206 protein-coding genes, 2 tRNA genes, 1 other RNA gene and 1 pseudogene (2 of these 210 running past the window's edge) are annotated in these 230,686 nt (G+C 72.7%); 138 read left to right on the forward strand and 72 right to left on the reverse strand.

The features are described 5' to 3' along the window. A protein-coding gene (locus F1C15_RS14025) for a biotin carboxylase N-terminal domain-containing protein (RefSeq protein WP_185231898.1) crosses the window boundary here: on the reverse strand, nt 1–34 show its 5' end (the start). Its footprint begins 1,721 nt before the window's first position; the window shows 34 of its 1,755 coding nt (coding positions 1–34); the start codon lies at nt 32–34; its stop codon lies off the left edge, out of view. A 79-nt stretch (nt 35–113) separates the two neighbouring features. Then, complete coding sequence (locus F1C15_RS14030; protein WP_056053274.1) at nt 114–803, reverse strand: nucleoside triphosphate pyrophosphatase; 690 nt, start codon at nt 801–803, stop codon at nt 114–116. A 26-nt stretch (nt 804–829) separates the two neighbouring features. Between F1C15_RS14030 and F1C15_RS14035 the strand changes: the two genes are divergently transcribed. The 4 genes from F1C15_RS14035 to F1C15_RS14050 all read left to right on the forward strand — a co-directional run bounded on the left by F1C15_RS14035 (nt 830) and on the right by F1C15_RS14050 (nt 5,167). After that, the gene (locus F1C15_RS14035) at nt 830–2,071 is read left to right on the forward strand and encodes a class I SAM-dependent RNA methyltransferase (RefSeq protein WP_185231899.1); all 1,242 of its coding nucleotides are present in this window, start codon (nt 830–832) and stop codon (nt 2,069–2,071) included. An 81-nt stretch (nt 2,072–2,152) separates the two neighbouring features. Then, complete coding sequence (locus tag F1C15_RS14040; protein WP_056053280.1) at nt 2,153–2,857, forward strand: response regulator transcription factor; 705 nt, start codon at nt 2,153–2,155, stop codon at nt 2,855–2,857. Further along, a complete protein-coding gene (locus F1C15_RS14045; RefSeq protein WP_185231901.1) occupies nt 2,847–4,109 on the forward strand; it encodes a sensor histidine kinase in 1,263 nt (420 codons plus the stop codon). The genes F1C15_RS14040 and F1C15_RS14045 overlap by 11 nt, the downstream gene beginning before the upstream one ends. Continuing rightward, complete coding sequence (locus F1C15_RS14050; protein ID WP_185231903.1) at nt 4,106–5,167, forward strand: hypothetical protein; 1,062 nt, start codon at nt 4,106–4,108, stop codon at nt 5,165–5,167. The genes F1C15_RS14045 and F1C15_RS14050 overlap by 4 nt, the downstream gene beginning before the upstream one ends. Nucleotides 5,168–5,554: 387 nt before the next feature. Here F1C15_RS14050 and F1C15_RS14055 read toward each other — a convergent pair whose 3' ends face one another. Both F1C15_RS14055 and F1C15_RS14060 read right to left on the reverse strand, forming a co-directional pair. Further along, nucleotides 5,555–5,767, reverse strand: coding sequence for an acyl-CoA carboxylase subunit epsilon (locus F1C15_RS14055; protein ID WP_185231905.1), 213 nt, complete (start codon nt 5,765–5,767; stop codon nt 5,555–5,557). Continuing rightward, a complete protein-coding gene (locus F1C15_RS14060) occupies nt 5,764–7,392 on the reverse strand; it encodes an acyl-CoA carboxylase subunit beta (protein ID WP_056055730.1) in 1,629 nt (542 codons plus the stop codon). The genes F1C15_RS14055 and F1C15_RS14060 overlap by 4 nt, the downstream gene beginning before the upstream one ends. A 101-nt stretch (nt 7,393–7,493) precedes the next feature. Between F1C15_RS14060 and F1C15_RS14065 the strand changes: the two genes are divergently transcribed. The 7 genes from F1C15_RS14065 to F1C15_RS14095 all read left to right on the forward strand — a co-directional run bounded on the left by F1C15_RS14065 (nt 7,494) and on the right by F1C15_RS14095 (nt 15,066). Further along, nucleotides 7,494–8,270, forward strand: coding sequence for a biotin--[acetyl-CoA-carboxylase] ligase (locus F1C15_RS14065; protein ID WP_185231909.1), 777 nt, complete (start codon nt 7,494–7,496; stop codon nt 8,268–8,270). Next, entirely contained in the window at nt 8,263–8,826 is a 564-nt protein-coding gene (locus F1C15_RS14070; RefSeq protein ID WP_185231911.1) for a PH domain-containing protein, read from the forward strand. Before F1C15_RS14065 ends, F1C15_RS14070 begins: the two co-directional genes overlap by 8 nt. A gap of 60 nt (nt 8,827–8,886) precedes the next feature. Continuing rightward, on the forward strand, nt 8,887–10,191 hold the full coding sequence (locus F1C15_RS14075; RefSeq protein WP_185231913.1) for a UDP-glucose/GDP-mannose dehydrogenase family protein: 1,305 nt from the start codon (nt 8,887–8,889) through the stop codon (nt 10,189–10,191). 40 nt (nt 10,192–10,231) lie between these two features. Continuing rightward, complete coding sequence (locus F1C15_RS14080; RefSeq protein WP_185231915.1) at nt 10,232–11,944, forward strand: hypothetical protein; 1,713 nt, start codon at nt 10,232–10,234, stop codon at nt 11,942–11,944. A gap of 76 nt (nt 11,945–12,020) precedes the next feature. Beyond that, nucleotides 12,021–13,157 carry a 5-(carboxyamino)imidazole ribonucleotide synthase gene (locus tag F1C15_RS14085; protein WP_185231917.1) on the forward strand — a complete coding sequence of 379 codons (1,137 nt, stop codon included), beginning with the start codon at nt 12,021–12,023 and terminating at the stop codon, nt 13,155–13,157. A gap of 98 nt (nt 13,158–13,255) precedes the next feature. Then, entirely contained in the window at nt 13,256–13,723 is a 468-nt protein-coding gene (gene purE, locus F1C15_RS14090; protein ID WP_185234388.1) for a 5-(carboxyamino)imidazole ribonucleotide mutase, read from the forward strand. Then, nucleotides 13,720–15,066 (forward strand): LCP family protein, encoded by a 1,347-nt coding sequence (locus tag F1C15_RS14095; protein WP_185231919.1) that lies wholly within the window; start codon nt 13,720–13,722, stop codon nt 15,064–15,066. The genes purE and F1C15_RS14095 overlap by 4 nt, the downstream gene beginning before the upstream one ends. A gap of 60 nt (nt 15,067–15,126) precedes the next feature. Here F1C15_RS14095 and F1C15_RS14100 read toward each other — a convergent pair whose 3' ends face one another. From F1C15_RS14100 to rfbB, 3 genes are read right to left on the reverse strand one after another with little or no spacing between them, the layout of a single operon-like run. Then, on the reverse strand, nt 15,127–16,269 hold the full coding sequence (locus F1C15_RS14100) for a glycosyltransferase family 1 protein (protein WP_185231921.1): 1,143 nt from the start codon (nt 16,267–16,269) through the stop codon (nt 15,127–15,129). After that, a complete protein-coding gene (gene rfbD, locus F1C15_RS14105; protein ID WP_185231923.1) occupies nt 16,266–17,144 on the reverse strand; it encodes a dTDP-4-dehydrorhamnose reductase in 879 nt (292 codons plus the stop codon). Before rfbD ends, F1C15_RS14100 begins: the two co-directional genes overlap by 4 nt. Continuing rightward, a complete protein-coding gene (gene rfbB, locus F1C15_RS14110; RefSeq protein ID WP_185231925.1) occupies nt 17,144–18,127 on the reverse strand; it encodes a dTDP-glucose 4,6-dehydratase in 984 nt (327 codons plus the stop codon). Before rfbB ends, rfbD begins: the two co-directional genes overlap by 1 nt. Before the next feature lie 39 nt (nt 18,128–18,166). Here rfbB and F1C15_RS14115 point away from each other — a divergent pair, with 39 nt between their 5' ends. From F1C15_RS14115 to F1C15_RS14130, 4 genes are all read left to right on the forward strand, one after another. Next, complete coding sequence (locus F1C15_RS14115; RefSeq protein WP_185231927.1) at nt 18,167–18,775, forward strand: dTDP-4-dehydrorhamnose 3,5-epimerase family protein; 609 nt, start codon at nt 18,167–18,169, stop codon at nt 18,773–18,775. Between the two features lie 6 nt (nt 18,776–18,781). After that, complete coding sequence (rfbA, locus tag F1C15_RS14120) at nt 18,782–19,642, forward strand: glucose-1-phosphate thymidylyltransferase RfbA (protein ID WP_167258683.1); 861 nt, start codon at nt 18,782–18,784, stop codon at nt 19,640–19,642. Between the two features lie 69 nt (nt 19,643–19,711). Then, the gene (locus F1C15_RS14125; protein WP_185231929.1) at nt 19,712–20,611 is read left to right on the forward strand and encodes a D-alanyl-D-alanine carboxypeptidase family protein; all 900 of its coding nucleotides are present in this window, start codon (nt 19,712–19,714) and stop codon (nt 20,609–20,611) included. A gap of 37 nt (nt 20,612–20,648) precedes the next feature. Next, nucleotides 20,649–20,879: a hypothetical protein gene (locus F1C15_RS14130; RefSeq protein WP_185231931.1), complete on the forward strand. Its 231-nt coding sequence runs from the start codon at nt 20,649–20,651 to the stop codon at nt 20,877–20,879. Nucleotides 20,880–20,949: 70 nt separating this feature from the next. Here F1C15_RS14130 and F1C15_RS14135 read toward each other — a convergent pair whose 3' ends face one another. The 6 genes from F1C15_RS14135 to F1C15_RS14160 all read right to left on the reverse strand — a co-directional run bounded on the left by F1C15_RS14135 (nt 20,950) and on the right by F1C15_RS14160 (nt 27,692). Further along, complete coding sequence (locus F1C15_RS14135) at nt 20,950–21,813, reverse strand: glycosyltransferase family 2 protein (RefSeq protein WP_219731550.1); 864 nt, start codon at nt 21,811–21,813, stop codon at nt 20,950–20,952. Beyond that, entirely contained in the window at nt 21,810–22,949 is a 1,140-nt protein-coding gene (locus F1C15_RS14140; protein ID WP_185231933.1) for a glycosyltransferase family 1 protein, read from the reverse strand. The genes F1C15_RS14135 and F1C15_RS14140 overlap by 4 nt, the downstream gene beginning before the upstream one ends. A gap of 46 nt (nt 22,950–22,995) precedes the next feature. Further along, the gene (locus F1C15_RS14145; protein WP_185231935.1) at nt 22,996–23,937 is read right to left on the reverse strand and encodes a GDP-mannose 4,6-dehydratase; all 942 of its coding nucleotides are present in this window, start codon (nt 23,935–23,937) and stop codon (nt 22,996–22,998) included. Nucleotides 23,938–23,940: 3 nt separating this feature from the next. Then, entirely contained in the window at nt 23,941–24,885 is a 945-nt protein-coding gene (locus F1C15_RS14150) for a GDP-mannose 4,6-dehydratase (protein WP_255465609.1), read from the reverse strand. 120 nt (nt 24,886–25,005) lie between these two features. Then, entirely contained in the window at nt 25,006–27,129 is a 2,124-nt protein-coding gene (locus F1C15_RS14155; RefSeq protein WP_185231939.1) for a hypothetical protein, read from the reverse strand. Then, nucleotides 27,126–27,692, reverse strand: a complete 567-nt coding sequence (locus F1C15_RS14160) for a hypothetical protein (RefSeq protein WP_185231940.1) — start codon at nt 27,690–27,692, stop codon at nt 27,126–27,128. The genes F1C15_RS14155 and F1C15_RS14160 overlap by 4 nt, the downstream gene beginning before the upstream one ends. A 156-nt stretch (nt 27,693–27,848) precedes the next feature. Between F1C15_RS14160 and F1C15_RS14165 the strand changes: the two genes are divergently transcribed. Genes F1C15_RS14165 through F1C15_RS14175 form a run of 3 tightly spaced genes read left to right on the forward strand, consistent with a single transcriptional unit; the run spans nt 27,849 to nt 31,089 of the window. After that, nucleotides 27,849–28,097 (forward strand): hypothetical protein, encoded by a 249-nt coding sequence (locus F1C15_RS14165; protein ID WP_185231941.1) that lies wholly within the window; start codon nt 27,849–27,851, stop codon nt 28,095–28,097. After that, complete coding sequence (locus F1C15_RS14170) at nt 28,094–29,620, forward strand: glycosyltransferase (RefSeq protein ID WP_185231942.1); 1,527 nt, start codon at nt 28,094–28,096, stop codon at nt 29,618–29,620. Before F1C15_RS14165 ends, F1C15_RS14170 begins: the two co-directional genes overlap by 4 nt. After that, a complete protein-coding gene (locus F1C15_RS14175; RefSeq protein ID WP_185231943.1) occupies nt 29,617–31,089 on the forward strand; it encodes a glycosyltransferase in 1,473 nt (490 codons plus the stop codon). Before F1C15_RS14170 ends, F1C15_RS14175 begins: the two co-directional genes overlap by 4 nt. Nucleotides 31,090–31,161: 72 nt before the next feature. Here F1C15_RS14175 and F1C15_RS14180 read toward each other — a convergent pair whose 3' ends face one another. The 5 genes from F1C15_RS14180 to F1C15_RS14200 all read right to left on the reverse strand — a co-directional run bounded on the left by F1C15_RS14180 (nt 31,162) and on the right by F1C15_RS14200 (nt 37,638). Further along, nucleotides 31,162–32,331 carry a glycosyltransferase family 2 protein gene (locus tag F1C15_RS14180; RefSeq protein WP_185231944.1) on the reverse strand — a complete coding sequence of 390 codons (1,170 nt, stop codon included), beginning with the start codon at nt 32,329–32,331 and terminating at the stop codon, nt 31,162–31,164. After that, on the reverse strand, nt 32,328–33,290 hold the full coding sequence (locus F1C15_RS14185) for an NAD-dependent epimerase/dehydratase family protein (RefSeq protein ID WP_185231945.1): 963 nt from the start codon (nt 33,288–33,290) through the stop codon (nt 32,328–32,330). Before F1C15_RS14185 ends, F1C15_RS14180 begins: the two co-directional genes overlap by 4 nt. A gap of 16 nt (nt 33,291–33,306) precedes the next feature. After that, nucleotides 33,307–34,323, reverse strand: a complete 1,017-nt coding sequence (locus F1C15_RS14190) for a glycosyltransferase (RefSeq protein WP_255465309.1) — start codon at nt 34,321–34,323, stop codon at nt 33,307–33,309. Nucleotides 34,324–34,366: 43 nt separating this feature from the next. Next, on the reverse strand, nt 34,367–36,691 hold the full coding sequence (locus F1C15_RS14195) for a hypothetical protein (protein WP_185231947.1): 2,325 nt from the start codon (nt 36,689–36,691) through the stop codon (nt 34,367–34,369). Between the two features lie 92 nt (nt 36,692–36,783). After that, nucleotides 36,784–37,638 (reverse strand): glycosyltransferase family 2 protein, encoded by an 855-nt coding sequence (locus tag F1C15_RS14200; protein ID WP_185231949.1) that lies wholly within the window; start codon nt 37,636–37,638, stop codon nt 36,784–36,786. A gap of 175 nt (nt 37,639–37,813) precedes the next feature. On the opposite strand from F1C15_RS14200, the gene F1C15_RS14205 reads away from it, so the two are divergent. From F1C15_RS14205 to F1C15_RS14215, 3 genes are read left to right on the forward strand one after another with little or no spacing between them, the layout of a single operon-like run. Beyond that, nucleotides 37,814–38,767 (forward strand): ABC transporter permease, encoded by a 954-nt coding sequence (locus tag F1C15_RS14205; RefSeq protein ID WP_185231951.1) that lies wholly within the window; start codon nt 37,814–37,816, stop codon nt 38,765–38,767. A 2-nt stretch (nt 38,768–38,769) separates the two neighbouring features. After that, complete coding sequence (locus F1C15_RS14210) at nt 38,770–39,519, forward strand: ABC transporter ATP-binding protein (RefSeq protein WP_370543598.1); 750 nt, start codon at nt 38,770–38,772, stop codon at nt 39,517–39,519. Between the two features lie 7 nt (nt 39,520–39,526). Further along, complete coding sequence (locus F1C15_RS14215) at nt 39,527–40,930, forward strand: hypothetical protein (protein ID WP_185231952.1); 1,404 nt, start codon at nt 39,527–39,529, stop codon at nt 40,928–40,930. Between the two features lie 21 nt (nt 40,931–40,951). Here the strand turns inward: F1C15_RS14215 and F1C15_RS14220 are convergent, their stop codons facing one another. Then, a complete protein-coding gene (locus F1C15_RS14220; protein ID WP_185231954.1) occupies nt 40,952–42,256 on the reverse strand; it encodes an exopolysaccharide production protein in 1,305 nt (434 codons plus the stop codon). Nucleotides 42,257–42,403: 147 nt separating this feature from the next. Between F1C15_RS14220 and F1C15_RS14225 the strand changes: the two genes are divergently transcribed. Then, nucleotides 42,404–43,099, forward strand: coding sequence for a polyprenol monophosphomannose synthase (locus F1C15_RS14225; RefSeq protein WP_185234395.1), 696 nt, complete (start codon nt 42,404–42,406; stop codon nt 43,097–43,099). Here the strand turns inward: F1C15_RS14225 and F1C15_RS14230 are convergent. Continuing rightward, a complete protein-coding gene (locus F1C15_RS14230) occupies nt 43,089–44,438 on the reverse strand; it encodes an O-antigen ligase (RefSeq protein ID WP_185231956.1) in 1,350 nt (449 codons plus the stop codon). The two genes, F1C15_RS14225 and F1C15_RS14230, sit on opposite strands and share 11 nt — an antisense overlap. Before the next feature lie 48 nt (nt 44,439–44,486). Continuing rightward, nucleotides 44,487–45,683 carry an acyl-CoA dehydrogenase family protein gene (locus F1C15_RS14235; RefSeq protein WP_185231958.1) on the reverse strand — a complete coding sequence of 399 codons (1,197 nt, stop codon included), beginning with the start codon at nt 45,681–45,683 and terminating at the stop codon, nt 44,487–44,489. A 187-nt stretch (nt 45,684–45,870) separates the two neighbouring features. Between F1C15_RS14235 and manA the strand changes: the two genes are divergently transcribed. The 5 genes from manA to F1C15_RS14260 all read left to right on the forward strand — a co-directional run bounded on the left by manA (nt 45,871) and on the right by F1C15_RS14260 (nt 53,137). Beyond that, nucleotides 45,871–47,037: a mannose-6-phosphate isomerase, class I gene (gene manA, locus F1C15_RS14240; protein ID WP_185231960.1), complete on the forward strand. Its 1,167-nt coding sequence runs from the start codon at nt 45,871–45,873 to the stop codon at nt 47,035–47,037. A 64-nt stretch (nt 47,038–47,101) separates the two neighbouring features. Further along, nucleotides 47,102–48,061, forward strand: coding sequence for a UDP-glucose 4-epimerase GalE (gene galE / locus F1C15_RS14245; protein WP_185231962.1), 960 nt, complete (start codon nt 47,102–47,104; stop codon nt 48,059–48,061). Between the two features lie 349 nt (nt 48,062–48,410). Continuing rightward, on the forward strand, nt 48,411–48,725 hold the full coding sequence (locus tag F1C15_RS14250) for a WhiB family transcriptional regulator (protein ID WP_305038474.1): 315 nt from the start codon (nt 48,411–48,413) through the stop codon (nt 48,723–48,725). 142 nt (nt 48,726–48,867) lie between these two features. Further along, on the forward strand, nt 48,868–51,711 hold the full coding sequence (locus F1C15_RS14255) for a glycosyltransferase (protein WP_185231964.1): 2,844 nt from the start codon (nt 48,868–48,870) through the stop codon (nt 51,709–51,711). Further along, entirely contained in the window at nt 51,704–53,137 is a 1,434-nt protein-coding gene (locus F1C15_RS14260) for a DUF5719 family protein (RefSeq protein ID WP_185231966.1), read from the forward strand. The genes F1C15_RS14255 and F1C15_RS14260 overlap by 8 nt, the downstream gene beginning before the upstream one ends. Before the next feature lie 90 nt (nt 53,138–53,227). Here F1C15_RS14260 and F1C15_RS14265 read toward each other — a convergent pair whose 3' ends face one another. Continuing rightward, complete coding sequence (locus F1C15_RS14265) at nt 53,228–53,671, reverse strand: hypothetical protein (protein WP_185231968.1); 444 nt, start codon at nt 53,669–53,671, stop codon at nt 53,228–53,230. A gap of 49 nt (nt 53,672–53,720) precedes the next feature. On the opposite strand from F1C15_RS14265, the gene F1C15_RS14270 reads away from it, so the two are divergent. The 4 genes from F1C15_RS14270 to ahcY all read left to right on the forward strand — a co-directional run bounded on the left by F1C15_RS14270 (nt 53,721) and on the right by ahcY (nt 57,319). After that, nucleotides 53,721–53,933, forward strand: a complete 213-nt coding sequence (locus F1C15_RS14270; protein WP_167258736.1) for a DUF3499 family protein — start codon at nt 53,721–53,723, stop codon at nt 53,931–53,933. Beyond that, entirely contained in the window at nt 53,923–55,341 is a 1,419-nt protein-coding gene (locus F1C15_RS14275) for a phosphomannomutase/phosphoglucomutase (RefSeq protein ID WP_185231969.1), read from the forward strand. Before F1C15_RS14270 ends, F1C15_RS14275 begins: the two co-directional genes overlap by 11 nt. A gap of 164 nt (nt 55,342–55,505) precedes the next feature. Continuing rightward, nucleotides 55,506–55,781, forward strand: coding sequence for a metal-sensitive transcriptional regulator (locus F1C15_RS14280; protein ID WP_056055744.1), 276 nt, complete (start codon nt 55,506–55,508; stop codon nt 55,779–55,781). Between the two features lie 62 nt (nt 55,782–55,843). After that, entirely contained in the window at nt 55,844–57,319 is a 1,476-nt protein-coding gene (gene ahcY, locus F1C15_RS14285; protein ID WP_056053406.1) for an adenosylhomocysteinase, read from the forward strand. A 202-nt stretch (nt 57,320–57,521) separates the two neighbouring features. On the opposite strand, the gene F1C15_RS14290 is transcribed toward ahcY, so the two are convergent. Beyond that, a complete protein-coding gene (locus tag F1C15_RS14290) occupies nt 57,522–58,406 on the reverse strand; it encodes an RDD family protein (protein ID WP_185231971.1) in 885 nt (294 codons plus the stop codon). A gap of 18 nt (nt 58,407–58,424) precedes the next feature. Between F1C15_RS14290 and F1C15_RS14295 the strand changes: the two genes are divergently transcribed. Beyond that, nucleotides 58,425–59,420, forward strand: coding sequence for a stage II sporulation protein M (locus tag F1C15_RS14295; RefSeq protein WP_056053410.1), 996 nt, complete (start codon nt 58,425–58,427; stop codon nt 59,418–59,420). Nucleotides 59,421–59,504: 84 nt separating this feature from the next. Here F1C15_RS14295 and F1C15_RS14300 read toward each other — a convergent pair whose 3' ends face one another. The 5 genes from F1C15_RS14300 to F1C15_RS14320 all read right to left on the reverse strand — a co-directional run bounded on the left by F1C15_RS14300 (nt 59,505) and on the right by F1C15_RS14320 (nt 64,968). Continuing rightward, nucleotides 59,505–60,797: a DUF58 domain-containing protein gene (locus F1C15_RS14300; protein ID WP_056053413.1), complete on the reverse strand. Its 1,293-nt coding sequence runs from the start codon at nt 60,795–60,797 to the stop codon at nt 59,505–59,507. 2 nt (nt 60,798–60,799) lie between these two features. Beyond that, nucleotides 60,800–61,753, reverse strand: coding sequence for a MoxR family ATPase (locus tag F1C15_RS14305; protein ID WP_056053416.1), 954 nt, complete (start codon nt 61,751–61,753; stop codon nt 60,800–60,802). A 79-nt stretch (nt 61,754–61,832) separates the two neighbouring features. After that, on the reverse strand, nt 61,833–63,038 hold the full coding sequence (locus tag F1C15_RS14310; RefSeq protein WP_185231973.1) for a DUF4350 domain-containing protein: 1,206 nt from the start codon (nt 63,036–63,038) through the stop codon (nt 61,833–61,835). Next, entirely contained in the window at nt 63,035–63,685 is a 651-nt protein-coding gene (locus F1C15_RS14315; RefSeq protein WP_185231976.1) for a DUF4129 domain-containing protein, read from the reverse strand. The genes F1C15_RS14310 and F1C15_RS14315 overlap by 4 nt, the downstream gene beginning before the upstream one ends. Then, the gene (locus F1C15_RS14320; RefSeq protein ID WP_185231978.1) at nt 63,682–64,968 is read right to left on the reverse strand and encodes a hypothetical protein; all 1,287 of its coding nucleotides are present in this window, start codon (nt 64,966–64,968) and stop codon (nt 63,682–63,684) included. Before F1C15_RS14320 ends, F1C15_RS14315 begins: the two co-directional genes overlap by 4 nt. A gap of 149 nt (nt 64,969–65,117) precedes the next feature. On the opposite strand from F1C15_RS14320, the gene mtrA reads away from it, so the two are divergent. The 6 genes from mtrA (at nt 65,118) to secA (ending at nt 73,931) form a co-directional block, all read left to right on the forward strand. After that, nucleotides 65,118–65,798, forward strand: coding sequence for an MtrAB system response regulator MtrA (mtrA, locus tag F1C15_RS14325; RefSeq protein WP_056053426.1), 681 nt, complete (start codon nt 65,118–65,120; stop codon nt 65,796–65,798). 46 nt (nt 65,799–65,844) lie between these two features. Further along, nucleotides 65,845–67,545, forward strand: a complete 1,701-nt coding sequence (gene mtrB / locus F1C15_RS14330) for an MtrAB system histidine kinase MtrB (protein WP_185231980.1) — start codon at nt 65,845–65,847, stop codon at nt 67,543–67,545. After that, the gene (locus F1C15_RS14335) at nt 67,538–69,220 is read left to right on the forward strand and encodes an LpqB family beta-propeller domain-containing protein (protein WP_185231982.1); all 1,683 of its coding nucleotides are present in this window, start codon (nt 67,538–67,540) and stop codon (nt 69,218–69,220) included. Before mtrB ends, F1C15_RS14335 begins: the two co-directional genes overlap by 8 nt. Nucleotides 69,221–69,341: 121 nt before the next feature. Beyond that, entirely contained in the window at nt 69,342–70,025 is a 684-nt protein-coding gene (locus F1C15_RS14340; RefSeq protein WP_185231984.1) for a phosphoribosyltransferase family protein, read from the forward strand. 155 nt (nt 70,026–70,180) lie between these two features. After that, on the forward strand, nt 70,181–70,894 hold the full coding sequence (gene hpf / locus F1C15_RS14345) for a ribosome hibernation-promoting factor, HPF/YfiA family (RefSeq protein ID WP_167258764.1): 714 nt from the start codon (nt 70,181–70,183) through the stop codon (nt 70,892–70,894). 205 nt (nt 70,895–71,099) lie between these two features. Beyond that, nucleotides 71,100–73,931 (forward strand): preprotein translocase subunit SecA, encoded by a 2,832-nt coding sequence (gene secA, locus F1C15_RS14350; RefSeq protein WP_185231986.1) that lies wholly within the window; start codon nt 71,100–71,102, stop codon nt 73,929–73,931. Between the two features lie 137 nt (nt 73,932–74,068). Here secA and F1C15_RS14355 read toward each other — a convergent pair whose 3' ends face one another. Then, on the reverse strand, nt 74,069–74,620 hold the full coding sequence (locus F1C15_RS14355) for an Rv3235 family protein (RefSeq protein WP_185231988.1): 552 nt from the start codon (nt 74,618–74,620) through the stop codon (nt 74,069–74,071). Between the two features lie 174 nt (nt 74,621–74,794). Between F1C15_RS14355 and F1C15_RS14360 the strand changes: the two genes are divergently transcribed. Next, a complete protein-coding gene (locus F1C15_RS14360) occupies nt 74,795–76,288 on the forward strand; it encodes a sensor histidine kinase (RefSeq protein WP_185231990.1) in 1,494 nt (497 codons plus the stop codon). A gap of 73 nt (nt 76,289–76,361) precedes the next feature. Here the strand turns inward: F1C15_RS14360 and F1C15_RS14365 are convergent, their stop codons facing one another. Beyond that, entirely contained in the window at nt 76,362–76,610 is a 249-nt protein-coding gene (locus tag F1C15_RS14365) for a WhiB family transcriptional regulator (RefSeq protein ID WP_056053444.1), read from the reverse strand. Between the two features lie 169 nt (nt 76,611–76,779). Between F1C15_RS14365 and F1C15_RS14370 the strand changes: the two genes are divergently transcribed. Beyond that, nucleotides 76,780–77,238 (forward strand): hypothetical protein, encoded by a 459-nt coding sequence (locus F1C15_RS14370; protein ID WP_255465313.1) that lies wholly within the window; start codon nt 76,780–76,782, stop codon nt 77,236–77,238. An 81-nt stretch (nt 77,239–77,319) separates the two neighbouring features. On the opposite strand, the gene bcp is transcribed toward F1C15_RS14370, so the two are convergent. Next, nucleotides 77,320–77,790 carry a thioredoxin-dependent thiol peroxidase gene (gene bcp, locus F1C15_RS14375; RefSeq protein WP_167258772.1) on the reverse strand — a complete coding sequence of 157 codons (471 nt, stop codon included), beginning with the start codon at nt 77,788–77,790 and terminating at the stop codon, nt 77,320–77,322. A gap of 98 nt (nt 77,791–77,888) precedes the next feature. Here bcp and F1C15_RS14380 point away from each other — a divergent pair. Next, nucleotides 77,889–77,961: transfer RNA gene (locus tag F1C15_RS14380), tRNA-Lys, on the forward strand. A gap of 352 nt (nt 77,962–78,313) precedes the next feature. Here F1C15_RS14380 and F1C15_RS14385 read toward each other — a convergent pair. Beyond that, entirely contained in the window at nt 78,314–79,129 is an 816-nt protein-coding gene (locus tag F1C15_RS14385; RefSeq protein WP_185231992.1) for a hypothetical protein, read from the reverse strand. A 116-nt stretch (nt 79,130–79,245) separates the two neighbouring features. Beyond that, nucleotides 79,246–80,787 (reverse strand): amino acid permease, encoded by a 1,542-nt coding sequence (locus tag F1C15_RS14390; RefSeq protein ID WP_056053453.1) that lies wholly within the window; start codon nt 80,785–80,787, stop codon nt 79,246–79,248. 253 nt (nt 80,788–81,040) lie between these two features. On the opposite strand from F1C15_RS14390, the gene F1C15_RS14395 reads away from it, so the two are divergent. Next, nucleotides 81,041–81,280 (forward strand): hypothetical protein, encoded by a 240-nt coding sequence (locus tag F1C15_RS14395; RefSeq protein WP_185231994.1) that lies wholly within the window; start codon nt 81,041–81,043, stop codon nt 81,278–81,280. Nucleotides 81,281–81,286: 6 nt separating this feature from the next. Here F1C15_RS14395 and F1C15_RS14400 read toward each other — a convergent pair whose 3' ends face one another. Next, on the reverse strand, nt 81,287–82,120 hold the full coding sequence (locus F1C15_RS14400; RefSeq protein WP_235491150.1) for an alpha/beta hydrolase: 834 nt from the start codon (nt 82,118–82,120) through the stop codon (nt 81,287–81,289). Nucleotides 82,121–82,181: 61 nt separating this feature from the next. Here F1C15_RS14400 and F1C15_RS14405 point away from each other — a divergent pair, with 61 nt between their 5' ends. Then, nucleotides 82,182–83,456: a mechanosensitive ion channel family protein gene (locus F1C15_RS14405; RefSeq protein ID WP_185231996.1), complete on the forward strand. Its 1,275-nt coding sequence runs from the start codon at nt 82,182–82,184 to the stop codon at nt 83,454–83,456. A gap of 79 nt (nt 83,457–83,535) precedes the next feature. Here the strand turns inward: F1C15_RS14405 and F1C15_RS14410 are convergent, their stop codons facing one another. Continuing rightward, nucleotides 83,536–83,715 carry a hypothetical protein gene (locus F1C15_RS14410; RefSeq protein ID WP_167258785.1) on the reverse strand — a complete coding sequence of 60 codons (180 nt, stop codon included), beginning with the start codon at nt 83,713–83,715 and terminating at the stop codon, nt 83,536–83,538. Between the two features lie 114 nt (nt 83,716–83,829). Between F1C15_RS14410 and F1C15_RS14415 the strand changes: the two genes are divergently transcribed. Beyond that, on the forward strand, nt 83,830–84,984 hold the full coding sequence (locus F1C15_RS14415; RefSeq protein WP_185231998.1) for an SLC13 family permease: 1,155 nt from the start codon (nt 83,830–83,832) through the stop codon (nt 84,982–84,984). Between the two features lie 116 nt (nt 84,985–85,100). On the opposite strand, the pseudogene F1C15_RS16260 reads toward F1C15_RS14415, so the two are convergent. Further along, nucleotides 85,101–85,778, reverse strand: a pseudogene (locus F1C15_RS16260) (sugar phosphate isomerase/epimerase family protein); the annotation flags it as partial. A gap of 95 nt (nt 85,779–85,873) precedes the next feature. Continuing rightward, nucleotides 85,874–86,869, reverse strand: a complete 996-nt coding sequence (locus F1C15_RS14420) for a magnesium transporter CorA family protein (protein WP_185232000.1) — start codon at nt 86,867–86,869, stop codon at nt 85,874–85,876. Between the two features lie 17 nt (nt 86,870–86,886). On the opposite strand from F1C15_RS14420, the gene F1C15_RS14425 reads away from it, so the two are divergent. From F1C15_RS14425 to serA, 17 genes are all read left to right on the forward strand, one after another. Beyond that, the gene (locus tag F1C15_RS14425; protein ID WP_156369904.1) at nt 86,887–87,657 is read left to right on the forward strand and encodes a fructosamine kinase family protein; all 771 of its coding nucleotides are present in this window, start codon (nt 86,887–86,889) and stop codon (nt 87,655–87,657) included. A gap of 103 nt (nt 87,658–87,760) precedes the next feature. Then, nucleotides 87,761–89,266, forward strand: coding sequence for an alpha,alpha-trehalose-phosphate synthase (UDP-forming) (otsA, locus tag F1C15_RS14430; RefSeq protein WP_056053476.1), 1,506 nt, complete (start codon nt 87,761–87,763; stop codon nt 89,264–89,266). Further along, complete coding sequence (gene otsB / locus F1C15_RS14435) at nt 89,263–90,081, forward strand: trehalose-phosphatase (RefSeq protein WP_185232002.1); 819 nt, start codon at nt 89,263–89,265, stop codon at nt 90,079–90,081. The genes otsA and otsB overlap by 4 nt, the downstream gene beginning before the upstream one ends. Before the next feature lie 175 nt (nt 90,082–90,256). After that, nucleotides 90,257–93,223 (forward strand): Na+/H+ antiporter subunit A, encoded by a 2,967-nt coding sequence (locus F1C15_RS14440; RefSeq protein ID WP_185232004.1) that lies wholly within the window; start codon nt 90,257–90,259, stop codon nt 93,221–93,223. Beyond that, a complete protein-coding gene (locus F1C15_RS14445) occupies nt 93,220–93,855 on the forward strand; it encodes a Na(+)/H(+) antiporter subunit C (RefSeq protein WP_056053479.1) in 636 nt (211 codons plus the stop codon). The genes F1C15_RS14440 and F1C15_RS14445 overlap by 4 nt, the downstream gene beginning before the upstream one ends. Beyond that, nucleotides 93,852–95,450: a Na+/H+ antiporter subunit D gene (locus tag F1C15_RS14450; protein WP_056053483.1), complete on the forward strand. Its 1,599-nt coding sequence runs from the start codon at nt 93,852–93,854 to the stop codon at nt 95,448–95,450. Before F1C15_RS14445 ends, F1C15_RS14450 begins: the two co-directional genes overlap by 4 nt. After that, on the forward strand, nt 95,447–96,082 hold the full coding sequence (locus F1C15_RS14455) for a Na+/H+ antiporter subunit E (protein ID WP_185232006.1): 636 nt from the start codon (nt 95,447–95,449) through the stop codon (nt 96,080–96,082). The genes F1C15_RS14450 and F1C15_RS14455 overlap by 4 nt, the downstream gene beginning before the upstream one ends. Beyond that, nucleotides 96,079–96,342 carry a monovalent cation/H+ antiporter complex subunit F gene (locus tag F1C15_RS14460; protein ID WP_056053489.1) on the forward strand — a complete coding sequence of 88 codons (264 nt, stop codon included), beginning with the start codon at nt 96,079–96,081 and terminating at the stop codon, nt 96,340–96,342. The genes F1C15_RS14455 and F1C15_RS14460 overlap by 4 nt, the downstream gene beginning before the upstream one ends. Beyond that, a complete protein-coding gene (gene mnhG, locus F1C15_RS14465) occupies nt 96,339–96,890 on the forward strand; it encodes a monovalent cation/H(+) antiporter subunit G (protein WP_185232008.1) in 552 nt (183 codons plus the stop codon). Before F1C15_RS14460 ends, mnhG begins: the two co-directional genes overlap by 4 nt. 87 nt (nt 96,891–96,977) lie before the next feature. Then, on the forward strand, nt 96,978–98,690 hold the full coding sequence (ilvD, locus tag F1C15_RS14470) for a dihydroxy-acid dehydratase (protein ID WP_185232010.1): 1,713 nt from the start codon (nt 96,978–96,980) through the stop codon (nt 98,688–98,690). Nucleotides 98,691–98,784: 94 nt separating this feature from the next. Then, entirely contained in the window at nt 98,785–100,668 is a 1,884-nt protein-coding gene (locus F1C15_RS14475) for an acetolactate synthase large subunit (protein ID WP_185232012.1), read from the forward strand. Continuing rightward, complete coding sequence (gene ilvN, locus F1C15_RS14480; protein WP_185232014.1) at nt 100,665–101,171, forward strand: acetolactate synthase small subunit; 507 nt, start codon at nt 100,665–100,667, stop codon at nt 101,169–101,171. Before F1C15_RS14475 ends, ilvN begins: the two co-directional genes overlap by 4 nt. A gap of 83 nt (nt 101,172–101,254) precedes the next feature. Beyond that, the gene (gene ilvC, locus F1C15_RS14485; RefSeq protein WP_056053498.1) at nt 101,255–102,280 is read left to right on the forward strand and encodes a ketol-acid reductoisomerase; all 1,026 of its coding nucleotides are present in this window, start codon (nt 101,255–101,257) and stop codon (nt 102,278–102,280) included. A gap of 245 nt (nt 102,281–102,525) precedes the next feature. Then, nucleotides 102,526–103,659 (forward strand): mannitol-1-phosphate 5-dehydrogenase, encoded by a 1,134-nt coding sequence (locus F1C15_RS14490; protein WP_185232016.1) that lies wholly within the window; start codon nt 102,526–102,528, stop codon nt 103,657–103,659. Then, a complete protein-coding gene (locus F1C15_RS14495) occupies nt 103,656–104,162 on the forward strand; it encodes a hypothetical protein (protein ID WP_185232017.1) in 507 nt (168 codons plus the stop codon). Before F1C15_RS14490 ends, F1C15_RS14495 begins: the two co-directional genes overlap by 4 nt. Beyond that, nucleotides 104,159–104,551, forward strand: a complete 393-nt coding sequence (locus tag F1C15_RS14500; RefSeq protein ID WP_185232019.1) for a hypothetical protein — start codon at nt 104,159–104,161, stop codon at nt 104,549–104,551. The genes F1C15_RS14495 and F1C15_RS14500 overlap by 4 nt, the downstream gene beginning before the upstream one ends. 180 nt (nt 104,552–104,731) lie before the next feature. Next, nucleotides 104,732–106,321: a phosphoglycerate dehydrogenase gene (gene serA / locus F1C15_RS14505; RefSeq protein ID WP_056053508.1), complete on the forward strand. Its 1,590-nt coding sequence runs from the start codon at nt 104,732–104,734 to the stop codon at nt 106,319–106,321. A 98-nt stretch (nt 106,322–106,419) separates the two neighbouring features. Here the strand turns inward: serA and F1C15_RS14510 are convergent, their stop codons facing one another. Further along, a complete protein-coding gene (locus F1C15_RS14510) occupies nt 106,420–107,055 on the reverse strand; it encodes an MBL fold metallo-hydrolase (protein ID WP_185232021.1) in 636 nt (211 codons plus the stop codon). 93 nt (nt 107,056–107,148) lie between these two features. On the opposite strand from F1C15_RS14510, the gene F1C15_RS14515 reads away from it, so the two are divergent. Continuing rightward, nucleotides 107,149–107,221, forward strand: a tRNA-Glu gene (locus F1C15_RS14515). A gap of 180 nt (nt 107,222–107,401) precedes the next feature. Continuing rightward, complete coding sequence (locus F1C15_RS14520; protein ID WP_185232022.1) at nt 107,402–107,941, forward strand: hypothetical protein; 540 nt, start codon at nt 107,402–107,404, stop codon at nt 107,939–107,941. A gap of 22 nt (nt 107,942–107,963) precedes the next feature. Here F1C15_RS14520 and F1C15_RS14525 read toward each other — a convergent pair whose 3' ends face one another. The 3 genes from F1C15_RS14525 to F1C15_RS14535 form a co-directional block, all read right to left on the reverse strand. Next, nucleotides 107,964–108,650 carry an alpha-ketoglutarate-dependent dioxygenase AlkB gene (locus tag F1C15_RS14525; RefSeq protein WP_185232024.1) on the reverse strand — a complete coding sequence of 229 codons (687 nt, stop codon included), beginning with the start codon at nt 108,648–108,650 and terminating at the stop codon, nt 107,964–107,966. Between the two features lie 62 nt (nt 108,651–108,712). Beyond that, nucleotides 108,713–110,323 (reverse strand): hypothetical protein, encoded by a 1,611-nt coding sequence (locus F1C15_RS14530; RefSeq protein WP_185232026.1) that lies wholly within the window; start codon nt 110,321–110,323, stop codon nt 108,713–108,715. Next, nucleotides 110,320–111,789, reverse strand: coding sequence for a PQQ-binding-like beta-propeller repeat protein (locus F1C15_RS14535; protein ID WP_185232028.1), 1,470 nt, complete (start codon nt 111,787–111,789; stop codon nt 110,320–110,322). Before F1C15_RS14535 ends, F1C15_RS14530 begins: the two co-directional genes overlap by 4 nt. A gap of 212 nt (nt 111,790–112,001) precedes the next feature. Between F1C15_RS14535 and leuC the strand changes: the two genes are divergently transcribed. From leuC to F1C15_RS14565, 6 genes are all read left to right on the forward strand, one after another. Further along, complete coding sequence (leuC, locus tag F1C15_RS14540) at nt 112,002–113,495, forward strand: 3-isopropylmalate dehydratase large subunit (RefSeq protein WP_369814246.1); 1,494 nt, start codon at nt 112,002–112,004, stop codon at nt 113,493–113,495. After that, nucleotides 113,495–114,094 carry a 3-isopropylmalate dehydratase small subunit gene (gene leuD, locus F1C15_RS14545; protein WP_056053525.1) on the forward strand — a complete coding sequence of 200 codons (600 nt, stop codon included), beginning with the start codon at nt 113,495–113,497 and terminating at the stop codon, nt 114,092–114,094. Before leuC ends, leuD begins: the two co-directional genes overlap by 1 nt. Beyond that, complete coding sequence (gene murA / locus F1C15_RS14550) at nt 114,091–115,458, forward strand: UDP-N-acetylglucosamine 1-carboxyvinyltransferase (protein WP_185232030.1); 1,368 nt, start codon at nt 114,091–114,093, stop codon at nt 115,456–115,458. The genes leuD and murA overlap by 4 nt, the downstream gene beginning before the upstream one ends. Nucleotides 115,459–115,464: 6 nt before the next feature. Continuing rightward, nucleotides 115,465–116,283: a 1-acyl-sn-glycerol-3-phosphate acyltransferase gene (locus F1C15_RS14555; protein WP_255465316.1), complete on the forward strand. Its 819-nt coding sequence runs from the start codon at nt 115,465–115,467 to the stop codon at nt 116,281–116,283. A gap of 100 nt (nt 116,284–116,383) precedes the next feature. Beyond that, on the forward strand, nt 116,384–117,397 hold the full coding sequence (locus tag F1C15_RS14560) for an NAD(P)H-dependent glycerol-3-phosphate dehydrogenase (protein WP_056055762.1): 1,014 nt from the start codon (nt 116,384–116,386) through the stop codon (nt 117,395–117,397). 104 nt (nt 117,398–117,501) lie between these two features. Beyond that, a complete protein-coding gene (locus F1C15_RS14565; RefSeq protein ID WP_185232032.1) occupies nt 117,502–118,662 on the forward strand; it encodes a D-alanine--D-alanine ligase family protein in 1,161 nt (386 codons plus the stop codon). Nucleotides 118,663–118,696: 34 nt separating this feature from the next. On the opposite strand, the gene F1C15_RS14570 is transcribed toward F1C15_RS14565, so the two are convergent. Beyond that, on the reverse strand, nt 118,697–119,293 hold the full coding sequence (locus tag F1C15_RS14570; RefSeq protein ID WP_167258833.1) for a DUF3515 family protein: 597 nt from the start codon (nt 119,291–119,293) through the stop codon (nt 118,697–118,699). Nucleotides 119,294–119,317: 24 nt separating this feature from the next. Here F1C15_RS14570 and thiL point away from each other — a divergent pair, with 24 nt between their 5' ends. After that, complete coding sequence (gene thiL, locus F1C15_RS14575) at nt 119,318–120,412, forward strand: thiamine-phosphate kinase (RefSeq protein WP_082514289.1); 1,095 nt, start codon at nt 119,318–119,320, stop codon at nt 120,410–120,412. 55 nt (nt 120,413–120,467) lie between these two features. Here the strand turns inward: thiL and rsmD are convergent, their stop codons facing one another. Then, nucleotides 120,468–121,034, reverse strand: a complete 567-nt coding sequence (gene rsmD / locus F1C15_RS14580) for a 16S rRNA (guanine(966)-N(2))-methyltransferase RsmD (protein ID WP_056053533.1) — start codon at nt 121,032–121,034, stop codon at nt 120,468–120,470. Between the two features lie 130 nt (nt 121,035–121,164). Here rsmD and F1C15_RS14585 point away from each other — a divergent pair, with 130 nt between their 5' ends. The 11 genes from F1C15_RS14585 (at nt 121,165) to smc (ending at nt 136,901) form a co-directional block, all read left to right on the forward strand. Beyond that, nucleotides 121,165–122,871: an acyl-CoA dehydrogenase family protein gene (locus F1C15_RS14585; protein WP_185232035.1), complete on the forward strand. Its 1,707-nt coding sequence runs from the start codon at nt 121,165–121,167 to the stop codon at nt 122,869–122,871. Nucleotides 122,872–123,009: 138 nt separating this feature from the next. Then, nucleotides 123,010–125,157 (forward strand): ATP-dependent DNA helicase RecG, encoded by a 2,148-nt coding sequence (locus tag F1C15_RS14590; RefSeq protein WP_185234401.1) that lies wholly within the window; start codon nt 123,010–123,012, stop codon nt 125,155–125,157. 111 nt (nt 125,158–125,268) lie between these two features. Further along, nucleotides 125,269–125,751: a pantetheine-phosphate adenylyltransferase gene (gene coaD, locus F1C15_RS14595; RefSeq protein WP_056053542.1), complete on the forward strand. Its 483-nt coding sequence runs from the start codon at nt 125,269–125,271 to the stop codon at nt 125,749–125,751. Nucleotides 125,752–125,844: 93 nt separating this feature from the next. Then, nucleotides 125,845–126,876 (forward strand): MoxR family ATPase, encoded by a 1,032-nt coding sequence (locus F1C15_RS14600; RefSeq protein ID WP_056053545.1) that lies wholly within the window; start codon nt 125,845–125,847, stop codon nt 126,874–126,876. A 17-nt stretch (nt 126,877–126,893) separates the two neighbouring features. Continuing rightward, nucleotides 126,894–128,183, forward strand: coding sequence for a DUF58 domain-containing protein (locus F1C15_RS14605; protein WP_219731553.1), 1,290 nt, complete (start codon nt 126,894–126,896; stop codon nt 128,181–128,183). 52 nt (nt 128,184–128,235) lie between these two features. Then, nucleotides 128,236–130,449 carry a transglutaminaseTgpA domain-containing protein gene (locus tag F1C15_RS14610; protein ID WP_185232039.1) on the forward strand — a complete coding sequence of 738 codons (2,214 nt, stop codon included), beginning with the start codon at nt 128,236–128,238 and terminating at the stop codon, nt 130,447–130,449. 11 nt (nt 130,450–130,460) lie between these two features. Further along, the gene (locus F1C15_RS14615; RefSeq protein ID WP_307803297.1) at nt 130,461–131,048 is read left to right on the forward strand and encodes a DUF177 domain-containing protein; all 588 of its coding nucleotides are present in this window, start codon (nt 130,461–130,463) and stop codon (nt 131,046–131,048) included. Nucleotides 131,049–131,130: 82 nt separating this feature from the next. Then, nucleotides 131,131–131,334 carry a 50S ribosomal protein L32 gene (gene rpmF / locus F1C15_RS14620; RefSeq protein ID WP_043593937.1) on the forward strand — a complete coding sequence of 68 codons (204 nt, stop codon included), beginning with the start codon at nt 131,131–131,133 and terminating at the stop codon, nt 131,332–131,334. Between the two features lie 64 nt (nt 131,335–131,398). Beyond that, nucleotides 131,399–132,097, forward strand: a complete 699-nt coding sequence (gene rnc, locus F1C15_RS14625; protein WP_056053555.1) for a ribonuclease III — start codon at nt 131,399–131,401, stop codon at nt 132,095–132,097. Between the two features lie 3 nt (nt 132,098–132,100). Further along, entirely contained in the window at nt 132,101–133,087 is a 987-nt protein-coding gene (mutM, locus tag F1C15_RS14630) for a bifunctional DNA-formamidopyrimidine glycosylase/DNA-(apurinic or apyrimidinic site) lyase (protein ID WP_185232041.1), read from the forward strand. Nucleotides 133,088–133,205: 118 nt separating this feature from the next. After that, nucleotides 133,206–136,901, forward strand: coding sequence for a chromosome segregation protein SMC (gene smc, locus F1C15_RS14635; protein WP_185232043.1), 3,696 nt, complete (start codon nt 133,206–133,208; stop codon nt 136,899–136,901). 111 nt (nt 136,902–137,012) lie between these two features. Here the strand turns inward: smc and F1C15_RS14640 are convergent, their stop codons facing one another. Then, nucleotides 137,013–137,594, reverse strand: a complete 582-nt coding sequence (locus F1C15_RS14640; RefSeq protein WP_056053564.1) for a histidine phosphatase family protein — start codon at nt 137,592–137,594, stop codon at nt 137,013–137,015. A gap of 72 nt (nt 137,595–137,666) precedes the next feature. Then, entirely contained in the window at nt 137,667–138,677 is a 1,011-nt protein-coding gene (locus tag F1C15_RS14645; protein WP_056053566.1) for a TerC family protein, read from the reverse strand. 192 nt (nt 138,678–138,869) lie between these two features. Between F1C15_RS14645 and ftsY the strand changes: the two genes are divergently transcribed. Together ftsY and ffh are read left to right on the forward strand one after the other, a co-directional pair. Next, nucleotides 138,870–139,739 (forward strand): signal recognition particle-docking protein FtsY, encoded by an 870-nt coding sequence (gene ftsY / locus F1C15_RS14650; RefSeq protein WP_056053569.1) that lies wholly within the window; start codon nt 138,870–138,872, stop codon nt 139,737–139,739. 88 nt (nt 139,740–139,827) lie between these two features. Next, entirely contained in the window at nt 139,828–141,396 is a 1,569-nt protein-coding gene (ffh, locus tag F1C15_RS14655; RefSeq protein WP_056053572.1) for a signal recognition particle protein, read from the forward strand. Between the two features lie 75 nt (nt 141,397–141,471). Here the strand turns inward: ffh and F1C15_RS14660 are convergent, their stop codons facing one another. After that, the gene (locus F1C15_RS14660) at nt 141,472–144,405 is read right to left on the reverse strand and encodes a binary toxin-like calcium binding domain-containing protein (RefSeq protein WP_185232045.1); all 2,934 of its coding nucleotides are present in this window, start codon (nt 144,403–144,405) and stop codon (nt 141,472–141,474) included. A gap of 102 nt (nt 144,406–144,507) precedes the next feature. Beyond that, nucleotides 144,508–145,650, reverse strand: a complete 1,143-nt coding sequence (locus F1C15_RS14665) for a glutamate--cysteine ligase (RefSeq protein WP_056053578.1) — start codon at nt 145,648–145,650, stop codon at nt 144,508–144,510. Nucleotides 145,651–145,926: 276 nt separating this feature from the next. On the opposite strand from F1C15_RS14665, the gene rpsP reads away from it, so the two are divergent. Genes rpsP through trmD form a run of 4 tightly spaced genes read left to right on the forward strand, consistent with a single transcriptional unit; the run spans nt 145,927 to nt 147,944 of the window. Next, a complete protein-coding gene (rpsP, locus tag F1C15_RS14670; RefSeq protein ID WP_056053584.1) occupies nt 145,927–146,343 on the forward strand; it encodes a 30S ribosomal protein S16 in 417 nt (138 codons plus the stop codon). A gap of 3 nt (nt 146,344–146,346) precedes the next feature. Further along, entirely contained in the window at nt 146,347–146,583 is a 237-nt protein-coding gene (locus F1C15_RS14675; RefSeq protein WP_056053586.1) for an RNA-binding protein, read from the forward strand. 3 nt (nt 146,584–146,586) lie between these two features. Then, on the forward strand, nt 146,587–147,246 hold the full coding sequence (gene rimM, locus F1C15_RS14680; protein ID WP_082514291.1) for a ribosome maturation factor RimM: 660 nt from the start codon (nt 146,587–146,589) through the stop codon (nt 147,244–147,246). A 2-nt stretch (nt 147,247–147,248) separates the two neighbouring features. Then, the gene (gene trmD / locus F1C15_RS14685) at nt 147,249–147,944 is read left to right on the forward strand and encodes a tRNA (guanosine(37)-N1)-methyltransferase TrmD (RefSeq protein ID WP_185232047.1); all 696 of its coding nucleotides are present in this window, start codon (nt 147,249–147,251) and stop codon (nt 147,942–147,944) included. A 10-nt stretch (nt 147,945–147,954) separates the two neighbouring features. Here trmD and map read toward each other — a convergent pair whose 3' ends face one another. Further along, complete coding sequence (map, locus tag F1C15_RS14690) at nt 147,955–148,725, reverse strand: type I methionyl aminopeptidase (protein ID WP_056053590.1); 771 nt, start codon at nt 148,723–148,725, stop codon at nt 147,955–147,957. A gap of 38 nt (nt 148,726–148,763) precedes the next feature. Here map and F1C15_RS14695 point away from each other — a divergent pair, with 38 nt between their 5' ends. The 9 genes from F1C15_RS14695 (at nt 148,764) to F1C15_RS14735 (ending at nt 156,058) form a co-directional block, all read left to right on the forward strand. Next, nucleotides 148,764–149,333, forward strand: a complete 570-nt coding sequence (locus F1C15_RS14695; protein ID WP_185232049.1) for a hypothetical protein — start codon at nt 148,764–148,766, stop codon at nt 149,331–149,333. Between the two features lie 169 nt (nt 149,334–149,502). Next, nucleotides 149,503–149,850, forward strand: a complete 348-nt coding sequence (gene rplS / locus F1C15_RS14700; protein ID WP_185232051.1) for a 50S ribosomal protein L19 — start codon at nt 149,503–149,505, stop codon at nt 149,848–149,850. A gap of 65 nt (nt 149,851–149,915) precedes the next feature. Next, complete coding sequence (gene lepB, locus F1C15_RS14705; protein WP_185232053.1) at nt 149,916–150,674, forward strand: signal peptidase I; 759 nt, start codon at nt 149,916–149,918, stop codon at nt 150,672–150,674. Then, nucleotides 150,674–151,309, forward strand: coding sequence for a ribonuclease HII (locus F1C15_RS14710; protein ID WP_185232055.1), 636 nt, complete (start codon nt 150,674–150,676; stop codon nt 151,307–151,309). Before lepB ends, F1C15_RS14710 begins: the two co-directional genes overlap by 1 nt. Before the next feature lie 121 nt (nt 151,310–151,430). After that, the gene (locus F1C15_RS14715; RefSeq protein ID WP_185232057.1) at nt 151,431–151,754 is read left to right on the forward strand and encodes a DUF2469 family protein; all 324 of its coding nucleotides are present in this window, start codon (nt 151,431–151,433) and stop codon (nt 151,752–151,754) included. Between the two features lie 104 nt (nt 151,755–151,858). After that, complete coding sequence (locus tag F1C15_RS14720) at nt 151,859–152,221, forward strand: YraN family protein (RefSeq protein WP_185232059.1); 363 nt, start codon at nt 151,859–151,861, stop codon at nt 152,219–152,221. Beyond that, the gene (locus F1C15_RS14725) at nt 152,218–153,747 is read left to right on the forward strand and encodes a YifB family Mg chelatase-like AAA ATPase (RefSeq protein ID WP_185232061.1); all 1,530 of its coding nucleotides are present in this window, start codon (nt 152,218–152,220) and stop codon (nt 153,745–153,747) included. The genes F1C15_RS14720 and F1C15_RS14725 overlap by 4 nt, the downstream gene beginning before the upstream one ends. Continuing rightward, nucleotides 153,744–155,027: a DNA-processing protein DprA gene (gene dprA / locus F1C15_RS14730; RefSeq protein WP_255465323.1), complete on the forward strand. Its 1,284-nt coding sequence runs from the start codon at nt 153,744–153,746 to the stop codon at nt 155,025–155,027. Before F1C15_RS14725 ends, dprA begins: the two co-directional genes overlap by 4 nt. Nucleotides 155,028–155,083: 56 nt before the next feature. Beyond that, complete coding sequence (locus F1C15_RS14735) at nt 155,084–156,058, forward strand: tyrosine recombinase XerC (protein WP_370543600.1); 975 nt, start codon at nt 155,084–155,086, stop codon at nt 156,056–156,058. A 14-nt stretch (nt 156,059–156,072) separates the two neighbouring features. On the opposite strand, the gene F1C15_RS14740 is transcribed toward F1C15_RS14735, so the two are convergent. Continuing rightward, nucleotides 156,073–156,627 carry a M23 family metallopeptidase gene (locus F1C15_RS14740; RefSeq protein WP_255465324.1) on the reverse strand — a complete coding sequence of 185 codons (555 nt, stop codon included), beginning with the start codon at nt 156,625–156,627 and terminating at the stop codon, nt 156,073–156,075. 226 nt (nt 156,628–156,853) lie between these two features. Here F1C15_RS14740 and F1C15_RS14745 point away from each other — a divergent pair, with 226 nt between their 5' ends. The 10 genes from F1C15_RS14745 (at nt 156,854) to F1C15_RS14790 (ending at nt 165,678) form a co-directional block, all read left to right on the forward strand. Further along, nucleotides 156,854–158,269, forward strand: coding sequence for a sugar porter family MFS transporter (locus tag F1C15_RS14745; protein ID WP_255465326.1), 1,416 nt, complete (start codon nt 156,854–156,856; stop codon nt 158,267–158,269). 421 nt (nt 158,270–158,690) lie between these two features. Continuing rightward, nucleotides 158,691–159,626 carry a 30S ribosomal protein S2 gene (gene rpsB, locus F1C15_RS14750; RefSeq protein ID WP_056053623.1) on the forward strand — a complete coding sequence of 312 codons (936 nt, stop codon included), beginning with the start codon at nt 158,691–158,693 and terminating at the stop codon, nt 159,624–159,626. A gap of 38 nt (nt 159,627–159,664) precedes the next feature. Next, a complete protein-coding gene (gene tsf, locus F1C15_RS14755) occupies nt 159,665–160,492 on the forward strand; it encodes a translation elongation factor Ts (RefSeq protein WP_167258855.1) in 828 nt (275 codons plus the stop codon). 155 nt (nt 160,493–160,647) lie between these two features. Further along, nucleotides 160,648–161,367, forward strand: coding sequence for a UMP kinase (gene pyrH / locus F1C15_RS14760; protein ID WP_185232067.1), 720 nt, complete (start codon nt 160,648–160,650; stop codon nt 161,365–161,367). Nucleotides 161,368–161,439: 72 nt separating this feature from the next. Next, nucleotides 161,440–161,958 (forward strand): ribosome recycling factor, encoded by a 519-nt coding sequence (gene frr, locus F1C15_RS14765; protein ID WP_056055773.1) that lies wholly within the window; start codon nt 161,440–161,442, stop codon nt 161,956–161,958. Further along, on the forward strand, nt 161,959–162,957 hold the full coding sequence (locus F1C15_RS14770; protein ID WP_185232069.1) for a phosphatidate cytidylyltransferase: 999 nt from the start codon (nt 161,959–161,961) through the stop codon (nt 162,955–162,957). A gap of 57 nt (nt 162,958–163,014) precedes the next feature. Further along, complete coding sequence (locus F1C15_RS14775; protein ID WP_185234413.1) at nt 163,015–163,572, forward strand: DivIVA domain-containing protein; 558 nt, start codon at nt 163,015–163,017, stop codon at nt 163,570–163,572. A gap of 187 nt (nt 163,573–163,759) precedes the next feature. After that, complete coding sequence (locus tag F1C15_RS16265) at nt 163,760–164,521, forward strand: lytic transglycosylase domain-containing protein (protein ID WP_255465330.1); 762 nt, start codon at nt 163,760–163,762, stop codon at nt 164,519–164,521. A gap of 114 nt (nt 164,522–164,635) precedes the next feature. After that, nucleotides 164,636–164,941 (forward strand): hypothetical protein, encoded by a 306-nt coding sequence (locus tag F1C15_RS14785; RefSeq protein ID WP_056053630.1) that lies wholly within the window; start codon nt 164,636–164,638, stop codon nt 164,939–164,941. Then, complete coding sequence (locus tag F1C15_RS14790) at nt 164,938–165,678, forward strand: alpha/beta hydrolase (protein WP_255465331.1); 741 nt, start codon at nt 164,938–164,940, stop codon at nt 165,676–165,678. Before F1C15_RS14785 ends, F1C15_RS14790 begins: the two co-directional genes overlap by 4 nt. 18 nt (nt 165,679–165,696) lie before the next feature. On the opposite strand, the gene F1C15_RS14795 is transcribed toward F1C15_RS14790, so the two are convergent. Then, nucleotides 165,697–166,755: an AI-2E family transporter gene (locus tag F1C15_RS14795; protein ID WP_056055779.1), complete on the reverse strand. Its 1,059-nt coding sequence runs from the start codon at nt 166,753–166,755 to the stop codon at nt 165,697–165,699. Nucleotides 166,756–166,808: 53 nt separating this feature from the next. After that, complete coding sequence (locus tag F1C15_RS14800; protein ID WP_185232071.1) at nt 166,809–168,707, reverse strand: hypothetical protein; 1,899 nt, start codon at nt 168,705–168,707, stop codon at nt 166,809–166,811. A 301-nt stretch (nt 168,708–169,008) separates the two neighbouring features. Between F1C15_RS14800 and F1C15_RS14805 the strand changes: the two genes are divergently transcribed. Further along, a complete protein-coding gene (locus tag F1C15_RS14805) occupies nt 169,009–170,796 on the forward strand; it encodes a hypothetical protein (protein ID WP_185232073.1) in 1,788 nt (595 codons plus the stop codon). Beyond that, entirely contained in the window at nt 170,793–171,785 is a 993-nt protein-coding gene (locus F1C15_RS14810) for a tetratricopeptide repeat protein (RefSeq protein ID WP_185232075.1), read from the forward strand. Before F1C15_RS14805 ends, F1C15_RS14810 begins: the two co-directional genes overlap by 4 nt. Before the next feature lie 78 nt (nt 171,786–171,863). On the opposite strand, the gene glgB is transcribed toward F1C15_RS14810, so the two are convergent. The 5 genes from glgB to glgX all read right to left on the reverse strand — a co-directional run bounded on the left by glgB (nt 171,864) and on the right by glgX (nt 179,752). After that, entirely contained in the window at nt 171,864–174,389 is a 2,526-nt protein-coding gene (gene glgB / locus F1C15_RS14815) for a 1,4-alpha-glucan branching protein GlgB (protein ID WP_185232077.1), read from the reverse strand. Between the two features lie 11 nt (nt 174,390–174,400). Continuing rightward, nucleotides 174,401–176,398 carry an alpha-1,4-glucan--maltose-1-phosphate maltosyltransferase gene (locus F1C15_RS14820; protein ID WP_370543601.1) on the reverse strand — a complete coding sequence of 666 codons (1,998 nt, stop codon included), beginning with the start codon at nt 176,396–176,398 and terminating at the stop codon, nt 174,401–174,403. A 476-nt stretch (nt 176,399–176,874) separates the two neighbouring features. Beyond that, nucleotides 176,875–177,198: a DUF1294 domain-containing protein gene (locus F1C15_RS14825; RefSeq protein WP_255465333.1), complete on the reverse strand. Its 324-nt coding sequence runs from the start codon at nt 177,196–177,198 to the stop codon at nt 176,875–176,877. A 2-nt stretch (nt 177,199–177,200) separates the two neighbouring features. Then, on the reverse strand, nt 177,201–177,704 hold the full coding sequence (gene ybaK, locus F1C15_RS14830) for a Cys-tRNA(Pro) deacylase (protein ID WP_056053644.1): 504 nt from the start codon (nt 177,702–177,704) through the stop codon (nt 177,201–177,203). Then, on the reverse strand, nt 177,701–179,752 hold the full coding sequence (gene glgX / locus F1C15_RS14835; protein WP_185232079.1) for a glycogen debranching protein GlgX: 2,052 nt from the start codon (nt 179,750–179,752) through the stop codon (nt 177,701–177,703). The genes ybaK and glgX overlap by 4 nt, the downstream gene beginning before the upstream one ends. Nucleotides 179,753–179,855: 103 nt before the next feature. Between glgX and F1C15_RS14840 the strand changes: the two genes are divergently transcribed. The 8 genes from F1C15_RS14840 to ssrA all read left to right on the forward strand — a co-directional run bounded on the left by F1C15_RS14840 (nt 179,856) and on the right by ssrA (nt 186,941). Continuing rightward, nucleotides 179,856–181,022 (forward strand): cysteine desulfurase family protein, encoded by a 1,167-nt coding sequence (locus F1C15_RS14840; RefSeq protein WP_185232081.1) that lies wholly within the window; start codon nt 179,856–179,858, stop codon nt 181,020–181,022. Nucleotides 181,023–181,239: 217 nt separating this feature from the next. Beyond that, nucleotides 181,240–182,154, forward strand: a complete 915-nt coding sequence (locus tag F1C15_RS14845) for a hypothetical protein (RefSeq protein ID WP_185232083.1) — start codon at nt 181,240–181,242, stop codon at nt 182,152–182,154. A gap of 51 nt (nt 182,155–182,205) precedes the next feature. Next, on the forward strand, nt 182,206–182,814 hold the full coding sequence (locus F1C15_RS14850) for a hypothetical protein (RefSeq protein ID WP_185232085.1): 609 nt from the start codon (nt 182,206–182,208) through the stop codon (nt 182,812–182,814). Between the two features lie 83 nt (nt 182,815–182,897). Beyond that, nucleotides 182,898–184,004 (forward strand): peptide chain release factor 2, encoded by a 1,107-nt coding sequence (gene prfB, locus F1C15_RS14855; RefSeq protein WP_056053657.1) that lies wholly within the window; start codon nt 182,898–182,900, stop codon nt 184,002–184,004. A gap of 207 nt (nt 184,005–184,211) precedes the next feature. Beyond that, nucleotides 184,212–184,955, forward strand: coding sequence for a cell division ATP-binding protein FtsE (ftsE, locus tag F1C15_RS14860; protein ID WP_056055785.1), 744 nt, complete (start codon nt 184,212–184,214; stop codon nt 184,953–184,955). After that, on the forward strand, nt 184,952–185,866 hold the full coding sequence (ftsX, locus tag F1C15_RS14865; RefSeq protein ID WP_056053660.1) for a permease-like cell division protein FtsX: 915 nt from the start codon (nt 184,952–184,954) through the stop codon (nt 185,864–185,866). Before ftsE ends, ftsX begins: the two co-directional genes overlap by 4 nt. A gap of 124 nt (nt 185,867–185,990) precedes the next feature. Next, complete coding sequence (gene smpB / locus F1C15_RS14870; RefSeq protein WP_056053663.1) at nt 185,991–186,467, forward strand: SsrA-binding protein SmpB; 477 nt, start codon at nt 185,991–185,993, stop codon at nt 186,465–186,467. Between the two features lie 96 nt (nt 186,468–186,563). Then, nucleotides 186,564–186,941, forward strand: a transfer-messenger RNA (tmRNA) gene (gene ssrA, locus F1C15_RS14875). 341 nt (nt 186,942–187,282) lie between these two features. On the opposite strand, the gene F1C15_RS14880 is transcribed toward ssrA, so the two are convergent. Then, the gene (locus F1C15_RS14880; RefSeq protein WP_185232087.1) at nt 187,283–188,800 is read right to left on the reverse strand and encodes a hypothetical protein; all 1,518 of its coding nucleotides are present in this window, start codon (nt 188,798–188,800) and stop codon (nt 187,283–187,285) included. Nucleotides 188,801–189,051: 251 nt separating this feature from the next. Beyond that, the gene (locus F1C15_RS14885; RefSeq protein WP_185232089.1) at nt 189,052–189,492 is read right to left on the reverse strand and encodes a hypothetical protein; all 441 of its coding nucleotides are present in this window, start codon (nt 189,490–189,492) and stop codon (nt 189,052–189,054) included. Between the two features lie 304 nt (nt 189,493–189,796). Here F1C15_RS14885 and F1C15_RS14890 point away from each other — a divergent pair, with 304 nt between their 5' ends. After that, complete coding sequence (locus tag F1C15_RS14890; protein ID WP_185232091.1) at nt 189,797–190,912, forward strand: acyltransferase; 1,116 nt, start codon at nt 189,797–189,799, stop codon at nt 190,910–190,912. Here F1C15_RS14890 and F1C15_RS14895 read toward each other — a convergent pair. Next, a complete protein-coding gene (locus F1C15_RS14895; protein ID WP_185232093.1) occupies nt 190,823–191,575 on the reverse strand; it encodes a CPBP family intramembrane glutamic endopeptidase in 753 nt (250 codons plus the stop codon). The genes F1C15_RS14890 and F1C15_RS14895 overlap by 90 nt on opposite strands. 117 nt (nt 191,576–191,692) lie before the next feature. Between F1C15_RS14895 and F1C15_RS14900 the strand changes: the two genes are divergently transcribed. The 13 genes from F1C15_RS14900 (at nt 191,693) to F1C15_RS14960 (ending at nt 206,276) form a co-directional block, all read left to right on the forward strand. Further along, the gene (locus tag F1C15_RS14900) at nt 191,693–193,144 is read left to right on the forward strand and encodes a polysaccharide biosynthesis tyrosine autokinase (RefSeq protein ID WP_185232095.1); all 1,452 of its coding nucleotides are present in this window, start codon (nt 191,693–191,695) and stop codon (nt 193,142–193,144) included. After that, nucleotides 193,141–193,731 (forward strand): low molecular weight phosphatase family protein, encoded by a 591-nt coding sequence (locus F1C15_RS14905; protein WP_185232097.1) that lies wholly within the window; start codon nt 193,141–193,143, stop codon nt 193,729–193,731. The genes F1C15_RS14900 and F1C15_RS14905 overlap by 4 nt, the downstream gene beginning before the upstream one ends. Nucleotides 193,732–193,772: 41 nt before the next feature. Further along, nucleotides 193,773–194,654, forward strand: coding sequence for a hypothetical protein (locus tag F1C15_RS14910; protein ID WP_185232099.1), 882 nt, complete (start codon nt 193,773–193,775; stop codon nt 194,652–194,654). Next, nucleotides 194,651–196,120, forward strand: coding sequence for a sugar transferase (locus tag F1C15_RS14915; protein WP_255465336.1), 1,470 nt, complete (start codon nt 194,651–194,653; stop codon nt 196,118–196,120). Before F1C15_RS14910 ends, F1C15_RS14915 begins: the two co-directional genes overlap by 4 nt. Beyond that, on the forward strand, nt 196,120–197,238 hold the full coding sequence (locus F1C15_RS14920; protein WP_185232101.1) for a glycosyltransferase: 1,119 nt from the start codon (nt 196,120–196,122) through the stop codon (nt 197,236–197,238). The genes F1C15_RS14915 and F1C15_RS14920 overlap by 1 nt, the downstream gene beginning before the upstream one ends. Then, entirely contained in the window at nt 197,225–198,196 is a 972-nt protein-coding gene (locus F1C15_RS14925) for a glycosyltransferase family 1 protein (protein ID WP_185232103.1), read from the forward strand. The genes F1C15_RS14920 and F1C15_RS14925 overlap by 14 nt, the downstream gene beginning before the upstream one ends. 342 nt (nt 198,197–198,538) lie before the next feature. Further along, nucleotides 198,539–199,537: a hypothetical protein gene (locus F1C15_RS14930; RefSeq protein ID WP_185232105.1), complete on the forward strand. Its 999-nt coding sequence runs from the start codon at nt 198,539–198,541 to the stop codon at nt 199,535–199,537. A 59-nt stretch (nt 199,538–199,596) separates the two neighbouring features. Next, nucleotides 199,597–200,520 (forward strand): glycosyltransferase family 2 protein, encoded by a 924-nt coding sequence (locus F1C15_RS14935; protein WP_255465611.1) that lies wholly within the window; start codon nt 199,597–199,599, stop codon nt 200,518–200,520. A gap of 59 nt (nt 200,521–200,579) precedes the next feature. Further along, the gene (locus F1C15_RS14940) at nt 200,580–201,476 is read left to right on the forward strand and encodes a glycosyltransferase (protein WP_185232109.1); all 897 of its coding nucleotides are present in this window, start codon (nt 200,580–200,582) and stop codon (nt 201,474–201,476) included. Then, the gene (locus tag F1C15_RS14945; protein WP_185232111.1) at nt 201,463–202,737 is read left to right on the forward strand and encodes an oligosaccharide flippase family protein; all 1,275 of its coding nucleotides are present in this window, start codon (nt 201,463–201,465) and stop codon (nt 202,735–202,737) included. Before F1C15_RS14940 ends, F1C15_RS14945 begins: the two co-directional genes overlap by 14 nt. 118 nt (nt 202,738–202,855) lie before the next feature. Continuing rightward, complete coding sequence (locus tag F1C15_RS14950) at nt 202,856–204,658, forward strand: DUF4012 domain-containing protein (protein ID WP_185232113.1); 1,803 nt, start codon at nt 202,856–202,858, stop codon at nt 204,656–204,658. A 58-nt stretch (nt 204,659–204,716) separates the two neighbouring features. Further along, nucleotides 204,717–205,250, forward strand: a complete 534-nt coding sequence (locus tag F1C15_RS14955) for a hypothetical protein (RefSeq protein WP_185232115.1) — start codon at nt 204,717–204,719, stop codon at nt 205,248–205,250. Nucleotides 205,251–205,493: 243 nt separating this feature from the next. Beyond that, nucleotides 205,494–206,276, forward strand: coding sequence for a hypothetical protein (locus F1C15_RS14960; protein ID WP_185232118.1), 783 nt, complete (start codon nt 205,494–205,496; stop codon nt 206,274–206,276). Here the strand turns inward: F1C15_RS14960 and F1C15_RS14965 are convergent. Beyond that, nucleotides 206,233–207,141 (reverse strand): VanZ family protein, encoded by a 909-nt coding sequence (locus F1C15_RS14965; protein ID WP_185232120.1) that lies wholly within the window; start codon nt 207,139–207,141, stop codon nt 206,233–206,235. The genes F1C15_RS14960 and F1C15_RS14965 overlap by 44 nt on opposite strands. 100 nt (nt 207,142–207,241) lie before the next feature. On the opposite strand from F1C15_RS14965, the gene F1C15_RS14970 reads away from it, so the two are divergent. Next, nucleotides 207,242–208,762, forward strand: coding sequence for an MFS transporter (locus tag F1C15_RS14970; RefSeq protein ID WP_185232123.1), 1,521 nt, complete (start codon nt 207,242–207,244; stop codon nt 208,760–208,762). 81 nt (nt 208,763–208,843) lie between these two features. Here the strand turns inward: F1C15_RS14970 and F1C15_RS14975 are convergent, their stop codons facing one another. The 4 genes from F1C15_RS14975 to aroA form a co-directional block, all read right to left on the reverse strand. Further along, a complete protein-coding gene (locus F1C15_RS14975; protein ID WP_185232125.1) occupies nt 208,844–208,996 on the reverse strand; it encodes a hypothetical protein in 153 nt (50 codons plus the stop codon). Nucleotides 208,997–209,314: 318 nt separating this feature from the next. Beyond that, on the reverse strand, nt 209,315–210,139 hold the full coding sequence (locus tag F1C15_RS14980; protein ID WP_255465338.1) for an inositol monophosphatase family protein: 825 nt from the start codon (nt 210,137–210,139) through the stop codon (nt 209,315–209,317). Between the two features lie 239 nt (nt 210,140–210,378). Further along, nucleotides 210,379–211,506, reverse strand: a complete 1,128-nt coding sequence (gene rsgA / locus F1C15_RS14985) for a ribosome small subunit-dependent GTPase A (protein WP_185232129.1) — start codon at nt 211,504–211,506, stop codon at nt 210,379–210,381. Between the two features lie 7 nt (nt 211,507–211,513). Then, the gene (gene aroA, locus F1C15_RS14990; protein ID WP_185232131.1) at nt 211,514–212,929 is read right to left on the reverse strand and encodes a 3-phosphoshikimate 1-carboxyvinyltransferase; all 1,416 of its coding nucleotides are present in this window, start codon (nt 212,927–212,929) and stop codon (nt 211,514–211,516) included. Nucleotides 212,930–213,037: 108 nt separating this feature from the next. Between aroA and F1C15_RS14995 the strand changes: the two genes are divergently transcribed. The 3 genes from F1C15_RS14995 (at nt 213,038) to F1C15_RS15005 (ending at nt 214,562) form a co-directional block, all read left to right on the forward strand. Continuing rightward, nucleotides 213,038–213,790, forward strand: a complete 753-nt coding sequence (locus tag F1C15_RS14995; protein ID WP_185232133.1) for a sigma-70 family RNA polymerase sigma factor — start codon at nt 213,038–213,040, stop codon at nt 213,788–213,790. Beyond that, on the forward strand, nt 213,787–214,029 hold the full coding sequence (locus F1C15_RS15000; protein WP_056053738.1) for a zf-HC2 domain-containing protein: 243 nt from the start codon (nt 213,787–213,789) through the stop codon (nt 214,027–214,029). The genes F1C15_RS14995 and F1C15_RS15000 overlap by 4 nt, the downstream gene beginning before the upstream one ends. Before the next feature lie 92 nt (nt 214,030–214,121). After that, nucleotides 214,122–214,562, forward strand: a complete 441-nt coding sequence (locus F1C15_RS15005) for a GNAT family N-acetyltransferase (protein WP_167258892.1) — start codon at nt 214,122–214,124, stop codon at nt 214,560–214,562. Nucleotides 214,563–214,648: 86 nt separating this feature from the next. Here the strand turns inward: F1C15_RS15005 and F1C15_RS15010 are convergent, their stop codons facing one another. From F1C15_RS15010 to F1C15_RS15025, 4 genes are all read right to left on the reverse strand, one after another. Continuing rightward, nucleotides 214,649–216,037 (reverse strand): LamG-like jellyroll fold domain-containing protein, encoded by a 1,389-nt coding sequence (locus tag F1C15_RS15010; protein WP_185232135.1) that lies wholly within the window; start codon nt 216,035–216,037, stop codon nt 214,649–214,651. A 103-nt stretch (nt 216,038–216,140) separates the two neighbouring features. Beyond that, nucleotides 216,141–216,719 (reverse strand): hypothetical protein, encoded by a 579-nt coding sequence (locus F1C15_RS15015; protein WP_185232137.1) that lies wholly within the window; start codon nt 216,717–216,719, stop codon nt 216,141–216,143. A 97-nt stretch (nt 216,720–216,816) separates the two neighbouring features. Then, nucleotides 216,817–217,887, reverse strand: coding sequence for an acyltransferase (locus tag F1C15_RS15020; RefSeq protein WP_185232139.1), 1,071 nt, complete (start codon nt 217,885–217,887; stop codon nt 216,817–216,819). A 125-nt stretch (nt 217,888–218,012) separates the two neighbouring features. Continuing rightward, a complete protein-coding gene (locus tag F1C15_RS15025; protein ID WP_185232141.1) occupies nt 218,013–221,846 on the reverse strand; it encodes a multifunctional oxoglutarate decarboxylase/oxoglutarate dehydrogenase thiamine pyrophosphate-binding subunit/dihydrolipoyllysine-residue succinyltransferase subunit in 3,834 nt (1,277 codons plus the stop codon). Between the two features lie 174 nt (nt 221,847–222,020). Between F1C15_RS15025 and F1C15_RS15030 the strand changes: the two genes are divergently transcribed. The 3 genes from F1C15_RS15030 to F1C15_RS15040 all read left to right on the forward strand — a co-directional run bounded on the left by F1C15_RS15030 (nt 222,021) and on the right by F1C15_RS15040 (nt 226,154). Beyond that, complete coding sequence (locus tag F1C15_RS15030) at nt 222,021–223,460, forward strand: GuaB1 family IMP dehydrogenase-related protein (RefSeq protein ID WP_185232143.1); 1,440 nt, start codon at nt 222,021–222,023, stop codon at nt 223,458–223,460. Nucleotides 223,461–223,599: 139 nt separating this feature from the next. Next, complete coding sequence (locus F1C15_RS15035; RefSeq protein ID WP_185232145.1) at nt 223,600–225,120, forward strand: hemolysin family protein; 1,521 nt, start codon at nt 223,600–223,602, stop codon at nt 225,118–225,120. Next, a complete protein-coding gene (locus F1C15_RS15040; RefSeq protein WP_185232147.1) occupies nt 225,117–226,154 on the forward strand; it encodes a hemolysin family protein in 1,038 nt (345 codons plus the stop codon). The genes F1C15_RS15035 and F1C15_RS15040 overlap by 4 nt, the downstream gene beginning before the upstream one ends. Before the next feature lie 120 nt (nt 226,155–226,274). Here F1C15_RS15040 and F1C15_RS15045 read toward each other — a convergent pair whose 3' ends face one another. Next, nucleotides 226,275–227,348, reverse strand: a complete 1,074-nt coding sequence (locus tag F1C15_RS15045; RefSeq protein ID WP_185234423.1) for an NADH:flavin oxidoreductase/NADH oxidase — start codon at nt 227,346–227,348, stop codon at nt 226,275–226,277. A 201-nt stretch (nt 227,349–227,549) separates the two neighbouring features. Between F1C15_RS15045 and F1C15_RS15050 the strand changes: the two genes are divergently transcribed. Continuing rightward, nucleotides 227,550–228,392: an ADP/ATP-dependent (S)-NAD(P)H-hydrate dehydratase gene (locus F1C15_RS15050; RefSeq protein WP_185232149.1), complete on the forward strand. Its 843-nt coding sequence runs from the start codon at nt 227,550–227,552 to the stop codon at nt 228,390–228,392. A gap of 27 nt (nt 228,393–228,419) precedes the next feature. Here the strand turns inward: F1C15_RS15050 and F1C15_RS15055 are convergent, their stop codons facing one another. The 3 genes from F1C15_RS15055 to F1C15_RS15065 all read right to left on the reverse strand — a co-directional run. Then, a complete protein-coding gene (locus F1C15_RS15055; RefSeq protein ID WP_185232151.1) occupies nt 228,420–229,112 on the reverse strand; it encodes a YceI family protein in 693 nt (230 codons plus the stop codon). Between the two features lie 89 nt (nt 229,113–229,201). Next, entirely contained in the window at nt 229,202–229,984 is a 783-nt protein-coding gene (locus F1C15_RS15060) for an amino acid ABC transporter ATP-binding protein (protein ID WP_305038467.1), read from the reverse strand. Beyond that, on the reverse strand, nt 229,981–230,686 hold the 3' portion of the coding sequence (locus tag F1C15_RS15065) for an amino acid ABC transporter permease (protein WP_056053771.1). Its footprint extends 227 nt past the window's final position; the window shows 706 of its 933 coding nt (coding positions 228–933); its start codon lies off the right edge, out of view — the gene reads right to left on this strand; the stop codon is at nt 229,981–229,983. The genes F1C15_RS15060 and F1C15_RS15065 overlap by 4 nt, the downstream gene beginning before the upstream one ends.

Raw genomic sequence — 230,686 nt, forward strand, 5'->3', positions numbered from 1 at the left:
GGTTGGCGATGAGGACCTTGCTGATACGAGGCATAGTTCCTCACCCTATTGCGCGGTCGAGCCTTTTCTTTGGCTGACGTGCACAAGAACACGCGGGAGACGCGTGATGCTTCCTACGAGGACGCCCCGGTCGGAGACGTCCAGAGCTCCTGCCAGCCGACGCCGAAGCCTCGCACGAGCGAGCGGAGCACCGGCACGGAGAGCCCCACGACGGCGCTCGGGGTGCCCTCGATGTGGCTGATGAAGGCGGAGGCGCGGCCGTCGATGGTGAAGGCGCCGGCCACCTCGAGGGGCTCCCCGGTGGCCACGTAGGCGTCGAGCTCGGCCGGGTCGAGGTCGTCGGCGAAGGTGAGGTCGGCGGAGGCGACGGCTCCCGCGCCTCCGGACGGGTGCTGCTCCGTCGCTCGGGGCGCGCCTCCGCGGTGGTCGATCAACCAGTGGCCCGACCAGAGCGTGCCGTGCCCGACCTCGGCCATGCGGCGCCAGCGGTCGAGCGCGAGCCGCGGCAGGTGCGGCTTGCCGTGCACCTCGCCGTCGAACTCGAAGGCGCTGTCGCCGCCCAGGACGAGGCCGTCGAGCGGGCGGCCGTCGACGGTCACGTCGAGCACGGCCTCGGCCTTGGCCCTGGCCAGGAGCGACACGGTCTCGGAGGCCGTCAGGCGTCGCCCCGCCTCCTCCTCGGCCCGCGCGACCGCGGCGTCCTCGTCGACGCCGGGGCTGATCAGGACGGGCTCGACGCCCGCGGCCCGGAGGAGGGCGAGGCGGGCGGGGGAGGTGCTGGCCAGGTAGAGCGCGACGGTCATGCCCGCCAGCCTGTCAGACTCGACGCATGGGAGACATGCTGGGCCGCGAGCTCGAACTGGACGTGACGGGCATCGCACACGGGGGCATCTCGGTGGCCCGCCTCGACGGGCGCGTGGTGTTCGTCAGCGACACCCTGCCGGGCGAGAGGGTGGTCGCCCGCGTCACCGACGACAAGAAGAAGTCGTTCTGGCGCGCCGACACCGTGTCGGTGGTCGAGGCCAGCGAGCACCGGCGCCCGCACGTGTGGTCGGCCGCCGCCCTCGAGGTCGACCCGGTCGACCGGGCCGGCGGCGCCGAGTTCGGCCACGTCGACCTCGCCCACCAGCGCGAGCTCAAGTCGCAGGTGCTGCGCGACGCGCTCGTGCGCACCGGCGGCGTCCCCGAGGCCGACGCGACCGTCACGGTCGAGGCCCTGCCGGGCGACGACGAGCGCCGAGGGACGGGCTGGCGCACGCGGGTCCGCCTGCACCTCGACGCCGACGGCCGACCCGGCCAGTACGCGGCGCGCTCGCACCGCGTCGTGCCCGTCCGCGACCTGCCGCTCGCCACCGACGAGGTCGCCGCCGCGGCCCCGCTCGGCGAGGCCTTCGCCGGCGAGGAACACGTCGACGTCCTCGCGCCGAGCGTCGGGGGAGCGCGCCTCGTCATCGGGCGCCAGGCGCCCACCACCATCACCGAGACGGTCGGCGACCGCAGCTTCCGCCTCGACGACCGCGGCTTCTGGCAGGTGCACCGCGAGGCCGCGGCGACCCTGACGGCCGCCGTGCAGCAGATGGTCGACGTCGACCTCTTCGACCCGCGCGCCGACAACCTCGACCTCTACGGCGGCGTGGGCCTGCTGGCGGCTGCGCTCGGCGACGCCTTCGGCCCCTCCGTCCGCGTGACGAGCGTCGAGAGCGACGAGCGAGCCACCGAGCACGCCTCCGAGAACCTCGCCGAGTGGCTCGGCGCCTCGGCCGAGACGGGCCGCGTCGAGCGCTGGGTCCGCCAGCGCGCCGACCGCGCGACCGCCGCCGAGCGCGACCGCGCGCGGGCCGCGACCGTCGTGCTCGACCCGCCGCGCTCGGGCGCCGGCAAGGAGGTCGTGGCCGCCCTCGGCGAGCTGTCGCCGGCCCAGGTCGTCTACGTGGCCTGCGACCCGGTCGCCCTCGCCCGCGACGTCGCCCTGTTCCGCGACGCGGGCTACGACGCCGTCCGTCTCCGGGCCTTCGACCTCTTCCCGAACACGCACCACGTCGAGACCGTCGTGCAGCTGCGCCGACGCTGACGCGGCCGCCCCGGGCGGATACGATGGCGTCGTGCACGGCCGGGATCAGGGACCGGCCGCACGCCGACAGAAGGACCCACCGTGACTGACGCCACGACCGACGCTCCGGTCTCGCCCCCGCCCGCTCCGCCCGTGAGGGTCGCCATCGTCGACGACCACGAGTCCGTGCGCCTCGGCATCCAGGCCGCGTGCCAGAACGAGGGCTTCGACGTCGTGCTCACCGCCGCGGGGGTGCAGGAGCTCGTCGAGGCGCTCGCCGGCCGCGAGGTCGACGTGGTCGTGCTCGACCTCTCCCTCGGCGACGGCTCGACCGTCACCGAGAACGTCAAGCGCGTCCAGGCCACCGGCTCGGCCGTCCTGGTCCACAGCATCGCCGACCGGGTCGCCAGCGTGCGCGAGGCGCTCGCGGCGGGCGCGGCCGGCGTCATCCCCAAGTCGTCGGCGACGAAGACCGTGATGGCCGCCGTCGCCACGGTCGCCCGCGGCGACGTGCTGAACAACCTCGAGTGGGCGAGCGCGATCGACGCCGACCGCGACTTCGCGAAGGCCCAGCTCGGTCGGCGCGAGCGCGAGATCCTCCACCTCTACGCCTCGGGCCTCCCGCTCAAGCTCGCCGCCCAGCAGCTCGGCATCGGCTACTCGACGGCCCGCGAGTACCTCGACCGCATCCGCGTGAAGTACGTCGAGGTCGGCCGCCCGGCACCCACCAAGGTCGACCTGCTGCGTCGCGCCGTCGAGGACGGCATCCTGCCGGGCCTCGACGCGGACGGCGGCGATGGCCGCTGAGCGGGCGCTCACCGCTCCCGCCCCGCCCCGCGCCTCGCGCAACCCGATCAGCCAAGCCCTCTTCGACAAGGTCCTCGGCCGGGTCATCGCGCTCGCGGGCCTGATCTTCGGGCTGCAGGCCTTCCCGAGCATGCTCGCCCAGATCGGCAGCATGCAGGTCGCGTGGGCATGGATCATCGGGCTGGCCATGTTCGGCGGCTTCGTCGCCATCGGGGTGGCGAGCCTCCTCGTCCGCGGCGTCGAGACGGCCAGCGCCTTCGTCGCGGTCGCCTACCTCATCGCCCTCATCACCGGGCCGCTGGCCGTCCAGGACCCGAGCGTCGTGCAGCCCTCCGTGCCCTGGCTCTGGTACCTCTGCACGGTGGCCACCGCGGCGGCCGCCTTCGCCTTCTCGGCCTGGATCGCGACCGGCTACCTCTTCGTCGCCCCGCTGGTCTACGGGCTCATCCGGCTGACGCCCTCGGGGGGCGGGGCGACGGTCTCCCGCGCCGCCCTCGACTCCGTCTACGCCGTGCTGCTCGGCGGCGCCGTCCTCATCCTCGTCCTGATCCTGCGGCAAGCCAGCGCCAACGTCGACGCGGCCCAGGCGACCGCGGTGGCGCGGTACTCGAACGCGATCCGCGAGCACGCGACCGAGCTCGAGCGCGTCGAGGTCGACGCGATCGTCCACGACAGCGTCCTGACGACCTTCATCCAGGCGGCGCGGGCCTACAGCGCGGAGGAAAAGGTCCTCGCGACCTCGATGGCCCGGAACGCGGTGGCGCACCTCTCCAGCGCCGCCAGCCAGACGCCCTTCGACGAGTCGGCGACGACCCTCGGCTCCATGCGCGACCGGCTGGTCGTCGTCACGAGCGAGATGGGTGCCGACGTGGAGGTCAGCACGCGCGGCATCGACGGCCACGGCATCCCCTCGCCGGCGGCCGAGGCGCTCTACAGCGCGGCCGTCCAGGCCGTCGTCAACAGCTGCCAGCACGCCGGCGGCGACGACGTCCGACGGTGGGTGACGGTCGAGTGGACCGAGACCGGCGGAGCGCTCGTCGAGGTCGGCGACACCGGCCGGGGGTTCGACCCCGGGCACGTGCCGGAGGGGCGCCTCGGCGTCCGGGTCTCCATCGTCGAGCGGCTCGCCACCGCGGGCGGGCTCGCCTGCATCGACTCGCGCCCCGGCGAGGGCACCGTCGTGCGCCTCGCCTGGCCGAGCGGCGACGTCGTCGGCCCCGCCGACGCCGCCCGCGAGGAGGCCGCGTCGTGAGGGTCAGCGTCCCGCGCTGGCTGATCGTCCTGCTGGCCGCCGTCTTCTCCGGCTACCACCTCGTCCTCGCCGCCGTCAGCCTCGACCGCTTCGACGATCCGTGGCCCGTCGTGGCGTGCATGGTCGTCTACGTCGTCGTGACGGTCATGGTGCTCTGGCCCTCGGGCCGCGCGCGCATGCCCGTCTGGCTCGCCGCGTTCGCGCTGGCCGTCAGCGTCGTCATGCCGCTCCTCGTGACGTCGCAGCTCGACCCGTCGCAGAAGAACGGCTACGCGACCTGGTACGTCGCGGCGATCGGCACGCTGATGGTCATCGTCGCCACCCGTCGCCGCCAGGGGTTCGCCTGGCTCGGGGTCGGCTTCATGGCCGTCCACGGCGTGACCTGGGGCGGGCTCGGCGCCGTCGCCGACCTCGGGGTCGTCGGCAGCGTCTCGTGGGTCGCCTTCGCGCACGCGATGACGGCGACCCTGACCCGCGCCGGCCGGGAGACGCGCGAGTTCATCCTCGCCGAGCACGAGGCGGCCGACTGGCAGGCCGCCCAGGAGGCGCACGTCAACGAACGCCAGTACCGCCTTCTCCAGACCAGTCGCACCGCACGGCCGATGCTGCAGGAGATCGTGGCCCAGGGCGGCGACCTCACGCCCGAGCAGCGGCAGGAGTGCCTCCACCTTGAGGGCGCGATCCGCGACGAGATCCGCGGCCGCCGCCTCCTCGACGACGACGTCCGGCGAGAGGTCATGGCCGCCCGACGCCGGGGCGCCGTCGTCAGCCTGCTCGACGAGGGCGGCATCGACGACCTCGACGCCCGGGAGCTGCGACGCATCCACCAGGCCCTCGCCGAGGCGCTCCACGGTTCGTCCGCCGACCGCATCATCATCCGGACGGCCTCCGGCGGAGGCGACGACGCGGTGACGGTCGTGGGCCTCGGCTCGGCCGACCTGAGCTCCAGCGCCCTCGGTCGAGGAGTCGCGGCGGAGGCCGACGAGGACGACGACGGCGACGAGGTCCAGCTCTGGCTGCAGATCCCGCGCTCGGTGCCGGAGCGGGCGGCTCCGTAGCGGCCACGCCCCGGTCGTGCCCGGAGCAGGCTGGGGGCCGCCGGACGACGAAGGAGGGCCGGACGATGAGTCCGGCCCTCCTGGGGAACGTCACTGGGTCAGGGCGGTAACCCGAATACCGCCCTGACCCGCCCCCGGTCGAGGAACCCGCTTACCCTAGTCGGCCCTCGATCGGCGGTGCTACTCAGAGAGAGACACCTAGCACTGATGACTATGCCGGTCGACCCAGGGTGTCCACAGTCGTCATTTAGGGGGACACCGAGGGGACGATAGGTCGGTCTACCCCCGTTCGGGAGCACTGACCGCGCGGATCTCGCCCTGGCCGGCCCCGCGGGGGCCGACTCGACCGGGGGACAGGGCGGGGTACGTCGGCGGGGCCCCGCGGGGTCAGCGGACCGGGCTGCGCCAGGCGCCCGGGCCGTGAGGGAGCGGGCGTCGGACGACCCGGGCCCGCGACGACCACTCCGAGTGGCTCGCCGGCACGGCCTCGGTGTCGCGCCGGCTCTGGGTCTCGGCCTCGACGGCGGCGAGGACGGCCGTGACGGCAGCGAGCTCTTCCGGGGTCGGCGAGCCCGCCACGACGCGGAGGACGTCGTTCACAGCGGGATGTTCCCGTGCTTCTTGGGAGGCAGCTCGGCCCGCTTGGTCCGCAGTGCGCGGAGCGCCTTGATGACCGAGACCCGGGTGGCCGCCGGCTCGATGACGCCGTCGAGCTCGCCGCGCTCGGCGGCCAGGAACGGGCTGGCGACGTTGTAGGTGTACTCGCTCGCCAGCCGGGCCCGCACCGCGGCGACGTCCTCGCCGGCGGCCTCGGCGGCCTTGATCTCGCCCCGGTAGAGGATGTTGACGGCGCCCTGGCCGCCCATGACGGCGATCTCGGCGGTCGGCCAGGCGAGGTTGATGTCGGCCCCGAGCTGCTTGGAGCCCATGACGATGTAGGCCCCGCCGTAGGCCTTCCGCGTGATGACGGTGACCAGCGGCACGGTGGCCTCGGCGTACGCGTAGAGGAGCTTGGCCCCGCGCCGGATGACGCCCGTCCACTCCTGGTCGGTGCCCGGCAGGTAGCCGGGGACGTCGACGAGCGTGAGGATGGGGATGCCGAAGGCGTCGCAGAAGCGGACGAACCGGCTCGCCTTCTCGCCGGCCTCGATGTTGAGCGTGCCGGCCATGGCCGAGGGCTGGTTGGCGATGACGCCGACCGAGCGGCCCTCGACGCGGCCGAAGCCGATGACGATGTTGGGGGCGAAGAGGGGCTGGACCTCGAGGAACTCGCCGTCGTCGACGACGTGCTCGATCACCGTCGTGACGTCGTAGGGCTGGTTGGGGCTGTCCGGGATCAGCGTGTTCAGCGTGCGGTCGGCGTCCGTCGTCTCGAGCTCGACCGGCCGGTCGAAGACGTGCGGCTCCGAGAGGTTGTTGTCGGGCAGGTAGGAGAGCAGCGACCGGGCGTAGTCGAGGGCGTCGTCCTCGTCGCTCGCGAGGTAGTGCGACACCCCGCTGACCTTGTTGTGGGTCAGCGCTCCGCCGAGCTCCTCGAAGCCGACGTCCTCGCCCGTGACGGTCTTGATCACGTCGGGGCCGGTGACGAACATGTGGCTCGTCTTGTCGACCATGATGACGAAGTCCGTCAGCGCGGGCGAGTACACCGCGCCTCCCGCGGCCGGGCCCATGATGAGCGAGATCTGCGGGATGACGCCCGAGGCGGCGGTGTTGAGCCGGAAGATCTCGCCGTACTTGCCGAGGGCGACGACGCCCTCCTGGATGCGGGCCCCGCCGCTGTCGAGGATGCCGATGATCGGCACGCCCGTCTTCAGCGCGAGCTGCATCACCTTGATGATCTTCTCGCCCGCGACCTCGCCCAGCGAGCCGCCGAAGATCGTGAAGTCCTGCGAGTAGACCGCCACCTGGCGGCCGTGGATGGTGCCCGTGCCGGTGACGACGGCGTCGCCGTAGGGGCGCTTGGCCTCCATGCCGAAGGCGTGGGTGCGGTGGCGGACGAACTCGTCGAGCTCGACGAACGACCCGGGGTCGAGCAGCCCGTCGATGCGCTCGCGGGCGGTCATCTTGCCCTTGGCGTGCTGCTTGGCGACGGCGGCCTCGCCGCTCGCCGTCACGGCCTCGTGGTACCGGTTCTTCAGGTCGGCGAGCTTGCCCGCCGTCGTCCGCAGGTCGGGCTGGGGGGCCGCCGGGCCGTCGGCCTCGGGGCGGGTGGTGTCGGAAGTCACGCGCCTCACTCTACCCAGGGGGCGCTCCCCGGCCGTTGGAGCTCGTCGCACGTCGATCGGCTCCCGCGCTGTGGGACTCCTCACACGCCTAGGCTGACCGCGTGACGTTCCCGCTCGCCTCCGCCCGCTCGCCCCGCCTCGTCCACGTCGCCGAGACGGGCTCGACCAACGCCGACCTGCTGGTCGACGCCTCGGCCCCGCACGGCGCCGTCCTCGCCACGCTCTCGCAGACGGCCGGCCGCGGCCGGCTCGACCGGCGGTGGGTCGCCCGGCCGGGCCGCACCGTGGCCGTCAGCGTCCTCCTCGAACGCGGCTCCCTGCCGGTCGACGCGCTGGGCTGGGTGCCCCTGCTGGCGGGCCTCGCGATGCGCGCCGCCGTCGCGTCGCTCGTGGGCCCCGACCGCGTCGGGCTCAAGTGGCCGAACGACGTGCAGGTCGGCGGGGCCAAGGTGTGCGGAGTCCTCGCCGAGCTGCGCCCCGGCGCGTCGGCCGTGGTGGTCGGCGCGGGCGTCAACCTCACGACGCCCCGCGACGAGCTGCCCACCGACTCCTCCACGTCGCTCCGGCTCGAGGGGGCCGAGGGCTCCGCGGAGTCGCTGGCCGACCTGGTCGTGGCCGGCTGGCTCGACGAGGTGCTCACCGGGTTCGACGCGCTCGCCGTCGCCGGGGGCGACGCCGTCTCCTCCGGCCTGCACGCCCGCGTGGCCGCCGAGTGCAGCTCGCTCGGCCGCGAGGTGCGGGTGGAGCTGCCCTCGGGGGAGCTGCTCGCGGGCCTCGCCGTCGCCGTCGACGAGGGCGGCCGTCTCGTCGTCCGCACGCCGTCGGGCGCCGAGCGGTCGGTGGCCTCGGGCGACGTCACCCACGTCCGCCATGGGTGACGCGGTGGGCACGGCCGACCAGCAGCCGCCCGAGGTCGTGGTCGCCCGGCTGCGCCCCCACGCTCGGGTCCTGTTCTGGCCCTCGGTGGCCCTCATCGCGATCTGCGCCGTCGCCGGGTGGCTGGGCGGCCTCGTCGAGGCCGGGTGGCAGACGTGGGCCGTGCTCGGATCGGCGGCGCTCCTCGCCCTGCTGCTCTGGGCGGTCCCGCTGCTCGTCTGGCTGGGTCGCCACACCGTGATCACCACGCGGCGCCTCATCGTCCGACGAGGCTTCTTCGTGCGCACCCGACAGGAGCTGCTGCACAGCCGGGGCTACGACCTGACCGTGCGTCGGAACGCCGCGCAGAGCCTGTTCCGCAGCGGCGACGTGCTCGTCGGCACGGGCCTCGACCGGCCGGTCGTGCTCTGGGACGTGCCGTCGGCGGACCTGGTCCAGGCCACGCTGCACGACCTCATGGAGGCGGCGTCCGAGCCGCTCGCGGGGCGGCGTCCGGTCGAGCGGCCGGAGCCGTGGGGGGACGACCCCGGCTGGCGCACCGACCGACCAGGGCTCTGACGGCCGTCGCCCCGGCTCGCTCGACTGGCGCCCGGCCCTCGACTGGAATAAGGTATGTCGATGCGAATCTCTGTAGTCGGTTGCGGTTATCTCGGTGCGGTCCACGCGGCCTGCATGGCTGAGCTCGGGCACGACGTCGTGGGCATCGACGTCGACGAGCACAAGGTCGCCGAGCTGTCGGCCGGCCGGCCGCCCTTCTTCGAACCGGGGCTCCCCGAGGTCCTCGCCCGAGGCGTCGCGAGCGGGCGCCTGAGGTTCACGAGCGACATGGCCGAGGCGGCCGGGGCCCGGGTCCACTTCGTCGCCGTCGGCACGCCGCAGACCGCGGGCAGCCACGCCGCCGACCTCCGCTACGTCGACGCGGCCGTCACCGGTCTCCTGCCCCACCTCGGCGACGGCGACCTGGTGGTGGGCAAGTCGACCGTGCCCGTCGGCACCGCGGCCCGTCTCGCAGACCTGGTCCGCGACTCCTCGCCGGCCGACCTGGCGTGGAACCCCGAGTTCCTCCGCGAGGGCTTCGCCGTCGCCGACACGCTCTCGCCCGACCGCTTCGTCTACGGCGTCCGTCCCGGCCCGGAGGGCGACCGCGCCACCGGGCTGCTCGACGAGGTGTACGCCACTCCTCTCACCAGCGGCATGCCCCGCATCGTCACCGACTACGCGACGGCCGAGCTGGTGAAGGTGTCGGCCAACGCCTTCCTGGCCACCAAGATCTCGTTCATCAACGCCATGGCCGAGATCGCCGAGGCGACGGGGGCCGACGTCACCCAGCTGGCCGATGCGATCGGGCACGACGCTCGCATCGGCCGTCGCTTCCTCAACGCCGGCCTCGGCTTCGGCGGCGGGTGCCTCCCGAAGGACATCCGGGCGTTCCAGGCCCGGGCCGACGAGCTCGGGCTCGACTCGCTGGCGTTCCTCGCCGACGTCGACGCAGTGAACCTGCGCCGCCGTCAGCGCGTGGTCGACCTCGCGGGCGAGCTCGTCGGCACGGTCGAGGGCGCCCAGGTGGCGGTGCTCGGCGTCGCCTTCAAGCCCGATAGCGACGACGTGCGCGACTCGCCGGCCCTCGACGTGGCCCGGTCGCTGCACGAGCAGGGTGCCCTCGTCACCGTGTTCGACCCCGAGGCGACCGAGACGGCCCGTCGGGTCGCTCCCGAGCTGCGGTACGCGGCCGACGTCGACGAGGCCCTCACCGGGGCGGACGTCGTCCTGGTGCTCACCGAGTGGGCCCAGTTCCGGGCCCTCGACCCGGCGTCCGTCGCGGGGCTCGTGCGGGGGCGCCGCATCGTCGACGGCCGCAACGTCCTCGACGCGTCGACCTGGCGTGCGGCCGGCTTCGAGTTCCGGGGCCTCGGGCGCCCGTAGGCGTCGAGGTCGTCCTCGAGCCGTCGAGTAGCATTCTCCGGTGCCGTCCCGTCGTCCTGCCGCCGTCCGTCCGCCTCGTGCAGCCGGCGGGGTCGACGAGCCCCCGCGCGGTCGCCGTCGGGTGGTCCGCTGGCTGGGGGCCGAGCTCGTCGCCCTCGTCGTCGTGGTCGTCCTGGCCTCGATCGGCACGGGACACGCGATCGGCGGCGTCAAGCGTCGGCTGCTGCTCGACGACGGCGACTCGGTCGTGCTCCCCCTCTTCGTCGAGTCCCTCCGACGCGGCGAAGCGTTCGAGTGGACGATGTCGCCGGTGCTGTTCGTCTTCCCCGAGCTGCCGCTCTACCTCGTCTCCGACCTCGTGACGACGGGCGTCGCCGCGGCGCTCCTGACCAACGCCGTCGTCAACGTCGTGGTGCTGTACCTGCTGTTCCGGGCGGTCACCCGATCGTTGCTGCCCGCGGCGGGGCAGGCCGCGGCGGCCGCGGCGGCGGTGGCGGGAACGGCCCTCTTCGTGGGGTGCACGCTGCTCGAGTTCCGCTACGTCGGCAACACCGCCGAGATCGCGACCCTCTTCTACTCGAACACGTACTACTCGGGCACCGTGATGAGCTGTCTCGCGACGCTGGCCCTCGGGGCGCGGCTGCTGCGGGGCGACGCCACACGCCGCTCCGTCGTCGCCTCCGCGTCGGGGCTGGCCCTGGTGGCGGCCCTCTCGGTGCTCTCGAACCCGCTCTACCTCCTCTGGGCGGTGGCTCCGGCCGGCGTCGCCCTCGCGGTCACCTGGGCCGTCCGGCGGACGGGCTGGCGCACCGTCGTCGTGCTCGCGGTCGCGAGCCTCGGCGGCTCGGCGGTCGGCTACGTCGGGCGCATCCCCCTCGCGCCGTACATCGCCGCGACCTCCGACCAGTACTTCCGGTCCGACCTGGTCGACCTGTCGGCCAGCTTCTACCGGGGGATCCTGCGCGAGCTGGTCACCTCCCACAAGGGCCAGCTCGAGGCCGCGGTCTTCCTCGGCCTCGTCGTGGTCTCCGTCGTCGGCCTCGTCGTCGCCCTCGTGCGGCGGGCGAGCGGCCCCGTGACCTTCGCGTTCGCAGCGTCGGTGGCGACGTCGGTGGTCGTGCCCGTCGTGGTCGTGCAGGTCGGCAGCCTGGCCGCCCGGTACCTCCTGCCGGTGTTCTTCGTGCCGCTCGCGGTCGGCGTGGTCTCGCTGGTGGTGGTGCTCGAGCGGGCAGCGGCGCGCGCCCCCGCCGGCGCGGCCCGCCGCAGGGTGCCGCTGCTCGTCGCCGCGGTCGCGGTGGTCGCCGCCGTCGTGGCCTTCGGCACGGCCCCGATCGCCCGGGTGGTCACCGAGGCGCGCGGGCCCGGCTACCCGGCGGCCTCCTGCCTCACGGACTGGGCGGACGGCCGCGACGCCGTCGGCGTCGGGCAGTTCTGGCAGGTGCGGCCGCTCCAGGTCTACGGCGGCGACGACGTCCGCCTGCTGCAGGCGCACGGCGATCTCTCGGTGTTCCCGTGGCTGTCGAACCTGGCCCCGTACCAGGGCGCGGACCCGAGCTACCTGGTCGTCAGCGGGCTCGACCTCGAGGACTGGTCGGCGACCCTCGACGAGCTCGGGGCGCCGACCGACACCGTGGCCTGCGGCGACTACACGATCTACGACTACGAGGGCGCCCCGGGGGAGGCTCTCCTCGACTCGACGGTCGACCGCTCGGCCGAGTCGGAGGGCGAGGAGCGCGGTTTCACCGGCTGGTGACGTTCCGACAGAATGGACGGCGACCCGCCTCGGCAGCTCCGCCCAGAGGTGCCCGGTCGATCGAGGAGGACTCCGGATGACACACACGATCGGCGTGATCGGCGGCGGCCAGCTGGCCAGGATGATGGTCCCGCCGGCGGTGCACCTCGGCATCGAGATCCGGGTGCTGGCCGAGGCCGCCGACAGCTCGGCGCGTCTGGCCGCGACGGCGGTCGGCGACCACCGCGACAGGGCGGCCGTGCTCGCCTTCGCCCGCGACGTCGACGTCGTCACCTTCGACCACGAGCACGTGCCCCAGGGCGTCCTGCGCGCGCTCGTCGAGGCGGGCGTGGCCGTGCACCCCTCCCCGGAGGCGCTGGCCGTCGCCCAGGACAAGATCGTGATGCGCGAGCGTCTGTCCGGCCTCGGGCTGCCCGTGCCCGACTGGGCCGCCGTCCACGACTCCGTCGAGCTCGCCTCCTTCCTCGAGGCGCACGGCGGTCAGGCCGTGGTCAAGACGCCACGCGGCGGCTACGACGGCAAGGGGGTGCGCGTCGTCCGGGCAGCGGACGAGGCCGACGACTGGTTCGCCGTGGTCGACGAGCACGGTGCCGGTGCCGCGCTCCTCGTCGAGGAGCTCGTCGACTTCCGGCGCGAGCTGTCCCAGCTGGTCGCCCGCCGGCCGAGCGGCCAGGTCGTGGCCTGGCCGCTCGTCGAGACCGTGCAGCGCGACGGCGTGTGCGCCGAGGTGACCGCCCCCGCGCCGGGAGCCCCGTCGGAGCTCGTGGCGCAGGCGGAGGAGATCGCGCGCACGGTCGCCGAGCGGCTCGGCGTGACCGGCGTGCTGGCCGTCGAGCTGTTCGAGACCGCCGACGGCCGCCTGCTGATCAACGAGCTCGCCATGCGCCCGCACAACACCGGCCACTGGAGCATCGACGGCGCCGTCACCAGCCAGTTCGAGCAGCACCTCAGGGCGGTGCTCGACCTGCCCCTCGGCGACCCGGCCCCGCACCGCCCCTGGAGCGTGATGGTCAACGTCCTCGGGGGGCCGTCGACCGGGACGATGGGCGACCGGCTCCCGGCCCTGATGGCCGACCAGCCCGGCTCGAAGGTGCACGACTACGGCAAGGAGCCCCGACCCGGTCGCAAGGTGGGACACGTCACGACGACGGGCGACGACCTCGACGACGTGACGGCCCGGGCGCGCGCCGCTGTCCGTTTCTTCGAGGACTGACGGCTATCCTCTCCTTCGTGCCCGACCCGACCGCCCCCGCCCCGACCGCCACGACGAGGCCGAACGACCCCGCCGTGGGTCCGCTCGTGTCGATCGTGATGGGATCCGACAGCGACTGGCCCACCCTGCGCAGCGCCTCCGACATCCTCGTGGAGTTCGGCATCGCCCACGAGGTGGAGGTCGTCTCGGCCCACCGCACCCCCGACAAGATGGTCGCCTTCGGCAAGGCCGCCGCCGGGCGAGGGGTCCGGGTCGTCATCGCCGGGGCCGGAGGGGCCGCGCACCTGCCGGGGATGATCGCCTCGCTCACGACGCTGCCCGTCATCGGCGTCCCGGTGGCCCTCGCGCGTCTCGACGGGCTCGACTCGTTGCTCTCGATCGTGCAGATGCCCGCGGGGATCCCGGTGGCCACCGTCTCCATCGGCGGTGCAGCCAACGCCGGCCTCCTCGCAGCGCGCATCCTCGGCACGACCGACCCGGCCGTGTCGGCCCGCCTGGCCGACTACGCGACCAGCCTGGGGGAGCTGGTCGAGGAGAAGAACGCCGCCCTGCACCGGTCGCTGTGAGCGCCACGCTGCCCGTCCGGCACCCCGACCTCGGGTCGCCCTCGTTCATGACGAGGCGGGCCTGGACGCTGGTGGTGCTCAACGTGCTCGTCCCGGGGTCCGCCCAGGTGCTCGCGGGCAGCCGGCGCCTCGGTCGCTGGGGGCTCGCCTCCACCCTCCTGTCCTGGGCCGTGGCCCTCGTCACGGCCGTCCTGGCGCTGGTCTGGCGCACGCCGCTCTTCGAGGTCGCCACCAACGTCGTCGCCCTGACCGTCGTCCAGGTCTTCCTGGTGTACTACGCCGCGCTCTGGCTGGTGCTGACGCTCGACACGCTCCGTCTGCTGCGCATCGTCCGCACCGTGCCGACGGCTCGCGGGTTCCTCGCGGGCGTCATGGTGCTGCTGATGGCCGGCACGGTCGGTCCCGCGGCCTACGGGGCGTACCTCACCGGAGTCCAGCATGGCCTGCTCGACTCGCTCTTCACCTCGCGACAGGCCGCCGCCGACCCGATCGACGGGCGCTACAACATCCTCCTGCTCGGCGGCGACGCCGGTGCCGACCGCACCGGCCTCCGACCGGACAGCATCTCGGTCGCGAGCATCGACGCCGAGACCGGGGCGACGACGATCGTCGGCATCCCGCGCAACCTCTACAACGCCCCCTTCTCCGAGGGGTCGCCGCTCTGGGGCGACTTCCCCGACGGCTACTCCTGCGGTGACGACTGCCTGGTGAGCTACCTCTACACCTACGGCGAAGAGCACCCCGACCTCTACCCCGACGCCGAGTCGCGGGGCAGCAACCCCGGGATCGAGGCCATGCGCGACGCGGTGGAGGGCGTCACCGGCCTGACCCTCCAGTACTACGTCCTGATCGACATGCAGGGCTTCGTGCAGTTGATCGACGCACTCGGCGGCATCACGATCGACAACACCGAGGGGCGGCTGCCCATCAACGGCGGCGTCGACGCCGCCGGGCAGCCGACGAACGTCGACGGCTGGATCGAGCCCGGCGAGCAGGTCATGGACGGCTACCACGCCCTCTGGTACGCCCGGGCACGTCACGGCTCCGACGACTACCACCGCATGGCGCGCCAGCGCGAGGTGCAACAGGCCCTGCTCTCGCAGTTCCAGCCGGCCACGGTGCTGTCGAAGTTCCAGTCCGTGGCCGCCGCCGGGGCCCAGACCGTCGACACCGACATCCCCCAGGGGGCGCTGGGGGCCTTCGTGGAGCTCGCGCTGGAGGCCAAGGAGCAGCCGATCAGCGACCTGGAGATCGTGCCCCCGACGTACTCGAACGTCTACCCCGACTACGACGTGATCCACGCGGCCGTCGCTGCGGCGACCACCTCGACCCCCGCGGGCTAGGCCGGACGGTCGCCGCGGGGCGGCTGGCGCCGAGGCTGCGCAGCCGTGCCGCGACGCCGGCTAGAGGTCCGCGTGCAGCTGCCAAACCTTGTCGGCCGAGTCGCGCCAGCTGAAGGCCCTGGCCCGATCGAGCCCGGCGATGCCGAGTCGGGAGGCGAGCTCCAGGTCGGTCACGACCTGGAACATGGCCTGTGCGAGTCGGGCCGGGTACCCCTCGGCGTCGGCCCGAGGGACGACCACGGCGGCCTCGTCGGCCACCTCGACGAGAGCCGGGGCGTCGGAGACCACCGTGGGCGTGGCGAGGCTGAGCGCCTCGACGACCGGCAGGCCGAAGCCCTCGGCCAGGCTCGGGAAGACGAACACGGAGGCCCGCTGCAGCAGGACCGCCAACTGGGCGTCCGACACGAAGCCCATCGTACGGACGCGGTCAGGCGCGAGCCCGACTTCGGCGGCGATGTCCGCCACCCGCACGTCGCCCCAGCCGTCGGGACCGACGACGAGGAGCGGGAGGTCGGGGGCGTCGGGGTGCGCGAGCGCCTCAATCAGGGGACGGAGGCCCTTGCGCGGCTCCAGCGTGCCCACGCTCAGCACGTAGCGCTCCGGCAGCGAGAGGGCGTCGGCGAGGTCGTCCGCGTCGGCGGGCACACGGAGGTCGTCGCTGACGGCACCGCCCACGACCCGGATCCGGTCGCCGAACGGGAAGAGCTCGGCGAGGTCGGCGGCCACCGCGTGCGTCGGCACGACGACGGCGTCCGCGTAGCGGAACGCGCGCTTCGTCATGGCCTTGTGCCAGCGGACGCCCCGCGGGGTGAGGGTCTCCGGGTGCGTCCACGGCACGATGTCGTGCAGCGTGACCACGGTCTGGTCGCCGGGGGAGAGGTCGCGGTCGTGCCGACCGAGCGGGGCGAGCAGGCTGGTCGCGTGGACCATGCCGCGGCCCGGCAGCCCGAGGACGCCGGCCTGCCACGCCAGCGACAGCTCGCGCCGACCGAGCGGCGACTTCGTGAGTCGCGTGAGGCCGGGGACGAGGTCCGTCAGCCGGTCGTAGTCGTCCTGCGGGTGGGCCGCGACGACGCCCTCGACCTCGCAGCCGCGGGGGGCGGTGGCCACCAGGGCCCGGGTGAGCTCGCTCGTGTACCGGCCGATGCCCCCGGGCACCGGGGCGAGGATCTGGTCGACGACGACCCGCAGCGTCGTCGTCACGAGGCCCCCGCGTCGCCCAGGACGCCCGAGGCGCTCGCCTCGGCGAGGGCCTGACGCCAGTCGCGCATCGGCTCGAGGCCGGCCCTGCGCCACGCGTCGTGGCCGAGCACGCTAAAGGCCGGGCGGGGGGCGGGCCGCACGAACGTCGAGCTGTCGGTCGGCAGCACGCGCTCGGGGTCGAGCCCGGCGAGGCGGAGGGTCTCCTGGGCGAAGTCGAACCAGCTCGCCCGACCGGAGGCGGTGCCGTGGTAGACGCCCGCCGGGGCGTCGGCGTCGACCAGGGCGACGATCTGCCGGGCCAGGTCGAGCGTCCAGGTCGGCTGCCCGACCTGGTCGGCCACGACGGAGAAGGTGTCGCGGGAGGCCGCGAGGCCGAGCATGGTCCGGGGGAAGTTCGTGCCGTGGCGACCGTAGAGCCAGGCCGTCCGCACCACGTAGGTGCCCGCGGGGTTCGCCGACAGGGCGGCCCGCTCGCCCGCGGCCTTCGTGCGGCCGTAGGCGTTGAGCGGTGCGTAGGGAGCGTCCTCGGCGTACGGCGTGGTCGCGTCGCCGGCGAAGACGTAGTCGGTCGACACCGTGACCAGCTTCGCGCCGGAGGCGGCGGTCGCCTCGCCGAGGAGGCCGACGGCCGTCCCGTTCACCGCCAGCGCCGCCTCCTCGTCGGTCTCCGCCGCGTCGACGGCCGTCCAGGCCGCGGCGTTGACCACGACGTCGTGGCCCTCCACGGCGGCGAACACGGCGTCGCGGTCGGTGACGTCGAGCTCGGAGCGCCCGAGGAGGGTGACGTCGCGGCCGAAGAGGGCCTCGACCAGGTCGGAGCCCAGCATGCCGCGGGCGCCGGTGACGAGGTACTTGGCGTGCTGGGGCGTCGTCATCAGAGGGCCGCGCGCTCCTTCAGGGGCTCCCACCACTGGCGGTTGTCGCGGTACCACTGCACGACGTCGGCGAGGCCCTGGGCGAACGGCACCTGCGGCTCGTAGCCGAGCTCCGCGCGGATCTTGGAGATGTCGACCGAGTAGCGCAGGTCGTGGCCGAGGCGGTCCTGGACGCGGTCGACGTACGACCAGTCCTTGCCGGTGGCCTCGAGCAGCATCTCGGTGAGCTCCTTGTTCGTGAGCTCCGTCCCGCCGCCGATGTTGTAGATCTCGCCCGGGCGGCCGTCCACCAGGACCATCGCGATGCCGCGGGTGTGGTCGTCGACGTGCAGCCAGTCACGGATGTTGTTCCCCTCGCCGTAGAGGGGCACGTGACGGTCGTCGATGAGGTTCGTGACGAAGAGCGGGATGACCTTCTCGGGGAAGTGGTACGGGCCGTAGTTGTTGCTGCAGCGCGTGATCGAGACGTTCAGGCCGTGGGTCCGGTGGTAGCTGCGCGCGAGCAGGTCGCTGCCGGCCTTCGACGCCGAGTACGGCGAGTTGGGCTCGAGGGGGCGGTCCTCCGCCCACGAGCCCTCGGCGATGGAGCCGTAGACCTCGTCGGTCGAGACGTGGACGAAGCGCGCGAGGTCGTTGCGGAGCGCCGCGTCGAGCAGCTGCTGCGTGCCGAGGACGTTGGTCTCGACGAAGATCGAGGCGTCGCGGACGGACCGGTCGACGTGCGACTCGGCCGCGAAGTGGACGACGGCGTCGACCTCGGGGAAGAGCGTGTCGAGGAGCGCGCCGTCGCGGATGTCGCCCTGCACGAACCGGTAGCGCGGGGAGCCGGCCACGCTGGCGAGGTTCTCGAGGTTGCCCGAGTAGGTGAGGGCGTCGAGCACGACGACCTCGGCGCCCTCGAGGCCCGGGTACGCGTCCTCCAGGGTGCGACGCACGAAATTCGATCCGATGAAGCCGGCGCCGCCGGTGACGAGGATTTTCACGGTCCCAGCCTACAAGGCGTCCGTTGCTAGACTCCCGACGTGCAGATCCGTGAGTTGACCGTGCCCGGCGCCTGGGAGTTCGTCCCGACACAGCACGGCGACGACCGTGGCGTGTTCTTCGAGCAGTACCGCTTCGACCGCGTGCAGGAGACCGTGGGCCATCCCCTCGCGCTGAAGCAGGTCAACACCTCGGTGTCGGCGCGCGGCGTCGCCCGCGGCGTGCACTACGCGCTCGTGCCGCCGAGCCAGGCGAAGTACGTCTCGGCCCCCAAGGGCGCCTTCATCGACTTCGTCATCGACATCCGGGTCGGGTCGCCGACTTTCGGCCAGTGGGACTCGGTGCTCATCGACGACGTCGACCGCCGTGCCGTCTACCTCTCCGAGGGGCTCGGGCACGCCATCGTCGCCCTCACCGAGGGCGCGACGGTCAACTACCTCGTCACCGAGACCTTCAACCCCGAACGCGAGAAGGGCCTCAGCGTCCTCGACCCCGACATCGGGCTCACGTTCCCCACCGACATCGGCGAGATCTTTCTCTCGCCGAAGGACACCTCGGCCCCGACCCTGGCCGAGGCCGAGTCCCAGGGGCTCCTGCCGACGTGGCAGGAGTGCCAGGACCTCTACCAGCAGCTCCGAGCTGCGAACTAGGCAGGCATGCGCGGAATCATCTTGGCCGGCGGGTCCGGCACACGTCTCTACCCCATCACCAAGGGCATCTCGAAGCAGCTGATGCCGATCTACGACAAGCCGATGGTCTACTACCCCTTGTCCACGCTGCTCTCCGCGGGCATCCGCGAGATCCTCATCATCACGACCCCGGACGACGCGCCCCAGTTCCGGAGGCTGCTCGGCGACGGCTCCGACCTCGGCATCGAGCTGACGTACGCCGTCCAGCCGTCACCGGACGGCCTGGCGCAGGCCTTCGTGATCGGCGAGGAGTTCATCGGCGACGAGAAGGTCGCGCTCGTGCTCGGCGACAACATCTTCCACGGGGTCGGCCTCGGCTCGAACCTCCGGGCGAACACCGACCCGGACGGCGGGGTCATCTTCGCGTACCACGTGGCCAACCCGCGGGCCTACGGCGTCGTGGACTTCGACGACACCTTCACCGCGCGCTCCATCGAGGAGAAGCCCGAGCACCCCAAGAGCAACTACGCGGTGCCCGGCCTCTACTTCTACGACAACTCCGTCGTCGAGGTCGCGAAGTCGATCGAGCCCAGCGCTCGCGGCGAGCTCGAGATCACCACCGTCAACGAGGCCTTCCTCACGGCCGGCAAGCTGCAGGTGCAGGTGCTCGACCGGGGCACGGCGTGGCTCGACACCGGCACCCACGAGTCGATGATGCAGGCCTCCGAGTACGTGCGCGTCATCGAGCAGCGTCAGGGCTTCAAGATCGGCTGCGTCGAGGAGATCGCGTGGCGTCGGGGCTGGATCGACGACGACCAGCTGCGCGCCCTGGCGGCACCGCTGGTCAAGAGCGGCTACGGCGAGTACCTGCTCGGCCTCCTGGGCTAGTCCTCCTTCTTGCCGACTCCCGCACGGGGGGTGGTGGCAGCCACGACCCCGTGGGAGGTTGGGACGATCATGGATCGCTCTGCTGACGACGTCGCCGCCCCGCTCGACCCGGGCCGGGGCCTCGATCGTCGTCGCCTCCTCTCGTACGCCGCCGTCACCGCGGTGACGGCCTCGTCGGCGGTCGCGCTTGACGCGCACCGCGCCTCCGCCGTCTCCTCGCTCGGCGAGACCGGCGCCTCCGTCCAGAGCGTGGCCCAGGCCCTCGCCGCGGCCCAGACCACGGCGTGGGGCGGCCACACGAACGGCCGGATCCCGGCCGGGGCGCTCACTCCCGTCGTCGCGAGCGTGGCCGGGTCCGGCTACCTGCGGACGGACGCCGCCCGCCAGTACCTGGCGCTGAGCCTCGCCTTCTCGAACGCCGTGGGCACGCCCCTCGCGATCACGGAGGGGTACCGCAGCTACGACCGCCAGGTCGAGTACTGGAACCTGTACCAGGCGGGCAAGGGCAACCTCGCCGCCTACCCGGGCACCTCCAACCACGGCTGGGGCATCTCGTGCGACTTCGGCGCCGGCGTCGCGACGTCCGGCTCCGCCGCCAAGCGGTGGATGGACGCGAACGCGCCGGCCTACGGCTGGAGCCCGACGGGCAACACCTTCAGCCGCCCGGAGCCCTGGCACTTCGACTACGTGGGCAACTACGTGGGCGACATCCCACTGGCGGTCGAGAGCGATCCCGACGTCGTCATCATCCGCGCCTCGCAGGGCCTCGACGAGCAGCAGGCCGGGTACACGGCGCTCGTCGGCCTGCACAGCCTCCGCCACCTGTCGTCCCTCGACATGATCAACAGCATGCGCGTCATCGGCACGCCCTACTTCGAGCTCGACCGCTCGCGCTTCTACGACGTCATCAACTCGATGGGCATCCCGCGCTCGTCGCTCACCCAGGACGCCGACTACTTCCGTCGCTGACCCGACGCCCCACCCCGCTACAGGAACGGATCACCTCATGCTCATCATCCGGTGCACGGACAACCTCGCCGAGGTCGGCGGCGGCTACATCTGCATGGTCGGAGTGCGGTCGCTGCGTCACATGACGACCATGGACATGGTCAACGCCATGCAGTCGATCGGCGTGCAGTACAAGAACCTCAACGCCGCGGCCTTCTACAACGTGCTCAGCTCGCTGTCGATCCCGCGCACCGCGCTCACGACCGGGGCCGACTACTCGGGTCGCTGACCGGCGCCTCGAGGGCAGCCGCCGCCGGGCAGTCCCGGGACGGGCGCCTCGCGACGGCGCCCCCGCCGGGTCAGCCGCGGAGCCGGTCGAGCACGATGGTCGCCCTCGACCGGAGCCGCAGCCCGACGCCGAGCACCGCCACCACCGGTCGCCAGAGCGCCCCGGGGTGCGTCTTGGCGACGTAGAGGTGCGCCGAGCGGTGGTGAGCCGCCACCATGGCGTCCGCGGACCGCGCCGTGCTCTCGCCGCCGACGTGCGTCACGACGGCCTCGGGCACGAACAGGTTGGACCACCCCGCCTCGGCCAGTCGCCGCCCCAGGTCGACGTCCTCGAAGTACATGAAGAAGTCGGGGTCGAAGCCGCCGATCTGGTCGAAGGCCTCCCGGCGGAGCAGCAGGAACGCTCCGGAGAGCCAGCCCACCTCGGCGGGCGAGGCCGACGCCGAGACGTCGCGCTGCTGGTAGCGCCGCGTCCAGGGGTTCGAGGGCCACACGCCCGAGAGCAGGGCGTGGCCGATGCCCGTGCGGATGGAGGGCAGCGCCCGGGCTGACGGGTACACGGACCCGTCCGGGTCGAGCACGCGCGGGCCCAGCGCGCCGGCGCGCGGGGCCCGGTGCGCGGCCTCGAGGAGGCGCGCGAGGGTGTCCGGGGTCGCCAGCGTGTCCGGGTTGCAGACCAGCAGCCACTCGTCGGCGGACCGGGCCTGCTCGGCTCCGAGGTTGACGGCGCGGCCGTACCCGACGTTGCCCGGCGCCCTGACGAGCGTGACCTCCGGGTGCGCCTCGGCCACCGCCTCCGGTGCGCCGTCGGTCGAGCCGTTGTCGACGACGACGACGCGGCCGGGCGGGAATCCGTTCGGCGCCAGGGAGCCGACGAACGCCTCGAGGGTGGGGCCGGGGGAGTACGTCACGGTGATGCAGAGCACGTCGGTCACGAGGCGGCCCCCGTCGCGGCGAGGTAGGCGGCGACGTGCTCGTCGCCGGTGCGCTGCCAGGTGAAGGTCAGGGCGCGGCGGCGGCCCAGGACGCCGAGCTGCTCGCGACGGGGGGCGTCGTCGAGGAGGGCCTCGAGGACGGCCTCGAGCGCGCCCGCGTCGGGCTCGCTGTAGACGGCCACGTCGCCGCCCACCTCCGGCGCGGCGAGGCGGTCCGTCGTCACGACGGGGACGCCGCTCGCCAGCGCTTCGAGGATCGGCAGGCCGAAGCCCTCGCCCACGCTCGGGTAGGCGACCAGCGCGGAGGAGGCGACGAACGCCGGCAGCAGCTCCTCGTCCACGTAGCCGAGCCAGCGCCAGGGGTCGGAGGGGGAGGCGCCCTCCAGGCGGGCCACGGCGGCGTCGTCCCAGCCACGGCCGCCGGCGAGCACCAGGCGGGGCCGGAGGTCGGGGCGCCTGGCGGCGAGGGCCGACACCGCGTCGAGCAGCGGGCCGACGTTCTTCCGGGGTTCGATGGTCCCTACGAAGGCGACGTAGGCGTCGTCGCCGAGACCGAGAGCGGCCCGCGCGGCGGCCTCCGTGCGGCGCGCCTCGGGGGAGTACCTGACGGTGTCGACGCCGTGCAGGGAGACGACCAGCGGTGCCTTTGGCCGACCCGTCCACCGCACGACCTCGTCCGCCGTCGCGCGGCTGGGGGTGATGCAGCGGTCGGCCCGACGGGCGGCGATCCGGATCCACCGGCGGAAGAAGGGTCCCTTCAGCCGGCCGTGGAGGTCGGGGTGGGAGAAGAACGTCGCGTCGTGCAGGGTGACCACGCGCGCGCGCCGCGTGAGGAGGGGCATCGTGTAGTGCGGGGAGTGGACGACGTCGGCCCCGACCCGGCGCGCCAGCCGGGGCAGGCCCAGCTGCTCCCAGAGCAGCCGGAGCGGCACGGACGTGGTCCGCTCGGGGACGGGGTGCAGTACCGCCGCGGGGGAGCCCTCGCGGAGCCACGTGACGTCACGACGCTGGCACGCGACGTGCAGGTCGACCTCGGCGTGGCGCGAGAGCACCGGCACGAGCTCGCGCAGGTAGCGCCCGACCCCGCCGGAGTCGGCGGGCACGGACGTGGCGTCGAGCAGGACCGTGACGCTCACGATGCTCCGAGGGGTGCGTCGGCGGGGCGTGACGCAGGTGCTCGGGTCACCGATCGGCGTCGACCATGGCGTCGACGATCTCGGTGAAGGTCTTCGTCGTCGTCCAGCCGAGCTCGGTCCGGATCTTGGACGCGTCGCCGCGCAGCTCGGAGGCGTCGGCGGGGCGCACGAACTCGGCGTCGCTGCGCACCAGGCCCGTGGTGTCGTGGATGCCGACGCGGGCGAAGGCCGCGGCGACGAAGTCGTGGATGCTGTGGGCCGTGCCGGTGGCGACGACGTAGTCGTCCGCGACGTCGGAGGTGGCGACCCGGGCGAGGGCGTCGGCGTAGTCGGGCGCCCAGCCCCAGTCGCGGCGGACGTCGAGGTCGCCGAGCACGAGCTCGTCCTGCTCCCCCCGCGCGATGCGGGCCGCGGCCGCGGTGATCTTGCGGGTCACGAACTGCTCGGGGCGACGGGGCGACTCGTGGTTGTACAGGACGACGCTGGAGGCCCGGAGGCCGGAGGCCCGGTAGGCCCCGACCAGGTGGTGGGCGTAGGCCTTGGCTGCCCCGTACGGGTTGATCGGGGCGATCGGCGTGCGCTCGTCCTGCGGCGAGACCGTGGGCTGCCCGAAGATCTCGGCGCTGGACGCCTGCACGAAGGCCGTCTCGTGGCGGGCGCTCGAGGCCTCGGCCACGGCGGCGATCAGCGCGGCGACGGCCGTGCCGTTGAGGAGCGACGTCTCGAGCGGTGACCGCCAGGACGCCGCGACGCTGCTCACCGCGGCGAGGTTCACGACGACGTCGGGCGACAGGTCGAGGACGAGCGACCGCATGGCGGCGTGGTCGGTCAGGTCGCCGACGTGCAGGGCCGCCGCGGCGGGCAGCACGCCGCCCTCCGCGCCCCCGTCACGGACGACGCCGTGGACCTCGTGGCCCGCGGCCACGAGGTTCTCGGCGAGGTAGCTGCCGGTCTGGCCGGCGATCCCGGTGACGAGGACGCGGAGCATGCCTTACTTGCCCCGCGCGGACTTCTCGCGGGCCATGTCGGCGTCGACCATCATGGTGACGAGCTCCTCGAAGCTGACCGCGGGCTTCCAGCCGAGGGTCTCCCGGGCCTTGGCGGAGTCGCCGATGAGCAGGTCGACCTCGGCGGGGCGGAAGAACTGCGGGTCCTGGAAGACGTGCTTCTCCCAGTCGGAGATGCCAACGTGGTTGAAGGCGATGTCGAGGTACTGGCGCACCGAGTAGGTCTCGCCGGTCGAGATGACGTAGTCGTCGGCCTCGTCCTGCTGCAGCATGCGCCACATCGCCTCGACGTAGTCGCCGGCGAAGCCCCAGTCGCGCTTGGCGTCGAGGTTGCCGAGGCTGAGCTGGTCCTGCAGGCCGAGCGCGATGCGGGCGACGGCGACGCTGATCTTGCGGGTGACGAACTCCGGCCCGCGGAGGGGCGACTCGTGGTTGAACAGGACGCCCGACGAGGCGTGCATGCCGTACGACTCGCGGTAGTTGATGGTCATGTAGTGACCGAAGACCTTCGCGACGCCGTAGGGCGAGCGCGGCCAGAGGAGGGTGGTCTCCTTCTGGGGGACCTCCTGCACGCGGCCGAACATCTCTGAGCTGGAGGCCTGGTAGAAGCGCACTTTGCCGATGTCGTCGCCGGCGTAGAGACGGATCGCCTCGAGGATGTTGAGCACGCCGAGACCGGTGACCTGGCTGGTCAGCTGCGCGTTCTCCCACGAGTAGGCGACGAACGAGATCGCACCGAGGTTGTAGACCTCGTCGGGCTGCGAGCTGTTGAGCGCGCGGAGCAGGCTGGACTGGTCGAGGAGGTCGCCGGTCAGGATCTTGACCTCGGGGGCCCACTCGGTGATCAGGGGGATCTTGGGGTTGTTCTGTCCGCGGACGAGTCCGTAGACCTCGTATCCCTTCGAGAGAAGGAGGCGGCTGAGGTACATGCCGTCCTGTCCCGTGACTCCGGTGATGAGGGCGCGCTTGGTCAATTCAGGTTCCTAACGGTTGATTCGGCCGACACGACATCATATCCGTGGGGCCGGTGGGGGTCGGAGGCGCGCCGCTCAGCGGAGCTGTGCGCCGTCGAGGTGGAGCGTGGCCCCGGGGGTGTCCTCGTAGATCTCGAGGCGGAGCGAGGTGTGGCCGTCCCGGGCGACGGTCAACGGCACGGACACGGAGGTCCACTCGGAGGTGGACGTGAACGGCACCACCGCCACCTCTGACGTACCGCCGAGGGCCCAGAGGGCGAGGCGGCCGGAGAACGGCTGGCCCGACCCCGAGCGGACGAGCACCTGGGCGGTGTAGTCGTCGCCGACCGTCGGGGTGAGCGAGGCCGCGCTCCACAGGGAGGTCCCGGCGACGCTGGTGTTGGTCGCGGCGAAGGCGTCGCCGTGCCCCGGGGTCCCCTGCGCGCGGCCGTACACGGCGAAGTTCACGGCGTCGGCGCTGCGCGTCCAGCCCGAGGCGCTCGGGCCCTCGAAGGAGCCGTTCGGCAGGACGTTCCGCGTCAGGCTCGCGTCGTCGAGCCAGACCGTGTCGCCGGTGGTGTCCATGTAGAGCTCGCTCTTCAGGCTCCTGACGTTCGTGTCGCCGACGTCGACCGTCACCGACACCTGCGTCCACTGGCCACTCACCGTGTAGGGGACGACGGCGACACGGTCGCTCGAGCCGAAGCTCCACAGGGCGAGGCGTCCCGAGAACGGGGCGCCGCTCGCGGACCGGAGCCACATCGAGAGCGTCCAGCGGTCGCCCGACACGTGCGTGACGTCGGTGTACTGGGCGAAGCTCCGCCCCGCGACCGGGGTGTTCGACGCGGCGAACCACGAGCCGTCCTTCGCGAGGGAGGGCTGGTCGTAGATCTGCTGGTTCACGAAGCCGTAGCCCGGCACCCAGTTGGCGAAGCTGCCCTCGAACGACGGGTGCGAGAGGCGGTTGTGCTTGACCGGCGCCGCACCGAACGTCATCGACGTGCCGTCCATCCAGAGGGTCGTGTCGGTGGACGTCATGTAGACGTCGAGGCGGATGGTCGAGTGGTCGCTGTCCTCCACGGGGAGCCGCACCGTCACCGGCGTCCACTCCGGTCCGACGGCGAACGACTGCTCGGCGTGCTCGCTCGCTCCGCCGAGGCCCCAGACCACGACCTTGCCGGTGAACGGCGTCGCGCCCTCGGACCGGAGCTGGACCGTGACCGTCGCCTGCTCGCCGACCCGGGTCGGCCGGGCGACGTCCTGCGTGACCGCGCGACCGGCCGCGCTCGTGTTCGCGGCGAGGAACCAGTTGCCGTCCTTCGCGCGGGGGTCCGAGACCGCCAGGCGGTTGATCGGGCCGTTGCTCCAGTTCCAGCCCGCGACCGACCCGCCCTCGAACGACGCCGACTGGAGCCAGTTGGAGGGGTTGCCGAACCAGTCGGTGAAGTACAGGTAGAAGTTGCGGTTGCCGTAGGCGCTGCAGGAGTCGCCCGTGCCGTACCCGGCACCGAGCGCCGCGGCGTTCGGCGTGTAGGGCGTGTAGAGGTAGAGGTTGGCCGTCGCCTGGTTCTCGATGTAGACGCTCTTCGTGCCGCAGGCCGCGTTGGGGTGGTAGTAGATGTTGTTCGTGCGGCGGGGCTGGTAGCTCCACGACGAGCTCGTCTTCGTGTAGCGCTGGAACTGGTGGGCCGCGTTCCAGACCTGGTTGAAGAAGCCGTAGTAGGCGGTGTCGCACGGGGCCGTGTCCGGGCAGCCGTAGCCCATGGCGATCTTGTAAGCGGTGGCCGTCGGGCTGGTGGACTGCACCAGGCCCTGCTCCTTCTGCAGCATGACGAGCAGCACCTGGGGGTTGATGCCGCAGACGCTGCCGACCCGCTGGATGATCGACGCGGCGCTCTCGTTCGCACGACCGTCGATGGCTGAGCAGTAGGCGTCGCCCGCGCGCGAGGTCGTCGACTGCACGTAGTCCTTCAGGCAGGGCTGGCCGTTCGTGCCGCGGCAGGTGACGACCTGCGCGTTGAGGAACGCCTGGATGCTGTCGACGTTCATGGACGCCGAGTTGAAGAAGGTGTCGTCGGAGATGATGTTGCCGGGGTTGAACTGCCGGGCGTCCCCGGCCGCGGCGGCCGGTCCGGCGGTGACGGAGGAGACCCCGACGAGCAGGGCGGCTGCGGTGGCGACCACGGTCACGAGGGCGAGGAGGCGGGAGGGACGTGTCATGGGATGGTGACCTCGTAGTCGTCGACGGAGCCGGTCGAGGTCGCGGAGGCGTACGTGACGCTCACCGACCAGGTCCCGGGCGTGAAGGTGCTGCTCTGGAGGGCCATCGACCCACAATCGGTGCTGCTCGCGGACGCGACGGCGGCGAACGAGCCGTCGACCGTCAGGCCGCCGTTCCGTGCCGTGACGCTGCAGGTGCCCCCGGCCTCGACGACGCCGGGCACGGTGGCGCCGACGGTGAGGGTGCCGCTCCCGGCGTCCCACTGGTCGAACGTGACGAGCGGCACGACGGCGGCGAGCGACGGAGCCGGGTCGGGCGCCGGGTCGGGAGCCGGAGCAGACGAGGCGGACGAGCCCGGGCTCGTCGGGGGCGTGGTGGTGACGGGCGACCCCGGCACGTCGTCCGAGACGGAGCCGCCGGGCGTCGGGCTCGAGGACGAGGTCGCCGACGGGCTCGAGGACGGCGGGTCGTCGGACAGCGTGAGCACCGCCCACGCGACGACGCCGACGACCACGACGCCCCCCGCGGCGACGCTCCACCCGATGACGGAGGCTCTCTTCATGACCTGCTCATTCCGGGGCGGCCCTGCTCCGCCCCTCGTGTCCACACGATAGGCTAACCGGGCACTCAGCCCGACGGGGCCACGCCGCGTCCGCGCTCAGCTCCACCCGGGGCTCCCGTGCGGCCCGCGCGCGAGTGCCGAGACGGAGGACGGACCATGGAGCAAGAGAAGTCGACCGCCGAGAGAGACCTGGAAGAACTGCGGGAGGCCGTCCTCGACGACTGGCTCACGGTCACGTCGAACGTCACCGATGCGCTGCGGGGCATCCAGCAGACCTTCTCCTGGCGGGTCACGCGCCCGCTCCGGGCAGTGCGCACCGTGTCGCGCCGCGCCGGCGAGATCGGCGTCGTGCCCACGGGCCGCCTCGTCGCGGTCGAGGTCGCCCGGCGCCTGGGTCGCCGATGAGGGCCCTCGGAACGGGGCTGACCGAGACGGTGTCCGACGACGTCGACGCCCTCCGTGACGCCCTCGGCGCTCGCCTGGCCGTCGTGGCGCCGGCCCTGGGGGTCGACGTCACCGGGCTCCCGCCGGCGGAGGCCCTCGACCGCCTCGCCCGGGAGGTGCACGGCGGCGGCGACCCGGCTGCGGCCTGGCTGCTCTTCGTGGGCGTGACGGCGACCTTCCCGTCGACCACGGACCTCGCCGCGCTCCGCCGCGCGCTCCTCCTCGCGACGCCCGCCACGGCGATGCTGGTCGTGCTGGAGCGCACGATGGACGTGCAGGCCCGCATCCACTCCGGGCTCCGCACGCTCGAGCTCGTCACCGACGAGGTGCTCGTCGACGTCGACTTCTGCGCGAAGTACGAGCACAACACGGGCATCCAGCGCGTGGTCCGGCACATGGTGCCCGAGTGGTCCGAGCGGGCCGGCGAGCACCGGCTCGTCGCCTGGAACCAGGACAGCACCGGTTACCGCGAGCTGACCGCGCCCCAGCGCGACCGTGTCCTCCGGTGGAACGACCGCCAGTTCGAGAAGAGCGACGACCCCGTGCTCACCGACACCCAGCTGCGCCGTGAGCACGTCCTCGTCCCGTGGCGCACCTCCCTGCTCGTCGCCGAGGTCCCCGCCTTCCACGTCTGCGACGTGCTCACCTCGATCGCCCGCTGGTCGGGGACGGCGGTCGACATGATCGGCTACGACGCCATCCCGCTGGTGAGCGCCGACACGGTGCCCGCACCGGAGTCCGAGCGGTTCGCCCACTACCTCACCATCGTGAAGCACGCCCGGCGCGTGTACGGCATCAGCGTGTCCGCGGCCGACGAGTTCCGGGGCTTCGTGTCGACCCTGCCGAGCCAGGGCCTCACCGGTCCCGCGGTCTCCGCCGTCACCCTGGCGACCGAGGTGCCCGCCGTCGCCCGCGAGGCCGCGGCCGCCGTGTCGCCGGTCGAGGGCGACGTGCCCGTGGTGCTCTGCGTCGGCAGCCACGAGCCCCGCAAGAACCAGGACGCGACGCTCTTCGCCGCGGAGCTGCTGCACCGCGAGGGGCACCGGTTCCGCATCGTCTTCGTCGGCGGCGGGAGCCGTCTCGCGACCCTGTCGTTCGATCGACACGTCGCCAAGCTCTCGGCCTCCGGCATGGAGGTCGAGTCCCACCGACGGCTCGGCGACCGCGAGCTCTGGGCCCTCTTCGGCGCGGCCCGCTTCACGGTCTTCGTGTCGCTGCACGAGGGCTTCGGCCTTCCCGTGGCCGAGTCGTTGGCGCTCGGCGTGCCGGTCATCACGAGCGACTTCGGCAGCCTCGACGAGATCGCTCGCGAGGGCGGCTGCCTGCAGGTCGACCCCCGCGACGACACGGCCATCGTGGACGCCATGCGCGTCCTCCTGACCGACGACGACGAGCACCGCCGTCTGCTCGACGAGATCGCAGCCCAGACGGCGAAGACCTGGCGTTCCTACGCCGACGAGATCTGGACGGCGGTCGCCGCGTGAACTTCCTGACCATCCCGCGCCGGACGAAGGTCCGCCCCTCGCACGACGAGGCCCTCCGGGCGGCCGGTCGCCGCGCCTCCTCGGCCCCGGTCGACTGGGACCTCCTCGCCGGTGACGAGCTCGTCGACGCCCTGTCTCGTGACCTCGGCGAGGCGAGCGACCGCCTGTCGTACCTCGTGCTCGCCCTGCTGCACCGCCGCATCCCCGCCGTTTCGCGCGTCGTCGAGTTCACGCGACGCTGGCGCGTCGAGGGACTCAGCGCCCCGCTGACCGAGGAGTACCGCCGCGGCAGCGTCGTGCACGGTGCCGCGCGTCCCTTCGTGATCGTCGACACCGTCGTGATGGACGTCACCGACACGAGCCGCAGCTCCTTCACGACGGGGATCCAACGCGTGGCCCGCGAGACCGTCACGCGCTGGACCCGGGACCACCGCGTGCTGCTCGCCGCGTGGGACGTCACCGGCCGTCACCTCGCAGCCCTCACCGACCACGAGACGGGACGGGTGCTGCTCGAGGGCGCCGGCGAGGTCGAGACCGTCGCCGCGGGGACGGTCATCGTCCCCTTCGACGCGACCTTCGTCCTGCCGGAGATCACCGTGGCCGCCGAGCGGACCGCGAGCGTGCGGTCCGTCGTCCGCTTCGGGACGCGCCGCGCCGTGGCCATCGGCTACGACTGCATCCCCGTCACGACGGCCGAGACGAGCGGCCCCGGCATGCCGGGAGCCTTCTCGGAGTACCTCGCGACCCTGTCGACCTTCGACGCGATCGCGCCCATCTCGAGCGCCGCCTTCACCGAGTACACCGGCTGGTCGGCCATGCTGCCGGGCGCAGGGCTCGTCCCTCCCCACATCGAGACCGTCTCCCTGCCCGCGCAGGTCGGCGCCGTCGACGACGACGTCGTCGAGCGGGTCCGCTCCGAGCTCGGCCTCGTCGGCGCGACGGTCGTGCTGTCGGTCGGCAGCCACGAACCCCGCAAGAACCACCTGGCGCTGCTCACCGCCGCGGAGCTCAACTGGCGCGCAGGCCATGACTTCACGCTGGTCCTCGTCGGCGGCAACGCCTGGGGCGACGGCGAGTTCCAGGAGATGGTGCGGCGCCTGCGGCGCAAGGGCCGGTCGGTGCAGATGCTGTCCGGCGTCGGCGACGACGTCGTGTGGAGCCTCTACCGGATGGCCCGCTTCAGCGTCTTCTGCAGCGTCAACGAGGGCTTCGGGCTGCCTGTTGTCGAGTCGCTCGTCAGCGGCGTGCCGGTCGTGACCAGCGACTTCGGCAGCATGCGGGAGCTCGGCGAGGGCCACGGGGCCCTCGTCGTCGACCCGCACTCGCCGCTCGAGATGTCGCGTGCCATGGGGCGCCTCTTCAGCGACGACGAGCTCCACGTCGAGCTCGTCGCGCAGTCGGCCGACATGCCGCGCCCCACCTGGGACGACTACGCGGCCGACCTGTGGAGGCTCGTCGCCGGGGAGTGACGGTCGTCGCGGTCCGCCGACGGCGCCGCGCCCCGCGGCGGGCCCCCGACCGTGAGGTCGGGGGCCCGCCCGTCACCGGTCGTGCTGAGCGTGCCAGCGCGACCGGAGAGCCTCGAGGGGCCCCTGCGCCTCGAGGTGCTCGATGTGCTGCAGCATGGCGTGGCTGGCCTGCGCCGTCTCGTGGTGCTCGGCCTGGAGGCGTGACAGCTCGGTGCGGATCTCGTCCAGCTCGCCGAGCTGCACGGCAGCTCCGACCGCCTCGCTCCTCAGCCGTGCCACCTCGGCGGCGAGCCACCGGACGTAGTCCGCGGCCACCGCCGGGTGGGCGTCGTCGCCGTCCGTCGCCGGGGCCGCTCCGAGGTCGGGCGGGAGGACCTCCAGGGGGTCGTCCCCGTCCGTCCGCTCGGCGGGGACGGCGGCCAGCGTGTCGGCCCAGCGACGGGCAAAGAGCGTCCCGTTGCGGTGGCCCAGGAACTCCCGGTAGAGCGGCACGGAGTCGGTCGACGCCCCGGAGAGGTGGGCCGCCACCGCCGCGGGCTCGACGACGACGGGCCGCCCTGTCGCCCGGAGGCGGAGCTGGAGGTCGACGTCCTCGTAGTAGGCCGGGGCGAAGAGCTCGTCGAAGCCGCCCACCCGGTCGAAGGTCTCGCGGTCGACCCAGAGCGCAGCGGCCGAGCAGTAGTCGACGGGACGTGACCGCAGCAGGTCGGCGGCACGGGCCTCGTCCTCCGTGAGGCCGCGGCCCCGCGGCACGGTTCCGGCGTCCGGCAGGATGCGACACCCCGCCTCCTGCACCCTCCCGTCCGCGCCGAGGAGCAGGCTCCCGACGGCGACGGGACGGTCGTCGGCCCGGGCACGGGCGTGCAGCGCGGCGAGCCAGGTGGGCGCCACCACGGCGTCGTCGTTGAGGAGGACGAGCGCCCGCCCTCGGGCCGCCGTCGCGCCCGCGGCACAGCCGCCGCCGAAGCCGGCGTTCTCCGGCAGGTCGACGACGACGGCGCCGTCCACGCGCGCAGCCGCCGCCCGGGCCTCGCCGGAGGCGCCGTTGAGCACGAGCACGACCTCGAAGGGCGGCGCGTCACGCTGCGCGGCCAGCGCCTCGAGGCAGGCCACGAGCGGCTCGCCGAGGCGCCACGCGAGCACGACGACGGAGGCCACGGGGGAGTCGCTGGTCGGCAGGCCGATCCGGTGGCGGTCGTGCCCCGGCGGCACTGGTCCGGTCGGGGGCCGGTGATCGGTCACGAGCTCCTCCTGCCTTCCTGGAGCGAGAGCACGGTCCGGTGGATGCCGGCCGCGACGGGGGTGAGCATGCGGGCGTCGAGCTCCGGCCAGACGACGGAGCGGAACCGGAGGTCCAGGGCCTGGCGCGAGGCCGAGGCGTGGCTGCCCCAGACGACGCGGGGCCGCCGCCCGACGACGCGCTGCAGCTCCGCGATGAGGGCCCCGATCGTGATGCCGAGCCCCGACGCGAGGATCTTGGTCACGACGGTGCCGGCGGCCACGGTCGTCGCGCGGTCCAGGGCGTCGAGGGTCATCGACGCGGCGTCGTCGACGAAGAGGTAGTCGCGGATCGTGTCCATCGGCACGTAGATCGACGACGGCCGCCCCTCGAGGTGGGCTAGGCAGAGTTGGGAGACCAGGCCCTGGGCCTTGCCGAGGTCCTGCCCGGGCCCGTAGATGTTGGCGAACCGACCCACGACGACGGGCACGCCGGTGACGCCGGCCCAGTGCTCGAACGCCTCCTCCACCCGGAGCTTGTTCCAGCCGTAGGGGGCGAGGGGCTCTGGCCGGGTGCGCTCGTCGAACGGGGGTGCGGCGGACCCGGCGTACACGCCGCCGGCCGACGACGCGACGAAGGCCGTTCCGCGGGAGGCGGTCCCGGTCTCGCCGAGCTCGTGGGCCGCTCGGGCGAGGAAGGCCTCGACCACGCGGTGCTCCTGTGCCAGGGCGGCGGGGCCGCTCGCGACGACGCCCGCTCCGGCGCACCACACCAGCGACCAGGCATAGGGCCCCGAGGCGACGGCTCGGAACTGCTCGGCGAGCGCGGCGACCGAGTCGTCCTCGTCGTGCCACGGGACGACCGCGGTCACCACCTCTGCGCCCGGACGGCGGGCCAGCTGCGTCACGACGGCCCCGCCGAGGAGCCCACCGGCTCCCACCACGAAGTACCGGTGCCGGGACGTCGTGGGCGAGCTGGTCACGCGCGGGCCGCTCGGGTCACTGGTCGGCCGGGGTCCGTCGCCCGAGCGGGCCGCGCCCGGGGTCGCTCACGATGAGGTAGGACGGACGGCCCATCGCCATGTTGACGGCGACGCCGATGTACTCCGCGACGATGCCGAGCGAGAAGAGGATGGCGCCGGTCGACAGCAGCACGACGACGATCGTCGACGACCAGCCGGCTTCCAGCTCACGGCCCGAGAGGGTCGCGACGACCACGTACAGCGCGAACAGCAGCCCGAGCACGGCCAGGACGACGCCCAGCACGCTCACCACGCGGAGCCCCCGGGTGCCGGAGGTCAGGACCATGCGCCAGAAGTGCGAGAGGAGCTTGCGGAGCGAGTACCCGCTGGTCCGGTCGCCCTCGTCGCGGAGGCGGACCGGGCTCGTCGTCACGCGCCGGGTGACCCAGCTGATGGCCACGTCGAGGTACACGCCGGAGCCCGCGTAGGCGGAGACGCTGCGGCCGACGTCGCCGAGGATCAGACGGTAGCTCTGGAAGACCGAGGCGTCGCCGTCGCCGAAGACGGCGCGGAGGACGACCTTGGCTCCCTTGGAGGCGGCGTTGCGGAGCAGGCCGTGCGGGGCCGCGTTCTCGGGCCGCGCGTAGACCAGGGCGGCCTGCTCGGCCATGGCGGTGTCGAGCATCGAGTCGATGTAGGCCGGGTCGTGCTGCCCGTCCTCGTCGAGGGTCACGATCCAGTCGCCGCCGGTCGACGCCATGCCGGCCAGCGTCGCGGCGTGCTGGCCGAAGTTGCGGCTCAGCCACACGCCCCGGACGATGTCGTGGGTCGACTCGAGGTCGCGGATGACGCGGTCGGAGGCGTCGGGCCCGTTGTCGTGGACGAGCAACACCTCGGTGACCTCGCGCCGGTGACCCGCCGGGGTCGCACGCTCGGAGGCGAGGGCCGTGATCTCGTCGACGAGGGCGGCCAGGGTCTTCTCGCCCTGGTAGACGGGCACCACGACGGAGATCCGGTGAGCCGGGCTGACGATGACTTCGGACGCACTCGACACGGTCAAGGACCCTACCACCGGCGTCCCGCGGCCAGGCGGGCGCTCACCGGCCGAGGTCCAGGTCGACGAGCTCGGGGTCGAGCACGGCCACGGTGGCGCCCACCGTCGCCCCGCCCGGCAGGTCGATCAGGGTCGCTCCGTCGTCGGTGCTGCCCGCCACCGTGAGCGAGCTGGTGCCCGCGGGCGCGGTCACCTCGAGGTCGAGGTCCGCCCGGCCGTCGACGAGGGGGACGACCACCGGCCGGTCGAGCCCTGGCCCCGAGACGACGACGCTCGTCGCGCCCTGCCGGGTGCCGAGCTCCAGACGGACGACGACCCGCGCTTCCTCGCCCCGGTCGTTCAGCAGGGTGAGGGTCGAGGGCGCCCGGAGCGTCTGCAGCACGACGTCGTCGGGGTCGCTCGCGTCGACGCCGAACTCGCCGTCGGCACGCTGGGTGACGACGGGGTCGGCGACGCGGGTCAGCAGGTCGTCGCGCTGCGCGGCGTCGAGGCCCTCGGCGGCCGTGCGGAGGTCGGCGGGCACGAGGTAGAGCGCCTTGGTCCCGTCGGCCGAGACCAGGCTCGGTCCGCCCGTGGCGGTCGCCAGCTCGGCTTCGACGGCCTCGCCTCCGTCGAGGTACGCGCTGCGGTCGACGTGGACGGCGGCGAAGCCGATGCCCGCGAGCTGCTCCATGATGCTGCGCCCGTCGTACTGGGAGAGCGTGGCGGGCCACTGCGTCGTGGGTCGGCCCTTGATCCCGCCGGCGGACCAGTGCAGGTCGTCCGAGTGCAGGTAGGGCCGGAGCTGCTCGGTGTAGTACAGGCCGCTCTCGGAGAGGGCCTCGGGGAAGTCGACGTAGGGGAACTGCACGATGCTCGCGCCGGCCCCCACGATGTCCTCGACCTGGTCGATCCACGCCGCGTCGGCGCGGTACTCGTCGGCGACCTGGGCGTACGGCGGGATGTCGGCCGCCGTCGTCTGGTCGTAGAAGCCGCCGCAGAGCAGCACCGCCGCGACGACGACGCCGGCCACGGAGGCGAGGCGCCGTCGAGCGGGTCGGGCGGGGCGCGCTCCGGCGGTCTCCGTCGTCGCCCCGACCGCGTCCGTCCGGGCGACGCGGCTCGTGCCCGCGAGGCGCGCGAGGAGCAGGTCGACGACGAGGCCGACCGCCGCGAGGGAGAGCAGCGCGATGATGATCGAGAAGCGGTTCCAGCCGCGGAGGCTCGACGTGAAGAACGAGATGAAGGTGGGGAAGCCCCCGACGACCGAGAACAGGAGGCTCACGACGGCCAGTCCGGCGAGGGTCTCGAGGGCCTGCAGGCGACCCGACGCGACGCTCGCGACGTCGGTGGCCCGGCGGCGGGCGAGGAGGCTCGTGACGGCCACCGCGAGGAGGGTCACGAGGCCCACGGCCGCGACCAGGCCGAGGGCCGGGTTCTCCGAGATCAGGGGGTACACCGAGTCGTACTCCGCGCGCACGCCGGCGAGGGCGTCGACGTGGTGGCCGGGCACCGGCATCAGCAGCTGGGCGAGCTTCAGCGACTGGGTCTCGACCTCGCCCTGGCCCCGGGTGAGGCCGGAGGGGTTGGCCCCGTTCTCGCGGCTCCAGAGCACGTCGGGCAGCATGTTGGCGACGACGGCGCCGACGACGACGACCGTCGTGACGACCGCACCGCCGAGCCGACGCCACGAGCGGTGGCGCCAGGAGGAGGCGGCGCCCGCGAAGACGAGGAGCACCACGGTGAACACGGCGTAGTAGGTCGACCCCGTGGCCATCACGGCCAACGCGACGGCCGCGAAGGCGCCGCGGCCGGTGAGGAGGCGGAGCAGCCGTGGGCCGGAGCCGGCGCGGGCGGTCCACACGGGCTCGCCGCGGGCCACCCACCAGACGACGCCCAGCGCGAGGGGCAGGGGGTAGTACGACCCGAGCCAGAGGTGCTGCTCGGCACGGTAGAAGTGGTACGGCGCGACGGAGAACAGCACCGCGAGCACGACCCCCACGACGGGTCGCACGCCGACCGTCGCGAGGAACCAGTACCCGGTCACGCCGGCCAGCACGAAGCCGACGAGGTAGTACGTGTTCATGGCCGTGGCCCAGTCGTCGGTGACGAGGCTGAGGAGGTCGGCGACCATGAAGTGCAGGTTGTCGGCCGTCGGGAAGTCGTGGTACTGCTGCCCCCAGGGGGCGCCGAGGAAGGCCTGCTGCTCGTACCAGCCGGTCTCGAAGACGGTCTTGAAGTGGGCCCCGACCGCGAGGGCGTCGACGCTGTAGAAGAAGGGGACGGAGAGGTCGGCCCGCCAGAGCCGCAGGGCGACCGCCGCGGCGGCGAACGACCCCCCGGCCGCGACTAGGTAGGGGAGGAGGCGCCAGGCCAGGACCCGGCCCACCAGCGAGGTCGGCGGCGTGGTCCGTCCCGTCGGGGTCGCTGCCGTCGACCGCTCGGTCGTCGGGGCGCTCGGGAGCGTCCGCCCCTCGCGCGTCACGAGGACGACCCGGCGGCCGCGGCCGTCATGCGGCGCTTCAGGACCACGTACGCGAGGCGCCGGGTCTGGGCGGCGAACCGCGCCCGGAGGTCGCCGAGACGGCGGTCGCGCGGCCGGACCACGGTCGGCCACGCCCGCGCCGCGGCGGCGTGCCAGCCCCGCGCCTGTCGCGACTGCTCGGCCGCCAGCGCCACGCTCCACTGCGTCGTGCTGAGCCGGAAGCCCCCGGCGAGCGAGGGGACGCCGACGACGTCGCCCGTAGCGAGCACGCGGCAGTAGCTGGCCTGGTCGATCAAGTAGGGGAAGCTGTCGTCCCAGCCGCCCGCGGCCACGAAGGCGTCGCGGCGGAAGGTGACGCAGAAGGGCTCTCCGAAGACGTTCGTGCCCGCGCGCACCGTGGCCCGGACGGCCTCGGAGCCCGGGACGACCCGGCCGCCCCAGTCGGCGCCGCGGCGGCTGATCAGGGTCTTCGTCGAGGCGTCGACGAGCGACCGCGGCGACGAGGCGAGCACGGCGCCGGGAGCGGCGTCGAGGGCGGCCACGTGCTGCTCGAGGGTGCCGGGGAACAGGACGTCGTCGCCGGGCACGAGACGGAGGTACTCGCCCGTCGCGGCGTCGCTGACCCGCTTCCAGTTGGCGTGGGCGCCGCCGCCCGCCGGGGTCCGCAGCAGCGTGACCCGATCGTCGTCCGACCAGCGGTGCAGGACGCCCCAGGTGTCGTCGGAGGACCCGTGGTCGGCGATGATCAGCTCGAGGTCGGCGAAGCCCTGCTCGAGGATCGACGTGACGGTCTCGGCGATGTAGTCGGCGTTGTTGAAGGCGGGGATGACGACGGATAGACGGGGTGACATTGACGCTGCTCTCTGGCTCGACCAGTGCACGAGTGTACCGACGGAGTCAGGCTGGTCGGTTAGGCTTCGCCGGGCTGTCGTGGACGGCCCGCGAGAACGACCCGACGTCGGCCGCGTCCTCCACCACCGTCCCGGCGGTGGTCGACCAGCCGGGTGACGAGAGGCAGGGAGAGCCGTGAGTACTGAAGCCGAGGTGCGGATCCAGCGCATCGCGACGCTGCCCTTCGAGAAGGCCGGAGCCGCCAGCGGCGGCCTCCTGAGCGGCATCACGCCCGCCGTGCGCGACATCTGGGCGCACCGTGCCCTGCTCGACCTGCTGATCCGCCGCGAGCTCAAGGCCCGCTACAAGGACAGCGCGCTCGGTTTCGTGTGGAGCTTCATCCGCCCGCTCACGATGCTCGCGATCTACTACTTCGCCGTGGGGCAGGTCCTCGGCGCCGCCCGGTCCGTCCCGCAGTTCGCGATCTACGTCTTCGCCGGCCTCACCCTCTGGGGCCTCTACAACGAGATCATCGCCGGCGGCACGACCTCGATCCTCGCCAACGCCGGGCTGATCAAGAAGGTCTACGTGCCCCGCGAGCTGTTCCCGCTCGCCTCGATGGGCTCCGCCCTGTTCAACTTCGTCGTCCAGTTCGCCGTCCTGATGGCGGCCGTCCTCGTGCTGGGCCAGTTCCCGCTCTCGTGGGACCTCCTGTACGTCCCCGTGGCGATCCTGCTCACGGTGATCTACGCCCTGGCGTTCGCCCTGTTCCTGTCGGCGGTGAACGTCTACCTGCGCGACGTCCAGTACCTCGTCGAGGTCGCCCTGCTCATCCTGTTCTGGGCCTCGCCGATCGTCTACTCGTTCGGCATGGTGGTCGGGCGCGCGGCGGCCCGCGGGCAGGACTGGATCGTCACCCTGTACCAGCTGAACCCGATGACCGATATCATCCTGGCGTTCCAGAAGGGCATCTGGAAGGCGGGCAGTGAGACGACGACCCTGGACGACGGGACCGTGATCGGACCGCAGCCCTACCCGGCCGACCTGGACCTGCGCCTCCTCGTCCTCGGCGTGGTCGGCCTCGTCCTGCTGGTCGTCGCCCAGCGTGTCTTCGCCCGCCTGCAGGGCAACTTCGCCCAGGAGATCTGATCGTGTCCACTGCCACCGCCCCCTCCGTGCCGGTCGTCACCATGAACGACGTCTCCAAGCGCTTCGTCATCCGGAAGGAGAAGTCGCTCAAGGAGCGACTGGTCAACCTCGCCCGGTCGAACAAGCACAAGGACGACTTCTGGGCCCTCCGCGGCATCTCGATCGACATCGAGGCCGGCACCACCGTGGGCCTCATCGGCGCCAACGGCTCGGGCAAGAGCACGTTGCTCAAGGTGATCGGCGGCATCCTTCAGCCGACCACCGGCGAGGTGCGGCGTCGCGGACAGCTGGCCGCGTTGCTCGAGCTCGGTGCGGGCTTCCACCCCGACCTCACCGGTCGCGAGAACGTCTTCCTGAACGGCTCGATCCTCGGCCTCACGCACGAGCAGATCGAGGGCTTCTTCGACTCGATCCTCGACTTCAGCGAGATCGGCGAGTTCATCGACACGCAGGTCAAGTTCTACTCGTCGGGCATGTACGTGCGGCTCGCCTTCGCCATCGCCGTACACGTCGACCCCGACGTCCTGCTCATCGACGAGGTCCTCGCGGTCGGCGACGAGCCGTTCCAGCGCAAGTGCCTCGACAAGATCGCCCAGTTCCAGCGCGAGGGCCGCACCATCATCATCGTGACCCACGACCTCGGCACGGTCGAGACCCTGTGCGACCGGGCCATCGTCCTGTCGCACGGCGGGATCATCTTCGACGGCGACTCCGTCGAGGGGGTCGCGGCCCTCCGCGCCGACTTCGCCTGATCCGCGCATGACGACGCGGGATCCCGGCGCCCCGGAGGACGCCGGCGTCACCACCACGGGCCAGCGCGGGTCGCTCGTCGCCCTGACCACCGGCACCGTCGTGCTGGGTGCCTGCAACTACCTCTACCTCGCCCTGGTCGGCAACGTCGTCGGCGTGGTAGCGAGCGTTCCGGTCTCCGTGCTGTGGACGATGATGGCAGGCATCGCCGTCGGCCTGTTCCAGCCCGTCGAGCAGATGCTCTCCCGGGGGATCGCCCGCGACCACGACCTGGGGCGCTCGGCCCGGCCGGTCGTGCGCCGCACCCTCGGCTTCGCGGGTGCGCTCCTCGCTGTCGCCCTGGTCGTCCTCCTGGTCGCCGCCCGGCCCATCGGGCAGGTGCTCTTCTCCGGTGAGACGGCCTTCGTGGGCCTCTTCGCGGTGGGCCTGGTTGCGTCGACCGTGCTGTTCGCCGTGCGCGGCGTGCTCGCCGGCACCGGGCGCTTCCGCCGCTACGGCGCCGAGCTCACCGCCGAGGGGCTGCTCAAGGTCGCCGGCGTCGGTGCGCTCGCCCTGGGCGGCGTCACCGATCCGCGCCTCCTCGGTGTCGTGCTGGTGGTGTCACCGCTGATCGCGGCGGGCCTCTCCCTGGTCGGCCTTCGACGGCGTCCGGCACGGTCGGGACCGGGGGAGGCGGCAGCCGGGCAGGTGGGCGTGCCCGCCCGGGCGACCCCGCTCTCGGGCGATCTCGTGGCCCTCGGTGCGCTGACCACCGGGTCGCTCCTCCTGCAGCTCTTCGTCAACGTCGGCGTCGTGCTCGCGCAGCTGTCCGTCGGTGGCACGGCCACCGCCTACACGGCGAGCCTCGTGGCGGCCCTCGCCGTGGCCCGGGTGCCGCTCTTCCTCTTCAACGCCGTGCAGTCGCTCCTGCTGACCCGGTTCACCCTCGACGCCAGGAGGGGCCGGTTCCGGGCGCTGACGCGCGCGCTCGCCGGCTGGAACGCGCTGGTGCTGGGGCTCGGCGTCGTGTGGGTGGTGCTGATCTGGCTGACGGGGGGCGTGGTGCTCGCCTGGTTCGGCGAGGGCTACGACATCCCCTCCGGGCAGCTCGTGCTCCTCGCGGTCTCGTGCGTGCTGCAGATCGTGACCATGGTGCTGACGCAGGCGGTGCTCGCGTTCCACCGAGAGCGCGTGGCGACGCTGGTCTGGCCCGTGGGCCTCGTCGTGCTGCTCGGGGTCTTCGGCCTCTCGAGCGCCGACCTGGGCACCTCGTTGGCCGCGGCCATGGTGGCCGGCACGGCGGCCACGACCCTCGCCGCCACGGCGGCGGTGGCCTGGTCGATCCGGCGGGCGGCCGCGCGGCCCGGTGAGCCGTCGCTCGAGGCTCCGGAGCACGACGGTGCCGTGGCGGCCCCCGTCGTCGAGCAGCCCTGACCGACCGTCGTCGACGGGCCGTCAGGCCCGGGGCAGCGAGCCGAGCTTCGACCGCCAGGAGCGTTTCCGGGCGGAGATGGTCGCGGTCGCGACGAAGAGCATGAGGGTGCCCTCGAAGAGGACGTAGCTCTCGGCGACGCCGGTCACCGTGATCAGCACGAGCACGAGCGCGGGCCAGGCGTAGGCGATGATCGGGTGCGCTGACGCGGTGATCCAGGAGCGCACGAGGGCGAGGCCGCCCGCCGCGAGCAGCAGGAGCAGGCCCACCAGGCCGACCTGGAACCACGCGTCCCAGAAGACCCCGAGACCGGTCGAGTGCGGCCTCCCGGTGGGGGAGAGGAGCGTCGAGAACGGGAAGACGCTCGTGGGCCACAGTCCCACGAAGCCCGAGCCCTCGATCGGGTTCAGGTCGGTCAGGTCGCGCAGCCGGCCCCAGAGCGCCAGGCGGACGTCGACGTCGCTCCGGGCGCCGAGCAACGCCAGCACCCGCTCGTGCGCCGCCCAGGCGAGCGCGGTGCCGGCCACCACCGACGCGGCCAGGGTCGTCTGCAGGAGCGGACGACGCGCCGCCGGGGCCCGACGGAGCGTGCGGAGGGCGAGCCCCGACGCTAGGAGGGCCACCACCGCGACCACCGTCACGGGCGACCGGGAGAAGACGAGCGCGAGGGCGGCCACGGAGCCCGAGGCGAGGCCCAGCGAGAGGCTCACGGACCGCATCAGGTACTCCGTCGCGAAGGTCACGAGGCCCAGCGCGGCGAGGAAGCCGAGGAAGTTCCGCGTGCCGGCCAGACCCTGGATCGGGCCGCCCTCGGCGAGGTTGCCCTCGATGCCGAGGAAGCGGATCGGCTGGTCGATCAGCAGTCCGCTCAGCACCTCGAGCGCCAGCGACGCGACCAGCAGGATGCGGAGCGCGTCCCCTGCGGCGCGGATGACCTGGACGAGGTCGCGGCCGAGGGCGAGGTACAGCCCGAGGGCCGCGAAGGCCGCGGCGTAGGCGATGCCGCCGACGGTCGCCCAGGTGTACTGGCTCCAAAACACGGTGACGGCGAAGTAGCCGAACAGGGCGATCAGCGACACCGGCAAGAGCCCGTGCCACTCGATGTGGTGGCGCTGGCCCGCCAGCGAGAGGGCGGCGAGCACGACGAGGGACGCGAGCACCGCGATCGTGCCGGGCCAGCCCGTCAGCGTGCGGACGACGTGCGCCGAGAAGCCGAAGAGCACGATGGCGACCGCGAGGGCCTGGCTGAAGTGCCCTCCGGCCGAGAACCCGATCCACGCGGAGAGGTAGCGACGGAGGGGGTCGCGCGCGCTTCCCGGTGCCGTCATGACTGCCATCATGGCAGGCGTGGCCCTGCCGGAGCCGCGCGCACCGTGGTCTAGGGTTGTCGGGTGTCGCCTACGAACGCCCCTCTCCACACCGGCCGCGGTTGCCTCGTCATCATCCCGACGTACAACGAGATCGAGAACCTGGGGATGATCGTGGGGCGCCTCCTGGCCTCCGCGCCGGAGGCCCACGTGCTCGTGGTCGACGACGGCAGTCCCGACGGCACCGGTGAGCTCGCCGACTCCCTGGCCGCCTCCGACGAGCGCGTCCACGTCGAGCACCGCTCCGGCAAGCTCGGGCTCGGCGCCGCCTACGTCTTCGGCTTCGGCTGGGGCCTGGAGCGCGGTTACGAGGTCCTCGTCGAGATGGACGCGGACGGCTCGCACCCGCCGGAGACCCTGCCCGCCATGCTCGCGCGCGTCACGAGCTCGGCCCCCGACGCCCCTGCGCTGGCCATCGGCTCACGCTGGGTGCCCGGCGGCAGCGTCGTCAACTGGCCGCTCAGCCGCCAGCTGCTCAGCCGGGGCGGCAACACCTACGCCCGACTCGCGCTCGGCCTCCAGCTCCGTGACGTCACCGCGGGCTTCCGTGCCTACCGTGCGGAGAGCGTCCGGGCGATGGACCTCCAGGGCGTCGACTCGAAGGGGTATTGCTTCCAGGTCGACATGACCCTCCGCGTCCTCGACCAGGGCGCCCGCGTCGTCGAGGTGCCGATCGAGTTCCGCGAGCGTGAGGCCGGCGAGTCGAAGATGAGCCAGGCCATCGTGGTCGAGGCCATGCTGCGGGTCACCCAGTGGGGCCTGCAGCGGCGCGCCGCCCGTCTCGTGCGGCTCGTCAGCCGCTGACGGCGGCGGCGACGGGCCGGTCATGGTCCGTCCAGCCCCAGGGGTCGCGTCGCGTCACCACGACGAGCACGACGAAGAGCGCCCAGCCCCACTCCACGATGAGCCGTGACTCGGTGAGGCCGTGCACGAGGAGGGCCGCGAGCAGCAGGACGGGCAGCAGGTCGAGCGCGCTCCACGGTGCCTCGACGCCGAGGCCGAGCACGCGGCGGTCGGTGGCCCAGGACCAGGCGCGGACGACCACGCCGACGACGACCAGCGCGAAGAGGGCGAGGCCGATCCAGCCTAGCTGGAACCAGACGTCGAGGTAGGCGTCGTGCGCCTGGAGGTAGACCACGCCGTTCCGCTCGGCCAGGTCGGTGAAGGGCTGCGCGAAGGGGATCCAGTAGCTGACCCAGCCCCAGCCGACCACGGGGTGCTGCACCCCGAGGTCGAGCACGGCCGCCCAGATGTCGGTGCGGCCGGTGAGGTCGCCGCTCCGTCCCGCGAGGGACAGCAGGGGGCCCCGGGCGACGGCGACGGCGACTGCCGCCACAGCGACGACGACGGCGGCGAGGCCGTAGACCCGGGGACGCCCCGCGGTCGGGGTGCGGCGGAGCGCGACGACGAGCAGCAACACGAGCGCGACGGCCACGGCGCAGGCCAGCGTGGTCGCCGAGCGCGTGAGGACGAGGGCCAGCACGGCCGAGACGACCCCGACCCGGGCGGTGACGCGCGAGACCGACCGTGACGACGCCTCCACCAGGGTCACGACCAGCGCGAGCAGCGCGAGGATCGCCAGGATGTTGCTGTTGCCCTGCAGCCCCTGGATGCGCCCCCCGGTGAAGAGCTCGGCGCGAGACCAGAAGAAGGCGTCGGGCACGCCGCCCGAGCAGTCCAGGTAGACGGGGCAGACCGGCTGGCGCACGAGCGCCCCGACGACGACCTCGAAGAGGAGCGAGAGCACGACGTGCAGCCGCAGGGCACGACCGAGGGCGGTGACGATGAGGGGCCAGGGCAGCGACGCGGTGACCGCGAGCGCCCCCAGGGTCGTGGCCAGGGTGGCGCCGATGCCGATCGCCGAGGCGGCGGGGTACTGCGACCACGCGATCGACGCGACCGCGAAGACCAGCCAGAGGGCGAGGAGGCGCGGGAGGTGCCGCAGCCGGGGCGGGTGCCGCACGACGACCACGGCTGCGGCGATCACCATGGCACCGCAGACCAGCCCCCAGCCCCAGAAGCTCGTGCCGTTCCGCAGCACGTCGCCGCCGAACAGGACGACGAACACGAGCGTCGCGAAGAGCGTGCTCCGGCGTGCCGGGGGAGCCGACGCGTCGTGGCGCACGGGGGTCGTCGACGTCATGGGCACCAGGCTAGACGACCGGGGGCGCGTCGCCCGCTCTCCTGCCGCTCAGACGAAGGCCGCCTGGCCGGTGATCGCCCGACCGACGATGAGCGTGTTCATCTCACGGGTGCCCTCGTAGCTGTAGAGCGCCTCCGCGTCGGCGAAGTACCGCGCGACGTCGTAGTCGAGCACGATGCCGTTGCCGCCCAGCACCTCCCGGGCCCAGGCGACGGTCTCGCGCATGCGCGAGGTGGTGAACGCCTTGGCGAGGGAGGCGTGCTCGTCGCGCTGGACGCCCTCGTCGAGCATCTGCGAGACGCGCACCACCATGCCGATCGACGCGGTGATGTTCCCGATGCACTTGACCAGCAGGTCCTGGACGAGCTGGTGGCGGGCGATCGGCTTGCCGAACTGGACGCGTTCGCCCGCGTAGGCCAGGGCCGCCTCGTACGCGCCGATCATGTTGCCGACGGCCGCCCAGGCGACCTCGGCCCGCGTGAGCCGGAGCACCGCGGCGGTGTCGCGGAACGAGTTCGCCTGCTGCAGCCGCAGGCTCTCGGGCACCCGGACGTCCTCCAGCGTGATGTCGGCGTTCTGGACGATCCGAAGGCTCTGCTTGCCCTCGATCTTCGTCGCCGTGTACCCGGGGGTCGAGGTGGGCACGATGAAGCCCTTCACCTGGCCGTCCTCCGCGCTCTTCGCCCAGATGATGGTCAGGTCGCTGAACGTGGCGTTGCCGATCCAGCGCTTCGAGCCGTTGAGCACCCAGTCGTCGCCGTCCCGGGTCGCGACCGTGCGGAGGCCCTGGGCCGAGTCGGAGCCCGACAGCGGCTCGGTCAGGCCGAACGCCCCGACGAGCTCTCCGCTGGCGAGCCGCGGGAGCCACTCGGCGCGCTGCTCCGGCGAGCCGCCGACGCTGATCGAGCCCATCGCCAGGCCGTTCTGCACGCCGCAGAACGTCGCCACGGACGCGTCGCAGCGGGCGAGCTCGAGCGCGACCCACCCCCGGAAGACGGCCGAGTTCTCGAACGGCCGGGTCTCCTCCCACGGCATCCCGTAGATGCCGAGGTCGGCGAGCCCCTTCACGATGCGTTGGGGGAACTCCGCGCGCTCCCAGTGACCGTTGACGATCGGCCGCACCTCGGTGTCGAGGTAGGTGCGCAGGTCGGCGAGGACGCCCTTCTCCCGGTCGCTGAGACCGGCCTCGTAGCCGTAGAAGTCGCTCGCGAGGGTGCTGAACGAGGTGAGGGTCGCTGATGACATCCGTTGCTCCGTTGCATCGTGTCGGTGCGGCCCGGCACGCTGGCCGGACCGTCTCGGGACGACGCGAGCCTAGGCACGGCGCCGAGGGGCGGCAACGGGGTTGGTAGTTTTGACCAACGCACGCCCCCGGTCGTCCTGACGCCTTTGTAGAGGGGGCCCAAGCCCACGTCGACAAGCAGGTCTCCGCATGTTCCTCGCCATCACCAACACCCCCCGCGACTACGCCTGGGGCTCCCGCTCAGCGATCGCCGAGCTGCTCGGCCGAGCGCCGTCCGGCCGCCCGGAGGCCGAGCTCTGGCTGGGGGCGCACCCGGGCTCCCCGAGCGTCGTCGTGAACCCCGCGGTCGTCGACGGCGCCGACACCCTGGCCGACTGGTTCGCGGCCGAGCCCGCCCGGGCCCTGGGCCGCGACCGCAGCGAGCTGCCTTTCCTGCTCAAGGTGCTCGCCGCCGACGAGCCGCTCTCGATCCAGGCGCACCCCACGCCCGAGCAGGCGAGGGCGGGGTTCGCGGCGGAGGAGGCGGCCGGGGTGCCGATCGACTCGCCGACGCGCAACTACAAGGACCCGTTCCCGAAGCCGGAGATCATCGTCGCCCTGAGCGAGTCCTTCGACGCGCTCTGCGGCTTCCGCACCCCGGCCGAGACGATCCTCGACGTGGACGCCCTCGACGCGGGCACGGGACGTCTCGACGCCCTGCGCGGCAGCGTGGCGACGTCGTTGGAGTCGACCCTGGCCTGGCTCTTCGACGGCAGCGCCGAGTCGCGGGCCGTCGTGGCGGCGGTGGGCGAGCTGGCCGCGTCGGTCGCCGACCCGAGCCCGAGCGTCGCCACGGTCGTCGACCTCGCAGCGCGCTGGCCCGGCGACCCGGGCGTGGTCGTCTCGCTCCTCCTCAACCGCGTCACCCTCCGCCGCGGCGAGGCGCTCTTCCTGCCCGCCGGCAACGTCCACGCGTACCTCGGCGGCCTCGGCGTGGAGCTGATGGCCCCGTCCGACAACGTCCTCCGCGGCGGCCTGACGCCCAAGCACGTCGACGTGCCCGAGCTGCTCCGCGTGCTCGAGTTCGAGCCGCTGCCCGTGCCGCGGCTGCTGCCGGTCGAGACGGCGCCCGGCGTCGAGCGCTTCGAGCCCGGCGGCGTCGGCTTCGCCCTCCTCCGCGTGCACGCGGGAGGCGCGGGGGCGGTCGTCGAGATCGGCGGGCCGAGCATCCTCCTCGTCACCGACGGCGAGGTCGTCGTCAAGGGGCAGGACGGCTCGATGCGCCTCCGTCGGGGCGAGTCGGCCTTCGTGACCCCCGACGAGGTCCGGCTCGCGGTGACCGGCGGCGGTCAGCTCTACGTGGCGACCCCCGCCTGAGCCGGGCGGCCGGCCGCGGCCAGCCGCGGCGGGAGCCGCTCCCGCGCTCGGTAGGCTGAGCCGCATGTCATGGTTGGTCACCGGCGGCGCCGGCTACATCGGGTCCCACGTCGTCCGCGAGTTCACGAGGGCCGGCATCGACGCCGTCGTCTACGACGACCTGTCGTCGGGCCTCGAGGCGTTCGTCCCCGAGGGCGTCCCCTTCGTCCGCGGCACGATCCTCGACCGCGAGCTCCTGGTCGACACGATCCGCGCGCACGGCGTCACGGGCGTCGTCCACGTCGCCGGCTACAAGTACGCCGGCGTCTCCGTGCAGCGGCCGCTGCACACCTACGAGCAGAACGTGACCGGTACCCAGAGGCTCCTCGAGGCGATGGCCGAGACGGGCGTCGACCGCGTCGTGTTCTCCTCGAGCGCGGCGGTCTACGGCACGCCCCCCACCGAGCTCGTCACGGAGGGCACCCCGAAGTCGCCGGCCTCGCCCTACGGCGAGAGCAAGCTGATCGGCGAGTGGCTGCTGCGCGACCAGGGGGTGGCCGCCGGGCTGCGCCACACCAGCCTCCGGTACTTCAACGTCGTGGGCTCCGGCGAGGCCGGGCTGTACGACGCCAGCCCGCACAACCTCTTCCCCCTCGTGTTCGCCGCCCTGGCGGACGGCCGCACGCCCCGCATCAACGGCGACGACTACGACACGCCCGACGGCACCTGCGTCCGCGACTACGTCCACGTCTCTGACCTGGCCGTGTCGCACGTGGCCGCGGCCCGGCGCCTCGACGCCGGGGAGGCCGTCGAGGCTGCCTACAACCTCGGCTCCGGAGGCGGGGTGTCCGTCCGAGAGATCATGGACGCGATGCGCGAGGGCACCGGCGTCGACTTCGAGCCGGAGGTGGCGCCCCGCCGCCCCGGCGACCCCGACCGCATCGTCGCCGACGGCGCGCTCGCCGGCCGGGACCTCGACTGGGTCATGCGCCACAGCCTGCTCGACATGGTCACGAGCGCCTGGGCCGCCGCTCCCCGGAGCTGAACCGGGGCGCTCGTCCCGACCCGCGACTCCCCGGTCCGGGCGTCGTCGGGGGGCTCGGGGGCCGTGCCGGAGGGGGCGCGCGACACGCCCGGGGCGCGACGACGTGCCCCCAGGACGGGTGACGTCACCCGGGCAGGGCGGATCGTACCCCGACACGCCGGAGCGAGCTTGACCCTCGATGGGGGGTCCAGGGTTTATTGGGGCTCGACTTGACGTCGTGTAGTTACACCGGTGTAATTGCCTGAGTCGCAGCCGTTCGGGGGGCGACGACGTCGAGGGGAGAGGTGCTGTGGCGATCAACGAGAACCGTGTCGACGGGATCGGTGCCGGGCAGTCCGTCGGCGCGGCCGTGGCCGTCGGAGCGGGGGTGCCCGACGACTGGCACGTCGATCCGGTGCTGCTCGGCGTCCCCGGGGCCCGCAAGGTCGCCGTCGACGACGACGAGGCCCAGCTGTCCTGGCAGGCCGACTCGCTCTGCGCGCAGACCGACCCTGAGGCGTTCTTCCCCGAGAAGGGCGGCTCCACCCGCGATGCCAAGAAGATCTGCGCCTCGTGCGACGTCCGGGCCCAGTGCCTCGAGTACGCGCTCCGCAACGACGAGCGCTTCGGCATCTGGGGCGGCCTCTCGGAGCGCGAACGACGCAAGCTCCGGAAGCGCGCGTAGCCCGCTCCTCCACCGTCATCTCCACGGCGCACGACCCCTCCCGGGGCCGTGCGCCGCGGTCGTTCATCGACCCCTCACAGGTACGCGCGGCGCGGCGCGGCGCGTCCGTCGCCCTCGGTGGCCGACCTAGGCTGCACAGGTCATGCAACCGAGAGTCACTGCGATCCTCGTCGCCCCTGGTGGAGCGACGCACCTCGACCGAACCCTCGACGGGCTGTCGCGCCAGACGCGACCGCCGGAGGCGCTCGTCGTCGTCGACGCCGGCGGGCGCGACAGCGCGGCGGGGCGGCTCTCGCTGAGCGGCGCGGCCCAGCTGACGAGCGTGCCCCCGACGACGACGTTCGTCGAGGCGCTCGCCCACGGCGCCCGGCTCTCCGGGAGCGGCGACGCCGACTCCGAGGCCGACGAGTGGCTGTGGTTCCTGGGGCACGACAACGCTCCGCGCCCCCGGGCCCTCGAGCGGCTGCTCTCCACCGTCGAGGTGTCGCCCTCGGTCGCGGTGGTCGGGCCCAAGCTGATGCGCCTCGACGACCCCGCCGTCATCGCCGGGTTCGGCGAGACCCTGACGCGCTACGGCGCCTCCCTCGCCCTCGTGGAGAACGAGCTCGACCAGGGCCAGCACGACGACCGCCACGACGTGCTCGGCGTCGCCGCCGGCGGGATGCTCGTCCGCCGCAGCGTGTGGACCGCCCTCGGCGGCTTCGACCCCGGACTGCCCCACGTCGACGCGGCCCTCGACTTCTCCGTCCGCGCCCGCCTGGCCGGCCACCGCGTCGCGCTCGTCTCCGACGCCCGCGTCGCGAGCGACGGCCCGCCCGAGGACTTCGGCCAGGCCGAGCCCCTCGGCGCCGGGCGCCGCACGCGCCTCCACCGGTCGGCGCAGCTGCACCGACGGCTCGTCTACGCACCGGCCGCCGCGCTGCCGCTGCACTGGCTGAGCCTCGTCCCCCTCGCCGTGGTCCGGAGCATCTGGCACCTGCTCACGAAGAACCCGGGGGCCGTCGGCGGCGAGTTCGCCACTGCCCTCCGCGCCGCCTTCGGCGGGACGCGCATCGCCCAGGCGAGGCGCTCCCTGTCGCGGACGCGGACGACGAGCTGGGCGGCGATCGAGCCGCTCCGCGCGACCTTCTACCAGATCCGCGAACGGCGGGTGACCGAGCGCGACGCCCTCGTCGCGCGGGGCGAGGACGCGGGTGACCCGCGGGCCAGCTTCATCGGCTCGGGCGGGCTCTGGGTCGTCGTGCTCACCGCCGTCGTCGGGGCGGTCGCCGTCCTCGACCTGCTGAGCCAGCCCGCCGTCACCGGCGGGGGCCTGCTCCCGCTCAGCACCTCGCTCGGCGACCTCTGGTCGTCGGTCGGCTGGGGCTGGCGCGACATCGGCACCGGCTTCGTCGGGCCGTCGGACCCCTTCACGGCCGTCCTCGCCGTCCTCGGCTCCGTCACGGCGTGGTCCCCGTCGACCTCGGTGCTCCTCGTCTACCTGACCGCGCTGCCGGTGTCGGCGCTGGGTGCCTGGTTCGCGACGCGCCGCGTCACGGGGCGCACCTGGGTGCCCGCCGTGGCCGCCGCCGTCTACGCACTCTCGTCGCCGGTGCTCTCCGCCCTGCAGGCCGGCCACCTCGGGGCCGCCCTCGCCCACGCCGCCCTCCCCTTCCTGGTCTGGGCCCTGATCGGCTCGGCCCGGTCCTGGGCGGCCGGCGCCACCGCCTCCCTCCTGTTCGCCCTGGTGGCGGCCTGCTCGCCGTCGCTCCTGCCGGCGCTCGTCGTGATCTGGCTCGGCTCCCTCGCGACCCGTCCGCGCGGCATCCACCGGATGATCGCGGTGCCCCTCCCGGCCGTGGCGCTGTTCCTGCCGCTCGCGATCGTGCAGATCGGTCGCGGCACCTGGTGGGGCGTCTTCGCCGACCCGGGCGTGCCGGCCAGGACGGAGCCCGCGTCGCCGCTCCAGCTCCTCGTCACCTCGCCGGAGACGGGGCTGAACGGCTGGACGCGGCTCCTGGCGGGGACGGGCCTCCCGCCCGAGACCCTCGCCGTCGTCGTCGCGGCCGCCTTCCTGCCCCTTGCCCTCCTGGCCGTGGCGGCCCCGTTCGTCGGCGCCCTGCGCCGCGCGGTGCCCGCCCTCACGTTGGCCCTCCTCGGCTACCTGACCGCCGTGGCCGCCACCCAGGTCTCCGTTTCCGCCGTCGGCAGCGACAGCGTCGCCGTCTGGGCGGGCAGCGGCCTCAGCCTGTACCTGCTGGGCCTCGTCGGCGCCGCCGCCGTGACCCTCGACCGCCTGCCCCGCGTCGCCCCGCAGGCGGGCGTGCTCGTGGCCGTCACGAGCGTCGCCGTGGCCGTGCCGGTGCTCCTCGCCTCCTACGTCGGCACGGCCGACGTCCGCCCGAGCTCGGGGCGCATCCTCTCGGCCTACGTCACGGCGGAGGCCGAGGCGTCGCCCGACGTCGGCACCCTCGTCCTCACCCCCCAGCCCGACGGCACGCTCGCCGTCTCGCTCGAGCGCGGCCAGGGGGCGACGCTCGACGACCAGTCGACCCTCGACGCCACGTCGCAGCGGCTCAGCTCGACCGACCGCGACCTGACCGTCCTGGCGGGCAACCTCGTCAGCCGCAGCGGCTTCGACCCGGCCGACGACCTCGACCGCCTCGGCGTCGGGTTCGTGCTGCTGACCGGCACGCCCGACGACGAGCCCGCGGCGGCGGCGCTCGAGCGCCGTGCGGGGGAGGCCCTCGACGGCACCGCGACCTTCCTGCCCGTCGGCGACACCTCGAACGGGCTCCTCTGGCGCTACGTCGCCGCGTCCGAGCGGGCCGACGACCGCCCCGACCCGGGGCCGCTCCGCCCGATCGTCGGCGTCACGTGGGCGCTGGTGCTCGGCTCCGCCCTGCTGCTCGCGCTCCCGACCACGCCCCGTCGGCGTCGGTCACGGGCCGGCGTGCCCGAGGCCGAGCAGGCCGCCACCACCTTCGACGAGGAGCGAGATGACTGAGCGATCCGCAGCCAGGACCACCGGGCGCGTGGTGGTCGGCGTCGTGGGGCTCGCCGTCGCGGCCCTCGTGGTCGGCGCCGCAGCCGTCGTGCCGCTGCCCGCGCTCCGCACCGAGCCGGCCGGGCAGCTCGTCACCCCCGTCCCCGTCGACCAGCAGCGCGTCTGCGCCGGGAGCGTGCTCCGCCTCTCGGACGCGGGGGGGCAGCAGGCCACCACGGCCAGCGCCGTCGGCCGGGCCGAGGTCGACCGCGGGTCGACCGGCGACGACGACGTCGAGGCCCTCGCCGGCGCCGACGGCAGCTCGTCGTCGCCACAGCTCGTGACGGCTCCCGTCGTCGACGACGACGTCCCGCTCGTGGCGGCGGCGCAGAGCCAGGTCGTCGACTCCGACGACCTGGTCGGCTTCGCCTCCGCGCCCTGCACCGAGCCGACCAGCTCGACCTGGCTGGTGGGCGGGTCGACCGAGACCGGGCGCGTCTCGCTCATCACCCTCGTCAACCCCACCGACGTGAACTCGACGGTCGACCTGAGCATCTGGGCCGAGGACGGCACCGTGCAGGGGCCGGGGATCGACGGCATCGTGGTGGCCCCGCGCAGCCAGAAGGTGGTGCCCCTCTCCGGCTTCGCGACGGGCCTCGCCTCTCCCGTGGTCCATGTGCAGAGCCGCGGCGGCCGCATCGTCTCCACGCTGCAGCAGTCGGTGGTCCGCACGCTCGACCCGGGCGGCGTCGACATCGTCAGCGGCTCGGCCGAGCCCGCGACCACCGCGGTCGTTCCGGGCCTCGTCGTCCGCGACTCGGCGAACCTCGAGGCGGCCCTCGCCGACGAGGGCAGCGCCGACCTCCAGAGCGTCCTCCGGGTGCTCGTGCCCGGCGACACGGGGGGCACCGTGACGGTCGACGTGGCGACCGCCGACGGGACGGGCACGAGCTTCGAGACCGAGGTCGGCGCGGGGCGCGTCACCGACGTGCCGGTCGACGGCCTCGCGGACGGCATCTACACCGTCCGCGTCGAGTCGCCCGTGCCGGTCGTGGTGGGCGCCCGGTCGTCGACGGTCTCGGGCGAGGGCGCGGTCGACCTGGCCTGGGCCTCGTCCGCCTCGGCGCTCGAGGGCGACACGCTCGTGCAGGTGCCGGCCGGCGAGGGTGCCGTCCTCAGCATCGTCAACCCGTCCGCCGACGCGGCGACGGCGTCCGTGGCCGTCGAGGCGGCCGGCGACGACGCGGCCGGGCAGGCCGAGGAGGAGCCCCGGGAGGTGCCGGGCGGCTCCACGGTCGAGGTGGCGGTGGGCGCGGGCGACCGCGTGACGCTCCGAGGTGCCGACGGCCTCCGGGCCGGGGTCTCGTTCTCCGCGCCCGGGGCCCTGGCCTCGTGGGCGGTAACGTCGCCGTTGCCCGCCTCCTCGCCCGTCACCGTCTGGCCGTAGCGGCCGTAGCGGCCGTAGCGGCTGTAGCGGCCGTGGCGGGCCCCGGCGGTCTGGGCGTGGGCCACGCGGGGCGCGCTGGCCCCGGTGGGCTCAGCCGTCGCGCCAGCGCTCCGGAGCGATCTCCCACGGGTCCTCGCCGAGCAGGTCGGCGACGGCCCGGAACACCCAGCCCTCGACGACCGACCGGTGCTGCTGCTCCGGGTCGGCCAGGCGCCGTGACTCGGGGACGGGCGTGAGCCGCTCGATCGGGAGGCGGTAGAGCACGACGCGGCGTGCCCGCCGGTCGATGCGCCAGCGCTCGACGCGTGCCTCGTCCGGGTCGGCGGGGAGCGCCTCGACCTCGACGGTGACGTCGTCGAGGTCGTCCGGACGCAGCTCCCGCAGGTACTCCACGGTGGCGGCGACGACGTCGTCGAAGGTGTCGACCCGCGTGCGCAGGAAGGGCAGGTGCGGCCCCGCGACGGAGGAGCGGAGCCCCCGGCCGTGACGGTCGCGGTGTCGGGACCGGTCGGTGACGCGATGGGGCCTGGCCATCCGCCCATGCTACGCGGCCCCTCGGGGGCGGACGGGTACGCTGGCCCCGATGGACGAACGCCCCTGCAGCAAGGTCGCCTGCCACGACGAGGCGGTGGCGACGCTGACCTACGTGTACGCCGACTCGATGGTCGTCGTCGGTCCGCTCAGCGGCCGCGTCGAGCCGCACGGGTACGACCTCTGCGCCCGTCACGCGACATCCCTGTCCGTGCCTCAGGGCTGGCAGGTCCTGCGCCGGGTAGTTTTAGGGCATGACCTCTGAGAACACCGTCGACCTGACCGCCTTCGTGAAGACCTACGACGTGAGGGGGCTCGTGGGGAGCCAGCTCACGGAGGAGGTCGTCGAGGCGTTCGGCGCGGCGTTCGCGGACGAGATCGAGGGCGCCGGGCACGACCTCGTCGTCGGCCACGACATGCGCGACTCCTCGCCCGCCTTCGCCGCCGCCTTCTCGCGCGGCGCCCAGGCCCGGGGCGCGAACGTCGTGGCGCTCGGCCTGTGCTCGACCGACGAGTCGTACTTCGCCTCCGGCTCGCTCGACGCCCCGGCCGCCATGTTCACGGCGAGCCACAACCCCGCCACCTACAACGGCATCAAGATGAGCCGCGCCGGTGCCCAGGGCATCAGCCTCGGCACGGGTCTCGCCTCCGTCCGTGACCGCGCGGCCTCGTACCTCGCGGACGGCGTGACCGCCGTCGACGCCCCCGGTTCGCTCCGTGAGTACGACGCGCTGTCGGACTACGCCGGCTACCTCCGCGGGCTCGTCGACCTCGCGGGCGTCCGCCCGCTGAAGGTCGTCGTCGACGCCGGCAACGGCATGGGCGGCATGACCGTGCCCGCGGTGCTCGGCGAGGCCGCCGGGCTGCCCGGCCTGCCCCTCGAGATCGTCCCCCTCTACTTCGAGCTCGACGGCACCTTCCCGAACCACGAGGCGAACCCGCTCGAGCCGGCCAACCTGGTCGACCTGCAGGCCGCCGTCGTCGAGCACGGCGCCGACCTCGGCCTCGCCTTCGACGGCGACGCCGACCGCTGCTTCGTCGTCGACGAGAACGGCGACGCCGTCACCCCGTCGGCCGTCGCCGCCATCGTCGCCGTGCGCGAGATCGCGCGCGTCCGCGCCGCGGAGCCCGACGCCGACATCGCCGTGATCCACAACCTCATCACCTCGCGGGCCGTGCCCGAGGCGATCGTCGCCGCGGGCGCCACCCCCGTCCGCACGCGCGTGGGCCACTCGCTCATCAAGGACGAGATGAAGGCCACCGGCGCGATCTTCGGCGGCGAGCACTCGGCGCACTACTACTTCCGCGACTTCTGGGGCGCCGACAACGGCATGCTCGCCGCGATGCACGTGCTCGCCGAGCTGGGCCACCAGGGCGAGCCCCTGTCGACGTTGACGAACCGCTACACGCCCTACACGGCGAGCGGCGAGATCAACTCGACCGTCGACGACGTCCCCGCGGCCTACACGCGCATCGTCGAGGCGTGGGCGTCGCGGGGCGACGTCGACGAGCTGGACGGCCTCACCGTCTCGGGCACGGCCGACGACGGCTTCTGGTGGTTCAACGTCCGCCCCTCGAACACGGAGCCGCTGCTGCGCCTCAACGCCGAGGCGGCGACGCCCGCGGGCATGGAGCGCCTCCGCGACGAGGTGCTCGCGCTCATCCGCGCGTAGCCGACGTCGCGTCCTCCCGGGGCGGGCGTACCCCAGGGGGGTATGCTCGCGCCGTGGACGAAGGAGGCGCGGTGCGCGACGACGAGGGCCAGGCCGACCCGGGGGCGGTGCCCGGCCCGCCGGAGCCGACCCGCGACTCCCGGGCGACCGCGGGCCCCGGCTACGTGGGCGCCGGCTCGAAGGAGCAGATCGTCAAGCGCCTGCGCCGGGCCGAGGGCCAGGTGCGGGGCATCCAGCGCATGGTCGAGGACGACGTCTACTGCATCGACGTCCTCACCCAGGTCAGCGCCGCGACCAAGGCCCTCGAGACGGTGGCGCTGCAGCTGCTCGAGGACCACCTCGCGCACTGCGTCGCCGAGGCCGCCCGCGAGGGAGGGGCCGTCGCCGACCAGAAGATCGCCGAGGCCTCCGCCGCGATCGCGCGCCTCGTCCGTTCCTGACGGGCTGCCGGGCGTCGCCCCGGCGACGCGACACACGCTGTCCCGTGGGGGAGGATGGACCCATGCCCACTACTACGACTTCGCTGCCCTACAAGGTCGCCGACCTGAGCCTCGCCGAGGCCGGACGCCACCAGCTCCGCCTCGCCGAGAACGAGATGCCGGGGCTCATGGCCCTCCGTGAGGAGTTCGGCCCGACCCAGCCGCTCGCCGGCGCCCGCATCGCGGGCTCGCTGCACATGACGGTGCAGACCGCCGTCCTGATCGAGACCCTGACGGCGCTCGGCGCCCAGGTCCGCTGGGCCAGCTGCAACATCTTCTCCACGCAGGACGAAGCGGCCGCCGCCATCGTCGTCGGCCCGACCGGCACCCCCGAGCAGCCCCAGGGCGTCCCCGTCTTCGCCTGGAAGGGCGAGACGCTGGAGGAGTACTGGTGGTGCACGTCGCAGATCTTCGACTGGTCCGCCGAGGCGGCCGAGGCCGGCGCCGAGTTCGCCGGCCCGAACATGATCCTCGACGACGGCGGCGACGCCACGATGCTCGTGCACAAGGGCCGCGAGTTCGAGCTCGCCGGCGCCGTGCCCGCCGACGCCCCCGGCGACAGCCAGGAGTGGAAGGTCATCCTCGAGGTGCTCCGGGGCTCGCTCGCCGAGTCGACCGACCGCTGGACGACCATCGGCGCCGAGATCCAGGGCGTGACGGAAGAGACCACGACCGGCGTGCACCGGCTCTACGAGCTGTCGCGCGCGGGCGAGCTGCTCTTCCCGGCGATCAACGTCAACGACTCGGTCACGAAGTCGAAGTTCGACAACAAGTACGGCATCCGCCACTCGCTGCCCGACGGCCTCAACCGTGCCACCGACGTGCTCATCGGCGGCAAGGTCGCCTTCGTCGCGGGCTACGGCGACGTCGGCAAGGGCGCGGCGGAGGCGCTGCGCGGCCAGGGCGCGCGGGTCATCGTCAGCGAGGTCGACCCGATCAACGCCCTCCAGGCCGCGATGGACGGCTACCAGGTCGCGAAGCTCGAGTCGGTCGTCGGCACCGTCGACATCCTCGTGACGGGCACCGGCAACCTCAACGTCGTCACGGTCGACCACCTCCTCGGCCTCAAGCACCTCGCGGTGGTCGCCAACGTCGGCCACTTCGACAACGAGATCGACATGGCCGGCCTCGAGTCGCTGGCCGGCGCCGAGCGCGTCGAGATCAAGCCCCAGGTGCACGAGTGGCGCCTCCCCACCGGCCGCAGCATCCTCGTGCTCAGCGAGGGCCGCCTGATGAACCTCGGCAACGCGACCGGCCACCCCTCGTTCGTGATGAGCAACTCGTTCGCCAACCAGGTGCTCGCCCAGATCGAGCTGTGGGCGCACCGGGACCGCTACGAGACCGACGTCTACGTGCTGCCCAAGCACCTCGACGAGAAGGTCGCGCGCCTGCACCTCGACGCCCTGGGCGTCGAGCTGACGACCCTCACCGATGAGCAGGCCGCCTACATCGGCGTGCCCGTGGCGGGGCCGTACAAGGTCGACCACTACCGGTACTGACCACCACGGGGCGGGCCAGCGGGTCCGCCTCGTCGCCGGGGGCCGTCCGGGGAGCGCACGCCGCGCCTCCCGGGCGGCCTCCGTCGTCACGGGGCGGGGCGGGGCTGAACGCGGCGGGGCTGGCACGACGACGCCGCCCGGCGCGGGCCCGGCGACGGGCGGGCGCAGAGCGTGGGCGCCCCCGTGGTCGCGACGGCGAGGGTCAGCGCGTCGGGAAGCCGGGCACCGTGCCGGTCAGGGCGGGGTCGAGGCGTCGGAGGAGCGCGGCCTCCCGGCCGAGGGCGACGGCCTCGCGGTCGCGACGGAGGGCGCTGACGCCGGCGAGGAACGACTCGGCGTCGACCGCGGGCACCGGCGACACGAACGCGGCCACCTCGTCGGCGAGGCCGACCGAGACCCGGTGCCGGGAGGCGGGCGAGAGCGCCGGGGCCTGCTGGAGGAACGACGCCACGCGGCGGGCGAGCGGGTCCGGCAGCCGCGCGACGTCTGCGACGGCCGCCCAGCCCACGAGGTGCGGCGGCAGCTGCACGACGACGCGGCCCATGTGCGGGGCTCGTTCGTTGCGGCTGTAGGTGCCGGCCATCAGGTCGCCCAGGCGCCGGGACGAGCGGTTGAGCAGGGCGACGACGACCGCCAGGCCACCGGTCGTCATGACGATCTCGAGCAGGCCCACGAGGGAGCGCGTCAGGGCGTGGCGGAGGCCGATCGCGCCGCCGTCGAGCCGTACGATGCGGGCGCCGGTGGCCAGCTTGCCCAGCGACCGGCCGTGGCTGGCCGTCTCGACCACGAGGGGGAGCCCGATCAGGCACGACACGACGCTGGCGACGACGAGGGCCTGGGCCACGGCGTCGTCGACCGCCCCGGCTTCCGACAGCGCGCCGACGAGGACGACCAGCAGGACGAGCACGAGGGCGTAGACCGCGTAGTCGATGAGGGAACCTGCGACCCGGAGCACGAAGCCGGTCGGGCGGAGGTCGAGGGCGACCGCCTCGCCGACGACCAGCTGGTCGGACGAGCCGCCCAGCGACTCCACCTGGTCGGGCCGGAGCGTGATCGGCGCTCTGCCACCTGCGCGGGGTCGGGACATGCCTAGTATCTAAGCAGAATGGATCTCGACGCCTACGCCGCCGCCCACGGTCACGAGTGGACCGAGCTCGACCGCCTCGCCCGCCGGCAGCGCCTCACCGGGCCCGAGGCCGACGAGCTCATCCGGCTGTACCAGTCCGGCGCGGCCGAGCTGTCCGCCCTGCAGACGGCGACCGGCCCCTCGGTCGTCGCCGACCGGCTGTCGATGACCCTCTCGCGGGCTCGCCTGCGGTTCACCGGCGCGGGGCGCGACCTGGCCGCGCAGGTGCCGGGCTTCTTCCTGGTCCAGCTGCCGGCTGCGCTGTACCGCGTGCGCTGGCTCTCGATCGCCGTGCTGCTCGCGACGGTGGTCGTCGCCACGGTGTTCGCCGTGTGGGCGGCCTCGACGCCGTCCGTGCTCGCGTCGTTCGGCACGCCGGAGTTCCGGCGGCAGTTCGCCACCGAGGACTTCGTGGACTACTACTCCGAGAGTGCGCCGTCGTCGTTCACGGGCCAGGTGTGGACGAACAACGCCTTCATCGCGGCTCAGTGCGTCGCCTTCGGCATCACCGGCGTGTGGGTGCCGTACGCGATCATCGGCAACGCGATCAACATCGGGGTCTCGGCCGGCATCATGGCCGACCAGGGCCGCCTCGACTACTTCTTCCTGTACATCCTCCCGCACGGCCAGCTCGAGCTCTACAGCATCTTCGTCGCCGGGGCCGCGGGCCTCATGATCGCCTGGTCGTGGATCGCCCCCGGGGCCCGGACGCGCGGCCAGGCGCTCGCGGAGGACGGCAGGGCGCTCATCACGATCGCCGTGGGCCTGATGCTCTCGCTGCTCGTCTCCGGGGTGATCGAGGGCTTCGTCACCCGGCAGCCGTGGCCCTGGGCGATCAAGATCGGCATCGGCACGGTCGCGCTCGCGGGCTTCCTCGCGTACCAGTGGGTGCTCGGCGGCCGGGCGCACCGGGCGGGGCAGACGGGAGACCTCGACGAGTTCGAGGCGGGCGCGCGGGAGCTCGTCGCGGGCTGAGCCCGCACCGGCGCGCCGCGGGCCGTCCGACGGGGCGGAGCCCTGGGCCGTTCGCCGCGCGCCCTGCGTCGCGCGCCGCGTGCCTCAGAGCCGCCCGGCCGCCTTGAGCGCGAGGTAGCGGTCGGCCAGGGCCGGCGGCAGGTCGGCGGGCGCTGCCGACACGACGTCGGCGCCCACCTGACGGAGGGCGGCGGCCACGCGGGAGGCGTCGAGCACGGCCCGCTCGGCGGCGGCGGCCCGGTAGACCTCCGACCGGCCGTCGCGGCGGAGCGCCGTCTCGGCCAGGGCCGGGTCGGCCACCGAGGCGACGACCACGAGGTGCTGACGGCTGAGCTGCGGGACGGCCGCGAGGAGGCTGCGGGCCGAGCCGGGGGAGTCGACGGTGGTCGCGAGCACGACCAGGGCCCGCTGGCTCGTGACCGAGCGGACGAGGGCGGGCACCGACGACCAGTCGGTGTCGACGAGCTCGGGCTCGACCGGGGCGAGCACGTCGACGAGCGACGAGAGGAGGGCGGCCCCCGTCGCGCCCTGCACCCGACCGCGCACGCGGCGGTCGAAGACGACGACGTCGACCCGGTCGCCGGCCCTCGACGCCAGCGCCGCGAGCAGCAGCGCCGACTCGAAGGCGGTGTCGAGGCGGGGCTCGTCGTCGACCCGGGCCGCGGAGGTCCTGCCGCTGTCGACGACCACGACGATGCGGCGGTCGCGCTCGGGGCGCCAGGTGCGCACGACGAGCTCGTCACGGCGGGCCGTCGCGCGCCAGTCGATGCTCCGCACGTCGTCGCCGCGGACGTACTCGCGCAGGCTGTCGAACTCGGTGCCCTGCCCGCGCACCATGACGCTCGTCCTCCCGTCGAGCTCGCGCAGGCGGGCGAGCCGGGAGGGGAGGTGGCGCCGCGACGAGAAGCGGGGCAGCACCCGGACGACGCCGGGCAGCTCCACGGTGGCCTGGCGGCCGGCGAGGCGCAGGGGGCCGATCGAGCGGACGGTGACCGCGTCGGCCCGCCGGTCGCCCCGGCGGAAGGGGGTCAGGGTCGTCGTCAGCGTCACCGCTCGCCCCGGCCGGAGCGACAGCGGACGTCGGGTCGACGCGGCCCCCGCCGACGGCTGCCAGGCGTCGCGCAGCACGCCGCGCAGGCGGCGTCGTCCGTCGTTGACGACGACGAGGCGCGACGCCGTGCTCTCGCCCAGCCGGACGGCCGCGGGCAGCTCTCGGCGCAGCCGGAGGGCCCGGGGTGACGCGGCGAGCAGCACGTCGAGGGCCACGAGCAGCGCGACGAGCACGATCCAGCCGAGCAGGACCCGGTCGTCGCCGGTCGCGACGAGGGGCACCACGCCGAGGGCCAGCAGGGCCACGGTCCATCCTGTGACGGCCATGCTCAGAGGGGGACCCGGACCTGCTGCAGCACCGAGCGGAGCACCGCGTCGGCGCCCACGCCCTCGAGCTCGGCCTCGGGCCGGAGCTTCAGCCGGTGCCGGAGCACGGGCAGGGCCATCGCCTGCACGTGGTCGGGCGTGACGCGGTCGAAGCCGGTCAGCCAGGCCCAGGCGCGGGTCGCGGCGAGCAGCGCGGTCGAGCCGCGGGGGCTCACCCCGACGGCGACGGACGGGCTCTCGCGGGTCGCCCTGGCCAGGTCGACGATGTACGCCAGCACGTCGGGCGAGGCGCCCACCCGGGCGACCTCGGCCTGGGCCCGCGCGAGCTCCTCCGCCCCGAGCACGGGGGTGACCCCGGCGGCCCGGAGGTCGCGGGGCGAGAAGCCGCCCGCGTGCCGCGAGAGCACCTCGACCTCGGCCTCGCGGGGCGGCAGGTCGAGGGTGAGCTTCATGAGGAACCTGTCGAGCTGGGCCTCGGGCAGCGTGTAGGTGCCCTCGTACTCGACCGGGTTCATCGTCGCCGCGACGAGGAAGGGCGTCGGCAGCGGGCGGCTGACGCCGTCGACCGAGACCTGGCGCTCCTCCATCGCCTCGAGCAGCGCCGACTGCGTCTTGGGGGGCGTGCGGTTGATCTCGTCGGCGAGCAGCACGTTGGTGAAGACGGGCCCGGGCCGGAACTCGAACCGGCCGCTGCCGGCGTCGTGGACGAGCGAGCCGGTGATGTCGCCGGGCATCAGGTCGGGGGTGAACTGCACGCGGGCGGTGTCGAGCGACAGCGCGTGGCTGAGCGCCCGCACGAGCAGCGTCTTGGCGACCCCCGGCACGCCCTCGAGGAGCACGTGGCCCTGGGCGAGCAGGGTCACGAGCATCCCGGTGACCGCGCCGTCCTGCGCGACGACGGCCTTGCCGACCTCCGTGCGCACGGCGGCGAAGGTCTGCTGGAGTTCTGAGGTCATGCGGTGATCCTCCCGGGGATCTCGTGGGGGCGGGGAGCAGGTCTCGGGGCGCGGCGGCCCGGGGGAGGCGCGGTGCCCGTCACCGGGGAGCCACCGCCTCCGAGACCGCGCGCTCGAGGTCGAGCAGGCTGTCGCTCAGGCGGACGAGCTCGCGGTCGTCGGCGGGGTCGGCGTCCACGAGCACGTGGCGGAGGCCGCGGGGGTCGGCGCCGGTGAGCTGACCGACGCGGGCGAGGACGTCGTCGAGCGACGCGGAGGCGGCCAGCCCGACCCGGCGCCGGAGCCGCACCACGGTGCCGATCCGGAGCTGGTCGAGCGCGTGCCGACGCGACCCCGACCGCTCGTAGAGGCGCGCCCGGCCCTCGGTCGTCTCGGACGCCCGGACGATCACGGGCAGGCGCTCGACCACGAGGGGGCCGAACCGGCGGCCGCGCCACACGCCGGCGACGACGGCCGTCAGGGCCAGCAGGGCGATCACCGGGGTGACCCATCCCGGCGTCAGGCTCGCGAGGGTTCCGCTGCCCTCGGGCACGTCGTCCGGGGTGGGCAGGTACCACACGACGTGGCCGGTCTGCCCGAGAAGCGAGAGCGCGAAGGCGGCGTCGTCGTCGTCGAGCACGGCGCCGTTGCTGATCGCGGTGGTGGCGCCCAGGACGGTCACCGTCCGGTCGCCGTCGACCAGCTCGACGAGGCCGGAGCCGCCCGAGGCGTCGTCGGCGAGGCACGTGGTGACGTCGACGCCCGGGGCGACGTCGTCGACCGTGTAGGCGTACCCGCCGCCCTGGACGCGGTCGAGGCGCTCGACCGCCGGCAGGTCGCAGCCCGGAGCGACGGCGACGTCGTCGACCTGGGCCGCCAGGGCGAGGCCGGGCGCCAGGGCGTCGAGGGCCACCTGGTCGGGGGCGAGGAGGAGGGTCCGCCCGGAGGAGGCGGCGACGTCCCGCCACTGGTCGGCGACGAGCAGGGCACCGGCGTCGTCGACCACCACGGTCGTGTCGGAGGCGTCGGCCCGGGCCTGCGCGGTCGTGGCGGCCAGCGAGGTGGTCACCTCCACCTCGACGCCCTGCTCCCTCAGCACCTCGACGACGGCCTTCGCCCCCGCGGGGGCCGCGTTCTCGGGGCCGAGGGCGCGCCCGCCCGTCGCGTCGCCGCCGCTCAGCAGCACGACGACCACCGCGACCGCGACGACTCCCGCGGCGAGCACGGCCCACGGGCGGGCCCGGCGGAGGGCGGCGCGGGGCGCGGGGGTCGACCGGGAGGGCGCGGCCGGCGCCGACGTCGTCATGCGGGCACCGCCGTCCGGTCGCCCTCGAGCGCCCGGTCGAGATCGGTGATCTCGCGCCAGGCCTGCTCGGTGCCCGGACGGTCGAGGTAGCGGACCTCGTCGAAGGCCCGGGCGGCCGCCCGCAGGCGGTCGGCCCGGGCCGGGAAGAGCCGTGCTGCGCGGTCGCCCACCGTGCGGGCCGTGGTGCCGGGGCTCGTGGTCAGCACGTCGCGCTCGACGAGGGCCCGCGCGAGGGCCCGGAACGACTCGACGACGGCGCGGTCGAGGTCGCCGGCCGCCGCGGCCTCCCGGGCGGAGGCGCGGAGGGCGTCGGCGTCGCGCTCGTCGTCGTCGCCGAAGAGCTCGCCCGGGCGGGCGGAGCGGCGCTCCAGGTGCGGCAGCCCGTAGACGAGCACCACGCCCACGACGACCGCGACGACGACGACCAGGACGATCACGAGCGCGACGGCCGGTGCTCCCTCGGCGTCGCCGAACCGGACGCCCTCGATCCACGACCAGAACGCGTCGGCGGCACGGTCGAGCCAGGTCGGCTGGGCGGCGACGTAGTCGCGCTCGGTGAGCTCCTGCTGGAGCAGGCGCCGCGCCTCCTCGGGGTCGGGCCGGAGCGGAGCGGCGACGAGCGTCACGGCGGCGGAGGCGAACGTCACCGCGGGGGAGCCGCGTCGCCCCAGGGCGAGCGCCACGGGTCGGGCAGGTCGGCCTGGCCGGCGTCGCGTCGCTCGACGTGCCGGACGAGCTCGAGGTCGAGCCCCTCGGTGCGGATGCGGCGGTCGACGTACACGAGGGCGGTGCTCGCGGCCTGGACGACCGAGCCGATGGACGCGACCACGGCGGCCACGGCGAAGGTCAGCAGGTACCCCGCGCCCGTCACGACGAGGACGGTCGGGGAGGTCAGGTCGCCGGTCGGCGCGAGCGCTCCGGCGAGGAGGCCGGCGAGGAGCGAGATCGGGGTGCTCGCGACCTGGGCGGCGACCTGGATCATCACGAGGACGAGCACGACGACCCCGAAGGTGCGCCAGAACGAGCCGCGGACGAGGCGCCAGGAGCGCGAGATCGCGGCGCCGAGGGTGAGGCGCTCGAGCATCAGGGCGCTCGGCACGAGGCTCAGCTGCACGCTGAGCCAGACCCCGACGGCGAGCGCTCCGAGCCCCGCGAGGAGGCCCGAGACGATGCCGATCGCGATGCCCGTCCCGCCGCCGACGACGAAGCCCAGCGCCACGACGCCGGCGACGACCGCCACGGCGACCAGGTACGCGAGCGTCAGCAGGGCCGACCAGCCCAGGAGGGCGCCGCGCCGGCCGGCCGTGAGCGCCCACAGCCCGCCGAGGCGCAGCCGCTGGCCGAGCAGCTGGCGGGAGGTCTCGAGCACGAAGAGGCCCTGGAGCAGGGCGCTGACGACCACGGAGAGGAGGAGGGGCACGATCGTCGAGAGGAGCGTCACCGCGACCGCGCCGGCGGCCACGGCGTCGCGGTCCTGGGGCAGGGCGGAGTCGACGCGGCTGAAGGCGGCCGCGGCCGTGCCGCCGGTGACGCCGAGGGTGACGACGAGCAGGACGACCTGGGCCAGGAGCGCGGTGCCGAAGGTGGTGCGCGGGTTCCGGCGGAAGACCTGGAACGAGCCCGTGAGGACCTCGCCGAAGGTGAACGGCCGGAGGGCGAGAAGCCCGGGGCGGGGAGGCGGCGTCCAGCCGGGAGGCGGACCCGGGGCGGGGGGCTGCTGCTGGGCCCACGGCGCCTGCTGCCCGTACGGCATCGGCTGCCCGTAGGGAGTCGGCTGCCCGGAGGGAGTCGGCTGCCCGGAGGGAGTCGGCTGACCGGTGGGCTGGTGCTGCCCGTCCGGCTGCTGCTCCGGCGCCGGGGGCAGGCGCTCGCCCCAGCGGGGCTCGTCCCGGCCCGCGCCGGGCGCCGCCCAGCCGTCCACGTCCGTCATGGTGCCCCCCGGTGGTCCGCCCGCGGGATCGCCCCGCGGTGCCGCCATGTTCCCACGCGGCGGGCGGCGGGTGCCAGCCGACGGGCGCCTCCTGCACTAATCTCGGGTGACGTGCCGCCTCCCGAGCGGCCCAGCCGAGGACGGAGACCATGACCCCGCGCATCCTGGTGGTGGACGACGACCCCGCGCTCGCCGAGATGATCGGCATCGTGCTCCGGGCCGCCGACTTCGAGCCCCACTTCTGCAGCGACGGCAGCGCCGCCGTCGACGCGTTCCGCAACTCGGCCCCCGACCTCGTCCTGCTCGACCTCATGCTGCCGGGGATGGACGGCCTGGCCGTCTGCGCGGCGATCCGGGCCGAGAGCGGGGTCCCGGTCATCATGCTCACCGCCAAGGGCGACACCGTCGACGTCGTCGCGGGCCTCGAGGCCGGGGCCGACGACTACGTCGTCAAGCCCTTCGACCCCAAGGAGCTGGTGGCCCGGGTGCGCACCCGCCTGCGGCCCTCCAGCGAGCCGACGACCGACGTCCTGACCGTCGGCGACCTCCGCCTCGACGTCGCGGCCCACGAGGTCCGGCGCGGCGACACGGTCATCGGCCTCACGCCCCTCGAGTTCGAGCTGCTGCTGGCGCTGGCGTCGAAGCCCCAGCAGGTCTTCACCCGCGAGATGCTCCTCGAGCAGGTGTGGGGCTACCACTACAAGGCCGACACGCGCCTCGTCAACGTGCACGTGCAGCGCCTGCGCGCGAAGGTCGAGCACGACCCGGACGCCCCGCGCATCGTGACGACGGTGCGCGGCGTCGGCTACCGTGCCGGCTCGTCCGCCTAGGCCCTCCGGTGCCGCGGGGGCGCCCGCGGCTCGCGGGGCCGGGCCCGTGACGGTCGAGTCCGTCGCCGCCGCCCTCCGCCGCGCGTGGCTGGGCCGGCGCGGCTGGCCGTCCCGCGTCGCGGGCTTCTGGCGGTCCTCCCTGGAGTTCCGCACCGTCGCGACCACCGTCGTGATGGCGGGCCTCGGGGCGACGATCATCGGCACGACCATCTCCGTGAGCATCGGCGCGAACCTGTACGACCAGCGCCGCGACCAGGTGCAGTCCGAGTCGCTGCGCGCGACGCTGCTCGCCCAGAGCATCTTCGACTCGGCCACGGCGACCGAGGACGCCGACCAGGTCGAGCTCGACTCGCTGCAGAACGAGGCGCAGAGCGCCATCCTCGCGTCGACGTCGAGCCCGGGCGGCACGAGCATCGCCATCCTGCGGACCCCGGGCCAGACGACGGCGCAGACCATCCAGGCGATCGCGAGCCCCGACTTCCCCGCCGACCAGATCACGCCGGAGCTCCGTGACCAGGTGGCGGCCGACACGGGCGCCCTCGCCCTCCAGCCCGTCTCGCTCCGGGGGCCGGGCGGCGACGCCCCCGGCCTCGCCGTGGGCTCGACGCTGCAGGTGCCGACGGCCGGCCAGTACGAGCTCTACCTCGTCTACGACCTCAGCGACGCCCAGACGACGCTGTCGCTCATGCAGCGCACGCTGGCGCTCGGCTCGCTGGCCCTCGTCGTCCTGATCGGCGTCGTCACCTACGTGGTCGTCCGGCTCGTCGTGGGGCCCGTGCGGGTCGCCGCCGAGACCAGCCAGAAGATCGCGGCCGGCCAGCTCGACCAGCGCATCCCCGAGAAGGGCCAGGACGTCGTCGCGACGCTCGGGCGGTCGTTCAACGGCATGGCCGACGCCATGCAGAGGCAGATCTCCCAGCTCGCCGAGCTGTCGCGCGTGCAGCAGCGCTTCGTCAGCGACGTCTCGCACGAGCTGCGGACGCCCCTGACGACCATCCGGCTGGCGGGCGACGTGCTCTACGACCAGCGCGCCTCCTTCACGCCGACGGCCGCCCGCACGACCGAGCTGCTGCACACGCAGGTCGACCGCTTCGAGGTGCTGCTGGCCGACCTGCTCGAGATCTCGCGCTTCGACGCGGGGGCGGTCGAGCTCGACCTCGAGAGCACGCGCGTGGTGGGTCTCGTCGACGACGTCGTCGCCGAGTTCGAGCCGCTCGCGGCGGAGGTCGGCAGCACGGTGACCATCGACGCGCGCGGCGGCTACCTCGAGGCCGAGGTCGACCCCCGCCGGCTGCGGCGCATCCTGCGGAACCTGCTCGGCAACGCGATCGAGCACGGCGAGGGGCGACCGGTCGAGGTCGAGGTCGACAGCGACGCGGAGGCGGTGGCCGTGGCCGTCCGCGACCACGGGGTCGGGATGACCCCCGCCGAGGCCGAGCGCGTCTTCGACCGGTTCTGGCGGGCCGACCCGTCGCGTCGCCGCACCATCGGGGGGACGGGCCTCGGCCTGGCCATCAGCCTCGAGGACGCGACCCTGCACGGCGGCCGGATCGACCTGTGGTCGCGCCCGGGCGAGGGGAGCCGCTTCGTGGTCACCCTGCCGCGGGCGGCGGGCACGACGGCGACCACCCGGCCGCTGCGGGCCGAGCCGGACGACGCCGCGACCGTGCAGGCCACGGCCCCGGGCACGGAGGAGCCCACCTCGGCCGAACCGTGGAGCGGGACGACGGAGGTGCACGGTGGCTGAACGACGACGACGGGCGAGGGCGGTGGCCGCGCTGGCGGCGGTGCTGCTCGTCCTGACGGGCTGTGCCTCCATCCCCGACCGGGGCCCGGTCGAGCGCGGCGACGACGTCTCGAGCGAGGTGCCGAGCGAGGTGGTCTACACGCCGAGCGGCCCGGTGGCCGACAGCTCGCAGGAGAAGATCCTCCGCGACTTCCTGGCCGCCGGCACCGGCCCGCAGGACAACTACGCGGTCGCCCGGCAGTTCCTCGCGGGAGGCTTCGCCGACGACTGGGACCCACGGGCCAGCGTCACGGTCCGCCCGGGGGACGGCGCCACCACCCGGGTCGGCGAGGCCGACCTCGAGTACGCCTTCCTGACGTCGGCGACCGTCGACCAGGGCGGGCACTACGTGCCGTCGACGAGCGACGTCCCGACCACCCTCGCGTACTCGTTCGTGCGGGAGGACGGGCAGTGGCGCATCAGCGAGGCCCCCGACGGCACCGTGCTGAGCCCGGCGACCTTCCAGTCGGTGTTCCGGGCGCACGCGGTCTACTTCTACGACCCCACGTTCACGTACCTCGTGCCCGACGAGCGCTGGTTCCTCGCGCGGTCGTCGACGAGCACCCGCATCGCGAGCGCGTTGCTGGCCGGCCCGTCGGCGTGGCTGCAGGGCGCCGTCGTCTCCGCCTTCCCCGACGGGACGCAGCTGTCGCTGACCGCGATCACCGTGGCGGACGGCACCGCCCGCGTCGACCTGACCTCCGACGCCCTGAGCGCGACGGACGACGCGAGGGCGCGCATGCAGGCGCAGCTGCTCGCGAGCTTCTCGACCCTCTCGACGGTCACCGCCGTCGAGCTCAGCGTCGAGTCCGCGCCGCTCGACGTGCCCGACCTGGGCCGGGCCGCGCCGCTCCGCGACCCGGCCGTCGACGCCCGCCCGCTGGTGCTCGCGCAGGGCGAGCTCGGCTTCGCCTCCCGGTCGGCCCTCGCGCCCCTCGACGGGCTGTCGGCGGCCGTGGCCGCCCTGTCGCCCACCTCGGTCGAGGTGTCGGCCGACCTCACGCGCGCCGTGGTCGGGACGGCGGGCGGCAGCGCCCTGGTCACGGCCGACGGCCGCAGCCTGCTCGTCGACCCTCGACCGGGCCTGGTCGCGCCCTCCCTCGACGGGGCCGGCTGGCTCTGGAGCGTCCCCGCCGACGACGCGCGGAGCGTGACGGCGTGGTCCCCGGACGGCAGGCCGCAGGTCGTCGCCTCGACCCTGCCCGTCGGCGACCGCGTCGTGTCGTTCCGCGTCTCGCGGGACGGCACCCGGGCCCTCGTGCTGCTGGACGACGACGGGGCCTCGCGGCTGCTCGTCGTGGCCCTGCTGCGCGACTCGCGGCAGGTGCCGACCGCCCTGGGCCCGCCCCTCGAGCTCGCGGCGCCGACGGGGTCGCCGGTCGACGCGACCTGGGCCGACCAGCTGACCGTGGCGACCCTGACGACGGCCGACGACACGACCCGCGCCACGCTCAGCGAGGTCGGGGGCGCCGCCGTCACCGCGGGCCGTCCGGGCGACGACGCCTCCGCGATCGCCGGCGGCACCGGCCTCGCCCGGCTGCAGGTGCTCTCGGGCGACGGCGCCGTGCTCGAGCCCCGGGGGAGCACCTGGCAGGGGACGGGCGTGACGGCCGACCTCCTGGCGACGCAGCGCTGACCCGGGCGGCGCGGCTCACCGCCGCCCCGTCGTCCCTCCCCACCGTGGTCGTGCGCCCGTTCGTCCCCGGGGCGGCGGGCGGACCGGCGTCCGGCGGCCGGCACCGTGCGACGGTGTCGGCGTGACGACCTCGCCCCGACCCTCCGCCGCCGGCCTCGGCCCCGTCCTCCGCGAGGCGCTCGGCGTGCTGTCGCCGGTCCGCTGTGCGGGCTGCGGCCTCCCCGACGTGGAGCTCTGCCGGGCCTGTCGGGTCAGCCTCGAGCCGAGCCCGGAGGTCGACGAGCTGCCGGGCGGGCTGGTGGTCGTCTCCGGGCTGCGGTACGAGGCCGAGGTGCGCTCGACGGTGCTGGCCTACAAGCAGCAGGGGCGCCTCCGCCTGGCGACGGCCCTGGCACCCGCGCTGGCCGCCTCGGTGGCGCTCGCCGCGCCTCCCGGGGTCGGCGGGGCCCCGCCCGTGGTCGTCGCCGTCCCGTCGTCCCCGCGGGGGCGGCGGCGCCGTGGCTGGGACCCGGTCGAGCTGCTCGTGCGCCGGGCCGGGCTCCGGGCCGTCCGCCGGGGGCTCGTCGCCCTGCCGGGCCGCGGGGCGCAGAAGGAGCTCGACCGCGAGGCCCGCCGGCGCTCGCGGGCGGGCAGCCTCCGTGCCCGGCCGGGGCTGGCGGGGCTCCGGGTCGTGGTCGTCGACGACGTGGTGACCACCGGCAGCACCCTGCTGGAGGCGCGGCGTGCGCTGGCCGCGGAGGGCGCCGTGGTCGTCGCCGCGGCCTGCGTCGCGTCCACCCCGCTGCTCTCGCGGAGACGACCGTGAGCCCTCCCGCGGCCGCCTGTGGACGGCCTGGGGATCTGTCCCGTCGGTGGCCGGGAGGTGACAGGCGGGGGTCCACCTGGCTACGGTGGGCAAAAGGCGTGAAAGGACATCCGCCTGGCTGACAGGCGGCACGTCGATAGCCAGAGGAGGTCGTCATGGAAATTTCCGTCACGGGTCGAAACGTCGGCATCACCGATCGTTTCCGCGACTACGCCACTGACAAGGCCGACAAGGTGGCGCAGCTCGCCACGAAGGCGCTCGCCCTCGAGATCAAGGTCTCGCGGCACCACGAGAAGTCGAGCGGCCAGGCCGGCGACGACCGGGTCGAGCTCACGCTGATCGGCCCCGGGCCGCTCGTGCGGGCCGAGTCGACCGGGAGCGACAAGTACGTCGCCTTCGACCTGGCCATCGCCAGGATGCTCGAGCGGGTGCGGCGCGCGAAGGACCGGCAGAAGGTCCACCGGGGCCAGCACCGACCGACGTCGCTCCGTGAGGCCTCCGGAGCGGACTTCAGCGGCATCGACGTCACGCCCGCCGCCGCCGAGACCCTGGACGCCGTGCGCACCGGCTCGATCGCGACGGTCGTCGCCGACGACGAGGCGCCCTCGGCTGAGGAGCAGGAGGACGACTACTGCCCCGTCGTCATCCGCAGCAAGGTGTTCGCGTCGACGCCGATGACCGTCGACGACGCGCTCTACTACATGGAGCTGGTGGGGCACGACTTCTACCTCTTCATCGACGCCGAGACCGAGCGCCCGAGCGTCGTCTACCGGCGCAAGGGCTGGGACTACGGCGTGATCGGGCTCGACCAGAGCGCGAGCGAGCTGCAGGAGGCCGCCACGCAGGCCCGCGCCGGCGTCGTCGCCTGACCCGGTCCGCCCCGGGGCCCGCGGCCACGGTCCGGGCGCGGGGGGAGCAGATCGCTCCTCCCCGCGTCCAGGGCCGTGGCCGCTAGGCTTGCTACCATCCGAGCTGGTCCAACCGGGCCTCCTCACGGGCTGGCGTCACCAGCCGCCCCCGGGGCACGCGGCTCCGCCGCCTGCCCGACCGAGTCTCAGATCCAGGGAGTCACCAGTGGCCAACGTCCTCGAGAGGGTCCTCCGCGTCGGCGAGGGCCGCATCCTCCGCCGCCTCAAGGCGTACGCGAACGCCGTCAACGAGCTCGAGGACGACTTCAGCACGCTGACCGACGACGAGCTGCGCGCCGAGACCACCGAGCTCCGCGAGCGGTACGGCAACGGCGAGTCGCTCGACGACCTGCTGCCCGAGGCGTTCGCCGCCGTGCGGGAGGCCTCGAAGCGGACCCTCGGCATGCGCCACTTCGACGTGCAGCTGATGGGCGGTGCCGCCCTCCACCTCGGCAACATCGCCGAGATGAAGACCGGTGAGGGCAAGACCCTCGTCGCGACCACCGCCGCGTACCTCAACGCCATCGCGTCGCGCGGCGTGCACGTCATCACGGTCAACGACTTCCTCGCGAGCTACCAGTCCGAGCTGATGGGCCGCGTCTTCCGCGCCCTCGGCATGACGACCGGCTGCATCCTCGCGGGCCAGACCCCGGCCGAGCGCCGGGAGCAGTACGCCGCCGACATCACGTACGGCACGAACAACGAGTTCGGCTTCGACTACCTGCGCGACAACATGGCGTGGCAGGCCTCCGACATGGTGCAACGCGGCCACTTCTTCGCGATCGTCGACGAGGTCGACTCGATCCTCATCGACGAGGCCCGCACGCCGCTCATCATCTCCGGCCCTGCCTCGGGCGAGGCGAACCGCTGGTTCGCGGAGTTCGCGACGATCGCGCGCCGCCTCGTGGCCGGCACCGACTTCGAGGTCGACGAGAAGAAGCGCACCGTCGGCGTGCTCGAGCCCGGCATCGAGAAGGTCGAGGACTACCTCGGCATCGACAACCTCTACGAGTCGGCGAACACGCCGCTGATCTCCTTCCTCAACAACGCGATCAAGGCCGACGCCCTGTTCAAGCGCGACAAGGACTACGTCGTCATCAACGGCGAGGTCCTCATCGTCGACGAGCACACGGGTCGCATCCTGAGCGGCCGCCGGTACAACGAGGGCATCCACCAGGCCATCGAGGCCAAGGAGGGCGTCGAGGTCAAGGCCGAGAACCAGACCCTCGCGACCGTCACCCTGCAGAACTACTTCCGCCTCTACGGCAAGCTCTCCGGCATGACCGGCACGGCCGAGACCGAGGCCGCCGAGTTCATGAGCACGTACAAGCTCGGCGTCGTGCCCATCCCGACCAACAAGCCGATGAAGCGGATCGACCAGACCGACCTCGTCTACAAGAACGAGACGGCGAAGTTCGACCAGGTCGTGGAGGACATCGTCGAGCGCCACGAGGCGGGCCAGCCCGTCCTCGTCGGCACCACCAGCGTCGAGAAGAGCGAGTACCTGTCGCGCCTGCTGGCCAAGAAGGGCGTCCGCCACGAGGTCCTCAACGCGAAGAACCACGCTCGCGAGGCCGCCATCGTCGCGCAGGCCGGTCGCGTCGGCGCCGTGACCGTCGCCACCAACATGGCCGGTCGAGGCACCGACATCATGCTCGGCGGCAACGCCGAGTTCCTCGCCGTCGCCGAGATGAACGGCCGTGGCCTCAGCCCGGTCGACACCCCCGACGAGTACGAGGCCGCCTGGGACGACGTCTTCGCCGCCAAGAAGGCCGAGGTCGCCGAGCAGGCCGAGAAGGTCGTCGAGGCGGGCGGGCTCTACGTGCTCGGCACCGAGCGCCACGAGTCGCGGCGCATCGACAACCAGCTCCGCGGGCGCAGCGGGCGTCAGGGCGACCCGGGCGAGAGCCGGTTCTACCTCTCGCTCACCGACGACCTGATGCGCCTGTTCAACTCGGGGGCGGCGGAGTCGCTGATGGGCCGCGGCAACGTGCCCGACGACCTGGCCATCGAGAACAAGATCGTGGGCCGGGCCATCCGCTCCGCCCAGTCGCAGGTCGAGTCGCGCAACGCCGAGATCCGCAAGAACGTCCTGAAGTACGACGACGTCCTCAACCGCCAGCGCGAGGCCATCTACGGCGACCGCCGCCACATCCTCGAGGGCGACGACCTGGCCGACCGGGCCAGCGCCTTCCTGGAGGCCGTGGTCGACGAGGTCATCGACCAGCACACCGGAGACGGCAGCCCCGACGACTGGGACCTGGACGCGCTCTGGACGGAGCTGCGCACCCTGTACCCGATCTCGATCACCATCGACGAGGTCATCACCGAGGCCGGCTCCAAGGGCAAGGCGACGAGGCAGTTCCTGGGCCAGGAGATCCTCTCCGACGCGAAGGTCGCCTACGCCGAGCGCGAGTCGACGCTGGGCGAGGCCGCGATGCGCGAGCTCGAGCGACGGGTCGTCCTCTCCGTGATCGACCGCCGCTGGCGCGACCACCTCTACGAGATGGACTACCTGAAGGACGGCATCGGCCTGCGGGCGATGGCACAGCGTGACCCGTTGGTCGAGTACCAGCGTGAGGGCTACGCGCTCTTCCAGAGCATGATGGGCCAGATCCGCGAGGAGTCGGTCGGGTTCCTGTTCAACCTCGAGGTCGAGGTGCAGGGCCAGGTCGGCGCCGCCGAGGCGCCGGTGATCGCCGCCAAGGGCCTCGAGCCCGAGAAGGCGCAGCCGAAGCTCGAGTACTCCGCCCCGAACATCGCGGGCGAGGTCGAGGTCCGCGACCAGAAGGGCCGGCTCGAGCAGGCGGCGACCGCCAAGGCCCAGAAGGCGCAGGACGACGCGGAGCAGGGCGACGGCCCCGACGTCGCCGCCGCGCGGACGACCAGCGGCACCGGCGCCCCGGCCGGCAAGGGCGCCTTCGGGCAGCCGACCGGGGGCTCCGCCGCCGCGCCGGTCAACCGGGCCGAGCGACGAGCGGCCGGCAAGAAGTCCTGACCCGCCGGTGACGACGAGGGAGGCCGGGCACGGACCGCGAGGTCCGCGCCCGGCCTCCCTCGTCGTCCGGGCTGACCGTCGTCCGGGCTCTCGTCGTCTCGGAACGGGGCCCCGGCCGTGCTGCCGGGGCGTCGCGGTCAGAGCACGTGGAGGGCCGTCGCGCGCCACCGGCGGCCGGTCGTCTCGAGACGGATGGCCACCGACCTGGTCCGGGCGCGCCCGTGCACGACGACGACCGTCTCGGCGACCCCCGGGGCGGGTTCGCTGACGTGGACACGGCCCACCCGGAACACGGGCCGTTGGCTCCGGACGCCGCTCGCCTCGCGGGCGCGGGCGGCGAGTCGGACCCGTTTCTGCAGCACGGCCCACACTTCGCCGTTCATCCACCGGGAGACCTGGTCGAGGTCGCGTGCACCGGCCAGGATCTCGAGGACGCACCGTGCCAGGCCCTCCGCGGCGACCGCGGCGTCGGGCAGGCTGGGCGGCGCCACGGGACCACGGGCGGCCGCAGGGGCGTCGTCCACGGCGTGCAGGAGGCGCGGTACCGGGGGAGCCTCGGGCGTCGCGTCGGTCGTCGTGACCGGCGCGTGCTCGGTGCCGGTGACGGCGTGGAGGCGGCGGCCTCCTGCATCGGCCCGCTCGTCGTCCGGGACGGGATCGGTGGCGGCGGCCACGGCAGGGACGGGCATCAGGCTCGGACTTTCGTCGGGGGACTTCGTCGTCGTTTCGGTGACTACTCGCGTTCAACATATGACATGTCCTCCATGTCACGACAGGGCCGTGGCCGGCCTGTGGACAATCGGGTCTGCCCACCGGCAGGGGAGGGGCAGGGGCCCTCTCGCACGTCGACCTAGACTGGGGCGGTGTCGACGCTCAGTGATCTCGTTCTCGCCCAGGGCCGCTCCACCGAGGCGGACGTCGAGTGGCTCCATCTGCTCGTCGGCGACTGGCAGCTGCTCGCGGACCTCGCGTTCGCCGACATGGTGCTCTGGGTGCCCACGGAGGGCGACAGCTTCGTCGCCGTCGCCCACGCTCGCCCGTCGAGCTCGGCGACGCTGTTCTACCGGGACTTCGTCGGCCAGGAGGTCCGCCCGGAGTGGCGCACGCAGATCGAGCAGGCCTTCACCACGACCCGCATCGTCGACTCGGCCGCGCCCGACTGGTACGAGGAGACCCCGACGCGGGTCCGCGCCGTCCCCGTGCTCCGTCGCCTCGGGGCAAGCCGCCCCGACGTCACCGACGCTCCCATCGCGGTCATCACCCGCCACACCAACCTCAGCGAGGCGCGGACCCCCAGCCGTCAGGAGCTGACCTTCAACCAGTGCTCCAACGACCTCTTCTCGATGATCGCGGCCGGCGACTTCCCCGACCTCGGGGCACCGACCGGGCCGCGTCGCGGTGCCCCCCGCGCCTCCGACGGGCTGCTGCGCCTCGACGTCGACGGCCTCGTGACCTTCGCCAGCCCGAACGGCCTCTCGGCCTTCAACCGGATGGGCTTCGCCGGCGAGCTCGAGGGGGAGTCGCTGGCCGAGGTCACCACCGGGCTGCTGCAGGGCAAGCTCGTCATCGACGAGTCGTTGCCGCTCGTGGTCACCGGCCGCGCGCCGTGGCGGACGGACATCGAGGCCCGCGGCGTCACCGTGTCGCTCCGGGCGATCCCGCTCCGTGACCGGGGCGAGCGGGTCGGGGCCATCGTGCTCTGCCGCGACGTGACCGAGCTGCGCCACCAGGAGCGCGAGCTCATCACGAAGGACGCCACGATCCGTGAGATCCACCACCGGGTCAAGAACAACCTGCAGACGGTGGCCTCGCTGCTCCGCATCCAGGCCCGCCGCACCCGGACCGACGTCGCGCGCGAGGCGCTGACCCAGGCCATGCGACGGGTCGCGTCGATCGCGGTGGTCCACGACACCCTCTCCGAGGGCCTCAGCCAGAACGTCGACTTCGACACCGTCTTCGACCGCGTGCTCATGCTCATCGCGGAGGTCGCCTCGAGCCACAACACGACGGTGAGGCCGACTCTGACGGGCAGCTTCGGCGCGTTGCCGAGCGAGTACGCGACCCCGCTCGCCCTCGCGCTCACCGAGCTGGTCACCAACGCGGTCGAGCACGGCCTCGACGGCCGCGACGGGGAGGTCGAGATCGTCGCCGAGCGCGACGACGAGCAGCTCACCGTGAAGGTGCGCGACGACGGTGTGGGCCTGCCCGAGGGCAAGGTCGGGTCGGGCCTCGGCACGCAGATCGTCCGCACCCTGATCCAGGGCGAGCTCGGCGGGACCATCGACTGGCACACGCTGGTCGGCAGCGGCACCGAGGTCACCATCGAGATCCCGTTCCGGTGGCTCACCCAGGCTTAGCGCGCCCGGCCCCACGCACGACGAAGCCGGCCCCCTCGGGGGCCGGCTTCGTCGTCGGTGCTGTGCTGAGCGGTCAGCTGGCGCGGCGGGCGCGAGCGGCGCGGCGCTTCAGCGCACGGCGCTCGTCCTCGCTGAGGCCGCCCCAGACGCCCGAGTCCTGACTGGTCTCGAGGGCGTACTGCAGGCAGGTCTCGGTGACGGTGCAGCGACCGCAGACGCTCTTCGCCTTGTCGATCTGGTCGACGGCCGGGCCGGTGTTGCCGACCGGGAAGAACAGCTCGGGGTCAGCTGTCAGGCACGCGGCTTTGTCACGCCAATCCATCGATGGGTACTCCTTTTAAATGCTGGACCGGCGCGTCGAAGCACCAGGTTCCGGATGGGGGAAAGATGAGAATTCGGGAGGCGCGCACCACCATGTGCCCGTCACTTCGACCTCGAATATGCTCGCATACTGGGGGAGCCAGATCAAGGATTTTCATGGAGGCCCCAGCGTGACCGACGCCCGCGACACCGAGCCCGACGACGAGACAGAACTGTCCGCGAGGCCGCGGCGGAGCGCTCTCCTCTGGCTGCTCGTCCTGCTGCTCTCCGCCGAGACGGCCCTGCTCGGGGTGGCGACCGCCTACCTGCTGATCGAGCTCGTCACCGTGCGCCCCGACTCCTACGCCTCGGCCACCGCGATCCTCGTCCTCACCCTCCTCGCCACCGTCTGGCTGGGGGCCGTCGTCGTCGGAGTGCTGCGCGGCCGGGCCTGGATCCGAGGGGCGGCGATCGTCTGGCAGGTGCTCCAGATCGCCGTCGGCGTCGGCAGCCTCCAGGGGGTCTTCGCGAACGCCGCGGTCGGCCTCTGGCTGATCGTGCCCGCGGTGGTCGTGGTCGTCCTGCTGCTCGTGCCGAGCGTCGTCGCCCAGACGTCCATCCGCGACGAGGCGCCTCCGCACGCGTACTGACGCGCCCCCGCACGCGTGCTGACGACGCGAGGCCCCGCCCGCGGTCGCGGACGGGGCCTCGTCGTGGGACGCGGCCGTCGGTCAGTCGATGCCGAGCTTCCGGCGGAGCATCGCCACGTGGCCCGTCGCCTTCACGTTGTACAGCGGCAGCTCGACCGCACCGTCCTCGTCGACCACGAACGTCGAACGGATCGTGCCCGTGACGACCCGGCCGTAGCTGTTCTTCTCCCCGTAGGCGCCGTACGCCTGGTGCACGGTCAGCTCCGGGTCGCTCAGCAGCGGGAAGGTCAGGCCCTGCTCGTCCTTGAACCGGCGCAGCGCCTCCGGCTCGTCCTTCGACACCCCGAGCACCTGGTAGCCCGCCGAGGCGAGCGAGTTCAGGTTGTCGCGGAAGTCGCAGGCCTCCGTCGTGCAGCCCGGCGTCGACGCCGCCGGGTAGAAGTACACGATCACCCGGCGCCCCGCGAAGTCGGACAGCGACACCGGCGCGCCCGACTCGTCGGGCAGGGTGAACGACGGCGCCGGGGCGCCCTTCTCGAGCGTGGTGGACATGCTTCTCCGATCTCGCGGCACGACGGGCGTGCCGGTGGTTCTCAGGGGGTCTCCGGACATGCTAGAGTCATTCCTCGTTGCGGAACGTCCCGCAGCACGCACCTCTAGCTCAATTGGCAGAGCAACTGACTCTTAATCAGTGGGTTCTCGGTTCAAGTCCGAGGGGGTGCACGCGATATCTGATCCCCCGTGTGCCCGCTTCGCTGGGCAGCGGGGGATCTCGCGTTCCACGCTTCTGTCCGCTCCGCGGACACGCGGCTCGTCGTCGGGCGGGGCGGGGGTCTGACCCGCCAGGTCGCTGTGGCTCGGGGCGGCGGCGCTGCGCGCGCCGGGGTGGAACGTCGCTTCGCTCGTTCCGGGGCGGCGGCGCTTCGCGCGCCGGGGTGGAACGTCGCTTCGCTCGTTCAGGGGGGGGAACGTCGCTTCGCTCGTTCCGGGGCGGCGGCGCTTCGCGCGCCTGAGCGGGGGAACGTCGCTTCGCTCGTTCGGGGGGCGGCGGGGGCGCTGCTCGGTCCGGCGCGGGTCAGGGGGCGGGGCGGGGGGTGAGGAGGGCGGCCAGGGGGAGCGTGGCGGCGAGGAGAGCGGTGGGGAGGGGTGACGCCGGGTCCTGGGAGGCGGCGAGGACGTCGACGGCGTAGACGGCGGCCCACGGGACGAGCGAGACGACGACGACCGCGGCCGCGGTGGCCCGGCGACGACGGGCGAGGACGACCGCCGCGAGGAGGGCCGCGAGCATCAGCAGGAGGAGCGTGGCGGCCTGGAGCGGGCCGGACCAGAACCAGCCCCGCGCGGTCTGGCCGAGGCCGTGGGCGACGGCCACGGCGGCGGTGAGGACCGCGACGGCGACGGTGCCCCCGACGACGAGCCGGGGCGACCGCGGCGTGCCGACCATCGCCACGATCGCGCAGGCTCCGACGAACCCCAGCGTCGTGCTCGTCGGGCCGTCCCAGCCCAGGTCGAAGCCGTCACGGCCCGTGACGGGCAGCACGAGGCAGAGCAGCAGGGAGACGGCCAGCCAGCCTCGCGCGATGCCCCACCGGCCGGCGAGGCCGACCGCCACGGCGGCGACCCACAGCAGCGCCAGGACGACCCCGGGGTCGAGGAAGGGCCCGAAGTGGCTGAGCTCGTGCTGCAGCGCGCGCTCCCGGAGGAACGGCCCCCACGACGTCGTGACCGCGTGCACCAGCGACCAGCCCGTGCCGGTGGCCAGGGCGACCGTCGCCGCCCCGTCGCGCACCGACGTCGTCCGCGCGAGCAGGCCCTCGACGACGCCCGACCCGGGCGAGACCAGCGTCGACTCGACGGGATCGATCAGGCGGCCCTGCGTGGTCTCGGTCACGGGACGACGGTAGGGCGACCGGACCGTCGGTGTCGTCATCCTGGGGGAGGAGGGGGAGGAGGGGGAGGAGGGCCGCCGCAGGAGGGCTGCCCCGTGGAGGAACGGCGTGCCGGCCCTCAGGCCCCGTCGTCGTCGCGCGGGTGCTGCGCAGCCGCGTCGCGCCCGGTCACCGGGTACGGCCCGGTCATGCCCTCGCGGAGGCGGGCGGCGGCGAGGATGCGATCACGCTGCAGGTACCAGCCCAGCACGAGCAGCGGGATGATCAGCACGAGCGACGCCACCGTGAGCGACCCGATCGGCCAGTCGATCGCCATCAGCACGAGGACGGCGACCAGGAAGGCGAGCGTCAGCCAGCTGGTGACCGGCGCGCCCGGCAGCCGGAACGAGGGCTCCTTCGCCTTGCCCTGCCGCGCCCACTGCCGCAGCCGCATCTGGCAGAGGATGATCGTGCCCCACGCGGTCAGGATGCCGAGCGACGCGATGTTGAGCACGATCTCGAAGGCGGCGCTGGCGCCGACGACGGCGTTCAGGCCGACGCCCAGCAGGGTGATGCCGGCAGTGAGGAGGATGCCGCCGAACGGCACGCCGCCCTTCGACATGACGGTCGTGAACTTCGGCGCGGAGCCGTTCATGCCCATCGAGTGCAGCACGCGACCCGTCGAGTAGAGGCCCGCGTTGAGGCTCGAGAGCGCGGCCGTGACGACGACGAAGTTCATGATCGAGCCGGCGACCTCGCCGATCTCGGGCGACCCGATGCTGCTGAAGAACGTGACGAACGGGCTCTCGCCGGCCCGATAGGCCGTGAACGGGAGCAGCAGCGACAGCAGCACGAGCGAGCCGACGTAGAAGACGGCGATGCGGATGATGACGGTGTTGATGGCGCGGGGCACCACCTTCTCCGGGTGCTGGGTCTCGCCCGACGCCGTGCCGACCAGCTCGATGGCCGCGTACGCGAACACCACGCCCTGCACGACGATGACGGCGGGCAGCAGGCCGTTCGGCAGCAGGCCGCTGGCGGCGATCACCGACCAGCCCGTGTCGACGGCCTCGCCGCCGTTCGTCACGGGGAAGGAGGCGGCGAGCCAGACGACCCCGACGACCAGGAAGACCACGAGCGCCGCGACCTTGATGATCGCGAACCAGAACTCCATCTCGCCGAAGACCTTGACCGCCAGGAGGTTGACCGAGAGCACCACCGCGAGGGCGACGAGCGCCAGCAGCCAGTCGGGCGCCGACGTGAACGCGCTCCAGTAGTGCAGGTAGAGGGCCACCGCCGTGACGTCGACGATGGCCGTCATCGCCCAGTTGAGGAAGTACATCCACCCCGCCGCGTAGGCCGCCTTCTCGCCGAAGAACTCGCGGGCGTACGACACGAACGACCCCGACGACGGACGGTGCAGGACCAGCTCGCCGAGGGCCCGGAGGATGAAGAAGGCGAACACGCCGCAGATCGCGAACACGACGGCCAGGGCCGGGCCGGCGTTCGCGAGGCGGCCGCCCGCCCCGAGGAACAGCCCCGTCCCGATGGCGCCCCCGATCGCGATCATCTGCAGCTGCCGGGGCTTCAGCCCGTGCTGGAACCCGGCCTGCTCGTGGCTGAAGTCCTGCGGGACGTGCTCGGTCGTGGAGTCGCCGTCGTGGTCGCGGGGAGTGGTCATATATCGACCCTAGAGCGTGACGTACGCCCCCTGCACGTCCGTGACGTCGGGCCGGGTCGACGGTCGTGGAGCCGCCGTGTACCCCGCTCCCGGGACCGCCTCAGTGAGACCACCGACGACGCACAGCGGAACACCAGGGCCCGGAGGGGGAGGCGCGGGTAGCGTCACTCCTGGCCGTCCCCCACCGAGGGCGGCGCCGAACGATCCGCACCACCGAGCCGGGCAGCGCCCGAGCCGCAGGAAGGCACCACCCGTGAGCACGACGACCAGCATCGAGCCCCTCCGTCGCAGCGCCCGCATCCTCACCCGGTCGGTCGCCCCCGACCTCGTCCAGGTCTCGACCCCCGACCGCGTGCTCGGCTTCGTGAGGTCCGACCGCGACTCCTACGTGGCCCTCCGCGGCACCGACCCGCGCTGGGCCGACGAGCTCGGCCGCTACGTCAGCCAGGGCCTCGCCCTCGAGGCGCTCCGCCTCCGCAAGCGCTCGGTCTGACCCGGGTCAGCCGCCCGCGGGCGCGCCGTCGCCCACGGTCGCGAAGAACGAGGTGAGCTCCCGGTCGATCCTGGCCCGCGCCTCCTCGTCGGTCAGGGCGGGCGTGCCGTCGCCCGACTGCTCGCCGTAGGAGCCGAACTGGGCGTGGCTCGAGCCGTCGATCTCGACCATCGTCGCGTCGGCCGGCAGCATGTCGCGGTACCGCTCGACGTCGTCGGGCGTGCTGAGGCCGTCGTCGCTGCCGGAGAGGCTCAGCACGGGCAGGTCGTCGTCGCCCGAGAGGTCGGTCGTCGCGCAGTACGAGCCGAACAGCACGAGGCCGTCGACCGAGGGGTCGTCCGCCGCGTAGCCGCAGGCGCGCACCCCGCCGAGCGAGTGCCCGCCCACCGCCCAGTTCGTCACCTCGGGGGCCGCGGCCGTGAAGTGGTCGAGGCCCCGCCAGTCGAAGAGGCCGAAGCCGAGCACGGGGCGCTCGATCACCACGGTGACGCCGGTCGCGACCAGCCCGGAGAGCACCTCCTCGTAGGCCTGCGGGTCGACGCGGGCGCCGGCGACGAAGACGAGGCCCTGGTCGAGGGCCTCGGTCTGCGCGGGGCGCATGACGACGAGGTCGGGGCGGTCGGTGACGGCGACCCGCGGGTCGTCGGCCACGGCCCGGAGCGAGGAGGCGGTGGCCGACATGGGCAGCTTCGCCCACGTGAAGAAGCCGACCGCCACCAGGACCACGACGGCGAACGCCCCGAGGCCGATCGCCTTCGCGACGCGCCGGGCCCGGCTGCGGTGTCGGGCGGGGGTCGAGGGGGTGGCGGCGTCGTGACGGGAAGCTGTGCGTTGTCTCACGGTCTCAGTGTGGCGGGTGCCCGCCTGGACCTCGCTGGCAAGGGTCCGACAGGGTGGACGGATGCCTTGGATACAGCTCGTCATCTCGGTGGCCGCCGCCGTCGTGCTCACCTTCGTCGTCTCCGCCGCCGTCGGCTGGGTGTTCGGATTCGTCGCGAAGCGGAAGGAGTGGGCGGCCGCCTTCGTCGCCCGCATGCGACGGCCGTTCCGGTGGACGCTGCTGGTCGTGCTCCTGACGATCGCGCTCCGGACGTCGTTCGACGCCATGTTCGGCACGCCCTGGCCGGGCCAGGAGGCGGTCTCGCAGCTGTTCCGGTGCGCGGTCATCGTCGTCGTGGCCTGGTTCGTCGGCGCGCTCGCGATCTTCTTCGAGGACCTCGGGCTGGCCCGCTACCGGGTCGACACCCCCGACAACCGGGTGGCCCGGCGCGTCCGCACGCAGGTGCTCATCCTCCGCCGCCTCACCATGGTGGTCGTCGTCGTCCTGGCCCTCGGCGCCGTGCTGCTCGGGTTCCCCGGCGTCGAGGCGGTCGGCGCGAGCGTGCTGGCCAGCGCCGGCCTCGTCTCGGTCGTGGCGGGCCTGGCCGCGCAGTCGACCCTCGCGAACGTCTTCGCGGGCATCCAGCTCGCGTTCTCGGACGCCATCCGCATCGACGACGTGGTGGTGGTCGAGGGGCAGTGGGGCCTGATCGAGGAGATCACGCTGTCGTACGTCGTCGTGCACATCTGGGACGACCGGAGGCTCGTGCTGCCGTCGACCTACTTCACGACGACGCCCTTCGAGAACTGGACCCGACGCACCAGCGAGCTGCTCGGCGCCGTCGAGCTCGACCTCGACTGGCGCGTCGACACGGGGGCCATGCGCGTCGAGCTCGACCGGATCCTCGCGGGCACCGACCTCTGGGACGGCCGCACGAAGGTGCTGCAGGTGACCGACGCCACGGGCGGCTACGTGCGCGTGCGGGTCCTCGTGACGGCGAAGGACGCCGGCACGCTCTTCGACCTCCGCTGCCTCGTCCGGGAGGACCTCGTGACGTGGCTGCACGCCCAGGCCCCCGAGGGCGTGCCGCGCAGCCGCGTGCAGATGGTCGACGCCGAGCCCGTCCGCCCGCGGCGCCCGGCCGCGTCGAGCTCCGGCTCCGGCGGGCTCTTCACCGGTGAGAACGCCGACAGCGAGCGCACGGCGCTCTTCACGCAGGCCATCCCGATCCCGATCGTCCACGACGCCGACCCCGCGCCCCGGCCCTACGCCTCGTCCCTCGGCGCCGAGGCCGAGCACGACCCGCACGTCGCCGGTCGGCCCGACGGCCGGGGCGACGGGCGCCCCGACCGCTAGGTCCTTCGGCGCCCGCACGAAACGAAGGAGGCGCGCCCCGGTCACCCGGGGCGCGCCTCCTTCGTCGTGTGGGGAGCTGTCAGTCGTCGGACTTCGCGGCCTCGACGACGTTGCCCACCGCGATCGCCGTCGTGGCCGCCCAGGCCACGGCGGTGAGCAGCAGGCGCCAGTCGCGGGGCCCCGCGGCGAGGCTCTTGATGAGGCTGAGGCCCGAGAAGGCGGAGCTGATGATGGCCCCGTTGAAAAGGAATTTGCGCACTGGTCTCTCCTGTGGTCGGTGGCTCCACGCTACCCGGGGGCGCCCTCAGGGGCACGGCTGTGTATGGTGAGCTGCCCGGCGCCCGTGCCGTGCCCGTCCCGCCCGAGGAGACCCGTGCGCACAGCCGTCCTGGGAGCAGTCCTGCTCGTCGTCGGGGCCGTCGCCCTCGTCGCCGGGGTCCTCACCGGAGACGAGCTGCTGGCGCTCGTCGAGCGGGTCGCCCCGGTGCTCGGCTTCGTCGTCGCCCTGACCGTCGTCTCCGAGCTCGCCGCCGAGGCCGGGCTGTTCTCCTGGCTGGCCGGGGTCGCCGCCCGTGCCGCCCGAGGCCGCGTCGTCGTGCTCTGGGCCGCGGTGGTCGTGCTCGCCCTCGTCTGCACGGTCTTCCTGTCGCTCGACACCACGGCCGTGCTGCTCACGCCCGTGGTCGTGCTGATCGCCCGGCGCGTGGGCCTGCCGGCCCTGCCCTTCGCCCTGACCACGGTCTGGCTCGCGAACACCGGCTCGATGCTGCTGCCCGTGTCGAACCTCACGAACCTCCTCGCGCTCGACGCCCTCGGCTCGCCGTCGCCCCTGAGCTTCGCCGCGCTCGTCGCCCCGGCCGCCGTCGTCGGCGCCGTCGTGCCGGTCGCCGCCGTCGGGCTCCGCTACCGCCGCGAGCTCCGCGGCCGCTTCGATCCGCCCGCCGCGGAGGCCCCGGCCGACCGCGTCCTGTTCGGCGTCGCCGCCGCCGCCGTGGCCCTGCTCGTCCCCGCCCTGGTGTCGGGCGTGGAGGTCTGGATCCCCGCCGCGGCCGCCGCGCTCGTGCTCGTCGTCGCCACCGCCGTCCGCCGTCCGTCCGTGCTGCGGATCGGCCTCGTGCCCTGGGGCACGCTCGTCTTCGCGAGCGGCCTGTTCGTCGTCGTCGAGGCGGCCCACTCGCTCGGGCTCGCCGACGCGCTCGCCGCCCTGGTCGGGTCGGGCGAGGGCCTGCCCGACCTGCTGCGCCTCGCGGGCGGCAGCGCGGTCGCGGCCAACGTCGCCAACAACCTGCCGGCCTACCTCGCGCTCGAGCCGGTCGCCGGGTCGCCGCTGCGGCTCGTCGCCGTGCTGATCGGCGTCAACATCGGCTGCCTGGTCGCGCCCTGGGCCTCGCTGGCCACGCTGCTCTGGCACGGCCGACTGACGTCGATGGGCGTCGAGGTCGCCTGGGGGCGCATCGTGCTCGGCGGCCTCGTCGTCGCGGTGGTGGCGGTGCCGCTCGCGGTGGTCGCGACCGTGCTGGTCGCCTGACCGACCGCGGCCCGGGGCGCGCGCAGGGCCTCGCGGGCGAACGACAGCGTGCGGCGGAGGGCGTCGACCAGCGACTCCTCGCCGGCCCCGCGCCGGTCGGCGTGCACCTCGGCGACGACCGCGCCGCTCCAGCCGGAGGCGGCCAGGTGCGAGAGCACCTCGGCGACCGGCTGCGTGCCCGTGCCCGGCACGAGGTGCTCGTCGACGAGGCCGCCCGGCCGGGCCGAGACGGTGCCGTCGCAGAGGTGGACGTGACGGAGGCGCGGGCCGAGCGCCAGCGCGAGGTCGAGGGCGTCGCGGCCCGCGACGGCGGCGTGCGAGAAGTCGAGCGTGGTCGCCGCCACGTCGAGGCGGACCGGGTCGTGCCCGGGGGAGTAGACGTCGGCGACGACCGGGCCGAGGCGCCACGGGAACATGTTCTCGACGGCGAGCTCGACGCCCGTCGCGGCCTCCACGTCGCGCACGACCTCGACGAAGCGGGCGGCGATGCGGCGCTGCCAGCGGAACGGCGGGTGCACGACGACGGTCGGCGCCCCGAGCTCCGCGGCCAGCTCGGCCGAGCGCAGCAGCTTGTCGCGCTGGTCGCGACCCAGGGCGAAGTGGGCCGCCGGCAGCACCGGCGCGTGCACCGACAGCACGGGCAGGCCCCACCGGGCGACGGAGGCGCGGAGCAGCGAGGCGTCGCGGCTGCCCCGGTCAGCGGTCACCATCACCTCGACGCCGCCGTAGCCCACCCGGCGGGCGAGGCGGAAGGCCTCGTCGGCCGGTCGCGGGAAGACGCAGGACGTGCTCATGCCGACCGTGATCACGCGGCCAGGCTACGACCGGGGCGTGACCACGCCGCGGGGCCGAGCGTGAACGTCGGGCGAACGGCGGGCCAACGCGGCCGCTAGAGCCAGTCGCGCTTCCGGAACTGCCACCACAGCAGGCCGCCCACCCCCACGATCAGCACGCACGAGGTCACGAACCCTGACACCTCGCTGAAGCCCGGGTACGGCACGTTCTGCCCGTAGAAGCCGGTGATGGCCGTCGGCACGGCGATGATCGCCGCCCAGCTGGTGACCTTCTTCATCACGTCGTTCATGCGGTTGGACTGCAGCGCGAGGTTCGTGTCGAGGATGGTCGAGACGAGGTCGCGCAGGCTGTCGTTCTGCTCGGCCACCCGCAGCACGTGGTCCTGCACGTCCTGGAAGTAGGGCTGCATCACGGGGTCGACGTCGTGCAGGTCGCGTCGCAGCAGGGTGGCGACGAGGTCGCGCATCGGCGCCGAGACCCGGCGCAGCAGCACGAGGCTCTTGCGCAGCGCGAACGAGCGCTTCTGCACGTCGACCGTGCGAGGTGCCGGGTCGAAGAGGTCGTCGGCGATGCCCTCGATCTCGTCGTCGAGAGCGTCGGTCGCGGCCGAGTGCCGGTCGACGACGCTGTCGACGAGGCCCCAGAGCAGGAAGGGGACGCCGTGCGCGGCCAGCTCGACGTTCTGGTCGTAGGTCGCCGCGAGGTGCGCGACGTCGAACTCGGGGTGGTGGATGGTGACGAGCGCCCGCCGCGTCAGGAACGCCTTGACCTCGCTCGTCGTCAGCACGCCCGAGCGGGCGTCGAGGGCAACGTCGTAGAGCACGGCGAAGAGGTGGCCCTCGTAGTGGTCGATCTTGGGGCGCTGCCCGCCGACCAGGGCGTCCTCGACGGCGAGCTCGTGCAGGTCGAGCTCGTCCTCCAGCTGGGCGAGGTCGTCGGCCGTGGGGTCGGTGAAGTCCACCCAGACGGTGCAGTCGCGCTCGAGGTGGTCGCTGACCTCGGCCAGCGGGAACGCCTCCGCGACGAGCCGCCCGTCCCGGTACGCCCGGGTCTGCGTGGGCGTGCGGGTCTCGGTCTGGGCCGTCGTCATGGGGGCATGCTATTCCCGTGACCCCGCACGTGAAGCAGCGCCCCGACGCCCCCGACGGCTTCTTCGAGGCGGAGGCCGCGGGCCTGGCCTGGCTCGCCGAGGCGGCGCCCGACGGCGGCGTCCGCACGGCGCGCGTCCTCGAGGTCGGCCCCGGCCGGATCGTGCTGGAGGAGGTGCCGGAGGCGCGGCCCGGGCCCGCCGCCGCCCGCGCGTTCGGCGCGGCGCTGAGCGTCACGCACGCGGCGGGCGCCGACGCCTTCGGTGCGCCTCCCGCCGGCTGGCGGGGCGCCTCCTTCATCGGGCGTCGCCCCCAGGCGACCGAGCCCTCCGACTCGTGGGGCGCCTTCTACGCGGAGCAGCGGGTGCGCCCCTTCGCGTACCTCGCCCACGACGCGGGCACCCTGACCACCGACGAGCTGGACGCGGTCGAGACGGCCTGCGACGCGGTCGCCGCCGGCGCCTTCGACGACGGCGCGCGGCCCGCCCGGCTGCACGGCGACCTCTGGGCCGGCAACGTCCTGTTCGGCGACGACGGCGTCGTGCTGATCGACCCGGCGGCGCACGGCGGACATCCCGAGACCGACCTCGCCATGCTCCAGCTGTTCGGCTGCCCGCACCTCGACGACGTCCTGGCCGGGTACGACGAGCGCTCCCCGCTGCGACCCGGCTGGCGGGAGCGCGTGCCCCTGCACCAGCTGCACCCCCTCGCCGTCCACGCCGCGGGGCACGGCCGGTCGTACGGCCGGGCGCTCGCCGAGGCGGCGGAGGCGGTGCTGCGGCTCGGCTGAGCGGGGGAGGAGAGCCGGGGGACGACCCTGATCCCCGGCGGGGGCGCGCTGATAATCTGACCGTCCCTGCGTCGACGCGGGGGGAACCCACGGAGCTCCACCCATGCCTGACACCACCACGCCCGACCGCTACGGCTTCGTCGTCGTCTCGAACCGCCTGCCGGTCGACCGCGTCGTCGCCGACGACGGCACCGCCAGCTGGCAGCACTCGCCCGGCGGCCTCGTCACGGCCCTCGAGCCCGTCATGCGCGCGAACGACGGCGCCTGGGTGGGCTGGGCCGGGCAGCCGGACCTCGAGTTCGAGCCCTTCGTCGACCAGGGCATCGAGATCGTGCCCGTGCCGCTCAGCGCGGAGGAGGTGCAGCGCTACTACGAGGGCTTCAGCAACGACACCCTGTGGCCGCTGTACCACGACGTCATCGCCGCCCCGACCTACCACCGGGTCTGGTGGGAGGCCTACGTCCAGGTCAACCAGCGCTTCGCCGACCGCGCCGCCGAGATCACGGAGGAGGGCGGCACGATCTGGGTGCAGGACTACCAGCTGCAGCTCGTGCCGAAGATGCTCCGCGAGGCCCGCCCCGACGTGACCATCGGCTTCTTCAACCACATCCCCTTCCCGCCGCTCGGCATCTTCTCGCAGCTGCCCTGGCGTCGGCAGATCCTCGAGGGCCTGCTCGGGGCCGACGTCATCGGCTTCCAGCGCGGCGACGACGCGTCGAACTTCTCACGGGCCGTCCGCCACCTGCTCGGCTACTCGACCACGCGCCCGTACGTCGAGGTGCCGGTCGACGACGAGGCCGCCGTGGTCTCGCGTCGCGGCCGCAAGGTGCGCCGGGTGCTCGCGAAGCACTTCCCGATCTCGATCGACGCGGCCAGCTACGAGGAGCTCGCGGCGCGGCCCGAGATCCAGGCCCGTGCCCGCGAGATCCGCGAGGGGCTCGGCAACCCGAAGACGGTGATGCTCGGCGTCGACCGGCTCGACTACACCAAGGGCATCCGGCACCGCATGAAGGCCTTCGGCGAGCTCCTCGCCGACGGGCGGCTGAGCGTGGAGGACGCCACGCTCGTGCAGGTCGCCAGCCCGAGCCGCGAGCGCGTCGAGACCTACAAGACCCTGCGCGACGAGATCGAGCTGACGGTCGGCCGCATCAACGGCGACTACGCGACGATGAGCCACACCGCCATCAGCTACCACCACCACGGCTACCCCCGCGAAGAGATGGTGGCGCTGTACCTCGCCGCCGACATCATGCTCGTCACGGCGCTGCGTGACGGCATGAACCTCGTCGCGAAGGAGTACGTCGCCGTCCGCCGCGACAACGACGGGGTGCTCGTGCTCAGCGAGTTCGCCGGCGCCGCCGACGAGCTGAAGAGCGCGCTGCTGATCAACCCGCACGACATCGGCGGGCTCAAGAACACCATCATGCGGGCGATCGAGATGCCGAAGCGTGACCGCACGACCCGCATGCGCTCGCTCCGGCGCCGCGTGCTCGAGAACGACGTCGAGGCGTGGAGCGCCTCGTTCCTCCAGGCGCTCGAGAACGTGCGGCCCGGGCAGCAGATCACGCAGCCGGCGGACGCCGCCGAGACCGAGGGGGGCGACGCGTGAGCGCCGACGACCAGACCCGCAGCACCGGCGACGCCCGCCCCGGGGAGGCCGACCGGGCCCTCTCGGACGCGCTCGGCCGTCTCGCGACGACCCCGCGCCTCCTCGTGGCCCTCGACTTCGACGGCACGCTCGCTCCCGAGGTCGACGCCCCGATGGAGGCGCGGGCCCTGCCGGAGTCGGTCGACGCGATCCGCAGGCTGGTCGCGATGGGCGACACCACCGTCGCCCTCGTCTCCGGCCGCGACATCTCGTCGCTGCTCCAGATCGCCGACGTGCCGGAGGAGGTCGTCCTCGTGGGCTCGCACGGCATCGAGGTGCGCATCGACGGCGAGACGACGACCCTGAGCGACGACGAGCAGGCGCGCCGCGCCGTCATCTCCGACGCCCTGCACGGCGCCGCGGCCGGGCGCGAGGGCGTCTACGTGGAGGAGAAGCCCGCGGGGCTCGCCCTGCACACGCGCCTCGCCGACGCCGCCACGACGGAGGAGGTGCGGGCCGCCGTCCGGCAGCGCCTCGCCGACGAGCCCGGCGTGCACGAGCGCGAGGGCAAGAACGTCCGCGAGTACGCCGTGCGGCCCACCGGCAAGGACGACGGCGTGGCGCGGCTGCGCGAGCACTACGACGCGACGGGCGTGCTCTTCGCGGGCGACGACGTCACCGACGAGGACGCCCTGCGCTCGCTGGGCGACGGCGACCTCGGCGTCAAGGTGGGCCCGGCCGAGACCGTCGCGCGGCACCGCGTCGCGGACGCCGAGGCGATGGCCCGGCTGCTCACCGAGCTGGCCGACCTGCGCGACCACCTCGGGCACGCCTGACGACGCCCGCCCCGACAGGGACCGCGGCTGTCCGCTCGGCGCAGCGTAGTGCCCCCGCGTCGCGCGGGCGGTCCTCCCAGGTGACCGACAGGTAGGGTGGACTCTCCGCCCGACTCCTCGTCGCCGCCCGCCCGGCGCGACCGACGAACTCGACAGCCTGACGGAGGTGCCCCGCGTGATCGTCGCACTCCTGGCCTTCGCGGTCGCCTCGGTCGTCGTGGCCTTCGGCCGCCGACTCGGCACGCGCCTCTTCGTGGTCGCCGCCCTCGTCCCGGCCGCCGTCGCGGTCTACACGGCCACGCAGGGCCCCGCCGTCCTCGCCGGCGACGTCGTCGTCGAGTCGGTGCCGTGGATCCCGCAGCTCGGCATCGCCCTGACCCTCCGGGTCGACGTGCTCGCGTGGGTGCTCGCCCTGGTCGTCACCGGCGTCGGCGCGCTCGTGCTGCTCTACTGCGCGCGCTACTTCAGCCGCGACGACGAGTCGCTGCCGCGCTTCGCCGCCATCCTGGTCGCCTTCGCGGGCGCCATGTACGGCCTCGTGACGAGCGACGACGTCTTCGTGCTCTTCGTCTTCTGGGAGGCCACGAGCGTCTTCTCGTACCTCCTCATCGGGCACTACACGGCCAAGCAGACGAGCCGCGGGGCGGCGCTCCAGGCGCTGATCGTCACGACCGCGGGCGGCCTGGCGATGCTCGTGGGCCTGGTGATCCTGGCCGTGGAGGGCGGCACCTCGTCGCTCGAGGGCCTGGTGGAGTCGCCCCCGGCGGGGTCCGCCGTCACCGTCGCGGTCGTGCTCGTGCTCGTCGGGGCGCTGAGCAAGTCCGCCCTCGTGCCGTTCCACTTCTGGCTGCCCGCCGCCATGGCGGCGCCGACCCCCGTCAGCGCCTACCTCCACGCCGCGGCCATGGTCAAGGCGGGCATCTACCTCGTCGCCCGGCTCGCCCCGGGCTACCACGACTCGCCCGGCTGGCAGGAGATCGTCGTCACGGTCGGCGTCGTGACGATGCTCCTCGGCGGCTACCGGGCCCTCCGCCAGCACGACCTCAAGCTCGTCCTGGCCTACGGCACGGTGAGCCAGCTGGGCTTCCTCACGATCGTCGTCGGCTACGGCACGCGCGACGCCGCCCTCGCCGGGCTGGCGCTCCTCGTCGCCCACGCCCTCTTCAAGGCCACCCTCTTCCTCGTCGTCGGCATCGTCGACCACCGGGCGGGCACCCGCGACCTGCGGAAGCTCAGCGGCCTCGGCCGTCAGGCTCCGCTGCTCTTCGTCATCACCGTGCTGGCCCTGGCCTCGATGGCCGGCGTGCCGCCGACGTTCGGCTTCGTCGCGAAGGAGGCCGTGCTGAGCGCGCTCCTCTCGGACGCCGAGCACGGCAGCGCCTGGGGCGTCGTCGCCCTCGTCGGCATCGTGCTGGGCTCGATCCTCACCACGGCCTACAGCCTGCGATTCCTCTGGGGGGCCTTCGCGCGCAAGGCCGGCGTCGAGCCCGTCGACTTCGTCAAGGAGCACGTCGACTTCCTCGTCTCGCCGGCCGTCCTCGCGCTGCTCGGCCTCGGGCTCGGCGCCGCCGCCGGCGCCCTCGACCCCGTCCTCGCGCTCTACGCCGACACCCTCCCCGCGGTCGAGAGCGACCACGGCCCGTACCACCTCGCCCTCTGGCACGGGCTCGAGCCGGCCCTCGGGCTGACGGCGCTGACCCTCGTCGTCGGCGCGCTCCTGTTCTGGCAGCGGGAGCCGGTCGCCCGCCTGCAGAAGGCGGCCTCGTTCATGCCCCGCGCCTCCGACGGGTACGTCCGGATCATGACGACCATCGACAGCACGGCGTCGCGCACCACGGCGGCGACGCAGCGCGGCTCGCTGCCCTTCTACCTCGCGACGATCCTCGTGGTCTTCGTGGCGTCGTCGATCGTCACCCTCTCGCTGAACAGGAGCTGGCCGGAGGCGGCCGTCCTGTGGGACTACCCGGCCCAGCTGGCCATCGGCGGCCTCATGGTGATCGGCGCGGTCGCCGCCGCCCGCTCGAACAAGCGGTTCCAGGCGGTCGTGCTGGTCGGCGTCACCGGCTACGGCATGGCGGCGCTCTTCGCCCTGCACGGGGCACCCGACCTCGCCCTCACCCAGGCGCTCATCGAGACCATCACGCTCATCGCGTTCGTCCTCGTCCTCCGCCGCCTGCCCGCGCGCCTCGGCGAGCGGAACGGTCGCACCCACCGGGCCGCCCGGGCGGTCATCGCGATCTCGGTCGGGTGCGTGATGGCCGCCATCGCGGTCGTCGCCCTCGGCGCCCGGTCGATGCCGACGATCAGCGGCGCGTTCCCCGAGCTCGCGGTGACCGGGGGGCACGGCAAGAACGTCGTCAACGTCACCCTCGTCGACATCCGCGGGTGGGACACCATGGGCGAGATCAGCGTGCTCATCGTCGCGGCCACCGGCGTCGCGAGCCTCGTCTTCCTCACCTCGCGCACCGACATGCTGCCCCGGCCTGCCCGTCGCAGCCGCGCCCAGCGCTTCCTCGCCCGGGTCCGGCCCGAGATGGAGGCGGCGCCCGAGCTGCCCGGGGGCGGCCAGCTCTCGGCGACCGCCGCCGACACCAGCGACGTCGAGGGCGACCGCCGGGCCTGGCTGCTGGCGGGGCGCAAGCTCGCGCCGCAGAACCGCTCGATCCTGCTCGAGGTCGTCGTCCGGCTGCTCTTCCACGCCATCGTCGTGGTCTCGATCTACCTCCTCTTCGCCGGGCACAACCTCCCGGGCGGCGGGTTCGCGGGCGGTCTCGTCGCGGGCATGGCCTTCGTCGCGCGGTACCTCGCGGGCGGGCGGTTCGAGCTCGGGGCCGCCGCGCCCCTCGACGCGGGCAAGGTCCTGGGCACCGGGCTCCTGGTCATCGTCGCGACGGCGGTCGTCCCGCTCTTCCTCGGCGTCGACGCCCTGACCTCGACCTGGGTCGAGGGCGAGCTGCCGCTCTTCGGCCACGTCGAGTTCGTCACCTCGACGTTCTTCGACGTCGGCGTCTACCTCGTGGTCGTCGGCCTCGTCCTCGACGTGCTCCGCAGCCTGGGGGCCGAGGTCGACCGTCAAGAAGAAGAAGACGACCGGGGCGACGCCTCGGTCACCGCGACGACGAAGCAGGGGGCGGCATCGTGAGCGTCTCCCTCGTCCTCGTCGTGGTGATGGCCGCGCTGTACGCGTGCGGCATCTACCTCATGCTCGAGCGCAGCATGACCCGGGTCCTCCTCGGCTTCCTGCTCGTCGGCAACGCGACGAACATCCTCATCCTCGTGATGTCCGGCCGGAGCGGCGAGGCGCCGATCGCCGACGGCGAGGTGCCGGAGTCGTCGTTCGCCGACCCTCTGCCGCAGGCCCTGGTGCTCACGGCGATCGTCATCACCTTCGGCGTCTCCGCGTTCCTCCTCGCCCTGATCTACCGCTCCTGGCGCCTGGCCCAGGAGGACGACGTGGCCGACGACCTCGAGGACCTCGAGATCGGCATCCGGGGGGTGCCCGCCGAGGAGGAGGCCGAGCAGTCCGACGCGGACGACGAGGCCGGGGGCGACACGGAGTTCGGCTCGCGGGCGGAGGCGGCCGTCCCCGAGTCGCCGCACGACCCCGACGACGACGACGCGTGGGACCACGCGCCGCGCGAGAACGTGCCCCTGGCCGACCCCGAGCACGCACCGCACCACGACCCGCTCCACCCTGAGCGCGCCCGCGACGTGGGCCGCTACCGCACTGACGACGACGACCGCCCGACCGGGCCGAAGGGAGGCCGACCGTGAACGTCGACTTCCTCGTGCCGCTCGTGGTGCTCGTCCCGCTGCTCGGAGCGGCCACCGCGCTCATCGCCACCCGGCGCCCCCGCCTCCAGGCGGTCCTGTCGATCGCCGCGCTGGCCGTCGTCGTCGTGATCAGCGTCGTCCTGCTGGTCGTCGTCGACCGTGACGGGGCCATCGCCGTGCAGATCGGCGGGTGGGAGGCGCCCTTCGGCATCCTCCTCGTGGTGGACCGCCTCGCCGCGCTGATGCTCGTCATCTCGTCGATCGTGCTGCTGGCGGTCTTCGTGTACTCGGTCGGGCAGGGCTCGGCGGACGGCGACGGCGACGCCCCGGTGTCGATCTACAACCCGACCTACCTCATCCTCGCCGCCGGCGTGTTCGACGCCTTCGCGGCGGGCGACCTCTTCAACCTCTACGTCGGCTTCGAGATGCTGCTCATCGCCAGCTACGTGCTGATCACGCTCGGCGGCACGGAGCAGCGCATCCGCGCGGGGGTCACCTACATCGTCGTGAGCCTGCTCTCGAGCGTGCTCTTCCTCGCGTCGATCGCCATGATCTACGGCGCGCTCGGCACCGTGAACATCGCCGACATCGCGCAGAAGATGGACCAGATCCCGCCCGACGTGCAGACGATCATCCACGTGATGCTGCTGACGGCCTTCGGCATCAAGGCCGCGATCTTCCCGCTGTCGTTCTGGCTGCCCGACTCGTACCCGACGGCCCCCGCGCCGGTCACGGCGGTCTTCGCGGGCCTCCTGACCAAGGTCGGCGTGTACGCGATCATCCGCACCGAGACCGTCCTGTTCGTCGAGAGCAACGTCAACGTCTACCTGCTGATCATCGCGCTGCTGACGATGGTGGTGGGGATCCTCGGCGCGGTGGCCCAGGCCGACATCAAGCGGTTGCTGTCGTTCACCCTGGTCAGCCACATCGGCTACATGATCTTCGGCATCGCCCTCGGCACCGTCGAGGGGCTCGCGGCCACGATCTACTACGTGGTGCACCACATCACCGTGCAGACGACCCTCTTCCTCGGCGCGGGGCTGATCGAACGACGGGGAGGCACCGCCTCCGTCCTCCGCCTCGGCGGCCTGCTCAAGGCGGCGCCCGTCATCGGCGTCCTCTTCTTCATCCCTGCGCTCAACCTCGGGGGCATCCCGCCCTTCTCCGGGTTCATCGGCAAGGTGGCGCTCTTCGACGCCGGGGCGCGGCTGCACGACCCGCTCGTCTACGTCCTGCTGGGCGCGGGAGCCCTGACGTCGCTGCTCACGCTGTACGCGCTGATGCGTGCCTGGAACCTCGCCTTCTGGCGTCCCGGCGCCGACGTCGAGGACCACGAGTCGCCGCTCACCGAGCGTCTCGAGGAGGCTCCCGGCCGCACCGTCGTGCAGAAGCGCCGTGCGAACCCCCGCACCATGATCGGAGCGACGGCCGGCATGGTGCTCGTCTCGCTCGTGCTCACGGTCGCGGCCGGCCCGCTCTACGGGGTCGCCGAGCGCGCCGCCGGTCGCGTGTACGGCTCGAACGAGTACGTGCAGCTCGTCTTCCCGACCGGTGAGGGCGACACCGCCTCGGACGACCAGGAGGGCACCCCGTGACGCCGCGCCCCTCCGCCCACGAGGTCGGCCGGAGCCTGCTGCGGCAGCTGCCGCTGCTGGTCGGGCTCGTCGTCCTCTGGATGTTCCTCTGGAACCAGCTGACCGTGCTCTCCGCGGTCACCGGGGTGCTCGTCGCGCTGCTCGTGACGCGCGTCTTCTTCCTCCCGCCGGTGGAGCTCAGCGGGCGGTTCAACCTCGGCTGGGCCCTGGTCTTCGTGGTCCGCTTCCTGGCCGACCTCGTCGTCGCCTCGGTCGAGGTGGCGTGGAAGGCCGTGCGGCCCCGCGGCGTGACGAGCAACGCGATCGTCGCGGTGCAGCTGCACACGCGCTCCGACTTCGTGATGACCCTGGTGGCCGAGGCCGCCTCGCTGGTGCCCGGGTCGCTCGTCGTGGAGGCCGACCGGGAGCGCTCGATCCTCTACATGCACGCCCTCGCCGTGGAGGACGCCGACGGCGTCGAGCAGGTGCGCGCCTCTGTGCTCGGCTTCGAGAAGAGGATCGCCCGGGCCCTCGGCAGCGCCGACGACCTGCGGCGCATCGCCGAGGGCACGCCGGCGACGGAGGACCCGGCGACCGACCCCACGGGCCACGACCGCCTCGTGAACGAGAAAGACAAGGGAGCCGCCTCGTGACCGCCGTCGAGTGGATCGTCGGGATCCTGTTCGCCTTCGCCGCCCTGGCCTCCGTCTGGCGCATCGTCCGGGGGCCGTCGATCCTCGACCGCATGATCGCGAGCGACATGCTGCTCACGACCCTCATCTGCGTGCTCGCCGCCGACATGGTGTCCGGCCACCACACCCGGACGCTGCCCGTCATCATCGTCCTCGCGCTCACCGCCGTCTTCGGGTCGATCACCGTCGCCCGCTACGTGTCGAGGCAGGACCCGTCATGAGCCAGACCGCCTACGACGTCGCCAGCTCCGTCCTCCTCCTCGCGGGGGCCCTCCTCTCCGCCGCCGCGGGCGTGGGCCTGCTCCGCTTCCCGGACGCGCTCTCGCGCATGCACGCCGCCACGAAGCCGCAGATCTTCGGGCTCATCCTCATGCTCGCCGCGATCGCGCTCGACCAGCACACCCTGGCGACCGTCGCCTCCCTGCTCGTCGTCCTCGTCTTCCAGATGCTCACGGCGCCGATCTCCGCGCACATGATCGGTCGGGCCGGGTACCGCAACGGCGACCTGCGTCGCGACCTGCTGGTCGTCGACGAGCTCGACGACGCCGTCGCGAGGGCGGGGGAGGAGCTGGTCGGCGACGGGGAGTCCCTCGCCGACGTCGACACCTCGACCTTGCCGGTCGGGTCGGCCGACGTGCTCGCCGTCGAGATCGAGCGGCTCGACGGGCTCGACGACTCGGAGGGCGACGACGAGGAGCACGACGACCCCGCGCGGGAGCGCGAGCACCAGGAGCGTCGGCACCACGACGTCGACCCCGGCCTGGACTGAGCCGGCGCTCCTCCGCCCTGCCGGGCCGCCGAGGCCTCCGTCCGGGGCGTGGGCGTCGCTGACGGCGGCGGGCCCTAAACTCGACCCATGCCAGTGAAGGACACCCAGCCCGAGGTCGACATCAAGCCGCGCAGCCGCGTCGTCACCGACGGCGTCGAAGCCACCACCTCCCGGGGCATGCTGCGTGCCGTGGGCATGGGCGACGGCGACTGGGAGAAGCCCCAGATCGGCATCGCCAGCAGCTGGAACGAGATCACCCCCTGCAACCTCTCGCTCGACCGCCTCGCGCAGGGCGCCAAGGAGGGCGTGCACGCCGGCGGCGGGTACCCGCTCCAGTTCGGCACCGTCTCCGTCTCCGACGGCATCTCGATGGGCCACGAGGGCATGCACTTCTCGCTCGTGTCGCGCGAGGTCATCGCCGACAGTGTCGAGGTCGTCATGAACGCCGAGCGCCTCGACGGCTCGGTGCTGCTGGCCGGCTGCGACAAGTCGCTGCCCGGCATGCTGATGGCCGCGGCCCGCCTCGACCTCGCGAGCGTCTTCCTCTACGCGGGCAGCGTCGCCCCCGGGTGGGTCAAGCTCAGCGACGGCACCGAGAAGAACGTCACGATCATCGACTCGTTCGAGGCGGTCGGCGCTCACAAGGCCGGCAACCTCAGCGACGCCGACCTCAAGGCCATCGAGTGCGCGATCGTCCCGGGCGAGGGCGCCTGCGGCGGCATGTACACGGCCAACACCATGGCGAGCGTCGCCGAGGCGCTCGGCATGAGCCTGCCCGGCTCGGCCTCGCCGCCATCGGCCGACCGTCGCCGCGACTACTTCGCCCACCGCTCGGGCGAGGCCGTCGTGAACATGCTGCGGCTCGGCATCACCACGCGCGACATCCTCACCAAGGAGGCGTTCGAGAACGCCATCGCCGTCGCCATGGCCTTCGGCGGCTCGACGAACGTCGTGCTGCACCTGCTGGCCATCGCCTACGAGGCCGAGGTCGACCTCACCATCGACGACTTCAACCGCATCGGCGACACCGTGCCCCACATCGGCGACCTCAAGCCGTTCGGCAAGTACGTCATGAACGACGTCGACCGCATGGGCGGCGTGCCCGTCGTCATGAAGGCGCTCCTCGACGCTGGCCTGCTGCACGGCGACTGCCTCACCGTGACCGGCAAGACGGTCGCCGAGAACCTCGCCGACATCCAGCCCGCCCCCCTCGACGGCGAGGTGCTCCGCACGCTCGACGACCCCATCCACGCGACGGGCGGCCTCACCGTGCTCAGCGGCACGATGGCCCCCGAGGGCGCGGTCGTGAAGACGGCCGGCTTCGACGCCTCGCTCTTCGAGGGGCCGGCGAAGGTCTTCGAGCGCGAGCGCGGCGCCATGGACGCCCTCACCGAGGGCCGCATCGTCGCGGGCGACGTCGTCGTCATCCGCTACGAGGGGCCGAAGGGCGGCCCCGGCATGCGCGAGATGCTCGCCATCACGGCGGCCATCAAGGGCGCAGGGCTCGGAAAAGATGTACTACTCTTGACGGACGGACGATTCTCAGGCGGCACAACCGGCCTGTGCATCGGCCACATGGCTCCCGAAGCGGTCGACGCAGGTCCGATCGCCTTCGTGCGCGATGGTGATCTGATTCGGGTCGACATCGCCGCTCGGTCCATCGACCTACTCGTCGATCCCGCCGAGTTCGAGTCCCGCCGCGACGGCTGGGCTCCTCTTCCCCCGCGCTACACCCGCGGTGTCCTCGCCAAGTACGCGCGCCAGGTCCGCTCCGCCGCGGAGGGCGCCGTCACCTACTAGACGACCGTCCCCGCCGCCTCCACCGGGCCCGCGCGATCGTCGTCGGCTGACCTCCGTCACACCGTCCACCACCACGAAGAGGGAACCGCCTCCGATGCCCCACGACACGACCCCGCTGCCCGGTGCCGCCGCGCGCCCGGCGGCCCGCCCCGGCTCCGACGCCCCGGTGCCTCCCGAGGTCCTCACCGGCTCCGGCGCGATCCTCCGGTCGCTCGAGCACCTCGGGGTGACCGACGTCTTCGGCCTGCCGGGCGGCGCCATCATCCCGTTCTACGACGAGCTGATGGCCTCGACGGCGATCCGCCACATCCTCGTCCGCCACGAGCAGGGCGCCGGCCACGCGGCCGAGGGCTACGCCGCGGCCTCCGGGCGCGTCGGCGTCGCCATCGCGACCTCCGGCCCCGGCGCCACGAACCTCGTCACCGCCATCGCCGACGCCTACATGGACAGCATGCCGCTGCTCGCGATCACCGGCCAGGTCTTCTCGACGCTGATGGGCACCGACGCTTTCCAGGAGGCCGACATCGTAGGCATCACGATGCCGATCACCAAGCACTCGTTCCTCGTGACGAAGCCGGAGGACATCCCGGCGACCCTGGCCGCGGCCTACCAGATCGCCAGCACCGGCCGCCCCGGCCCCGTGCTCGTCGACATCACGAAGGACGCGCAGCAGAACAGCGCGCCGTTCGTGTGGCCGCCGGTCGTCGACCTGCCCGGCTACCGCCCCGTGACCAAGGCCCACGGCAAGCAGATCACCGCGGCCGCCCAGATGATCGCCGAGGCGAAGCAGCCGGTCTTCTACGTCGGCGGCGGGGTCATCCGCGCCGGCGCCTCGGCCGAGCTCAAGACCCTGGTCGAGCTCACCGGCGCCCCCGTCGTCACCACCCTGATGGCCCGCGGTGCGTTCCCCGACACCCACGCGCAGCACCTCGGCATGCCGGGCATGCACGGCACCGTGCCGGCCGTGCTCGGCCTGCAGGAGAGCGACCTGATCATCGCCCTCGGCGCCCGGTTCGACGACCGCGTCACCGGCAAGGCCGACCTCTTCGCGCCCGGCGCGAAGGTCGTCCACGTCGACATCGACCCGGCCGAGATCTCGAAGATCCGCATCGCCGACGTGCCGATCGTCGGCGACGCGAAGGTCGTCATCCCCGACCTCGCCAGCGCCTTCGCCGAGGTGACCGGCGGGCGGAAGCCCGACATCGCCGCCTGGTGGGAGCGCCTCGACGGGCTCCGCGAGCAGTTCCCCCTCGGCTACACCGAGCCCGACGACGGGCTGCTGTCGCCGCAGGCGATCATCCAGCGCATCGGCCAGCTCTCCGGTCCTGAGGCGATCTACGCCTCCGGCGTCGGCCAGCACCAGATGTGGGCCGCCCAGTTCATCCAGTACGAGCGCCCGCACGCCTGGCTGAACTCGGGAGGCGCGGGCACGATGGGCTACTCCGTCCCGGCCGCCATGGGCGCCAAGGTCGCCCAGCCCGACCGCGTGGTCTGGGCCATCGACGGCGACGGCTGCTTCCAGATGACCAACCAGGAGCTCGCGACCTGCGTCATCAACGACATCCCGATCAAGGTCGCGATCATCAACAACTCGTCGCTCGGCATGGTGCGCCAGTGGCAGACCCTGTTCTACGAGGGCCGCCACTCGTTCACCGACTTGAACACGGGCCACGAGACCCGCATGGTGCCCGACTTCGTGAAGCTCGCCGACGCCTACGGCGCCCTCGGCATCCGCGTCCGGACGGAGGACGAGATCGACGCCGCCATCCAGCTGGCGCTGGAGACGAACGACCGCCCGGTCGTCATCGACTTCGTCGTCAGCCGCGACGCGATGGTCTGGCCGATGGTGCCCCAGGGCGTCTCGAACTCCGAGATCCAGCACGCCCGTGCCCTCGCCCCGGAGTGGGACGACGAGGCGCCCGGCAGCAGCGCGTCCGACACCACCCGCGACGGCGACATGACCGGAGAGCACGCATGAGCCACGTCCTGAGCCTCCTCGTCGAGGACAAGCCCGGCCTGCTGACCCGCGTCGCCGGCCTCTTCGCCCGCCGCGGGTTCAACATCGAGAGCCTCGCCGTCGGCAAGAGCGAGCTCGAGGGCTTCAGCCGCATCACGGTCGTCGTCGACGTGGAGGAGCTCCCGCTCGAGCAGGTCACGAAGCAGCTCAACAAGCTGGTCAACGTCATCAAGATCGTCGAACTCGACTACTCGCAGTCGGTGCAGCGCGAGCACATGCTGATCAAGGTCCGGGTCGACAACACGACCCGCTCGCAGGTGCTCGAGGCCGTGACGCTGTTCCGGGCCGCGGTCGTCGACGTCTCGACCGACGCCCTCGTCATCGAGGTGACCGGCGACACCGGCAAGACCACCGCCCTCCTGCGCGTCCTCGGGCCCTACGGCATCAAGGAGATCTCGCAGTCGGGCCTCCTGGCCATCGGCCGCGGCGCCAAGTCGATCACCGACCGCGTCTTCAAGAACTAGGCGGCCCCGGGCTCCCGGCCCGCGCCTCCTGCCGCACGACCCACCGACACGACATCCGTCGACAACCGAGGAGAAGCACCACTGTGACTGAGATCGTCTACGACAACGACGCCGACCTGTCCCTCATCCAGGGCAAGAAGGTCGCCGTCATCGGCTACGGCTCGCAGGGCCACGCCCACGCGCTGAACCTCCGCGACTCCGGCGTCGAGGTCGTCATCGGCCTCAAGGAGGGCTCGAAGAGCCGCGCCAAGGCCGAGGAGGCCGGCTTCACGGTGCACACCCCCGCGGAGGCCTCGGCCTGGGGCGACGTCATCGTCGTCCTCGCCCCCGACCAGGTCCAGCGCCACGTCTACGCCGACGACATCGCCCCGAACCTCGCCGAGGGCAAGGCGCTCGTCTTCGGCCACGGCTTCAACATCCGCTTCGGCTACATCGAGGCGCCCGAGGGCGTCGACGTCGTCCTGGTCGCCCCCAAGGGCCCGGGCCACACCGTCCGCCGCGAGTTCGAGGCCGGCCGCGGCGTGCCCGTGATCGTGGCCGTCGAGAAGGACGCCTCCGGCTCCGCCTGGGACCTCGCCTGGTCGTACTCCAAGGGCATCGGCGGCCTCCGTGCCGGCGGCATCAAGACGACCTTCACCGAAGAGACCGAGACCGACCTCTTCGGCGAGCAGGCCGTGCTCTGCGGCGGCACCTCGCAGCTGATCCAGTACGGCTTCGAGACGCTGACCGAGGCCGGCTACCAGCCGCAGATCGCCTACTTCGAGGTGCTGCACGAGCTCAAGCTGATCGTCGACCTGATCTGGGAGGGCGGCCTGGCCAAGCAGCGCTGGAGCGTCTCCGACACGGCCGAGTACGGCGACTACGTCTCCGGCCCCCGCGTCATCGACCCCTCCGTGAAGGAGAACATGAAGGCCGTCCTGGCCGACATCCAGTCGGGCGCCTTCGCGAAGCGCTTCATCGACGACCAGGACGCAGGTGCCCCCGAGTTCAAGGAGCTCCGCGCCAAGGGCGAGGCGCACCCCATCGAGGCCACCGGCCAGGAGCTGCGCGCCCTGTTCGCCTGGAAGCAGACGGACTCCGACTACGTCGACGGCAGCGCTGCGCGCTGACGTCGACGTAGTCGACGCACGCTGGCGACATGGGTCGGCTCCGCCGACGGGCGACGGCAGCGCTGCGCGCTGACGTCGACGTAGTCGACGCACGCTGGCGACATCGGTCGGCTCCGCCGACGGGCGACGGCAGCGCTGCGCGCTGGCCCGTCCCCGAGCGATGACGACGCCCCCCTCCGACCGGAGGGGGGCGTCGTCGGTGTCGGGGCGACCAGGCGGCCCGTGGCATGATCTAGGGCATGGCGATGAGCAAGAAGGCAGTGCACTTCGGTGCGGGCAACATCGGTCGTGGCTTCGTGGCGCAGTTCCTGCACGCGAGCGGCTATGAGGTCGTGTTCGCCGACGTCAACGACGAGCTGATCGGGCTGCTGCAGTCCCAGTCGTCGTACGAGGTGCACGAGGTCGGTGAGGACAGCCGCACGACCGTCGTCGACGGCTACCGCGCCGTCAACAGCCGCAGCGACGAGGAGGCCCTGGTCGCCGAGATCGCGACCGCCGACGTCGTCACCACCGCGGTCGGCGCCCGGATCCTGCCCTTCGTCGCGCCGGTCATCGCCAGCGGGCTGGCCCAGCGCGACGCGGCGCTGCCGCCGCTCACGGTCATCGCGTGCGAGAACGCCATCAACGCCACCGACTCCCTCGCCGAGGCCGTCCGTCAGGCCGACCCGGCCGACAACGCGGTCTTCGCGAACTGCGCGATCGACCGCATCGTGCCCGAGCAGCCCGCGGGGTCGCTCGACGTCACCATCGAGTCCTTCTCCGAGTGGGTCGTCGAGAGCGGCCCGTTCGGCGACCACCGCCCCGAGATCCAGGGCGTCACGTGGGTGCCCGACCTCGAGCCCTTCATCGAGCGCAAGCTCTTCACCGTCAACACGGCCCACGCCGCCGCGGCCTACCACGGCTTCGCGCGGGGCCTGGGCAGCATCCGGGAGTCGCTCGCCGACGAGGCCGTCCACGCCGAGGTGCGCGCCGCCCTCGCCGAGACCAAGGCCCTGCTCGTCGCGAAGCACGAGCTCGACGCCGACGAGCAGCAGAGCTACATCGAGAAGAACCTCGTGCGCATCTCGAACCCGCACCTCCCCGACACCACCGAGCGAGTGGGCCGCAACCCGCTCCGCAAGCTGAGCCGCCACGAGCGCTTCGTCGGCCCCGCCGCGCAGCTCGCCGAGCGGGGCCTGCCGAGCGATGCGCTCGTCCGGGCCGTCCGCGCCGCCCTCGACTTCGACGTCGCCGACGACGCGGAGAGCGTCGAGCTCCAGGCACTGCTGCGCTCCGGCCTGCCCGCCGACGAGCTCACCGTGACCCTCACCGGCGTCGAGGCGGGGCACCCGCTCTCCGCCGCCCTGGTGGAGGCGGTCTCCTCCAAGCTCCCGGCATGACCGACCCCCGGCCCTCCGGGTCGGCCGGCCGCCACGACGACCCCGACGCGACCGCGTCCGACCAGACCGACCTCGACCTCGATCCCGACGCCGACGACACCGACGACGCGCTCTCCTGGGGCGACGAGTCGGACGCCAGCCACGTCGAGGGCCCCGCGGCCGCGACGTGTGACGACGAGACCGACCCCGACGCTCCCCAGGTCATGAGCAGCGCCTCCCTCGTGGGGCACGGCGTGCTCGGCGGCGTCGCCCTGCTCTCGAGCGTCGGCTGGATCGTCTCGCGCGACCAGTTCCTGATCGCGTTCGGCGGCGGCCTCGTCGAGCACGTGCAGACGACGCTGTGGCTGACCGGCGTCTTCCTCGCCCTCGTCGCCCCGCTGCTCTGGTTCGTCGCGACCATCCTGCTGGTGCCGGTGCAGCACTCCGGCCGCCGCCTGCTCGTGATGGCCGTCGGGGCCGTGCTCCTGGCCCCCTGGCCCCTCGTGATCGGGGGCGGGGCGTGACCGCCGCGCCCGGCGGGGCGACCGCCTCCGCCGCGCCGCGCCGCGCCCGCCGGGTCCCCCGCGTCGGGTTCGTCCTCATCGCCGTCCTCGCCGGCCTGCTGGCCGCCTACGACCTCTCCGAGGCCGTGACCAACCTCGTGCTCGTGCCGCAGGACGTCCGCTACCAGAACAACGCCTTCTTCGACGAGGTCGGCGTGGGCTCGCTCGCCGCGTCGCCGCCCTGGGCCGCGCTCTGGGCCAACGTGCTGCTGCCCCCGGTCGCGTACGTCGTCGCCCTCCTCGTCGCGCGCCGGCGGACGCTCGGCCGGGCGGCCCTCGTCTTCGCCACCGGCCTCGCCGCGGTCGCGGCGGCGTCGCTGAGCCTCACGGCGTACGTGCTCAGCATCTGACCGGGCACGTCGCCGCCGACGACGGCCGCGGACGGCGGCGGGGGAGTCGCGGTGCAGGCCCCCGTGACCGCCGGCGTCATCTGCGCCTGGGCCCTCCGACGAGTCGCTAGAGTGACCAGCAGCCGCGCCCACGGCGCGTCGCGGCGTTCCTCTGCACCCTCTCGTTAGGACCCTGTCTCCGTGGCCAAGCCCGTCGTTCTGATCGCTGAAGAGCTCTCACCCGCCACCGTCGAGGCCCTCGGCCCCGACTTCGACGTGAGGAGCGTGGACGGCACCGACCGGCCCGCGCTGCTCGCCGCCCTCGCGGAGGCGAACGCGATCCTGGTCCGCTCCGCGACGCAGGTCGACGCCGAGGCCATCGCCGCCGCGCCGCACCTCCAGGTCGTGGCCCGCGCGGGCGTCGGCCTCGACAACGTCGACATCAAGGCCGCCACGACGGCGGGCGTCATGGTCGTCAACGCGCCGACGTCGAACATCATCTCGGCCGCCGAGCTCACCGTCGGCCACATCCTCAGCCTCGCGCGCCACATCCCCGCCGCGCACGCCGCGCTGGCCCAGGGGCAGTGGAAGCGCTCGAAGTACACCGGCGTCGAGCTGTTCGAGAAGACCGTCGGCATCGTCGGGCTCGGGCGCATCGGCGCCCTGATCACTGCGCGCCTCCAGGCGTTCGGGGTGAACGTGGTCGCCTACGACCCCTACGTCACGCCGGCCCGTGCGCAGCAGCTCGGTGTCACCCTGCTCTCCCTCGACGAGCTGCTGGCCACCGCCGACTTCGTCACCATCCACATGCCGAAGACGCCCGAGACGACGGGCATGATCGGCCTCGAGCAGATGAAGGCCATGAAGCCGACGGCGTTCGTCGTCAACGTGGCCCGCGGCGGCCTGATCGACGAGGCCGACCTCTACACGGCCCTGACCACGGGCGAGATCGCCGGTGCCGGCCTCGACGTCTTCACCTCGGAGCCCCCCGTCGACCAGGCGCTGCTCGGCCTCGAGAACGTCGTCGTCACCCCCCACCTCGGCGCGTCGACGGACGAGGCGCAGGAGAAGGCGGGCGTGTCGGTCGCCAAGTCCGTCCGCCTGGCGCTCGGCGGCGAGCTCGTGCCCGACGCTGTCAACGTCGCCGGCGGCGTCATCGACCCGTACGTGCGCCCGGGCATCCCGCTGCTCGAGAAGATCGGCCAGGTGTTCGCCGGGCTCGCCGACTCGCCCCTCACCAGCATCGACGTCGAGGTGCGCGGCGACCTCGTCGAGCACGACGTCAGCGTGCTCAAGCTCGCGGCCCTCAAGGGCGTCTTCACGAACATCGTCAGCGAGTCGGTCAGCTACGTGAACGCGCCGCTGCTCGCCGAGCAGCGCGGCATCACCGTGCGGCTGCTCACCGACCCGACGAGCGAGGAGTACCGCAACGTCCTGACCATCCGCGGCTCGCTCAGCGACGGCGGCCAGATCAGCGTGTCGGGCACGCTGACCGGCACCAAGCAGGTCGAGAAGATCGTCGAGATCAACGGCTACGACGTCGAGGTGCCGATCGCGGCGCACCACCTCGTCATGGTCTACGGCGACCGCCCCGGCATCGTCGCCGTCTACGGCAAGGAGTTCGGCGACGCCGGCATCAACATCGCCGGCATGCAGATCGCCCGTCGCAGCGCGGGCGGCCAGGCCCTCAGCGTCCTCACCATCGACAGCCCCGCCCCCGACGAGCTGCTCGAGACGGTGCGCGTCGCCATCGACGCGCAGCTGCTGCGCGAGATCGACGTGACGCTCTAGCTCCGCCGGAGCGTTCCCCGTGACGGCGCCCCGTCTCCCGGTCGGGAGGCGGGGCGCCGTCACGCGGTGCGAGGGCCGGGAGCCGGGGGAGTCGCGGGTCAGACCTCGAGGGACTCGTGCGCCGCCAGGACGACGGCCGTGCCCCCGAGAGCCTCGACGCTCGCCCGAAGCCGGTCGGCGTGCATGCCGAGGCCCGCCGCGGACAGCGTCTGCTCGTGGACGGGGAAGAGCCGGGTCGGCGCCACGGCCGTCACGTAGTCCATCGCCTCGCCGATCTTGAGCCAGGGCGCACCGACCGGTGCCGCCAGGGTCTCGACCGGCACCGGCGGGACGGTGAACGCGTCTCCCGGGTAGAAGAGGCGGCCGTTGACGAGCACCCCCACGTTGTCGATGACGGGGATCGACTCGTGGATGACGGCGTGGCGCGAGCCGTGGAAGGCGAGGGTGAAGGGCCCCGCCTCGACGGTGTCGCCGTCGGCCACGACGTGGACGTCGAACCCCTCGGCGGCCTCCGCGACCCCGGCCGGGCCGTAGATCGTCGCCCCGGGGTTCGTGGCGAGCAGGTGGCCGAGCTGGTCGGGGGTCCAGTGGTCGGGGTGCTCGTGGGTGACGACCACGGCGACGACGTCGTGCAGATCGACCTGCGGCGTGGTGAAGGAGCCGGGGTCGACGACGAGCTTCCGCCCGTCCTCCTCGACGACGAAGGCGGCGTGCTCGAGCTTGGTCAGGCGCATGCGGCCGACTGTACGCCCGCTCCGCGACACGCGGGGCGGGCTCGATTTGTACTCGTTCGTGAGGCTGTGGCATACTCGACGAGTTGCAAAAACGGCCCCATCGTATAGTGGCCTAGTACGTCGCCCTCTCACGGCGGTAACACGGGTTCGAATCCCGTTGGGGTCACCGATCTGTTCGGTCACCACCACCGTTCAGCAACCACGAGATCCCGCCCGGCACACGCCGGGCGGGATTCGTCGTTCCGGGGCGTCTCGACCTCCCGGTGCCCGCGCTCCGTCGTCACGTCTCGGTCACGACCCGGCCGTCGACCTCGACGACGGGCCCGCCGTGCCCCATGCTCGAGCCGTGCCCAGCGACCGGACGACGCGCGCGGGCCTGCTCGTCGGGCTCGCCTGCCTCGGCGTGGTCGCCGCCGGCGCGGTGCTGCTCGCCCTGAGGTCGATCGGAGGGCCCGTCGTGGCCTGCCCGGCCGTCGCCTGGGGCACGACCGTGGTCGTGGAGGTCACGGGCGCGGTCGAGCGCGTAGTGGTCGTCGAGCTGGTGCCCGTCGGCACCGCCGCGTCGTCGCCCCTGCCGCGGCAGGGCCCGGTCGACGACCGGTCAGCCGCCGACGGCCCCGACATCGGGCCGTGGCTCTGGCCCGGCCCGGCCGAGCGGGCCCCCGACGGCACCTGGGTCATCTCGTCGTGGGGCGGGTCGTCGTCGCCCGACGGCTCCTTCCCCGACGAGGTCGACGTGCGGGCGTGGTCCGACGGCGGCGACGTCGGTCTCGTCCTCGCCGCCTCGCGCACCGCGGGGCTCCGCTTCGAGCGCGTCGGCGGCGACGCCGTCTGCGGCGGCCCGGGGGAGGCGCGGATCGCCCTCGAGGTGCCCCCGGCCGCCTAGCGCCGGGCCGGGGTGCTCGGCGTCACGCTCTCGGGGCCGCGCCGGCGTACGCGGCGCGCGCCGCGACTCCCTCGTCCCACCGGGGGCGGAACTGCACTGAGATGCGCGGCGCGACCGCCTTCTTCGTCTTCGCGATCGCGTGCTCGTGGGTGCGCTGGCAGCTCCCGCCCATGACGAGCAGGTCGCCGTGGCCGAGCGGGAACCTGTCGACCCGCCCCGTGCGGCGCGAGCGCACCGCGAGGGTGCGGGGAGCGCCGAGGGAGAGGACGCCGACCATCGTGTCGCGGCCGAGGCCGGAGCCGACCCGGTCGCCGTGCCAGGCGATGCTGTCGTCGCCGGTGCGGTAGAAGCACAGCCCGGCACGACGGAAGAGCTGCTCGTCGGGAGCGCCGCGCCGCGCGTAGTGGTCGTTGAGGTCGTCCCGGGCCGCGGCGAGGACGGGGTCGGGCAGCACGTCGCCGGTGCCGTACGACGAGACGAGGCGCGGCACCTCGACGACGCGGTCGTACATCGTGCGGCGGTCGGCCTGCCACGGCACGTCGGTCACGAGCCGCTCGAACAGGGCGTCCGACGCGGTGGCCCAGCCGGGCACCAGGTCGAGCCACGCGCCCTCGCCGAGCTCGAGCCGCCGCACGCGGCCGGCGAGCGGGAGCAGCTCGGGCCCGTCGTCGAGGGAGTCGAGCAGCGAGGCGGTGAACGGGATGACCATGGCGTCACCCTACGCTCCGTTCGAACACGTGTTCTAGTCGGGGCCCGCCCCGGGCGCGTCGCTCACCCGCCGGCGACGACCCGCGCCTCCGGGGCGGCCAGCTCGCCGGCGCGGCCCTCGACGTCGACGTCGATCGGGTGCCCCGCCCAGATCGAGACCTGCAGCTGCCCGGTGTGGGTCCACAGCCGCTCGCCGCTCGCGAGGTCGTAGGCGACCACCGTCGAGCGCCCGCCCGAGCTGCCGTAGGCGAGGGCGTAGCCCACGGTCCGGCCGACGGCGGCGAGGACGGCGCCGGTGGGCAGGTCGAAGCGGGTCAGGGTGCGCCCGGTCGCACCGTCCAGCGCCTGCACCTCGAGCGGCCGGTCGCCCGGCGCCGACGAGCTCGCGTAGACCCGGTCGTCGGTCTGCCCGACCACCCCGGCCGCGCCGGTGGCGCCGAGCCCCTCGCGGCTCCAGGTGGCCCGGCCGGTCGTCCACGAGAGGCAGGTCAGGCGGTCACGGTCGACGTCGCTGACCAGCAGGCACGACCGGCCCTCGTCGAGCGTGCCGCGGACGTCGGCCGGGGAGCGCCACCGCACCTCGCCGTCCGCTCCCCGGGCGGTCACGCCGCCGCCGGCGCCGGTCGGCCCGATCAGCAGCCCGTCGTGGACGAGGTGCCCCGAGAGCTCGTCGAGGCGCGTGCCCCAGGGGCGGGCGACGCCCGTCGTCGGGTCGACCTGCAGGGTGCCCTCGGGGGTGGCGACGACCAGCCGGTCGTCGAGGGCCAGCACGGTGCCGCTCGTCGTGCCCCGCCCCGCCCAGGTCACCCGGCCGAGGTCGCGGACGTCGCGCAGCTCGTAGCTGTAGCGCGCCCCGGCCGCCGGCTGGCGTCCCGTCACGACGACCGTGCCCGCGGCCTGGAACCTGTCGGTCTCGGTCGTCGCCCGCGGCTCCGACGCCCCGACCGTCGAGCCGTCGGCGAGCGCCAGGGTGAGCAGCACCGCGCGCTCGCCCGCGACGACGCGGACGACGACGAGCCCCGTGTCGCCGGCGAGCGAGGCCGCGACGACGTCGACCGGCCCCTCGAGGCCGAGCCGGGCGGCGTCGTCGGCGACGTCGTGCACCCAGCTGAACGCGCCGCGCTCGGTGTCGAGCAGCGCGAGCCGGGAGCCCACGCCGGTCGTCTCGCTGCCGCAGCCCGCGTCGTTGGCGAAGCCGTACGTCCAGCCCGGCCCCGCACTGACCAGCACCCGGCCGGTGTCGACCGTCGCGGTCGGGAAGCGCAGGCACGCGGGCCGGAACCCGGGCGCGAGGGTCTCCGCGAGCGCGACCGACCACCCGGTGGTCGGCTCCTGCCGCAGGTCGACCGTCTTGACGCCGCGCCAGGGCGGCTCGGCGCCGTACTGCGGCTGGCCCGGGGCCAGGAGGGCCGCGGGCAGGGCGGCGGCCAGCAGCAGCGCCGCGTAGCCGAGGGCGAGGCGGCGACCGCGGGAGGCGCGGTGCCACCACGCGGGGCGTCGCGGCCCCGGGGCGGCCGGGCCTCGTCCGGGCCGTCCTGCTCCGTCGCCGGCACCGGCCCCGTCGTCGTCCCGGCCGGGGGCTTCGCTCGTGCTTCCGCGGCGGGCGGGCTCCCACACGGCGACGTCCGGAGCCGGCCGCGCCGGGGCCCAGCCGGGCCGCCCCTCGGGGCTCACGCCGCGCCTCCGGCCAGCCCGGCCACCACGCTCGTGCGGTCGACGAGGCGCGTGGCCACGCCGCGGCCGTCGATCGAGACCAGGCCGCCGCCCCAGAACGACACCCGGTCGTCGGAGCGCAGCGACCAGAGCCGGGCGCCCGTCGCGGCGTCGTAGGCGCTGAGGCCCCGGCCCGCGGTGGGGGAGCCGTCGGTGCGCACGTAGACGACGGTGCGGGAGGCCGCGGCGACCTCGTCGAGGACGCCGAGCGGCGCCCGCCACCGGACGCGGCCGTCGGCGGCGGCGAGGGCGGTGAGGCGGGCGCCGTCGTCGGACTGGACGACGGCGTAGAGGTCGCCGCCCACCTGGCCCGGGGCGGCGGCGGCCGAGAACGCGGCGCCGAGCTCCGTCGTCCACCGGCCCTGCCCGCTGCGGGGGTCGAGGCAGGTGGCCGTGGTGCCGCCGTCGTCGGTCGTGAGGACGCAGCCGTCGGTGGCCGAGAGGCGCGGCGTCGGGCTCGGCACGGACCAGAGGAGGTCGCCGTCGGCGTCGATCGCCGACACGGCGCGCCTCCCGTCGGCGTCGCGGCCGAGCGTCCAGGCCACGTCGTCCCCCCCGTCGGGCGCGGTCGCGACCACGTCGGCGGCGGCGGCCGACGGGCTGGCCTCGCCCGTCCGGCCGTCGACGCGGACGGCGCGGCCGTCGACGACGATGAGCAGCCCGTCCGGGAGCAGCTGGGGCGTCGTGCCGGCGTCGACCCGCCCCTCCCACACGGGGTCGTCGAGGGCGGCCGCGTCCACGAGCGAGTAGCGGTCGGGCGAGCCGATCGCGCCGGAGGAGGTGCGCAGCTGCAGCCGCCCCACGGTCGAGACGCTGATCGAGGGCACGTCGCGGCGGCCGAAGGTGGACTCGAGCGCCCGGCCGTCGACGAGGTCGAGGGCGACGAGCACGGTCGACCCGGTGGTCTGGGTCTGCACCAGCACCCGGCCGGCCGCCGGCACGACCTGGCTCGCCGGGATGCTCAGGGGGTCGGTGTCGTCGAGGTCGTCGGCCAGGTCGTGCACCCACCGCACCCGGCCGTCCCGGGAGTCGACGAGGGCCACGCGGCTCGCCCCGTCGTCGAGGGCGGCACGGCGGCAGTCCGGACCGCCGGAGGCCGTGCCCGGGTCGAGGTCGACGGAGGCCCCGACGGCGACGAGCCCGTCCACGGCGGGCGAGGGCCAGAAGTGGAGGCAGCGTCGGGGCACGCCCGGGGCGAGGCGCTCGGCCAGGTCGAGCGACCAGGCCGTGCCGGTCGGGGCGTTCCGGAGGTCGTCCACCGCCGTGCCGCCCCAGGGCGGCCCGTCGGCGTAGCGCGGCGACGCGGCCGTGCCGCCGACGGCGACGACGGCGGTCGCGGCGACCACGGCCAGCGCGGCGACGACGACCCGGCGCAGGGGCGACGGCCGCGGCGTGCGCGCCCGCGTCGTCCCGTCCGCTCCCGCCATGCTGTCGTCGGCCTCCTCGTCGAGGGCCCCGCCGACCGTGCGACGGGTGCCGACATGCTATTCGGAACCCTCGCCGGGGGCGCTCGGGGGCCGCTCGGCGGCGCGGGAATGCGGCGTCGGCCCCGCCGCTTGCACCTCACGTCGTCGGGCAGGCCCTGGCGTAGACTTCGACGATCATTCCGCTGAGAAGAACTCTGGAGAGGGGCGTGCCCGTGGGCAGGACGCTTGCCGAGAAGGTGTGGGACGACCACGTCGTCGTCAAGGGGGAGGACGGCGCGCCCGACCTCCTCTACATCGACCTCCACCTCGTGCACGAGGTGACCAGCCCGCAGGCCTTCGACGGCCTCCGCCAGGCCGGTCGTCCGCTCCGCCGCACCGACCTCACGATCGCGACGGAGGACCACAACACCCCGACGCTCGCCATCGACCGGCCGATCGCCGACCTCACGAGCCGCACCCAGATCGAGACCCTGCGTCGCAACACCGCCGAGTTCGGCGTCCGGCTGCACCCGCTGGGCGACGCCGAGCAGGGCATCGTCCACGTCGTCGGCCCGCAGCTCGGCCTCACCATGCCGGGCATCACGGTGGTCTGCGGCGACTCGCACACCTCGACGCACGGCGCCTTCGGCGCGATGGCGTTCGGCATCGGCACCAGCGAGGTCGAGCACGTCATGGCGACGCAGACCCTGCCGCTCAAGCCCTTCAAGACCATGGCCGTGACCGTCGAGGGCACGCTGCGCCCGGGCGTCACCGCGAAGGACATCATCCTGGCGGTGATCGCCCAGATCGGCACCGGCGGCGGTCAGGGCTACGTGCTCGAGTACCGCGGCAGCGCGATCCGGGCCCTCTCGATGGAGGGGCGGATGACGATCTGCAACATGTCGATCGAGGCGGGCGCCCGCGCCGGCATGGTCGCCCCCGACCAGACGACCTTCGACTACCTCGAGGGCCGCGACCACGCTCCGACCGGCTCCGACTGGGACGACGCGGTCGCCTACTGGACGACGCTGCCGACCGACGACGACGCCGTGTTCGACGCCGAGGTCTTCCTCGACGCCGACACCCTCGAGCCGTTCGTCACCTGGGGCACGAACCCGGGCCAGGGCGTGTCGCTCAGCGACTCCGTGCCCGACCCGACCGCCGTCGCCGACCCGAACGAGCGCGCCGCCGCCGAGCGCGCCCTCGAGTACATGGCCCTCGAGGCCGGCACCCCGATGAAGCAGATCCCGGTCGACGCGGTCTTCATGGGCTCCTGCACGAACAGCCGCATCGAAGACCTCCGGGCCTTCGCCTCCGTCATCGCCGGCCGCACCAAGGCCGAGGGCGTCCGCGTCATGGTCGTCCCCGGCTCCGCGCGGGTCCGGCTCGAGGCCGAGGCCGAGGGCCTCGACAAGGTCTTCACCGACTTCGGCGCCGAGTGGCGCTTCGCGGGCTGCTCGATGTGCCTCGGCATGAACCCCGACCAGCTCGCCCCGGGCGAGCGCTGCGCCTCCACGAGCAACCGCAACTTCGAGGGCCGGCAGGGCAAGGGCGGTCGCACGCACCTCGTCTCCCCGCTCGTCGCGGCGGCGACCGCGGTGCGCGGCACCCTCTCCGCCCCGGGCGACCTCGACGACCTCGCCGGCACCCCCGTGCACGACGCGCTCCTCGCCGAGCGCGCCGGGGCCTCTCCCGCGCTCGCCGAGCTGGCCGGAGGCGCCGCCTGATGCAGAAGTTCACCACCGTCACCGGAGTGGCCGCGCCCCTGAAGCGCAGCAACGTCGACACGGACCAGATCATCCCGGCCGAGTTCCTCAAGCGGGTCACGAAGACCGGCTTCGAGGACGCCCTGTTCTTCTCCGCCCGGCAAGACCCGGACTTCGTGCTGAACCGACCCGAGTACCAGGGCGCCCGCGTCCTCGTGGCGGGGCCCGACTTCGGCACCGGCTCGAGCCGAGAGCACGCCGTCTGGGCGCTCCGCGACTTCGGCTTCGACGTCGTGCTCAGTGCCCGTTTCGGCGACATCTTCCGCGGCAACTCGGGCAAGCAGGGCCTGCTCAGCGCCGTGGTCGACGAGGCCGACGTCGAGCGCGTCTGGGCCGTGCTCGAGGCCACGCCCGGCCTGGAGATGACCGTCGACCTCGAGTCGCAGACCGCCACGGCGGGCGACCTGACCGTGTCGTTCGAGGTCGATGCCTACACTAAGTGGCGCCTGCTCGAGGGTCTCGACGACATCGGGCTGACGCTCCGCGACGAAGCGGCCATCACAGAATTCGAATCCCGACGCGCCGCCTGGCGCCCGAAGACATTGCCGGTGAAGAAGTGAACTCCCTTGTCCAAGACGCAGCAGCAGCAGGAGCCCGAGTGGGTCTGAAGAGCGACGAGATCGTCATCCGCGGCGGCAAGCCGCTGATCGGCCGCATCGAGGTCCGGGGCGCGAAGAACCTGGCCACGAAGGCCATGGTCGCGGCCCTCCTCGGCGACACCCCCAGCATCCTCCGCGACGTCCCCGACATCAGCGACGTCAACGTGGTGCGCGGCCTCCTCTCCGTCCACGGCGTGCGCATCACCGACCCGGCCCGCGGCGAGATGATCCTCGACCCGTCGAACGTCGAGTCGGCGCACTTCGCCGAGATCGACGCGCACGCCGGCTCGAGCCGCATCCCGATCCTCTTCTGCGGCCCGCTGCTCCACCGCCTCGGCGAGGCCTTCATCCCCGACCTCGGCGGCTGCCGCATCGGCGACCGCCCGATCGACTTCCACCTCGACGCGCTCCGCGCCTTCGGCGCCGTGGTCGACAAGTCGTACAACGGCATCCACCTGACGGCCCCCGACGGCCTCAAGGGCGCGAACATCGAGCTGCCCTACCCGAGCGTCGGCGCGACCGAGCAGGTGCTGCTCACGGCCGTCCTCGCCGACGGGGTCACCGAGCTCCGCAACGCGGCGATCGAGCCCGAGATCATGGACCTCATCGCCATCCTCCAGAAGATGGGCGCCGTGGTCTCGGTCGAGCCGAACCGCGTCATCTTCATCGAGGGCGTGAAGAGGCTCCGCGGGTACACGCACCGGGCCATCAACGACCGCAACGAGGCCGCGAGCTGGGCCTCCGCCGCCCTCGCCACGAAGGGCGACATCTTCGTCGAGGGCGCCGACCAGAAAGACCTGATGACGTTCCTCAACGTCTTCCGCAAGGTCGGCGGCGACTTCGACGTCCACGAGGACGGCATCCGCTTCTTCCACCCCGGCGGCGAGCTCAAGCCCGTCGTGGTCGAGACCGACGTGCACCCCGGCTTCATGACCGACTGGCAGCAGCCCCTCATCGTGGCGCTGACCCAGGCGCAGGGCACCTCGATCGTGCACGAGACCGTCTACGAGAACCGCTTCCAGTTCACCGAGGCGCTGAACGACATGGGCGCGCAGATCGTCGTCCACAAGGACGGCCTGCCCGGCCACGACCGCCGGGTCGCGCGCCGCGAGTTCGAGCAGGCCGCCGTCATCACCGGGCCGACGGCGCTGCACGGCGCCGACATCCGCGTGCCCGACCTGCGCGGCGGCTTCAGCCACCTCATCGCGGCGCTGACCGCCGAGGGCGAGTCGAAGATCACCAACGTCGGCATCATCAGCCGCGGCTACGAGCACTTCATCGCGAAGCTGCGCAAGCTGGGCGCCGACTTCGACTTCCAGGGCTAGCCCGGCGTGAGCGACGCCGCCCGCGCGCACGGGGGTCCCGCCGACCCCGACGTGCCCGTCGTCCAGCCTGCCCGCCGCGTCGGCCGCTTCGGCCGGGGCAAGGAGAAGAGCGCGGTCTTCCGCGCCGTCGCCGCCGTGGGGGCGCCGCTCTTCGACCGCCTCGCGGTGATCGAGGTCCGCGGCGCCGAGAAGCTCCCGAACGAGGGCGCCTTCGTGCTCGCGCCCAACCACTGCACGAACATCGACCCCGTGGTCGTGGCGCGCCTGCTGTGGACCCTGGGCCGCGTGCCGAGGTTCCTCGCCAAGGCGTCGCTCTTCCGGGTGCCGGTCTTCGGGTCGCTGATGCGCGCCATGGGGCACGTCCCCGTCGAGCGCGGCGGACCGACGCACGCGAGCGACCCGCTCGCCGCGGGCCGTGCCCTCGCCACGAGCGGCGGCGGGGTGATCATCTACCCCGAGGGCACGCTGACCCGCGACCCCGACCTCTGGCCGATGAAGGGCAAGAGCGGGGCGGTCCGCCTCGCGATCGAGGCCGGCGTGCCCCTCGTGCCGATGGCCCACTGGGGCAGCCAGCAGGTCATGGGCCGCTACTCCTCGAAGCTCAGCCTCTTCCCGCGGAAGCGCATCCTCGCGGCGATCGGCGACCCCGTCGACCTGTCGCCGTGGCGCGGCCGGCCGCTCGACCAGGCGGCGTACGCCGAGGCGACGGCGCTCGTGATGCGCCGGGTGACCGAGCTGCTGGCCGAGCTGCGCGACGAGTCGCCGCCGGCCGAGCCGTGGGACCCGCACGCGAAGGACCAGAAGGAGACCGGCCGCTTTGAGTAGCAGCGACGACCGCCAGGGCACGAACGAGGGCGCCAGCCGCGAGGACGCCATCGGCGCCCTGGGCGAGGGCGCGGTCACGACCGAGGCGATCTCCGTCGTGATGCGCAGCGCGATCCCGCGCACGGTCGCCGTGCTGGGCTCCGGCAGCTGGGGCACGACCTTCGCGAAGGTGCTCGCCGAGGGCGGCGCGGACGTGACGCTCTGGGCGCGCCGCCCCGAGCTCGCCCGCGAAATCACCGAGAGCAAGCGCAACAGCGACTACCTGCCGGGCATCAACCTGCCCCGCACCCTCGTCGCCACGACCGACGTCGCCGCGGCCCTGGCCGGGGCCGAGCAGGTCTACCTCTCCGTGCCGAGCCAGACCCTCCGCGAGAACCTCGCCGCCGTGCGCGACCTCGTGCCGCGCGGCGTGCCGGTCATCAGCCTGATGAAGGGCGTCGAGAAGGCGACCGGGCTCCGAATGAGCCAGGTCATCGAGCAGGAGCTCGACATCGACCCCGACCTCATCGCCGTCGCCTCCGGCCCGAACCTGGCCCTCGAGATCGCCAAGCGGCAGCCGACCGCGGCCGTGGTCTCGTCGCGCAGCCTCGAGACCGCCACGGCCGTCGCCGCCACGGCGACCAACCCGTACTTCCGGTCGTTCGTCAACACCGACGTCATCGGCACCGAGTTCGGCGGCGTGCTCAAGAACCTCATCGCGGTGGCCGTCGGCATCGTCGACGGCGTCGGCTACGGCGAGAACACGAAGGCCTCGATCATCACCCGGGGCCTCGCCGAGATGACGGCCTTCGCGGTGTCGTTCGGGGCCAAGGCCGAGACCCTCGCCGGGCTCGCCGGGCTCGGCGACCTCATCGCCACCTGCGAGTCGCCGCTCTCGCGGAACAACACCGCCGGCCGGCTGCTCGGCCAGGGCTACGCCTACGGCGACGTCGTGCGCCAGATGAACCAGACCGCGGAGGGGCTCTCCTCGGTCGCCCCGATTCTCGAGCTGGCGGCGTCGCGGGGCGTCGACATGCCCATCGTGACCCAGGTCGCCGGGGTCCTCGCCGGTACGCTGGACCCGCGGAACATCGCCCCGCACCTCACCGAGACCGACGAGCCGCAGGGCGAGTAGCCGCCGGGGGCGACCGGCACCACGCCGGGGGCGACGCTCCGTCACGAACGCCACCCGCGCCTCCCACGGTCACCCCGTCGGGCGCGACGACCCAGAGGGGCCCCATGAGCAGCGAGACCGACACCGGCGTGGCCGACGGCCCCTCGACCGAGACCGGCGCCGTGCCGGGCGCCCCGCGGCGTCAGCGCGTCGTCGTGCTGTTCGGCGGCCGCTCCAGCGAGCACTCGATCAGCTGTGCGACCGCCGGCGGCGTGCTCGCGGCGATCGACCGCGACCGGTTCGACGTCGTCCCGGTCGGCATCACCGCCGACGGCGCGTTCACGCTCCAGCCCGACGACGCGGCCCTGTTCGCGCTCGACGCCGAGTCGCTGCCGGTCGTGCGCGACAACGGCACGCGCGTCCGCTGGCCGGAGTCGTCGTCGAGCCGTGAGCTCAGCGTCGTCGAGGCCGACGGCAGCGTGCGGCTGCTCGGCGAGGTGGACGTGGTCTTCCCCATCCTGCACGGGCGCTTCGGTGAGGACGGCACGGTGCAGGGCCTGCTCGAGCTCGTCGGCCTGCCCTACGTCGGCGCGGGCCTGCTGGCCTCCGCGGTCGGCATGGACAAGCACTTCACCAAGACCGTCCTGCAGCAGGCCGGCATCGCCGTCGCCCCCTGGCGCACCGTCCGGGCCGCGGAGTGGCGCGCCGACCCGGCGGCCGTCACGGCCGCCGTGGCCGAGCTCGGCTACCCGCTCTTCGTCAAGCCGGCGCGGGCCGGGTCGAGCGTGGGCGTCTCGCGCGTCGACGGCCCCGAGCAGCTCGCCGCCGCGATGGCGGTCGGTCTCGCGGAGGACGTCAAGGTGCTCGTCGAGGCGGGCCTCGTCGGCCGCGAGCTGGAGTGCGCCGTGCTCGGCGGACGCGCCGGGGGCGCGCCGCGCACCTCGGTCGCCGGCGAGATCGTGCTCGGCTCCGACACGTTCTACGACTTCGAGTCGAAGTACCTCGGCGGAGCGGGTGCCGACCTGGTCTGCCCCGCGCCGCTCGCCGACGACGAGCTCGCCGAGATGCAGCGCCTCGCGGCCCTCGCCTTCGAGTCGATCGACGGCACCGGCCTCGCCCGCGTCGACTTCTTCCTCACGGCGGAGGGCTGGGTGGTCAACGAGATCAACACGATGCCCGGCTTCACGCCGATCTCGATGTTCCCGGCCTGCTGGCTGGCGAGCGGGCTCAGCTACCCCGAGCTGATCACCGAGCTCGTCGAGCTCGGCCTCGAGACCGACCGTTAGGTCGCCGGGGCGCGTGCGCCGCCCTCTCCGCCGCCTAGGGCGTGGGGGAGTCGCGGGGCGCGTCGGTGGACGCACCGCCGTCGGTCGGGGCGTCGGTGGCGTCGGCCCCGCCGCTCCCGTCGGCGCCGTCGCCGCCCGGCAGGTCGCCGACGCCCACGCAGGCGCGCCCGTCGTTCGGCAGGTAGCCCACCGCGTCGGCCAGGTCGAAGAGCGGGGTGCTGCCCACCTCGTCGGTGACGATGACCTGCACGGCCGGCGTGCGGCCGTAGGTCGTGAAGATGTACGTGTCGGGGTCGTCAGGGTCCTGGTCGCTGAGCCAGTCGACGCCGGCGACCGGGTAGCAGGGCAGGTCGGAGACGGCGGGTGCGGTGACCCCGCAGCGCAGCAGCACGGCCGTGGGGGAGCCCCAGGCGCCGGTCGCCTGCGCGTCGGTCTCGCGCCGTTGGTAGGGCGCGCTGTCGGGGCCGACCTGCTCGGGCAGGTGGACGGTGACCTGGGCGCAGGCCGGGTCGTTCGCGTCGTCGGCGGCCGTCATCGGCACGGCGGCGGTGCAGCCCGCGAGCACGGGGGCGAGCACGGCGACGGTGGCGGCGAGGAGGGGCAGGCGCAGGCGCCGGGCGGGGCTGGACATCCCGGCCAGGCTACCGTCGTGCACATGGAACGCACCTCCACGTCCGCCGAGCCCGACCCCGCCGACCGAGCCTCCGCCGACGCCTCCCGGGCCGACGCCTCCTCGGCCGGCCCCTCCTCGCCCGGCCGGGCTCCCACCGACACCGTCGAGGGCGCGGGCGAGCTCGCGACGCTGGCGCGCATCCTGCCCCGCCTGCCCCGCGGGCTCGACACGCAGCTCGGCCCGGGCGACGACGCCGCCGTCGTGGCCGCGCCGGACGGCCGCTTCGTGGTGACGACCGACCTCATGGTGCACGGCCCCGACTTCCGACTCGCGTGGTCGACCCCGCACGACCTCGGCTGGAAGGCCGCCGCCTCGAACCTCGCCGACGTGGCGGCGATGGGCGCGCGGCCCACCGCCCTCGTCGTCGCCCTCGCCGTGCCGCCCGGCACCCTCGTCGCCGACCTCGAGCGCCTGGCCGACGGGCTGCGCGAGGCGTGCGCCGAGATGGCTCCCGGCTGCGGGGTCGTGGGCGGCGACCTCTCGGTGTCGACGACGTTCACGGTCGCCGTCACGGCGTTCGGCGACCTCGGCGGCCGCCCGCCGGTGCGGCGCGACGGAGCCCGGCCGGGCGACGTGGTGGCCGTCTCCGGCGCCCTCGGGCGGGCGGCCCGGGGCCTCGACCTGCTGTTCCGCCTCGGTGTCGACCACGAGGGGGCCCCCGACGCCGACCTCGCGGCGGCGCTCCGCGAGCGCGACCCCGACGTCGGCTGGCAGCTCGCCCCGACGCCGCCGATCGCCGACGGCCGTCTCGCCGCGACCGCGGGGGCGACGGCCATGCTCGACCTCAGCGACGGGCTCGCCCTCGACGCCGCCCGGGTGGCCCGGGCGAGCGGCGTCGTCGTCGACCTCGACCCGGCGCGCCTCGGCGCCGATCCGCGGGTCGCCCTCGGCGGCGGCGAGGACCACTCGCTGTTCGCCACGTTCCCGCCCGGGACCGACCTGCCGGGCGGCTTCCGCCCGGTCGGCGTGGTCCGGGAGGCCGGGGGAGGCGCGCCCCGCGTCACCGTCGGGCGTCGCGACCTCGACGAGGTCGGCGGCTGGGACCCGTACCGCCTCTGGAGCGGGCAGGCGGGCTGAGGCCGACCCGCGACTCCTCGGGGTCCCGCAGCCCCGGTGCCCCGGTGCCTGGTGCTCAGTCGCGGACGGCGAACCAGACCGTCGTGTCGCCGTACTTCTTCCGCACGTCGAGGCCGAGCCCCGTCGGCCAGGTCGGCTCGCCGTCGCGCGAGGCGCGCTCGACGACGACGAGGGCCCCGTCGGCGAGCGACGGCAGGAGGGCCTCCAGGTCGCCGGCGAGCTCCGTCGCGGAGACCTCGTAGGGCGGGTCGAAGAAGACGAGGTCGACCGGCGCCGCGCTGCCGACGAGGTAGGCGCGCACGGGCATGGCGACCACGTCGACCCGCGGTGCCCGGCCGCTCGGGGCGCGCCCGACCACGGCGTCGACGTTCTTCCGCAGCACGCGGGCGGCCGCCGGCGCCTTCTCGACGAGAGTGACGGTCGCCGCGCCGCGCGACGCGGCCTCGAGGCCGAGCCCGCCGGTGCCGGCGTAGAGGTCGAGCACGCGCCGCCCGGCGATCTCGTCGCGGGCGTCGAGCGACGAGAACAGCGCCTCGCGCACCCGGTCGCTCGTCGGGCGCGTGCCCGTCTTGGGCACGGCGAGGGTCAGGTTGTCGGCGAAGCCGGAGATGATGCGGGACACACGGCCATCCTGACGCATCGGCCGGGCCGTTCGAGCAAGTCGACAACGCGCCGGCGGCCCGGCCGGTGAGCGGTCGTGGAGGTGGCACAAGGCGTTTGGCGGTCGACGTCGCGGCGGGCACGATCGGCCCATGACCAGCGTCGACCGCACCGTGAGGCCCTCGTTCACCAAGTCGTTGTTCGCGGGGCGGATCGCCTCCGAGCTCGTGCTGCCCTACCCGCACATGGCGCCGGAGGAGGCGGCCAGGGTCGAGGCCGCGGCGGCGTCGGCCCGCGAGGTGCTCGCCGGCTACGACCCGCTGCGCGCCGAGCGCGAGGGCTGGGTCGGCGACGACACGATCCGCGAGCTGGGCGACCGCCGCCTCACCGGCCTCTTCGTCGCCGAGGAGTACGGCGGCCTCGGCCTCGGCCAGAGCGCGTACTGCCGGGTGATGGAGGAGTTCGGCCGGGTCGACGGCACCCTCGCCACGGTGATGGGGGTGCACCAGTCGATCGGCACGAAGCCGCTGCACCTCTACGGCACCGATGACCAGAAGGCCCGATGGCTGCCCGACCTCGCGAGCGGCCGCAAGCTCGCGGCCTTCGTGCTGACCGAGCCGAACGTCGGCAGCGACGCCTACGCGCTCGAGACCCGCGCCGAGCGGCAGCCGGACGGCAGCTGGGTGCTGAACGGCGAGAAGCGCTGGATCGGCAACGGCGACAAGGACGTCCTCACCGTCTTCGCCCGCAGCGAGCTCGGCCACGTCGCGCTGGTGGTCGAGAAGGGCGCCGAGGGGCTCAGCACGGGGCCGCGCTTCGAGACGCACGGCCTCAAGGCGAACCACCTGCAGCGCGTGCACTTCACCGACGTCCGGGTGCCGGCGGAGAACCTGCTGGGCGAGCCCGGCGACGGCTTCCGCATCGCCATGAACACCCTCAACAACGGCCGGATGTCGATGGGCACCGCGATCTCCGGCGGCATGAAGCGCTTCCTCCAGCTCTCGGTCGAGCACACGGAGGCGCGGCGCCAGTTCGGCCGCCCCCTGGCCGACTTCGAGATGGTCGGCGACAAGCTCGCCTGGATGACCGAGCAGATCTACGGCGTCGAGTCCATGTCGTACCTCACGACCGGTCTTGTCGACCGGGGCGACACCGACTTCGCGCTGGAGTCGGCGATGACGAAGGTCGTCGCGAGCGACACGGGCTGGTTCGCGCTCAACCGGGCGGTGCAGCTGCACGGCGGGGAGGCGTACATGGAGGGGCACCCGCTGTCGAAGGCGCTCCGCGACTTCCGCATCTTCCCGATCTTCGAGGGGGCGAACGACGTCATGCGCGCGTTCGTCGCCCTCAACGGCCTCAAGGCCCTCAGCGAGGAGCTGCCCGACGTGGCGTCGCTGCGCATCGGCGAGCCGGCCCGGGCGCTCGGCGTGCTCGCGCCCTACGTGGCGGGGCGGGTGCAGCGGCGCATCTCGCCGGAGCGGCCGGTCGGCGTGCACCCGTCGCTCGCCCGCAGCGCGGCGGCCGTGGGGGAGCAGGTCTCGCAGCTGCGCGAGCGGGCCGAGGCGGCCCTCCGCCGGCACGGCCGCCACGTGCAGGAGAAGCAGCTCGTCCAGAAGCGCCTCGCCGACGCCGCCTCCGGCGTCTACGCGCAGATGGCCGTCCTCTCGCGCGCGACCACCAGCCTGCAGGAGGCGCGGGCCGGCTCCGCCGACGAGCGTCACCTGGCCGTCGGGTTCTGCAAGCGGTCGGCGCGGGAGGTCGCCCGGCAGCTGCGGGCCCTCGAGGTCAACGACGACCGGCACGTGACGGCGCTCGCGGAGTCGACCCGCGCCTCCGGCGGGTACGCGGTCGCGCTCTGACGCCGTCGCGCTCCGACTCGGCGCTCCGACGCTGTCGGGGGCGGGCGCTAGCGTGGTGGGGTGCCCGACTCCCCGCTCGACGCGTCGCCCCTCGACGCCTCGCTCGCCGGTGCCCTCGGCGGGCGGACGGCGCAGGCGATGCAGAAGGCCTTCGGCCTCCGCACGGTCGGCGACCTGCTCTCGCACTACCCGCGGCGCTACGCCCGCCGCGGCGAGCTGACCGCGCTCGACCAGCTGCCGCTCGGCGAGTCGGTGACGATCGTCGCCCAGGTGCTCGACGTCCGGGAGCGCACGATGCGGGCGCGGCGCGGCTCGATCCTCGAGGTGCGCATCGGCGACGGCCAGGGCATCCTGACCCTCACGTTCTTCAACCAGGCGTGGCGCGCGAAAGACCTCGCGCCCGGGGCCCGGGGCATCTTCGCGGGCAAGGTCGGCGACTACCGGGGCCTCCGCCAGCTGGCGCACCCCGACTACGAGCTCTTCGACGCGTCGCACGAGGCCGTGGCGGGCGTCGGCGACGCCGAGGCGCAGGCCTGGGCGAAGCAGCCGATCCCCATCTACCCGGCCAGCGCCTCCGTCGCCTCCTGGCAGGTGCAGCGCTCGGTCGAGCTGGTGCTCGACACGCTCCCGCCGATCGACGACCCGGTGCCGGCCGCGGTGCGGGCCGAGCTCGAGCTCGTGTCGCTGCGCGACGCGTACGAGCTCGTCCACCGGCCTGAGAAAGACCGAGACCACCTCCGCGGCCGTGACGCGCTGCGCTTCCAGGAGGCCTTCGTGCTCCAGGCCGCCCTGCTGCAGCAGCGTGCCCTGCTGCGCACCGCCCCCGCGACGCCGCGCGTGGCCGGGCCGGACGGCCTGCTCGCGCGCTTCGACGCCGCGCTGCCCTTCGAGCGGACGGCCGACCAGGTGCTCGTCGGCTCCGAGATCAGCCGTGACCTCGAGGGCGACGTGCCGATGAACCGCCTCGTGCAGGGCGAGGTCGGGTCGGGCAAGACCCTCGTAGCGCTCCGCGCGATGATCGCGGTCGCCGAGAGCGGCGGCCAGTCGGCCCTCCTCGCGCCGACCGAGGTGCTCGCCGCCCAGCACCTCCGCTCGGTGGTGCGCTCGCTCGGTCCCGACCTCGCGGCACGGCTGCGGCCCACGCTGCTCACCGGGCAGATGTCGACCGCCGAGAAGAAGCGCGCGCTGCTGTCGATTGTCAGCGGGCAGTCGCACCTCGTCGTCGGCACGCACGCCCTCCTCAGCGAGGCCGTGGGGTTCTACGACCTCGGCCTGGTCGTCGTCGACGAGCAGCACCGCTTCGGCGTCGAGCAGCGCGAGGCCCTGCGACAGAAGGGCCGCACGCCGCCGCACGTGCTCGTCCTGACGGCCACGCCCATCCCGCGCACGGTGGCGATGACGGTCTTCGGCGACCTCGACGTCTCGACCATCACCGAGCTGCCCGCGGGCCGTCAGCCGATCGAGTCGTTCGTCGTGCCGCTGGCCGACCGGCCCGGCTGGCGCGACCGCGTCTGGCAGCGCTCGGCGGAGGAGGTCGCGAAGGGCCGCCAGGTCTTCGTGGTCTGCCCCGCCATCGACGCGGCCAGCGTCGAGGCCGGCGAGGAGGCGCCGGTCGACGACGCACCGGAGGGCACCTCCGAGGGCGCTCCCGAGGGCGCCGTGCCCGCCCCCGAGCGAGCGAGCGTCGAGGGCGTGCTCGCCCTCGCCCGGTCGCTGCCCGTGCTCGCCGGCGCCCGCGTCGAGCCCCTCCACGGCCGCATGTCGGCCGACGAGAAGGACGACGTCATGCAGCGATTCGCCGCGGGCCTGATCGACGTGCTCATCGCGACGACCGTCATCGAGGTCGGCGTCGACGTGCCGAACGCGTCGACGATGGTGGTGCTCGACGCCGACCGCTTCGGGGTGTCGCAGCTGCACCAGCTCCGCGGCCGGGTCGGGCGCGGCGGGCACCCGGGCCTCTGCCTCCTCGTGACCCACGCGGCGCCTGACACGGTCGCCCGTGAGCGCGTCGAGGCGGTCGCCGCGACGCTCGACGGGTTCGAGCTCGCCCAGGTCGACCTCGAGCTGCGGCGGGAGGGCGACGTGCTCGGCAGCCTGCAGTCGGGCGGCCGGTCGTCGCTCCGCCTGCTGCGCGTCGCGACCGACGGCGACCTGATCACGACCGCGCGGGAGCACGCCGCGGAGGCGCTCGAGGGCGACGCCGCGCTGACCGGGCACCCGGCGCTGGCCGCCGCCATCGCCCGCCGCCTCGACGACGCCGACCGCGAGTACCTCGCGAAGAACTGACCGGGCGGCCGTCCCCGTCCGCGGACCGGCCACGTCGGGCCCCGGCCGACGTCGCTCCGAGTTCGCCGGAAGGCCCCCGGGAGCGACATCTGCACGGGCTAGGGTGTGCGGATGAACAGGATCGCCGTCGTCCCGGGGTCGTTCGACCCGGTCACCCTGGGTCACGTCGACGTGATCGCCCGGGCCGCCCACGTCTTCGACGAGGTGCACGTGCTCGTGGTCCACAACCCCGACAAGTCGGCGCTGCTGCCGCTGCCGAAGCGCGTCTCGCTGCTCGAGCGGTCGCTCCGCGAGGCGGGTCTCCCGCCGTCGGTGACCGTGCACAGCTGGAGCGTCGGCCTGCTGGTCGACTACTGCACCGAGGTCGGCGCCTCCGTGCTCGTCAAGGGCATCCGGTCGCAGGTCGACGTGGCCTACGAGACCCCGATGGCGATCATGAACCGCAGCCTCGCCGGCGTCGAGACGGTCTTCATGCTGCCCGACCCCGCCCACGCCCACGTGTCGAGCTCGCTGGTGCGCCAGGTCGCGGCCCTCGGCGGCGACGTCGCCCCGTACGTCCCCGCCAGCGTCGCCGAGTACCTCGCGGCCACCTGACCCACCCGCACGGCAGCGTCGCCGGCCCCCGGCCCGTCCTCCCGTGCGACCCGACCACCCCGCACGCCCGCCCGATGCCCTCCGGGAGAGACCATGAGCACGACCAGCGACACCCGACCGTCCGACCGTGCCCTGCGGGGCGACGGCGACCTCGACGTCATGCCCCTGCCCGAGGTGCAGGCCGCCGCGCGCCGGATCATGGAGGCGGTGGCCACGGTCATCGACGGCAAGGACGGCGCGATCGGCACGGCCCTCACCGTCCTGCTCGCCGAGGGGCACCTCCTCATCGAGGACGTCCCCGGCGTCGGCAAGACCCAGCTCGCCCGCGCGCTCGCCAAGGCCGTCGACGCCCGGGTCACGCGCATCCAGTTCACCCCCGACCTGCTGCCGAGCGACATCACGGGCGTCTCGATCTACGACCGCGACCGCGGGGGCTTCGAGTTCACGCCCGGCCCCGTCTTCGCCAACGTGGTGATCGGCGACGAGATCAACCGCGCCTCCCCGAAGACGCAGTCCGCCCTGCTCGAGAGCCTGGAGGAGCGGCAGGTCACGGTCGACGGGGTCACGCACCCGCTGCCCGACCCCTTCCTCGTCGTCGCGACCCAGAACCCGGTCGAGATGGAGGGCACGTACTCGCTGCCGGAGGCGCAGCGCGACCGGTTCATGGCCCGGATCTCGCTCGGCTACCCCGACACCGAGAGCGAGCTGCGCATGCTGCAGCAGCGCGAGCGCGTCAGCCCGCTCGAGAAGGTGCGGCCCCTCGTGTCGCTCGACGAGCTGCGCCGCATGATCGCGGCGGTGCGGACGGTCTACACGGCCGAGCCGGTCGAGCGCTACGCCGTCGACGTCGTCCAGGCGACGCGTCGCCACCCCGACGTGCGGCTCGGCGCGAGCCCCCGCGCGACGCTGCAGCTCATGCGGGCCGCCAAGTCGTGGGCGGCGCTCAACGGCCGCGGCTTTGTGGTGCCCGACGACGTCGACGCGATGAGCGGGCCCGTGCTCGGCCACCGGATCATCCTCGCCGGGCGCGCCGGGGCCGGCGCGGTGTCGGCGGCGTACGACGTGGTGGCCGACGTCGTCGCCTCGACCGACGTGCCGCTCGGCGACACGGCCGGCCGACGCTGACCGTGGCGCGCGGGGGAGTGCCCACGCCGACGCGGCGCGGCGCGGTCGTGGTGGGCGCGGGGCTGCTGCTCGCCGTCGCGGGCGCGCTCCTCGAGTCGCCGCCCCTCGTCTTCGCCGGCGTGGCGCTCGTGGCCCTCGTGGTCGCGGTCGTCCTGTCGCTGCTCGTCCGCGGGGTCGACGTCGTCGTGGGCCGCCGCTTCACCCCCTCGCGGGGCGTCGCGGGGTGGTCGGCGGTCGAGACCCTGACGGTGACGCCCCGCTCGGGGCGCGCCCAGCAGGCCGCCCTGCGCGACGAGGTGCCGTGGGGCCGCGCCCGCCGCTCGACGGCCGTGCCCGTCACGCTCGAGCCGGGGCGCACCTCAACCGTGACCTTCCGCCACCCGGAGCTGAGCCGGGGGCGGCACCGCGTCGGCCCGCTCCACGTCGAGCTCGTCGAGTCGTTCGGCGTGGCCCGCCGCCGCGTCGTCGCGCCCGGCACCGCCGAGTTCGTCGTCGTGCCCGAGGCCGTCGACCTCGGCCTCGCCCGCGAGTCGAGGTCGCTGGGCGACGGCGCGCGGCGACAGCGCGAGCACAGCCTCTCCGGTGGCGAGGACGACCCGATCACCCGCGAGTACCGCCGCGGCGACCCGCTGCGCCGGGTGCACTGGAAGGCCACGGCCCGCCACGGCGACCTCATGGTCCGGCAGGAGGAGCAGCACGGGCTGCCGAGCGCCCGCCTCGTGCTCGCGCTCGGGTCGGCCGGCTGGTCGGACTCCGTCTCCGTCTCCGCGCCCGGCACCGGGAGCGCCGACGCGACGGGGGCCGACGTCGCCCGCAGCGACGCCTTCGAGTGGGCGCTGTCGGTCGTCGCGACCCTCGGGGTCGAGTGGGGCCACGCGGGCTCCGTCGCCGTGCTCGGCACGCCGGGGGGCAGCCTCGTGGCGCGCCACGACCCCGACGCCACCGGCGCGTGGCTCGACGCCCTCGCCGACCTCCAGCTCGACGACGCCAGCGACTCCCTCGCGCCGCCGCCCGCGGCCCGGGAGCCCGTCACGGCGGTCGTCTCGGGCCTCACCCGCGCCGAGCTCGACCAGTTGGGCGGCTCCCGCGCGGCCGGGTCGACGGCCGTCGCACTCGTGGTCTCGCCGACGCTCAGCTTCACCGCCGTGGGCGGCGGGGCCGGCTCCTCGTCGACGGAGCCCACCGCCGTCCTGTCGCCCGAGGCCGTCGCCGCGTCGCTCCGCGAGGCGGGCTGGCGCGTCGTGGAGGCCACCCCGACCGAGCCGGTCGGCGACGCCGTGCGTCGAGGCGGGCTGCTCCGTGGCTGAGCCGCGGCGGTCCCGGCGTACCGGGGGCGAGGCCGAGGGCGCTCGCTGGCCCGTGGTCGCCCTCGTTTGGCTCGTGCTCGTCGTCTCGCTCGCCAGCCTCTCGTCGCTCTTCCTCGGTGCCGGCTGGTGGTTCGCGGGGGCGGGCGTCTCTGCCGTCGTGCTCGGCGCCTCCGGCCTCGTCCGCTCGCTCCGCGGCTCGCCGTGGCTGGCCTGGCTCGTCGGGCTGCTGGCCGGCACCGCGACCGCCACGGCGGTCGTCTCGGGCGGCACCGCCGTGCTCGGCGTCGTGCCGACCGCCGCGACCCTGCAGCGGGTGCGCGACCTCAGCGACCAGGCGGCCCTCACCATCTCCGACGGCACCGCCCCGGTGCCCGTCGACGACGGCGTGCTCGCGACCGTCGTGGGCGCGGTGCTCGTCGTCTCGCTCCTCGTCGACCTGCTCGCCTCGGTCGGCCGCCTCCCCGGCGCGACCGGGCTCTTCCCGGCGGTCGTCCTCGCCGTCCCGGCCTTCGTGCCGACGGCCGAGACCCGGTGGCCCTGGGTCGTCGCGACCGTGCTGCTCTACCTGCTGCTCCTCATGGTCTCGTCGGGGCGCCGGCCGACCCCGGCCGGAGCCGTCGGCGCCGTCGCCGCCGTGGCCGTCGCCGGCCTCGTGACGAGCCTCGTGCCCCTCGGGGGCGTCTCGCCGCTCACCGGCGTCGCGTCCGGCACGGGCCTCGCCACGGGCGTCAACCCGATCATCGACCTCGGCGACGACCTCCGCCGCGGGGCGCCCGTGAGCGTCCTCACCTACCGCTCGTCCGACGAGCAGGGCACGTACCTCAAGCTCGTCGACCTCGTCGACTTCTCCGGCCGCAGCTGGAGCCCCGCCGACGTCGAGCTCGACCCCGACGCCACCGTCGACGTCCTGCCCGAGGCGCCCGGGGTCGACGCCGACACCACGCGGCGGGCGGTCGAGACGCGGGTGACCATCGGCGTGCTCCGCAGCCCGTACCTCCCGGTGCCCGTGCCGCCGACCGAGATCACCGGCATCGACGACGGCTGGTCGGTCGTCGACGAGTCGGGCGTCACGGTGCGGAGCGACGACGAGAGCACGCAGGGGCTCGAGTACACCGTGCGCAGCCGCCCGGTCGACCCCACCGAGGACGAGGTGGTCGCGACCCTCGGCGACGCACCGGCCGACATGGCCCCCTACCTCGCCGTCGACGGGGTGCCCGCGACCGTCAGCGAGCAGGCGGCCGCGGTCACGGCCGACGCCGCGAACCCCTTCGACGCGGCCGTCGCCCTCCAGGACTGGTTCCGCGACGGCGACTTCACCTACTCGGAGGAGACCCCCGTCGACCAGGGCTACGACGGCAGCGGCCTGGACGCCGTCGAGACGTTCCTGCGCGTGCGCAGCGGGTACTGCGTGCACTTCGCCTCGGCGATGGCCGTGATGGCCCGCACCCTGGGCATCCCGTCCCGCGTGGCGGTCGGCTTCCTGCCGGGGGAGTCCACCGGCTTCGCCGACGACCAGGAGCGCACGGTCAGCAGCGACGACCTGCACACCTGGCCCGAGCTGTACTTCCAGGGGCTCGGCTGGGTGCCGTTCGAGCCGACCGTCGGGCTCGGCCGGCCCCAGTCGTTCCTGCAGGAGACCGGCGTCGAGCCGACGGCGGCTCCCACCGACCCCGCCGAGGCCACGCCGACCCCCACGGCGGAGGCGCCCGCGACCACCGGCCCCGACGCGCCCACCGCCACGCCCAGCGACCCCGCCCGGGCGGCGGGGTCCTCCGGCAACGCCGCGGTGACCGCAGTCCCGGCCGGCCTGGCCGCGCTCCTCGTGCTCCTCGTGCTGGCGCTCGTCGTCCCCTCGGGCCTGCGGGCCGGCCGCCGTCGTCGGCGGCTGGCCGCCGAGCCGCCCGACGCCGCGCTCCGGGCGTGGCAGGAGGTGCTCGACACCGCCGACGACCTGCGGCTCGACGTCCCGCGCTCGGCGACGCCGGGGGCGGCGGCCGAGGTCCTGGCCGCCCACCTGGGCGTCGCGCCCGGCGGTCGACGTCGGCACGGCTCCGAGGAGTCGCGGGCCGCGCTCGACCGCGTGGTGACCGCCCTGACGACCGAGCGGTTCGCCGGCCGGCCCGCGGAGGCCGACGTGGGCAGGGACGCGCGTCGCGTCGTCGACGCCCTCCGCGCCTCCTCGACGCCCCGACGCCGCGCCGCGGCGCTCCTCGCGCCGCGCTCGCTGTGGGCGAGCACGGGCGCGCGTCGGCCGCGCAGAGCGTAAACTCTCCCCTCGTGCCTCACTTCACCCCCACCCCCTACACGCTGACGGTGTACGACCTGCTGCACCGCGCAGGCGAGATGCGCGAGCACACCGTCGACGTCACGGTGCCCGAGAAGCTCGGAGAGGGCCCGGTCGCGGTCGCGACCGGTGCCGCCCTCGAGCTCGACGTGCGCCTCGAGGGCCTGCACGACGGCATCCTCGCCTCCGGGCACGTCTCCTCGACGGCCACCGGCGAGTGCAGCCGGTGCCTGCGCGCCATCGAGCAGCCCGTCGAAGTCGATTTCGCCGAGCTTTTCGCGTACGCTGTCGACGAAGCTTTCGACTATCAGGTTCAAGACGATCACGTGGATCTTGAACCCGTGGTGAGAGACGCAGTGGTTCTGTCACTGCCCTTCCAGCCGGTGTGTCGGCCGGATTGCCCTGGACTCGACCCGGTGACGGGTGAACGTATCGAGGACATCCCCGACTACACGCCTCATGAGAACGTCGATCCCCGGTGGTCGGCCCTCGCGGGGTTCCAGGCTGAATCGGCACCTGCCGACGGCGAGCCAGCGAGCCCGGGTCACCACGACCGCGGTGAGCAGGGCGAGCAGCACTAGCACCACCGCGTCAGCACCACGCGCGTCACCACCACGACAGACCAGGCACCCGCGAGGGCGCCGCAACAGAGAAGAGAACCTCATGGCCGTTCCCAAGAGGAAGCAGTCCCGCTCCAACACGCACGCCCGCCGCTCGCAGTGGAAGGCCACTCCCGTGCAGCTCGTGAAGACCATCGAGAACGGCAAGGTCACCTACAGCCTCCCGCACCGCGCCAAGGTCGTGGAAGACAGCGCCGGCACCGCCCTGTACATGGAGTACAAGGGCCGCAAGGTCGCCGACGTCTGAGCACGTCGAGCGTGACCACGTCCGTCTTCGAGGTCTCGAAGTGACGTCCACGAGGGATCAGCCCGTGTCGAGCGCCAGCGCCGACCGGGCTGATCTTCTGTCACGCCTGCAGATCGACGTCAGCGACGAGCTGATCGACCTCGCCCTGACGCACCGCTCGTACGCGTACGAGCACGGCGGCATCGGCAACAACGAGCGCCTCGAGTTCCTCGGCGACTCCATCCTCGGCCAGGCCGTCACGGTCATGCTGTTCACCGAGAACCCCGACCTCGACGAGGGCGAGCTCGCCAAGCGGCGGGCGAGCCTCGTCAGCACGGTCGCGCTGGCCGAGGTGGCCCGCAACATCGACCTCGGCCGGCACCTGCGCCTCGGCCGGGGCGAGGAGCTCACCGGCGGCCGCGAGAAGCACTCGATCCTCGCCGACACCGTCGAGGCGATCATCGGGGCGACCTACCTCGACGCCGGCGCCGACGCGGCGACGGAGTTCGTCCTGCGCCTCGTGGCGCCGCTGCTCGTCGACCCCGACCGCTTCGGCGCCGCGATGGACCCGAAGACGAGCCTGCAAGAACTGGCGGCCTCGCTCGGCCTCGGCGCCCCGTCGTACCACCTCACCGACAGCGGCCCCGACCACGACAAGCGGTTCCACGCCATCGTCCGGCTCGGCGCCGACGACGTCGCGACGGGCCACGGCAGCAGCAAGAAGCAGGCCGAGATGGCCGCCGCGCTCGACGCGTGGACCCGGCTCAGCGCCGGGGCTCGCTGACCCGTGCCGGAGCTCCCCGAGGTCGAGGTCGTCCGCGCCGGCCTCGCACCGGTGGTCGCCGGCGCCGTCGTCACCGACGTCGAGGTGCTCGACGACCGGTCGCTGAAGCGGCACCGCGGCCCCTCCGACGACTTCGTCGACCGCCTCGTGGGCGGCACCCTCGACGCGGCGGTGCGCCGGGGCAAGTTCCTCTGGTTCCCGTTCGAGCCCGCCGCCGTGCACGACCAGCCGCTGGCGCTGGTGGCGCACCTCGGCATGAGCGGCCAGGTGCTGCTGCGCGAGCGCGACGCCGAGCCCGACCGCCTGATGCGGGTGCGGCTCGACGTCGAGAGCCCCGCGCACGGGCCGCTGCGCCTCGCCTTCGTCGACCAGCGCATCTTCGGCTCCATGGCCCTCGACGAGACCGTCCCCACGCTCGACGGGGCGCCCGCGGGCTGGGCCGGTGCCGAGCTGCTCGGCTCCGGGCCGCTGCCGAGCGCGGCCGACGGCCGGCCCGCCGACCCGACCCGCGCCTCCTGGGAGCTCCGCGTTCCGCAGCAGGTCTCGCACATCGCGCGCGACCCGCTCGACCCGGCCTTCGACGAGGGGCGGGTGCTGACGCGGCTGCTCGCCCGGCGCACCGGCGTCAAGCGGGCCCTGCTCGACCAGGGCCTGCTGAGCGGCGTGGGCAACATCTACGCCGACGAGAGCCTCTGGGCGGCGCGCGTGCACCCCGAGCAGCCCACCGAGAGCCTGACCCGGGCCCGTGCCCGGACGCTGCTCGCCGAGGTGCGAACGGTGCTGCTCCGCGCCCTGGGCGAGGGAGGCACGAGCTTCGACGCGCAGTACGTCAACGTCAACGGGCAGTCGGGCTACTTCAGCCACAGCCTGGCGGCCTACGGCCAGCAGGGCAAGCCCTGCCCGCGCTGCGGCACCCCGATCGAGCGTGCGGCGTTCATGAACCGCTCGAGCCACTTCTGCCCCCGGTGCCAGCGGGTGCACGGGGCCTGAGGGGCGGGCCGGTGTCGGTCCCGGCGTCGTCGGTGGCCGCACCTATCCTGGGAGGCACGGGCCCCGGTCGTCGTCGGCCGTCCCGTTCCGTGACGCGCGAGACGAAGGGGGGCCCCGGGTGCACCTGAAGAGCCTCACCCTCAAGGGCTTCAAGTCGTTCGCGTCGCCGACCACCTTCGCCTTCGAGCCCGGCGTCACCTGCGTCGTCGGCCCCAACGGCTCGGGCAAGAGCAACGTCGTCGACGCGCTCGCCTGGGTCATGGGCGAGCAAGGCGCCAAGAACCTCCGCGGCGGAAAGATGGAGGACGTCATCTTCGCCGGCACCTCGACCCGGGGGCCCCTCGGCCGGGCCCAGGTCGTGCTCACCATCGACAACTCCGACGGAGCCCTGCCGATCGACTACGCCGAGGTGACGATCAGCCGCACGCTCTTCCGCTCGGGCGGCAGCGAGTACGCCATCAACGGCGAGGGCTGTCGGCTCCTCGACGTGCAGGAGCTGCTCAGCGACTCCGGGCTCGGGCGCGAGATGCACGTCATCGTCGGCCAGGGCCAGCTCGACGCGGTGCTGCACGCCACCCCGGAGGAGCGCCGGGGCTTCGTCGAGGAGGCCGCCGGCATCCTGAAGCACCGGCGCCGCAAGGAGAAGACCCTCCGCAAGCTCGACGCCATGCAGGCCAACCTGACGAGGCTGAGCGACCTCGCCGGCGAGCTGCGGCGACAGCTCAAGCCCCTGGGCCGGCAGGCCGCGGTCGCGCGGGAGGCCCAGACCATCGCCGCGGTGGTGCGCGACGCCCGGGCCCGGCTCGTCGCCGACGAGGTCGTCGGCCTCCGCGACGTGCTCGCGCGCCAGGGCCGCACCGAGTCCGAGCGGCGTGCCGAGCGGCAGGTGCTCCAGGAGCAGCTCGACCAGGCCAAGGCCCGCGAGCACCGGCTCGAGCAGGCGATGATCGGCGACGCCGTCGACCAGGCCCGCCGCGTCGCGTTCGGGCTCGAGTCCGTGCACGAACGCCTCCGCAGCCTCACCAGCCTGGCCCAGCAGCGCCTCCAGCTGCTCGCCCAGCAGAGCGACCAGCCCGCCGTCGAGACGACGGTCAGCGCGGGCATGGTCGCCGACGCGCGCGAGGAGGCCGTCCGGCTGCAGGGCGGCGTCGCCGAGGCCGAGGCGGCCGTCGCCCGCGCGGGCGCCGACGTCGCGGCGGCCCGGTCGCGGCTCGACGCCCTCGACGCGCAGATCGCGGCGCGCAGCGCCGAGGTCGCGCGGCACGACCTCGAGCTCTCGCGGCTCCGGGGCGCGGCCGACGCCGCGCGGTCCGGTCTCGCCGCCGTCCGCGGCGAGCTGCTCCGCCAGGGGGCCGCGCTCGAGGCGGCCGAGCAGCGCCTCGCCGCGGGCCGGGCGGAGCAGGCGGAGCTCGAGCGCTCGGCGTCCGACGCCGACCCCGCTTCCGAGCCCGACCCCGTCGCCGCCTCTGTCTCCGTCGCCGCCGCCGAAGGGGGAGGGGGTCCCGCGGCTCCCGGTCCCGTCGACCACGCCGCGGTGCGCGACGAGGCCGAGCGACGCGTCGCCGAGCTCGAGTCCCGCGTCGCCGAGCAGGAGGCGCGGGTCGACGACCTGCGCGACCGACGTCACGCCGCCGAGCGCGAGCGCGACGCCCTCGCCGCCCGCCGGGCCGCGCTGGCCATGGCCCTCGACCAGGGCGACGGCTCGTCGACTCTGGTCGCCGCCGGCCGGCCCGGGGTCCGGGGCCTCGTCGCGGAGCACGTCCAGGTCGACGAAGGGTGGGAGGTCGCGGTCGCCGCGGCCCTCGGCAGCGTCGTGGACGGAGTGCTGGCCGACGACTCCGCCGCGGCCCTGGACGCGGTCGCGCACGCGGCCGACGAGGCCCTCGGCCGCGTCGAGGTCGTCGTCGCCGAGCCCGCCCGCTCGCGCGTCGACCTGGCCGTCGCCCTGCCCGAGGGGGCCGTCGCCGCCGTCTCGGTCGTGACGGGCCCCGAGGGCGTGCTCGGCCTGTTGGCGAGCACCGTGCTCGCCGTCGACCTCGACGCCGCCCGCCGCGCGTGGGCGGCCCTGACGGAGCACCCCCTCCCCGTGACGGTCATCACGCGCTCCGGTGAGGTCCTCACCGACTGGGTCCTCCGCGGCGGGTCGGGCGGCGAGCGTTCGCGCCTCGAGCTCGTCGCCGACCGCGACGAGGCCGCCGAGCGGCTCGTCGGCGTCGGCGCCGCCGTCGACGACCTCGCCCGCGAGCACGACGAGGCCGCCGACCAGCTGGCGGCCGCCCGCACGGCCCTCCGCGAGGCCGCCGCGGCTGTGCGGCAGGCCGCCGCCGCGGTGCGGGCGCAGGAGCAGGCCCTCGCGGCCCAGGAGCAGCGGCTCGACCGCGTGCGCGCCCGGGTCGAGGCGGCCGAGGCCGAGGTGGAGCGCCTCCGCGGCGCGCTCGGCGACGCCGAGTCGTCCGTGCAGCAGGCGGAGGCGCGGGTGACGGAGGCCGTCGCGGCCCACGACGAGCACGCCGCCCGTCCGCGCCCCGTCCTCGACGCGTCGGGGCGGGACGACGTCGTCGCCGAGGTCGAGCGTGCGCGGGGCACCGAGGTCGAGGCCCGCGTCCGCCTGGAGACCGTCCGCGAGCGGGTGCGTACCGAGGTCGCGAGGGCCGAGGGGCTCGAGCGGCGTCGTCGTCAGCAGGCCGCCGCCGCGGAGGAGCAGGCGCGGCGCACGGTGCTCCGGCAGCAGCAGATGGCGACGACCTCGGCGGTGCTCGACGCCCTGCCCCTGGTCGTCGACTCCGTCGCTCGCTCGTTGGGCGAGGCCCGCACCGACCTGGCCGCCCGGGAGGCCGCCCGCGCGGAGCAGAACGAGGAGATCGTGGCGCTCCGGCGCGACGAGCGCGCCCTGCGGGAGCGACTCAGCTCCGTCACCGAGCACGTGCACGGCCTCGAGATGGAGATCTACGAGAAGAAGCTGCACGTCGGTCAACTGCTCGAGCGGGCCGCGTCCGAGCTGGGGCTCTCCGAGGAGGTCCTCGTGGCCGAGTACGGGCCCGACGTGCCGGTGCCCGACGACGCCGCGCTGGCCACGGCGCGGGTGGCTGACCTCGATCCCGACGCCGACGCCAGCGCCGACGCTCCCGACGACGTCCCGAGCACGCCCTACGACCGGGAGGAACAGACGCGGCGCCTCGCCGCGGCGGAGGCCAAGCTGGCCCGGCTCGGCCGCGTCAACCCGCTCGCCTTGGAGGAGTTCTCCGCCCTCGAGCAGCGGCACGCGTTCCTCGCCGACCAGCTGACCGACCTCACGGCGACCCGACGCGACCTGCTGACGATCATCGACGAGATCGACGCGAAGATGCAGACGGTCTTCGCGAGCGCGTTCGCCGACACGAGCGCGGCGTTCGACCGGGTGTTCCCGGTGCTCTTCCCGGGGGGCAGCGGCTCGCTGACCCTGACCGACCCCGACGACCTCCTCGGCACGGGCATCGAGGTGACCGTGCGCCCCGCCGGCAAGAAGATCGAGCGGCTCTCGCTGCTCAGCGGCGGCGAGCGCTCGCTCGCGGCGGTCGCGCTGCTCATCGCGATCTTCAAGGCCCGGCCGAGCCCGTTCTACATCATGGACGAGGTCGAGGCAGCCCTCGACGACGCGAACCTCGGCCGCCTCCTGACGATCTTCCAGGACCTCCGCGAGTCCAGCCAGCTGATCGTCATCACGCACCAGAAGCGCACGATGGAGATCGCCGACGCGCTCTACGGGGTGTCGATGCGCCAGGACGGCGTGAGCGCCGTAGTCGGCCAGCGGGTCGCGGCCGAGCAGGTCGGCTGACCGACCCCCTCGGGGGCCGGGCCCCCGACGACGAGACGACCCGCGCCTCCCGGGCTCGCGGAGGAGCGGGGGAGGCGCGGGTCGACTCGAGAGGGAGCGGGCGTCGGCCGGTCAGTCGGCGTCGGCCTCGTGCAGCGCCCCGTTGACCGTGAGCACCTTCCACGACTCGCCGTCCCACTCGACGGTGTTGGCGGCGGCGTTCTCGATGTGGGGCGCCTCGCTGCCCATGATCGCCGACAGGGTGAAGCGGATGATCGTGCCGTGGCAGACGACGACGATGCTCGCGTCGGGGCCGTCGAGGGGGAGGCGCGTGTCGCGGATCATCTCGAGGGCACCGAGGCCGCGGGCCGCCACCGACTCACGGGGCTCGATGTCGGGGTACGACTCGTTCGGCTCGTCGGGGATGGGCGAGTCCGGCACCTGGCCCTCCCGCGAGGCGTAGTCGCGCTCGATCAGCTCGTCGTACGCGTCGCCGAGCTCGATCCCGAGCTCGGACGCGATGATCTGCGCCGTCTCGCGGGCCCGACCGAGCGGCGACGACACGATCGCCGACCACGGCTCGCCCGAGAGCAGCCGTGCGGCCTCGCGGGCCTGGCCTCGACCGGTCTCGTTGAGCGGGACGTCGGACGAGCCCTGGAGCTTGTCCTGGCTGTTCCAGTCGGTCTGGCCGTGGCGGATGAGTTCGAGTCGCATGAGCGGGTGTTCCTGTTCGATCGAGGGCCGGTGCGCCGCCGCCCTCGTGGGGCGGCGGCGGAGTGACGGCGATCAGCTGTCGCTGGGCTCCTTCACCGGCACCACGACCTCGCGCTTCCCGTCTCGACGCACCTTGGCGAGACTGAGGACCGTGGCGACGGCGATCGTCGCGAGGATGAAGCTGAGGGAGAACCAGATCGGGATCTCGGGGACCCACTCGACCGGCTGACCGCCGTTGATGAACGGTACCTCGTTCACGTGCAGAGCGTGGAAGAGGAGCTTCACGCCGATGAACGCGAGGATGACCGCGAGGCCCTGGGCCAGGTACACGAGGCGCTCGAGCAGGCCCGAGATCAGGAAGTACAGCTGGCGGAGGCCGAGCAGCGAGAAGGCGTTCGCGGTGAAGACGATGTACGCCTCCTGCGTGAGGCCGAAGATCGCCGGGATCGAGTCGAGCGCGAAGAGCACGTCGGTGAGGCCGATCGCGACCATCACCAGGAAGAGCGGGGTGAAGAGGCGCTTGCCGTCGATCTTGGTGGTGAGGCGGTCCTCGACGTAGTCGGGGGAGGTGGGGATGATGCGGCGCAGGAAGCGGATGAGCTTGCTGTCGGCCTGGTCGCCCTCGTCTTCTCCGCCCTTGACCTGGCTGTAGGCGAGCCAGAAGAGGAGGAGGCCGAACAGGTAGAAGACCCACGAGAAGTTGTCGATGATCGCGACGCCGGCGGCGATGAAGAGGCCGCGCGAGATCAGCGCGATCGCGATGCCGACGAGCAGGACCTTCTGCTGGTAGATCCGCGGGACGGCGAACGCCGTCATGATGATCAGGAAGACGAAGAGGTTGTCGACCGACAGGGCCTTCTCGGTGATGTAGCCCGCGAAGTACTCACCGCCGAACGTCCAGTTCGAGAAGATGCCGACGCCCACGCCGAACAGGATCGCGATGCCGATGTAGACGGCGGACCAGATGGCCGACTCGCGGATGGTGGGCTCGTGCGGCGTGCGCACGTGGCTGTAGAAGTCGAAGACGAGGAGCCCGAGGATTCCGGCGATCGTGATGATCCAGGTGACGAGTGAGACGTCCATGCAGTTCCCTTCAGTACGCATGAATGTGTACTGAAGGTCTCTTCCACTCGATCGTCAGATGATCGAGCCGATGCACCGGGTCGAGACTGGGCTCTTCCGTATTGACGACGCACCGTGAACGGAATACTCCCCTTCAACGTCTCGACACTAGCAGCAGGTCGGTCCGCGGCCGACTGCGAATAGGCTGAGCGCATGGCTTCCCCCTGGTCCCTCTCCGGTGCCCTCCGTGGCATGTTCGCGAAGAAGACGATCGACGAGACCACGTGGGACGACCTGGAGGAGGCGCTGATCGGCGCCGACTTCGGCCCCGACGTCACCGAGCAGGTCATCGACGACCTGCGCGAGAAGGTGCAGCGCTACTCGACGACCGACCCCGCCGACCTCAAGCGCATGCTCCGCGAGACGCTGGAGGAGCGCCTCTCGGCCCTCGACTCCACCCTCAAGCTCAGCGCCCGGCCGGCCGTCGTGCTGATGGTCGGCGTCAACGGCGTCGGCAAGACCACGACGATCGGCAAGTTCGCGAAGTTCCTCCGCAACTACGACCGGTCGGTCGTGGTCGGCGCGGCCGACACGTTCCGCGCCGCCGCCGTCGAGCAGGTCGCCACCTGGGCCGAGCGCGCGGGCGCGCAGATCGTCCGCCCCCAGCAGCCGGGCCAGGATCCAGCCTCGGTCGCGTTCCAGACCGTCGAGTACGCGATGCGCACCGGCGTCGAGATCGTCCTGATCGACACCGCGGGGCGCCTGCAGACGAAGTCGGGCCTGATGGACGAGCTCTCGAAGATCAAGCGGGTCGTCGAGAAGCAGACCGAGATCGCCGAGGTGCTGCTCGTGCTCGACGCGACGACGGGCCAGAACGGCCTCGCCCAGGCGCAGGCCTTCATCGAGCACGCGGGCGTGACCGGCCTGGTGCTGACGAAGCTCGACGGCTCGGCCCGCGGCGGGTTCGTCCTCGCCGTGCAGGAGCAGACCGGCATCCCGATCAAGCTCGTCGGGCAGGGCGAAGGCATCGGCGACCTCACCGGCTTCACGCCGCACGTCTTCGTGCAGAACCTCATCGGCTGACCGGTGCCCGGCCGGGCGGCCCCGGGGGAGGCGCGGGTCGGCCCACGGGGGCGACCCGCGGCCCGTCGTCGGTTAAGATGGCGACACCATGGCCACATTCGGAACCCTCTCTGACCGCCTCGCGGACACGTTCAAGAACCTCCGCAACAAGGGCAAGCTCAGCCCCGCCGACGTCGACGGCACCGTCCGCGAGATCCGTCGTGCTCTGCTCGACGCCGACGTCGCGTTCGACGTCGTCAAGGCGTTCACGAACACGGTGCGCGACCGGGCGCTCGGCGACGAGGTCAGCAAGGCCCTGAACCCGGCCCAGCAGGTCGTCCAGATCGTCAACGAAGAGCTGATCGAGATCCTCGGCGGTCGCCAGCGTCGACTCGAGTTCGCGAAGAACCCGCCGACCGTGATCATGCTCGCCGGCCTCCAGGGCGCTGGCAAGACGACCCTCGCCGGCAAGCTCGCGAAGTGGCTCGCGAAGGACGGCCACACGCCGTTGCTCGTGGCCTGTGACCTCCAGCGCCCCAACGCCGTGCAGCAGCTGCAGGTCGTCGGCGAGCAGGCCGGCGCGGCCGTGTTCGCCCCCGAGCCGGGCAACGGCGTCGGCGACCCCGTCAAGGTCGCCAAGCAGGCCATGAAGTTCGCCCGCGACAAGGTCTACGACACCGTCATCATCGACACCGCCGGCCGCCTCGGCGTCGACGCCGAGATGATGAAGCAGGCCGCGAACATCCGCAAGGCGGTCGACCCCGACGAGGTGCTCTTCGTCATCGACGCGATGATCGGCCAAGACGCGGTGGCCACCGCGAAGGCCTTCCAGGCGGGCGTCGACTTCACCGGCGTCGTCCTGTCGAAGCTCGACGGCGACGCGCGCGGCGGCGCCGCGCTCAGCGTGGCCTCGGTGACGGGTCGCCCCATCATGTTCGCGTCGACGGGCGAGACCCTCGACGCCTTCGAGCCCTTCCACCCCGACCGCATGGCGAGCCGCATCCTCGACCTCGGCGACATCCTCTCGCTCATCGAGCAGGCGCAGGGCGCGTTCGACGAGGCCGAGGCCCGTGCCGTCGCGGAGAAGATCGCGACCGACAACTTCACGCTCGACGACTTCCTCAAGCAGATGCAGCAGCTGCGCAAGATGGGGTCGATCAAGGGCATGCTCGGCATGCTGCCGGGCGCCAAGGGCATGCGCGAGCAGCTCGAGAACTTCGACGAGCGCGAGATCGTCCGCACCGAGGCGATCATCCAGTCGATGACGCCGCAGGAGCGGGCCCTGCCGAAGCTCCTCAACGGGTCGCGCCGACTCCGCATCGCGCGGGGCTCGGGCATGACGGTCACCGACGTGAACCAGCTCGTCCAGCGCTTCGAGCAGGCCTCCAAGATGATGAAGACCGTGGCCAAGGGCGGGGTTCCCCAGGTGCCCGGCATGGGCCCGATCCCCGGGGCCTCCTACGGCGGCAAGCGCCCCGCCGCCAAGAAGAAGGGCTCGAAGGCCGGCAACCCCGCCAAGCGCGCGGCCCAGAACGCGGCCCTCGCCACGGGCACCAAGCCGGGAGGCGCGGCGCCGGCCAGCGGGTCCGGCTTCGGCCTCGGCGGTGCCCCCGCCGGCGACGGCGCCCCGTCGGCGGAGGAGATGGCCTCGCTGCAGAAGTTCCTCGGCCGGGGCTGACCCGGTCGCGCCGTCCGTCTCGGCTGACGCCTCGGGCCCGCGGTCCCGCCGCGGGCCCGCTGCGTCACCGCGCGCTCACCAGGTGCCCGGGTAGTGCAGCTCGAAGCGTGACACCTTGCCCACGAGGCCGTTGCGGTAGCTCTGTTCCTGCACCGTGACGCCGGCGGGGCGCTCCCGGGCGTCCGTCCAGAGCAGGCCGGACGTCGGCACGGTCGTCTCCCAGATGAAGAAGTCGTCGTTGCGAGAACCGTCCGGTGAGTCGAAGACGCTGAGCTCCGTCCCGATCGGCATGTTCGTGAACGACACGTAGTAGGCGTCGTCGTTCCTGCACGAGTGGCTGTTCGACCTGAAGTCGACGGACTCGGCCACCTCTCCCCGGAACCCGGGTGTCTCGAGAGCACGGAAGCGGACGGTGCACATGTGCTTCGAGGCGCCCTCCCGGTAGTGGAAGGCCACCGTCGCGGGCTTCGAGGCGCCGACGTCGACGGTGAGGGCGGCGATCGGCTCGAGGCAGTAGTCGCACGCGGCCGTCGATCCCTGCCGGGGGGAGTACACCGTGACGGTCGAGGTGCCCTGCGCCACGACCGGGAGGTTGACGTGCCCCCGTGCCTTGTACGTCGGGCCCGTGCTCCAGGCGCCCAGAGCGGGTCCCGTGACCTCCACGACGGAGGTCGACAGGTCGATCGCACGCCCGGAGCGCCCGACGAGCAGGTCCAGCGCCTGGGCGCCGCCTCGGCTGAGGACGTCGACCTGCGTCGTGAGCGGCGTCGTCGTGTCCGGGATCGCCAGGTCGTCCCCCATCCGGCTCACCCAGCTGATGTCCGCTCGACGGCTCGCGCCGAGGCTGAAGAAGGACAGGTCGTCGATCTCGGCGCGTCCGTGCAGCCTCACCGTCGTCGTGGCTGCCGTGAACTCCACGAACGTCGGCCGGCTCGTCCAGCCAGGGGGAGTCGGGGCTCGGTCCAGGGGCACCTGGTGCGTGGGGTCGTCGAGCCACATGGTCGAGCTCGAGCCCGAGGGCGCGTTCTTCGAGCGGAACGAGACACGGTAGCGGTGGCCCGGGGTGAGGCCCTCCTTCGTCCACGAGATCTCGCCGACGCCGGCCGGGCGCACCGTCCCCGGCGTCGACGCGTGGCCCGTCCACCCCGAGAAGTCGCCGTCGTCGAAGTCGGAGTGCTGATCCGCCGACTTGATGCCGATCTGCATGCCGCGGCGCAGCTCGACGTCGTAGACCGACCTCCCGTCGCGCTGCTGGTCGCGGACGGCCGCGCCCGTGGCCTCGTCCATGGTGAGGAGGACCGCCCGCTCGTCGAGCAGGAGCGGAGCCCGGTTCGTCGGGGAGGCGAGGTCGGGGCTGCGGTACCAGCGATGCCCGTCGATCCGCTCGACGGCGAAGGCCCGGTCGATGGCCTCCCCGATCGTCAGCCGCGGGGTCGAGTCGTCCGGGTCGCGGAGGTCCGGTGCCACGACGTGGCGCTGGGCCGTGTCGATCCCGGCGTCCAGCACCAGGGTCGCCGTGGACTCGCGGATGCCGGTGAGCACGGGGCCCCACTGGCCGGCCGCCGGATCGAGGCGCCCCGAGACCACGCGGCCGAAGGTGCCGGACGTCTGGGGCGTGTCGAGCGACACCTCGCCGCTCCGACCCAGCTGCTCCAGCTCGTCCGCGGTCGCGGTGAGGTCGACGGTGCCGGCGTCGTTGATGGTCTCGACCGAGAGCGCCGCCGAGCCCCGGGCCGGGTAGCTCTCTCCGGCGCCCAGGGCGTCCGCCCGGAAGTTCGGGCCGGCTCGGAAGCTGGCCATGGTCTGCTGCCCCTCCAGCACCCAGCTGGTCGTCGGGTGCGCATCGAAGACGGGTGCGCTGCCGGCGTTGTGGTAGCGGACGTTGCCGTTCAGCGAGGCGGCCTTCGACGCGCTCCGGGTGACGAGCTCCTGCCACGACGTCGAGGTGCCCTCCGTCACGCTGTGTGACCGGGTCCACGAGAAGTTGAACTCCTGTGACACCTTCGTCTCGCCGCTCAGGCCCTCCGGCCCGGCCGAGGCTCCGCTCTCGACGCCGACCTTGCCGCCGAGGGTCCTGCTCCACGAGTTCGTCGTCGAGAGGCTGCGCGTCCGGGTCGTCGAGTCGCTGGTCGTGTCGTTCAGCGTCACGACGAGCTTCTCGAGATCGACGCCGACGGCGGGCGCGGCGGCCACGAGCGGGTCGCGGGCCTCGGTGCGGGTGCCGCCCGGCATCATGGCCGACACCTTCTCGAGATCGGTGTAGGGGTCGCGGGCGGAGCGGCAGTGGTTCGGGTCCGAGAGGTACTTCGTGTGACCGCGAGCGGCGAGGTCGTCCCGCCAGGGGACGAGGGAGGAGTCGACGAGGGCGTAGCCGCCGCGCTCGAGGTCGTCGGGGACGAGGTCGTGGTCACGGTCGCCGGGCAGGGCGACGCCGCACGCCAGACCGGCACGGGCACCGGGGCTCGAGACGACCGGGGTCGAGAGGTCGGCCTCGGCGACGGGCTGCCACGGCGATCCGGCGTCGCTCGACCAGCCCAGCGTGATCGCGGTCCCCTCGGGAGGAGCCTCGACCGAGAGGCGCACGGTCGTCGGACGGTCCGGGGTCGTCTCGACGGTCACGATCTCGTCGGCGGTCCGGTCGGGGGAGGCGACGTCGGGGCCCACGCCGTCGCGGAGGACCGCGAACGAGCGGGGGCCGGCCAGCTCGGTCGTGACCGCCGCGTCGAGGGTGATCGTCGTGGCGCCGGCGGGGACGCGGGCCGGCGACCGCCACGAGACGGAGACCGTCTCGGCGGAGTCACCGCCCCCGAGCGCCGTGACGAGCGGCGCCGTCCCTGCGAACGGCTCGTCGGCGGGGACACCGCCGTCGCTGGCCGGCGGCGGCGGACCGTCGAGCGTCGAGGCCGACGCGGCCTGCGGGGGCGGGGTCAGGGCGTCGGCGACGAGCGCGACGCCCAGGACCGCCGCCACGAGCGGTGGGATGGACGTGAGGAATATCGGATGTCTCATCGGTGCATCGAATGGCAGCCGGGCGGGCCGTGCCCGACTGTTACGCCGTGTTACGTCGAGCCTCCTGCCCGTCCGTGCCGTTCTCGTGCCCGCGGCACGGCGTCACAGGTCCGCGGAGAGCCCCTCGTCGAACTCGCGGACCAGCGACGCGACGACCGGACGGAGATCGCCGCCGTGGGCCGCGGCCACGGCCAGTTGGCGCTGGTAGCTGGCGCCCCGGTCGGTGATCGACGCGAGCGAGTGCAGCTCGTCGAGGCAGCCCAGGCGATCGGCGGCGGGCTCGAGGGTCGTCACCAGGTCTCGCAGGTCGTCGGTCACGAGGCGCTCGTCGCCCGCGGCGTTCTGGATGACGATCGCGTCCATGCCGTAGCGGGCCGCGCGCCACTTGTTCTCGCGGACGAACCAGGGCTGCATCGAGGGCAGCGTCTCGCCGCGGTCCAGGCGGTCGGACATGTCGTCCACCAGGCACTGGACGAGGGCGGTCACGGCGGCGACCTCGTCGGTGGTCGCGATGCCGTCGAAGACCCGGCTCTCGAGCGTCCCCCACCTCGGCGAGGGGCGCAGGTCCCAACGCAGTTCGCTGTGGTCGTCGATCACGCCCGTGAGGGTCAGGTCCGCGACCATGGCCTCGTACTCCGACCAGGTCTCGAACTGGGGCGGCAGGCCGGCCGTGGGCAGCTGCTGGAACATCAGGGCGCGGTTCGAGGCGTAGCCCGTCTCCTCGCCCACCCAGAACGGGCTGGAGGCGGTCAGGGCCTGGAAGTGAGGCAGGTAGGTGAGCATGCCGTTCATGATCGGGAGCACCTTGTCGCGCGAGTCGATCCCGACGTGGACGTGGACGCCCCAGATCATCATCTGGCGGCCCCACCAGCGGGTGCGGTCGATCAGCGTGGCGTACCGCTCCTTGTCGGGGGTGACCTCCTGGTCGACGTACCGGCTGTACGGGTGCGTGCCGGCGCAGATGAGGTCGGCGCCGAGCGCGGCCGCCGGGCCACGGACCTGGTCGATGGTGGCCCGGAGGTCGTCGACGGCCCCGGCGACCCGGTGGTGCACCCCGGTGACGACCTCGACGGTGTTGGTCAGGAGCTCGTTCGTCAGACGGTCGCCGTCCTCGTTGAGGTGGGCCAGGTCGGCGAGGATCTGCGGAGCGCGAGGGGCCAGTTCGCCGCTCTCGTGGTCGACGAGGGCCAGCTCCCACTCGACGCCGAGGGTCGACCGCTCTGAGCTGGTGAAGTCGATCTGCATGGGTGCTGCCTCCCGCTCGGCGCGTGCGCGCCGACCCATCCTGACAGCCGGGGGAGTCGCGTGACCGTCCGTGTCGCGGCCCCCGCCCGACGACACGGCGGCGGGTTCGCGAGAGATTGGTGGAACCGGTCGTTCGTCTGCAACAATGGTGGGTCGAGTCTCCGGTCGCCCGACCCTCTAATCAGGTGGCCGCCGAGACCTCATAGAGCTTCCGAGCCGAGTGTGCCCCCACGCTCACGGCTAGCAACTCGCCCACATCACATCAACAGGAGAATTGTGGCTGTCAAGATCCGTCTCAAGCGCATGGGCAAGATCCGTGCACCGTACTACCGCATCGTCGTCGCCGACGCGCGCACCAAGCGCGACGGTCGTGTCATCGAGGAGATCGGCAAGTACCACCCCACCGAGGAGCCCTCGTTCATCGAGGTCGAGTCGGAGCGCGCGCAGTACTGGCTCAGCGTCGGCGCGCAGCCGACCGAGCAGGTCGCCGCGCTGCTGAAGCTCACGGGCGACTGGGGCAAGTTCAAGGGCGACGCCGACGCCGTCAGCACCGTCAAGACCAAGGCCCCCAAGGAGGCCTTCGTCGCCGACGAGAAGAAGAAGCCGGTCCTCGTCCCCAAGTCGGAGAAGCCCGCCAAGGCCGAGCCCGCCGAGGCCCCCGCCGCCGACGACGCCGAGACCACCGAGGCGTAGTCAGTGCTCGCACCTGCACTCGAGCACCTCGTCCGGGGGATCGTCGATCACCCGGACGAGGTGCAGGTCGTGGAGAAGACCTCTCCTCGGGGCGACGTCCTCGAGGTGCACGTCCACGCTGACGACCTGGGCCGCGTCATCGGTCGCGCCGGTCGGACGGCGAAGGCACTCCGCACCCTGGTCACGGCCCTGGCCGACGGCAAGCGCGTGCGGGTCGACGTCGTCGACGGCGACCTCTAGGCCGTGAGCACGAACGACAAGACCCAGCTCCGGGTCGGGCGCCTGACCAAGGCGCACGGCCTGAAGGGCGCGCTCAAGCTCGAGCTCTTCACCGACACTCCCGAGCAGCGCTTCACCCCCGGCTCCTCCTTCACCCTGCAGGTGCCCGAGACCAGTGAGTGGCACGGCCGGAGCATCACGCTCACCGAGCTCCGCTGGTACAACGGCCACCCCGTCGGCTTCTTCGAGGGCGTCGACGACCGCACCGCCGCCGAGTCCCTGGTCAAGGCGATCCTCTGGGTCGACCAAGACCTGGACGAGCTCCCCGACGAGGACGACGCCTGGTACCACCACCAGCTCGTCGGCCTCCGGGTCGAGCGTGACGGCGTCGAGGTCGGGACCGTCTCGCGCGTCGACCACCTCCCCGCCCAGGATTTGCTCGCCGTGGCGACGCCCGCGGGCGAGGTGCTGGTGCCGTTCGTGACGGCGATCGTGCCGAGCGTCGACATCGAGGCGGGCGTCATCACCGTCACCCCGCCGGCGGGTCTCTTCGAGGAGCTCGTCGACGACAGCTCCGACGACGAGTCCGCCGCGTCCGTCGACACCGGCGACGTCGAGGGTGAGAGCCCTGACGACGCCGTGGGCGAGGCCCCCGAGGCCGACCGCGCCGACGACGGCAGCTGACGATGCGCATCGACATCGTGTCGATCTTCCCGGAGTTCTTCGGGGTGCTCGACATCTCCCTGCTCGGCAAGGCCCGTCAGCAGGGCCTGCTCGACGTCGCCGTGCACGACCTGCGCGACTTCACCCACGACCGGCACCGCACCGTCGACGACACCCCGTACGGCGGCGGTGCCGGCATGGTGATGCGGCCCGAGCCCTGGGGTGAGGCCCTCGACCACGTGCTGGGCGACGAGGCGAGCCCCGAGACCACCACGCTGATCGTGCCCTCGCCGGCGGGCACGCCCTTCACGCAGGCCCTCGCCCGCGAGCTGGCCGTCGCCCCGCACCTCGTGTTCGCCTGCGGGCGCTACGAGGGCATCGACCAGCGCGTGGTCGAGCACGCCGCCGAGCGCGTGACCGTCCGCGAGGTCAGCCTCGGCGACTACGTGCTCAACGGCGGCGAGGTCGCCGTGACGGCGATGGTCGAGGCGATCGGTCGCCTCGTGCCGGGCGTCGTGGGCAACCCCGAGAGCCTGACGGAGGAGAGCCACGAGGGTGGCCTCCTCGAGTACCCCAGCTACACGAAGCCCGCGAGCTGGCGGGGCCACGACGTGCCCCCGGTGCTCCTCAGCGGCAACCACGGCGCCATCGCGACCTGGCGCCACGAGCAGCAGGTCGCCCGCACCCGGCGCGTCCGCCCCGACCTGCTCGGCGAGTAGCGCGCCCCGCTCAGCCGCGGGCGGTCAGCACGAGCGGGCCCTCGGCCGTCACGGCGACCGTGTGCTCCGCGTGCGCGGCCCGCGAGCCGTCGGCGCTCCGCAGCGTCCAGCCGTCGGCGTCGGTGACGATCTCGTCCGTGCCGAGCATCAGCCACGGCTCGATCGCGATCACGAGGCCCGGCCGGAGGGGCCAGCCCCGCCCGGCGCGGCCGTCGTTCGGCACGTGCGGGTCGCCGTGCATGGTCGTGCCGACGCCGTGGCCGCCGAACTGCAGGTTGACGGAGAACCCGGCACCGCGGGCGACGTCGCCGATCGCGGCCGAGACGTCGCCGAGCTTGCCGCCCGGCTGCGCGGCCGCGATCCCGGCCTCGAGCGCCCGCTCGCAGGTCTCGATGAGTCGGCGGTCGTCCGGCGTCGGCTCGGCGCCGACGACGAACGAGACCGCGGAGTCGGCGACCCAGCCGTCGACGGCGCAGGCGAAGTCGAGGCTGAGCAGGTCGCCCTTCCGCAGGCGGTACCGGTGCGGCAGACCGTGCAGCGCCGCGTCGTTGACGGAGGTGCAGATCACCTTCCCGAACGGGCTGGCCCCGAACGACGGGTGGTAGTCGAGGTAGCTGCTCTCGGCCCCGCGCTCGCGGATCATGTCGTGGGCGAGGGCGTCGAGGTCGAGCAGGTCGACGCCCGGCGCCGCGGCCGCCCGCGTCGCCTCGAGGACGGAGGCGACGAACGCCCCCGCCGGTCGCATGCGGTCGATCTCGTCGGGGGTGCGCAGCTCGATCATGCAGCCATTCTCCACCGTCGTTCCCTAGCCTCGACCGCATGGTGCTGCGTCGAGTCCTCTACCGCCTCCTCTGGCCCGCCGTCGTGGTGCTGCCCCTGTGGGTCCTGCTCGGCCGTGCGGCCTTCGGGGTGCCCCTCGGGGCGCAGGTGCTCGGCCAGATCGTCCTCGTGCCCCTCCTGTTCGTCGCGCAGGCGGCCGCCGTCGGCGTCGTGGTGGCGCGACGGAGCGTGCGCCGGGCGCGCGCGGTCTCCTGGCTCGACGCCGGCCTCCTGCTCCTGACGTGGCTGGCCCAGCTGGCCCTCGGCTTCTTCCTCGTCGACTCCGTGGCCGGGTCGCGGCCGGCCTCGGCGTTCACGCAGCTCGCCGGCGACGGCCGGGTCGACCTGTCGACGGCGCTGTTCGCCGTCTCCGCCGTCCTGACGATCCTGGGCGGGCTGGGCCTCGCGGTCGCCGCGGTGCGGCAGTTCGTGCAGGAGGCGCGGGGCCGGGTGGCCGCGTCGCTGGCCGACCTCGACCGCCTCGCGTCCGGCGCCGCGGGGCCGACGCCTCCTCGCGGGGGCCCGGCCTCCGACGACGCCCCGGTGATCACCATCACGCCGCGCTCCTGACGCGGTGGCGGCCCAGCGTCGACCTGTGGCACACTTGACGCTTGTGCCTGCGCACGACTCTGCCACAGGGGAGTCTGCTCTCGTCAGTGCACGACCTCTTTCATCACCTCGGGTGCCCCGCACCCACGAGCAGCAGTCGACCTGTGGCGGTTGCAGAGAGCGAACCACCATGCACATCCTCGACGCCGTCGACGCAGCCACGCTGCGCAGCGACATCCCCGACTTCCGCGCCGGCGACACCGTCAAGGTGCACGTGAACATCATCGAAGGCACGCGCTCGCGCGTCCAGGTCTTCCAGGGTGTCGTCATCGGCAAGCAGAACGAGGGCGTCCGCGAGACGTTCACCGTCCGCAAGGTCAGCTTCCAGGTCGGCGTCGAGCGCACGTTCCCCGTGCACTCGCCCGTCATCGACCACATCGAGGTCGTCAGCCGCGGCGCCGTGCGTCGCGCGAAGCTCTACTACCTGCGCGAGCTGCGCGGCAAGAAGGCCAAGATCAAGGAGAAGCGCGACCACTGACCCGGTCCGCACGTCCTTCCCTGAGCTCCCCGCCCTATACGATGGCGGGGAGCTCAGGCGGTTAAATGACAGACGACACATCCTCGCGGCGCCTCCTGCGCCGCCCCGGTCGCGGTGGCGACCAGAAGAAGCGCGGCACCCTGACGTTCCTCCGTGACGTCCTGGTCATCTTCCTGGCGGCGCTGCTGATCTCCTTCTTGATCAAGACGTTCCTGATCCGCTCGTTCTACATCCCCTCGGGGTCGATGGAGAACACGCTGCAGATCAACGACCGCATCATCGTCAACGAGCTCGTGCCCGACGTGGTCGACGTCAAGCGCGGCGACGTCGTGGTCTTCACCGACCCCGGCGGGTGGCTGGAGGGCACGGCCCCCGTCACCACCGCCTCCGGCAACCCCCTCGGCGACGGCGTCTCGTGGTTCCTCACGCTGGTCGGGCTCGGCACGCAGGACAGCAACGACCACCTCATCAAGCGCGTCATCGGACTGCCCGGCGACACGGTGTCGTGCTGCAACGACTTCGGCCAGATGTCGGTCAACGGCGTCCCGCTCGACGAGCCCTACGTCACCCTGCCCCCGGGCGTCGACCGCGTCTCCGGCGACGACTTCTCGGTCACGGTGCCCGCCGACTCGCTCTGGGTGATGGGCGACAACCGCTACAACTCGAAGGACAGCCGCTACAACGGCGACACCCCGAGCCAGGGCTTCGTGCCGATGAGCGACGTCGTGGGCCGCGCCTTCGTCATCAGCTGGCCCGCCGCCCGCTGGACGTGGCTCGACGACTACCCGGCCGTCTTCCGCGGCACGGAGCGCGAGGGCGAGTGATGGCGGTCGTCGACCCCACGCTCGACCTCGAGCGCGAGCTGCACGCGGCCGGCGCCACCTGGGTGATCGGCTGCGACGAGGTCGGTCGGGGCGCCATCGCCGGGCCCGTCGCCGTCGGCCTCGGCGCGGTGCACCTCGAGTGCGGCGAGATGCCCGTGGGGCTCCGTGACTCGAAGCTGCTGAGCGAGAAGCGTCGCGAGGCGCTGTACCCGACGGCGACGTCCTGGGTCCAGGCGCACGCCGTCGGCCTGGCCGACGCCCGCGAGGTCGACGAGATCGGCATCGTCGCGGCCCTCGGCCTCGCCGGCCGGCGGGCGCTCACGGCGCTGCACGAGGCCGGCGTCGGCATCATGAGCTCCGTCGTGGTGCTCGACGGCAACCACGACTACCTGTCGCCGGCGCTCTCCACGCCGCCGCGCATCACCACGCGGGTCAAGGCCGACCGCGACTGCGCCTCCGTCGCCGCGGCCTCCGTGATCGCCAAGGTGCACCGCGACCGGATGATGATCGCGGCCGACGACGAGCACCCCGGCTACGGCTGGGCGGGCAACAAGGGCTACGGGTCGACCGCGCACTACGCGGCGCTGACCGAGCTCGGCCCGTCGCCGCTGCACCGCCTGACCTGGCTGCACTGAGCCGTCGGGTCGCCGTGCCCGCGCGGGGCCGCATCCACGGCGACGGCCCCCTCGGCGCCGCTGCTCGTGCCGTCCAGGGCGTGCGGGAGGCGCGGGCGCGGCCGCGTAGGATGGTCCCTCGATGGACGAGGACGAGTTCGAAGACTACGACCGAGAGGTCGAGCTCGCGTTGTACCGCGAGTACCGCGACGTGGTGTCGCAGTTCCGCTACGTGGTCGAGACCGAGCGGCGCTTCTACCTCGCGAACGAGGTGGAGCTCGTGCGCCGCGACACCGAGCACGACTTCTACTTCGAGCTGACGATGAGCGACGTCTGGGTCTGGGACGTCTACCGCTCCGACCGCTTCGTGAAGTCCGTGCGCGTGCTCACCTTCAAGGACGTCAACGTCGAGGAGCTCACCGCCCGCGACCTCGAGCTGCCGAAGGAACTCGCGCTCGACGAGTAGGGCGTCCCTCCCCAGGCCGGGCCGGGGGCGCGTCGTCCCCACGACGTGACCGGGCCCCGTGGGCTCGACCCGCGCCTCCGCCAGTCTCCTCGCAGGAGGTCGACATGGCGGAGAAGGACGAACTGGGGCGGCGCGGCGAAGACGTGGCCGCCGAGTTTTGCGAGGCACAGGGGCTGCGGGTGGTCGACCGCAACTGGCGGTGCCTCGAGGGCGAGATCGACCTGGTCGCGCTCGACGGCGACGAGGTGGTCGTCGTGGAGGTCAAGACCCGCTCGGGCACGGGCTGGGGCACGGCCCTGGAGGCGGTGACGCCGCAGAAGCTCGCCCGGCTTCGACGTCTGGCGGGGGCGTGGTGCCAGGAGCACCCGGGGGTGGGGCACGGCGTCCGCATCGACGTCGTCGGCATCACGGTCGAGCGGTGCCGCGGGCACGAGCGCATCGAGCACGTGCGCGGGGCCGGCTCGTGAGCATGGGGCGCACGCGCGCGGTCTCGCTCCTCGGGCTCGACGGTGCCGTCGTCGAGGTCGAGGCCGACCTCGGCCAGGGGCTGCCGGCCTTCATGATCATCGGGCTCCCCGACGCGTCGCTGGGGGAGGCCCGCGACCGCGTGCGGGCGGCGGCCTCGAACGCCGGGTGCCCGCTGCCCTCCCGCAAGCTGACGGTCAACCTGTCGCCGGCCTCGCTGCCGAAGCACGGGTCGTCGTTCGACCTGGCGATCGCGGTGGCGGCCCTCGCGGCGGCCGACCTCGTCGAGGCCGAGTCCGTCGCCCGGGTCGTGCACGTCGGCGAGCTCGGGCTCGACGGCAGGCTGCGGCCCGTCGACGGGGTCCTGCCGGCCGTCGTCGCGGCACGCCGGGCGGGCGCCGAGATCGTCATGGTGCCGGCCGACAACGCCGACGAGGCGTCGCTCGTGCCCGACGTCCGCGTCGTCGCCGTGGTCGGGCTCCGCGACGCGGCGATCTGGCACGGCGCCGACCTCGCTCCCGAGCCGGCCGAGCCGCTCCGCCGGTCGACGGTGGCCGCCCCCGCGGGGGCCGTCCCCGAGCTCGCCGACGTCATCGGCAACTCCGACGCCGTGCAGGCTCTCGTCACGGCGGCCGCCGGCGGGCACCACCTGCTGATGGTCGGGCCGCCCGGGGCCGGCAAGAGCATGCTCGCCGCGCGTCTGCCCGGCCTGCTGCCCGACCTCGACCTCGAGGCCGCCCTCGAGGTCAGCTCGATCCGGTCGCTCTCGGGGCTGCCGGTCGGCAGCGAGCTCGAGCGACGACCGCCGTTCGAGAGCCCGCACCACACCTGCAGCGCGGCCGCGCTCGTCGGCGGCGGCAGCGGGGTGCTGCGCCCGGGGGCGGCGTCGCGGGCCAGCCGCGGCGTGCTCTTCCTCGACGAGGCGCCCGAGTTCGCGCAGACCGTGCTCGACTGCCTCCGCCAGCCGCTGGAGTCGGGCGAGACCGTGGTGCACCGGTCACGGGCGGTCGCGCGCTTCCCGGCCCGGTTCCAGCTCGTGGCCGCCGCGAACCCCTGCCCGTGCGGCCAGTGGGGCTCGCGGGAGGGGGAGTGCACCTGCTCGCCCCACCAGCGCCGGCGCTACCTCGCGAAGCTCTCCGGCCCGCTGGTCGACCGCATCGACGTGCAGCTGCGCGTGGCACGGATCAGCTCGGCGCAGTTCCGGCTCGCCGAGACCACGGACGTGCTCACCACCGCCCAGGCGAGGGAGGTGGTCGAGGAGGCGCGGGCGAGGGCCCGGCACCGGCTGGCCGGCACGCCGTGGCGCCTGAGCTCGGAGGTGCCGGGCGCCTGGCTCCGGGGCCCCGGCCGTCGGCTGGCCGTCGCCGACTCGGCGCCGATCGACCGGGCGCTCGAGACGGGGGCCCTCACCATGCGGGGCTACGACCGCGTGCTCCGCCTCGCCTGGACCCTCGCCGACCTCGACGGGGTCGGTCGGCCCGGCCGGGGCCAGGTCGCCCGGGCCCTCGGGCTGCGGAGGTCGCTGTGAAGGCGCTGCTCGACGCCACCGGCGACGACCTCGCGCGGCTCGTCCGGCCCGCACGGGCCTGGGTGCCCGGGGGCGACTCCGACGAGGCCGGCCTCGACGTCTTCGCCCGAGCCGCCTGGTCGGGCATCGCGGAGCCGGGCGACGCCGTCGCGGGCCTCGCCCGCCGGGGCCTGGGGCCGGCGGTCGCCCTCCGGCTCGCCGTCGAGTCCGTCGTGGAGCGGGGCGGCGGCGGGGCCGGGCGCGGTCTCGAGACCGCGCTCCGCGACTCCCCGGCGGGCGACGACCTCGGCCGGTTCTCGGTCGACGCGGCCCTGCGACGCTGGGCCCCGCGTCTCCAGCGGTGGCGCGCCGAGGCGTCGCTGCGCGCCGCGGAGGCCCTCGACATCCGCCTGCTCGTGCCGGGCGACCCCGGCTGGCCCGCCGAGCTCGACGAGCTGGGCGACCACGCGCCCGCCGTCCTCTGGCTCCGCGGCGCCGGTGAGCTGCCCGCCCCGGCCGCGTCGGTCGCCGTGGTGGGGGCGCGGGCGGCGACGTCGTACGGCGAGACGGTCGCCGCCGACCTCGGCAGCGGCCTCTCCGACCGGGGGCTGACCGTCGTCTCCGGCGGGGCGTACGGCATCGACGGCTCGGCCCACCGCGCGGCCCTCGCGGCCGAGGCCGCGACGGTGGCGGTGATGGCCGGCGGGGCCGACCGCTTCTACCCCGCCGGGCACGACGAGCTCCTCCGTCGGGTCGTGCGGACGGGCCTCCTCGTCGCGGAGGCGCCGTGCGGCACGACGCCGTCCCGCTGGCGGTTCCTGCAGCGCAACAGGCTCATCGCCTGCCTCACGGCGGCGACCGTGGTCGTCGAGGCCGGCCGTCGCTCGGGCTCGCTGAACACCGCCGGCCACGCGCAGGTGCTCGGGCGCCCGGTCGGCGCCGTGCCCGGCCCCGTCTCGTCGCCGTCGTCGGCGGGCTGCCACGCGTTGATCCGCTCGGGGCTCGCCGCCTGCGTCACGGGCGTCGACGACGTCCTCGAGCTCGTGGGCCCGATCGGGCGTGGCGTGTCGACAGGTCACGGCGCAGGAGGCGCGGGTCCGGCCCCGGAGGTCGTCGACCCCCGCGTCGTCCGCGTCCAGGACGCCCTCAGCCCCCGCGTCGAGCGCACGACCGACGAGGTCGCGGCGGCCTCGGGGCTCGGCGCCGACACGGTGCGGGGGCTCCTCGCCGAGATGGAGGTCGACGGCCTGGTCGTCGCCGGGCCCGCGGGGTGGCGGAGGAGGGGCCGCGCGCGTGGGTAGCCTGGCGCGGTGACGACGACGAGACGCGCGGCGGGCCCCGGCGGGGCGGGGCGCCCGTGACGGCCCTGCGCGTCGACGTCGACGCCTTCGTCGAGCACCTGCGGCACGCGCGGGGGCTGAGCGAGAACACCCTCCGTTCGTACCTCTCCGACCTCGCCGACCTGCTCGCGGTCGCCGGGCAGCGGCTGGGCCGGGAGCCGCAGACCGCCGACGTCGACCTCGAGCTGCTCCGCGACTGGCTCTGGCGCGGCACGGAGGCCGGCCTCGCGCGCACCACCCTCGCCCGCCGGTCCGCCAGCGCCCGGGCCCTGACGCGGTGGCTGGAGGAGACCGGGCGCACAGGTGTCGACGTCGGCCTCCGGCTCCGCGCCCCGAAGGCCGAGAGCCACCTGCCCCGCGTGCTGACGACCGCGCAGACCGAGTCCGTGCTGACGTCGCTCGCCGTCCGGGCCGAGGCCGACGACGCCGTGGCGGGGCGCGACCTCGCGGTCGTCGAGCTGCTCTACGGCTCGGCGCTGCGCGTCTCCGAGCTCGTCGGGGCCGACCTCGGCGACGTCGACCTGGACCGCCTCACCGTCCGCGTGACCGGCAAGGGCTCGCGTCAGCGGGTCGTCCCCTTCGGCGTCCCCGCCGCAGAGGCCCTGCACCGGTACCTCACGCGGTCCCGGCCCGTCCTCGCGGCCCGCGCCGCCGCCCGCGCCGGAGCCGCTGCCCGAGCCGGAGCCGACCCAGCCGCCGGCGCCGGGCCCGCGGGCGACGCCTTCTTCCTCGGCGCGACCGGCGGCCGGCTCGGCACCCGCGCGGTGCACCGCCTGGTGTCCGGCCTGCTGTCCGACCTGCCGGGCAGCGGCCCGTCGGGCCCCCACGCCCTCCGGCACACGGCGGCGACCCACCTGCTCGACGGGGGCGCCGACCTCCGTGCCGTGCAGGAGATGCTCGGCCACGCCAGCCTGGGCACCACGCAGATTTACACGCACGTCTCGACCGAGCGACTCCGCGAGAGCTACCGGACGGCCCACCCCCGCGCCTGACCGACCCGGCGGCCTCAGCCCTGCACCTCGTCGTGGCGGGTCGGCAGCAGCACGCTGGCCCGGCCGAGGCCCAGCATCATCAGCGGTGAGACGTACTCGCCGTCGATCCGCGCCCCCAGGTGGACGCACGAGGCGGTGCAGCCGTGGCCGGGCTCGAGCACCCCTACGGCCTGGCCCCGCTGCACGACGTCGCCGGCCCGCAGCTCCGTGCTCACGGGCTCCATGCTGCTCAGGACGCCGCCCGCGTGCCGGAGCGACAGCACGGGGCGGTCGACGACCGTCCCGGCGAAGTGCACCACCCCGTCGTCCGGGGCCGACACCGCGCCTCCCTCGGTCATCGCGAGGTCGACGCCCCGGTGCCCGGGCGACCACCGGTGCTCGGGGGCGACGAACGGACGGAGCACGAGGTGCGGCTCGGGCACGGGCCACGACCACGGGACGGCCGGGCCGGGCCGTGCCTCGGCCGCGACGGGCCGGGCGGGACCGCCGGCGAGGAGGATGACCGCGAGCAGGAGGGCCGGGAGGGCGGCCCCCCTGGCGGCTCGCGCCGGCTCCCGGCCAGACGACACCTGTCGGACGGACGGGGGGCGAGGGGAGGAGGCGCGGGTCTGCATGCACAGATCGTGCACGACGTGCGGGGATTCACAGCGAGGCGTAGGGTCCCTCTGTGCACGAACACCCGGTGCACGACGATGTCGGGGGAGTGTGGTCACGAGCCCGCCCTCCGTGGATTTAAGGAGAACCGTGTCGAACTCGGCGCAATCGTCAGCAACAGAGAAGAAGCTGAACAGGCGGGTGACGGCTCTCGCGATCGCCGCGGCCGTGGGTGGCTTCCTCTTCGGATTCGACTCGTCCGTCATCAACGGCGCGGTCTCCAGCATCACCGACGAGTTCGGCCTGACGGAGTTCGCCTCCGGCTTCGCCGTCGCGTCGGCGCTCATCGGCTGTGCCATCGGCGCGTACGTCGCCGGCCGCCTCGCCGACAAGATGGGCCGCATCAAGGTGATGCTCATCGGCGCCGCGCTCTTCCTCATCAGCTCGCTCGGCGCCGCCTTCGCGTTCGCCGTCTGGGACCTCGTGCTCTGGCGCGTCATCGGCGGCCTCGGCATCGGCATCGCCTCCGTGATCGCCCCGGCCTACATCTCCGAGGTGTCGCCGAAGGCCATCCGCGGTCGTCTCGCCTCGTTCCAGCAGCTCGCCATCACGCTCGGCATCTTCGTCGCCCTGCTCTCCGACCAGCTCTTCGCGGTCACCGCGGGCGGCGCCTCCGAGCCCTCCCTCTTCGGCCTCGCCGCCTGGCGCTGGATGTTCCTCGTCGGCATCGTGCCCTCGGTCGTCTACGGCGTGCTCGCCCTCCGCCTGCCGGAGTCGCCCCGCTACCTGGCCGGTGAGGGCCGCGAGGACGAGGCCAAGACCGTCCTGAAGGGCATCGTCCCCGCGGAGACCGTCGACACGAGCCTCAAGGAGATCACCGACTCGATCAAGACCGAGGCGGAGCTGGAGAAGAAGTCGAGCATCCGCGGCGACCGCTTCGGCCTGCAGCCCATCGTCTGGGTCGGCATCATCCTCGCCGTGCTCCAGCAGTTCGTCGGCATCAACGTGATCTTCTACTACTCGACCACCCTGTGGCAGGCCGTCGGCTTCCAGGAGAGCGACTCCTTCACGATCTCGACGATCACCTCGATCGTCAACGTCGTCGTCACCTTCGTCGCCATCGGCCTCGTCGACAAGGTCGGTCGTCGACCGCTGCTCCTCATCGGCTCCGTGGGCATGTTCGTCAGCCTCGCCGTCACCGCCCTCGCCTTCAGCCAGTCCGTGCCCGGCGACGGCGGCGACCCGCAGCTGCCCGGCGCCTGGGGCCCCGTCGCGCTCGTGGCCGCCAACCTCTTCGTGGTCTCGTTCGGCGCCACCTGGGGCCCGCTCATGTGGGTCCTGCTCGGCGAGATGTTCCCCAACAGCATCCGCGCCACCGCGCTGGGCGTCGGCAGCGCCGCCAACTGGATCGCGAACTTCATCGTCACGGTCTCGTTCCCGTCGCTCGCCGCGGTCAGCCTCACGCTGTCGTACGGCATCTTCGCCGCCTTCGCCCTCATCTCGTTCTTCTTCGTGCTCGCGAAGATCCCCGAGACGAAGGGCCGCAGCCTGGAGGAGATGGGCATCTCGGCCGTCGAGGGCGGCACCGCGAAGGGCGCCTCGGGCGCTCGCCGCTGACCTCGTCACGACCCCCGTCGGGAACGCCCCGTCCGCTCGTCGGACGGGGCGTTCCGTCGTGCGGGGCGGGGCGGGGCGGGGGAGGGCCGGCGTCGACCCGGGCCTCCGTCGGGGGCCCGTCGCCGCCCCCTGCCCGTGCTCCGTCGGTGCTACGATGAACACGCAGTCTGCCTCGCAGACTGACTTCGCGTGCCCGTGCGTCCATGACGCACCGTCCCCGAGCAGCCTCCCTCACGGTCGGCCGCTCACGGACGACACCGGCCTCCACCCCCACTCGGTCCGTCACGCACCACCGGCACGTCAGTGCCGCGGTGCCGACGGCGGGGGCGTGCCCGGGCACCAGGCAGGGGCGACCGACCGGTCGCCCGGACGAACCGACACCGGCACGCCTCCGCGCGTGCCACGAAAGAGGAGAACGACCATGGCCGTCGTCACCATCCGCCAGCTGCTCGACAGCGGCGTCCACTTCGGACACCAGACCCGCCGCTGGAACCCGAAGGTGAAGCGATTCATCCTCGCCGAGCGCTCCGGCATCCACATCATCGACCTCCAGCAGTCGCTCGGCTACATCGACAAGGCGTACGACTTCGTCAAGGAGACGGTCGCCCACGGCGGCACCATCCTCTTCGTCGGCACGAAGAAGCAGGCTCAGGGCTCCATCGCCGAGCAGGCGAACCGCGTCGGCCAGCCCTTCGTGAACCAGCGCTGGCTCGGTGGCCTCCTGACCAACTTCCAGACGGTCTCGAAGCGCCTCGCCCGCATGAAGGAGCTCGAGGACATCGACTTCGACGACACCACGCAGGGCTTCACCAAGAAGGAACTGCTGATCAAGAAGCGCGAGCTCGACAAGCTGCACAAGACGCTCGGCGGCATCCGCAACCTGACGAAGACGCCGTCGGCCCTCTGGGTCGTCGACACCAAGAAGGAGCACCTCGCGATCGACGAGGCCAAGAAGCTGGGCATCCCGGTCATCGGCATCCTCGACACGAACTGCGACCCCGACGAGATCAACTTCCCGATCCCCGGCAACGACGACGCCATCCGCTCCGTCGGCCTGCTGACCCGCATCGTCGCCGACGCCGCCGCCGAGGGCCTGGTGCAGCGTCACCAGAAGCCCGAGGACGCCGACGCTCCCGTCGAGCCCCTCGCCGAGTGGGAGGCCGAGCTGCTCGCGCAGGGCGAGGCCAAGGCCGCCGACGCCGCCGCCGAGGCCCCCGCGGCCGAGTCGCTCCCCGTCGCGGAGAACGACGCCGACGCGCAGGTCGCCGAGAAGCCCCTGGGCGAGCCGGTCGTCGAGCCCGTCGCCGAGGCCACCGAGGCCACGGCTGCCGAGCCGGCCGACGCCGACGCCAAGTAGTCCTCCCCCCTTCCGACTCCACGAAAGGAAGCCAGCCAATGGCCAACTTCACCGCAGCTGACGTCAAGACCCTCCGTGACCGCCTGGGCGCGGGCATGATGGACAGCAAGAACGCCCTCGTCGAGGCGGACGGCGACCTCGAGAAGGCCGTCGAGATCCTCCGCGTCAAGGGGCTCAAGGGCGTCGCCAAGCGCGAGGGTCGCCAGACCACCGCCGGGCTCGTCGCCGCCAAGGCCTCCTCGGGCTACGCCACGATCATCGAGCTCGCCAGCGAGACCGACTTCGTCGCGAAGAACGAGAAGTTCATCGCCCTCGCCGACTCCGTGCTCGAGGCCGTCTCGGCCGCCGGCGCGAAGGACGCCGCCGAGGGCAACGCCGCGGCGATCGGCGGCCAGACCGTCGAGGCCTTCGTCAACGACGAGGCCGCGCTGATGGGCGAGAAGGTCGAACTGCGCACCGTCTCGCACATCGAGGGCGACGAGTTCGCGATCTACCTGCACAAGACCTCGAAGGACCTGCCCCCGCAGGTCGGCGTGGTCGTGGGCTACACGGGCTCCGACGCCGAGACGGCCCGCTCGGTCGCCCAGCACATCGCCTTCGCCGCGCCGACGTACCTGTCGCGCGACGAGGTCCCCGCCGACCAGGTCGCCAAGGAGCGCGCCATCGTCGAGGAGACCGCGAAGAACGAGGGCAAGCCCGAGGCCGCCCTGCCGAAGATCATCGAGGGTCGCCTCACCGGCTTCTTCAAGGAGATCGCCCTGCTCGACCAGGCCTACGCGAAGGACAACAAGCTGTCCGTCGCCAAGGTCGTGGAGCAGGCCGGCATCGAGATCAAGGGCTTCGCCCGGGTCAAGGTCGGCGCCTAGCAACACCCTGACGGGGCCTGAGACGAACGCGTCTCAGGCCCCGTCGCCGTGTCCGCGGTCCCTCACGACAGGGAGGCGCGGCCGGCCGCCGCGGTCCGGCACGCCCGCCGTGACTCGCTACCCTGGCTACGGCCACGACACGAGGGAGAACTCGCATGACGACAGGAACAACCAGACGACGCCGCGTCCTCCTCAAGCTCTCGGGCGAGGCGTTCGGCGGGGGCCAGGTCGGCGTGAACCCCGACGTGGTCGGCGGCATCGCGCGCGAGATCGCCGAGGCCGCGGCCGACGTCGAGATCGCCGTCGTGGTCGGCGGCGGCAACTTCTTCCGCGGCGCGGAGCTCAGCCAGCGGGGCATGGACCGCGGCCGTGCCGACTACATGGGCATGCTGGGCACCGTCATGAACGCGCTCGCCCTGCAGGACTTCATCGAGAAGGCCGGGGCCGCCACGCGCGTCCAGTCGGCCATCGCCATGACCCAGGTCGCGGAGCCCTACATCCCGCGCCGTGCGGAGCGGCACCTCGAGAAGGGCCGCGTCGTCATCTTCGGCGCCGGCGCCGGCCTGCCCTACTTCTCCACCGACACCGTGTCGGCCCAGCGTGCCCTCGAGATCGGCGCCGACGAGGTCCTCGTCGCGAAGAACGGCGTCGACGGCGTCTACTCCGCCGACCCGCGCACCGACCCCGACGCCGTGAAGCTCGAGACGCTGACCTACCAGGAGGCCCTCGTCCAGGGCCTCAAGGTGGTCGACTCGACCGCCTTCAGCCTCTGCATGGACAACGGCATGCCGATGCACGTCTTCGGCATGGAGGGCGCCGGCAACATCGCCCGCGCCATCCGGGGCGAGCGCATCGGAACTCTCGTCAGCAACTGACGACTAAGCTCGACGACGAACCAAGGGAGCATTGTGGCGATCACTGACGTACTGACCGAGACGCGCGAGAAGATGGAGCGGGCCCTGGAGTCCGCCAAGACCGACTTCGGTCAGGTCCGCACCGGGCGCATCAACCCGGCGCTCTTCCAGAAGATCCCCGTCGACTACTACGGCACCCCGACGCCGCTGGCCCAGCTGGCCTCGCTGCAGGTGCCCGAGGCGCGCACGATGATCGTGACGCCCTACGACAAGTCGGCCCTGAAGGAGATCGAGAAGGCCATCGCGACCTTCCCGAACCTCGGCGCCAGCCCCACCAACGACGGCACCCTCGTCCGCGTCACCATCCCCGAGCTGACGCAGGAGCGCCGCAAGGAGTTCGTGAAGATCGTCCGCGGCAAGGGCGAGGACGCCAAGGTGCAGATCCGCAACATCCGTCGCACCTCGAAGACGGAGCTCGACGCACTGAAGACCGAGGTCGGCGACGACGAGGTCGCACGGGCCGAGAAGGAGCTCGAGTCGGTCACCAAGGGCTACATCGACTCGATCGACGACGCGCTGAAGAAGAAGGAAGCCGAGCTGCTCGAGGTCTAGATGAGCGATGCTCCCGACGGCCCCCGCCCCGACGAGTCGGCGCCGAACCCCAAGACCACCCTCGGCAGCCGTCGCGCCGACTTCGACGCCCGGGCCCAGGCCGCTCGCCACGACCTCGAGAACCAGCTGCGCGCACGACGCGCGCAGCTGGGCGCTCGCAACGAGGTCCTGACCGCGAAGACGGGTCGCAACCTGCCGGCGGCGATCGGGGTCGGGGTCGGTCTCGGCGGGGCCGTCCTGGTCAGCCTCATCTTCCAGCCCGCGTTCTTCATGATCGTGGCGGGAGCGCTCATCGCGTCCCTCTGCTTCGAGCTGACCAGTGCGCTGAGGTTCGCGGGGCGCGACGTCCCGCGGCTGCCGAGCGTCCTGGCGGGCCTCGCCATCGTCCCCGCCGCCTTCTACGGCGGTGCGTCCGGGCAGTGGCTCGCGCTCCTCGCGGGCGTGGCCGTCATCTCGCTGTGGCGGCTCGTCGAGCTCGCGCGGCCCTCGCACCGCAAGCCCGCCTCCGTCGTCCTGCGCGACATCGGCGCCGGGGCGTTCGTGCAGATCTACTGCGCCTTCCTCGGCAGCTTCATGGTCCTGCTCGCGGCCCAGCCGAACGGGGCGAACTGGACCCTCTCGGCCCTCATCATCGTCATCGCGGTCGACACAGGCGCCTACGCCACGGGGCTCAACTTCGGCAAGCACCCGATGGCTCCGCGCATCAGCCCGAAGAAGACCTGGGAGGGCTTCGCGGGCTCCGTCGCGGCCAGCCTGATCGCGGCCGTGCTGACCTCGTGGCTCCTGCTCGACATGCCGTGGTACTTCGGCTTCCTGCTCGGCGGCCTCATCATCGCCACCGCCACGATCGGCGACCTCTCCGAGTCGCTCATCAAGCGCGACCTCGGCATCAAGGACATCTCGACCTGGCTGCCGGGCCACGGCGGGTTCCTCGACCGGCTCGACAGCACGCTGCCGTCGGCCGTCGTCGCCTACGCGCTCTACCTCGTCTTCGTCTGACGCCGTGCCCTCGCCCGGGCCCGGCCTTCCCGGGCCGAGCGAGGGCGATGCGGCATGATGGTGCGCGTGAGCACAACCTTCCCCCTCGCGCCCAAGGGCCAGCGGGGCTACGACGAGTCCGAGGTCGACGCCTTCCTGGCGGAGGCGCGTGCCGCGTACGCCGCAGCGCCGGGGGAGGGCGACGTGGACTCGGCGCGCATCCGCCGCACCGCCTTCGCGATGACCAAGGGCGGCTACTCGACCGCCCACGTCGACGCCGCGCTGGAGCGGCTCGAGGACGCCTTCGCGTCGCGGGAGCGCGAGCGCGCCAGGACGACGCGCGGCGACGACTCGTGGCTCGGCGACGCCCGGTCGACCGCGGAGGAGATCGTGGCGCGCCTCGACCGCCCGCAGGGGCACCGATTCGACCGGGTCAGCATCTTCACCCCGGGGTATCACAAGGGCGACGTCGACCGGCTCGTGCGCCGACTCCAGGGGTACTTCAGCGACGGGCGGGCGCTGAGCATCGACGACGTGCGCGGTGCGGTGTTCCGGCCCCAGCGGGGCGGCTACCGCGAGGCGCAGGTCGACCTCGTGCTCGACGCGGTCGTCGACGTCATGCTGGCCGTCCGCTGACGCCCTGGCCACCCGTGCCCTGACGGCCTGACGGCCTGACGGCCTGACGGCCCGACCGCCCGACGTCGACGGCGACACGCGCCGGGGGCCCTAGCCGTGCCGTGATCGATCCGTTACCCTGGACGAACTCATGGGCAGGCACTCAGCGACTCCGACCCCCGGCACGACTCCTCGAGATCACCCGGTCGTGATCTCCCGACCCCGTACGGTGCACCGCAGGCTCCCCGCCTCGGTCGTCCCGGCAGAGATGGCCCGGGCCCAGGCCGGGGCGTCGACGTCCGTGGCCGCGCGACCGGCGCCCCGGCGCCACGTGGTCCTGCCGATGATCGGCTTCTGCGCGACGGCCGCCTTCATCGGTGCGTCCCTCGTCAACCCGCTCGCCGGGGCCGAGGCCGCGACGACGACCCCGGCCGCCGCCGCGGCGTTGACCGCTCCCGGCCAGACCGTCACGGTGGCCAGCGGCGTCGTCACGACCGCCGACCGCGACTCCTACGGGGTCACCGTCCCGCCGCCGCCCCCGCCGCCCGAGCCGGAGCCCGTCGTCGAAGAGACCGCCGATGCGTCGGCCGCGTCGACCGGCACAGGGGCCGCCGCTGCGGCGAAGAAGCCCAGCACCGGCACGGCGCCCGTCGCCGGCACGCCCGACCCGGGCAGTGCGAAGGCCATCGCCGCCGACCTCGTCGCGGCCCGCGGCTGGGGCAGCGACCAGTACGACTGCCTCGTCTCGCTCTGGAACAAGGAGTCCGGTTGGAACGTGTACGCGGCCAACCGCTCCAGCGGTGCCTACGGCATCCCCCAGGCGCTGCCCGGCAGCAAGATGGCCTCGGTCGGCGCCGACTGGCAGACGAACCCCGCCACCCAGATCACCTGGGGCCTGAACTACATCCAGGGGCGCTACAGCAACCCCTGCGGTGCCTGGGGCCACTCGCAGTCGGTCAACTGGTACTGAGCCCGGGCGCGCCACCTGCCCGACGCCACGACGGCGCCTCCGCGAGAGCGGGGGCGCCGTCGTCGTACGGCCCCGACGCGGGCAGGCCGCGGTGCCGCCGGTACGCTGGTCGACATGCCCCGCAGCAACCGACCGCGCCGTCCCCGCGACCGGACCCCGGGCACGGACAGCGACTCCCACGACATCAGCCGCGCCCTCTTCGGCGGGCCCCGGGTCGAGACCCGGCACGGCCGCGACTACACGGTGCAGGCCGTCTCGTCCGCCGCCGCGGTCAAGGAGTACACCTGCCCCGGCTGCTCGCTGACCATCGCCCCCGCCACCCCGCACGTCGTCGCCTGGCGGGCCGACGGCATCTTCGGCGAGGCGAACGACCTCGCCGGCCGCCGTCACTGGCACACGCACTGCTGGAGGATCTCGTGAGCACCCCCGACCCCGCCCCCGTCGAGATCCGCGGGGGCGTCGAGCTGCCCGCGCGCCGCCGCGACGTCGAGCTCACGACCGACGACGGGCTGACCCTCGTCGGCGAGCTGGCCCTGCCGCTCGACCGTGAGCCGGTCGCCACGATCGTCGCCCTGCACCCGCTGCCCACGGCCGGGGGCTTCATGGACTCGCACGTGCTCCGCAAGGCCGCGGGGCGCCTCCCGGCCCTCGCCGACGTGGCCGTGCTCCGATTCAACTTCCGGGGCGTGTCGTCGCCTCGGGGCCGCTCCGAGGGGGAGTTCGGCGAGGGCGTCGCCGAGGCTGCGGACCTCCGCGCCGCGGTGCGCTTCGTGGCCGAGCAGGGCCTGCCCACCCCGTGGCTGGTCGGCTGGTCGTTCGGCACCGAGGTGGCGCTCATGCACGGCACCGACGTCGACGTGGCGGGCCTGCTGCTGCTGTCACCGCCCCTCCACCGCGCCACGGACGACCACCTGCGCGCCTGGAACGCGTCGGAGGTGCCGATCGTCGCGGTCGTGCCCGAGCTCGACGACTACCTCCGCCCCGAGGAGGCGCGGAGCCGGTTCGCGGTCGTGCCGGGCCTCGAGGTGGTCGCGGTCGAGGGAGGCAAGCACCTCTGGGTCGGCGAGAAGCAGACCACGCGCGTGCTCACCGAGATCGTCGCGCGCGTCGCCCCCGCGGTCGCCCTGCCGCTGCCGTCGACCTGGCCCGCGAGCTGACCGGGCGCTGCTCGGTGGCTAGAGGGCGTCCTGCCGGGGCACGACGACCTCGCGGATGATCAGCAGGACGGACGCGGCCACCGGGATGGCGATGAGCGCGCCGAGTACTCCGAGCAGCGTGCCGCCGGTGAGGGCCGCGATCACGACGATGACGCCGGGCACGTGCACGGCGCGGCGCATGATGCGCGGGCTCAGCACGTAGGCCTCCACCTGCATGTAGACGATGTACCAGATCGCCGCCGTGATCCAGGTCGAGGGCGACTGGGGGAGCAGGGCGATCTGCGCGAGCACGATGATCGCCGAGCCGCTGATCGTGCCGACCAGCGGGATGATCGAGCCGAGGAAGGCGATGAAGGCGAAGACCGCCGGCTGCTGGGCCCCGATGGCGCTGAGGAAGACGAAGCTCACGATGCCGTTGATGGCGGCGAGCGTGAACTGCCCGATGACGTAGCGCCCCACCGAGGTGCTGATCTGCTCGGCGATGTCGGCGAACTTCGGGCGCTTCGACGCGGGCACCAGCTTGTAGATGCCGCGCTTGAAGGTGTTGATCGACGACGTGAAGTAGAGCGTCAGGATGAGCACCACGACCGTCGCGAACACCCCGTTGCCGATGGCCACGCCGACGGCGAGCACGCCGCCGCCGATGGTCAGGACGTTGTCGGGGTTGGTGAGGAAGTCGACGAGGGCGTCGAGGCCGTCCTGCACGTCGATGACGTTCTGCGGCACGAGCGACTGCAGGTTGTCGACGAACTGCTGGGTCGTGACGCTCTGCAGGTACGTGACGAGGCTCGTGATCAGCGCGGTGGCCTGGCTCACGATGACGGGCACGATCGCGAACACGACGCCGACGAAGGCGCCGAGCACGGCCAGGAAGACGATGACGATCGCCAGCGACCGCGGCACGCGGCGGTTCTCGAGCCAGGAGACGATCGGGTCGAGCCCCAGGGCGATGAAGATGGCCGCCCCGACGTAGGTCAGCACCGTCGACAGCTCGCTGACCGCCCCGCCGATCACGAGCGCGACCAGGACGCCCAGGCCCGCCAGGAGTCCGAGGCGGAACGGGTTGTGGATCTTCACGGGGTGCTCCTGTCGACGACGGAGGCACCGCTCACCGCGGTGCCGCCGACTGCCTACTCTGTCGTACCGGAGTCGTCACCGCCCGACGCCGTCCCGGAGAGGGCGCGGCGCAGGCCCTCGAGGTAGCTGGCCACCTCGTCGCGCTCGTCGCGCAGGGCCTCGAGCCGCGACTCCGCGTCGGTGACGAGGCCGCGCGACCGCTCCTCGGCGTCGGCGACGAGCCGCTCGGCGCGGGCCTCGGCCTCGCTCACCGTCTCGTGGGCCGCGGCGTCGGCCTCGGAACGCACGGTGCGCGAGTGCTCCGCGCTCGTGCGCTCGAGCTCGTCGGCCTCGCGGCGCGCCTCGACGGCTCGCTGACGAGCCTCCTCGAGCTGCGCGCCGGCCTCGTCGAGGTAGCCCTGGGTCTCGGCGACCGCGGCGTGGTGACGCTGCACCAGCTCCCGGTCGGTCTCGTCGCGGCGGGTGCGGAGCTCGACGTCGGCCGCGCTGCGCCGGGCCTCGAGCTCGCGCTCCAGCTCGGCGACGGCGTCGTCGCGCTCGGCCTCGAGCCGGGCGCGCACGGTGCGGGCCTCGTGGGCGAGGCGGACGCGCTGCGACTCCTCGTCGTCGACGAGGCGGGCCTGGCTCTCGGCGACCTCGGCGTCGAGGTCGGCGCGGGCGTTGGCGACCTCGACCTCGACCTGGGCGCGCAGCTCGGCCTCCTCCCGCTCGAGGCGCTCGCGCTGCTGCTCGACGTCGCGGGCCAGGCGGTCGCGCGTCTCGGTGGTGGTCCGCTCGATCTCCTCCCGGGCGGTGGCCGTGGCCAGGTCGACCTCCGCGGTGCGGGCCGCGAGCTCCACGGCGAGGGCCTCGCGCGCCTCCGCGACCTCGCGCTCGAGGCGCGCCCGGTCGGCGGCGACGTCGGCGAGGGCCTGCGCCCTGGCCGTCGCCAGCTCGTGGGCGAGGTCGGCCCGCGCCGCCTCGACCTCGCGCTCGAGCTCCGCGCGCCCGGTCGTCAGCTCGAGCTCGAGCTCGGCGCGGACGCGCGCGGAGTCGGCGGCCAGCGCCGCGCGGGTCTCCGCCACGTCGCGGGCCAGGTCGGCGCGCGTGTTCTCGACGTCGTCGTCGAGCTCGGCACGGGCCGCGTCGATCTCGCGGGCGAGGTCGTCGCGTCGGGTCGTGACCTCGAGCTCGAGGTCGGCACGGGTGGTCTCGTCGAGCCGGGCGAGCTCGGCCCGGACGGCGGCGCCCTCCCGGTCGAGGTCCGCGCGCTGGCGCTCGCTGTCGGCGACGAACTGCTCGCGGGCCTGCGCGGTGGTCCGGGCGAGCTCGGCGGCGCCGTCGCGGGCCGCGGCGACCTCCTGCTCGACGAGGGCGCGGAGCTCGGCGGCCTCGCGCTCGGCGGCGGAGAGCACGGCGGCGGCCTCGTGGCGCGCGGTCGAGACGTTCTCGGCGGCCTCGGTCGCCGCGGCGCCGCGCATGGCCGAGGAGTCGCGCTGGGCCTCCTGCAGGAGGGACCGGGCCTCGCCGCGGGCGCGCGAGACCAGGCGGTCGCCCTCGGCGGTCGACTCGGCGACCTGCGCGGCGGCGCGGCCCCGGGCGTCGTCGAGGAGGGCGGTGCTGCGCTCCCGGGCGTCGTCGAGCACCTGACGCGCCTCGTCGGACGACGAGCGGCGCAGCTGCTCCGCGTCGATGTCGGCCTGGCCGACGAGGGCCGTGGCCTGCTCCTCGGCGAGGCGGAGCGTGCGCTCGAGCTTGCTGCCGAGGCCCGAGTAGGTGGGCGTGCCCGCCTCCTCCAGCTCGCGCTGCACCTCGTCGAGCCGCCCCTGGAGCTCCTTGACGCGGCTCGCGGTGTCGGCGCGGTCGGCGTTCGCCTTGATCAGCTCGCGGCGGAGCTCGCCGAGCGCCTTGTCGACGTCGTCCTTGCGGTACCCCCGGAGCTCGGTGCCGAACTCGGCGTCGTCAGCGGCCACTGTGTCTCCTCGCGTCGGTGCCGAGCACGACCCGTCGCGTCTCGGCGGGACGATTTTAGGGCACGACGCCTGCACGGAGCCGCGTCGGCGCGGCGCCCCGGTGGGGGCGGGGGAGTCGCGGCGCGGGCCCCCGGGACGGCTGCCGGGCCCCGGGCGTGCGGCTCACAGGCTGGTCGGATACGCTGAGCCGTCTTAAATTCTGCTGCCGCGCCCGGCCTCCTCGGCCAGGCCCGCACGAGGCCGCGTCGTACTGGCGCGTGCTCGGACCCGACCGGGATGGTGGCACGGAGGGAGAGGTAACGTGCGCTTCATCATCGCAGTCGTGGTCGTCGTGCTCGCGGCGGTCATGGTCGGCCTGGGCTTCGCCCAGAGGACGGTCTTCGCGCCGCCGGAGAGCGTGTCGTCGACGGTCTCGACCGAGTCCTCCGACGCCGTCGTGACGGTGGTGCCCGCCGAGGCGCTGCACGGCCACGACGGTCGCCAGACGATCTCGGTGGCGGGCGGCGGCACGGTCTTCGCCGCCTACGGCCGCACCTCCGACGTGCTCGGCTGGGTCGGCGACACGACCTACAACAGCGTCGCGTGGGACGACGCGACCGGCGAGCTGGAGACCCAGGTCGTGCAGGGGTCGGAGGCCACGGCGCCCGCCCCCGCCGACAGCGACCTCTGGTACGAGCAGTACGAGGGCACCTCGCTCACCTTCTCGCTCGACGCCCCCGACGACATCTCGCTCGTGATCCTCTCCGACGGCACCGACCCCGCCCCGTCGCAGCTGCGCGTCACGTGGCCGCTGTCGGCCTCGACGCCGACGGCCGGGCCCCTGATCGTCGGCGGGCTGGTCGTGCTCGTGATCGGCGTGCTCCTCTACGTGTGGGCGATCGCCCACCACCGCCGCACCCGCGGCCCGCGCCGCACGTCGAGCGACGGCAAGCGCCCGAAGCTGCCCCGCCCGCCGCGCCGCTCGGCGATCCGCGCCGGCGCGACGCCCGCGATCGGCGCCTCGAAGCGCGGCGCCCGGAGGCGGCTGGTCGCGGTCGTGCCGGTCGTGCTCGTGTCGTCGCTGGCCCTGGGCGGCTGCACGGCCGACTACTGGCCGAGCGCCGTGGGCGGCGCCGGCGACGGCAGCACTCCGACCCCGACGGCCACCGCGACGCCGGGCGCGGAGGGCGACGACGAGGGCACCGAGCTCCAGCCTCCCGTCGTCACCGAGGCCCAGGCCGAGCGCATCGTCGCTCGCGTGGCCGCGACGGCCTCCGCCGCCGACGCCGCGCTCGACGCGACCTCGGCGGCTGAGCGCTTCGTCGGCCCCGCCCTCGAGCAGCGCGAGGCCAACTACCAGATCCGCGCGAAGGACGCCGCGGCCGCCGGGCCGATCGGCGTCCCCTCGGGCGAGCTGACGCTCACCCTGCCGCAGCAGGCCGACACCTGGCCGCGCACGCTCTTCACCGTCGTGCAGGACGCCGACGCGTCCAAGGCGCCGATCGCCCTCACCCTGGTGCAGGAGACCGCGCGGGACCCGTACAAGGTCGAGTACCTGCAGGCGCTGGAGGCGCAGGCGACGCTCCCGACGGTGGCCCCGGCCTCGCTCGGCGCGGCCCGTCTCGCGCCCGACGTCAAGCTGCTGACGCTGCGGCCCGACCAGCTCGCCGAGGCCTACGGCGACATCCTCCGGAACGGCGACGAGAGCCAGTACGCGCCGCAGTTCCAGGCCGAGGGCGACACGCTCCGCGACAAGATCGGCAAGGCCTACAAGGACGCCAAGCGGGCGAGCCTGCCCACGACGGCGTCGATCGACTACACCTCGACGCCCGACGCCGAGACCCCGGTGGCGTTCGCCTCGAACGACGCCGGCGCGATCGTGTCGGTCGGCCTCGACGAGGTCGAGACCGTCAAGCCGACCGCCGCCGGCGCCGAGGTCAACCCCGCGGGCGTCGTCAAGACGCTCGTCGGCCTCGACAAGTCGACGAAGGGCATCGAAGCGACGTACGGCGTCCAGCTGCTCTTCTCCGTCCCTCCCGTGGGCAGCGACGACAAGATCGTCCTGCTCGGTTTCAGCCAGGCCCTCACGGCCGCGAAGGAGTTGCCATGACCACCCTGCCCCCCGTGCCCTCCGGGCTCCGCGGAGCCGTCGACCTCTCGTCGCTCGTCAACCGGCCGCCGGCTCCGGCGCCCGGGGCGGCCGCCGCCGGGTCGCCCGGCGCCCCGACGCCGCCCGACGGGGGAGCGCCCGCCGCCTCCGTCGCGGTGCCGGCGCTCGTGCTCGACGCGACGGACGAGACGTTCACGCAGTTCCTCGAGCTGAGCAACACCGTCCCGGTGATCGTCGACCTCTGGGCCGAGTGGTGCGGCCCGTGCAAGCAGCTCTCGCCGGTGCTCGACAAGCTCGTCGCCGAGTACGGCGGCCGCTTCGTGCTCGCCAAGGTCGACGTCGACGCGAACCCGCAGCTGACGCAGGCCTTCCAGGCGCAGTCCATCCCGGCCGTCGCGGCCGTGATCGGCGGGCGCCCGGTGCAGCTCTTCGTCGGCGCCCTCCCCGAGGCGCAGGTGCGCGACGTGTTCGAGCAGGTGCTCGAGCTCGCCGCGCAGAACGGGGTCACCGGCACCGCGGTCGTCGACGGCGCCCCGGCGGGGGAGGGCGAGACGCCCGAGCCCGAGCCCGAGCCGCTGCCCCCGCACCACCAGGACGCGTACGACGCCATCGACCGCGGCGACTACGACGCCGCCATCGCGGCGTACACGACGGCCATCGCGCAGGACCCTCGCGACCAGCTGGCCGTCGCGGGGCTCGCCCAGGTCTCGCTGATCTCGCGACTGCAGGGCGCCTCCCTCGCCGACGTCCGCGCCGAGGCCGCGGCGGCTCCGACCGACGTCGACGCGCAGCTGGCGGTGGCCGACCTCGACGTGAGCGGAGGCCACGTCGACGACGCGTTCGACCGGGTGCTGACGGTCTTCCCCTCCCTCGACCAGGAGGGGAAGGACGCGGCCCGCAAGCGCCTCCTCGAGTACTTCGAGATCGTCGGCCTCGACGACCCGCGCGTCGCGGCCGCCCGTCGACGCCTCACGATGCTGCTCTACTGAGCCGCCCCGCACCGCGCCGAGAACGACGGAGCCCCCCTCGACCAGGTCGAGGGGGGCTCCGTCGTGTGCGGCGTTCACTCAGCGGCGCAGCTTCAGCCAGACCACGCCGAGCGGCGGCAGGACGACGTCCGCCGAGGCCGGGCGGCCCGCCCAGGGGGCGTCCGTCGCCGTGACGGCCCCGAAGTTGCCGACGCCCGAGCCGCCGTAGACCGTCGCGTCGGTGTTGAGGATCTCGTCCCAGGTGCCGGCCTCCGGCAGGCCCAGGCGCATGGTCTGCGGCACGCCCGAGAAGTTCGCGAGCACCGCGACCGACTCGCCCTGCCCCGACTTGCGGAGGAAGGCCACGACGCTCTGCTGCGCCGCGCCGCCGTCGATCCACTCGAAGCCCTCGACGTCGAAGTCGTGGGCCCAGAGGGCGCTCTCGCGGCGGTAGACGGCGTTCAGCTCGCTGACCAGGTCGAACACCTGCTGGTGCTCGGGGCGCTCGAGCACCGACCAGTCGAGGCCGTTCTCCTGGCTCCACTCGGTGGGCTGCCCGTACTCGGAGCCCATGAAGAGCAGCTGCTTGCCGGGGTGGCCCCACATGTAGGCGAGGTAGGCGCGGAGGTTCGCGCGCTTCTGCCACTCGTCGCCGGGCATCTTCTCGAAGAGCGAGCCCTTGCCGTAGACGACCTCGTCGTGCGAGATCGGCAGCATGAAGTTCTCGCTCCACGCGTAGTGGAACGAGAAGGTGATCTCGCCGTGGTGGTACGAACGGTAGGCCGGGTCCTTCTCGACGTAGTCGAGCGTGTCGTGCATCCAGCCCATGTTCCACTTCAGGCCGAAGCCGAGGCCGCCCTCGCTCGTCGGGCGCGAGACGCCGGGCCAGCTGGTCGACTCCTCCGCGATCATGACGATGCCGGGGTGGCGCTTGTAGGCCGTCGCGTTCGCCTCCTGGAGGAAGGAGATGGCCTCGGTGGCCTCGCGGCCGCCGTGCTCGTTCGGCAGCCACTCGCCGTCGTTGCGGCTGTAGTCGAGGTAGAGCATCGAGGCGACCGCGTCGACGCGGAGGCCGTCGATGTGGAACTCCTCGAGCCAGTAGAGGGCGTTCGCGACGAGGAAGTTGCGCACCTTCGAGTCGCCGAAGTTGAAGACCAGCGTGCCCCAGTCGGGCTGCTCGCCGCGCCGCGGGTCGGAGTGCTCGTAGACGCTGCGGCCGTCGAAGTTGCCGAGCGCCCACTCGTCCTTCGGGAAGTGCCCGGGCACCCAGTCCATGATCACGCCGACGCCCGCCTGGTGCAGGCGGTCGATCAGGTAGCGCAGGTCGTCGGGGGAGCCGTAGGTGCTCTGCGGGGCGTAGTAGCCGGTGACCTGGTAGCCCCACGAGCCGCCGAACGGGTGCTGCGCGAGCGGCATGAACTCGACGTGCGTGAAGCCGAGCGCGGTGACGTAGTCGACCAGCGGGTCGGCCAGCTCGCGGTAGCTCAGGCCGGGGCGCCACGAGCCGACGTGCAGCTCGTAGACGCTCATCGGGCCCTGGTGCTGGTCGGTCGCGGCGCGCTGCGTCATCCAGTCGTCGTCCGACCAGGCGTGCGCGGCCTTCGTGATGACGGAGGCGGTGGCCGGCGGCACCTCGGAGCGGCGGGCCATCGGGTCGGCACGGTCCACCCAGGCGCCGTCGGGCGTGAGGATCTCGTACTTGTACGCACCGTCGACGACGCCGGGCACGAAGAGCTCCCAGATGCCGTTGCCGTCGAGCTTGCGCATCGCGTGGCGGGCGGCGTCCCAGCCGTTCAGGTCGCCCTTCACGCGGACGGCGTTCGCGTGGGGCGCCCAGACCGCGAAGGAGGTGCCGCGCACGCCCTCGTGCTCGCGCACGTGGCTGCCCAGCATCTTCCAGAGCTGCTCGTGGCGGCCCTCGCCGAAGAGGTAGAGGTCGAACTCGGTGACCGTGGGGGAGAAGCGGTAGGGGTCGTCGGCGACCCAGGGAGAGCCGCCGTCGTAGGTGGCGGTGACCTCGTAGCCGCCGAGCGGCGCGTGGGCGGCGCCCTGCCAGAGGCCGTGCACGAGGTGCTCGAGGGCGACGACCTCGCCGGAGGCGCCGGTGACGGTGACCGTCTCGGCGAGGGGCCGCACGACGCGGACGACGGTGACCCCGTCGCGCACGTGCTCGCCGAGGATCGCGTGCGGGTGGCCGTGGCGGCCCTCGACGGCGGCGAGGACCTCGTTCTCGTCGAGGACGGGGAGGGCGACGACCGGGGCCGGGGCCGACTCGTCGACGCGGACGTCGGGCGGGGTCGGGTCCTCGGGGGCGGCGGTGGCGGGCTCGGGCTCGGGCTCGACGACGACCGGCTCGGGCTCGGCGACGAGCTCGGGCTCGGGCACGACGACGGGGTCGCGCTCCGGCTCGGGCTCGACCGCGGCCGGCTCGGGCGTGGCGACGGGCTCGGCGGGCTGCGCCGCGACGGGCTCGACCGCGGCGGGCTCGGCCGCCGGGGCCGTCCCCGGCGCGATGATCTCGTCGAACGACGGGCGGGCCGTCTCGGGCTCGGGGGCGGCGGGCTGCGCGGCGGCGCCGCGCCCGGGCTCCTCGGGCTGGGGCTTCGGGTGGCGGAAGATGCTCATCGGGGTGCTCCTCAGGGGGCGCGGTTCAGGTCGACCGACAGCACGTGCACGGGCTCCGTGAAGGCGTCGAGTCGGACGTAGTTGTCGTCGGACCAGGTCCACTGCTGGCCGGTGATCAGGTCGCGCACCGTGTACGTGCCGCCCGGGCGCAGCCCGAACTTCGTCACGTCGAGGTGCACGGTCGTCTCGCGGGCCGAGTGGGGGTCGACGTTGGCGACGACGATGATCGCGTCGGCGCGGCCGCTGCGGGTGTGGGCGCGGCTGAGGTACTTCGAGTACACGAGGATCGCGTCGTCGTCGCTCGAGTGGACGTCGAGGTTGCGGAGCTGACGCAGGGCCGGGTGCGACGACCTGATGCGGTTCAGCTGCGTGAGGTACGGAGCGAGGCTGGCCCCCGCCTCCTCGGCAGCCTGCCAGTCACGCGGCTTGTACTCGTACTTCTCGTTGTCGATGTTCTCCTCGCTGCCCGGGCGGGCGACGTCCTCGAACAGCTCGTAGCCCGAGTAGACGCCCCAGGTCGGCGAGGCCGTCGCGGCGATCGCGGCGCGCACCTTGTAGGCCGCGCGGCCGCCGTACTGGAGGTACGGCGTGAGGATGTCGTGGGTGTTGACGAAGAGGTTCGGGCGCAGCCAGCCGCTCGTCTCCTTCGACAGCTCGGTGAGGTACTCCTCGAGCTCCCACTTCTCGTTGCGCCAGGTGAAGTACGTGTACGACTGGTGGAAGCCGACCTGGGCGAGGGCCTGCATCATGGCGGGCTTGGTGAACGCCTCCGACAGGAAGACGACCTCGGGGTTCGTCTCGCGGATCTCGTGCAGCAGCCACTCCCAGAAGCGCACCGGCTTCGTGTGGGGGTTGTCGACGCGGAAGATCGTGACGCCGAGCTCGATCCACCAGCGAACGATGTGGAGGATCTCGCGGCTGATGCCCTCGTAGTCGTCGTCGAAGTTCAGGGGGTAGATGTCCTGGTACTTCTTCGGCGGGTTCTCGGCGTAGGCGATCGTGCCGTCGGGCAGCTGCGTGAACCACTCCGGGTGCTCGGTGACCCAGGGGTGGTCGGGCGAGCACTGCAGCGCCAGGTCGAGCGCGAGCTCGAGGCCGGTGTTGCGGGCGGTCTCGACGAACCAGCGGAAGTCGGCGACGGTGCCGAGGTCGGGGTGGATCGCGTCGTGCCCGCCGTCGGCCGAGCCGATGGCGTAGGGCGACCCGGGGTCGTTCGGCCCCGCGGTCAGGGTGTTGTTCGGGCCCTTGCGGAAGGTCGTGCCGATGGGGTGCACGGGTGGGATGTAGACGACGTCGAAGCCCATCCGCGAGATCGCGGGGAGGCGGCGGGCGGCGGTGCGGAAGGTGCCGCTCTTCCAGGTGCCGTCGGCCTGCTTCTTCGCGCCCTCGCTGCGGGGGAAGAACTCGTACCAGCTGCCCAGGCCGGCGCGGCTGCGCTCGACGCGGAGGGCCTCGGGCTCGCTGCGGGTGCGCAGGCTGCCGAGCGGGCGGGCCGCGAAGACGGCGGCGAGCCGGGGGTCGGTGGCCACGCGGAGGCGCGCGCCGGGGGTGAGCGACGTGTTGCCGAGCGCCTTGGCCGCGTCGGCCACGAGCGGGGTGTCGGGGTAGTCGCCCGCGGCGGCGGCCAGCAGGCGGCTGCCGAGGGTGAAGGTCACCTCGACGTCCAGCTCGGCCGGCACCTTGATCTCGGCGGTGTGCAGCCAGGTGGCCCAGTCGTCGGTGTAGCCCTCGACCTGCCAGGTCCAGTCGCCCTCGACCTCGAGCTGCACCTCCGTCGTCCAGCGGTCGGTGCCGGGGAGGCCCGCGACCATCGGGTGCCGGGTCTCGACGCCCTCCGGGTCGGTGAGCACGAGGTCGGCGCCGACGACGTCGTGCCCCTCGCGGAAGACGGTCGCGCCGAAGGGCACGACCTCGCCGCTGAAGGCCTTGGTCGGGAAGACCCGGTCGGGGGTGGTCGGGGAGAGCGCCGTGACGGGGATCCGCCCGACTCTGGGTTCGTATGCAGCCACGGAGGCGACGCTACCCGGTATCGGAGGCAGCCGCTCCGGTGCGTCGCGCCGCGTGCGCGCCCCGGACGACGAGGAGGCGCGGCGGGCGCCCCCGGGCGGGTGCGGGCACCGAGGTTGACCGGTCCGTCCCCCGAACTGGGTCCATGCGCGTGCATCGGAAATGCTTGTCCGCACTTAGGGGGACCAGTAGTGTCGGATCCGTCGAGAAGGCCAGCCCGCCTCGGAGCCTGAACCCTCCTGAGAGCCCGGCGCCCTCGACGCCTCGCACCACGAGGTGAACCGAACACGCGTCGTCCACCCGGCCCCCGGTCAGCCATGCCCGGGGCGGGCGGCGCCGTGCCGACGCGCGACGGAGCGTGCCCGGACCTAGCCCGAGCTGGTCCGGTCCGCACCGTCGACCGCCGGAGGGGAGCCCGATCCCTTCCGGCGGGACGCGTGCGGCGGGCGCAGCGTGCTGCTCCCCAGGGTGCGGCGCCTCAGTCGGCCGGCGTCAGCACGAGGGCCACCACGACGCCCACGACGGCCACGTTGAGCACGACGGTGAGCACGAACGAGCGGCGGAACGACGCCTTGCGCGTCTTGTGCCGCAGCGTCCGCTGCGCGACGAGCGCCCCGGGCCAGCCGCCGATTAGGCCGAGGGCCAGCAGCGTCCGCTCCGGCACCCGCCGGGTGCGGCGGCGGGCCGCCCGCTTGTCGAGCGCGTAGACGACGACGGTCACCGCGTTCAGCACGAGCAGCGCCGCCCCGAGGGCGAGCAGCGCGGCGGTGCCGAGCGACGCGTCGGCGACCAGCGGGGCCACGCTCAGTCCCGCGCGACGGGCAGCAGCTGGGCGCCCGTGGCGCGCACGAGGTCGGCGGGGGCGATCTCGATGTCGAACCCGCGCCTCCCCCCGCTGACGAAGACGGTCTCGAAGGAGGCGGCGCTCGCGTCGACGACGGTCGCCAGCGCCGTGCGCTGGCCCACCGGGCTTATGCCGCCCACCACGTAGCCCGTGCGCCGCTCGGCGACGGCGGGGTCGGCGAGCGAGGCCTTCCGGGCGCCGACGGCGGCCGCGAGGGCCTTGAGGTCGAGGCGCCGGGAGACGGGCACGACGGCGACGACGAGGGTGCCCTGCGCGTCGGCGACGAGCGTCTTGAACACGCGCTCCTCCGAGAGGCCGAGCTCGGCGGCGGCCTCCTCGCCGAAGTTCGTCGCCGTGTCGTGGTGCTCGTAGGTGTGCGCCGTGAACGGGACCCCCGCGGCCAGGAGCGCGACGGTGGCGGGCGTGCCCGGCCCGCCCGCGCCTCCCGCGGGCTTCCGGGTCACGCGCTCTCCTCCGCCGTCGCGGGGCGGGCGCGGTAGATGATCACGGTCGGGCCGGAGACGAGCACCTCGTCGCCGGGCGCGACCGGGTGGAGGTCGGCGGAGTCGTCGCTCGTCCAGAGCGGCTCGTAGCCCTCGACGCCCTCGTGCCGGGCCACCGTCACGGCGGTGCTCGTCTCGGCGCCGTGCACGAGCACCAGCACCGCGTTCGGCGCCTCGTGCTCGGGCGTGGAGCGCGCGAAGTACTGCAGCGTGCGGACGTGCGGGTCGTTCCACTCGTCGGGGTGCATCTCGGCGCCCGAGCCCGAGAACCAGTCGATCTCGTTGGCGCTGAGGGTGCACGCGCCCTCGAGGCCGAAGCGGGTCGGCCGCAGCGCCGGGTTCTCGGCGCGGACGCGGGTCAGGGCCACCACGTCGTCGGTGATGCCCTGCTGCCAGGGCTGCGTCGCCCAGTCGACCCAGGTCAGCTCGCTGTCGGTGCAGTAGCCGTTGTTGTTGCCGCGCTGCGACCGGCCGCGCTCGTCGCCGGCGGTGAGCATCGGCACGCCCGACGAGACGAAGAGGGTCGCGAGCAGGTTGCGCATCGAGCGGCGCCTGGCGTCGCTGATCCACGGGTTGTCGCTGTGGCCCTCGACGCCGTGGTTGAACGAGCGGTTGTCGTCGGTGCCGTCGCGGTTCTGCTCGCCGTTGCTGAGGTTGTGCTTGGCGTCGTACGAGACGAGGTCGAGCAGCGTGAAGCCGTCGTGCGCGGTGACGAAGTTGAGCCCGGCCAGCGGGCCGCGGTCGTGCGCGAAGACGTTGCTCGACCCGCTCAATTTCGAGGCGAAGCTGCCGAGGCCGGTGGGAGGGGTGCCCTGGGCACGGGCGGCGGCGACGTCGGTCAGCCAGAAGTCGCGGGCGCGGTTGCGGAAGCGGTCGTTCCACTCGATCCAGCCCGCGGGGAAGGCTCCCGTCTGCCAGCCGCCGAGGCCGACGTCCCAGGGCTCGGCGACCATCTTGACGCCGGCGAGGGCCGGGTCGGTGACGATCTCGTGCAGCAGGGGGTGCTCGGGGTCGAAGGCGTGGTCGGCGCCGCGCCCGAGGGTGGCGGCGAGGTCGAAGCGGAACCCGTCGATCTGCATCTCGGTGGCCCAGTAGCGCAGGCTGTCCATCACGAGCCGGTGCGCGGCGGGGTGGCTGGTGTCGAGCGAGTTGCCGCAGCCGGTCACGTCGACCGGGCGGCCCTCGGCGTCGTGCCGGTAGTAGGCGGAGCCGTCGAGCCCGCGGAGGCTCGTCACCGGGCCGCCCTCCTCGCCCTCCTCGGCCGTGTGGTTGTAGACGACGTCGAGCCAGACCTCGATGCCCGCCTCGTGCAGCAGGCGGACCATGCCCTTGAACTCGCGGACCACGGCGGAGGCGCCCGCCAGCTGGGCGTCGCGGCTCGCGTACGCCGCGTGGGGCGCGAAGAACGAGAGCGTGTTGTAGCCCCAGTAGTTCTCGATGCCCTGCGCGACGAGGCGCTGCTCGTCGACGTGCTGGTGCACGGGCAGCAGCTGCACCGCGGTCACGCCGAGCTGCTTCAGGTGCGCGATGGTCGTGTCGGCCGCGAGGCCGGCGTAGGTGCCGCGCAGCTCGTCGGGCACGAAGGGGGCGAGCCGCGTGAGGCCCCGCACGTGCGCCTCGTAGACGACGACGCGGTCGAGCGGGGTGCGCGGCTTCTCGACGCCGCCCCAGTCGAACGACTCGTCGACGACGGTGGCCCGCCACTCGCCGCGGCCGGTGCGGCCGAGGCCGCGCGCCCACGGGTCGAGCAGGGGGAGCTCGGGGTCGAAGACCGCGCCGCCCCGGGTCTCGCCGTCGGCGCGGACCCAGTAGCGGCGGCCGGGGGTGAGGGCGTGGTCGGTGGCGCTCCAGACGTCGTGCTCGTCGCGGGTCATCGGCACGACGCGGTCGTGGGGCGCGTCGTCGACGACGAGCTCCAGTCGCGTCGCCGCGGCGGACCACACACGGAGGGTCGGGCCCTCGGGGCCCACGCGCACACCGAGGTCGGAGAGGGGATCGGCGTCAGGCACGGGACTTACAGTAGATCAGCGGCGGAGCGCCCCCCGAGAGGCGGGAGCGCCGATCCGGGCGTCGCCCGACCGGCCGTCGCACCGAGATCAGGAGGAGCCGGGCATGAGCGTCTACCTCGACCACGCCGCCACCACGCCCCTGCACCCGGCCGCGCTCGCGGCCTACACGGCGGCGCTCGGCACCGTCGGCAACCCGTCGTCCATCCACTCCGCCGGCCAGGGCGCGAAGCGGCTGCTCGAGGAGTCCCGGGAGCGCGTCGCGGCGACCCTGGGCTGCGACCCGATCGAGGTGGTCTTCACCTCCGGGGGCACCGAGTCCGTCAACCTCGGGGTGAAGGGCCTCTGGTGGGCGCGGCAGTCCGACCGGCCGCGCCCGCGACTCCTCGTGCCCGGCGGGGAGCACCACGCCACCGTCGACACCGTCGAGTGGCTCGAGCGCTACGAAGGAGCCGTCGTCACGACGATCCCGCTCGACGAGCTCGGCCGCGTGCGCCTCGACGCGCTCGCCGCGGCCCTCGACGAGCACGATGACGTGGCGCTCGTCACGCTGCTCTGGGCCAACAACGAGGTCGGCACGATGCAGCCGGTCGACGAGGTCGTCGCGCTCGCCGCGGCCCACGGGGTGCCCGTGCACTGCGACGCGGTCGCCGCCTACGGCCAGGTGCCGATCGACTTCCGGTCGACGGGGCTCGCCGCGCTGAGCGTCAGCGCGCACAAGATCGGCGGGCCCATCGGCATCGGTGCGCTCGTGCTGGCGCGCTCGGCGACCGTCGTTCCGCTCATCCACGGCGGAGGGCAGCAGCGCCAGGTGCGGTCGGGCACGCAGGACGCGCCCGCCGCCGCCGCGTTCGCTGTCGCGGCCGAGCAGCCTCACCAGCCGTACGAGCCCCTGCGCGACCGGCTCGTCGAGGGCGTGCTGCGTGTCGTGCCGGGCGCGGTGCTGCGGGGCGACCCGGTCGACCGGCTGCCCGGCAACGCGCACTTCACCTTCCCCGGGTGCGAGGGCGACTCGCTGCTCTTCCTGCTCGACGCGGCCGGGGTCGCGGTGTCGACCGGGTCGGCGTGCCAGGCGGGCATCCCGGAGCCGTCGCACGTGCTGCTCTCGATGGGGCTCACGGCCGAGGAGGCGCGGGGCGCGCTCCGCATGACCGTCGGGCACACGAGCACCGACGCCGACGTCGACGCGCTGCTCGCAGCGCTGCCGGAGGCCGTCGCCCGCGCGACCCGCGCCGGCTACGCCGACCGCGCCCCCGCCCTCGGCGCCCGCTAGTCCGCCCACTCCCTCACTCCCTCCCGTCCTTCGCGTCGGCAGTTGCCGTTTTGGGGGGCTCAGACGGCGCTGCAGCCCCTCAAATCGGCAACTGACGAGGGAGGCGCGTTCTTGGTCTCGGGGGAGGGGCGTCCTCCACAGAGGGGAGGCAGGTCGGTGGTCCACGGACGGGTGATGGTCGGGAGCGGGGGGCCAGCACTGGGCGAGAAGGTCGGACATGCCTCGGTCCGCCCTCCCCGCTCCGCTGTCGACCCGCCCGTTCTCGCGACGCGAGGCCGTGCGCCTCGGCATCACGCTCGACCGGCTGCGGGGTGACGGGCTCGTCGTCCCCTACTGGGGCGTCCGGTCTCCTCGCCCGCCGGCCTCGACGGTGGAGCGCGCGCGATGCCTCCTGCCGCTGCTCCGTGACGACGAGTTCTTCAGCCACGTGACCGCCCTCCAGCTCTGGGGGCTGCCCCTTCCTCGTCGACGAGAGCTCGAGTCGCTCCACGTGGCCGCGACGGTGAGTCGGCAGCGGCGACGAGCCGGAGTCGCGGGGCACCGCGCGCAGGAGGGCACGCCCCGCGGCCGGGTCGAGGGCTGCCCGGTGTCCGCACCGGTGGAGGCGTGGGTCCAGGCCGCCACGATCCTCGGCCGGGACGAGCTGGTCCAGATCGGGGACGCCCTCGCGGGCCCTTGGAGCCCCCACCTCGAGGCGCGGGAGCTGCCGATCGAGACGCTCTCCGCGGCGGCGGCCGTCGCACGGCAGCGGACACGGCCGGGCCGCGCCCGGCTCTCGGCGGCCCTGTCGCTCGTCCGATCGGGAGTGATGTCGCCGAGGGAGACGTCGCTGCGGCTGCTCATCGTGCGGCACGGGCTGCCCGAACCCGAGATCAACGTCGCCCGCCGGACGCGTGACGGACGGTGGCTCGGGACGCCCGACCTGAGCTACGGACGGGAGAAGATCGCCGTCGAGTACGAGGGCGACCACCACCGGTCGGACCGCGGCCAGTGGCGGCGCGACATCGAGCGCTCCGCCCGTTTCGTCGATGACGGGTGGGCCTACCACCGCGTCACCGACGACCATCTCGCAGCGCCGCAGGCGGGCGCCTTCCTCGTGCGCCTCGCCCGGGATCTGCGTGACCGGGGGTGACGCTCCCAGGGCTGACGGGCCGCGAGCCCTCGGCGCGGACACACTGGGGGCATGCAGATCTACTCGTCGTCGCCCGTGGTCCGTGCCCGGCAGGTGGCGGGCGACCTCGTCGCCGTGGGGCTCGTCGTCGTCTTCGTCGTGGTGGGCGTCGCCATCGCGCAGTTCATCGCCGGGTTCGCCGACCTCGGCCGACAGCTCGAGGAGGCGGGGGCCGGCTTCCAGGGGGCGATGCAGGACGCCTCGCGCATCCTGGGCGACCTGCCGCTCGTCGGGGGCGCGGCCAGCGCGCCGTTCGACGGGGCGAGCGGGGCGGGCGGCTCCCTCGCCGACGCGGGCCGCCAGCAGCAGGACGGCGTGGCCCGCGCCTCCCTCGTGGCGGGCCTCGTCGTCGCGGGGGTGCCGAGCGTCGTCGTGCTCTGGGTGTGGCTGCGCGGGCGCGTCGGGTTCGTCCGCCGCGCCTCCTCGACGCGGTCGCTGCTCGCGACGCCCGGTGGTGAGGAGCTGCTCGCGCTGCGCGCCCTCACCGGCCGTGACGCCCGCGCGGCGCTCGCCGTGTCGACCGACCCGGTCGCCGACTGGCGCGCGGGGGAGCCCGCCGTGGTGCGGGCGCTCGCCGACGTCGCCCTGCGCGAGGCGGGCGTGGCCCGCGCCCGGCGCTGATCCGTGGCCCGCGCCCGGCGCTGACGCGTGGCCCGGCAGGCCCCGCACGCCCCTCGCACCCCGGGCCGGTAAGCTCGGGCACCATGATCGCACTGGACTTCTCTGAGCAGATTGCCGCCCTCCGGGCCACGTTCGAGGACATCCGTGCGGTGATCGGCCAGGACCGCCTCGTCGCCGAGATCGCCCAGCTCAGCGAGCAGGCCTCCGCCCCCGACCTGTGGGACGACACGGAGAACGCGCAGAAGGTCACCAGCGCCCTCAGCCACCGCCAGTCCGAGCTCGAGAAGCTCGAGACCACCGAGCAGCGGCTCGACGACCTCGAGGTGCTCGTCGAGATGGCCAACGACGGCGACGACCAGGAGAGCGCCGACGAGGCGCAGGTCGAGCTGAAGGCGCTCCAGAAGATGATGGACACCCTCGAGGTGCAGACCCTCCTCGACGGCGAGTACGACCCGCGCCCCGCCGTCATCACGATCCGCGCCGGAGCCGGCGGCGTCGACGCCGCCGACTTCGCCGAGATGCTGCTGCGCATGTACCTCCGCTACGCCGAGAAGCACGGCATGTCGGCCACCGTGATGGACACCAGCTACGCCGAGGAGGCGGGCATCAAGAGCGCCACCTTCGAGATCGACGCGCCCTACGCCTTCGGCACGCTGAGCGTCGAGGCCGGCACGCACCGCCTCGTGCGCATGAGCCCCTTCGGCGCCGCCGGCAAGCGCCAGACGAGCTTCGCCGCCGTCGAGGTGATCCCGCTCATGGAGGAGACGGAGTCGATCGACATTCCCGAGAACGAGATCCGCGTCGACGTGTTCCGCTCGTCGGGCCCCGGCGGCCAGAGCGTCAACACGACCGACTCGGCCGTGCGCCTGACCCACATCCCCACCGGCACGGTCGTCTCGATGCAGAACGAGAAGAGCCAGATCCAGAACCGCGCCGCCGCCATGCGCGTGCTGCAGTCGCGCCTCCTCCTGCTCCAGAAGGAGGCGGAGAACGCGAAGAAGAAGGAGCTCGCCGGCACCATCACGGCCAGCTGGGGCGACCAGATCCGCAGCTACGTCCTCGCGCCGTACCAGATGGTGAAGGACCTCCGGAGCGAGCACGAGGTCAACAACCCGTCGAACGTCTTCGACGGCGACCTCGACGGCTTCATCTCGGCGGGCATCCGCTGGCGCAAGCGCGACGACAGCTGAGCCCGGGCGACCGCTGAGCCGCGACGACAGCTGAGCCCGTGCGACCGCTGAGCCGGGCGGCGACGTCCGCGTCTGCGCGACGGGCGTCGCGCTGCGGGGTCGACCCGCGACTCCTGCCTGTCAGCGGATCCATAGCCGCCGCGGGCGGGGCGGCGCAGCGAGTCGCTGCCTGGATGGGCGCGGCCTCGGCTTAGGGTGATCCCCGTCATGATCCGATTCGATGAAGTCACCAAGGTCTATTCCGGCAACCCCCGGCCTGCGCTGAACTCGGTCACCCTCGAGATCCTCAAGGGCGAGTTCGTCTTCCTCGTCGGGGCGAGCGGCTCCGGCAAGTCCAGCTTCCTGCGCCTCGTGCTGAAGGAGGAGAAGCCGAGCACCGGCCAGATCCACGTCCTCGGCCAGAAGCTCAGCACGCTGTCGAGCCGCAAGGTGCCGTACTTCCGCCGCAACCTCGGCGTCGTCTTCCAGGACTTCCGCCTGCTGCCGCAGAAGAGCGTCTTCGACAACGTCGCGTTCAGCCTGCAGGTGATCGGCAAGAGCAAGGGCTTCATCCAGGAGGCGGTGCCCGACGTGCTCAAGATGGTGGGCCTCGTGGGCAAGCAGCAGCGCCTGCCGCACGAGCTCTCGGGCGGTGAGCAGCAGCGCGTCGCGATCGCGCGCGCCATCGTCAACAAGCCGTCGATCCTGCTGGCCGACGAGCCGACGGGAAACCTCGACCCCTCGACCAGTGCGGGCATCATGACCCTCCTCGAGCGCATCAACGCCGGCGGCACGACCGTGATCATGGCCACACACGACGCCGGCATCGTCGACCAGATGCAGCGCCGCGTGATCGAGCTGTCGGGCGGCAACATCCTCCGCGACGAGCGCCAGGGCGGCTACCAGACCCAGGCGGTGCCCATCCAGGCGATCGGCGTCGAGGACTTGAGCACGAGGGGAGCGGACGCATGAGGCTCGGACTCGTCCTCAGCGAGGTCGGCAGCGGCCTGCGCCGCAACGCCTCGATGGTCATCTCGGTCGTGCTCGTCACGTTCATCTCGCTGACCTTCGTCGGCACCGCCGCCCTGCTGCAGCTGCAGATCAACCAGATGAAGGGGTACTGGTACGACAAGGCCCAGGTGGCCGTCTACCTCTGCACCGACACCGACACGACCGGCAACTGCACGGGCGCCAAGGCGACGCAGGACCAGATCGACGGCGTCGAGGCGCAGCTCTCGAGCGACGTGCTGGCGCCCTTCGTCGACCGCTCGTACTTCGAGACGCAGCAGGAGGCCTACGACCGCTTCACGACGCAGTTCGCCGACAGCCCGGCCACCGAGTTCGTGCAGCCCTCGTATCTCAACGAGACGTTCTGGGTGAACCTCAAGGACCCGACCCAGTCGGACGTCCTCACCGAGAGCCTGTCGAGCCTCGCCGGCGTGCAGAGCGTCGTGGACCAGCGCGGCTACCTCGACCCGATCTTCTCGGTGCTGAACGCCGCGAGCTACACCGCGATCGGCATCGCGGTGCTGATGCTGATCGCGGCCGTGCTGCTGATCGCCACGACGATCCGCCTCAGCGCGTTCAGCCGACGGCGAGAGCTCGGCATCATGCGGCTGGTGGGCGCGTCGAACCGGTTCATCCAGACGCCGTTCATCCTCGAGGGCGTGATCGCCGCCCTGCTCGGGTCGGTGCTCGCCGGCGGGGCCCTGATCGCGATCGTCAACTTCTTCGTCAAGGGCTACCTCGTCGAGAACTTCGCGTCGACGCCGTTCATCGGCCTGCAGGAGACGGCGATCGTCGTGCCCCTCGTGGTCGTGATCGGCATCCTGCTCGCGGCGCTGTCGGCCAACGTCGCCATCCGTCGGTACCTGAAGGTCTAGGGGCGGGAGCCTGGGGGAGGCGCGGTGCCGGTCTGACCGGCACCGCGCCTCCCTCAGCTCTGAGCCTGTATGCTGACAGGCTGCCTGCACCAGGCAGCACCACCCATGACGACCAGGAGACAGCGTGGCGAAAGAGCGCGGTGAGAAGGTCGTGGCCACCAACCGCCGGGCGCGCCACGACTACACGATCGACGACACCTACGAGGCCGGCATCGTGCTGAGCGGCACCGAGGTGAAGTCGCTGCGGCAGGGGCGGGCGTCGCTCGTCGACGGCTACGCCTTCGTCGAGGGCGGGGAGGCCTGGCTCGACGCCGTGCACATCCCCGAGTACACCGAGGGCACGTGGAACAACCACGCGCCGCGGCGCAAGCGCAAGCTGCTGCTGCACAAGCAGCAGATCGTCAAGATCGGGCAGAAGACGAAGGAGGGCGGGTTCACCGTCATCCCGCTCAAGATCTACTTCAGCGACGGCCGGGCCAAGGTCGAGATCGCGGTCGCCAAGGGCAAGCGCGAGTACGACAAGCGGCAGACCCTGCGCGAGCGCACGGCGACCCGCGAGGCGGAGTCGGCGATGTCGGCCCGCAAGCACCTCGGCGAGTAGCCGAACGGGCCCCCAGGGCCTACACTGGAAGGCCGCGCGGGAACGCGCGGAACGGTTCTCCCGACAACAGCACAGAGTGTGACAACGGCCCCTCACGGGGATGATCGGTTTCGACATCGCCTGTGTGCGAACGAGAAGCGGGCCGAGGATCCAGGGTTATCTCGTAAACGATCTCTGGAAAACAATAAGTGCCAATAACAAGCGCACTGACTTCGCTCTCGCTGCGTAAGCAGTAGAGCCACATGAAGTCCGTCAGTCTGGTGACCGCCTTCTAACCAGTCCCTGACGTCATCTAGAGGGCTCGCTGCGTGACTACGCCTGGGGGTCACGCGGGACTTCAACTCGGGCTGGGCCCGTCGACCTAGAAGCCAGTAGCAAAGGTCGGGGCCGAGCAGAACGTCTCATCTGGCTACGCCCGTAGAATGCGTGCAATCTCAGCGATGGACGGGGGTTCAATTCCCCCCATCTCCACCACCGGCCGCTGTCACACTCCGTGCTCGTCCCGCCCCGTGCCTCGGCACCGGCGGGCGGGTGGCCCCCCGAAGCCCCCTCGACCTCTCCGGTCGAGGGGGCTTCGTCGTGCGGGCAGCTGCGGCCCGTCGGTGTTCGCGCACCACGTCCTCGCACGCGCACCACGCCGCGGCGTGGTTCCGGTGCGACGACGTGGTGCGTCGTTGAGGGCCGCGGTGCCCGGGGGAGTCGCGGGCGGGGCTGGGTGCCGACCCGCGCCTCCCCGGGGGCTGGGGGCGGCACGCCGAAGCCCCCTCCGCTGCTGGGGCGGAGGGGGCTCGGGTGGTGCGGTGTGGCGGGTGCTGCTAGTCCTGCTGCGCGTCGACGGTGCTCAGCTGAGCACGGCGACGACGGGCCGCGAGGACGAGGCCGGCTCCGGCCAGCGTGAGGGCGGCGCCGAGGCCGATCACGAGGCTGGAGTCGTCAGAACCGGTGAACGCCAGGCTGCCGGCGGCACGCACGGGCGTGGCCGAGGTGCCGGCGGGGACGATCGGCGTGGCGGCGGCGACGCGGAACTCGACCACGTTGGAGAGGTCGGAGACCAGCGGGTTGCCGTCGGCGTCGACCGTGGGCTCGCCGTTCGCGTCAGCGAAGAACGAGAGGGCGACGACGGAGTACTCGCCCGGCTTGACCATGCGGACGGTCGAGCTCCAGGTGCCGTCGGCGGCCACGACGATGACCGAGTCGGTGATGGCGTCCTCGAGGGGGCCGGACGACTGCGGTGCCTCGTCGGTCGGGTACAGCAGGAAGGCGATGTTGGCGCCGGGGGTGCCGGTGCCGCTGATCGTGACGTCCTGGCCGACGACGACCTGGGCGGGGACGGGCGAGGTGATGACGGGCGTCGCGGGGGCGACGGCCTCGGGGGTCACCGCGGCGGCCGGCAGGTTGAAGCTGCGCTCGACGGTGTTGTCGAAGCCGCTGGCGCCGACGAAGCCGCTGACCGTGACGGTCTGGGCGACGGGGGCGGTCTCGGAGTAGGTGACCGAGATCGAGTAGGTCGAGCCGCTGCCGAGGTTCTGGCGACCGAGCTCACCGGCGGGGCCGGTCACGACGACGGTCGAGCCGACGGGGGCGGTGCCGCTGAAGGTGACGAGGCGGCTCGTGGCGGTGGAGCCGGCGACGGGGCTGTCGAGCGTGACGGTCTTCGCCGGAGCGGCGACGGCGGGCAGCACGATGTCGCGCGTGACCGGGTCGATGCCGCTGCCGCCGAGGAGGCCGTTGACGGAGAGCGTCTGGTTGATCGCGTCGGCGTCGGTGAAGACGACGGGGATCGAGAACGCACCCGAGGCGTCGAGGCTCTGGCGACCGAGCTCACGGTCGGCACCGCGGACGATGACGATCGAGTTCGGGGTCGCGGTGCCCGTGACGGTGAAGCTGCGGCTCGCGACGGGGCCCGCGGCGGGGCTGTCGATGGTGATGAACTTCACCGGAGCGGCGGCGGGGAGGGTGAAGTCGACGCGCTTGGGGTCGCTGAACCCGCTGCCGCCGTAGATGCCGGTGACGTAGATGCTCTGCGCGACGGGTGCGTCGACCGCGTACGTCAGCGTGGTGCTGAAGGTGGTCGCGTTGCCCGTGTTGATGCGGGTCTCGCGGGTGCCGCTGGCGTCGACGCCCTTGTAGATGTCGACGATGGCGCCGGCGAGGACGGTGCCCGACACGGTGACCGTGCGCGAGTCGACCGTCGAGCCCGCGACCGGCGAGGTCACGACGAGGGCGGCCGGTGCGGCCTGCGCGGCGGTGGAGGTGAGCAGTGCCCCGCTGAGGGCGAGCGTCAGCGCGGCCGGGACGGCGAGCGCGCGGCGCCAGGAGAAGAAGTTCTTCACGTGGTGTTGGTGCTTTCTGATCGGTGTTCGAGCTTCATCGCTCGTCGCCCTGGCCCAGCACCCGGATGACTTGCAGAGGGGCAGTCGGTGATCGCCCCTCTCGGGACACTATGTGACAGCTGTGGCGTTGCCTAGCGGCTGTGCGCCACGTGGCCAGGTGGTTCGTGGGAGGCGGTGGTCACCCTCCGGGTGGAAGCCCGCCCGGACCGGGTGGTTCGGCCCATGATCAGGCCCGATGTCCGCAGGCTCCGCTAACGCGGGGTGTCGGCTGAGGCGGACGAGGGGCCTTGAGGGTCGTAAGGTGCTCCCGCGCCCAGTGCGGGCAGCGTGATGGCCACGGTGTCGGCGTCGAGCAGTTCCCCGCCGTCGGTGCTGTCGATGTACAGGCCTTGCCGCGTCGCGGCACCGTCGCCGTAGGCGATCTCGGCGGAGAAGTGCCCGTCGACGACATCGGCTGTCCCGAGCAAGATGGCGTTCGAGTTGTCGTCGTAGATGCGGACGGTCGAGCCCTCGGGCGCGGTGCCTGTGACGGTGACGGCTCGGGACGCGGGGCTGGACCCGTCGGTCGGCGTCTCGATGACGAGGCGAGCATCGGAGGCGGCGGGCAGGAAGGTCAGCGCGGCTCCGCCTGCAGCGAGTACGCCGACGACGCCGATCGCCAGGATCGGGCGCCAGGGGAAGGATGTCGTCACGCGCGTCAGCTCTCTCGGAGGTCGCAGGATCATGCTCCTCAAGCGCATCAGCGACAAGAGGGTCGCGGCGTCGGTGAAACGGCGCTTCGATACTCAAGAGTATCGATGATGGACCGGTCTGTTCGCGTTCTGTCCTCCAGGCGAACTGGGCTGCACCCCCAGACCGGGGGGCTTCGTCTCTCGAAGTTGGGCAAAGAAAGACCGAGTGGCCTTGGCTGGTACCGGTCTAAATGCGTACTCCCGACCTCTGCTGCGGTGGACTAGAGGCGAACAGAAGGCGAACAATGGCATGCTCTCTACGCGCATGACTGAACAACTCCGTGCCGACGTTGACGTCGGACCTGAACGGCCTCGATCGCCCCGACGCTTCGAGGGCATCGATGCGCTCAGGGGTGCCGCATTGCTCCTCGTCGTGCTCATGCATGCTTCGTCGATCGCCGTGCAAGATCTAGATCAGGCCTCGCCGGGCCTGGACGCGCTGGCTCAGTTCTTCGAGCCTCTTCGCATGCCCACCTTAATGTTCCTCTCGGGGTTGTTCGTTCCGCAGTCCCTCGCCAAGGGAACGCGCCGGTACTTCGCCGGCAAGCTGCAGACCATCGCGTGGCCGTACTTCGTGTGGTCTGCGCTAATGCTGGCTTTCCTCGCGGCCATCAGCAGTGTGAGTGGCCGCGTCATCGATCTTGCAATCGCGTCGAGGATCTTCTATCACCCCCTCGAGCACACATGGTTCTTGGCCTACCTCGGTGTGTACTTCGTCCTGGCGTGGGTGACGAGAGCAGTTGGCCCCCTGTGGCCCGCATCTGTGCTGCTGGCACTCAGCATCGTGTCCGACACGTCGGGATGGAGCTGGTTCTTCGCCCTCGGAGCGTTCTTCATGGCCGGCGTCTTCGCGGGGCGTTTCCCGGCAGGTCTCCGTGCGCTCGGCCGCTCATGGTCTGCCGTCTTCCTCGGGGTCATCGCTCCCAGTGCCGCGTTGATCGTGATTCTGGTCAGTGGATTCCTGCCACCGGACTCCAGCCTGCTCGAGTTGCTCGCTGTTCCTGCCGTGATCGTCATGGCTGCTCGGGCGGCCGGTCTACGGAGGATCTATCGATGGGCACGGCCCTTGGCGTTCATCGGACGCCGATCGATCGTGTTCTACCTCTCACACTGGCCCGTCGTGATCATCACGTCGCAGTTCCTAGCGTGGTGGGGCGATACATCGGTGGGGCTACACACGGCGATCACAGTCGCAGGTTCTCTGGCAGCGTCCACAGTCATCGTCGTCATGTCAGACCGCAGTCAGCTCGTGGCAGCCTTGTTCCGCTGGCCGTTCCGGCGGTGGCAGCCGTCAGACCGGCCAGGTGGCCCAGACAGCGAGACCGTTGAAGACGACATGAGCGAACACGGTCCCTCCGACGCGACCCGTCACGGCAGCTAGCGTCCCGACCAACAGACCGAAGACCGTCGTGCTCACCAGGGTGACGAGCAGGCCAGCGGGGGAGAAGCTGCCGACGAGCGCGTGCATCAGCGCGAAGACGAGCGACGTCGTGATGACGGCCATGACCGCGGCGCCCCGGGCGTCGAGACGCGTCGGCGTCGACAGCAGCCTCGCCGTCGAGCGCTGCAGCAGCCCCCGGAAGAAGACCTCCTCCACGACGGGCGCGAGCAGCACCCGCGCGAGCACGGTCACGACCAGCACGCCCACGGCGGGCCCGCCGTCGATGGTCGGGACGGGCTCGAGGCCGGTGCTGCCGACGACGCCGAGGTTGACCAGGGCGTCGAGCACGCGGGCGATCAGGCCGATTCCGACGCCCCACAGCAGGTCGAGGGGGCGAAGGCGCAGGCCCAGTCGTCGGAGCGCGCCCGCCCGCCCGAGGCCGACCGTCGCGAAGACGACCGCGGCGAGCAGCGGCACCCAGATGACGAGGTACGAGACGACGACCGAGACGAGCGGCGGCACCCCGGGGGAGCGCAGCAGCAGGTCGCCGACGACGCTCGACGCGATGACGACCGCCGCGAGGGCCAGGGCGGCGTAGAGGACGTCCCACGCGGCGGACCGCTCGCGGACGTGCTCGGCGGGGTCGAGGTCGCGACGTGTCATGAGGTCAACTTACGGTGCGGCGAACGGTCGGTGCCCTGCCGAGCGAGGCTCATGTGGCACGATTGCTCCGATGTGACCGTCTCTGGCGTCACGTCTTGATCAAGGGGAACCAAAGCCGTGGAACTGCGCGACTACATCACCGTCCTACGCAAGGGGTGGGTCTTCATCGTGGCGATGATGCTCGTGGGGGTCGGGCTCGCCTCGGCGTACTCGGTCGTCAAGACGCCCGACTACAGCGCCTCGGCGCAGGTCTTCGTGTCGACCCAGACCAGCGGCAGCGTCTCCGACCTGGCGCAGGGCAACACCTTCACACAGCAGCGCGTGAAGACCTACGCCAGCCTCGTCACGACTCCCATCGTGCTGCTGCCCGTGATCTCCAGCCTCGGCCTGAACACCACGGCCGAGCAGCTCGCACAGTCGATCACCGCCAGCGCGCCCCTCGACACGACCCTGATCCAGGTCGACGTCATCTCGGAGGACCCGGTGATGGCCGCTGACATCGCGAACGCGACGTCGCAGAGCCTCACCAACGTCGTCGAGCAGATCGAGGCCACGAGCGAGGACGCCGACAGCGAGGCCGGCTCGCAGGTGAAGCTGACCCGGGTGCAGGAGGCGCAGGTGCCGAGTGCGCCGACCAGCCCGAACGTGCCGCTCAACCTGGCCCTGGGCCTCCTCCTCGGCCTCGCGGTCGGCGTCGGTGTCGCCGTGCTCCGCCACACGCTCGACAACCGCGTCCGCAACGAGGCCGACGTCGAGAAGATCAGCGACGCTCCCATCGTCGGCGGCATCGCCTTCGACCCCAAGGCCGACGAGCGCCCCCTCATCGTGCAGGCCGACCCGCGCAGCCCGCGCGCCGAGTCGTTCCGCACCCTGCGCACCAACCTGCAGTTCCTCGACCTGGGCACGAAGTCCCGCACGTTCGTCATGACGTCGTCGGTGCAGTCCGAGGGCAAGAGCACGACCGTGGCCAACCTCGCGATCGCGCTCGACAGCGCCGGCGCCCGCGTCATCCTCATCGACGCCGACCTGCGTCGTCCGCGCGTCGGGCAGTACATGGGCCTCGAGGACGCCGCCGGCCTCACCGACCTGCTCATCGGCCGTGCCGACCTCGCCGACGTCGTCCAGCCGTGGGGCCGCGGTCAGCTCCACGTGCTCCCCGCCGGGCAGATCCCGCCGAACCCGAGCGAGCTCCTGGGCTCCCGGGCGATGCAGGAGCTCATCGGCCAGCTCGAGCAGCAGTTCGACTACGTCCTCTTCGACGCCCCGCCCCTCCTGCCCGTCACCGACGCGGCGATCCTCTCGAAGAGCGCCAGCGGCGCCATCGTCGTCGTCGCCGCGGGCAAGACCCACAAGGGCCAGCTCAGCGGTGCGGTCGCCGCCCTCGAGAGCGTCGGTGCCCCGATCGCCGGCTTCGTCATGACGATGATGCCCACCAAGGGCCCGGACGCCTACGGCTACGGCCGCTACGGCGGGGCCTACGGCTACGGCATCGAGGACGACAAGGAGACGAAGGCCACGAAGAAGGAGAGGACGCGCATCGGCGCCGAGGCCCGCAAGGCCGCTCGATGACCGCGGGGCGCCCCTTCAGCATCCTCGTGGTCTGCACGGGCAACATCTGCCGGTCGCCCCTCGCCGAGCAGCTCCTGACCGCGCGCCTCGCGGGCTCGTCGACGCCGTTCGTCGTGATGAGCGCCGGCACGATGGCGCAGGACGGCGCCGCCATGGACGCCACGGCGGCGGAGATGTCGCGAGCCTACGGCGGCGCGCCCGAGGCCCACCAGGCCACCTACCTCACCGAGATGCTGGCCGAGAGCGCCGACCTGGTGCTGACGGCCGCCCGCGAGCACCGCGCCGCGGTCGTGCGCCTCTCGCCCCGCGCCTCGCGTCGGTCGTTCACCCTCGAGCAGTTCGCCCGCCTGGCCGAGGCCTCCGACCCGGCGGAGCTCGCCGCGGCCCACAGCCCCGCCGACGTCGTCCGTCTCGTGGCGAGCATGCGGGGCATGGTCCCGCCGCTCGACGACCCGGAGGCAGAGGACATCGTCGACCCGTACCGTCGCGGTCTCGACGTCCACGAGCGGGCAGCGGCGGACGTCGACCGAGCCGTCGACGCGATCGTGACGGCGCTCCGGGCGCCCGACGGGTCGGCTGCCGCGTGAGTCGCTCGGGGGGAGCGACGACGCGCACGTGGTGGTTCGTCGTGCTGGCGGTGCTCGTCGTCGCCGACGTCGCCCTGATCGTGGCGGCCGTCGCGTCGACCCGACCGGGCGAGCAGCGCGAGGCGGGGCCGATCCCGACGTTCTCGTCCGGCCCGCCCCCGGAGGAACAACAGACGTCGACTCCCACCGCCTCACCGACGACGTCGCCCACGTCGACCGAGCCTTCCGGTTTCCTGTCGGTCGTCAGCGCCACCGAGGCGTGGCGCGCCACCCCGGGCTCGTGCACCGACGTCGCGGCCCGCCTTGAGCGCAGCATCGATGGCGGCGCGACCTGGTCAGCCGTCGAGGTCTCTTTCGATGTCCGCACCGTCGTCGCCCTCGAAGCTGGATCTCAGCGCGTTTCTGTACTCGGGGGAGTCGGTGCCGCCTGCGATCGTCAGTTCTGGGCCAGCTTCACCGGGGGCGAGTTCTGGAAGGAATACCCAGCTGAAGCCGGTAGTCTCGGATTCACCGATGTTGACGGCTCGACCGTGACCCTCCGCTCAGGAACAGTTCCGTCGCCGTGCGCCTCGCCGATACGGGTCGTCTCGTCCGACGGGGGGGATGCCGTGGCTTGTGAAGGCCTCGTCACCTTCCGCGATGCGGCTGGGACGTGGACACCCCTGGACATGCCGGGCGTCACCGACGTGACCGTCAGCGACGACCGGTACCTCATCGCTCGTTCCGGGGCTGACGACTGCGCAGGCTTGGCCGTGCAGTCGGTGTCGATCCCGGTGACGTCCCGTAGCTTCGCTTCTCCGCTCGGTTGCATTCCTGACATCGATCCCGCCGGCAATGTGTCGCTCAGCTCCTCCGGCCAGGTCGTCTGGGCTGACGCAGGCTCGCAGACTCTCGTTTCGACAGATGGTGGGGCCACCTGGTGAGCATCACGAAGAACCCTGATCTCGTGGTCCCGTTCGACTGGAGCCGGACTTACTCGAGGCGAATCGCCTTCACCGACCTCCTCGTCCTGTACTGGGTCGTGTTCGGGGTCCAGATCGCTTACTTCGGCTTCGACTCCAGCAACGTCGCCGTCGCCGGCCAGCTCACGGAACTGCGTGTCAGCTACTACGCCTTCTCGATCGCCTTGATCGTCGCGTGGATGGTCATGCTCCAGCTGTACAGCACCCGCGATTACCGCGTGCTCGGCGGCGGCACTCAGGAGTACAAGAACATCGCGGACAGCACCGCGAGGTTGTTCGGCCTTGTGGCCGTTGTCTCGTATCTCTTCAAGCTCGACGTGGCTCGCGGGTACATCCTGATCGCGCTGCCCCTCGGCATCATCGTCTTGATGTTCTCGCGCTGGATGTGGCGGCAGTGGCTCTCTATCAAGCGACGCAATGGGGAGTACTCCGCACGGGTGGTGCTGGTGGGCTCGCAGGCCACTGCCTTGCACATCGCTCGTGAGCTGGCGAGGCACCCCGAGGAGGGATACCACGTGGTAGGTGCCTGCGTGACGACCGGTGCTGCCGGTGAGACGCTCCCGGGCACCTCGATCCGCATCCTCGGCGGCGTCGACGACTCCCTCCGCGCTCTCGACGAGGCATCTGCAGACACGCTCGTCGTGACAGGTGCTGAAGCGCTCGGCCCGCAGCAAATCAAGAAGCTGAGCTGGGGGCTGGAGGCCGGGCAGCGGCACCTCATCGTGGCGCCGAGCCTGACGGACATCGGCGGACCGCGCATCCACACACGACCTGTAGCCGGCCTGCCTCTGATCCACGTCGAGACACCGCGCTACGCTGGCAGCAAGCTCTTTACGAAGCGGCTTTTCGACATCCTCGGTTCGGGTGCACTGATCACCGCACTCTCTCCGGTTCTGATCGTGCTCGCGATCATGGTGAAGGTGACGAGCCCCGGTCCAGTTCTCTACAAGCAGGAGCGGGTCGGACTGAACGGTGACCACTTCCACATGCTGAAGTTCCGGTCCATGAGGGTCAACGCCGATGCTGAGCTGCAGGACTTGCTCGCGGCTCAGGGATCGAGCGACAAGCCACTCTTCAAGGTGCAGAACGACCCGCGCGTCACGTCCATCGGTCGCGTGCTCCGCAAGCACTCCCTCGATGAGTTTCCTCAGCTTTTCAACGTGTTCCTCGGTTCCATGAGCTTGGTCGGCCCCCGACCTCAACGTGATGGAGAGGTCGCTCTGTACGACGACGCCGCCCGACGTCGGTTGCTCCTCAAGCCCGGCATGTCTGGCCTGTGGCAGGTCGGAGGCCGCTCCTCCTTGGGCTGGGAAGATGCGATCCGCCTCGACCTCTACTACGTCGAGAACTGGTCGATCACGGGCGACATCGTCATCCTGTGGCGCACGGTCAAGGCAGTCGTACTGCCTGGAGAGGACGCTCACTGATGGTCGGTCTGATCGCACACGAGTGGATATCTGTGCACGGCGGGTCCGAGAACGTGGCCGAGGCCATGGCGAGAGTCTTTCCTGACGCGGATGTCCTGAGTCTTTGGAACGACGCTCCTGAGCGATTCCAAGGCAAGAACGTCCACGAATCGTGGTTGGCACGAACGCCACTTCGGAAGAACAAGGCGGCGGCCCTGCCGTTCATGCCAGCCACGTGGCGCCGAACTGACGTGTCGGCCTACGATTTCGTCCTAGCCAGCAGCCACTTGTTCGCTCATCACGTGGGCGGGCCCGTGCAGGAAGACGGCCCTCGAAAGTTCGTTTACGTGCATACCCCTGCTCGGTACATCTGGACGCCGGAGCTCGATGAGCGTGGAACGAACGTCATCGCTCGGGCGGCTTCGCCGGCTCTGCGCCGGCTTGACCGTGCGCGTGCCGCAGAAGGCGCGCAGTTCGCGGCCAACAGCGAATTCGTCCGCGATCGAATCAGGCGCTCCTGGGACCAGGACGCGGTTGTGATCTACCCACCGGTGGACACCGAGGCTCTACAGTCCGTCACTAACTGGAAGGACCGGCTCGATGGACCTGACGCTCTCGCCTTCGAGGGTCTGCCGCCGACTTTCGTCCTAGGCGCGTCACGGTTCGTGCCGTACAAAAGGCTCGACATCGCCATCTCCGTAGGGGAGGCCCTCGGAGTCCCCGTCGTGCTCGCGGGATCTGGGCCCCTGCGTGCGCAGCTAGAAGAGCGGGCTTCTGTTGCATCCGTTCCGACTTTGATCGTTGACCGGCCGTCCGACCGCCTCTTGTACGCCATGTACGAGGCGGCGTCGCTCTTCGTCTTCCCAGCCGTGGAAGACTTCGGCATCATGCCGGTCGAAGCCATGAGCCTCGGTACGCCTGTTCTGGTCAATGCTGTCGGCGGTGCGCGTGAAAGTGTTACCGCCGTGGGTGGCGGTGCCATCATGAGCAGCTTCGGCTCCGTAGACCTGAGACTGGCTGCTGAGACCGCTGTAGGACTGAACTCGATGGAAATTCGGCATCGCTCGGCCGCACTCTTCAGCGAAAAAACTTTCGCCAACAACCTCACGAAATGGATGAACATCGATGCTCGTCGTTGACGACAGATGGAGCGGCAAGCACGGCATCGGGCGGCTCGCTCGGGAGCTGGTGCCACGGCTTCACTCACCATGGACGCCCCTGACGTCCAAATTGAATCCGGCATCGCCTCTTGACGCTGTCAATCCAGCTCGCTTCGGGCTCAAGGCTTCTGATCTGCTGTATTCGCCAGGATTCAATGCCGGGCTAACGCGTGCGCGGCAACTGATCACGATCTGCGACCTCATTCACCTCGAGGTCAAGAGTGAATCGGGCACGGCTAAGCGGATTTACTACGAACGCGTCGTTCGGCCTGCGATCCTAAAGACTGGCATGGTCCTCACCATCTCGGAGGTATCTCGGAATGCCATCACGTCATGGCTTAAGGCCCCTGAAGTTGATGTGGTGAATGTCGGCATCGGGCTCTCTTCGGCCTTTACAGCGGAAGGGCCGGTCTCCAAGCCGTTCGACAATTTCTTCATGTACGTGGGAAACCTGAAACCACACAAGAACTTTAATGTCTTGTTGGCTGCGCTCCGCCTCAGGCCCAACTACCGTCTCGTGGTCGTGTCTGCGGACGAGACGGACGTTGTTGATCGAGCTAAGGCCGCGGGAGTCGATGAGCAGATAGCAACTCGGTCTAACATCTCAGATGAGGATCTCGCGTCCCTGTACCGGGGTTCTGACGGCCTCATCTTCCCCTCCATGCTCGAAGGCTTTGGTTTGCCGGCCCTGGAAGCAGGCAGTTCCGGTGCACCCGTAGCCTTCTGGTCGGGATGTCACAGCATTGCTGAGATCCTCGACGGGAACGGCGTCTCCGTCGAGGTGGCCGACGAGCCCGAAGACTGGGCAGCGGGCATGGACAGTCTGCTCGATCTGAATGTTTTTCGACCCCTGGAGTGGTGGAAGACTCAGTACGATTGGGACCTCAGTGCCGGGCGCATTGACGAAGCCATTTCGCGAGCACGCCGTGATGTCTAGTAGGAAGACGGCCGGCGGACACGGTGGTTGGGCCCGTCCGGACGCGCACGATGGGCGGCGGGCAGCGTGAGGGTAGCGACGCTCTTCAAGCCCGCTTTCCTTATCCTTGTCCCAGTCCTGGCCAGTTTTGTTCTTTGGGCCGTGCCAGGGACTGGCACGTATCTTCGCGGATTCGCTTCTCGAAGCGACCTTAACCCTGCATCACTGTTCATTTTGATAATTTGGTATGCCGTGTGCGTGGGGGTAGTAATTGCCGGTGCCCACACCGGCCGGTCTACCCCCCGGCTCACGACTCTTGAGCCGTCTTCGAATGAAAATAACTTTGAGCGTACATTTTACTGGGTGATCACACTCATGTCTGCGGTGGGAGTTGGTTGGTCCTATGTCTCAGTAGGGGGCCAGTTTTCAATCAGCACAGTTGTGTCCTCGGGCCAGGCAAATCTGTTGAGCAGCGCGCTGGGAGATGGATCGTCGTTGGCCACCCTCCGCTACTCAGCTATTGTTGCCGCACCACTCGCGGTGTGGCGTACATATACACGTCGAGCGGGCTGGCCGCTTGCGATACTGAACGTAGTGCTTCTGCTCGGCGTGGCATTACTTAGTTCGCGCCTGTCAATTATTATGGCCACAGTCGTTTTCATTTTTCTTTTGTGGCGTGAGCGCCCAACGGCACAATTCCGTCTCTCGTGGCTGATTGCCGGGGGTGCTTTCCTCTTCGCCCTTTTGGCTGTCTTCAACTACACGCGCAATTCGAACTTTTACCGACTTCTTGGTGTCGAAAATCCGATCGCTATGAATGCGTACCAAATTTTGGCGTACGTAGGCACACCCACGCAGGTCGCGGTCGGTGTCGCTGATGGCATGTTCCGCGGCGCGATCTCGGGCAACGAAACTTTCGAATCGGCAGCAGTAGTTCTCGTCCCTACATTTCTTCAGACAGTCAAGAGCGATAAGAGTGCCGCCCTCGATCCTGCGCTCTACAACTATCAAGTGGACGTCGCGCCGAACCTGAATGCAAATTCTGCTTTTGCGGATACTTTTGCAAACTACGGATACTGGGGATTGCTCCTTACTCTGGTCGGACTCTTTCTCGCAGGACTAATATACGGTCATTTTTTGCAGTATAAGTCGTACGTGTCCACTGTAAGTGCAGTTATCGCCTATGGTCTCCTTGAGTACTGGCGCGGATTCCTGTTCCTGCAGGGCATCATTGTATTCTTGATCGTTTCGGTCGTCATTGCGGCTTTTGTTGCCTCAGCCCTAACACCGCCCGCTCGAGATCATCCTCAGCATGCCCGTTCCCGGACCTTGGCCCGAGGGTTTGTGGGGTCATCATCTTGAACGATGAAGAAACCTGGCTTGACACGACTGAAGGCGGAGCGCCCTTGATTGCAGATGTAGTGGTACCTGTCCATGGGCATGCAGACGTTGCGGCGCGGTGCATCTCGAGCCTTCTTGGCCAGGACGAGCCAGTGAACGTCATTGTCGTAGATGATGCATCGCCTGACGACACTGCCGAGCGGCTTCGAAAAGCGTTTCCCAAATTGACAATAATTGAACTAAAAGACAACGTCGGTTTTGCACGGGCGTGCAATATCGGGATTCGCGCCGGAGTCGCAGATGTAGTCGTGCTGGTCAACAGCGATGTGGAGGCGTCACCAGACATGACGTCGCTCCTCGCGGACGCTCTCAAAGTCAACGGCGTCGGAAGCGCCTTTCCTCTTCTCCTGGCCCCTGATGGCTCAGTCGATTCCTACGGCATCGTGGCAGACGTGACTTTGGCGGGATTCGTTCGCTATCACGGGGCTCCTATCGACGTCGTAGTCGATGACACGCGGTGGCCCGCCGTGGGTCCTTACGGTGCCGTCGCCGCCTATCGACGAACTGCCCTCAGCGAGGTCGGACTCTTAGATGAGAATATTTTCATGTACGGAGAGGAACTCGAACTTGCGTTCCGGCTTAGGGCGGCCGGGTGGCGAAGCACAGCTGTCAGAGCCGCCCGAGGAGTGCATGTCGGCGGCGTGTCAAGCGGCCTAGGATCGCCCCGCCAGCGCTATCTGTCAGCCTTCGGTAGGGGCTATACCCTTCGTCTCTACAGAGTACATGTCTCACGCTTTAGCCTGCGAGCCAACATCACAGAATTTCTTGTAGTCATGAGCCAGCTCATCAGAGCTCGTGACACAGCCGGCCTTAGGGGCAGGTGGGCGGGTTGGAAGGCGGCGCGCGGGCTTCCGGCTCGTCGACGTCCTAACGTTGGCCTTGACCAGAGCATCAGCATGGGTACTTCGCTGCGCATGCGCTCGGCCGGGTTCTGGGCGCGATGAGTAGGGCAAAAGAAGCCGTGGTGGCTGTCATGAGTTGCTTCCGCCCTACGCGCGAGGTAGTGGCGAACGTTCGGCTCGTGCAGGCGCTCGGTATTGATCTGGTCGTCGTCGACGATGGGTCGGGACCAGCTTTCGAATCGGTTCTCGAGGAGGTCCGCGGCATGGGTATCGCTGTCCTCGCGTTACCTGAGAACGTCGGCCTTGGGCGCGCCCTGAACGAGGGCGTCGCACGTGCCCGAGCCCTCTTCGACGCGAGTCACGTCCTCACGCTCGATCAGGACACCCGACTGTCAGCGACCTTTTTGACCGAAGTCTCGGCAACGCTTCAGGCGGCTTCGAGGGCCTCGGTCAAGGTCGGCCTGGTCGGCGCGGGCATAATCAACGGCCACGCTGTGGGCGACACTTGGACTGCGGGCGGGCTCGATCACGTTGTAGAGGCGATCCAGTCCGGCTTTGTCGTTCCTGTAACAGTCCTGGATGAAGTCGGCCCGTTCGAAGAGTCGTACTTCATCGACCTCATCGATATCGAATACCTGTTCCGTCTTCGCAGAGCTGGCTACGTCACTCTCGTTTCACCGCGAGCCGCGATCGAGCACTCGATCGGTGAGCGTCTTACTGTCGCGATACTAGGTCACAGCCTGAAGCGACAGGGAGCAAGCGTGTCGTTCTCTTACCATCCGCCATTCAGGCGCTATTACATCAATAGAAATCGCGTCGCGCTATTCCGAGCGTATGGGCGATCGAATTCGGCCTGGGTTGCCCGAAAAGCGTTTATGGAGACGAAAGTGTTCGCGGCGAGCCTGCTCTTTGGCCGAGAGCGACTTTCGCAGGTGAGGGCGGCTGTGGCTGGACTGCGCGATGGCTTGCGCGGGGTCGATGGCAGAATTCCGTGGGGGCTGGAGCGCGCCCTTGTGTTAGGCCGAGAGAACGGAAGACGGACCGATGCTCGTCCCTGAGCGGTACCGCAAACACGTGGTCTCCGTCGGGTCTCTTTACGGGCTGCAGATCGCGACGCTGGTCATTCCCCTTGTTCTTTTACCTTTTCTAACACGTCGCCTTGGCCCGGACGTATGGGGCGTGCTTGCCGTGCAGACGTCCCTGAGCACGCTCATGATCGTCATCATGGAGTTCGGCTTCGGATTCGGTGCGACGCGCGAGGCAGCGGCCGTGAGGGGTGACCGCCGATCCTTGGGGCTCATCGTGAGCGACTTGATCGGCGCGCGCGTGCTCCTTGGCGTATTCGTGGGTGCCGTATGGGCAACGGTGTGGTTCGCGGTGCCCATCGTTCGTGCGGAGCCGGCCGCCTATTGGTGGACGCTGGCCCTGACCGTAGTTCAAGGGCTGTCTCCGTCGTGGTTCTTCCAGGCCTTGGGGCGCCTTCCCTACGTCATGGTTCGAGAACTAGCAGCGAGGGTCACGTCTCTCGTCTTGATCATCGCCGTTGTCCATGTTCCCGAGGATGCGTGGCTCGTCCCCTTCTTGCAGTTCTTGACCATCGCTGGCGCTCTCACTCTGTCATCGCGAACGATGCTCAAGCTAGTCGATGCGGGCTCACCCGATCTCACCCGCAGCTTGCGTATGCTGCGCCTGAACCTTCACCTCTGCCTGACGCGGCTCGTCCAGGGCCTCGCGCCAATGGGGAATACATTCATCCTGGGCGTCCTCCTCCCCAGTGGCGCACCTTTCTACGCCGCCTCGGAACGTACTGCCAACGCGGTGAGGAGCTTGCTTGCTCCCGTTTCACAGGTGGCTTTCCCTGAGGTTGTCGTCCTCATGGCGCAGGACGCGGCACGCGCGACGGTCGTCGTCCGCCGGATCCTTCTCGCTTTGCTGGCGGGAGCCGCGACGCTGGCTCTCGGACTGTGGTTAGCCGCAGACGTTGTGATCCACGTTCTGTTCGGCCAGGAGTTCAATGAGGCCGTCCCCGTTTTCCGTCTCCTAGTCGCCAGTGTCCCTCTATTCGCGATCGTGCAGGTGGTGGGCCTCCAGTGGCTGTTGCCGCTGAAATACGATAGGCCGTTCCTCTACAGCACGATTGCCGGGGCAGCTCTCAACATTGCAATTGGCGTTCTCCTCGTCCCGCATCTCGGGGCCTCGGGCATGGCGTGGGCGCTTCTCATCAGCGAGGCATCGCTCGCGGGCGGGCTCCTCGCCTTCACCGAGTTCGTCGGACCGGACGCGCTGCGGATTTTCCGACGACCCAGAAGAGCGGTCTGATGTCGCCCTGGACGAACCGGGCATCGGCCACGCAGCGTAGAGCCGCACCGGACCACGACTGGCCGAAGCGCCGTCCCCCGGTCTCGCAAGTTCTCACGACCGTGTTTAGATAAGCTCCATGTCAGCCAGCCACGCCGGTAGTCGGCGCGAACGTCCGAAGTGGCGGAGGCTGCGGTTCCTGGTTCTGGGAATCCTCCTTCTCTTAGTGCTGGTCGTTTCGTGGGTCGGCGTGCGTGGTTACCTAGCGTCTCAACACCTTCAAAAGGCCGCTTCGCTGGCGGACAGCCTGCAAACACAAGTAGTCAACTCCGACGGAAGCTCAGCGCTCGCGACTGCACGCGGGCTTCGCGACGAAGTGCGCGCGGCGCGAGATCTGACGAGCGATCCCGTGTGGCGCTCCGTGGAGGTCTTGCCAGGCGCAGGAGATGACATGCGCGCTGTTCGACAAGTAGCCGAGGTCCTCTCGGCCGTCTCGGAAGACGTCGTCCTCCCTGTCGCTGGCATCGCTCATACCGTGGGTCCGGAGTCGTTCAGGCCGATCGACGGCGCCATCGACCTAGCGCCGCTCTTGAGAGTCCAACCGGCTGTGGGGGCCGCCGATGCCAGTCTTAAGGCTCAAGTCGTCGTGGCAGCCGGCATCGACGCGTCGACGACAATCGGGCCGATCCAGAATTCGGTCAGTAGCCTTCTCGACGTGCTCCAGAAGGCCAGTGGTCAGATGGACGTCGTGGCACGTGCCGTTGCTCTCGCTCCCCAGATGATGGGCGCCGAAGGGCCACGCAACTATCTCGTTATGTTCCAGAACAACGCCGAGCTGCGGGCCACCGGGGGCATACCTGGCGCTGTCGCTCTTTTGCACGTCGAGGATGGGAGACTCAGCCTCGTTCAGCAGGCGTCATCGAGCGATTTCCCTCGAGCTGACGCTCCTGTACTGCCGTTGCCTCCAGAGACGGAGGGACTGTACGGAGCCATCACGGGTCAGTACATCCAGGACGTGAACCTCACTCCTCAGTTCCCTCTGAGCGCGCAGCTCGCGAGGGAGATGTGGAAGCGGCAGTTCGGCACGACCGTAGACGGGGTCCTCTCCATGGATCCCGTCGCCCTCAGCTACCTCATGGCCGCGACCGGGCCCATCACCTTGCCGACCGGCGACGTCCTCACCTCGGACAACGTCGTCCCGCTGCTGCTCAGCGAGGCGTACTCCCGCTACGAGGAACCGGCCCAGCAGGACCTCTTCTTCGCCGGAACCGCGTCGGGCGTGTTCTCCGCCGTGGCGTCGGGCTCACTCGACCCCAAGGTGCTTGTGTCGGCGCTCACCCGGGCTGGAGACGAACGCCGCATCTACCTATGGAGCGCGGACCCTGACGAGCAGGCCCGCATCGCGGAGACGACGCTCGCGGGCCAGCTGCCGACGAGCACGCCGTCGCAGCCCCGCTTTGGTATGTACCTCAACGACGGCACCGGGGCGAAGATGGACTATTACCTCGGCGCCGAGTTCGGAGTCGGTCAGGAGGTGTGCCGGCAGGACGGGCGCTCCACCTACGTCGTTGAGGTCACGCTCCGGAACGACGCACCTGCCGACGCCGCGACGTCACTGCCGCCGTACGTCACGGGAGACGGGAACTTCGGCATTCCCCCGGGCCAGATCAGCACCAACCTCGCCGTCTATGCCCCCAGTGAGGGGGTGTTCATGGAGGCGGCAGTCGATGGTCAACCTGCCGGTGTACAGACCGCGACAGACTCCGGCCATGCGGTCGTCCAGCTGCAGACCACCCTCTCACCAGGACAAAGCACGACGATCAAGATGTCGTTCCTCGGCGGGCCGACTACTACTGGCGCGGCGCAGCTCGAGACGACCCCGATCGTTAACCTTTCGGAAACACAACAGGTAAGCGTTGCCTGTGAATCTCCGCTAACCTGAGCCTGCGTCTCATTCCGCAGGGGAAATCACTGGGGCGCCTATCCACTTAGGGGAACCCATGAAGAAGATCATCGCCGCAGCTCTGCTCGTGGTCGCCGGCGTTTTCGCTGGTCCGGCCGCTGCCCAGGCCTACGTCCCGTCGACCAACGTCACGGTGCAGGGCACCGTCGCCGCTGGTGGCACCATCAACGTCACCATCGTCAACGGTTCGTTCATCGCCGGCGAGAACGTCAGCTTCGCCGTCACCGGTGAGGGTCGCGTCACGCTGGCCGCCATCGAGACCACCACGCTCGTCAAGACCGCCGACGCCAACGGTGCCGCTCGCGTCGCCGTCACGCTGCCCACCACCGCGCGTGGCACCTACTCGCTGACCGCGACCGGCCTCACCTCCGGCAACGTGGCGCCCGCCGCGCTGACCGTGGTCGCCGCTGACGGCACCCCCGCCGCTGGCTCGAACAACGCCGGTGGCCTCGCCTTCACGGGTTCGACCGTCCCGACGCTCGTCATCTGGGCCGCCGCCGGCGCCCTGATGCTCGGCATCGCGCTGATGGTCGTTGTCACGCTGCAGCGCCGCGCGCGCAACAACGCGTAACACCAGAGCACCGGGAAGGCCTCGAGCTTCGGCTCGGGGCCTTCTTCTGTCGCAGAACGGGGAGATGCGCGCGTGGAGATGTTAGGACAAGCGGCCCTGCTGCTGATGACGGCTGGCTTGTGCCTGACCATCTGGCACTGGGGTGTCGTGTATGACCATCGCGCCTCAGCCAGGCGGCTCCGCGTGGAGAGGGGTTCGGCCCGCGAGACTCGTCAGTTCGGGCTCAGCTTGTTGGTGTCCTTCGTGGCCGTCATCGCCCTGACTCCCGTCATCGGCCTCGTGACATCAGGTCTCTTCGAACTAATGAAGACCGATTGGCCGTGGGCAGTCTCGCTAGCCTCGTTGTTCGTCGCCGTGCTCTTCGCGGGATCGACCTGGCTTGCGGAGCGAGCCCGCAACTCATTCGACGGGCAGTACTCGGACTACGCGACGCTCTGGCGCGATCTCGTAGACGAGCGCTCCCAGGGTCGGAACGTCCGGACTGAGAGCGAATGGAGACATGCTCTCGTCGCAGTGGATGACCGTCTCCAGCGGTCGGCCGCGTTGTCCGCGGGCGTGCTGAGCGACACGGACATCAGACGCTTGGCTACCGAGAACAAGACACCGCTCGAGATCGTCGATGAGCTCGTTGACACGGCGGTGTCGCGACACCGTGGGTGGAACTACTTCCGTGCCGCACCCGCCGGCCTCGTCGTGCTGGCGGTCCTGGTGGGCGGAGCGTGGGGCCTCACCCTAGGCTCGCCGGCCCAGAGGGTCAGCGCCGTCATCTTCGTCTTCAACCTCGGCGGGTCAGGGGTGCTCCTCGCTCACTGGATCGGGAGGCGAGCCAGCATCGCGGCGGCTCGCCTGCGTCTCAGCATCGACGTCCAAGTCAGGCTCTGCCGTTGGATGGCCCTCCAGGCACTGGATGCTCTCGTCGAAGTGCGGGGTGCACAAGCGACCGCGGTCGCTGCCACTAGCCCTCTCGGGCAAGGAATCGGTCTCAGAGGGCCCCGTGATGCCTGGCGGGTGTTCTGGGCGCGGTGAGGCGCCCGAGCACGACCACTCCGACGAGGGCTCCGAGCAGTGCCCCCGTCGTGTTCGCGAGCAGGTCGTCCAGCGAGGCGAAGCGGTCGGGGAGGAAGAGCAGCTGGCCGAGCTCGACGCTCCCGCTGATCACGAACCCGGCCACGGCGCCCCACCACCACCGGCGCAGGCCGACGAGCAGCACCACGATCAGCCCGACCGGCACGAAGAAGACGATGTTGGCCGTGAACTCGACGGCGCTGTAGCTCATCCACTCGGGGAAGCCGATGGTGCGCAGCCGGTCGAGCACCCGGATCAGCAGGGGAGTCACCTCGCTGTCGACCGGCCTGGACGTGAAGGCGACGAGCGCCACGAACGCGCCGTAGCCGAGCGCGGATCGGACCGCGAGGCGCCGTGTCGCAGGGCCGGGCGTTCCGGCGGGGTGAGCGCCCATCAGGGGGCGGAGCGCCGCGCTGATCAGGGCACCGAGCGCGAGCCCGACCGCGACGGCCACCGTCAGGGAGGTGAGGCGGGCGCGGACCGGCACCGCGCCTCCCGCAGTCGCCGCCGTCATCACCACGATCGCCACGACCCCCAGCACGGCGGCGAGGCGCAGCAGCGCCCGTCGCCGACGGAAGCCCGTGGCGACGTCGGCCAGGGGGAGGAGCGGTGCGAGCACCAGCGCGATCACGGCCACCTGCGTGTAGCCGTCCGACATGGTCAGCAGGCCGACCGGCCGCGTCAGGGCGAGCACGTCGGCCCAGGTCGACCGCGCCACCTCGGCGACGGCCGGGAAGAGGGCGACGTACGATCCGACGAGGGCGAGCACGACGAGCCAGGCCGCGAGCAGACGGGCGGCGGTCGTCCGCAGCCGTCGCGTCGTCATCCGGCCCACGGTAGCGGTGTCCGCCTGCGACCGCGCCGGGGAGCGCCGCGCCTCGACGGCGGGGCAGCGGCGACCGACAGGTGTAAGACAGGAGCATCCCATGACGAACGCATCCGACTCCTCCTCTGCCCGCGACTCCGACGGAGCGCCCGCGGCCTCCGACCCCACGGGGCAGATCACCGACCGCCAGAAGTGGCAGGCGTTCGGCGTCTGCGTCGGCGTCGCCGCCCTCACCATCCTCGACCTGTCGAAGGTCAACGTCGGCCTGCCGAGCATCGAGGCCTCGCTCGGCGCCGGGCCGACCGCCCTGCAGCTGATCGTCGCGGGCTACGCCCTCGCCTTCGGCCTCTCGCTCGTGCCCTCCGGCCGCCTCGGCGACCTCAAGTCGCGCCGCCTCATGTTCGTCATCGGGCTGAGCGCGTTCACGATCGCGAGCATCCTCTGCGCCCTCGCCCCGAGCATCGAGCTGCTCGTCGTCGCGCGCATCCTCCAGGGGGTCGCGGCCGGCATCCAGATGCCCCAGGTGCTGGGGCTCGTGCAGCAGCTCTTCCAGGGCAAGGAGCGCGGTCGCGCCTTCGGGCTCTTCGGCGCCGTCATCGGCATCTCGACCGCCTTCGGCCCGACCCTCGGTGGCCTGCTCATAGCGATCGGCGGCGACCAGGACGGCTGGCGCCTGCTCTTCTGGATGAACGTGCCCCTCGGCATCGTCGCCATCGTCTTCGCCCTCAAGTTGCTGCCCCGAGCGACGACCGCCCCGGGCGGCCACAACGAGCTCGACCTCGTCGGCATCGTGCTGCTCGGCCTCACCATCCTCACGCTGATGCTGCCGTTCGTGCTGACCACCGGCCAGGGCGACGAGCCCCTCCGCTGGCTCTTCCTCATCGGGTTCGTCGGCTTCGGCGCCGCCTTCGTCGCCTGGGAGCAGCGCTACAAGGCCCGCGGCAAGTCACCCGTCGTGCACTTCTCGCTGTTCTCGCTCGCGTCGTACCGCAACGGCACCCTCATCGCGACGGTGTACTTCTGCGCGCTGCCCGCGACCTTCCTCCTCACCACGCTCTACCTGCAGCAGGGGCTCGGGCTCGAGCCCGTCTACGCCGGCATGGTGACGATCCCGTTCGCCCTCACCTCGGCCGTCGCCGCGTTCTACGGCGGCCGCATCGTCGACAAGTACGGCCGCAGCCTCGTGGTGCTCGGCCTCGCTCTCGTGGCCGGCGGCTTCGTGCTGCTGCTGCTCGCCGCGGTGCTCACCCCGCAGGAGATCACGCCCTACGCCATGGGCGCCGGCATGCTCGTCGCCGGCGCGGGCGGCGGCTTCGTCATCTCGCCGAACCAGACCCTCACCCTGGCGGAGGTGCCGGTCGAGATGGGCGGCGTCGCCGGCTCGATGGGCCAGGTCGGCCAGCGCGCCGGCACCGCCATCGGCACGGCGGCCGCGGTCTCGACCTTCTACTCGGTCATCGCCGGCGCCGGCTCCGACGCGTCGCTCGACGTCTACCACGCGGCCTACCGCAGCGGCTTCTTCGTCACCATCGCTCTCGTGGCGGTCGCGCTCGTGCTGGCGCTGCTCGACCTGCGGGCCCGCAAGCAGGGGCGCGTGGGGGAGGCGGCCAGCGCCTCCTGAGGTCTGCTGCGCCGGGTGCGGTGGTCGGGCCCGCGACGACGCCTCGGTGTCGAGCGTCGAGGGCCCCGGCCGGACGACGCGTCAGGCGGTCGCAGGCCAGGACGCCGCCGCGGCGACGAGCCACGCGGTGATGTCGACGTCGTGCGTCGTCGGGAGGTCGACGGCGGCCGGGTCGACGGCGCTGACGGTGCTGCTCGAGGGGGAGACGACGGAGGCGGCGGTGACGACGGGCATGAGGGGCTCCTTCACGAGGGGGTGACGTCGCCGCGGGCGGCGCCCCCGGCGTTGACGGAGCCCCCGCGGCCCGCCCTCAGGGCAGGCGAGCCGCGGGGCCCCTGGTGCGCCGGCCCGTCCGTGGACAGGACCCCTCCGGGGTGCGGCGTCGACCTGCGGCCAGTCAAGCGGTCGCCGCGACGCACGGCATCACCCCGGGGGATGGGACTGCCCAGGCGCGAGCTAGTCCGGAGGGATGAGGCCGGTCGCCGGGCGGCGCGCTGCGGCCCGCGCCTCCGGCTGACGACTGCTCGGCTCTGACGGGCTCTTGCGTGCTGCTCAGCCCGCGACGACCCCGAGCACCCCGTCGTGCAGCAGCCCGTTCGTCGCGAGGGCGCTGCCGTGCCACGGGCCCGGCTTGCCGTCGGCGCTCGAGAACCGGCCCCCCGCCTCCTCGACGATCGGGATGACCGCCGCCATGTCGTACGGCTCGAGCCCGAACTCGCCCGCCACGTCGACGCTGCCCTCGGCGACGAGCATGTACGACCAGAACTCGCCGTAGGCCCGCGTGCGCCAGACCCGGCCGGTGAGGTCGAGCAGCTGGTCGAGCCGGCCGGCGTCACGCCAGTACTCGAGGCCGTTGTAGCTCAGCGACGCGTCGGCGAGGTCGCTCACCCCCGACACGCGCAGGGGAGCGGTGCCGTGCTCGGACGAGAACGCCCCGCCGCCCCGCGTCGCCCACCAGCGCCGCCCGAGGATCGGCGCGCTCACGACCCCGAGCACCGGCACCCCGTCGACGACGAGCGAGATCAGCGTGGCCCACACCGGCACCCCGCGCAGGAAGTTCGCCGTGCCGTCGATCGGGTCGACGATCCACTGGCGGTGCGAGGCACCGTCGTCGCCGTACTCCTCGCCGAAGAAGGTGTCGCCGGGGCGCTCGGCCTCGATGCCGGCCCGGATCGCCCGCTCGACGGCCTGGTCGGCGTCGGTCACGGGCGTGCGGTCGGGCTTCAGCGACACGTGCAGGTCGGCCGAGCAGTAGCGCTCGGTGCTGATCGCGTCGGCCGCGTCGGCCAGCTGCAACGCCAGCCGCAGGTCGTCGGCCCACTCGGCCGAGCCTCTCGGATCGGCAGCGGACGAGGAGTCGCGGGTCGGGTCGGTCACCTCGCCAGCGTACCGAGCGCGGCCGGCCGGCACCGCGCCTCCGGCTGGCCCGTCCTGCCCGCACCGCGCCTCCTCAGGCCACCTTCTTGCGGCAAATGCCGACTGAACGAGACCGGTGAGCCGCAGAACAAGTGCTTTTCCGGGTCTCAGATCATCCCCGGTCGGCATTTGCAGCCAGCGGCCCCCGGACGGGCCGGTGCGCACGCCCCCGTGGGCCGCCACCCCGAGACGCGTCGCGGCTACGGCTGCTCGTCGCCGCGGGCGTCGTCGTCGCGCGCGGCCTGGTCGCGGCCGCTGACCCCGCCCTTCGAGGCGAGCAGCGTCTGCAGCGACCGGAGCCGCTCGCGCCCGGTCTCGCCGAGCTCGCCGGCCTCGACGCGGTCGACGATCTCCCAGTCGTGGGCCTCGGCGAGGGGGATCCCGTCGGGCGCGGGCCCGTCGGCGGGCAGCGCGTGCGCCGCGAACGCCTTGAGGATGTTCTCGGGGTCGACGTGGCCGAGGCCGAACGACCGCACGCCGGGGGTGTCGACGATCCAGCCGCCGCTCGGGACCTTGAACGACACCGTCGACGACGACGTGTGCCGCCCGCGCCCGGTCACGGCGTTCACCACGCCGACCTCGCGCTGCGAGCCGGTCAACGCGTTCACGAGCGTCGACTTGCCGACGCCCGAGTGCCCCACGGTGACCGTCACGTGGCCGTCGAGCAGCTCGCGCAGCTCGTCGAGCACGGGCGACGGCGAGCCGTCGGGCAGCGGGTCGAACGACGTGGAGGTGGTCGTCACGATCCGCAGGTCGAGGCACGCGAAGTGCGCGGCGAACGGCGCCGGGTCGGCGAGGTCGGTCTTCGTGATGCAGAGGATCGGCTCGACGCCCGCGTCGAACGCGGCCACCATGTAGCGGTCGACGAGGCGGGGGCGCGGCTCGGGGTCGGCCGCGGCCACGACGATCAGCATCTGGTCGGCGTTCGCCACGATCACGCGCTCGACGGCGTCGCTGTCGTCGGCGCTGCGCCGCAGCAGCGTCGTGCGCTCCTGCACCTTCACGATGCGGGCCAGCGAGCCCTCGGCACCGCTCGTGTCGCCGACGACGCCGACGCGGTCGCCCGTCACGACGCTCTTCTTGCCCAGCTCGCGGGCCCGGGCGGTCGTGATCTCGCGCTCGTCGGGGGTGCCGGCGTCCATCAGCACGCCGTAGCGGCCGCGGTCGACCGTCCAGACGACGCCCTCCTCGGCCTGGTCATACGCCGGCCGCTGCTTCGTGCGCGGCCGGTTGGCCTTCGGGTTCGGGCGCACGCGCACCGAGCTCTCGTCGTACTCGCCGTACGCCTCGTCGTCGGCGTCGCCCTCGACCTCGCTCCACCAGCTCATGCCGGGCCTACAGGAAGCCGAGCAGGTCGATGTCGGCGGGTCGCTCGCTGACACGGCGACCGAGCAGCTCGCTCCACAGCTCCGTGAACTGCGGCAGCGTCTTCGCCGTCACGCGCACGTCGTCGACCTCGACGCCGTCGACCGCGAGGCCGATGATCGCCGCGGCCGTCGCCATGCGGTGGTCCTCGAACGAGCGCCACTGCCCGGCGTGCAGGGGGGAGGGCTCGAGGTGCAGGCCGTCGTCGAGCTCGGTCACCCGGCCGCCGAGGGCGTTGATCTCGCTCGCGAGGGCCGCGAGGCGGTCGGTCTCGTGGCCGCGGAGGTGCCCGATGCCGGTGATCGTGCTCGGCCCGGAGGCCAGGGCCGCGAGGGCGACCAGCGCGGGGGCGAGCTCGCCGCCGCGCGAGAGGTCGACGTCGACGCCGGGCAGCGAGCCGCCGCCGATCAGGCCGTCGCCGCCGTCGACCGTGAGCACGTCGCCCTCGAGCGTGACGGTCGCGCCCCAGAGGGGCAGCAGCTCGATCAGGTCGGCGCCGACCTGCGTCGTCTCGGCGGGCCAGTGGGCGATCGAGACCGTGCCGCCCGCGACGAGCGCCGCGACCAGGAAGGGCGCCGCGTTCGACAGGTCGGGCTCGATCACGAGGTCGCGGCCCGCGATCGGGCCCGCGGCTACCTCCCACACGCCGGCCGCGGGCGAGGCGACCTCGACGCCGCGCTGCGCGAGCGCTTCGACCGTCATCTCGATGTGGGGCATGCTCGGCAGGCTCTCGCCGGTGTGGGTCAGGGTCAGGCCCCGCGAGAAGCGCGGGGCCGAGAGCAGCAGCCCCGACACGAACTGGCTGGAGGCGGACGCGTCGATCTGCACCGCGCCTCCCTCGACCTCGCCGGTGCCGTAGACGCTGAAGGGCAGCGAGCCGCGGCCGTCGTCGGCCACCTCGACGCCGAGCGCCCGCAGCGACGCGACTGTGGTCGCCATCGGGCGGCGGCGAGCCGACTCGTCGCCGTCGAACGTGACGGGGCCGAGGGCCAGCGCGGCGACCGGGGGCAGGAACCGCATGACGGTGCCGGCCAGGCCGCAGTCGACGGTGACCCCGCCCTGCAGCTCGCCGGGCGTGATCTCGAGGTCGGGGCCGAACGGCTCGCCCGACTCGACCTCGTCGATCGTGGTGCCGAGCGACCGCAGGGCCTGGATCATCAGCGCGGTGTCGCGCGAGTGCAGCGGCGCCCGCAGGCGGGACGGGCCGGAGGCGAGGGCCGACAGCACGAGCTCGCGGTTCGTCAGCGACTTCGACCCGGGCAGCGAGAGGGAGGCGCGGAGCGGCCCGGCCGCACGCGGCGCGACCCAGCGCCCCGGGTCCGCCTCGGGCACGCGGCCGTCGTCGTAGGGGGAGAACTCGGGCGCGGAATACCTGTACACCTGCATCGGTTCACCAGGGTAATGCAGCGACGACCTGGAGGACGTGTGCCCACAGCACTTGCACCGATGACGCTTCCGGGGCGCATCACCGTGGCCGAACTAGAATCGGCCCTGATGATCACCCCCGAGGGCGACGAGCCCACCCCCGCGACCAGCGCGACCACCGCCGCGCCCGTGCCCGAGCGCGCCGTCGACGCCCCCGCGACCGACGAGGCCGCGGGCGAGGGCACCGTGGCCGGCCCGGCCGAGGCCGAGGCGACCCCTCCGGGCGAGGCCGAGCTCCGCTCCCTCTTCGAGGAGCAGGCGCTGCCGTTCATGGACCAGCTCTACGCCGCCGCGATGCGGATGACGCGCAACCCGGCCGACGCCTCCGACCTCGTGCAGGAGACCTTCGTCAAGGCGTTCGCCGCCTTCCGGCAGTTCCAGCAGGGCACCAACCTGAAGGCCTGGCTGTACCGCATCCAGACCAACACGTTCATCAACACGTACCGCAAGAAGCAGCGCGACCCCTACCAGGGCACCATCGACGAGCTCGAGGACTGGCAGATGGGCGGCGCCGAGTCGGCGACGCGCACCTCCGGCTCCACGCGCTCGGCCGAGGCCGAGGCGATCGACCACCTCCCCGACAGCGCCGTGAAGGACGCCCTGCAGAAGGTCCCGGAGGACTTCCGGATGGCCGTCTACTTCGCCGACGTCGAGGGCTTCTCCTACCAGGAGATCGCCGACATCATGAAGACCCCCGTGGGCACGGTCATGAGCCGTCTCCACCGCGGTCGCCGCCTCCTCCGAGGCCTCCTCGCTGACTACGCACGCGACCGCGGCATCGCGGTGCCGGTCGGCACGACGACGAAGGGCAGCAAGCGATGACCGACTGCGGGTGCGACAAGACCAAGGCCGAGCTCGAGGAGTACCTCCACGGAGAGCTGTGCCGCGAGGACGCGGCCGACATCCGCGAGCACATCGCGAACTGCGCCGACTGCGCGGGCGAGCGCAAGGTGGGCGAGGTGCTCACCGAGGCCGTGCAGCGCGCGTGCCGCGAGACGGCCCCGGAAGACCTCCGCTCGACGGTGCTCGCGCGGCTGCGGGCCCTCCAGGCCCAGCACTAGCGGGCCCCGGGGAGTCGCGGGTCGGCTCCCCGGCACCGCAGCCCCCGGCGCACCGTCGTCACGCACCGCGGCACTGCGCTAGCGTCGGCGTCATGACCGCCACGGTGGAGGTGCTCGGCACCCCGACGCCCGACGACCTCGACGACCTCGTCTCGCTGATCAGCTCGCTGGGCTACGCCCTCGACGCCGACGTGCTGTCGGCCCGCCTGGCCCGCCTCACGGCGGAGGCCGGCCACGAGACCTGGGTCGTCCGTGACGCGGCCGGGCGCGTCTCGGCGGTGGCCGGCGCGCACGTCACGTGGGCGTACAACGCCGACGCCCCGACCGCCCAGCTGCTGCTGCTCGTGGTCGCCGACGCCGCCCGCGGCGACGGCCTCGGCTCGTACCTCCTCGGCCACTTCGAGGGGTGGGCGCGCGGGCACGGCGCCCGCACGCTCGACGCCGTCTCGGCCGCGGCGACGGACTCGGCGCACCGGTTCTACCGCAAGCGCGGGTACCACGAGGCGGGCGTGCGGTACTCGAAGCTCGTCTGAGGGCCCTGTCGCAGGGTCTTGGTCGAGGTGACGTCGCCCCGGCCTCGTGGCCCGGAGACGCCCGTCAGCTCCCGGGCGCCCCGGGCTCAGCGCCCCGCGGCGTGGTGCGCCGCCACCGCGGCCGCGTCGAGCGCGGTGTCGTACACCCGCACCGTGTCGACGTCGCCCCGGAGGGTGTAATCGGTCGGCTCACCGGCCCACGACGCGAGTGACTCGCGGCCGACCCGCCACGAGCCGTTGTACGCCTTGAGGGCGCGGGCGTCCGTCCGGCGGCCCTGCAGCTCGCCGTCGAGCCAGAGCTCCGTGCTGCCGGGCCGGAACGTGCCGACGGCGTGGTGCCATTCGCCGTCGGTCACCACGCTCCGCCCGCCGAGCGCGAAGCGGAAGTCGTTCGACCCCTGCACGCCGAAGTGCAGGGTGCCGTCGGCCCCGACGTAGAGGTGGCGGTCCTTGTAGGGCGACGCGGCGGAGGTGCTCGAGCTGTAGCCGACGATCCTCCCGCCGGCGCTCTCGGTGCGGAACCACGCCTCGACCGAGAACGTCGAGGGCGCGGGGCCGACCACGGTGCTCTGCACGCGGGCGTCCGGGGCGTCGAGGCTCATCGACGGGTCGCCGTCGCAGGGAGCGTCGTTCCGCACGGGGCCGGAGGCCGACCGGCCGAGGTGCCCGTGGCCGCTCTCGTCGCGGACGTCGCCGCCCCGTGGCTCCGAGAAGCCCCAGGCCAGCACCGGGTCGTCGAGCAGCGGGCCGCCGAAGCACGGGAAGGTGTCGGTCGAGGCGGTGGCCGCCGACCCGGTGGTCGCCGAGAAGGCGGCGTCGCTGGTCGCACCGACGGCGGCGACCGTCGCGACGACCAGCGCGCCCGCAGCGAAGCGCACCGTGCCGGAGGCGCGGGTCGGCATCCCGACGGAGGGCGCGTCGGTCTCCCACCGCGGAGCACCGCAGCGGCGGCAGGGCAGCCCCTGCCGGACGTCGCGGTCGGCGCGGGCGAGCACCGAGATCACCGACGCCGCCGCGACGAGCAGCAGGATCGGCGCGACGGCGCCCTGTCGCAGCCACACGCCGGGCAGGCCCACGGCCGGCACGCGCAGCACGCCCGTGCCGTGGACGGCGGCCGGGGAGACCGGGCTGCTGTCGTCGGCGGCGTTGGCGTCGCCCCGGAGGCGCAGCCCCTCGTCGCCTGTGCGGACGAGCCGGTGCAGTCGCAGGCGGTCGGCGTGGTCGGGGTCGTCGACGAGGAGGACCTGGCCCGGCACCGCGTCGGCGCCGTCGATCGGCACGGCCGCGACGACGTCGCCGGTGCGGAGGCGCGGTGCCATCGAGTCGCTCGCGACCGTCGTCACCGACCAGCCGGCGGCGGCCGGGAGCACGCACCACAGGGCGAGCAGGGCGACCGTCCAGAGCGCGGTGCGCGCCGCCGTGGCGACGGCGACCGCGGGCAGGTCGCCCGGGCAGGAGCGGACGGGCTGGGGCACGGGGATCCCTCGGGTGGCGGTCGGGTGCGGAGCGGACGGACGGCGTTCGGGGGCGACGGGTGCGTGCCGGCGGGGCACGGGGCCGCCGCCGGCGCGCCGTCGGTCAGTCGTTCTGCGCCTCCCAGACGAACGTCGTCGCCGCCTCAGCCTCCTGCAGGGCGTTCGTCGCGTCGTCGGCGAGGTGGTACGTGACCCGCCACAGGGAGTCGGTCGTGCCGGCGGGCACGCTCCAGTCGCCCACGCCGTCGGCGAACGAGGTCGAGGTCGCCAGTTCGGCGAGGGTGCCGGCGAAGAGGATGTCGCCACCGGGGACGAACCGCTCGCAGGTCGCCTCGGGGTCCCCCCGCTCGACGACGACGGCGAGGGACGACCCGAGGGCGTCGAGATCGACCGTGTCGCTCGCGTAGAGCCGGACGGTGCTGGCGGCGCTCGTGTCGGCCGTGACCGTGAGGCAGTTCGAGCCGGTGTCGCCCGGCAGCAGGCCGGCGACCTCGAAGAGCGCCTGGCCCTCGTCGTCGTCGCTGATCGCGACCTTGCCGGTGGCCCAGCTGTTGCCGGCGTTCTCGGTGGTGTCGGAGAAGGCGGCGTACGAGCTCGTGCCGACGACGACGCCGCTGATGACGACGGCGAGGGGGAGGGCGGCGAACGCCGCGAGGCGGGTGGAGCGGGCGGAGAGGTGCATGGGAGTCCTTCGTCAGCGGCGGGGGCCGGTCGTGGTGAGGGGATGTCGCATCTGAGATGTTACGTGACATTCCACATCCTGACAACCGCTCAGCGCATCACCGCCCGGGAGCCGTCCGGCGTGGCCACCGGAAGAGCACGTCCGCCCGCGGCCAGCGCGTGACCACGAGGTGGAGGACGGCGCCGATCGAGAGGGCGCCGATCAGGCAGAGGGCGACCTCCACGAGCGGAGGCGCTCCGAGCGCCACGCTGAGGTCGTGCCCCGCCTTGACCCCGATGGTGTGCGGCAGGTACCAGGTGATGCTCCGTCCGCCCACCAGTGCGGGGAAGCGGCCGACCCGTCGACGACCGAGCCAGGTCGCACCCGCGACGAGCGCGACGAACGACCCGGCGACCGGCAGCGCTGCCCACGGCTGGAAGGCGGGGGAGTCGCCCCCCAGCGCGACCGCCACGGCCGCCGTCGCGGCGACCACGACCGCGCTCACCAGCACGGCGCCCCGTGATCCGCAGGCCCGACGGAGGGCCTCGGGTCGACGGCCCGACCAGACGCCCAGGAAGAAGAAGACGGCCATGGCCCAGAACCGACCCGGCAGGTCGCCGGGGAGCTCGGGCACGGTCAGCGACGCGAGCGCCGCGCCCGCGGCCAGGAGACCGGGGTGGAGTCGTCGGGCCAGGAGGGCCACCACCCCGAAGATGAGCAGGTAGGCCAGGAACCAGGTGCCCCACGGCAGGTGCGACGTGGTGTCCGCGACGGCCTCGTCGAGCCGGCCCAGGGCGATGCCCCGGGCGACGTCGACGGCGACGATGACCGCGCCCCACACGACGAGGGGCCACAGGACGCTCCGGGCGCGCGCGAGCAGGAACGACCGGGCCCCACGACCGACGGTCGCGGGCACCAGGGCCCCCGAGAGGAACATCAGGAGCGGCATCCGGAACGGTGCCAGGGCGATCGTCACGTCGCGCAGCCACTCCGGCACGTCGGCCGGGTAGAGGATCGCGTGGTGCAGCGCGACGAGCAGCACGCAGAGGCCCCGGGCGACGTCCACGCCGACCTGCCGGGGCGGCCGGCTGGCTCCGGAGCCCGGCACCGAGGGTCGGGGAGCGGCAGGAGGTGCGTCGTCGAGCGGGGCGAGGCGGGTGGGGGAGGCGGGGTCTCCGGGAGCGGGCATGCGCACCAGGGTCGCCCCGCGCCTCCTCGGCTCCGGGAGCCCGGCACGACGGGGGGCGACATCGGCTCGGCCGACGTCACCCTCCGTCTCGTCCGCCGCGGTCGGCGGGCTTCACCCCGACGGCGCTACAGCGTGAGCGCCGCCGCGATCAGCTCGGCCTGCTGCGCCGCGCTGGCCTTCGTCGAGCCGGCCGCCGGCGACGCCGAGGCGGGGCGCGACGCGACCCGGATCGGGCGGTCGAGGTGCTTCTGCAGCTCGAGCACGACGAACGGCCAGGCACCCTGGTTCTCGGGCTCCTCCTGGGCCCAGACCAGCTCGGCCTGCGGGTAGCGCGACAGCACCTCGCGGATCCGCTCCAGCGGCAGCGGGTAGAGCTGCTCGAGGCGCACGAGGGCGACGTCGTCGCCGACGCCGCGCTTGTCGAGCTCAGCCGTCAGGTCGTAGTGGATCTTGCCCGAGTGCAGCACGATGCGCTTCGTCGCCGACGGGTCGGAGACCCGCGTGCAGTCGAGCACCGGCTCGAAGCGGCCCGAGGTGAACGCGTCCACGCCGCTCGTCGCGCCGCGCAGCCGCAGCATCGCCTTCGGGGTGAAGACGACGAGCGGGCGCCGCGGCCGGGCGTAGGCCTGGCGGCGCAGCAGGTGGAAGTAGGAGGCGGGGGTCGAGGGGCGCGCGACGGTCATGTTGTCCTCCGCGCAGAGCTGCAGGAAGCGCTCCATGCGCGCCGACGAGTGGTCGGGGCCCTGCCCCTCGTAGCCGTGCGGCAGCAGGAGCACGACGCTGGAGCGCTGGCCCCACTTCTGCTCGGCGCTCGAGATGAACTCGTCGATGACGGTCTGCGCGCCGTTGCTGAAGTCGCCGAACTGCGCCTCCCACATCACCAGCGCGTCGGCCCGCTCGACCGAGTAGCCGTACTCGAAGGCCATCGCCGCGTACTCGCTGAGCAGCGAGTCGTAGATCCAGAGGTTCGCCTGGTCGTCGGTGATGTTCTGGAGCGGCAGCCACTCCTGGCCGTTCTCGCGGTCGTGCAGCACGGAGTGGCGCTGCACGAAGGTGCCGCGACGGCTGTCCTGGCCGGCGAGCCGGACGGGCGTGCCCTCGGTGAGCACCGAGCCCATCGCGAGCAGCTCGGCGAAGGCCCAGTCGATGCCGCCGGCGCGGCTCATGTCGACGCGCTTGCGCAGCAGCTGCGACAGCTTCGGGTGCACCGAGAAGCCCTCGGGCGGGTTGTCGTGCGCGTCGCCGATCGCGTGGATCAGGTCGAGCGACACCCCGGTCGTCTCGGGCTCGCCGGTGCGGTCGTCGCGCTGCGACACCGGTCGCTCGAGGTCGTCGACGTCGCCCGCGTCGTCGGTGACCACCGGCATCGACCCGGTCTGGGCCGCGTGCGTCTCGGCGAAGGCCCGCTCGAGGCGGTCCTGGAAGTCGCGGTGGGCGCCGTCGTACTCCTCTTGTGTGATGTCGCCGCGGCCGACGAGCGCCTCGGTGTACAGGGTGCGGACGCTGCGCTTGGCCTCGATGAGGTTGTACATCAGCGGCTGCGTCATCGACGGGTCGTCGCCCTCGTTGTGGCCGCGGCGGCGGTAGCAGACCAGGTCGACGACGACGTCGCGCTTGAACTGCTGGCGGTACGAGAACGCGAGCTCGGCGACGCGCGCCACGGCCTCGGGGTCGTCGCCGTTGACGTGGAAGACCGGCGCCTGGATCGTCTTCGCGACGTCGGTCGAGTAGACCGAGGTGCGCGACTCCGACGGCGGGGTGGTGAAGCCGACCTGGTTGTTGATCACGACGTGGATGGTGCCGCCCACGCGGTAGCCGCGCAGCTGCGACATCTGCAGCGTCTCGACCACGACGCCCTGGCCGGCCATGGCCGCGTCGCCGTGCACCAGCACGGGCAGCGTGGCGAAGACGCCCTTCGGCCCTCTGTCCTGCTTCGCGCGGACGATGCCCTCGAGCACGCCGTCGCCGGCCTCGAGGTGCGAGGGGTTCGCCGCGAGGTAGACCGGGATGGTCTCGCCGGTCGCGCTCGTGAACTCGCCCTCGGTGCCGAGGTGGTACTTCACGTCGCCGGAGCCCTGGACCGTCTTCGGGTCCTGCGTGCCCTCGAACTCACGGAAGATCTGTCCGTACGTCTTGCCGGCGATGTTCGTCAGCACGTTGAGGCGGCCGCGGTGGGCCATGCCGATCGCGACCTCCTCCAGGCCCTCCCGGGCGGCCTGCTGGATCACGGTGTCGAGCAGGGCGATCGCCGACTCGCCGCCCTCGAGGCTGAAGCGCTTCTGGCCGACGTACTTCGTCTGCAGGAAGGTCTCGAAGGCCTCGGCCTCGTTGAGCTTCGCGAGGATCCGCATCTGCTCGTCGTGCGACGGCTTCACGTAGGGCACCTCGACGTGCTGCTGCACCCAGGCCCGCTGCGCAGGGTCCTGGATGTGCATGTACTCGACGCCGATCGTGCGGCAGTAGGAGTCGCGGAGGATGCCGAGGATGTCGCGCAGCAGGGCGGAGGTGCGGCCCCCGAGGCCCCCCGTGACGAACTCGCGGTCGAGGTCCCAGAAGGTCAGCCCGTGGCTCTCGATGGCGAGGTCGGGGTGGGTGCGCTGGCGGTACTCGAGCGGGTCGATGTCGGCCATCAGGTGGCCGCGCACGCGGTAGCTGTTGATGAGCTCCTGCACGCGCGCCGTCTTGCCCACGCGCTCGGCGAGGTTGACGTTGATGTCGGCGTTCCAGTGGATGGGCTCGTAGGGGATGCGGAGGGCCGCGAAGATCTCCTCGTAGAAGCCGCGCTGCCCGATGAGCAGCTCGTTGACCTTCTTGAGGAACTCGCCGGAGCCCGCGCCTTGGATGACGCGGTGGTCGTAGGTGCTCGTCAGCGTCACGGTCTTGCCGATGCCGAGCTCGACGAGGGTCTTGGACGACGTGCCCTGGAACTCCGCCGGGTAGTCGAGAGCGCCGGCGCCGATGATCGAGCCGGCCCCCTTCATGAGGCGCGGGACGCTGTGGACGGTGCCGATGCCTCCCGGGTTGGTCAGCGAGATCGTGTTGCCCTGGAAGTCCGCCGCCGTGAGCTTGTTGTCACGGGCCCGGCGGACGACGTCCTCGTAGGCCGACAGGAAGTCGGCGAAGGTCATCTCGTCGGCCTTCTTGATGCCGGGCACCAGGAGGGCACGGGTGCCGTCCGGCTTCGGGATGTCGATCGCGAGGCCGAGGTTGATGTGCGGGGGAGTGACGACCGAGGGCTTGCCGTCGACCTCGTCGTAGAAGACGTTCTGGCTCGGGAACTCCTTGAGCGCCTGCACCAGGGCCCAGCCGATGAGGTGCGTGAACGACACCTTGCCGCCGCGGGCGCGCTTCAGGTGGTTGTTGATGACGATGCGGTTGTCGATCATCAGCTTGGCCGCGACGGTGCGGACGCTGGTCGCGGTGGGCACCGTGAGGCTGGCGTCCATGTTGGTCGCGAGCGACTTCGCCATGCCGCGGAGCGGCGTGACCACGGCCTCGGGCTCCGGCGTGGGCTCGGCGGCCGGGCGCTTCGGCTCCGGCGCCTTCGCGGGCGAGTCGGCGGGGATGGGCTTCGCGGAGGGCTCCACCGACGTGGTCTTCGCCGCCTTCTTGCCGGCGGGGGCGGGCGGGGCGGGGGCCGGGGCGGCGGGCTCGTCCTGGCCGGGGGCGCCGGCGACCTCGTCGGGGACCTGGGCCTGGCCGCCCTCGGTCGAGGCGGGCTCCGGGGCGGCGGGCGTGCTGGTCGCTGCGCCGGCGGACTGCGGGGCGGAGGCGGCGTCGGCGGCGCCTCCGGCCGGGGACCCTCCGCCGTCGGCGGGGGTGTACGCCTCGAGGACGGGCCACCACGACTCGTCGACCGCGTTCTTGTCGACCAGCCACTGCTCGTAGAGCTCGTCGACCAACCACTCGTTGGCGCCGAAGGCACCCTCGTCGGTCGTTCCCGTCACGTGGCTCGTCACAGCCGATCGCCCACTCTCCGTTGATTGTTGATCAGTGCGTGGGCAGCGCCGCCCACGGTGCCCCAGCTTAAGCGCATCCGACCGAGCGCGGGCAGGGCGACCCGCAGGAGGCGCCCCACCGGCGGGCTCGTATCCCACGGAGTCAGCGCGGTCGAGGAGAGCTACCGTGGAGCCATGAGGTTCTACGAGACGACGCCGACCCACGACCTGACGTACTCCGACGTGTTCCTCGTGCCCAGCAGGTCGTCGGTCACGAGCCGCCTCGACGTGAGCCTCGCCCCGGGCGACGGCACCGGCGCCACGCTGCCGATCGTCTCGGCGAACATGAACTCGGTCACCGGGCCCCGCCTCGCGGCGACCCTCGCCCGACGCGGCGGGCTCGGGGTCCTGCCGCAGGACATGCCGCTGCAGCAGCTCGACGCGGCCATCCGGTGGGTGAAGGCCCAGCCGGTCGACTACGACACCCCCTACTCGCTCGACGCGGGCGAGACCGTCGAGACGGCCCTCCGCAGCGTCCCGGCCGTCGAGGGCCACGGCATCGTGCTGCACGACGGCACCGGCGCGTACCTCGGCTGCATCGCGGCCTCCCGCCTCGGCACCGCGCCCCGCGACGCCGTGCTCGGCGACCTGCTGCACGGCGCCCTCACCTCCCTCGACGCCGACGACGTCGACGGCCCGCGCGCCGCCTTCGACCGCATGGTCGCGGCCGAGATCGACTTCGCGCCGGTGCTCCGCCACGGCCGTGTCATCGGCACGGTCAGCCGCAAGAGCGCGCTCCGCAGCACGCTGTACCGGCCGGCCCTCGACGCCGGGGGGCGCCTCCGCGTGGCCGCCGCCGTCGGCATCACCGGCGACGTCGCCGAGAAGGCGCGGGCGCTCGCCGCCGCCGGCGTCGACGTGCTCGTGATCGACACCGCGCACGGCGACCAGGACGGCATGATCCGGGCCATCAAGTCGGTCGCGGGCCTCGGGCTCGGCCTGCCGATCGCCGCCGGCAACGTCGTCACCGAGGAGGCGGTGCGCCACCTCGTCGCCGCCGGGGCCTCCATCGTGAAGGTCGGCGTCGGCCCGGGCGCGATGTGCACCACCCGCATGATGACCGCGGTCGGCCGCCCCCAGTTCTCGGCCGTGCTCGAGACGGCCGCGGCGGCCCGCGCGCTGGGCGCCCACGTCTGGGCCGACGGCGGGGTGCGGTACCCCCGTGACGTCGCCCTCGCGCTCGCCGCGGGCGCCGCCTCCGTCATGATCGGCTCGTGGTTCGCGGGCACGATCGAGGCCCCCGGCGAGCTGGCGGCCGACGAGGAGGGCCGGCTCTACAAGGAGAGCTGGGGCATGGCCTCGACGAAGGCCGTGCAGGGCCGCTTCGAGCGGCTCGACCCCTACGAGCTCGCCCGCAAGACGCTCTTCGCCGAGGGCATCTCGTCGTCGCGCATCTACCTCGACCCGCTCCGCCCCAGCGTCGAGGACCTGCTCGACATGATCACCTCCGGCGTCCGCAGCTCGTTCACCTACGCCGGCGCGACGACCCTGCCCGAGTTCGCCGAGCGGGCCCTCGTCGGCGTCCAGTCGGCGGCGGGGTACGAGGAGGGCAAGGCGCTGCCGGTCAGCTGGTAGCGGACGCGGCCCGCGTCCGCTCGACAGGTGGGGGCGCGAGCGCCCGCGCGCGGTAGGATCGCACGCCTATGGATGACCCTCCGTCCCAGACGACCGCACCCTCCCACCATCTCCTCGCCGAGCGGGGTGACCGCTCCTCGTGAACGAGTGGATCCTCCTCGGCATCGGCCTGCTGCTCACCGTCGGCACCGGCCTGTTCGTGGCCAGCGAGTTCAGCCTCGTCAACCTCGACCGGTCCGACCTCGAGGCCCGTGAGCAGAAGGGCGAGAAGGGCCTGGGCCCGACCATCGGCGCCCTCCGCATCACCTCGACCCACCTCTCCAGCGCCCAGCTCGGCATCACGCTGACGACGCTGCTGACCGGCTACACGATGGAGCCCGCGATCTCGCGGCTGCTCGAGCCGCCGCTCACCGCGGTGGGCGTGCCCGAGCCGGTCGTCGACGTCGGCGCGCCGATCGTCTCGATCGTCGTCGCGACCCTCCTGTCGATGATCATCGGCGAGCTCGTGCCCAAGAACTTCGCCCTCGCCCTGCCGCTGCGCACGGCGAAGCTGGTCATCCCCTTCCAGGTCGGCTTCACCACGGTGTTCAAGCCCGCGGTGCGGCTGCTCAACGAGACGGCCAACGCCATCCTGCGGTCGATCGGCATCGAGCCGAAGGAGGAGCTCTCGGGCGCCCGCACCGCCGAGGAGCTCTCGTCGCTCGTCCGTCGGTCGGCGTTCGAGGGCAGCCTCGACACCGACACCGCGACCCTGCTGGCACGCACCCTGGCGTTCAGCGACCACACCGCCTCCGACGTGATGACGCCCCGCCCCCGCCTGTCGACGGTGACGCGGACGGACTCCGCCGAGACGGTGCTCGAGCTCGCGCGCCGCACGGGCCTGTCGCGCTTCCCGGTCACCGACGACGGCATCGACGACGTCGTCGGCCTCGTGCACGTCAAGCAGGCCGTCTCCGTGCCCCGCGAGAAGCGGGCCGACGTGCCCGTGTCGGCGCTGCAGACCGACGCCGTCCGCGTGCCCGAGACGATGACCCTCGACAACCTCCTCGCCGAGGTGCGCGGGCGCGGCTACCAGATGGCCGTCGTCGTCGACGAGTACGGCGGGACCGCCGGGGTCGTCACCCTCGAGGACCTCATCGAGGAGCTCGTCGGCGAGGTCTCCGACGAGCACGACCGCAGCCGCGTCGACGTCGTGCGCTCCCGCAACTGGCTCACCTTCCCGGGCCTCCTGCGCCCTGACGAGCTGCTCGAGCGGGCGTCGGTCAAGGTTCCGGAGGAGGGCCCCTACGAGACCGTCGGCGGCTGGCTGATGAGCGAGCTCGGGCGCCTGCCCTTCGTCGGCGACGTCGTCGAGAGCGACTCCGGCACCTTCCGGGTCGAGCGCCTCGACGGTCGCCGGATCGACCGCATCCGCTTCACCCCCACCCCGGACGACGAGGCGAGCGAGGCCGGTGACGCCGACCGCGCCTCCGGCACGGGGGCTGCCTCGTCGCAGATCGCCGACGCGCGCCAGGGTGCGCACGACGACGCCCGCGGGCCGGGCGGGCCCGCCACCCGCACCGACCGGGCGACCCGGGCCGCCACGGCGGCGGCCGCCGCCCGGGCCGCAGGGCGCGGCGCCGGCACGACCACGACGACAACGAAGGAGGACGCGCGATGAGCGACTGGCTCGGCATCGTCTGGCTCGTGCTGCTGCTGATGGGCAACGCCTTCTTCGTGGCGGCGGAGTTCGCCGTCATCAGCGCCCGTCGCTCCCAGATCGAGCCGAAGGCGGAGGCGGGCAGCCGCGCCGCCAAGACGACGCTCTGGGCGATGGAGCACGCGACGATGATGCTCGCGACGACGCAGCTCGGCATCACGATCTGCTCGCTGCTCATCCTCAACGTGTCGGAGCCCTCGATCCACCACCTGCTCGAGGGCCCGCTCGGCCTCACCGGCCTCAGCGAGGAGCTCGTGAGCGTGGTCGGCTTCGTCATCACGCTGGTGCTCGTGTCGTTCCTGCACGTGGTGCTCGGCGAGATGGTGCCGAAGAACATCTCGTTCTCGCTGCCCGACCGGGCCGCGCTGCTGCTGGCCCCGCCGCTCGTCGCGATCGCCCGTGTCTTCCACGTCGTGGTCGTCGCCCTCAACTGGTCGGCGAACGCCGTGCTGCGGGCCTTCCGGGTCGAGCCGAAGGACGAGGCGGCCAGCGCGTTCACGGTCGACGAGGTCGCGACGATCGTCGCGCAGTCGCAGCGCGAGGGCACGCTCACCGACGCGAGCGGCACCGTGCAGGCCGCGTTCGAGTTCACCGAGAAGACCGTCGACGACGTCGCGGTGCGGATGTCGGGCCTCGTCACGCTGCCGGAGGACGCTACGCCGTCCGACGTCGAGCGCGCCGTTGCCCAGAACGGCTTCTCGCGCTACGTGCTCGTCGACGACGGCGGCGACCCGACGGGCTACCTGCACCTCAAGGACGTCATCGACCTCGACGTCGACGAGTTCCACGACCCGGTGCCGCCGAAGCGGATCCGTCAGCTGATCTCGATCTACCGCGGCACCGAGCTGGAGGACGCCCTCGCGACCATGCGCCGCAGCGGCGTGCACGTCGCCCGCTCGTTCGACGAGCACGGGGCGACGCAGGGCGTGCTGTTCCTCGAGGACATCCTCGAGGAGCTCATCGGCGAGGTCCAGGACGCGACCCGGCGCTCGTAGCGGGCGCTCCGGCGGTCGTGCTCGCCGCCTCCCGCACGGTGCACGACGACGGCCGCCCCGATCGCGAGATCGAGGCGGCCGTCGTCGTCCGGTGCCGGAGGCGCGGAGCGGTTGCCGGGGTCAGCTCACCCGGAACGGCGCGCGCTGGTACTGCGCCGGCACGTAGTCGAGCTCGACGCCCAGCTCGGCGGCGGCTCGGAGGGGGAAGTGCGGGTCGCGGAGGAACTCGCGGGCCATGAGCACGACGTCGGCCCGGCCCGAGGAGATGACCTCGTCGGCCTGGCGGGCGGAGACGATGAGGCCCACGGCACCGGTCTCGACGTCGGCCTGGCGACGGACGTGCTCGGCGAAGCGCACCTGGTAGCCGAGGCCCACGGGGATGCTGACGCCGGCGACGAGGCCGCCCGTCGAGATGTCGAAGAAGTCGGCGCCGGCCTCGCGCGACCACGCGGCGACGGTCGCGGTGTCGTCCTCGTCCCAGCCGCCCTCGGCCCAGTCGGTGGCGCTGAAGCGCACGAGCAGCGGGTAGCCGTCGCCGACCTCGGCCCGCACGGCGCGGACCACGTCGAGCAGGAGGCGCGCGCGGTTCTCGAGCGAGCCGCCGAACTCGTCGGTGCGCTGGTTGCTCAGCGGCGAGAGGAACTGGTGCAGCAGGTAGCCGTGCGCCGCGTGCAGCTCGATCAGCTCGAAGCCGGCCTCGACCGAGCGGCGGGCGGCGGTGCGGAACGCCTCCACGAGGCCGACGACCTCGTCGTGCGTCAGCTCGCGCGGCTCGTCGTAGCCCTCGAAGGCGACGGCCGAGGGCGCGACCGTCGGCCAGCCGCCCTCGCTCGCGGGCACGGTGCCCTGCACGTCGCTCCAGGGGCGGAAGGTCGACGCCTTGCGGCCCGCGTGCGCGAGCTGGACGCCGGGCACCGAGCCCTGGCCCTTGACGAACGCGGTCACGGGCTTCCAGGCCTCGACCTGCTCGTCGTTCCAGAGGCCGGTGTCCTGGGGCGAGATGCGGCCCTCGGGCACGACCGCGGTGGCCTCGCTGATGACGGCACCCGCGCCTCCCCGGGCGAGCGCGCCGAGGTGCACGAGGTGCCAGTCGGTGGGCACGCCGTCCTCACGGTCGACGCTGTACTGGCACATCGGCGCCACCCAGAGCCGGTTGCGGAAGGTCGTGCCGCGCAGGGTGATGGGGTCGAACAGGCCGGGGGCGCCGTCGGCCGGGGCCGTGCGGGGGGAGTCGGTGGTCACGCTGGTGTCGGACGTCACGGGGATGTCATCGCCTTTCAGGTCGGAGGGGGACGACCTCGATCGTCCCGCGGTCGCCAACGCGGCGCCCGCCCGCCGTGTTCCCCGGGCCGCCCGCCCGGGCGTGGCGGGGGAGACCCGGTCTAGCGTCGAGGGGTGACCGACTCCACCGACTCCAAGGACTTCACCGCCTGGACCCCCTCCGACGCCGCGGGCGAGATCGCGGTGCCCCGCCCCGACGACGACAAGTACAGCCGCGGGGTGCTCGGCGTCGTGACCGGGTCGTCGTCGTACCCGGGGGCCGCCGTGCTCGGCGTCGAGGCCGCCCTGCACACCGGGGTGGGGATGCTCCGCTACGTCGGGCCCCGCCGCGCCGCCGACTTCGTGCTGCACCGGCGGCCCGAGGCCGTGACGGGCATCGGCCGCGTGCAGGCGTGGCTGCTCGGGTCGGGGGTGGACGGCGACCACCTCGACGACGAGACGGAGGAGGGCTTCCGCACCGCCGCCTCCTCGGGGCTGCCGCTCGTGCTCGACGCGGGCGCGCTGTCGCTGCGGGAGCGGGCCACGGGGCCCGTCGTCCTCACCCCGCACTTCCGCGAGCTGGCGACGGCGTCGGGGCAGGAGGTCGACGAGGTCGCGGCCGACCCCGCCGGCGCCGCCGCGCGGGCGGCGGAGACCTGGGGCTGCACGGTGCTCGTCAAGGGGCACCGCACCTACGTCGCCTCGCCCGGCGGCACACGCCTGGTCGCCGCCAGCGCTCCGTCGTGGCTGGCGACGGCGGGGGCCGGTGACGCGCTCGGCGGCGTGCTGGGGGCCCTCGTCGCCACCCACGCCGACGCGGTCGCCGACGATGCGGAGGCGCTGGCGCGGCTGGCGGCGACGGCGGCGGTCGTGCACGGCCTCGCGGCGTCGCGGGCGAGCGCGGGCGGGCCGCTCACCGTGCTGGGGCTGGTGCACGCCCTGCCGGCGACCATCGCCGAGCTGGTCGCGGGGCGCTAGCCGGCGGGCGCTTCCCCGGCGGGGGAGCTAGCCGGCGGGGGTGGCCGCGACCAGGAACTCCACCGCGCCGGCGTCCTCGACCTGGACGAAGCCGAAGCTCGGGGCGTCGACCCCGTAGTCGGAGAAGGTCACCGGGATCGACCCGCTCACCTGGACCCCGTCGCCCGAGAGGGCCGCCTGGAGGTCGACGGTGACGCTCTGCGTCACGCCGTGCATGGTGAGGTCGCCGGTGGCCTCGACGCTCGCGACCTCGCCGTCGGCGGGCACGGCGGCGTCGATCGGCTGCGTGAGGGTGAAGGTCGCCGTCGGGTAGGTGCCGGCCTCCATCGCGTCGTCGCGGAAGTACCCGTCGCGGTTCGCGCTGTCGGTGGCGATGCTCGCGACGTCGACCGTGACGGTCGCCGCCGTGATCGTCGTGCCGTCGACCGTCACGGTGCCCGTGACCTCGTCGGTCGAGCCGACCACGGTGACGTCGGTGCCGTTCAGCACCTCGTCGACGCGGTAGCCCGCGCTGCTGCCGTCGCCGATCGACCAGTCGCCGGAGGCCTGGCTCACGTCGACGGTCGTGGCGCCGGGGGTCACGCTGACGGTGGGCGCGGCGTCGGGCTCGCCGACGATCACGTCGCGGTAGAACGCGGGGCCGGCCACGGCCGCGGTGACGCCGAGGCCCACCACGACGACGGCGGTGACGGCGAGGGCGGTCTTCGTGGACTTCTTCATGGTGGTGTCTCCTGGGGTCGGCTCGGCACGGGTCGGCTCACGGGGGCTCCGACGATGATGTCGGGCCGCCCTCGGCGGCACCTGGGAGGTCAGGCCGTGAAGCGGGCGAGGAAGTCGCGGGCGCGCTCGGTGCGCGGCGCCGTGAAGAGCTGGGCAGGCGGCCCCTGCTCGGCGATGCGGCCCGCGTCGAGGAAGACGACGCGGTCGGCGACGTCGCGCGCGAACGCCATCTCGTGCGTCGCCATGAGGATGGTCGTGCCGACCTCCTTGAGCGTGCGGACCAGGTCGAGCACCTCGCCCACCAGCTCGGGGTCGAGGGCGCTCGTGATCTCGTCGAGCAGCAGCACGGCGGGTCTCGGGGCGAGGGCCCGCGCGATCGCGACGCGCTGCTGCTGCCCGCCGGAGAGCCGGTCGGGGTACGAGCGCCCCTTGTCGCCGAGGCCGACGCGCTCGAGCAGCTCGAGGGCGCGCTGCTCCGCCTCGCGGCGGGGCTGGCGCAGCACGTGCCGGCTCGCGAGCGAGACGTTCTCGAGCACGGTCATGTGGGGGAAGAGGTTGAAGTGCTGGAAGACGACGCCGATGCGGGCCCGGACGGCGTCGACGCGCACCCGCGGGTCGCTGATGTCGGTGCCGTCGAGGGTGATGCGGCCGTCGTCGATCGTCTCGAGCAGGTTGACCGTCCGCAGCAGCGTGGACTTGCCCGAGCCGCTGGCGCCGATCAGGGCCACGACCTCGTCGCGGGCCACGTCGAGGTCGATGCCGTCGAGCACGGTCGTGTCGCCGAACGCCTTGCGGACCCCCTCGAGGCGCAGGACGGGGGCGGCCCCGGCGGCCGGCACCGCGCCTCCGGCGGGCGTGACGGGGGCGCTCACACGACGCTCCCGGCCTGCTCGCGGCGGCGGAGGCGCGCCGACAGCCAGTCGGTGAGCCAGAGGGTCGGCAGCGCCAGCGCGACGAACAGCAGGCCGGCCAGGACGTAGGGCGTGAAGTTGGCGGCGGTCGCCGTCTCGATCTGCGCGGCGCGGACGGCGTCGACGGCGCCGAGCACGGAGATGAGCCCGACGTCTTTCTGCATCGAGACGAGGTCGTTCATCAGGGCCGGGGTGACCTTGCGGAGCGCCTGGGGGAAGACGACGAGGCGCAGGGTCTTCGCGTGGCTGAGGCCGAGCGACCGGGCGGCGAGCCGCTGCGACGGGTGGACGGCGTCGATGCCGGCCCGCACGACCTCGGAGACGTAGGCCGAGTAGGTGAGGACCAACGCGATGGTGCCCCAGAACTCGGCGGGGAGGCGGGGTATGCCGAGACCGAGGCCGGGCACGCCGAAGCCGACCAGGTAGAGCACGATGATGAGCGGCAGCCCGCGGAACAGGTCGGTGTAGCCGCGCACGAGCGCCCGGACGGGGAAGAAGACCGGGCCGCGCAGGGTGCGGAGGGCCGACAGCACGGTGCTCAGCACCGCGACGCCGAGGGCGGCCACGACCAGCACGCGGACGTTGAGCCAGAGGCCCTCGAGCACCCGGGGCCAGGCGGCGACGAGCGACTCGCCGTCGAAGAAGCTGAAGCGCACGCGCTCC

The sequence above is a fragment of the Frigoribacterium sp. NBH87 genome (genome assembly GCF_014217665.1).
GTDB classification, from domain to species: domain Bacteria; phylum Actinomycetota; class Actinomycetes; order Actinomycetales; family Microbacteriaceae; genus Frigoribacterium; species Frigoribacterium endophyticum.

Excerpts from the sequence above, each read along its gene's own strand:
- rfbA (WP_167258683.1), top strand. The coding sequence starts at position 18,782 with ATGCGCGGAATCATCTTGGCCGGCGGGTCCGGCACACGTCTCTACCCC.
- F1C15_RS14355 (WP_185231988.1), bottom strand. The coding sequence starts at position 74,620 with ATGCCCGTCCCTGCCGTGGCCGCCGCCACCGATCCCGTCCCGGACGAC.
- prfB (WP_056053657.1), top strand. The coding sequence starts at position 182,898 with ATGATCGCACTGGACTTCTCTGAGCAGATTGCCGCCCTCCGGGCCACG.
- F1C15_RS14665 (WP_056053578.1), bottom strand. The coding sequence starts at position 145,650 with ATGCAGATCGACTTCACCAGCTCAGAGCGGTCGACCCTCGGCGTCGAG.
- F1C15_RS14890 (WP_185232091.1), top strand. The coding sequence starts at position 189,797 with ATGACTGAACAACTCCGTGCCGACGTTGACGTCGGACCTGAACGGCCT.
- F1C15_RS14130 (WP_185231931.1), top strand. The coding sequence starts at position 20,649 with ATGCTCATCATCCGGTGCACGGACAACCTCGCCGAGGTCGGCGGCGGC.
- F1C15_RS14840 (WP_185232081.1), top strand. The coding sequence starts at position 179,856 with ATGAGCGTCTACCTCGACCACGCCGCCACCACGCCCCTGCACCCGGCC.
- F1C15_RS14030 (WP_056053274.1), bottom strand. The coding sequence starts at position 803 with ATGACCGTCGCGCTCTACCTGGCCAGCACCTCCCCCGCCCGCCTCGCC.
- rsgA (WP_185232129.1), bottom strand. The coding sequence starts at position 211,506 with ATGAGCTGGTGGAGCGAGGTCGAGGGCGACGCCGACGACGAGGCGTAC.
- F1C15_RS14710 (WP_185232055.1), top strand. The coding sequence starts at position 150,674 with ATGGCGGTCGTCGACCCCACGCTCGACCTCGAGCGCGAGCTGCACGCG.
- F1C15_RS14310 (WP_185231973.1), bottom strand. The coding sequence starts at position 63,038 with ATGACGACGTCGGCGCCGGCCGCGCCCTCCCGGTCGACCCCCGCGCCC.
- F1C15_RS14525 (WP_185232024.1), bottom strand. The coding sequence starts at position 108,650 with ATGGTCATCCCGTTCACCGCCTCGCTGCTCGACTCCCTCGACGACGGG.
- F1C15_RS14845 (WP_185232083.1), top strand. The coding sequence starts at position 181,240 with ATGCCTCGGTCCGCCCTCCCCGCTCCGCTGTCGACCCGCCCGTTCTCG.
- F1C15_RS14290 (WP_185231971.1), bottom strand. The coding sequence starts at position 58,406 with ATGTCCCGACCCCGCGCAGGTGGCAGAGCGCCGATCACGCTCCGGCCC.
- F1C15_RS14305 (WP_056053416.1), bottom strand. The coding sequence starts at position 61,753 with ATGACCTCAGAACTCCAGCAGACCTTCGCCGCCGTGCGCACGGAGGTC.
- F1C15_RS14895 (WP_185232093.1), bottom strand. The coding sequence starts at position 191,575 with ATGACACGTCGCGACCTCGACCCCGCCGAGCACGTCCGCGAGCGGTCC.
- F1C15_RS14715 (WP_185232057.1), top strand. The coding sequence starts at position 151,431 with ATGGACGAGGACGAGTTCGAAGACTACGACCGAGAGGTCGAGCTCGCG.
- frr (WP_056055773.1), top strand. The coding sequence starts at position 161,440 with ATGGAGCGGGCCCTGGAGTCCGCCAAGACCGACTTCGGTCAGGTCCGC.
- F1C15_RS14300 (WP_056053413.1), bottom strand. The coding sequence starts at position 60,797 with ATGGCCGTCACAGGATGGACCGTGGCCCTGCTGGCCCTCGGCGTGGTG.
- F1C15_RS14645 (WP_056053566.1), bottom strand. The coding sequence starts at position 138,677 with ATGGACGTCTCACTCGTCACCTGGATCATCACGATCGCCGGAATCCTC.
- aroA (WP_185232131.1), bottom strand. The coding sequence starts at position 212,929 with ATGCAGGTGTACAGGTATTCCGCGCCCGAGTTCTCCCCCTACGACGAC.
- F1C15_RS14600 (WP_056053545.1), top strand. The coding sequence starts at position 125,845 with ATGAGCACGACCAGCGACACCCGACCGTCCGACCGTGCCCTGCGGGGC.
- F1C15_RS14295 (WP_056053410.1), top strand. The coding sequence starts at position 58,425 with ATGGATCTCGACGCCTACGCCGCCGCCCACGGTCACGAGTGGACCGAG.
- F1C15_RS14970 (WP_185232123.1), top strand. The coding sequence starts at position 207,242 with ATGACGAACGCATCCGACTCCTCCTCTGCCCGCGACTCCGACGGAGCG.
- F1C15_RS14160 (WP_185231940.1), bottom strand. The coding sequence starts at position 27,692 with ATGAAGAGAGCCTCCGTCATCGGGTGGAGCGTCGCCGCGGGGGGCGTC.
- F1C15_RS14405 (WP_185231996.1), top strand. The coding sequence starts at position 82,182 with ATGCCTTGGATACAGCTCGTCATCTCGGTGGCCGCCGCCGTCGTGCTC.
- mtrA (WP_056053426.1), top strand. The coding sequence starts at position 65,118 with ATGACCCCGCGCATCCTGGTGGTGGACGACGACCCCGCGCTCGCCGAG.
- F1C15_RS14945 (WP_185232111.1), top strand. The coding sequence starts at position 201,463 with ATGCTCGTCCCTGAGCGGTACCGCAAACACGTGGTCTCCGTCGGGTCT.
- F1C15_RS14265 (WP_185231968.1), bottom strand. The coding sequence starts at position 53,671 with ATGGCCAGGCCCCATCGCGTCACCGACCGGTCCCGACACCGCGACCGT.
- F1C15_RS14720 (WP_185232059.1), top strand. The coding sequence starts at position 151,859 with ATGGCGGAGAAGGACGAACTGGGGCGGCGCGGCGAAGACGTGGCCGCC.
- F1C15_RS14785 (WP_056053630.1), top strand. The coding sequence starts at position 164,636 with ATGCCCCGCAGCAACCGACCGCGCCGTCCCCGCGACCGGACCCCGGGC.
- mnhG (WP_185232008.1), top strand. The coding sequence starts at position 96,339 with ATGAGCCAGACCGCCTACGACGTCGCCAGCTCCGTCCTCCTCCTCGCG.
- F1C15_RS14235 (WP_185231958.1), bottom strand. The coding sequence starts at position 45,683 with ATGTCATCAGCGACCCTCACCTCGTTCAGCACCCTCGCGAGCGACTTC.
- F1C15_RS15000 (WP_056053738.1), top strand. The coding sequence starts at position 213,787 with ATGACCGACTGCGGGTGCGACAAGACCAAGGCCGAGCTCGAGGAGTAC.
- F1C15_RS14585 (WP_185232035.1), top strand. The coding sequence starts at position 121,165 with ATGACCAGCGTCGACCGCACCGTGAGGCCCTCGTTCACCAAGTCGTTG.
- F1C15_RS14215 (WP_185231952.1), top strand. The coding sequence starts at position 39,527 with ATGACGACGCGGGATCCCGGCGCCCCGGAGGACGCCGGCGTCACCACC.
- F1C15_RS14270 (WP_167258736.1), top strand. The coding sequence starts at position 53,721 with ATGGACGAACGCCCCTGCAGCAAGGTCGCCTGCCACGACGAGGCGGTG.
- rplS (WP_185232051.1), top strand. The coding sequence starts at position 149,503 with ATGCACATCCTCGACGCCGTCGACGCAGCCACGCTGCGCAGCGACATC.
- F1C15_RS15030 (WP_185232143.1), top strand. The coding sequence starts at position 222,021 with ATGAGGTTCTACGAGACGACGCCGACCCACGACCTGACGTACTCCGAC.
- F1C15_RS14490 (WP_185232016.1), top strand. The coding sequence starts at position 102,526 with ATGAGCAAGAAGGCAGTGCACTTCGGTGCGGGCAACATCGGTCGTGGC.
- lepB (WP_185232053.1), top strand. The coding sequence starts at position 149,916 with ATGACAGACGACACATCCTCGCGGCGCCTCCTGCGCCGCCCCGGTCGC.
- F1C15_RS14535 (WP_185232028.1), bottom strand. The coding sequence starts at position 111,789 with ATGGCGGGAGCGGACGGGACGACGCGGGCGCGCACGCCGCGGCCGTCG.
- F1C15_RS14955 (WP_185232115.1), top strand. The coding sequence starts at position 204,717 with ATGAAGAAGATCATCGCCGCAGCTCTGCTCGTGGTCGCCGGCGTTTTC.
- ftsX (WP_056053660.1), top strand. The coding sequence starts at position 184,952 with ATGAGGCTCGGACTCGTCCTCAGCGAGGTCGGCAGCGGCCTGCGCCGC.
- F1C15_RS14850 (WP_185232085.1), top strand. The coding sequence starts at position 182,206 with ATGCAGATCTACTCGTCGTCGCCCGTGGTCCGTGCCCGGCAGGTGGCG.
- F1C15_RS14660 (WP_185232045.1), bottom strand. The coding sequence starts at position 144,405 with ATGAGACATCCGATATTCCTCACGTCCATCCCACCGCTCGTGGCGGCG.
- F1C15_RS15005 (WP_167258892.1), top strand. The coding sequence starts at position 214,122 with ATGACCGCCACGGTGGAGGTGCTCGGCACCCCGACGCCCGACGACCTC.
- rfbD (WP_185231923.1), bottom strand. The coding sequence starts at position 17,144 with ATGACGACGCCCCAGCACGCCAAGTACCTCGTCACCGGCGCCCGCGGC.
- F1C15_RS14590 (WP_185234401.1), top strand. The coding sequence starts at position 123,010 with ATGCAGAAGGCCTTCGGCCTCCGCACGGTCGGCGACCTGCTCTCGCAC.
- F1C15_RS14420 (WP_185232000.1), bottom strand. The coding sequence starts at position 86,869 with ATGACGACGGCCCAGACCGAGACCCGCACGCCCACGCAGACCCGGGCG.
- F1C15_RS14365 (WP_056053444.1), bottom strand. The coding sequence starts at position 76,610 with ATGGATTGGCGTGACAAAGCCGCGTGCCTGACAGCTGACCCCGAGCTG.
- F1C15_RS14155 (WP_185231939.1), bottom strand. The coding sequence starts at position 27,129 with ATGACACGTCCCTCCCGCCTCCTCGCCCTCGTGACCGTGGTCGCCACC.
- ilvD (WP_185232010.1), top strand. The coding sequence starts at position 96,978 with ATGCCAGTGAAGGACACCCAGCCCGAGGTCGACATCAAGCCGCGCAGC.
- F1C15_RS14320 (WP_185231978.1), bottom strand. The coding sequence starts at position 64,968 with ATGACGGACGTGGACGGCTGGGCGGCGCCCGGCGCGGGCCGGGACGAG.
- ilvN (WP_185232014.1), top strand. The coding sequence starts at position 100,665 with ATGAGCCACGTCCTGAGCCTCCTCGTCGAGGACAAGCCCGGCCTGCTG.
- F1C15_RS14975 (WP_185232125.1), bottom strand. The coding sequence starts at position 208,996 with ATGCCCGTCGTCACCGCCGCCTCCGTCGTCTCCCCCTCGAGCAGCACC.
- F1C15_RS14995 (WP_185232133.1), top strand. The coding sequence starts at position 213,038 with ATGATCACCCCCGAGGGCGACGAGCCCACCCCCGCGACCAGCGCGACC.
- ffh (WP_056053572.1), top strand. The coding sequence starts at position 139,828 with ATGGCCACATTCGGAACCCTCTCTGACCGCCTCGCGGACACGTTCAAG.
- leuD (WP_056053525.1), top strand. The coding sequence starts at position 113,495 with ATGCAGAAGTTCACCACCGTCACCGGAGTGGCCGCGCCCCTGAAGCGC.
- F1C15_RS14275 (WP_185231969.1), top strand. The coding sequence starts at position 53,923 with ATGACCTCTGAGAACACCGTCGACCTGACCGCCTTCGTGAAGACCTAC.
- ahcY (WP_056053406.1), top strand. The coding sequence starts at position 55,844 with ATGCCCACTACTACGACTTCGCTGCCCTACAAGGTCGCCGACCTGAGC.
- F1C15_RS14925 (WP_185232103.1), top strand. The coding sequence starts at position 197,225 with ATGCTCGTCGTTGACGACAGATGGAGCGGCAAGCACGGCATCGGGCGG.
- map (WP_056053590.1), bottom strand. The coding sequence starts at position 148,725 with ATGATCGAGCTGCGCACCCCCGACGAGATCGACCGCATGCGACCGGCG.
- F1C15_RS14125 (WP_185231929.1), top strand. The coding sequence starts at position 19,712 with ATGGATCGCTCTGCTGACGACGTCGCCGCCCCGCTCGACCCGGGCCGG.
- F1C15_RS14220 (WP_185231954.1), bottom strand. The coding sequence starts at position 42,256 with ATGACGGCACCGGGAAGCGCGCGCGACCCCCTCCGTCGCTACCTCTCC.
- F1C15_RS14150 (WP_255465609.1), bottom strand. The coding sequence starts at position 24,885 with ATGTACCTCAGCCGCCTCCTTCTCTCGAAGGGATACGAGGTCTACGGA.
- F1C15_RS14905 (WP_185232097.1), top strand. The coding sequence starts at position 193,141 with ATGACCGCGGGGCGCCCCTTCAGCATCCTCGTGGTCTGCACGGGCAAC.
- F1C15_RS15020 (WP_185232139.1), bottom strand. The coding sequence starts at position 217,887 with ATGCCCGCTCCCGGAGACCCCGCCTCCCCCACCCGCCTCGCCCCGCTC.
- F1C15_RS14570 (WP_167258833.1), bottom strand. The coding sequence starts at position 119,293 with ATGTCCAGCCCCGCCCGGCGCCTGCGCCTGCCCCTCCTCGCCGCCACC.
- otsA (WP_056053476.1), top strand. The coding sequence starts at position 87,761 with ATGCCTGACACCACCACGCCCGACCGCTACGGCTTCGTCGTCGTCTCG.
- F1C15_RS14200 (WP_185231949.1), bottom strand. The coding sequence starts at position 37,638 with ATGTCACCCCGTCTATCCGTCGTCATCCCCGCCTTCAACAACGCCGAC.
- manA (WP_185231960.1), top strand. The coding sequence starts at position 45,871 with ATGTTCCTCGCCATCACCAACACCCCCCGCGACTACGCCTGGGGCTCC.
- tsf (WP_167258855.1), top strand. The coding sequence starts at position 159,665 with ATGGCCAACTTCACCGCAGCTGACGTCAAGACCCTCCGTGACCGCCTG.
- F1C15_RS14695 (WP_185232049.1), top strand. The coding sequence starts at position 148,764 with ATGGTGCTGCGTCGAGTCCTCTACCGCCTCCTCTGGCCCGCCGTCGTG.
- F1C15_RS14145 (WP_185231935.1), bottom strand. The coding sequence starts at position 23,937 with ATGCTCCGCGTCCTCGTCACCGGGATCGCCGGCCAGACCGGCAGCTAC.
- trmD (WP_185232047.1), top strand. The coding sequence starts at position 147,249 with ATGCGCATCGACATCGTGTCGATCTTCCCGGAGTTCTTCGGGGTGCTC.
- F1C15_RS14640 (WP_056053564.1), bottom strand. The coding sequence starts at position 137,594 with ATGCGACTCGAACTCATCCGCCACGGCCAGACCGACTGGAACAGCCAG.
- F1C15_RS14260 (WP_185231966.1), top strand. The coding sequence starts at position 51,704 with ATGACTGAGCGATCCGCAGCCAGGACCACCGGGCGCGTGGTGGTCGGC.
- pyrH (WP_185232067.1), top strand. The coding sequence starts at position 160,648 with ATGACGACAGGAACAACCAGACGACGCCGCGTCCTCCTCAAGCTCTCG.
- bcp (WP_167258772.1), bottom strand. The coding sequence starts at position 77,790 with ATGTCCACCACGCTCGAGAAGGGCGCCCCGGCGCCGTCGTTCACCCTG.
- F1C15_RS15040 (WP_185232147.1), top strand. The coding sequence starts at position 225,117 with ATGAGCGACTGGCTCGGCATCGTCTGGCTCGTGCTGCTGCTGATGGGC.
- purE (WP_185234388.1), top strand. The coding sequence starts at position 13,256 with ATGGGATCCGACAGCGACTGGCCCACCCTGCGCAGCGCCTCCGACATC.
- F1C15_RS14560 (WP_056055762.1), top strand. The coding sequence starts at position 116,384 with ATGCGCAGCGCGATCCCGCGCACGGTCGCCGTGCTGGGCTCCGGCAGC.
- glgB (WP_185232077.1), bottom strand. The coding sequence starts at position 174,389 with ATGAGCATCTTCCGCCACCCGAAGCCCCAGCCCGAGGAGCCCGGGCGC.
- rpmF (WP_043593937.1), top strand. The coding sequence starts at position 131,131 with ATGGCCGTTCCCAAGAGGAAGCAGTCCCGCTCCAACACGCACGCCCGC.
- F1C15_RS14495 (WP_185232017.1), top strand. The coding sequence starts at position 103,656 with ATGACCGACCCCCGGCCCTCCGGGTCGGCCGGCCGCCACGACGACCCC.
- F1C15_RS14965 (WP_185232120.1), bottom strand. The coding sequence starts at position 207,141 with ATGACGACGCGACGGCTGCGGACGACCGCCGCCCGTCTGCTCGCGGCC.
- F1C15_RS15015 (WP_185232137.1), bottom strand. The coding sequence starts at position 216,719 with ATGCACCTCTCCGCCCGCTCCACCCGCCTCGCGGCGTTCGCCGCCCTC.
- F1C15_RS14075 (WP_185231913.1), top strand. The coding sequence starts at position 8,887 with ATGCGAATCTCTGTAGTCGGTTGCGGTTATCTCGGTGCGGTCCACGCG.
- thiL (WP_082514289.1), top strand. The coding sequence starts at position 119,318 with ATGGAACGCACCTCCACGTCCGCCGAGCCCGACCCCGCCGACCGAGCC.
- rpsB (WP_056053623.1), top strand. The coding sequence starts at position 158,691 with ATGGCCGTCGTCACCATCCGCCAGCTGCTCGACAGCGGCGTCCACTTC.
- F1C15_RS14045 (WP_185231901.1), top strand. The coding sequence starts at position 2,847 with ATGGCCGCTGAGCGGGCGCTCACCGCTCCCGCCCCGCCCCGCGCCTCG.
- ftsE (WP_056055785.1), top strand. The coding sequence starts at position 184,212 with ATGATCCGATTCGATGAAGTCACCAAGGTCTATTCCGGCAACCCCCGG.
- F1C15_RS14475 (WP_185232012.1), top strand. The coding sequence starts at position 98,785 with ATGCCCCACGACACGACCCCGCTGCCCGGTGCCGCCGCGCGCCCGGCG.
- F1C15_RS14390 (WP_056053453.1), bottom strand. The coding sequence starts at position 80,787 with ATGACCACTCCCCGCGACCACGACGGCGACTCCACGACCGAGCACGTC.
- F1C15_RS14950 (WP_185232113.1), top strand. The coding sequence starts at position 202,856 with ATGTCAGCCAGCCACGCCGGTAGTCGGCGCGAACGTCCGAAGTGGCGG.
- F1C15_RS14255 (WP_185231964.1), top strand. The coding sequence starts at position 48,868 with ATGCAACCGAGAGTCACTGCGATCCTCGTCGCCCCTGGTGGAGCGACG.
- F1C15_RS14770 (WP_185232069.1), top strand. The coding sequence starts at position 161,959 with ATGAGCGATGCTCCCGACGGCCCCCGCCCCGACGAGTCGGCGCCGAAC.
- F1C15_RS14225 (WP_185234395.1), top strand. The coding sequence starts at position 42,404 with ATGATCGTGGGGCGCCTCCTGGCCTCCGCGCCGGAGGCCCACGTGCTC.
- galE (WP_185231962.1), top strand. The coding sequence starts at position 47,102 with ATGTCATGGTTGGTCACCGGCGGCGCCGGCTACATCGGGTCCCACGTC.
- F1C15_RS14165 (WP_185231941.1), top strand. The coding sequence starts at position 27,849 with ATGGAGCAAGAGAAGTCGACCGCCGAGAGAGACCTGGAAGAACTGCGG.
- ftsY (WP_056053569.1), top strand. The coding sequence starts at position 138,870 with ATGGCTTCCCCCTGGTCCCTCTCCGGTGCCCTCCGTGGCATGTTCGCG.
- coaD (WP_056053542.1), top strand. The coding sequence starts at position 125,269 with ATGAACAGGATCGCCGTCGTCCCGGGGTCGTTCGACCCGGTCACCCTG.
- F1C15_RS14810 (WP_185232075.1), top strand. The coding sequence starts at position 170,793 with ATGACCACCCTGCCCCCCGTGCCCTCCGGGCTCCGCGGAGCCGTCGAC.
- F1C15_RS14070 (WP_185231911.1), top strand. The coding sequence starts at position 8,263 with ATGGGTGACGCGGTGGGCACGGCCGACCAGCAGCCGCCCGAGGTCGTG.
- F1C15_RS14230 (WP_185231956.1), bottom strand. The coding sequence starts at position 44,438 with ATGACGTCGACGACCCCCGTGCGCCACGACGCGTCGGCTCCCCCGGCA.
- hpf (WP_167258764.1), top strand. The coding sequence starts at position 70,181 with ATGGAAATTTCCGTCACGGGTCGAAACGTCGGCATCACCGATCGTTTC.
- F1C15_RS14170 (WP_185231942.1), top strand. The coding sequence starts at position 28,094 with ATGAGGGCCCTCGGAACGGGGCTGACCGAGACGGTGTCCGACGACGTC.
- F1C15_RS14035 (WP_185231899.1), top strand. The coding sequence starts at position 830 with ATGGGAGACATGCTGGGCCGCGAGCTCGAACTGGACGTGACGGGCATC.
- F1C15_RS14085 (WP_185231917.1), top strand. The coding sequence starts at position 12,021 with ATGACACACACGATCGGCGTGATCGGCGGCGGCCAGCTGGCCAGGATG.
- F1C15_RS14775 (WP_185234413.1), top strand. The coding sequence starts at position 163,015 with ATGGTGCGCGTGAGCACAACCTTCCCCCTCGCGCCCAAGGGCCAGCGG.
- F1C15_RS14920 (WP_185232101.1), top strand. The coding sequence starts at position 196,120 with ATGGTCGGTCTGATCGCACACGAGTGGATATCTGTGCACGGCGGGTCC.
- F1C15_RS14510 (WP_185232021.1), bottom strand. The coding sequence starts at position 107,055 with ATGCGCCTGACCAAGCTCGAGCACGCCGCCTTCGTCGTCGAGGAGGAC.
- F1C15_RS14565 (WP_185232032.1), top strand. The coding sequence starts at position 117,502 with ATGAGCAGCGAGACCGACACCGGCGTGGCCGACGGCCCCTCGACCGAG.
- F1C15_RS15055 (WP_185232151.1), bottom strand. The coding sequence starts at position 229,112 with ATGAAGAAGTCCACGAAGACCGCCCTCGCCGTCACCGCCGTCGTCGTG.